Genomic DNA, 230,686 nt, shown 5'->3' on the forward strand with positions numbered 1-230,686 from the left:
GGCGCGCAGCTTATCGTGCTGTCGGCGCGGACGCCGGCGCATTTACGCACGCAGGCGGAACAGCTGCTGGCGTTTCTCTGTGAACATGAAGTTAATCTCGCCGACCTGGCCTGGACGCTGCAAACCGGGCGTGAAGCGATGGGGTGCCGGCTGGCGTTGGTGGCGGATTCGCAGGCGGCGCTGATAGAACAACTGCAGGCGCAGGTGAAGGCGGCAAACGACAGCCAGAAGAGCGGGGGTGAGCGTGTTGTCTTCGCCGACAAGCACGAGCGGGATGAGGCGATTCACCGGTGGATGGCGGAAGGGAATCTGGTGATGCTGGCGCGCCAGTGGATGCAGGGCGAGGAGATCGACTGGCCGGCGTTGTGGCCGGAGGATAAGCCGCAGCGCCTGAGCCTGCCTGTCTATCCATTCGCCAGGGAGCGCTGTTGGGTGCCGGGCGCCCCTGTTGTTCCGGATGAGGCCGCCGGGGAAACCGGGGCCCCGCTCACGCCAAATAACGCAGATGTGAGCCGCCTGACGGTACCACGGTATGAGCCGGTTTTCTTTTGTGAAGAGTGGCAGGTACAAGCGCATGAAGGTACTGCCTCACCTGCTCTCCGGCACGTTTTGTGCCTGCCGGGCGATGGCGCTTCGCTTGCGGAGATAAAGCGCTTTTTTGCGGCCAAATCGGCAGCGATTAAGGTTTCATTTATCCTCAGCGGCGATGAGACAACTGCGGCGGATGATGAGGGCGTGTACTACGCGGGTTCCGCGTCGGTTGAGGGCTACCTGAATGCGCTGCGGCGCCTTGCCGGGCGGGAAGCCGATATTGACGCGCTTCTTGACCTGCGTTCTCTGGCCGGTGAGGGGCAGAACGATCTTTCCGGCATGTTCCGCCTGCTCAAGGCATTGAAGCTGTGTGAAATACCGTGCCGCCGGTTACTGTGGGCCGGGCACTGCAGCGAGGATGTCGGGCAGGCTTATCTTGAGGCCCGTATCGGGCTGGTTCGATCGCTGAAGTTCAGTTTTCCTGACATGGCCGCTGCGGCCGTCAGTGAACGCAGCCGTCAACGGGCCGGCGTTTCTGTCTGGCTGAGCCGGTTGTGGGACGAACTGGCCGGTGAGCAGTTGTGCGATGTGATGTATCAGGAGGGCATCCGTCATACCGGCATGATTGCACCGATGACGCCGGACGTGCCGGAAGGGGCTGAGCCGCCGTTCCGCGACGGCGGAACGTACTGGATTACCGGGGGCTGCAACGGCATCGGTGCGATGACTGCGCGTTATCTGGCCGCTCACTACCGGGTAAATCTGATTCTGAGCGGGCGAAGCGCGCCGGACGCCGCCCGGCAGCGGTTGGTTGCGGAGCTGGAGGCGCTGGGCGCCTGTGCACTGTACGTTCAGGCGGATGTTACTGACCGCGCCGGAATGGCAGAGGCATACGGCAAAGTGAAAGCGCGTTTTGATCGGGTTGACGGCGTTATTCATGCCGCGGGTTTGTCTGAACAGGCCGATATCTCAGGCACGACTGACGTGCAGTTCGGGCAAATCTTCGCAACGAAAGCCGTTGGCGTGCAGATCCTCGAAGAGGTATTGCGTGATGAACCTCTGCATGTGACCTGCTATTTCGGTTCGCTGTCGGCGGCTATCGGTGATTTTGGCAGCGGCGCTTATGCGGCGGCAAACCGTTTCATGATGGCCTGGGCGCGGCTGCGTCAGGCCGCGCAACCGCATAAACGGATTATCACACTCGGTTGGCCGCTTTGGTACGACGGCGGTATGAACGATTTGTATGCCGGATTCATTGAGCAATATCTGCTGAGCAGTGGTCAGGGGGCGCTGGAGACGGATGACGGGATGCGGCTGCTGGAGACACTGCTGAGGATGGACAACCGGACGCAGCCGCTGATCATGCTGGGGGAGGCGGCGCGTATGGCGCAGTTGCTGCAGCAGTCGCTGATGCGCCGGGCGGTGAAAGCGCGGCCGGCGGGCGATATCCCGCCCTTGCCGGAGCAAAACGCCGGCCGGGGGTATCATCCGGAGATGGCGGGGTTGAGCCTGCGCGAATGTATTGCCTGGGATCTGAAGGAACAGGTGCATCTGCTGCTGGGGATTCGGCGTGAGGAGCTGGACCTGGACGCGAATTTGGCGGAGTACGGGTTTGACTCCATCCGGTTGGTGGAGATAACGCAGAAAGTTAATGATTATTATGGCTTTTCCTTGCCTCCCTCCGTCTTTTTCAACTATCCCACGATGGGACGTCTGGCTGATTATCTGGAGGAGGAACACCGGACGCTGATGATGGCGTTTTATCAGGCGCCTGATGTGCTGATGGCCGCGCCGGACGGGGGGCCGGCGGCTGCGTTTTCCGCCACTGAAGAGGCGCCGGGCGAGGCGTTGTCGCCAGCTGGCGCGGACGGGGTGGACGATCCGATCGCCATTATCGGAATCAGCGGTCGTTTTCCGCAGGCGCGTGACGCCGGGGAACTGTGGGAGATTCTGGCGCAGGGGCGCTGCGTGGTTCAGCCTTATCCGGCGGAACGATTGCCTGCGGACGGAAAATGGGACGATGCGGCGAAGTACCTGATGGGGTCGATGCCCGGTGTTGATGAATTCGATCCGCTGTTTTTTGAAATTTCACCGCGTGAGGCGGAGATCATGGATCCGCGCCAGCGCTTGCTGTTACAGGAGGCCTGGCGGGCGCTGGAGGATGCCGGTTACGGCGCGGCACAACTGAAGCGGCATAACGTCGGTATGTTCGTCGGCGTTGAGCAGGGGGACTATGCCCAGTTGTTCAGTGAAATGCCGGACGTTGGCGCGCTGACGGCCGGGCATAACGGCATTTTGGCCTCACGCCTGGCCTATATGCTGGATCTGCATGGCCCGACGATGGCGATTAACACCGCCTGTTCTTCCGGCCTGGTGGCTTTTCATCAGGCCTGCCAGAGCCTGCGCACGCGGGAGTGCGATACGGTGATTGCGGCGGGCGTCAGCCTGATGGCGACGCCGATGGCGATTGGCCTGATGGCGATGTCCGGGATGTCGTCGCCTGACGGCGTTTGTTATGCCTTTGATCGGCGTGCCAACGGCATGGTGCCCGGCGAGGCCTGCGTGGCGCTGGTGCTTAAGCGCTTGTCGCAGGCCAGGGCGGACGGCGATCCGATTCATGCGGTGATTGCCGGCAGCGGCATTAACTATGACGGTAAAACCCAGGGAATTACGGCGCCGAGCGGAACGGCGCAGGTGCGGCTGTTGCAGGATATTTACCGGCGTTATCGCATCGCGCCGGAGCGGTTCGATTATATCGTGACTCACGGCACCGGGACCCCGCTGGGTGATCCGATAGAAATCAATGCGCTGAATGATGTGTTCAAGCCTTACGCTGCGCAGCGGGAGTTTTGCGCGCTGACATCAAGCAAACCCAATGTAGGCCATTCGCTGGCAGCCTCCGGGCTGGTCAGCCTGGTCGCGCTGGTACAGGCGCTGCGTCATGAAACCATTCCGGCGAGCCTGAACTGTGAACAGGAAAACCAATATATAGATTGGCAAAACAGCCCGTTTTACGTCAATAAACAAGCGCGGCCGTGGCCGGTTAAGGCCGGTTCGGTAAGGCAGGGGGCGGTCAGCGCCTTCGGCATGAGTGGCACCAATGCGCATGTCGTGGTGCTGGGCGCGGAAGCCGCCGCCGTTGAAACCACGCCGGTTGCGTCGCCGCTGCCGTATCACCTGCTGGTACTCTCCGCTAAAACGGAAGATGCGCTGCGGCAGTCTATCGGGCAACTGAGTGCGCTGCTGGAAGCGAAAACGTGGGGGGCCGGGGAGCTGCAGGCGATGAGCCACACCCTGCTCAACGGACGCCATCATTTTGCCTGCCGTTGTGCGCTGGTGGCGCAGGATGGCGCCGGAGCCCGCGCGATGCTGAAGCTGGCGTTGCAGGGGGAAGACCATGCAAATCTGTTCAGCGGCACGACGAAACGTGATTTCCGGGCGCAGAAGTCACTGCAAAATCACGGGGAAACGTTGCTGGCCGGGCTCCGCGCGGGGCAGGTGCCGGGCGACGTACGCGAAGCATTGCTGACGCTGGCGGATATGTATTGTCAGGGCTACGTTCTGCCGTGGCAGGACATGTTCGGCCCGCAGCCGCCGCGCCGGCTTCATCTGCCCGTCTATCCTTTTTCCCGGGGGCGTTACTGGGTTAACGGGGCGGGGCCGCAGGGCGTGCAGGCCAGGCCGCCCGCGCCCGCACCGGACGCCGTTACAACGGTGAAGGCGGTGTTGCCGCCCGCGGCCATTCCTCCGGTGGCGCTGACGCCGGCTCAGGTGCCGGAGCAGGCGTTGCCCGTCGGCAGCGATGATGCGATCGCCTTTGAACGTCACCTTACCCTTTTGGCCTGGGCGCAGATAGGGAACCTGGGATGGCTGGCGGATGAAACGAAGGTCACGCCTGCCTTCAGGCGCTGGTATCTGGCAACGCTGGCGATGCTGAAGGAACGGGGGATCGACACCACAACCGCTGCGCCGGACTGGCAGGCCCAGTGGGATCAATGGATGGCGCAGCGTGAGGCGCTGGAGGCCAACCCGGTGCTGACGGCGCAGGTCAGGCTAATGGGGCCTTTGCTGCAGTCTCTCGCTGAGATTTTGCGTGGTGAGAAGCAAGCCGTCGAGGTGCTGTTTGCTAAAGACCAGATGGCGCTGCTTGAAAATGTTTACCGCAATAATCCCGTCGCCGACAGGTTCAACGGCGTGCTGGCGGAGCGGCTTGAAAACTACATTCAGGCCCGCCTGGCACAGGATCCGCAGGCCAGATTGCGGATACTTGAGGTTGGTGCGGGGACGGGCGGGACCAGCGCGTTGATTTTTGATCGGCTTGCTCCTGTGGCCGGGAATATCAGTGAGTATACCTATACCGATATCTCCGATTTTTTCCTCCATTACGGGCAGAAAAATTATCTGACCAAGGCGCCGTACCTGCGTACCCATAAGCTGAATATCGAAGAGTCTCCCGGGGAGCAGGGGGTTGTACCGGAGAGTTACGATGTCGTCATTGCCGCCAATGTGTTGCATGCCACCCGGGATATCCGGCGCTCCCTGAACCATACCCGGCAGTTACTGAAACCCAACGGGTTGCTGCTGTTGAATGAAATCTCCGGCTCCAGCATGTTCACGCACCTGAGCTTCGCGTTGCTCGAGGGTTGGTGGTTATTTGAGGACGAGGCGCTGCGCTTGCCTGGAACGCCCGCTGTGGCGCCGGCTGTCTGGCAGCAGATCCTGCAGGAAGACGGGTGGCGTTCGGTGGCGTTCCCCGCTGCGGCGATCCACGCCTGGGGGCAGCAGATTGTGCTGGCTTTCAGGGAGGGCAATACGGCGCCGGAGTGCGCGACAGAACCGCGTGATGCACGTGTCAGGAAGATTGCTCTGGAACTGGCGGAGATGGTGGCCGAACAACTCAAACTGCCGGTCGAAAGTTTAGATTTTGATGCTCCGCTGAGTGAGTTTGGCGTGAACTCGCTGATTTTGATGTCGTTCAGCGAAAAGCTAAATACCCGTTTCGGGCTGGCGCTGACGCCGGCCGTGTTCTTTGAAACACCGAACCTGGGGGCGTTGGCGGCTTATCTGGCTGATGCAGGCGCCGATCTTCCCGCCGGCGCTCCCCCGGAACAGCCCGTTATTGATGAGGCTCCGGCACCGGCCGATGTCCGCTCAGCACCGGCATTCAGTGCTGGTGATGAGCCGGTGGCGATTATCGGCATCAGCGCGCACTTCCCGCAGGCACCGGATATCGGTGTGCTATGGCAAAAGCTGAAAACGGGCGAAAGCTGTATTGAGGAGATACCGCCGGAGCGCTGGCCGCTGGAAGGATTCTATATTCCCGATCGCCAGGAAGCGATCGGTCAGGGGGGAAGCTACAACAAGTGGGGTGGTTTTGTCCGTGAGGATGAGATTGACGCTTCGCTCAGCGGCGCGCAAACACGGCAATTGTTCCCGGCTCAGGCGCTGTTTGTTGAGGCCGTGCAGAACGCGCTTGAGTACGCTGGCTATGATGCCGGGACACTGGCGCAGCGCAGCGGAGCGCCGGTCGGGATGTTCGTTGGCGAGGCCAGTGCTGCCGGAGATCCGCAAATGCTGGATTCTCCGGCAGCCGTCGCGGCGATGTCCTGCATCGCTTCAGGCCTGTTCGGCTTCACCGGCCCGAGCATGTCGGTAAATACGCACAGCGCCTCTTCCCTGACCGCCGTGCATTTGGCTTGCCAGAGCCTGATGCGCGGAGAGTGCGGAACGGCCATTGCCGGCGGCGTCTCCTGGTTTGATGAGACGACCTGGCGGCTACTGTGCCGTTTTAACCTGATGGGCGGGCACCCGGACAGCCGTAGCTTCGCCGCAGAGCGTGACGGCATGTTGTTTGCCGACGGCGCGGGCGCGGTGGTGCTGAAGCCGCTGTCGGCGGCGCTGCGTGACGGCGATAACGTGATTGCCCTGATTCGTTCGACCGTGTCCGGCTTTGTTGAACCGCTGGGCGAGCAAGGGAATCCGGTGAATAACCTGGCGGAGCTGATACGCGAAAATTTCCGCCGTGCAGCCGTTGATCCGCGCACTATCGGATACGTTGATGCCGCCGCCGCCGGGTTGCCGGCGGGAGACGCGCTGGAGTTTGCCGCGATGAACCGGGCTTTCGCTACCTTTACCTCAGCGCGCCAGTTCTGCGCTCTGGGAACGGTGCAGTCCAATATCGGCCATGCCGGCGCGGCTTCGGGTATTTCTCAGTTGGCGAAGGTTGTCCTGCAATTACAACACGGGCAACTGACCCCCGGTTTTTGCCAGGGCGTCACGCTGGATAAATCGATAAATCTGCCACAGTCCCCCTTCTGGACCCCCACAACGCTGACGCCGTGGGAAGCGGGGGAAACGCCGCGGCGCGCCATGATCAATTCGCAGGGATTCGGCGGTTTTTATGCCGGCGCAATCATTGAGGGGGTTACTCCCCCTCAGGACGACGCCGATCCGGGAGCGCAGCGCGCGCAACTCATCGTACTTTCTGCTGATGACGAAGCGGGTTTGTCCGCCGCGTTACACAGACTACGGCGTTTTATTGCCGGACGCGGTCGTTTGCGCCTGGCAGACGTGGCGTACACCCTGCAAACCGGCCGGGTGGCCGGACGCCATCGGTGGGCGGCGGTGACGGATGACCCGGCGACGCTTGCCGGGCTTCTGCGCCGTTATTTGGACGAGCGCGAAGTGGCGGACGGCGTGATGACCGGCGTGGCCGGGCCGGACGGGGAGTTATTCGATGGCCTGCTGGATGACGGCGCACGGCAGATGATATTGCAGCGCTACATTGCGGATGGCGATCTCAACAGGCTTGCCGGATGGTGGGTAAAGGGCGCTGAAATTGATTGGCACGCACTGCACGCCGGGAGCGATGTGCGTCGCATCCGGCTGCCGTCCGGGCCGCGCGATAAGGAAGCATGATGAAAACGTTGATAGGAAGTTGGCGGCTTGAGTCCGTGGAGTATCTGGTTAACGGCAAGCGTCTTTACCCGCTCGGCGAACGCCCGGTCGGGCGGCTGGTGTACGGCGAGAACGGGTATATGTCCGCCATTTTGATGCGTTCGGGAAGAAAGCGTATCGGCTTTCCGTCGGACGCGTTTTACGTCAGAGGAGCGCTGTTTGCCAAATGCCGGGGGCTGCTGCGCTATATGCGGGCTTCAATGCAGGGAACGAGTTATTCGGGGCGCTATACGTGCGAAGGAAATGAGGTGACGCATCATATCGATATCGCGTCGTATCCCGATCTGGAAGGCGAGGAGCGGGTACGGGTCATTGATGTTGATGGCGACCGCCTGACCATTGAGATGCAAGACATTGCGGAGTGTCACGGACGCCTGGTTTGGCTGCGTGAAATGCCTGTGAAATAACGTAGGGCTGCGTTCAGGCGGCGCTGCCGGCTGAACAGGAATAAGGATAAATGTTAATGGATAATCAACCTGTTAAAACCATTTTTATGTATACCGGGCAAGGCTCCCAGTATTACCACATGGGGGCAGGGCTGTATGCCACCAATCCCGTGTTTCGCCAACGCATGGACAAGCTTAATCATATGGCGACAGATCTGTTCGGATTTTCGCCGCTTGCGGGGCTTTATGCCCCCGAACGCCTGAAAAGCACGCCCTTTGAAGACACGGTGCTCTCCAGCCTGACGATTTTCATGCTGGAGCGGGCCATAACCGACACGCTGATTCATTACGATTGCCGGCCGGATGGTGTGCTGAGCCTGAGCATGGGGGCATTCGCGGCATTGTGCGCCAGCGGCGTTTCTGATGATGAAACGATGCTGGTCGCGTTGCATCGGCAGGCTCAGGCAATGGAGCGCTGCTGCGCCGGGGGCATTATGGTGGCGGTGTTGGCTCCCGTCACTCTTTGGCAAGAAGAGGATACGCTCCGGCTTAACAGTGAAATTGCGGCCATTAACGGTGAGTCGCATTTTGTGTTGTCGCTCCCGCGTAGCGCCCTGGCGCAGGTTGAGGCGCGGCTGACGATACGTAAAGCGCCTTTCCAGCGTATGCCCGTGTCGCGTGCTTATCATTCCCGCTGGATCGAACCCGCATGCCAGGAGGTGCTCAATGCCTTCGGCGACGTGGCGTTTCGTCGTGCAAAAATGCCGGTTAGCCTATGCCTGGCTGCGCCGGTGAGCGGTGACATTTCGCCGCAGATAATGTGGAACATCGCCCGTGGGCCGATTTGCCTGCGTGATGCCGTGCAGCGCCTGGAGCGGGAAGGGGGCTACCGCTACCTCGATGCCGGCCCTTCGGGAACGGCAGCCACCCTGCTGAAGTATATGTTGCCTGCGGCCCGTCAATCTGCGGTGCGAAGCCTTCTCAGCCCGTTAAAACAGGACGAGCGGGTGCTCGACGAACTGTTAATCACGGCGGCCTGATTACCCTGCTTAAAGGAATAAATGATTATGCAAGTACTGCTTTTTCCCGGTCAGGGATCTCAGTTTAAAGGGATGGGACAAGATTTATGGGCTGCTTATCCGGCCCTGGCGGAGGAGGCCTCGGAGATCCTCGGTTACTCAATACGCGATCTGTGCCTGAACGACCCTCAAAATCAGCTGGGGCTGACACATTTCACCCAGCCTGCGTTGTATGTGGTTAACGCCCTGCATTTTTATCGCTGGCAGGAGAGCGGCATTCAGGCGGATGCCTTGGCCGGTCATAGCCTCGGTGAGTATTCGGCGCTGCTGGCTGGTGGGGCATTTGATTTTGCTACCGGGCTGCGCCTGGTACAAAAGCGCGGCCAACTCATGAGCGAGGCTTCCGGCGGCGGAATGGCGGCGGTGCTGGGGATGCGGGCCGACGCACTGCAGGATTTTTTACGTGAGCAAGGGCTGGAGACGATTGATATCGCCAACCAAAACTCACCTAATCAGTCGGTTATCGCCGGGGATATTGCGGCGCTTGAGCGGGCGGAGCAGTTGTTGCGCCCGCTTAATGTGAACTGCGTCAGGCTTAACGTCAGCGCGGCATTTCACTCCCGCCATATGCGCCAGGCCCAGCAGGAGTTTGCGCTGTTTCTGCGCGAGTTTGAGCTGAACGATCCCGTGCTGCCGGTAATTGCGAACGTAACTGCCCGGCCTTATCAGCCCGGAGAGGTGGCGTCTTTATTGGCGCAACAGATCGCCAGCCCGGTACGCTGGACGGAAAGTATCCGCTACCTGATGGGGATGGGGGAGTTTGATTACGTTGAAATGGGCGCCGATCCGAAACGTATGGGGGGACGTGTGTTGGGCAAAATGGTAGATGAGATCCGTCGTACGGAAACCGCTATCGTTGCGCCGCCGCCTCAACCGGTTCAGAAGCAGCAGGCTGATGAGCCTCGCCCCGGCACGCTGGCTGACGATACGCCGTCGCCGGGTGGGGATGCGCGCAGGCTTGGCAGCGCGGTGTTCAGGCAGCGCTATGGCCTGAAATATGCCTATATTGCCGGGGCTATGTTCCGGGCCACCTCGTCGGTGGAGTTGGTCGTCCGGATGGGGAAGGCTGGGATGATAGGGTATTTCGGTGCTGGCGGGCTTAGTCTGCCTGAAATTGAAAGCGCCATTCAGCGTATACAAAATCAGCTGAGCGAAGGTCAATCCTGGGGCGTCAACCTGCTGGCCAATCACGACGATCCTGAGCAGGAGAGGGCGACGGTTGAGTTGTTTTTGAAATACGGCGTGCGTTATGTGGAGGCCGCCGCATTTATGCAAATGACACTGCCTCTCGCGCTGTTTCGCATTAAGGGGCTGTACCGGGATGCAGAAGGGAAAGTGTGTTGCAGAAACCACGTCTTAGGCAAGGTATCGCGCCTGGAGGTGGCGGAAGCCTTTATGAGCCCGATTCCGGCGCATTTAATCAATATTTTACTGGCCGAGGGCGCAATCAGCGCCGGGCAGGCTGAAATGGCCCGTGAGACGCCGATGAGCCATGAGATTTGCGTGGAAGCGGACTCCGGCGGACATACGGACGGCGGTATTCCGACCATCTTGTTGCCCACAATGTTGCAACTGCGCAGGACGCTCGCTGAGCGTTATCAGTATCAGACGCCGCTCTGCATTGGGCTGGGCGGCGGGATTGGCGCACCGGAGGCTGCCGCCGCCGCGTTCGCGATGGGGGCTGATTTTATTCTCACAGGGTCGATTAACCAGTGTTCCGTAGAGTCCGGTGCGACGGAAATGGTCAAGGCGCTTTTACAGGACACCAGTATTCACGATATGGCCTATGCGCCGGCGGGCGATATGTTTGAGTTTGGTTCACGTGTGCAGGTTCTGAAAAAGAAAGTTCTGTTCCCGATGCGCGCCAACCGGCTTTATGCGCTGTATACCCATTATGACAGCATTGAGGCTATTCCGGAGGCGGAGAGAAGCAAACTGGAGCGCACGGTGTTTAAGCGTTCGTTGGATGAGGTTTGGGAAGAGTGCCTGAAATACCTGAAAGCAGCCGGCCGGGACAAAGACGTTGCCCTGGCGTCGGCGAACCCTAAAGTGCGCATGGCGCGCATCTTCCGCTGGTACTTCTCTTATTCCACACTCCTGTCGTTCAGTAATTCTCCGGACGATATCGTGAATTATCAGGTGCAGACCGGGCCGGCGATTGGCGCATTTAATCAGTGGGTGAAGGGCACTGATATGGAGCACTGGCAGCAGCGCCATGTAGACAACATTGCGCTGTCCTTGCTGGATGCGACAGCCCGCCATTTATGTGAAATTCAGCAGCGATTGTTTGCGTGATGTATGTTGTCGCTCCCGTGCTGTTTTAGCCGGTACGGGAGCGACGGCGCGCCAAATGGATAAAACCGGAACGCTTCCGGCAAGGTTATTTCACAGATGACTGATCGGTTTATTACCAGGGTGTCCGAGCTAACGTTTCACCGTGAGTCGGCGATACCCTTTCATATCCCCCGTTTATTTATGTGCGATTTTTCCATTCAACATTTTCATCCGCACCTCTACCATCACTATGGTATTTGTTATCCGGATAATATCCGCAGAGCCGTCACTATAAGGCAGGCTGAGTTTCTTGCCGGGCGCTATATTGCGGGCTTAACGCTGGAGAGATTAGGTGTGTTGACGACCGGGATCCCCATTGGCGCAAACCGTGAGCCTATCTGGCCTTCCGGGGTCGCCGCCTCGCTATCCCACCATCGATACAGCGCCGTATGTCTGGCGGCATACGGTGAGCAATACCGTTGCGCAGGTGTCGATATTGAGTCCATCATTGATTCGGAACGCCTGCAACGGATTAAAGCCGTGTTTTGCAGCCCTGAAGAGGAAGCACTGTTGCGGGCGTCATGTTTACCCTATGAACAGGCTATGACGCTGCTATTTTCCGCAAAGGAGAGCCTTTTTAAGGCGCTTTATCCTCAAATCCGGCGCTTTATCGACTTCAGCTCGGCGACTATCACTGACATCGATCCGGCCTCCGGGCATTATACGCTGATGCTGGCACAACCCCTCTCGGCCGAATTATTTGAATGCCGGAAGTTTTCCGGGCGCTTTTGTTTTTTACCTCAGGGGGTGATTACGCTGTGTTATTGGTAAATAACGTGCTGGCGCGGTATTTAAAAATCTGCGGGAGGACACAGGAAATGCTTACGGTTATGGGGGCGGTTTACTCCTCCGGGTTTTTTGGATCTATTCAGAATCTCTTTGAGATGCTAAGCCCCGCAAAGGTGTGCTGCCCAATTTTATGCAGACAATTAGGCCATAGTGTGATTTTCGCTCTGGGATTGTTGGCATTGCTACAGCTAATGGTTCATATATAGATGATGCAAAAGGAGGTGTATTATCTTATGCGTAAATTAAATAAATTTATCTTTGTCTTTGGGGTGGTTATTTCTGCAGCGCATAATATATGCTTGGCCATATATTAAGATGGAGTGCGCGGGGAGTATCCATTATACTGAAAAGGATATTCGGGAATATGATTTTTACAACCCTGATATCCTTCCTAAAAATCCCGATCCTCACAAAAAAAAGCCATAACGTACTTGTTGTTCGCACCGACCTAATTATTCATCATTTCATCCATAATGATGCCAACTTGCGCCATCACACTCCCTGCATCTTTGGTTCCTTTCGCTTCCTGTTCCTTTACCCATTTATCCTGCGCAGCCTGGTAACGAGTGGCAGTTTTCCATTGTGTAACCTCTTCTGGTTTCAGAATGCGTACCGTTGCACCAGCTTTGCGTAAATCGTCTATCTGAGTGTTAAAGCTGCTGTCCATCACCGCCCCCAGGGACTGATACGCGGTTTGTGCAGCACGCTGGATTGCGATCTGATCTTTTGTGGAGAGTTTGTTCCAGGTTTTTTCGTTCATTGCCAGAATGTAGAGGTGCCCCAGCCACAGATCTTTTGAAATCAATACACTGGGTGCAAACTGATAGGCTTTCAAATCGTAGCCGCTGTCAACATTTAGCATCATGCCATCAATAGCACCGCTTTTCAGTGCCTGATATGTTTCCTCGCCCCAGGGCATCGTTACCGGATTAGCACCTGCATTTTGCAGGAAATCACGGTGCCAGAAGCTGGCGGAACGCCATGTTCCCCCTTTTATATCATTCAGGGCAGCCATTGTTTTGGTGCTGAAAAAGGACAGTGGATAGCCGGTCGCGAGAAAAATGGGGACCACATTGTTTTTCTTCAGTTCAGCCGGAAATGCCGGGATAGTGCTATACACGCGACGAAAGAACGCGACCTGCGCATTTCCGCTGGGGCCAACAGGAAAACTTTTGAATATTTGGTTCAGGGGAAGATCATTAGCCGCGTATTCGGGAACAACAACGGCCAGATCTACTTTTCCGTCCTTACCAACATAGCGTAATGCATCATAACCGGCGCTAAGTTCACCTCCCCAGTGAGCCTCTATTTTCAGCCGACCGCCCGATTCCTTCTCAATGGCGGGAAAGAGGACATCGTTGAGGAAGCGGGTACGCATGTTACCCAGCGACTCATGATCGCTGTAAGTTAAGATCCGGGTGGCGAATGCATTGACGGGTAGCAGCAATATGGCAGACAGAATAAGAAAAAGTGTTCCAACAGAATTGTTAAATTTCATACATTATCCTTTGCTTGAGCGCCTCTTCGCCCTTTTGGACGGAAAGAGCGTCAATTCTCTGCTTTACCTGGTGCGGCGTAAAGTCCTTCCTTCCGGCGGGGATTAACCTGGTGTTCACCGAACGCCTGATTATGCGGAAAGTTATACGATTAATTATATAAACTTATGAAATGGTAAAGATTGAACAAGAATCCAGAGTATTGATAGCAGTTTCCCAAAACCGGTCTGCAACTCTTTTATCGTCACATCACAATCAGTGATCTTCCCTGCAAATTTTTAATCTTCCTGCTTCCCTGATTTAAAGGCGCTTGCTTTTTATACACCGCCTCTATACGTTTACTGTGACGTTACACTAAAACGTTACAGTAAATTGTCTACCGCTTTTAAAAGCCCTGATTCTGATGCCCTGGACGGGGTTGGCGCTTCCCGGTACAGGAACTTTATCTTATTGATTGTTAAAGGATGACCATGATGAAAACTAACCAGCATCCGCTATACCGTATGATGACTTATGCATGTTTGGGAACCGTGTTGGCCGCAGGGAGCATGGTATTCAGCTCCGCACAAGCTGCCGTGAACTTACGTGTTTATTCCTCGCTGCCCGCCGACGAAACTTCAGCGCATTACGTTTGGTTTAAACGTTTTCAGGACAACGTGAACAACAACGACAAGCTGAAGGGGCAACTGAAGCTGAATTATTTTCCCAACGGCATGTTGGGGAAAGAAGCCGATGCCACCCAACAGGTACGTATCGGCGCCATCGGCATGATGATTTCCGGCACTTCCATCTGGGCAACCCTGGTGCCGGAGATTGGCGTTCTGGATCTGGGGTATCTATTCAAAGATTACGATCAGGTCGGTAAGGCGCTGGACGGCAAGGCCGGTGAACAACTGTCTGACCTGATGATGAAGAAAGCCAACGTAATGGTGCTGGGTTATGGCTATAGCCTGGGTTCGCGCAACATCTATTCCAAAAAGCCGATTGAAAAGCCGGATGATCTGAAGAATCAGAAAATCAGGGTGTTACCGGTACCAAACTTTATTGCCACCCTCAATCATATGGGCGCAGTGGCGATTCCCATGCCCGGCGGTGAGGTTTACTCCAGCCTGCAGATGGGGGTGATCGACGGCGTTGAGCACGACTCTGCCACCGTCTACGCCAGCAAATATTATGAAATCGTAAAAAATGCCACGCTGACCCGCCATATCTATAACCCGGTGATGATCGCGATGAACAAGAACAGCTTCCAGCAAATTCCGGAGCCACTGCGCGCCGATGTGCTGGCGGCGGCTAAAGAGGCGACGGAATATGAACGCTTGCAGTCCCATCGCATGGAGCAACAGGCGATCAAGGATCTGGAAGAGAAAGGCGTCGTCTTCCGTGAAATCGACCGGGATTATTTCCGCCAGCAAGTTCAGCCGGTGTGGGACAAGTTCCTCGCGCAATATCCTCAAATGAAACCGATCGTCGACGAAATTAACAGTGTTCCTGCCGCTGAATAATTGACCGGCTTACGCCTGCTACTGATACCGACGGATGCAGCAGGCCCGTTTTCCCAAGAACCGAACGGAGAGGTTCACTATGGCAAACGCATCTGTGATGGAAAAAGATGAGGTTAAACCCATCTTTTTCCTGAGCCGGCTTAGCCGGTTCCTTACTACGCTGACGTCCTATGCGGGGGCGTTGGTGCTGCTTATTAACGTACTGGTGGTATTTGCCTCCGTGATTTGGCGCTATATGCTGCACTCGCCGATACACTGGGCGGAAGAAGTCGCACGCGCCATGATGATTGCACTGGTCTTTTTCGGCGTAGCGACGTCAACCGGGCGCGGCGGGCATATCGGGGTCGATTTGTTCCTGCGTTATCTGCCGGAGCATGTACGGCCTTATGTCATCCACGCCAGCCGCTGGATTCTGTTTCTGGTTTCGGTTGGGTTGGTTGTCTCCAGCTATGACCTGGTTCAGGCTGCGCGGGTACAAACAACGGAAACCGGGCTTCCGCAGGTTATCTATGTCATCCCGGTGCTGATAGGTTCCGTGGTGATGATGGTCGCTGCGCTGGAACACGCTCTGCGCGAGCGCTCACGTATCGTGTTGCTGAGCGGTGCGGGTATTCTGGTTCTGGCACTTCTCGGCTACCTGAAACTTTCGCTGATGGCCGATCCCGCCAGCGCCGCCGCCGGCCTGATGCTGATCTGCTTTTTGCTTGGGATTCTGGCTGGTGTGCCGATTGCATTTACCCTCGGCATGTCGGCGATGGTGTTCTTTATCTGCGATCCTTCGCTGCCTTTTGTGTTCTTCTCCCAGCAGGTTGCCGCGGGCGTTGACCACTTCGTGCTGCTTGCCATTCCTTTCTTCCTGCTGGCCGGTGCGGCAATGGAGATCAACGGCATGTCGACCCGCCTGGTGGAGCTCATCGTGCGGGGAATGGGGCGCTTTCGCGGCGGCCTGAACATGACGACCGTCCTTTCCATGGCGTTCTTTTCCGGTATCTCCGGTTCCAAACTGGCAGACGTGGCGGCGGTCGGCGGTGTTCTGATGCCGGCGGTGCGTCGCGCCAGGCAAGACAGCGAAGAGGCCGCGGGGGTTTTTGCCGCTTCGGCGGTGATGGCGGAAACCATCCCGCCCTGCGTGAACCTGATTGTTATGGGATTCGTGGCGAACATCTCTATCGGCGCGCTGTTTATCGCCGGGTTGGTGCCTGCGGCCTGTTTGCTGGTTCTGCTGCTGATTGCTGCCAACCGTTTCGGTGGCCGGATTAACGTCAGCGAAGCGTATCCGGTAATGCGTCCGCGCGTTCAGCTTTACCTCGGCGCCGCGGTCGGCCTGGTGATGATCTTTATGATCGGCCGTGGCGTCATGATGGGCATTGCGACCTCAACGGAAATCTCAGCCTTTGCCGTGGTGTACGCCATCGTGGTCGGGCGCCTGGCGTTTCGCGAATTAACGCTGAAAGCCACGGTAAAAATGTTTATCGACATTGCGGCGATGTCCGGCGTGTTGCTGTTCATCGTCGCGTGTGCGACCAGCCTCTCTTATGCGCTGACTATCCAGATGATCCCGCAGCAAATCGCGGAGTTCATGGTGGGTATCGGTATCGAACAGGGCGCCTGGCTGTTCCTGCTGCTGACCATCATCATTCTGATCATCTTCGGTGCGGTGCTGGAAGGCGCGCCTGCGCTGATCATCTTCGCTCCGATTCTGGTGCCTATCGCGGTTCAGCTCGGATTTAATCCGCTGCACTTCGGCATCATCATGATTCTGGCGATGGGGTTCGGGCTGTTCTCCCCGCCGATCGGGCTGGGACTGTACACCACCTGTGCGATTTGCGGCGTGGAAATGAAGAACGTTATCCGCCCGATGGCGAAATATCTGGCCGTGGTGTTCGTCGGCATCGTTATCGTCGCGTTAGTACCGACGTTGACCACCTGGCTTCCGGGGTTGGCCGGATACTGATGCCGGCTAAGCGGACGCGGGCAAATTAAAGAACGACGGAGAATGCTATGTTAAGTGAAATTCAGGGGAAACGCGTGTTGATTACCGGCTCTTCCGCCGGAATCGGGCTGGCGATCGCGAAGCTGTTTTTACGCTACGGCGCGCAGGTCGGCATCAACGGGCGTAGTACGATTACCGCGCCTCAGGTGCTGGATGAACTGAATGCCCTGCCCGGCCGGTTTACCCAGTTCAGCGGCGACCTGAGCCGATCAGAGAATTGCGAAAACGTGGTGAGCGATTTCGTGCAGCACTTCGGTGGAATGGATGTGCTGATCAATAATGCTGGTGGTCTCGGGGGGCGCAGCGGACTGGAAGGTATAGATGATGAATTCTATGAGCGGGTGATGGATCTTAATGTGCGCTCGGTGCTGATGACGACCAAATACGCCATTCCGCACCTGCGTGCTTCTGCCCGTGAAAGCGGCCTGAGCAGTGCGGTGATCAGCACCGGATCGATCGCCGGGCGTGACGGCGGCGGCATCGGCGCCGGGGTGTACGGCAGTGCGAAAGCCTGGGTTCATAACATGCACCGCAACTGGGTGAAAGAATTCACTAAAGACAATATTCGCTTCAACATCGTTTCTCCGGGTAGTATTGACACCAGATTTCATGCGGATAAGCGTGATGACGTTCTGCAAAACATGCGTAACAGCATCCCGATGGGGCGTTTTGGCCTCAGCGAGGAGGTTGCGCCCGCTTATCTTTTTCTGGCCACCCATGCATTCAGCGGGTATATCACCGGGCAGATCATTGATGTAAACGGCGGGCAATTAGCGCCCTGATACAGCGCATTCAAGGAAGCGCCTGTCACGAAAAAGCACTATGACGAGGAGAGGTATGGCAAACATTCGCGATGTCGCCCGACACGCCGGCGTTTCGGTCAGCACGGTGTCTAACGTACTGAACGGACGCGCCAATCAGATGCGCCAGGAGACGCTGGAGCGTATTGAGCAGGCCATGAAAGAGCTGAACTATCACCCCAACCGGGTGGCGCAGCAACTGAAAACCGGCCAGGCGAAGATGATTGGTTTGCTGGTACCTTCGATCGTCAACCCCAGCTTTGCGGCGTTGGCCCGCGAGGTGGATCTGGCCGCTAAAAAGCACCAGTACCGCGTATTGCTGGGGAACACTTACCGTCAGGAAGAGGAAGAGCGTGCGTTTCTGGAAGATATGATGTCTCACGGCGTGCGCGGCGTGATTGTCGCTGCAAGCAACATGGAGAAACCCTATTTTGCCAGTGCGGCGGCGCAGGGCATGATCATGATCAACTACGACAGCCGTATGCCCGGCGGCGACGTATACAATGCGATGCCTTTCGACAGCGTTTCGATGGATAACGTCGAAGCCGGACGGCAGGCCGCGCAGCACCTGATTGACCGGGGATGCCGTAACATCGTTTTCGTTACGGAAGCGACGCCGACGGTCAGCCGCAGCCATAAAATCGGCGGGTTTCTTGAGGCGCTGCGCGACAGCGGCCTGCCCTGCGAGCACCGTATTATTGAGGGCAAGGCGCTCTCTGCCTACGGCGATACTGAAATGAGCGAGCTTGGCCGCGCGCTGGCCGGTAAAGTGCTGGACATCTCACCACATCCGGACGGGGTCGTGGCAATAAACGACGCGCTGGGGATCGGCCTGCTGGTTGGGCTACGTGACGCTAACATCTCGGTTCCCGGGGATATTTCAGTGGTAGGCATCGATAATATTCCGCTGTCGGAACTGATTAATCCGGGGTTGACGTCCGTCATGCCGCCGCTGGCGAAAATGGCGGAGCTGATGGTGGATCGTTTGCTGGTACGTATTGAAGAGCCGGCGATTGCACCGGAGGAAATGTTATTTGTTCCGACGCTGGTAAGCCGCCAGTCGGTTCGTTAATACATTATCTGACACATACGGGAATTTATTTCAGACAACGGTATTAATACCGTTGCCAAAGGCAGATATTACCCAAACTCTGAGGGTGGTAAATAAAATGGATCATAGCAACGATATTAATAACCGGCCGGCGGCGGGTAAGCATCGTTTATTCGTTATCATGGGGGTCTCCGGCAGCGGTAAATCTGTCGTGGCGCAGAAACTGAGCCAGCGCCTGGGAATACCGTGCCTGGACGGTGACTTTCTGCACCCCCGCGCCAACGTTGACAAAATGGCGGGCGGAAATGCCTTAAACGATGATGAGCGTCTTCCCTGGCTGCAGGCGCTGAACGAGGCGGCTTATGCCATGCTGCGCACTAATCCTGCTTCATTGTTGGTGTGTTCTGCGTTGAAAAAGCGTTACCGTGATATTTTACGTCAGGGAAATCCACATCTTTCCTTTCTGTTTATGAATGGGGAGTATGGGGTTATTGAGGAGCGGCTAAAACAGCGCAAAGGGCATTTTTTCCGCCCGCAAATGCTGGACTCTCAATTCTCCGCATTGGAATTACCGGATGCAACGGAAAAAGACGTGACCAGCATAGATATTCACGCTTCACTAGACGTCGTCGTGGAAAAATGTGCGCAATTAATTAATGAAACAACGCAGGCGTAAATACCCGGTTAATTAACTGACTATTGATATTTAAAACTCAACGGCTTGCTACTCGTCATCATCCTTTGGCTGATGATGTGCGTATGCGCTTATGCCAAATAACGCGAGTGGGATTATTTATGCCCGGCGCGTGCAGACACAGAGAATAAACGGAGTCGAAAAATGGGAACTTTAGCGGGAAAAAAAGCATTTATTACGGGTGCGGAGCAGGGGATTGGTAAGGCCACCGCGCAGAAACTGATTGAAGCGGGCTGCGATGTCTACATCCATTATTTTAGCGGGGAAGAGGGGCCGAAAGAACTGGTCGCGCTTGCGGAGAGCCGCGGGCAAAAAGCCGCTTACGGGTTTGCCGATTTAACCAATGAACCGGCTGCCGTGCAGTGTGTTTCTGCTGCCGCGGAATTTTTAGGCGGCATAGATATTCTGGTTAATAACGTCGGCGGTATTATTGCCAGAAAGTGGTTGGGCGATATCGACATTAAATTCTGGCAAACCGTGATTGATATTAATATGACCACGATGCTGAACGTAACACAAAGTGCATTACCCTACCTGAAAGTTGCCGATGAAGGCGCCAGCATTGTAAACCTGGCTTCTCTGGCAGGACGTTCCGGCGGGCATTCCGGATCTCTGGTTTACTCCATGACCAAAGGCGCCGTGCTGACGTGGACGCGCTCGCTTGCTGCGGAGCTGGGAGAGCACCAGATTCGGGTTAACGCCGTTGCTCCCGGTTTGATCCTGGGCACCCGCTTCCATAATCAGCATACGACGAAAGAATCCGCTGACCAAACCATCCGGGATATTCCGTTGGGCAGAGCGGGAACACCGGAAGATGTGGCGAATGCGATCTGTTTTCTGGCGTCCGAATATGACGGGTTCATTTCCGGTGCGACGATCGACATTAACGGCGGTGTTTACCGGATGTAAGGCGCATGGCGGCGGAAGTGGCCCTTCCACCGCATGATGTGAGGTAATAATATGATTAAGTCAGAGATCATCCATCCTGAATTATTGTGTGCGTTGGCGAAATGCGGTCATAAGGCCAAAATACTCATTGCCGACAGCAATTATTCGTTCGTCACCAATGCATCCCGGCATGCGACGATTATTTATCTGAACTTATCGCCAGGGATGATTAGCAGTACGATTATTCTTGATAAAATTCTTTGCCACATCAACGTGGAAAGCGCCACGCTGATGGCTTACCCGGAAGATTTCGATAATACCATCGAGCGGGAATATAAAAAGCAGTTACCGGCATCGGTTGAGATGGCGTATGTCGACAGACAGGCGTTTTATGATATGGCTAAGTCTGACGATACGTTATTAGTTATCGCATCCGGGGAAACCCGGCGCTTTGCTAATATTTTGCTGACCGTTGGTGTTGTGCTGCGTTAGTATAAAACAGGGAGGTAAGCCGTTTGGCTTTACCTCCTGGGGGGAGTCCGTTACCCTTTCCTGTCGGGTTTAAATTGCTCCCCCAGTTTCAGTTTGAATAACTCATTGTCACGGTTTGAGTAGCGAACCGTGCCATCCGGCAACAGGTAAGCACCTTCCGTAAATCTGGTGCCGTTCAGGAAAGGTGCGACGGCGTCAGGCTGCTTCCAGAGTCAGTAAGACATACGGCGCGATGCTGTCGACGTTGGCCGTAAATATATTACGGCTCATCAACAAAAAACATTCACCCAATGGGGCGTGATAATGTTGCCGGCTACTCAGCTTAGATCGAACCTGTATAAGTCAGTTGTCAATGGTTTTAGGTTCTTCACCAGCATAAGACAGGAGGTGCGGACGATTTCCTGGGCCTTCAGAAGTTACATATCAATGGTACATAACACTATTTATGCTAAATCGTCTGTGATGATGACGACTGTCTTGTTAGCCGGTTGTGCAGAAAACCAGAACTACATACCGCGCTCTACTGGGGTCAGCTCAGGGTGACACCGCGCAACTGCGGGTAATCTGCTTTACGGATTCCATGTGGTTCTCATTGGATTTGCCCCTATATATCGAATCGTGCAACCCTGGCTACCACATGGGCGCTGTACGTGATCCTAATTGTCCCGCCTGCAACCCTCCCAGGATGCGTGATAAGGGCTTCAAAAAAGGACAGCTATTTATTAGATTATGCCAAAGTGATTATTCCCAGTAGTGGTGTAGTTCACATCTTCGCGTCGTTCAGAACGTCGGATAACCGCAGACAGCCCCGAAAAATCGGTGTGTTTATAAGTAGAGTTTTCTCGTAGTCTGAGCTATGGATATTTCTATGATGGATAGCCCCCACGGCAGGAGCGCCTACCGGCATAGGAGCAGCCCACCCCTTGCGTGGGCAGAATCAAAAAGCCCGATTCAAATCGGGCTTACACGTAATTACATTGCGCTCAAATGAGATATACCTTCACGGAAGATGCTCATTTAACACAATATCAGCTTGCCAGTTGCAACTGGACATCTTCAACCAACAGTGCGGATACATCACAAGCGTATGCAAACGGAGTAACATCAGCAATCATTTCGGCGTTATTACCTGCAATCTCCACAGTCTCTTCCTGTTGCATTTCTGTGGGAGCAAAAGCCAGGGTGGTTTCACCGGTTGTCAGCACTTCAGAAAAACTGATGGCCTGCGGAGGGGAAACGGGATCAGAGTCATGAGATGTAGCCGCCAGATTCAGCGAATCCTCATGCTCTCCTACCAAGCTTACTGTTTCAGTTATTTCTGTAACAACATCTGATGCCTGGGAGGGAGCTTGATACTTCTCGATCAGTAAAAGATCATAGCTACCTGCTTTTACAGGGATGATAGTGCTGCTGGCTTCCGGCATTGCTGTAAATTTATGCATGTCGCAAGGAATACCTTGTGCCGCATGGCTTGCAGTCAAATTACTTACTGGCAAACTCCAGTCACCATACTGATCGGTAGTTACTGTGCCAATCAGTTTACCATTGTCATAAACAAACACTTTCGTGTTTGGCTGGCTCCCGCCCTTTAAAATAAGAGGTTCATCATAGGCAACATCACCCCTTCTAAGAGTACTCCCATCACTTGCTTTGATGACACGTTCAACAGTCGCCGACACATACAATTTATCAGCCATAAGTAATCTCCTTTCAATATTATGCTAACTTTCCCACATTGTTCTATTATTTATCTTAACAGAACACCATATATTTAAAGAATATACTGCGAGCAATATTTGTGTCAAAAAAATAATTTATAATATGATGCGTTATATAAAGGTTGAAAAAATAACTGGCGCTAATAAAAAGAATTATCCTATGCAGTGTTTAATTATAACTTGAATGAATGTATATAGGGGTCTCTGAGGCTAACAATAATAATTGTGATGCCAGCATATAAACGTCACACATTTTTCACTCCAGAAAGTTAATTTTCCAGAAATACATTTAATAAGAAGTTACTTACACTCTACAGATAATGCACCGCTCATGTTTATATTTCATACAACTGGTAGTTTGGAGAGAAGTTGTCATCAGCGTTATATACGAAGCGTTTGGCCTGGTCGGTACGGCTATCGATATCAACGATATGCGGGTTGCAGTCACGAAAGGCGTGCGTACCGGTGACTGGAACGACGCTTTCCGAACAGCGGAAAGGCTGGCTACTTCCGGGCTGGCGTCGGCCGCGGTGGCCTTTGCCGCCCTGACGGCGACGCTGATGGGAATTGTCGGCTATGCGCTGATCATGGCATTCACCAGCGCCCTGATTGATGATGCCTTGATGGATCGTATTAATAAGTTTGTAATGAGCCTGTAATTATTTACTTGTCTGCGGCCTGTTCAGGCCGCATTTCTTTACGCCCTGGAAAAGAAAATAAATACCGCCTAAGGGGATCGCGAAGGTAAAACAAAAAAGATAAAACAGTGTCCACAAACCATTTTTACCCGGTGTGTCGATAAAAAATCCGGTAGTCCAGAATTTCTTACTCGTAAAATTCAGGGCTATTTTTTCCACACCAAAACAGGCGAACGGGAATAACAATCCACAGATGGTTAGCACGACTGCATAATATAAACCGTCTTTACCAGCAATCAGACCGTCATAAATTCCCCCGCCGAGCAAGATGGCGTACAACAGCAAGGCCAAACCATAATTGATCCACAGGTATTTGGCGGTGAGTTCGTGCCGGTCGTGTGCCATATCCCCCTCCTGTGTAACGTGCCTGGTATAAAGTACGTTGCAGTATGATGTCCTTTCCTGGCCAGGATGATTTTACGGTTTTCAACGCGGCGAGGCTATCAACCGTATGCGTTTTTTCATCGTAAGCGATGAACAGCATATATTTCAAATATGGATTATCTATTCTCTTTTGTACTGTTGCTCAGCACCCATCATTATCATCATTTTAATTGCGATGCTGCAAAAATCCTTTTTTTCCACACGGCAGATCCGATTTCCGTGTAAGCCGGATCCGGGGAAATGTCACTACAAAATACGGTCCTGCGCGGTACATGGTGGCTACGGTGAGAATGCCAGACTGAATCAAAGCTGCAGGTACTGTGAGATAAGGCAAAAATGGCGAGTCACCGTTCTGGGGCAAGGAGGCATTGTTACAGTCGATGTACGATAGACCTTTGGCTTGCCTAAGTTTGTAAAGAAGTGATAATGTTTTTCACTTGCGCATAGGACATCCTCGCTGGTGGCATAGCGCGAACGTCGTGCGGGATGCGGAGTCAGTGAGGTAGGCTTTCTTATGCGGTTTGATATCATCGACTTACGTTTGTTTCTGAATGTCTATAAGGCGGGTAGTATTACTGGTGGTGCTGCATTGTCAAACCTTACATTGCAGTCAGCCAGCGAGCGCATCCGCGGTATGGAAGGCGAGCTGGGTGTTCCGTTATTGAGCCGTTCGAGAAAAGGCGTGAGGCTGTCAGATGCGGGATATTCGTTGGTCAATCATGCCAATATCGTCCTGCAGCAGTTTGATCATATGCGCAGTGAATTGTACCAATACGGTAAAGGGCTGCGCGGACATATCAATTTATTATGTAATTCTTCAGCGCAGAGCGAGTTTTTACCCGGCCTGCTCGGTCCTTATTTACTCAGTAAGCCCAATATTTCCGTTTCCGTTAAAGAAATGCCCAGCTACGACATTGTTGCTGCTATTAAGAATCAAACAGCGAATTTAGGTATCGTGGCTGACTCGACCGAATTGAACGGACTGGCCTCACTGCCTTTCCGTAGTGACGAGTTGGTCGTGTTTGCACCGGCAAATGGTTGTTGGCGTGATACCACAAGCACGACGTTTGAAGAGATCGTCGCGGCTGAATTTATCGGATTATCTGAAGGGAGCGCACTTCAGGAACATATTGAAGATCACGCTAAAAAATTGGGGCACCGTCTTAACTACCGTGTTCGTATGACCACGTTTGATGCCGTGATGCAGGTTGTCAGTAGCGGCGTAGGTATCGCAATTCTCCCGAGGCAGGCCGCAAATCGTTATTGTCATCATCACAACAGTAAAATTATCCGTCTGTCAGAAAGTTGGGCTGACCGCAAACTTATCATTTGTGCGCGAGACTTTACCGATCTGCCGGGGTATGTGAAGGAGTTCGTTGATTTTCTTGTGCAATACCCGTCTGATCCATAATTGCTACTTGAGTGCCATATAGGCGCCCAGCGCGATTAAGCCGCTAAAAAAACAGCGCCGGAAGGTGAGTTCGCTGATCACCTTGCGCAGGTATTGACCTGCATACATCCCTGCAATTGCAGGGATCAAGGCAATGGCGGACAAATAATAGTCAACATGTTCTAATTTGCTATCCAACGATAAATGCATTGCCAGCGCGATGGTGGAAGCCGTAAAAGCCAGCCCGAGCGCCTGGACAAGATCGTTTTTATTTAATTGGAGCGATTGCAGATAGGGGACTGCCGGAATAACGAAAACGCCGGTTGCCGCGGTAATGGCGCCGGTAATATACCCCACCAGTGGTGAGAGCCACTTCTCTGATTTGCCTGGGGAGGGGAGTTTTGTGGCAATAAGCCCCCAAAGGCCATACAGAATAAGAACGATACCCAACGCCACTTCAGTCCATGAGGATGTAGATGATAAACCAGGCAGCACACTGAATAGTGTGCCAATGAAAATTCCTGCGATAAATCCCCATAATCTTTTTATTAAATTAAGGAATGCGGGGCCAATAAAGAGTTGCCATATATTAGTTACCAAAGATGGAATAATTAACAAACTGGCTGCACTGGCTGGCGCCATCACGACAGTTAATAACCCCATGGATATTGTTGGTAGCCCCAGACCAATCACACCTTTTACTATTCCGGCTAACAGGAATACGGACATAATGGTAATCATTTGAGCCCCCGTTGATATGACACCGAGCTTTATCTCTTTGATACCAAGAATATTAAGTGGAGTGATAATGCCTGTATATGAGTATTTCGCTGAGGGTATATCAAGGAAAAGCTGATTTCAGTCTTCACCGTAATATGCGTGATTACATGGTGTAACAAGAAGACAGTCTAATCAGGATTTTCCTTAGGATATCAGCGGAAATAACTAAGAAAAAACATTTCATTAACGTTTAATATACATGCTCTGAAAAGCAACCACTCTGGAGCCATGTACTATGAAATCAATGATAAGTCCGCAGTTATCCAAGTCGTTGTCTGATGCTGATGATATTGCACAATGGTTACGCCACAGCGCATCTGAGCGGGATCAGAGCCGTCATATCAGCACGGAGCAGGTGGATGCCTACGCGTCATCCGGGCTTTGGGCCGTGACAGTACCACGGGAGTATGGCGGTCTTGACTTAGGTTATAAAGCGCTCAGTCAAATAACGCGCCTTATTGCGGCAGCCGACCCCTCAATAGCGCAAATTCCCCGCAGCCATTTTCATATTATCGATCTCCTCAACGCTGTGGCCCTTCCTTCTCAGAAGCAATTTTTCTTTAACGAAATCCTGGCGGGTAAAAAGTTTGCTCAGGCAGCGTCGGAAATCGGTGGCAAGAATGCATCCGATATACAGACAACGCTGACGCAGGAAAGCGGGGCCTGGCGACTGAACGGTAAGAAGTATTATGCGACGGGCTGCATACACGCGGACTGGATAGGCGTTGTTGCCAAAGATGACATCGGCGTGTTCATGCATGCATTTGTTCCGAAAGACACGCCGGGTATGGAGATTAAAACGGACTGGTCAGGCTTTGGTCAAAAAGTGACGGCAAGCGGTACTGTGCTGCTGAATGACGTCGTGGTGGATGAGGAGCATATTATTCCGTTTACCGAAGCATTTCTTGATGTCCATCCAATCGGCGCCAGCTCACAGTTGATTCATTCATCAATTGATATTGGGATTGCCCGGGAATCTATCGATGAGGCGATAAAATATATCAGGCAAACGGCCCGTCCGTGGGTTGACAGCGGTGCGGAGAAGGCGAGTGACGACCCCTATCTTATTGCGGGGATCGGCGATCTTGAAATTCGTTATGCCGCTGCCGTTGCCATGCTGGATCAGGTAGCCGGAGAATTGGATGAAACAGAAATCAACACCGACGGTGACCTTGCCCGCCTTTCCGTGCGCGTGGGGATAGCAAAAGTACTGGCAAGCGACATTGCGTTATTGGCGAGTAATAAGCTTTTTGAATTTGCCGGGGCTGGTTCAACCCGGGAGTCACTCAATCTGCACCGTCACTGGCGCAATGCGCGTACGCATACGTTGCACGATCCGGTACGTTGGAAGGTTAATGCTATCGGCCAGTACTACTTAAATGATGTCTATCCCAAACGGCACAATTACATTTAGTGGCTTTGCTTCACCCGGAGTGATGATGCTACTCGGATGCAATGAGTAATCCGTCACGCCTGAGTCTGTAGGTGGCGGTGAATACATGAACCAAGCCGCTCATGATTGCCGGAAATCCTTCAGTCCCCCCGCTTCGAAAAACATGATCAGATGATTTTATTGCAGACAACGACGACATAATTGATCTGACTAAAACGCAATAAACATATAAATATTCTTATTATATAAATATTTCCGATGCGTTCATCGCTATAAAATCCCATGATGACCGCTGATATTTTTATTTTATGCCTTTATCTGGTCATTAATTAACTAATTGATTAAATTGAAATAAAATCCAATGTAAGGTTTTTTTTGTATTAACGTAAGTTAAATCCTTATGTACATAGTTCAATATGCAACGTTATGATTGCAAAAAAACATTTTATTAACATTAGTTAGGTTGATATGTTCCGGATTTGGCTTAGCGGGAGATGATCGGGATGCCTGCAACAAACCAGGAGTTACCGCAAAAATGAGTTACAGGCTTGGACAAGGGCATTGGTTTACGGCGGTCAGAGAAGCGCGGTCAAATGATTCAGTGCTGTATTGCCTGGCTCACGCGGGAGGTAACGCGGAGGATTACCTTCGCTGGCAGCCCGGATTATCGGACGATCTGCTCATGAAGGCCGTGACGTTACCCGGGACCGGGCGTCGTTACGGCGAAGCGTACCCAACCGATATCAATCTGCTGACGGAAAACATTGCTGCCGCTATCGAACGGGAAGCCGATAAGACGTTTTATCTTTTCGGCCACAGTATGGGGGCAATACTCGCCTGGGAGGTGGCAAAAAAGCTACGGATACCTCCTGCAGGATTGCTTCTTTCTGCCAGCCTGAGCCCGACGGAAATACCTTCGCCACGCATCATCCGTATGGCTGAAATGGATAATGAGACGTTTATTCAGGAGATGGCTTATTTCAACGGTATTGACGAAAGCCTCATGCACAATCCGTTTCTGAATGACATCGTTGCCGAAAAATTAAAACGCGATTTCCAGCTTATTGCCAGATATCGCTATCAACATTCTGCGCCAGTGAGCGCCCCCGTGATGGTTATCGTCGGTGAAGATGATGCGCATGTTCCGGTTGGCAGCCTGATGAAATGGCAGTCACATACGCAGTATTTTCTCGGTACAAAGCAGGTACCCGGGAATCATTTTTATTTTAACGATCATCCGGAAAGTGTGATTAATGCCGTCAAAGAGATGGTTCATGAAAGCCGGAAAAGAATCGACGATAACTCCATATATATATAAGTGTACGTTTGCTGAGGTTATTTATGTTTACGGCGAATACGCAACCTGACAATTTGAGCCAATACGAAAAGGCTGAACGATTCAAAAAATTGCATACCGGGGGAACGCCTTTTGTCATGCCGAACCCCTGGGATCGCGGAACCGCGATTCTGATGCAAAACGCCGGGTTTAAGGCTATCGGGACGACCAGCGCCGGGTTGGCGTTCTCTCTGGGTAAGCTGGATCGCGCGCAGTCCGTAACGCTTGAAGAAACGCTGGAAAATGCCCGGGCACTGGTTGGTGTGACTCAAATTCCTGTGTCTATCGATCTTGAAGATGGTTTCGGTGACGACGCCGACGCCATTATGCAGACCATCCGTGCCGCCGCGGAAAGCGGCGCCGTCGGGGGATCGATCGAAGATTACAGCAGCGATCCGGCAAACCCGATCCGGGATTTCGCCGCGTCGGTGGCCCGCGTAGAAGCGGCGGTCGAGGCGGCAAAACGTTTACCGTTTCCCTTCACCATTACGGCACGGGCGGAAAACTATCTTTATGGCGTCTGCGACCTTAAGGACACAATCGCAAGACTAAAGGCATACCGTGATGCCGGCGCCAACGTACTTTACGCACCGGCGCTGCCGGACGCCGACACGATCAAAACGCTATGCGCGGCCGTTGATGCTCCGGTAAATGTGCTTCTGGGGGCGGGTAATCGTTTGTCCGTTACGGAGCTGTTTGCGCTCGGCGTCACCCGTGTCAGCCTGGGCTCAGCGCTGTCCCGCGCTGCCCTGGGCGGATTTGTTGCCGGGCTTCAGGAGTTACAGCAGCACGGTACTTGCCGCTTCCTTGAGCGCGCCATCGGCTATTTTGATGTGGCTAAGCTGCTTGAGAACGGAGATCTCCCGTGCTGAACGCCGCAGCTGCTTCGCAGAGCAGGCTGCTGGCTGCGCAGTATGTGTTGGGTGAGCAAACGCTTGCCTGGCATGAACTTGCGGATCTTCAGGCGCGGGCAAAACAGTTTTCCATGCCGCTGCAGGCAGATTTGTGGGGGTGGGGGCAGATTTACAAAACAGCGGGCAGCGTCACGGACATGGCGATAAAGACGGCCCGGATGACGCTCGCCGAAGCGGGTTACTCGGGGCAGGACATCGACACGACGATCGTGTGCAGCTCTTCGCTGCAAAGCGGCACGGAGGCGCATCAGCATTTTTTGCGCGAGTTTGCCGGCCAGCTGCAGTTGGAGCAGTCGGCGATCACCGGCGTGTCGCTCGGGCGTTGCACGAATTTGCTCAAAGGGATCCATCTGGCCCGCGGCCTGATTCACAGCGGCCAGGCAAGACGGGCACTGGTCGTCACCAGCGACGCTATCAGTGATGAACGACAGCGGATAGAGAACTTCGCGCTTTTCTCTGATGGTGCCGCCAGTTGTCTGATTTGTCATGCTGATGATACGTCCCGGGGCGATACGCTGCTTGCCAGCGGCGGGCGGCAGGATCTCAGCCAACTGTATCAGGGGCTTTCAGCCGGGCTGGTACGGGGGGTCAATCAGGACTTATTTTCATCCGCAGGCATCACGCTTGGTGATATTACCCGTCTGTTTCACAGCAACGTTTATCTTCCTTTGTGTCAACTGAATGAAATGCAGGCGGGTTATCAGCGGGCGCAGCTTTATACCGACAATATCCCGCGTTTCGGGCATTGCTTTGCCGCTGATCCGCTGATCAATTTTATCGATGCCCGGAATAACGGGGCCGTGAGCGACACCGGATTATACCAACTGGCGGTCAGCATTCCCGGCGCCAGAGCCTCACTGTTACTGCGAAAAGGAAGCGTCTGATGTCTTTCTCATTCACCGATAACACCACATCGCTGCCCGATGAAAAATTTCATTTTTCGCCTGATGCCCACGCGGTGCTGATCGCGCTGCGTGACCGCGCGGATGTATCCGAACTGTACAGCAGCCTGGTCAGCGACATTGAAAGCGAAACGCCGCAGATTCTGGCCTTACAACTTAGCCAGACATTTCTGAGTGCGCCTCTGCCGTTGCCGGCATGGGAGCGCGCCGCGTTTGAGGCGTCGATTGCCCGGGCGAAAACGACACTGGCACAATCCGCGGCCATGCTGCTGCGGTCTGATGAAGAAGAGCGCCGTATCCTGCTGGAGCAACGGGCGTTGCTTTCGATGCTGGCCGGATGCTGGCTTGACCGGGTATCCCAGCCCGCCACCGAGCCTGCCGGCGTCGTGAACCTGTTGAATGACCATCACTTTACGCTGAAGGGAAGGGGTGAAATCAGCCTCAGCCAGCAACAACAACGTCAGCGCCGCTTTGCTGCGTCAGGCATCATTCTTCCTTTTGTCGGCTTACCCGGCGCGCCGGCACAGTTGCACAGCAATGCGCTGACGCTCTGGCAGGCCGTGTTTTGGCTGGCGTTTTCCCGTTTGCCCGCCAGCTACCTGCCGGAAGTCGCCGGTATTCATTTCGCTTATTACGCGCTCGGTTTTGATGACGCGCTGCTGGAAATGCCGCCGTCGCTGACGACAGCACAGTGCACGGCGCTGCTGGACGGTTGGTTGAGCGCCTGTAATGACTCCGTGAGTGGTCAGGAGGATCTGCAACGGTTTTATCGGGCGGCCAGCCTGGCGACGGAGCTGGAGCTGAGTCATGCCGGCATGCTGTTGACGCAGCAGGAACAGCTTGCGGCCCGAACGCCGGATGATCGCATGGCTGAAGTTATGGCGCGCCATTTTCCTTTTGCGGGGAAACAGCACCAACTGGTCATGTTGGAGAAAAAAGCGCTGAGCCAATGGAGTGTTGACGACGTTGCCGGGATGACGGCGTTTTTAACCGCCTTTAAACGCTCCCCGTATTTACGTCAAAAAGAGGCAAAGCCGGAGGGCTGCCGTTTCATGCAGGCCATCCGCTTTGGCGGAGCCATGTTCGGTATTTTCAGCCAGCGTGAGGCTGAGATCATGGCGTCCTGGATTGCCGATATCCAACAGCACGAACGAGAAATTACGCTGAGCCATTTCCGGGAACCGGGAAGCGAGCAGGCAGCCATCTGGCGCGATCGCTATCGTTGTACCTGCATTGATTCTCTGCTCACCCTTGAAACGCCATCATTGCCGGATGCCCGCACGCTGTTTTATCGCCTGGTGAACATTGAGCACTATGCCAGCCATCTGGCGGCGATCAAACAACGGGTGATGGACACGCTGCAACAAGCTCAGGCGCTGTTTGCCTGTGGTCAGCAGGGGCGTTACACCGACGCCAGCGAGTTCGATTACAGCCCTGAGGCCCTGAGGGCGCGAACAGACGCGATTTATTGGCAAAAACTGGTGAACCCCCTGGCGCGGTTGACGACCATTCCCGATCGTGAAAGCGTGATTTTCAATCAGAAACTGATGGCGCTGGGAAGCATGATTGACGGTGCCTGGGCACATCGTTTCGGCAGCGTATTGCGTAGCCATCGCCGCAGCGACGGTATGATGCAGGCCATTTATGCAGATGAAATGGGGCGTGGCGACGTGGAGAAAAACCATATTACGCTGATCCTGCGTGTCCTGCACAGCATGGGAATTACGCTTCCACACATCCGCGACCCTGAATTCTGCCACCAGCAGGAATTACCGGATGTTTACGACTTCTCCCTGCACCAACTGAGCATGTCCCTGTTCCCGGATACATTTTATGAAGAACTGCTGGGCTATAACCTGGGAATTGAAATGCTGGGGCTGGGCGAAATGCGTATGCACGAGATTCAGAAGCTGCGCCGTTATGGCTTCGACACCATTTACGAGGAAGCCCACCTCACCATCGACAACTTTTCCGCCGGACACGCCCGGCAATCCGTTGATTTGATTATCGCCTACATGGAAGACCTGCCGCTGAATATGACGCCCGACGAACGTCAGCAATGCTGGCGCCGCATATGGCGGGGCTATGCCTCTTTCGCGTGGTTCCTGGAGACTGACCTGAAAAATAACGTATCCGCCGCTGCGAACACATACAGCGAAGTACTGATTTAATTGTCTTATGACTATTTATGTAAGGATGCCTTGTGAATCAATGTATTAGCCACGACCCGACGTTACTGTCGCTGCCTTTTTTCACGCCGGGGCACCAACAATATGTGCATGAACTGGATCGGTGGTGTCAGCAGCAGTGTGAAACGTTACGGTCACTGCGTGACCGTCCGGTAGCAGAGCAGAGCCGTCAGATGCTGCATCTGTTGGGAAAGGGAGGGTGGCTTGAGCACCTGAATACGCCCGATCTGCCGGTGCCGAATGATGCGCGCAGAATGTGTTTATCCCGGCAGACGCTGGCCTATTTTGACGATCTGCTTGATTTTTCCTGGTCGATTCAATCCCTGAGCGCCAGCGTGATTCAGCGCTACGGCAATGAGGCGCAGCGCAGCGACTATTTACCCGCATTGGCGCGCGGAGAACGCATCGCCGCATTCGCGTTGTCTGAATTACAGGCGGGGACAGATATTGCCGCGCTGACGCTGGAGGCACAGCGCTGCGGGGATGGTTGGCGGCTGAATGGGGAAAAGGCGTGGATTGCCCTGGGAGATATCGCCAGCGACATTATCGTGATCGCCCGTACCGGTGAAGGACCGGGGCCGCTGGGGCTGAGTGCGTTTATCGTCGATGCTGCCGGCGGCGGCGTCAGCGCCCGTCCGCTGGACGCTGTTGCTCCCCGGTCGTGGTCGCATCTGCGTTTCGGCAATGTCCGGGTTTCACCGGAAAACCTGTTGGGGCAACCGGGGCAAGGATTCATCATCGCGCTGGATATTCTCGATCGTTTTCGCATGACGGTCGCCAGCGCCGCGGTCGGGTTTGCCCGGCGTGCGGCGGATATCGCACTGCGGCATGCCGCGCAGCGCAAAATTTACCGCGGACGTCTGCTGGATCTGCAACTGACCCAGGCCACGCTGGCCAAAATGGAAGTTGCGCTTTCCGCTGCTTCCCTGCTGACGGCCAGAGCCGCCTGGCAACACGACGATGGCCGGCCGTTTGCGCGGGAGTCCGCCGCCGCGAAATATTTCGCTTGTGAACAAGCCTGCAAAATCGTTGATGATGCGCTGCAGCTTCTCGGGGCTGCGGGCATCGTTGCTGGCAGTCAATTGGAACGGCTGTACCGGCAAATTCGCCCGTTGCGCATTTATGAAGGCGCATCCGAAGCCTTACTGATGAACATCGCTTCTGCTCTGGATACCCAGCGGGTTATTAACCGGGAGGATTTATCGTGAGTGATTTACTTAACCCGATCAGCGCGATTCAGCATGACTCGCCCTGGGAATATTACGCCCGCCTGACCCGTGAGACTCCGGTCTATTTTGACAGCGACCTTAAGCTGTGGGTGGTGAGCGACGCCGCATCGGCGGACGCGGTGCTCAGCAACCCGGTGCTGCAGGTACGCCCGGTGTCGCAGCCTGTCCCTCCCGGCCTTGTCGGCCAGCCGGCGGGTGATGTCTTCGGCCAGTTGGTGCGTATGCGTGAAGGTGAGTATCAGCAGCAGCTTAAGGCCGTCATTGTCCGCGCGTTTTCCACGATAGATTCCGCACAGGTGAGCCATTTGGCCCGCCAACTGGCGCAGCAGTCGCTGAGCGACGGCGAGGAGATTAACCGCTGGATGTTTTCCGTACCGGCGGCCGTGGTTGCGACGCTGTGCGGATTCCTGCCGCGGGATGTGCCGGAGGTTGTGGCGCTTATTGCGGAGTTTGTGTTGTGCATTCCCGCCGCCGCCGGTCCTGAGCATCAACAGCGTGCCAGCCTTGCGGCCAGGTCGCTGCTGGAGAGATTTTCTGCACAGATCGCGCAGGCGCCCCAGGGTTCTCTGCTGACGGAACTGCTGCGATGCGCCGGCGAAGAAGGCTGGTCGCAACGTGCGCCGCTGATTGCGAATGCGATCGGTTTCTTGTCGCAAACCTTTGATGCCACAGCCAGCCTGGCGGGCAATACGCTGCTGACCGTGCAGCGTTATCCGGATCTCTGGCAGTGCGGACCTGCCGACGCTTTTATAGATGAAACCGCGCGTTACACCTCACCAATACAAAATACCCGCCGTTTCGCTGCGCATGAGGTGACGCTGCTCGGCCAGCGGATCGCGCCGGACGACACGATATTGCTGCTGCTGGCGGCAGCAAACCGCGATCCTGCCCGGTTTGCGCAGCCTGATGTTTTTCAGCCGCAACGCAATACGCAGGCGTATTTCTCTTTCAGCGGCGGCCGTCATCGCTGCCCGGGCGCCGCGGTTGCCCGCGCTATTACGCACGGTATGGTTTGCGCGCTGGATGCGTACATGCCGGGCTGGCATCAGCGTTTGCATAAGCGTCGTTACTTACCTTCAGGTAATGCCCGTATTCCCGAATTCTCACTTTCCGAGATTAACTGAGGTCCCAGAATGAATACTAAAACGCCGCTGCCTGACGCTTTTGTTTTAACCGGTGCTTTTTGGGTTATTTGCCGTAATTCGCTTTATCTGACACAGCTTGCCGAACGCGGGCTGGCTATTTTGGTTTTAACGCCGGAGAGTTACCGCCGGCAGGTGGAAGAAGCCCGCAGTAATCCGGACAGCCCCGTCTCGCGGATTACCGATGTGGCGTATGCCGAAGGATCGCTGGACAAAGAGGCGTCATTTAACCCCAGTGTTGTTGCCGCCATACAGCAGTGGCGTACACGCTACCGGATTGTGGGCGCTTTTGCGGTGGGAGAGACGCTGGTTGAACCGACCGGCATTATCGCCGATGCCCTGGGCATCCGTTCTCCGGGGCTGCGCGCCACGCGTACCTGCCGCAGCAAATATCTCCAGCGTTTTTATCTTAACGCGTTCAGTCCGGATTCAGTGATGGTGCCGCCAGAGCAGCGCCACCGCATCAGCACGGAGGGGCTTGCTTATCCGCTGATCATTAAACCGGCTACCCGTCACTCCTCTTCCGGCGTCATCAGCGTCGATTCGCCGCAGCAGGCCAGCCGCGCATTAGCGGATTATCCCGCCCATGAAACATTATTGCTGGAACAGAAAATCGCAGGGCAGGAGTATTCGGTGGAAACCCTGTCGCAAAACGGCGTGGTGATTTTCGCCTCTGCGACCCATAAGGTGACGACGGACACCCATTCGAACACCTTTGTGGAGCTGGCGCATACGGTGCCTAACCCCGATAAAAACAGCGCGCTGCTGCTGGAAGTGACACAAAAGGTTCTGACTGCGCTGGACTTTGGTGACGGCATCGCGCATGCGGAATGGCGTGTAGACGCCAGCGGCCGTCCCTGGCTGATGGAAATCGCTTCGCGTACGCCGGGTGACGGTATTTTACCGCTGTATAACCTGGCGTACGGCCAACCCCTCGAGCCGGTTATTTTACGCATTATGCTCGGTGAACCGGCCGCTTTGCCCACCCCCGGGCGTATCGCCCGCCAGGTGTATCTGGAGCATACCCCCGGAATACTGAAAGACGTGCGCATAGACTGGCCGGGAGTGGAGATTGCCTGGCTTAACGATAACGATCCCTGGCCGGTTGTCCCGGCCGGCGGCCAGGATGATGAACCCACCCTGCGGGCCGTTTTCATCCATAAGCAACGCGGTGCTCGTCTAGAGCCGCTGCGCTCTTCGGAAGATCGTGCGGTGGTTTTCTTTATTGATGCGCGCAGTGCGCAAGAGCTGGATCGGCTGGAAAAACAGGTCAGGGAAAAAATTACGTTACATATTGAGGGATATCATGACTGATTCATCGTCCGCACCGGGCGTACTGGAAACATTTTCGCAAAGCCCGCTGTCATCAAAAGTTGTCTTGCTCGGCGTGATGATCAACCGGTTGTCCGGGTTTCTGCAAATCTTCATCGTGCTGTATCTGGTGTCGCTCGGCTATTCGCATCAGCAAACCATCATTGCGCTGGCGGTGTACGGCACTGGCGCCGTTATTGGCGCACTGCTCGGCGGCGCGATCAGCGAACGTTTCGGGCCGCGTCTTGCCAGCATGGTCAGCATGGGGGCGACCGCGGTGCTGACGGCGGCGTTGCTCTACCTTGACCATTTTATTTCCATCCTGATTGTCGTGGCGCTGGCCAGCCTGTGTGCCCAATTGTTCCGCCCGGCCTCTGCCGCCTTGCTGTCCTGGCAAACGCCGCCGGAGCGGCAAACGATGATTTTTGCCATTTACCGCCTGGGCCTGAACCTTGGGGCGACGGGAGCGCCGCTCATCGGTTATGCCCTTTATCACTGGGGCGGGGAGAGCTTTACGCTGCTGTTCTGGGGAGAGGCGATTATTGCGGCGCTGTACGCCGTACTGGCGATGCTGACCCTGCCGGGGAAAAACGACGTCGGGGAAATCAGTACGCGGGCCGGAGCGGATAAAACGGTCGCGGGCGGCTACCTTGACGTGCTGGCTGACCGGCGTTTCGTCTTATTTTTACTGGCGACCTTCTGCCATTCCGCGGTTTACGTGCAATACATCACCACGCTTCCTCTCTACGTTGAAGACAAAGGGATTGCGCTGTTCTGGTACACCCTGGCGGTATCGCTCAACGGTATAATTGTTATCTGCTTTGAGCTGTTCATCACCAAGTTCACCCAGGGATACAACAAACGTTATGTACTGGCGTTCGGTTTTGCGCTGATTGGCGCAGGCGTTGCCTTTTATGCCGTTCCTATCGGCCCTGCGGCGCTGATTGTCGGCACACTGATTTGGTCGTTGGGGGAAATCATCTCCGGCCCTTCCTTTTTTGCTTTTCCGGCGAACGCCGGCCCGGGTCACCTGAAGTCCCACTATCTGGGCAGTTTTCACTTTATGTTCAGTCTGGGGATCGCGCTGGGGCCGGTTATCGGCGGTTGGCTTTATCTTTCGCTGGATACGGCCTTCTGGCCCGTCATTGCGTTGGGCTCCATCTTCGCGGCCCTGGTTTGCGGGGCGTGCGTCAAAGAACCCGCCCCGGCGCCGTTGAAAACAGAGGCCGGTACGTCAATGACGTCCAGTGAGGCTATCGAGTAGTTAACGATCCCGGATTCATTATCCCGGATGAAATATCTCAAATATATAAGGGCGAATTTATGAAACAGGCATTAAACGGCGCACCTTCTCATTATACCCTGCTGGGTATCGGGGCAGGACCGGCAAATCTGAGTCTGGCCTCGTTGTTACATGATAAGCCAGAAATCAGTAATCTTTTTCTTGACCAGAAAGCCGCCTTTTCCTGGCACGACGATCAGATGATCGATGGCGCTACGCTGCAGGTGTCACTGTTTAAGGATCTGAGTACGCTGACCGATCCGACCAATAAATTTACCTTTATGTCTTATCTGCATGAGAAGGGGCGCATCTACCACTTTCTTAATGCACAGTTTGATGAGATCCCGCGCCGTGAGTTTCGCAATTACATGGCCTGGGCGGCGGAGAAAAACCGCAATGTATCATTCGGCGAACGTGTGTTACACATTGATTTTGATGGTGTATTTCGTATTGAAACCGACAAGCGCCAACTCACCGCCGATCATCTTGCCGTTGGCGTAGGCACCAAGCCCTGGGTGCCGGAATTTGCGGCGCCGTTGCTTGATAATTCGCAGTTCCACGTCAGTCAGTATATGAAGAAAAACCATAATACCGCGGGGAAACAGGTGGTTATTATCGGTGGTGGTCAGTCAGGGGCTGAGGTGTTTCTCGATCTGTCGTCGAAACCGGCAAGTGAGCGACCGGAGCGCATTACCTGGTTGTCGCGGCGGCGTAATTTTTTCCCAATCGATGATTCGACGTTCACCAACGATTTTTATATGCCCTGCTATTCTGAATATTTCAGTAAATTGCCTTTGCACCTGCGTCAAAAAACCAACCGTGAGAATATATTAACGTCTGACGGTATTTCCGAGTCAACGTTACGGGCAATTTATCAGAAGCTTTATTGCCTCCGGTTTATTACGCCGGGTGAACTTGAGTTTGATTTAATGACCAGCCGTTCGGTAAGCAATGTGGTACAAACATCATCAGGGCGCTGGCGGGTTGATTATAAACATCTGGATGTTGAACAGGCAGAACATATAGAGGCTGATGTTATTATCTGGGCGACCGGTTATGCGCCGGCGGAAAAAAACTTTCTGGATGGTCTGAAAGATCGGATTCATTATGAAAATGACGAATTCGTTATTGATGATGATTTTGCGATCGTATGGGATGGCCCCCGCCAAAATAATATCTTCGTGCAAAACGCGGTACGCGGCCAGCGCGGGCTGCCGGACGTCAACCTGAGCCTGAATGCATGGCGGGCGCAGCGCATAATGGGGCGGCTGTGCGGAGAGTATCCGCGCCAGCAAATATCTTCATTTATTGACTGGTCGCCCGGCGTTGATAATAACGGCGCGCATAAGATTAAGGATGACGTTATGCCGGAGAAGAAAATCATTACGGCGCGTTAAATATCATATTCCAATACAGTCTTAAAATATCATGATGAATAAAAACGATATTGCTATTATCGGCGGTGGTATTATTGGCGCCGTTATTGCCCGTGAGGTGATAAAACAATATCCGCAGGCAAGTGTTTCACTTATCGAGAGACAGTTGTGCGGTGCCGGAAGTTCATTTTATTCCGCAGGCGTTCATTTCCCCCGGGGCATAAGTGAACGCGTGCGGGAAATGTCCCGCCACAGCCATGATTATTATCAACCGTTTGTGGATGACGGGGCGCCTTTCTATTTTTTACCCATGGAGCTGGTGACCGGAAAAGCGCATTGGGAAGAGACGTGCAGTAATTACCTTCCCACTGCCGGGTTTGTGCTGTCGGAAAGCATGAATCCCCTGATTTATCTTTCTGAGGATGGCGGACAGGTCGTGCTGCGGGGAAAGGGTGCGCATTATGCCGATGTGTTTGCCCTGATCCAAAAATGGCTGCCGGTGCTGCGCTCGTCTGTTGCGGTACGTGAGGGACTGCGGGTGACGGCACTGCATCCCCGCCCTGGTGGCTATGACATAGCGCTCAGCGACGACACGGTTCAGGCGGCCAGTCAGGTGATCCTGGCGCCGGGCCCCTGGCTGGCTGAGCCGGCCTGGCGCGAGCGTATCGCCGGGCTGGGCATCCGGGTAAAAAAAATTGTTGCCGTCCATATTGCCAGCAAACCAGAGCCCGGCGCGCCCCTGACGATTTTCCATGATGAAGATGCTTTTCTGGTGCCGTGCCACAGCCGCGGGCATTGGTTGTTCAGCTATACCTGCCAGGAGTGGGATGTCCTGCCGGGGGAGACCGGGCCTCTGCAAGCCCGTGATTTGGCGGCAGCCCGGGAATTATTGCGCCGCTACGCGCCGGCGCTCGCCGGGGAAATCAGGGACGGCCGGGTTTTCTGTGATGCTTACAGTCCGTCGCGGGAGCCGGTCATCACCCGCCTGGATGAACACCTTATCTTTGCCGGTGGCGCTAACGGCTCCGGTTACCGGCTGGCACCCGCTATTGCCGCCGATGTTATTCACCTTTTAACGCAAACCGCTTTCTGAGGATGCCCGGATATGATCATTCATCGCTATGATGCCACACGTATGTCAAAGCAGTTCGGTATTGATATCAGCAGTATTGATGGCATGGATTTTCCTGCCGGCTGGGGCCGGGTCAGGCCCGGAGAGCGTTCGGACAGTCATCAGCATGATGAAACCGAAATGTTCGTGATCATCGCGGGAGAAGGGGTGTTGATCGTGGATGGTCACCGCTATCCGGTGACGGCGGGCTGTGCGGCGCAGTTTGCGCCCTTTGAGTCGCACGTGCTGGAAAATACGGGAGATAAAGACATTCTCTTTTTCCTCCAGTACCGCCGCGACGCTGACAGCGCCCGGCGTTCCGCCTCTTCACAGGAGCGGCAGGATCCCCGGCGCCCGCAATTCGTTTTTTCCACGCCGCCGACGCCAAACGGCGATTTGCATCTCGGCCATTTGTCGGGCCCGTATCTGGGGGCCGATGTTTATGTCCGTTATCAGCGGATGATTGGCAACCCGGCATGGCACATGACCGGCTCCGATGATTATCAAAGCTATGTCGTCGCACTGGCTGAACGTGAAAACACGACGCCCGCCGCCGCCGCGCAGCATTTTTCCCGCGAGATTTTGCAGACGCTGAAAATGATGGATATCGAGCCGGATCATTACACGGTGACCAATGATGCGCCCGGTTATGCTCAGGGCGCACAGCGCTTTTTCAGCCGTACACTGGGCGAAGATAAGGTGATTTTTGCCGAGAGCGCCGCCCTGCGTGACGCGCAGAATGGTAAATATCTTTATGAAGTTGACGTTTCCGGCCAGTGTCCCGGTTGCGGCGGCGCGACCAACGGCAACATCTGCGAAGAGTGCGGAGAACCCAACGTGGTCACGGATATGGCACAGCCGTTATCCAAGCGCTCCCAGCTTCCGCCTGAACATACCCGGGTAGCCCGTTATCTTCTGCCGTTGCACCGTTTTGAACAACAGATCGCTGAGCATCACAAAGTCGGCCGGGTTCCCGCCCGCATGCGTGAGCTGGCTCACCGGGTCTTTTCCCGCCCTGAATTCACCGTACCGGTGTCTCACCCATCCGAATGGGGGATCGCACCGGCAGAAGCTGAAGGCGAGGGGCAGGTTATTTGGGTATGGCCGGAAATGAGTTATGGCTTCCTGTACGACATCGAGCAACTGGGTAAAAAAATCAATCGTCCCTGGTCGGCAGATGAACCCGGTAAAGACTGGAAAATTGTGCATTTCTTTGGTTACGACAACAGTTTCTATCACAGCATCCTTTATCCGGCGCTGTATCACCTGGCTTACCCGGAATGGCAGCCGGACATTGATTATCACTACAACGAATTTTATCTGCTCGATGGCAAAAAGTTTTCGACCAGCCGCCGCCATGCCGTGTGGGGGAAAGAAATCCTGGCACCGCAGAGCGTGGATGCGGTGCGCTTTTACCTGTGCCTGACGCGCCCTGAGCAGGAGAGAACCAACTTCCGTCTGGCGCAATGGGAAGAGGAAGTGCGTGACACCCTGCTCGGCGAATGGCAGGACTGGCTGCACGATCTGGGTGAGCGGGTCAGTACGGCCTACCAGGGAAATGCGCCGGATGCCGGTATCTGGACCAAAGAACACGTCGCCTTTTGGGCGCGGTTGAACGGGTTGCTGCAGGCGATCACCGATGCGTTGAACCCCGACGGGTTTTCGTTGCGCAGCGCTGCCCGTCACCTGAAAACGCTGGTCACTGAAACGCGCGCTTTTTCCCGCAGTCAGCAGCAACTGGCGGGTATCGCACAATGGCGTGATGAATACCGTACCGCCGTGGCGCTGGAGCTCGCGGCCGCAAATCTGCTCTCCGCCGTTGCCCAACCGTTGATGCCGCGCTTCTCTGCCCGCCTGGCGGCGGCGCTCGGAAATGAGACCGCACAGTCATGGCCGCAGCAGGCTCAGTTGGTGACGCCGGGTAACCGCATTACGTTGCAGGAAACGCCTTTTTTCTGTGATCCACAAGCATGTGATCCACAAGAATGTGTTCCTCAGGAACCAGCCGGTCAGGAACAACCTAGTGACGTCCATTGGCAGTGGCTTGAGGAAAAACTGGGCGTTCTGCTGCCTGAAACCCGTCTGCACCCGACACATGTTTTATCTCAGCTGGGGGCGACCTCGCTGATGACCGTGACGCTGCAATATCAGTTACTTCATGAATACCAGGTCGATGTTCCGCTGGAAACTCTGCTGAATCAGCCGTTGGGGGAAATCGCCGGTCATATTGCACGCCAACAGCAGGGGGCTACGGCATGAGTATCAGCACGTTACTTGATCGAATCACCGGTGCCGGGCTGAGGATCAGCAGGCAGGGTGATAACCTGAAGCTGGAAGGTCTGACGAACGCGATTCCGCCGCAACTGGTAGCGGATATCCGTACGAACAAGGCGCAACTGCTCGCCTGGCTGGAAGAGAGCCAGGATACGTTTCCGCTGACTCCGCTGCAGCAGGCATATTACCGTGGCCGTGATTTGGTCACGGAAGGCGGGGGCGTGGCCAACCAGGTTTACCATGAGATCGAAGGCGTCTGGGACATTGAGCGGCTGGAGCAGGCATTGCAGCGTGTGGCGCAGGAGCATTCGGCGCTTCGCCTGCGGATAAGTGGTGATGATGCGCAGTATGAAAGCAGCGAACTGCCCCGTATCGCCCGCCGTGACTGGCAGGGGTTCAGCGACGGGGAGCAGCGTCAGATGCGTGCCCGGCTGCGTGAGGAGAAGTCTCATCAGATACTGTCACCGCAGGGTTCACTGCTGCAGGCAGAAGTGGTGATCCTTTCACCGGAAAGCATGGTGTTGTATGTCAATCATGACGGCATGATTGTGGACGGCATCAGTATGTTTTTACTGTTCCGGCTCTGGCACCAGCATTATCAAACGCCGCAGCCGCAGGCTGAATATCTGTCGTTCCGCCAGCACATCGCTGCCCGCGAGCAGGATAAACAGCACGCCGTCAGCGATCGTTCGCGGGATTACTGGCTGCGGCGTCTGGAATCATTGCCGAAAGCGCCTGCATTGGCGCAAAACCCCCGTCCTGCCACCGGGGCGCCCCGCTTCCGGCAGCATCTTGTCACTCTGGATGCGGCCCGCTGGCAGCAGTTACAACAGCAGACCAAAGCGCAGCAACTGACGCCTGCAGCCGTGCTGATGGCAGCCTGGGCGGAAACGCTGTACGTCTGGGGGGCCGGGGAGGATTTCACGCTTAACGTGACGATCTCTGAACGTCGCCCGATTCACCCCCGGGCCTTCAGCACCATCGGGCCGTTTTCTGTTCCGATGCTGACCGAGATTCATCTTGATCACCAGCATCCGTTTATTCAGCGCGCCCGGCGTTTGCAAGCGCAATTGCATCAGGATATCGATCACCGCTATTTTTCCGGCATTGACGTTATGCGAGAACTGGCGAAAACGCGCGGGCTGGCAGATGCGCGGATGCCGTACACGTTTAATTGCACGCTGGGCGCGTTGGAAGGGGTGAACGGCGATGCGCTGACGCTACTTGGCCGCGAGGTTTATACGCTGAGTCAGACGCCTCAGGTACTGCTGGACGTTTTTCTGTTTGAGCAGCAGGGGCAACTGGTCATCCGGCTGGACGGTGTGGAGTCGGCGTTTCCCGAAGGCTTCCTGGCCGCGATGGCGGAAGGTTTTGAGCGTATGCTGCTTTCGCTTTGTCAGCCGGAAAGCTGGCAGCGGGCAGTGTTTGATTTGCTTCCTGCCGCACAACGTCAACGACGGGAACAAATCAATGCGACTGAGGCGGAAATCCCGTCCGAACTGCTCGGCGATGCCTTCGTAATTCAGGCCCGCAGAAATCCGGATGCCGCGGCGATTTGTACGATGGCGCGGCAGATCGGTTACGGAGAGTTGTTGAACCGCGTCGCAGAAGCTGCGCAGTGGTTGCACGGTCAGGGGGTAAAGCGTAATGAACTGGTTGGCCTCATTGCGACCCGCGGGCCAGAGCAGATTATCGGCATTCTGGCCATTGTGCTGTCCGGCGCGTGTTATCTGCCCATTGACGCCGGTCTGCCTGAAGCCCGTCGCTGCTATATGTTGCAGGATGGCGGCGTTAGGGTAGTACTGACCAACGTTGACGCCGCCGCACCGCTGCCTTGCTTTGATTTGCGAACGCCCGCGGAGGAAATCTTCGCGTTGCCCGTGCGCGATGTTGCCGCAACGCAGGATGATCTCGCTTACGTGTTGTATACCTCCGGCACGACCGGCGATCCCAAAGGCGTGATGGTGACGCATCGCAACGTAGTGAACCTGATCGCCGACTGCCAGCGGCGTTTCAGCGTGCGTCCGGAAGATCGTTTCTTCGCCATCAGCGCTTTCAACTTTGATCTGTCCGTCTGGGACATTTTTGGTGCGCTGTCAGCCGGTGCTGCGTTGGTAATGCCAGATGCAGATCGGGCTGCTGATACCCAACATTGGGCGGAGCTCTGCCGGATGCACCAGGTCACTATCTGGAACTCGGTACCCGCCATTGTACGAATGATGTTTGACTATCAGCCCGGGCTGGTGGACAGCCTGCGTCTCATTATGATGAGTGGCGATCGTATTCCGCCAGATTTGCCGGCGGCCATGATGGAACGCCGTCCCGATATCGCGTACTGGTCATTGGGTGGGCCGACGGAAACGACCATCTGGAACATTTGCCATCCGATTTCGCCTGAGGACTGCAACGGAGAAAACATTCCTTATGGCCGCCCTAATGCCAACAACCAATGTTCGGTACGCAACGCACAGGGAGGTGAATGCCCCGATTGGGTGGCCGGTGAAATCTATGCTGCCGGCGCTGGGATTACCCGGGGTTACTGGAATGACGAAGTCAGAACCCACGAGCGATATCCCGTTGATGCTCATGATAGACAACGTTATTTCCGCACCGGCGATCTGGGACGCTATTTGCCCGATGGCGACATCGACATCCTTGGCCGGGTGGATTTGCAGATAAAAATTAACGGATACCGCATCGAGGCCGGGGAAGTCGAGAACGTGCTTACAACCCTGCCTGAGATTGCCCAGGCCGCGGTGGTTGCAGCCAAAGATGCGCAGGGCGATGTGCTGGTGGCGCACCTGGTGGCAGACGGTTCCCGGCCGGCACTGGCCGAACTGCGTCAACGCGTCGCACATTTGTTGCCGGATTACATGATCCCTGCGCACCTGGTATGGCATGAAGCCCTTCCCCTGAACCGCAATCAGAAAGTCGATCGCAAGGCGCTGTCCCAGTTTCCCCTGCTCGCCGACGTGCCGGGAGACAGCGGATCCCGGCAGGCCAATGGCGACATCGAACGTCAGTTGCAGACGCTGTGGCAGGATATTTTGGCCCGCGACAATATCGGGATGGAGCAAGACTTTTTCAGCCTGGGGGGCAACTCCCTCAAAGCCCTGCGTATTTTAACGTCGGTGCGTAAGGCGTTTGGCGTGGCGATGCCGCTGGAATCCGTTTACCAGTTTAATACCGTTCAGGCGATGGCGGGCCAAATCGCGGATCGCGGAGGAAAACTATGACGTTCTCCATCATAAATGAGATTGTTAACCGGCCGCCGGCGTCGGGTGGCAACCTGTACATCTCAACCCTGAGCGAACAAAAAACGATTTCGTTACGTGCGCTGTACCGTATGGCAGGACAGGTTGCCAACGGCTTGCTGGCACAAGGCATCACTGCCGGTGATACCATCGGTATCCTGGCGGATAACCGGCTCGAATGGGTATTGCTCGACCTGGCTGCACTGCGCCTTAAGGTGCGTACGGCAGGGTTTGATCCCGGCAAGTTCACCGCTGCGCCGTCGCTGGTGAAAAATTACCGGCTCAAGTGTCTGTTTACTGATAAAAATGTCGCCACTGCGCATCCGGCAATCTGTGATATCAACACCATCAGCGCATTTCCCGATGTTTATCCTGAAGACTTGCCCGCTGTTAGCTATGCGGCAGACGAGACAACCACCATCAAGTTTACTTCCGGTTCCACGGGCGTGCCGAAGGGGCTGGCGGCGACGGTCGGCAGTATCGACGCATCGTTGCGCGGCGTTCAGCGTCTGTTCGCTCATGGCCCGGATGACAGCCTTTTCGTCTTTTTGCCGTTATCGCTACTACAACAGCGATACTGGATCTATTCGGCGCTGAAATACGGTCATGACATTGTCCTGAGTAATTACCAATCAGCATTCGTTTTCATGGCGCAGCGGCAGCCGACCGTAGTGATGGGCGTGCCCGCGTTTTTTGAAACCGCGCGTCAGCATATTATCCGCCAGGGGGGCGACGACGCAGCAATGAAAGCCCATGCCCGCGCGCTGTTTGGTGAGCGAATCCGTTATTTATGGACAGGGTCCGCGCCTGCCGATGCTGCAACGCTCGACTTCTACCCGCGCATGGGGCTGCCGATTTATGAAGGGTACGGCATGAATGAAACGTGTATCGTCACGAAAAACCATCCTGGCGCCTTTCGGCCAGGCAGCGTCGGGCAGGTGATCGAAGGGAAAAAGGTGGTGATCGATGAAAACGGCAATGTTGTCGTCTACAGTGATTATCCGGTCAACACCCGCTATCTCTACGCTCAGGAGGGGGCTTCGGAGAAAATCTTTACGCCTGATGGGGGAGTACGTACCGGCGATATCGGATTTATCGACGAAGACGGTTTTTTGTATATCAAAGGCCGCTCGGACAACGTAATTGTCCTGGATAACGGCAAAAAAATCGACGTACAGCCCATTGAAGCCCGACTGCGTAATGCGGAGGTTATTGCGGAGTGCGTCATCTTCAGCCCGCAACAAACCGATCTGGTCGCCGTCGTTTCACCGGCGTCCGTCCCCGCCGATATTCCGGCGATTCATGCCGCACTGGAAAGCGTTAACGCGGTGACAGAAAAGGATGAGTTTATCAGCCGTCTTGTGATTGCCGGACAGCCGTTCAGCATCGATAACGGCCTGCTGACTTCTCAGTATAAACCCATCCGCAAGGCGATATTCGAACGTTATCAACATGAACTGAATACTACTGTTAAGGAGAGTCTCTATGTCCGTTAATCTGGAAAGCATCGCCCGACAAAAACTCGCCGCCGTGCTGACCTCTCCGGCAGAGATCGGGCAACTGGACGCCGGCGCCAACATGCGCGATGCGTATGGCCTGACGTCGCTGAATAAAATCTTATTCATCACGTCGTTGTGTCAGGAAGCGGGGATCAACCTTGCCGGACTGACGGAGGACGATCTGGCGCATATGAACACTCTGGGCGATGTTATCCGTATTCTGGCGCCGCTCGCTGATGCACCGGCGGCAAGTCACCAGCAGGGAGCATAAAGATGAACTGGCAAACGACGGCGTCAGCAACGCTGGAAAACGAGCACGTCATGCTGCGTCCCGTCCGTGAGGACGATCGGGAGAGCATTCGCGCCCTGGCGCGCGACAGTCATATCTGGCGCTATTTTGTTTTTCGCGTCAGCAGCGAGGAGGAGTTTGAGAACTTCTTCAATGCGATGCTCAGCGATCAGGCTACGGGAACGCGCGCCGTATTTATCGTGGTGGACAAAGCCAGCGGACAGATCGCCGGCAGTATGAGCTTCGGTAACATGGTGGAAAAAGAAGCCCGGCTGGAAATCGGCTGGTCCTGGCTCGGCGAGGCGTTTCGCGGCAAAGGGATTAATCGTTGGGCTAAATATCTGCTGATGCGTCATGCGTTTGAAGTGCTCGGCGTATTACGGGTGGAATTCAAAACGGATGTGCTCAATCTTCAGGCCAGAGCCGGGCTGCGTAATATCGGGGCAAAAGAGGAGGGCGTACTGCGCAGCTTCAACTTTATGCCGGATGGCCGGCGTCGTGATGCTGTCTTCTATAGCGTCCTTGCTGATGAATGGCCGCAGGTGAGTCATTCGTTACAGCACAATGCGAAAGTCAGTCACCGGCCGGAGGTGCAATGAGCGCCACGATCCCAATGATCAGGTTATCCGGAGATGCGCGCAGCAGAGGGGTTCAGCATGGTGAGCAGTGCCGGCAGGCACTGTGGCAATTTGCCGACGACCATCTGTGCCGTCTCAACCTGCTGAGTGACGTTACGTTCTCCCTGGCGGCGCTGGAGGAAAAGATCGGCCGCTATCGCCGGATCGTCACCCATTGGCTACCGGACATCGCGCAGGAAATTGACGGACTGGCCGTTGGTGCGCAAATGCCGGTGGCGTTGGCGTGGCTGCTGCAACTGCGGCGGGAGGTTCTCGGCTATAACCGGATTAACACGGGCGGGGACTGTACCACGATGTCTTCTCTGGCAAGCGAGCCCTGGCTGGCGCAGACCGTGGATCTGAACGGTAATCTGGATGATTTCATCCATATCCTGGCCTGCCAGGGAACCCGTATTCCCGCGCGGGTACTGAGTTTTGGCGGGCTGCTGGGGTATCTCGGTATTAATCAGGCAGGGCTGGCCGTCGGCTTGAATATGGTACTGGGTGGAAAATGGGAGCCGGGGATCCCACCTTATCTGGCGATCCGGCATATACTGGACACCTGCGCCAGCGCAGAAAAAGCGCTGGAGGTTCTGACCCGGTTGCCGCTTTCCAGCTCGCGCGCGTTTACGCTTTGTGACCGGCAACAGACTTTCTGCGTAGAAAGCCTGAACAACCAGTGGCGTATCGTTTCGCAGGGGAATATCCGGCAAGGCGGTGGCACGACGTCGCATACCAACCACTTCCTGCACCAGGACTTTTTAGCCGATGATGCGATTAATATTTTCGCGAAGAACTCGTCGCTTCAGCGACTGGCTAAGGCCCGTGAGTTTCTGGCGTTTGGATCGCATAGCGGTGAGGACTGCTTCATGCCGTTCAGCGAGGCCCCTTTGTGCGTGGCCGACAACGGCGATATTCGGCGTGAACGTACCGTGGCGGCAGCGGTGATGCTGCCGGAGCAGGGGATAATGCTGGTACGGCCGGGGAATCCGGCCGTGAATCAGACCCAATGTTTCTCATTTTCTGATTAATCAATGCTATTGAGGGCAAGCCTATGTCAAAGCATCTTCACTCTTACCAGGTTGCGCTGACCTGGACCGGTAACCGGGGAGAAGGAACGACGAGCTATAAAGCCTATGGGCGTGAGTATGACATCACGGGGAACACCGGCAAAGTGATGAAGGGCTCGGCGGATCCGCAGTTCCTGGGTGATCCCGCCTGTTGGAACCCGGAAGAGATGCTGCTGGCGTCCCTGAGCGCCTGCCATCAGCTTTGGTACCTGCATTTGTGCGCCGACGCCGGTGTCCGGGTATTGCGTTATGAAGACACTCCACGAGGCATTATGGATGAGCTGAGCGGGAAGTTTACTGAGGTGACGCTGGCGCCCAGGGTGGTGATTTCTGCCGGCTCTGACGCAGAACTGGCGGTGGAGCTGCATCATCTGGCCCACAAAAAGTGTTATATCGCTAACTCAATGAACTTTCCGGTGCAAATAACGTGTACCGATGTGGTGGTTCAGGATGCCATAACGTGAAATCAGGCAGGGCGAAACGGTAAGCACACCTGTTTTATAACCTGGTTCTTCTTGATATTTATGGGGTTTCATCCATCAGCCGATATTCTTGCGGCGCCAGGTTATTCAGGGAGTCATGGGAACGCGCCGTTACATCCGGTTAGCCGGTACTCTGTGATCTTCCATACTTCATTTAGGTGTTCTGAACAGGTAAAAACTCAGCGCTTCTGTACGACACGTCTGGCTAACCGTTGTATAGAAGTATTTTGTGTAGGTTTACCTGGCTTAGTAAACTCCGGCTAAAGGCCAGGAGTGTCTGGCAGTGGTACGCCGGCGACACTCCCCCTGCCCGTGCAATCACAGAAAATCCCATGTCATGACGCCATTTTTTGTATTTTTCTGCGGTTATTGATTAACCTGCGATGCTATCTTCCGCGCAATTGATAGTGATTTCTTTCATTGAGCGATCGTCTCATTTACTTTAACAACCTAACTTTCACTGCCTTCCCTTTTATTTTCCCCTGTTGCAACTGCTTCCACGCCTGACGCGCGACCGACTGCTTCACCGCCACGTACGCATGTACAGGATGAATCGCAATCTTACCGATATCTGCGCTTTCCAGCCCGATATCACCGGTTAAAGCACCCAGAATATCGCCCGGGCGCATTTTGGCTTTTTTACCGCCGTCGATGCACAGCGTCGCCATTGCGGCTTCCAGCGGAGCGATCCGCAGGCCGGTCGGCGCGGGCAGCCAGTTGACTTTTATGTTGAGCATATCTTCCAGCGCGTTGGCGCGCTGAGTCTCTTCCGGCGAGCAGAGGCTAATGGCCAACCCGCTTTCGCCGGCGCGGGCGGTGCGGCCGATGCGGTGAACATGCACCTCTGGATCCCACGACAGCTCGTAGTTCACTACCATCTCCAACGCTTTGATGTCCAGCCCGCGCGCAGCCACGTCGGTTGCCACCAGTACGCGGCTGCTGCCGTTAGAGAAACGCACCAGAGTTTGGTCGCGGTCGCGCTGTTCCATGTCGCCGTGCAGCGCCAGCGCGCTTTGGTTGCTGTCGTTTAGCGCATCGCATACCGTCTGGCAGTCCTTTTTGGTATTACAGAACACCACGCAGGAGGCCGGTTGTTCGCGGCTCAGCAGCTTTTGCAGCAGATCAATCTTTCCGCTGCGGGAAACCTCATAGAACTGTTGTTCAACCGCAGGCAGTTCGTCCACTGAGTCGATCTCAATCGTCAGCGGATCCTGTTGAATTCGGCGGCTAATGGCGGCGATAGCATCCGGCCAGGTAGCGGAAAACAGCAGCGTTTGACGCCGGGCCGGGGCATGGGAAATCACCGCGTCAATGTCGTCAGCGAAACCCATATCAAGCATTCGGTCGGCTTCGTCCAACACCAGAGTCTGTAGAGCATCAAGGTTTACCGTCTCCTTTTGCAGGTGATCCAGCAATCGCCCCGGCGTAGCAACAATGATATGAGGGGCATGGCTCAGCGAATCACGCTGAATATTGAACGGGACGCCGCCGCAAAGGGTCAACACTTTGATATTCGGCATGTAACGGGCCAGACGACGCAGCTCGTTTGCTACCTGATCGGCGAGTTCGCGGGTCGGGCACAGCACCAGCGCCTGAGTGTTGTACTGACCGGCCTCAATGTGCTGCAACAGGCCCAGGCCGAAAGCGGCGGTCTTGCCGCTGCCGGTTTTCGCCTGCGCTCGAACGTCTTTTCCTGCAAGAATTGCCGGTAACGCCGCTGCCTGAACGGGTGTCATGGTCAGGTAGCCAAGTTCGTTAAGATTGGAGAGTTGTTCCGCAGGGAGCGCGTTGAGTTCAGCAAATGAGGTCACAGTAAAAATTCCGGATGAAGTAAAAAAGCCAGTGGGCGGCAATGATACCATTCCTTTCCTGCTGTACCGTGATGAGTTTTTATCCTGTCGCCGTCGGGCAGCTATAGTTTGAATAGTGAACCTGTCTGAATAAGCCGCAGGCAAGAAAATGGCACGGTAAGTATCCCGTGCATAATCGTGCCATTCACATTTAGAGATCATCCGGCATCAGGAAAGCCTGTGCCCAAATGGGTACTCCGCACACAATCGCCTCAGCAACTGAACGGTCTCGAAGACCAATATAATCGTCAGGTTCCGATTGTGCAGGTGCAACCTGTTACCATTTCAATACCTTGCAACTTTTAAAAGGTGAGTATCATATTTTCTCTGGTTGGTATCCTGTTTTATGCCTCAGGAGCGACCGGATAATCCTGGCATTTGATCGTCATGATCACTCTCCTTCTGAACACCTAAAAGGTTTCACCGACAGACGCTATCGTTGCGCTTTTTATCAGGATTTATCAGATAATCCACTACCGTCTTATCCACACAAAGATTTGCTCCTGACAACACCAGCGTATGTCCGTCACCTTCCAGTGTCAGCAGCGGACTGCTGAATAGTGTGGCCATGGTTCGGGCATTATGCCAGGGTGTGGTGGGATCGTGCTGCTGCGCAACAAACAGTAACTGCGGCAGATGAGGTATATGCGCCGGGCGTTTGGCATGAACGTTGTTTTTCCACGGCCATAAGTCACACAAATCCAGTGAAGCCGGCTCCTGAGGCTGATAATTCGTCGCCGCGAACGCTTCCCTGATCAACTGGCGCTGACGGCGAATTTCACTCTGCCTGAATTCGCGCACAGATTGATCTGCGCAAGAGATAACGCTCAATGCGTCCGTATCACCAAATGATGCGGAATAATCCAGCAATCCGCTGACCTCTTTACTGACAATACCGGCACTGAGTTGTCTGACTGCTGTGGCCAAGGAGGGCCAAGATGAGCGCCATAGCAGGAGAGACGTTGTCAGTGATATCAAGTCATTGGCGGTTATCTGCCGCCCTTCGGCATCATATAGCGGCTGAGAGTGCAGTTGACTCAGCAGATTGCGATACTGCTGGGTAGCGAGCATTTTGTCTGATGAGAGAGGGCAACTGCCGGTTTCTGCACACCAGACGGCAAAGCGCTCGAAGGTATTCTGGTATCCCCGGGCCTGGTTACGCTGCATGGTGGCATCATCCTTTGCCTCCTCCAAGTCGACAACGCCATCAAGCACTATTGCCCGGACCGTCGAGGGAAAGCGTTCGGCGTAGAGTGCAGCAACCTGAGTGCCGTAGGAATAAGCCACTGCCGTCAGCTTGCTGTCACCCAGTGCCTGACGAATACGATCCACATCACTGACGGCTTCATCAGTACCGATATGTTTTAGTACCTCTACGCCCGTATTAGCTATGCAGGCTTTAAGCATATTGCGGGCATCCTGTTCTTGAGTGGTGACCGCGGCTGGTGCATTTTCTGGTATCGTGCAGTTAATTCTAGGGGTAGATTGACCAACTCCCCGAGGGTCATATCCCACGAGATCCCAGGATTCACGCAGGTCAGTGACTGGCCAGTCATTATCTATCCTGGGGTTTATACCCGGCATACCCGGACCTCCATTGATCACCACTAAGCTCCCCTTGCGTACACTTTTTGCTGGTAGCAGGGTCAATGCCAGTCTGACGGTTTTATCTGTACCGTATTCTTCAATACTGGTGCCATTTTTATACTGTAATGGCACCTCCAGAAAGCCACAACGCAGTTGGGGGGAGGGGGGAGAGTCGTTAAACCAAGAATGAAACTTGCTGTTTAAGCAGGACTCCCATTGAATTGAGCTAGCCTGGCAGCGGAACGGGATAATACCAACTATAAGTAATATCAATGATATCGTTTTTAACATAAAGATTCCCCAATTCTTCCATGATGCTGGCGATTTTAGCAATGATAAACTAAACCATTGCTAAAAGAGTCCGTACAATAAACAATATTTTCTGGGGTGACCTGCTCCCCATTGATTAACACATTGGGCTGCCCTATGCCCGGGAGCTCTATATTAAGCAGGTTTATTATCGTGGTGCAGAAGAATAGGTCGGCGTATTTTCATTCCGATGGTGATTGAAATGAAATGAAATGTAAGAGAGGTAATTACAATGTTGAATCACCATGAGATAAAAAGAGTAAAGGCGTGTCGGATCACTGACCATGCCGTCATTTAAGAGTGACGGTCAGGCAGGAGGTTTTCGTCTCGAGTTGACGATTAGAATGACTGAGGTAGCCTTTCGATAGACTGCACGCCATGGATATGATTGGTACAAAGTTGCCTGACGTGGATGCACTGTCTGTCCGCTATGAGCGAGTAGCGGACAGTCAAACGGGATGCGATAAGGTAATCGGATAATGCGGACGGACGAACTGCCTGCTGCCGTTAACATTTTTCAATCTCAGCAGGTCAGGAAGTGTGGATTATGAAAGCTGATCTGCGTACTGTTGCAATACAGTACTGAACGCTGATACCTGCAAAATCCGGTAACAGACGAAAGTCATGTTCAGCGTTCAGACTTAGGCTTACTCAATCTGTTGTGAGGCATATTTTCCCTATATGGTGACCACTAACTTGGTATTCAAACGCGGCGGTAATATCTTCCAGAGGGAATACTTTATCGATTATTGGTCGAATATTACTGGCATTCAGCGCCCTGATCATATCTATTTGATGAGTCCGGCTCCCCACAATTACACCTTTGATTGAGAGCTGTTTCCCCATGATTGTACCTGTCGGTATTTCGCCATAGGTTCCGGTAAATACTCCGACCAGCGTAATATGCCCACCGATTCGGGCAGCCGCTATGGACTGCGGAAACGTACCGGGTCCGCCAATCTCAACAACATGATCAACACCACGCCCGCCTGTCATCTCAAGGATTTTTTTACCCCATTCTGGCTCGCTGCGGTAATTAACGACACCGGCTACACCCTGTTTAAGCAACCATTTCGCTTTCTCATCAGATGATGTAGTAGCCCACACGCGAGCCCCGGCCATAAGTGCAAACTGGAGAGCAAAGATAGATACGCCACCTGTTCCGAGGATCAGCACATCATCACCGGCCTTAATCTGCCCGTTAACAACCAGCGCTCGCCAGGCGGTTAGTGCGGCCGTTGGAAGTGTTGCTGTTTCTGTATGTGTCCACCCTTCAGGAGCATGTGTGAACCAGCTTGCAGGGCGCACCACATGTGATGTGGCATAGCCGTCAAGTCCGTCACCTGGAGTGCGACTGAATCCGGCGAGAGGGGCTTCCCCATCGCTCCAGTCAGGGAAGAAGAGAGAAACAACGTTATCCCCCAGATTAAAATCGGTGACACCTTCTCCGACTTCCTCCACGACACCTGCACCATCAGACATCAGAAGGCGGCCAGGGTTGGAAGGAAGAACACCGTTAGCAACGTTGATATCGTGATAGTTAAGTGAGTTACTGATGATTCTGACACGTATTTCCCCATATGCTGGCTGGCCCGGATCCTGAATGTCTGCCAGTTCAATATAATTAATTCCTGGGGTTGCTCCTAGTTTCGCTGCTTTCATTATTCTGCCTCTGTTTATTTTCAGTAATGCATATATTATCTTGTCATTCGTTTTCCTATAAGTACGAACAAAAATGTCAGTAAGCCGAGATAATCAAAAAGAACAGCAATACATGCTGGCTGGTATGCTGGATGGTAAAAAAACTATTGACCCATCATGCCCCTCAAGAGAGCTTCTCAGCCATATTACCAGTCGCTGGGGAGTGCTGACACTCATTGCACTCAAGAATAAAACTCTCAGATTCAGTGAGCTGAGGCAGAAACTCAATGGCGTGAGCGAGCGGATGCTTATTAAGGTTCTTAAGGACTTCGAAAAGGATGGACTGGTACTACGCGAGTCTTACCCTGTTGTCCCGCCACATACCGAATACTCGTTAACTACGTCTGGCCTAGAAGCGGCAGGATTGATCACTCTGTTGACTGACTGGATTGGGAATTATCAGATGAAGGAAAATGCCAAGCCTAATAAATCGTAGTTATTTCCGGCCATTAGAGGCTATATAGAGTAAACCATTACGTTGGATACCAAGTTGAGGAATTTCAGAATTTCACAACGTCCGCTTCTGGCACAAAGCGGACCGCCTGCAGTATCGCGAGGTCCGCTCTGAGCGACAAGCGGCTGTTCGTAATTGAATCGCCATGGATGTTGCTAGCAAAGCCGTGTGCCAATCAACTGGGAGCGGATCAACGTAAAAATCATGACTAAGGATTGAAAGACTTGTCGAACGAGTGAAATAATGGCCATCTGAGTAAGGACGATGTCCACATATACACTTTTAGGGCTACAAGGCGAGATCTCTAATGAGCATCGAGAATGTATCAAGATTAAAACGAAATCGCGGAGTTCCTGTAGCGATCCGACGTAAATTGCTTGAGAAATACGATCATGCTTGCGCTGCCTGTGGTGTTAAAGATGACGTGGTCCCACTTGAGCTTGCTCATCTTGTTCCCACCTATGCAGGTGGTGAATCATCTGAAGACAATTTGACAATTCTTTGCCCAAATTGCCACCGAACATTTGATCGCCAGCCACGTGAATATGAATTTGTCAGTTTTCTCACTGAGCTATTGAAAAATCATCCTAACTTCAGTGATATACAACAGGAGATACTGTTAGGCCGCGAAATTCGTTATAGGGCTGATCTTCTAGTAAACCGACGGTTAAATGATACAAAGGAAGTTTTGCTAATCGAGTGCAAGACCTATTTAGCACTAACTTCCGGCCATATTCATAATGTCATTGGACAATTGGAAAAATACAAATCCAGTTACGGTAATGGCAGGATGGTTCTCGCTATTCCAGCAACCTTGAGAGCAACTGACTTGTCGGCTCTGAATGTGGCGGACATTGAAGCGTGGGATATTAAATACATTGCAAACAATTTTTCTAAACAAATAGAGGCTGCATCTCCAAGCTATTATAGGGCATTATTTCTTGCGCGGATCACTCGTCCTACAAAAAAGATTACTCGCGAGCAAGAGTTAATTAATTCTTTATCTTCCTGTATTCCAGGGAAGAACGACTGCTATGTGTATCAGAACCTCGTTGGAGATATTCTTGAACATTTGTTCACGCCCCCTCTTGGGAAGCCAATTCCAGAGCTATCTGACAAGTTGAAAGCCAATCGCCGCGACTTCATCATGCCAAACTATACTGATAAGGGATTCTGGTCTTTCTTGCGACAAAAGTATGGAGCTGATTACGTTGTGATTGATGCAAAAAACTACTCAAGAAAAGTCAAAAAGTCTGAGATCTTGCAAATCGCGAACTACTTGAAACCACATGGAGCTGGTCTCTTTGGGTTAATCATATCTCGCAAGGGTGGCGACGCATTAGGTTGTGAACATACGTTGAGAGAACAATGGCTAGTTCATAAAAAAATGATCTTGGTGCTGGATGACGAAGATGTTAAAGCTATGCTAGTTGCCAAGTCAGATGGTCGGCAGCCTGAAGAAATATTGGGGCAGAAAATTGAAGACTTCAGGCTATCAATGTAGCAGTAAACCGGAATTACGCGAAAAGACGTGCAGGTTCGGTAACTTCTACGTAGTATTTTCCAACGCACAGGATGGTGAGTGTAATTTATCTATATAGATGATCTAGCTCGTAATGTCCGCAGTTGGCACGGAGCGGATTTGTGAGGAGACTTAGGTCTACCTTGAGCGAGCAGCGGAAGTTCGCCATGGTTGTATGACTAACATTGCCATTTATGGAATTGGTCAATAACCGTTATAATCACGTAGAGTGAGCCATAGTTAATACGGGGTGTGCTGTACTGGCTGTTCAAACAGCTTGAATTCAAAGCATCCGTGTTTTGGGGTATAAGATAACGCATGGCTTAAAAATTAATTATTTTCAATTGATTATCTTTGTTTTCCGATTCCCTTCGCCGCTCCAGTTTCAACTCTCCAGCATTTCTGAGACCGAACACATATTCTACATGGCGACTTCGTGATCGTTATGATGGGAAGACTAAATGTCACTCGCCAACCCCACAATCAATTTCATCTTCACCGCTTTTCGCTGTTATGGGTCTATGTCAGCGAGCAAATGTCAGGTAAATTGTTATAATACATGGCGGGTATTTTATAATACAAAGAGATACAAATAATGGAGCAGCCTGACAGCAAAAGCGCGAAGCCACTCTATAAACAGCTTGAAGCCTCCCTCAAAGAAGCTATTTTGTGTGGCGAATATCAACCTGGACAGCAGATCCCTACTGAAAATGAGCTAAGCGCACAATGGGAGGTCAGTAGGGTGACCGTGCGAAAAGCACTGGACGCATTAACGCGTGAAAATCTCCTGACCCGCGTGTCGGGTAAGGGAACGTTTGTTTCCAGTGAAAAATTTCAGCGTAGTATGACAGGGATAATGAGCTTCACCGAGTTATGCCAGTCGCAGGGGCGACGGCCCGGTTCACGTACTATCAAATCAGTATTCGAGTCTATCGATGATGAAACACGATGCTTGCTGGGCATGACTGCCGAAGAAAAAGCCGTTGTCATCGAACGTATTCGTTATGCTGATGACATTCCCGTCTCGCTGGAAACCGTCCAGATGCCACCACGCTTTGCCTTTCTGTTGCAGGAAGAGCTTAACAATCAATCACTATATGAGTGCTTGCGTGAGAAATACGGTTTGTGGTTTACCCACTCACGTAAAATGATCGAACTGGTTTATGCGAATTTTGAGGTCTCTCATTATCTTGGTGTGGCAGAGCGTTACCCTCTTATCCTTATTAAGAGTGAAATGATCGACAACAAAGGCGAGTTGTCCTGTGTCTCCAGGCAACTGATTGTCGGCGACAAAATTCGCTTCACGGTGTAGTTTTCTCCCTTTAGCTAACAAGCTGATTCATCTAAATCGGGATCCGCGTCGCGGATCCCGTTTTTTTTTGCCTTGCATCTTGAATGTATCTAAATGTCATATAAAAATAACAACACATTATAAGTCATTTGTGGCGGCATAGTTCGCCGGGTCAAAGTAAGAACCAGAGGGATGTATGATGAGTATGAAAGAGATTGTTAGCGGCATTTTGGCCAGCCAGGTGGATAAAGGAGGAGTAAAATACGTTTATTATGTGGCCTGCGGTGGCTCTTATGCTGCATTTTATCCGGCGAAAGCCTTTTTAGAAAAAGAGGCGAAAGGTCTTACCGTTGGCCTGTACAACAGCGGAGAGTTCATTAACAACCTGCCATCGGCGTTGGGAGAGAATGCGGTTGTTATCGTGGCTTCGCACAAAGGGAATACCCCGGAGACCATTAAGGCGGCTGAGCTTGCGCGTCAACATGGCGCGTCGGTTATTGGGCTAACATGGGTGATGGATTCGCCATTAGTCGCCCATTGCGACTATGTGGAAAGTTACACTTTTGGCGATAACAAAGACATTGCTGAAGAAAAGACGATGAAAGGTTTGCTGAGCGCAGTCGAGCTCTTGCAGCAGACTGAAGGCTATATTCATTACGATGACTTCCTTGACGGGGTAAGTAAAATTAATCGCATTGTCTATCGTGCTTGTGAGCATGTTGCAGAGCGGGCTTTGACATTTGCGCAGGAATACAAAGACGACAACGTTATTTATACCGTCGCAAGTGGCGCCGGTTACGGCGCGGCATATCTTCAGAGTATCTGTATCTTTATGGAAATGCAGTGGATTCACTCAGCATGTATCCACAGCGGTGAGTTTTTCCATGGACCTTTTGAGATCACTGATGCGAACACGCCGTTTTTCTTCCAGTTATCTGAGGGTAGCGCCCGGCCTGTGGATGAGCGCGCTCTAAACTTCCTGAAAAAGTATGGCCGCCGGATTGAAGTTGTCGATGCGAAAGAATTAGGGTTATCTACGATCAAGACGACGGTGATAGATTATTTCAATCATTCTCTCTTTAATAATGTTTACCCTGTCTACAATCGCGCACTTGCAATGGCTCGTCAGCACCCGTTGACCACGCGTCGCTATATGTGGAAAGTTGAGTATTAATAACCAGGGATTTTGAAAAAGCAGGGACGCTTTTTATTCTATATATAAATCAAGGATTAGTTATGAGCATTAGCGTTATAGGTATTGGTGACAATGTTGTCGATAAATACCTCCATTCCGGAATAATGTATCCGGGGGGGAATGCATTAAATTTTTCCGTGTATGCAAAACTCGCTGGCGTACCTGCTGCTTTCATGGGAGCCTTTGGCGATGATGAAGCTGCAAGGCATGTGCAGGATGTCTTGCATGAGTTTGAGATAGATACTACTCACTGCCGTCATTATGCTGGTGAGAATGGATACGCATGTATTCGACTGAAAAATGGTGATCGGGAGTTTGTTGCCAGCAATAAAAATGGGGTGCTGCGTGAGCATCCTTTGACACTATCACAAGACGATCTCCATTATATTTCTCAATTCAATTTAGTACACTCCAGTATCAACGGTTTTCTGGAGCCAGAGCTGGAAAAGATAAAACAGAATAATAATCTTATTTCATTTGATTTTTCCGGGCGCGGTACTGATGAATATTTCGAAAGTGTATGTCCATGGATAAGCTACGGTTTTATTTCTTGCAGTGATTTATCATCAGATGAAATAAAAGAAAAAATTGAGAAAGTTTATCATTACGGTTGCCGGCATGTTATCGCGACCCGTGGACATGAGGGTGTTTATTATTTTTCTGCCAATGGTTATCTTGAGTGGCATCCTCAGTATATCGAACCAGTGGATACGCTGGGAGCTGGTGACGCGTTTTTAACCGGCTTTATGCTCTCCATTATGCAATCCGGTACAGATGAACCTGATAATGAAATGGTGATGTCAGCTATGCGAGCGGGAGGGCAATCTGCGGCGCAGGTTTTATCACATTACGGCGCATTCGGTTTTGGCAAACCTTATTCTGCCTGTTAACGCTGTTCCATTAAATTAACCCAGCATTCACTCCACACAGGTCAGGAGGAAGTATGTTTTGGACGGAATTGTGTTTTATTCTTATTGCTTTGATGATTGGCGCCAGAATCGGCGGCGTATTTTTAGGGATGGTCGGTGGGTTGGGTGTGGGCGTCATGGTATTCGTATTCGGCCTGACACCTTCAACTCCGCCGATTGATGTTATTCTTATTATTCTTTCTGTTGTATTAGCCGCCTCATCATTGCAGGCTGCCGGGGGGTTGGATTTACTGGTTAAACTGGCAGAAAAAATTCTGCGACGGCACCCACGTTATATTACGTTGCTGGCTCCTTTTATTTGTTATCTTTTTACCTTTATGTCTGGAACGGGGCATGTGGTATACAGCTTGTTGCCGGTTATCTCTGAAGTTGCTCGTGACTCAGGGATCCGCCCTGAACGTCCACTATCCATTTCTGTCATCGCCTCACAACAGGCAATCACCGCCAGCCCGATATCAGCCGCAATGGCGGCGATGATCGGCCTGATGGCGCCTTTAGGTATTTCAATTTCCACCATCATGATGATTTGTGTCCCTGCAACATTGATTGGTGTGGCATTGGGGGCAATCGCAACCTTCAATAAAGGCAAAGAATTAAAAGACGACCCGGAGTATCAGCGCCGACTGGCTGAAGGGGTAATTCAGCCGGTTCAGAAGGAAAGCAAAAAAACAGAAGTTACGTCGCGCGCCAGGCTCTCAGTTGTGCTGTTTTTAATGAGTGCGGTTGTGATTGTATTGTTGGGGCTTATTCCGGCCCTGCGTCCAATGGTCGAAACAGCAAAAGGGCTACAACCGCTTTCAATGTCAGCAGCAATCCAGATTACTATGCTCTCCTTTGCCTGTCTGATTGTATTGTTGTGTCGCCCGCAAGTGGATCAAATCATTAGCGGTACGGTTTTCCGCGCCGGAGCGCTGGCGATTGTCTGTGCTTTCGGGCTTGCATGGATGAGCGAAACCTTTGTAAACGGGCATATCGAACTGATCAAAGCGGAAGTTCAGACACTTTTACAACAGCATACCTGGCTCATTGCTATCATGATGTTTTTTGTCTCCGCGATGGTCAGCAGTCAGGCCGCAACAACCCTCATTTTATTGCCCCTGGGGTTGGCGTTAGGGCTGCCCGCCTATGCGCTGATTGGATCATGGCCAGCAGTCAATGGCTATTTCTTTATTCCCGTGGCGGGTCAGTGTCTTGCAGCATTAGCTTTTGATGACACCGGAACCACGCGGATTGGTAAGTACGTACTTAATCATAGCTTTATGCGACCAGGCTTAGTCAACGTCATTGTTTCGGTTACCGTTGGCTTAATTATTGGAAAAATGGTGCTGGCCTGATTATTTAATAAGTCTGACAGGTTTCACCCTGTTCAATTAAATTCAGAGGAAAAGAAAATGAATATAAGAATATTCATTGCTGTGGCTTTGGTTTTTATCAGTCAAAGTATATTTAGCGCTACTACACAACCTCATATTGTGATTCTTGCGACAGGTGGCACGATTGCTGGGACGGCAGCAAATACAACACAAACATCGGGTTATAAATCTGGCGAAATTGGTGTTCAGACATTAATTAACGCTGTGCCAGAGATAAAAAATATTGCACGTGTTGATGGTCAACAAATTGCTAATATTGGAAGTGAAAATATGACCAGCGATATTATTTTAAAACTGTCTCAGCAGGTGAATACGCTACTGGCGCGGGATGATGTTGATGGTGTGGTGATTACTCATGGTACAGATACGCTGGATGAAACAGCGTACTTCCTGAATCTGACGGTCAAGAGCGATAAGCCCGTGGTGTTCACTGCCGCAATGAGACCAGCGACAGCGATTAGCGCGGATGGTGCGATGAACCTGTTGGAAGCCGTTACTGTGGCAGCAGACCCCAATGCCAGGGGCCGCGGGGTGATGGTGGTATTAAATGATCGTATTGGTTCGGCAAGATTTGCCACTAAAACTAACGCGACCACGTTGGATACATTCAAAGCGACCGAGCAGGGGTATCTGGGCATTATTGTAAACGGTACACCGCAATTTGAGACGCGAGTGGAAAAGGTGCATACCCTGCGTTCAGTATTTGATGTGCGAAATCTGCGCAAATTACCAGAAGTCGTGATTATTTATGGTTATCAGGACGATCCGGAATATATGTATGATGCAGCAATTTCACATCATGTTGACGGGATCATTTATGCCGGAACCGGGGCGGGTTCTGTTTCTGTCAGAAGCGAGGCAGGGATCAGGAAAGCAGAGGAAGCCGGAATTATAGTGATACGTTCATCCCGCACAGGGAATGGTGTTGTACCCGTCGATAAAGGCCAACCTGGCCTGGTCGCGGATTCATTGAATCCTGCTAAAGCCCGGATATTGCTGATGACTGCGCTGACGCAAACAAAAAAACCTGAGCTGATTCAACACTATTTCCGTACCTACTAAACAACACCGCGCGTTAAACCTGTGCCAGAAAGTACAAAAAGCGGTTTAGCGCAGCGGAAGGTGTTTCATCATTACGCCAGAAAATGGACTGCCCCCACGACAGTAGACAAATTCTGTCCTCACGACGGGGCCTGTTCAAAGGCCTCCGGACTGACGCCACCGAGGTGCCTAGAGACGGCTTTACGGAGGATGTAAACGCCGAAACGGTTCTTTATTGGTTGTATCATAATGCTCATTTTGTACCACCTTCCTGTACCACCGGGAAGCGGGGCCGGAGGAAAGTAAAAAGAGGTCACTACTGATAAACCAACAAGTTGTTGACTCAGAAAGCAAAAACCCCCGCCGAAGCGAGGGTTATAAATGAGTGGTGCCCGGACTCGGAATCGAACCAAGGACACGGGGATTTTCAATCCCCTGCTCTACCGACTGAGCTATCCGGGCAACGAGGCGCATTAAACCGTATCAGGCGTCCGGCGTCAACGCTTTTCCTGAAAAAGTGACAAATTCATGAATCGACTGCTGAAAAAGTGCCCATGATGTTTGTTTTTAGCTCAATGCGCCGTGTTTTCGGCAGTTTGCGATGCGTAAAATGTCTTCCGCCAGGCGACGAGCCGTTTCTACATCATTCAAATTACGTTTCACCATCAGCTTGCTCAGGCAGCCCTCCAGAATCAGTTCCATCTGATCGGCGACCATCACGGCATCATCAACCTCCAGTTCCTGCAACAACGTCAGGGTGAAGTCGTGGGAAGCGTGTTTTTGCTGTTCCGCTAACTGATGGATAGGGTGGTCGGCTTCCGGGAAGATAGTGCAGGCGGCGATAAACAGGCAGCCGGGGTAGCGCAGTTGTTTGACGTACTGCGCCAGTACCTCATAACGGGCCAGGAGCTTCTGTTGCGGGGTTTGGCTCTCATCCAGCAATAGCTGGCGGCGCCAGGTGTCAATTTGCTGGGCGTGATAGCGCAGGCTGTCATAAATCAGCGCTTCGCGATCCGGCCAGTAACGGACGATATCCTCCACGCTTTCTTCCAACTGTGGCGCCAGCCTTTCCAGCGTGGTCGTCGCCAGCCCTTGTTGCTCCAGCAGGTTGAGTACCTTGCTGAGTACGTTTTCTCTTTGCACGAGGGCCTCCTGTGTTAGTCCGGATATGCGGTATCCGGGATATTCAGTGTTGTCGATCGTTATCGTTTCTGCAAATGCGCCCGAAACGTGTCTGCGTCCATAAAGCCCGTCACGCGTTGTGCAGTCAATTCCTCGCCGGTGGGAGAGAAGAACAGTATTGTCGGTAGCCCCAGCACGTTAAAGTGCTTCAGAATGGCGTTGTGCTGCGCATTGTTAGCGGTGACGTCCGCCTGTAACAGCAGGGTGCCGCTGAGCTGCTGCTGAACCAGTGGATCGCTGAAGGTGTATTTCTCAAACTCTTTGCAGGATACGCACCAGTCCGCGTAAAGGTCGAACATCACCGGCTGGCGGTTGGCCTTCGCTTCATCAAGCGCCTGCTGCAGCTCGTCCAGCGTGTTGACCTGACGGAACGCCAGATGATGACCGGCGTCCTGCTGTGCGGTGGGCGCGCCGAATACCCAGTCCTGCAACGGACGGGCGCAGATCAGCGCGGCGGCCAGCAGAATCAGTTGCAGCACGCGCACCAGGCCGCGTTCGGAGCGCAGGCTGACGATAAAGGCCCAGCCGAAGAACGCGACGCCTAAGATGCTCCACAAACGCAATCCCCAGGTGTCGCCCAGCACGCGTTCCAGTAAGAAGATAGGCAACGCCAGAATAATGAAGCCGAATGCCTCTTTCACGTTTTGCATCCAGGGACCGCTGCGCGGCAGCAGGCGGTTGCCGAAGGTTGTTACCAGCACCAGCGGCAAACCCATTCCCAACGCATACAGATAAAGCGTGCCGCCGCCGGCCAGCAGGTTTCCGCTCTGGGCGATATACAGCAGGATGGCGGTCAGCGGCGCGGTGGTGCAGGGAGAACAAATCAGCCCGGCCAGTGCGCCCATGGCGAAAACGCCCAGCAGCGATCCGCCTTTTTGCTGATTGCTCCACAATGTCAGGCGGGTTTGCAGGGAAGAGGGCAGTTGCAGGCTAAACAGCCCGAACATCGACATCGCCAGCACGATAAACAGCGCCGAAAGGCCGATCAGCACGTAAGGATGCTGAAACGCGGCCTGAAATTGCATGCCCGCTGCGGCGACCACAATGCCCAGCACGGTGTACGTCAGCGCCATTCCCTGTACGTAGACCAGCGACAGCACCAGAATATGCCGGTGGCTGTGCGGTTTTTCCCGGCCGAGGATAATGGCGGAGATAAGCGGATACATCGGCAATACGCACGGCGTGAAGGCGATACCGATGCCGATCAGCAACGCCCACAGCGGGGAGAAGGGCAGATCTTGCTCCGGTTGGGCGGGCGATGCTGCTTCTGCGGCCGGTGCGGCGTTCTCTGCGGCTGACGCACTGACGCTTTGCAGTGGAATCAGCTTGGTTTCGGGCGGGTAGCAAAATCCGGCCTCCGCGCAGCCCTGGTAAGTGACGGAAAGCGTCGCGTGCTGCCCGGTGCTGCGTAACGGCACGCTGAAGCTCAGCTGGTCGCGATACGTAATGACGTCGCCATAAAACTCATCTTTATGATGCACGCCCTGCGGCAGCGAGAATGCGCCAAGCTGCGCCTCGCTGCCGACCACCTGAATTTGCTGCTGGTAAAGATAGTATCCCGGCCTGATTTGCCAGTTGAGCTTTACCTGGTTGTTGTGTTGACTGAAGTCGAAACTGAAAGCCTGATCGACGGGGACGAATTTACCGCCGCCGCTGTTGCCGAACAGGGAAGCTTGGGCCGGGAGTAAGGTACAGAAAAAGAGAAAAATCAGCGTAAGGAAGCGTTGAGCCATGACAGGTAATCTTTATCTCCGGCGCAGACGGGTAAGACCAGCAATTCCGGGGTTTGGTATGGATGATGTTGTTTCAGGCAGTTCAGCAACGCTTCCTGATGGAGACGGTCGCTTTTAATCAGCATTTGTACTTCATATTCCTGCTCTAACCGGCCTTCCCAGTAATACAGGGAACTGGCGCCGGGCAGCAGCGTCACGCAGGCCGCTAACTTTTCGTTGAGCACCTGGCTTGCCAACTCTTGCGCGCTGGCTTCGTCCGGCGCGGTACATAAAACCACAACGGCTTCCGTGTCGGTGATCACCTGATTTTTTGCGTCAGTCATAAACACCTCGCAGCGGCGGAAGTCCCTGAAACGATGAGCAGTTACTATACAACGTGCGGGAGGGGCTTGTCAGTAAAGAGGATGTAAAGACGGTAAATGAGAACAGGGCGCCGGAGCGCCCTGTTGTGGGGATTACAGCATTACGCTGCCCAGCAGGAAACCGAAGCAAACCGCCAGAATCACGCCCAGCGTACCGGGGATGAAGAACGGGTGGTTGAAGACGAATTTCCCGATGCGGGTGGTGCCGGTGTCGTCCATCTGTACCGCCGCGACCAGGGTCGGGTAGGTCGGCAGGATGAACAGGCCGGATACCGCAGCGAAAGAAGCGACGGCGGTCAGCGGAGAAACGTTCAGTGCCAGCGCCATCGGCATCAGCGCCTTGGCGGTTGCCGCCTGAGAATACAGCAGGGCGGAAGCAAAGAAGAAAATGACGGCCAGCAGCCACGGATGGCCCTGAATCACGCTGCCTGCGGTCTCTTTAATCCAGTCGATGTTAGCGGATACGAAAGTATCGCCCAGCCAGGCAACGCCCAGGATACAGATACAGGCGCTCATACCGGCTTTGAACGTGCTGGAGTTCAGGATGGAGTCAGTTTCAACGCGGCAGATGATCGTGGTCAGCGTTGCGACGCTGAGCATGATAATCAGAATAGCGTTGGTGGTGTTCATCAGCGGTTTTTCAACCAGGCCCAGGCTCGGGCTGTTGATGATGGCGTAGACCACCACGCAGATAACGCCCAGCAGGAACAACCATACCGAGGTTTTGGCGCCGGCTTTGATTTCTACCTGCTTGTCGCCGCGCAGGGTAATCAGGCCTTCAGCCAAACGCTTCTGGTAAACCGGATCGTTAGACAGTTTGGAGTCGAAAATCATGGAGACCAGGAAGGACATCACGATGATTGCCAGGAAGGTCGACGGAATAACGACGGACAGCAGGTGGATGTAGCTGATGCCATGGCCTTCCATTACGGAAGACATGTACACCACGGCGGCGGAAATCGGCGACGCGGTGATGGCGATCTGCGCGGAAACCACCGCAGTCGACAGTGGACGACAAGGCTTGATCCCCTGCTCTTTGGCCACTTCGGCGATAACCGGCAGAGTGGCGAGGGAAATGTTGCCGGTGCCGGCAAAGATGGTCAAAAAGTAGGTGACGATCGGCGCCAGAATCGTGATGTATTTCGGATTCTTACGCAGCAGTTTTTCCGTCTGGTGTACCAAATAGTCGAGACCACCGGCAATCTGCATTGCAGAGATCGCGGCGATAACGGCCATTATGATGGAAATAACGTCGAACGGGATTTTACCAGGCGCAACGCCAATCGCGGCGAGTACAAGTACCCCCAAGCCGCCGGCGTAGCCGATACCTATCCCACCTAACCGGGCCCCAAGAAAGATGGCCAGCAGAACGATAATCAATTCTACGGCTAGCATAGTGTTTCTCCTTACAATTTAACGAAAATAATTCTTATTTTGTGTTTACCCTGCATCTTTCGGGTTACTGCTTCTATTTTATCGGCAGCAACCCGAAATACTTAGGATGAATATCTGCTGTATGAAAAAAGGCACGACTGGCCAGGAGGGGACAGACGTGCCTGATTGTTAATGATCAACCTGAATTACTGCTCGTTTTCATCGGTAAAGCGCTTGGCTTTATAAGCCGGATGCATCAGGTTCTCCACGGAGAAGATGTCGTCCAGCTCAGCTTCGGTCAGCAGACCGCGTTCCAGCACAACTTCGCGTACGCTCTTACCGGTTTCGGCGCAAATCTTGCCGACGATATCACCGTTATGATGCCCGATGAACGGGTTCAGGTAGGTAACGATACCGATAGAGTTAAATACGAAGCTTTCACAGATTTCTTTGTTGGCGGTAATGCCGTTGATGCATTTTTCCAGCAGGTTGTAGCAGCCGTTGGTCAGGATATGGATTGACTCGAACATGGCCTGGCCGATAACCGGCTCCATGACGTTCAACTGCAACTGGCCGGCTTCTGCAGCCATGGTGACGGTGGTGTCGTTACCGATGACTTTGAAGCACAGCTGGTTTACAACTTCCGGTACAACCGGGTTAACCTTGGCCGGCATGATAGAAGAACCCGCCTGCAACTCCGGCAGGTTGATTTCGTTCAGGCCAGCGCGCGGGCCGGAGGAGAGCAGACGCAGGTCGTTACAGATTTTGGACATCTTCACGGCCAGGCGTTTGAGCGCACTGTGCACCATGACGTAAGCGCCGCAGTCGGAGGTGGCTTCAATCAGATCTTCCGCCGGTACACAGGGCAGGCCGCTGACTTCCGCCAGTTTCTGCACGGCGAGCTGCTGGTAGCCTTCCGGCGTGTTTAGGCGGGTACCGATAGCGGTCGCGCCCAGGTTTACTTCCAGCAGCAGCTCAGCGGCGCGCTGCATGCTTTTCGCTTCTTCTTTCAGCAATACGCTGAATGCGTTGAATTCCTGGCCCAGCGTCATCGGCACGGCGTCCTGCAGCTGGGTACGACCCATCTTCAGGATGTTTTTGAACTCGACGGCCTTGCGATCGAAGCCTTCGCGCAGCTGGTTGATGGCGTCGATCAATTTCATGATGGAGGCGTAAACCGCGATGCGGAACCCGGTCGGGTAGGCGTCGTTGGTTGACTGGCTCATGTTCAGGTCGTCATTCGGGTTCAGATACTGATACTCACCTTTCTGATGACCCATCAGCTCCAGACCGATGTTGGCCAGCACTTCGTTAGTGTTCATGTTAACAGAGGTGCCTGCGCCGCCCTGGAACACATCCACCGGGAACTGGTCCATGCATTTACCGTTGTTAAGCACCTCGTCACAGGCCTTAACGATAATCTCAGCGGTTTTTTTAGGAATAACTTTAAGTTCTCTGTTTGCCAGCGCCGCTGCTTTTTTTACCATAACCATGCCGCGGACAAATTCAGGAATGTCGCTGATCTTACTGTTGCTTATATAAAAGTTTTCAATCGCACGTAAGGTATGAACACCATAATAGGCGTCTGCCGGAACTTCACGGGTGCCTAACAGATCTTCTTCGATACGAATGTTGTTTGACATAAGAACCTTCTTTCAATTGATGCCGGTGGTAAACAAAGTTTGTAAACTTGTTAAATAATATATGTTGTTTGGGTTTCCCAACTTGAAAGGATCATCCGTCCTCTCTTTTGTGCTCATGATCATATGCTGCTGGGGCGGAAATGCATGAATCCAGATCACTATATAGTTCATATTTATGATGGCGATCTGATATCTGTGATAACTCTCACAGATAGGTGCAATAACTATCTTGGGTTATTAGGTTGAATATGCTCAAAACGCCACCATTTAGTAGCAGACAATCCGCTATTTCACCGGAATGTAATTATATTTTAAACTGTCGTATCCGCGCCAAAAGGCGAAATCCGGCAGCGATTACCCAATGAGGAGAATACGGTGCGCTTTTTACCGCTTATATTGATATTTCTTTTTGTTTACATAGAGATATCTATCTTTATCAAGGTGGCCGCCGTATTAGGTGTTGCGGTTACGTTACTGTTGGTGATCCTGACGTCCTGCCTGGGCATTTCCCTGGTGCGAAATCAGGGCATGCGTACGCTGATGCAGATGCAGCAGAAGCTGGCGCAGGGAGAAAGCCCTGCGGCGGAAATGGTGAAAAGCGTTTCGCTGGTGATGGCCGGTTTTCTGCTGTTGATCCCGGGCTTCTTTACCGACTTCCTGGGATTGCTGCTGATTCTGCCGCCGGTGCAAAAACACCTGACGCTGAAGTTGCTGCCTTATTTTCGCATTTATCCCGGCGGCCCCGGCCCGGGGAGCGGCGGCAATGGCAATGTGTTTGAGGGGGAGTTCGAGCGTCGTGACGATGCTTCTTCCCGTCCTGATAACAATCATCTCGACCATAAATAAGGGCGTTCACGCCGAAAGGCGCGGCCAGCATTGCCGCGCTTTCAATTATCTGCATCCGGGTTTCCCCTGCGTAAACAAAAAGAAAATTTTTTTGTTTTCCCCCCCTTGAAGGGGGGGAAGGACGCCCCAATCTAGGTTATCACGAGTCAGGAGACGGTAAGTTTCCGGCGTTCAACCCAAAACGATATGGACCTTCTCAAAGGAGAGCTATCAATGAATATTCGTCCACTGCACGACCGTGTAATCGTCAAGCGCAAAGAAGTCGAATCTAAATCTGCTGGCGGGATCGTTCTGACCGGTTCTGCAGCGGGTAAATCCACCCGTGGCGAAGTGATTGCAGTTGGCAAAGGCCGCATTCTGGAAAACGGCGACGTTAAACCGCTGGACGTTAAAGTTGGCGATATCGTGATTTTCAACGATGGGTATGGCGTAAAAACCGAGAAAATCGACAACGACGAAGTGCTGATCATGTCTGAAAGCGACATCCTGGCCGTTGTTGAAGCCTAATCCGCTTAAGCAAACGTAACGCGAATTTTTAACCTGAATCGAACGAATTTGTAGGGAAATCCTTATGGCAGCTAAAGACGTAAAATTTGGTAACGACGCGCGCGTAAAAATGCTGCGCGGTGTGAACGTACTGGCAGACGCAGTGAAAGTCACCCTGGGCCCGAAAGGCCGTAACGTGGTTCTGGATAAATCTTTCGGTGCGCCGACCATCACTAAAGACGGCGTTTCCGTAGCGCGTGAAATCGAGCTGGAAGACAAGTTCGAAAACATGGGCGCCCAGATGGTGAAAGAAGTTGCTTCCAAAGCTAACGACGCTGCGGGCGACGGCACCACCACCGCAACCGTACTGGCTCAGTCCATCGTTAACGAAGGTCTGAAAGCCGTTGCTGCGGGTATGAACCCGATGGATCTGAAGCGTGGTATCGACAAAGCCGTCGTTGCCGCCGTTGAAGAACTGAAAAAACTGTCCGTTCCCTGCTCAGACTCTAAAGCCATTGCTCAGGTTGGCACCATCTCCGCCAACGCCGACGAGACCGTGGGTAAGCTGATTGCCGAAGCGATGGAAAAAGTCGGTAAAGAAGGCGTTATCACCGTTGAAGAAGGTACCGGTCTGCAAGACGAACTGGACGTGGTTGAAGGTATGCAGTTTGACCGCGGTTACCTCTCTCCTTATTTCATCAACAAGCCGGAAACCGGGTCTGTTGAGCTGGAAAGCCCGTTCATCCTGCTGGCTGACAAGAAAATCTCCAACATCCGCGAAATGCTGCCGGTTCTGGAAGCCGTTGCCAAAGCAGGCAAACCGCTGCTGATCATCGCCGAAGACGTTGAAGGCGAAGCGCTGGCTACCCTGGTGGTGAACACCATGCGCGGCATCGTGAAAGTGGCTGCCGTTAAGGCGCCGGGCTTCGGCGACCGCCGTAAGGCCATGCTGCAGGATATCGCTACCCTGACCGCCGGTACCGTGATTTCTGAAGAAATCGGTATGGAGCTGGAAAAAGCGACCCTGGAAGATCTGGGCCAGGCCAAGCGCGTGGTTATCAACAAAGACACCACCACCATCATCGACGGTGTGGGCGACGAGTCTGCGATTTCTGGTCGCGTAACCCAGATTCGCCAGCAGATCGAAGAAGCAACCTCTGACTACGATCGTGAAAAACTGCAGGAGCGCGTGGCTAAACTGGCCGGCGGTGTTGCTGTCATCAAGGTTGGCGCTGCCACCGAGATGGAAATGAAAGAGAAGAAAGCCCGCGTTGAAGACGCCCTGCACGCGACCCGTGCTGCGGTGGAAGAAGGCGTGGTTGCCGGCGGCGGCGTGGCGCTGATCCGCGTGGCTAACAGCATCTCCGGGCTGACTGGTGATAACGAAGACCAGAACGTAGGTATCCGCGTTGCTCTGCGCGCAATGGAATCTCCGCTGCGTCAGATCGTGGCTAACGCCGGTGAAGAGCCGTCCGTTGTCGCTAACAAAGTAAAAGATGGCGAAGGTAACTACGGTTACAACGCGGCTACCGAAGATTATGGCAACATGATCGACATGGGTATCCTGGATCCGACCAAGGTAACCCGTTCTGCCCTGCAGTACGCAGCTTCTGTCGCTGGTCTGATGATCACCACTGAGTGCATGGTGACCGATCTGCCGAAGGAAGACAAAGCCGATCTGGGTGCTGCCGGTATGGGCGGCATGGGTGGCATGGGCGGAATGATGTAATCCGCCGGGCTGACCGTCCAATCGCATTAAGCCTGAACCCCCGCCTTGTGCGGGGGTTTTTTGTTGTTGGCTGCGTAATTTGATAATTTTTTTGCGCCCGGTGAGGACATGCAATAACATGCGCTTGAACAACCGGCAATTTAATGAACTGGACGGTGGCGGCCGGGGCCGCGCAGGTCACGCAAACCTAAGTGTCCTGCGGGTTTTTTTGGTAGAATCAGGCTGTTACTCTCTATATATCAAGTGGGGAAGAAGATGCGGATGAAAGGGTTACTTGGTCTGGCGGCGATAATGCTGCTGGCAGGGTGCAGCACCACCCAACAGTTGGACGCCGCCGGACAACAGGTAAGATTTAGCGACACCAAGCCGGGCACGGAATGCCAGTTGCTGGGTGAGGTGACCGGTTCGCAAAGCAATTGGCTGTCGGGCAGCGGCGGTGAGTCCAGCTCAATGCGCGGCGCAGCCAATGATTTGCGTAACAAGGCTGCGGCAATGGGCGGAAACGTGATTTACGGCGCAGTCAGCCCGAGCGAAAGTTTCTGGTCCAGTTTTGCCCCGCTGGACAGCAAAATGAGCGGTCAGGTTTATAAGTGCCCTAACTGATCCGCTGTTCTGCGCAAAATTCTGATCCGGAGCCTTGGTTCCGGATTTTTTTTGCCTGAACCGCGTTTGCTCCGAAAATTGCATAAACTGTGGCGGCGTTTATGCTTACTAACGATACAATCCCGCGTCCGGGGAGAAAAGCAGGATAAATTATTGCGTTATTATGCCGATCTGAGGCAAGTTTTTGTGCAATGATGGGCTATAGTGGTTGCTTGGGAATTATCTGTATGTAGAATTTGCCATCAGAGGCATTCTTGTTTCGGGCATATGATCGGCAGGAACGTTCGTTGACGTTTTTCTGATGCGTGTGACGAACGGACAAAAATAAATAAAAAATTAAAGGCATGGTGACGAGAAGCTCTCCCAACGGTTTCCATCATGCTGGAATAAGAGGAAACAGAAAAGCATGGCTTATCAGAGTAGTTTTATGGGCGTGAGGCTCAGGATGTTCCTGCTCCCCTTGTTGGCAGGCGTAATCGCGCTCAGCGGTTGTCAGTTACCGTCGAAGAAGGCTGACACTCAGGCACCTGCTGTTGAGGAGCCTCAGCCGCAGCCGGAACCACAGCAGCCGGCCATGAGCGAAGTGCAGCAGGCGAAAGCCAACTACGTTCTTCAGTGCCAGAAAGAGCTGGATGCGCTGAAAACCATCAATATGCGAATTTACGAGCAGAAGAAGTCGTCATTCGACAATCTGGTGAGTAATGCGTCTATGTATCGTTCGCTGCGCGGCCAGATTAACGAAACCACCCGTAATACCATGGATGCGCTGTACGAATTCAAAGCAAACCAAATCTGTGCGGATATTCGCCAGACGGTAATGCAGAACCTGATCCGTCAGGGCGAGCGCGTTCGCTAAGAACACGCGGATAAGCCATCTGTTTACGTTAAAAGCCGGCTCTTGCCGGCTTTTAGCATTCCTGATTTACTGCTGGCGCAAGTGAAGATCGAGCGGCGTTTTGCTTGGCTCACCACCAATCTCACGCGTCAGGCGCGGAACCAGATAGCCGGAGACCTTGCGCAGCAATTGCTGCATGATGACGCGGGCCTCATCGTCCGTGACCATGAAATGCGCCGCGCCCTTCACCTTATCCAGAACGTGCAAATAGTAAGGCAGGATACCCGCATCAAACAGCGCGTTGCTGAGCTGTGCGAGCGTATCCGCATTGTCATTCACCCCTTTAAGCAACACGCCCTGATTGAGCAGCGTGACGCCGGCCCGTTTCAGCGCCTGTAAGGCTGCCCGCAGCTCGTCGTCAATCTCATTGGCATGATTGATGTGCGTAACCAGCACGATCTGTAGACGTGAGCGGGAGAAGCGTTCGCACAGGGCGGGCGTGATGCGCGCCGGAATCACCACCGGCAAACGGCTGTGAATACGCAGGCGCTTCAGGGAGGGAATGGCTTCCAGCTCCTTGATAAGCCAGTCCAGCTCATGGTCTTTCGCCATCAGCGGATCGCCGCCGGAAAAGATGATCTCATCCAATTCAGGATGCTGGCGGATGTAGTCCAGCGCATTCTGCCAGTTGGCTTTGGAACCCTGGTTGTCCTGATACGGGAAATGGCGGCGGAAACAGTAACGGCAGTTGACCGCGCATCCGCCCTTCACCAGCAACAACGCCCGGTTGCTATATTTATGCAGCAGGCCGGGAACGGCGTTGTGTTGTTCTTCCAGCGGATCGGTGGAGTAACCGGGAACATCGGCAAACTCGGCGCCGGCGGTGACGACCTGGCGCAGCAACGGGTCATGGGGATCGCCCGCCTTCATGCGCCGGACGAACGCGCGCGGCACGCGCAGGGGGAAAAGCCGCCTGGCGGCGATGCCGGCGACGAGTTCCGGATGGTGTTCCAGCGCCAGGCAGGCGAGCAATTCTGCGGGGTCGGTGATAACATCAGCAAGTTGCTGCCGCCAATCTTCTCTCGGCGGCGTGTTTTGGGTTACAATATGTGCCATTTTTGGCTTTACTACCCGTATTTAATATCAGAGGGCCTTTATGGCGACTTATTCTAGCAACGATTTCCGCTCCGGTCTTAAAATCATGATGGACGGCGAACCTTACGCCGTAGAATCCAGTGAGTTCGTGAAGCCCGGTAAAGGCCAGGCTTTCGCCCGCGTTAAAATGCGCCGCCTGCTGACCGGCAAGCTGATCGAGAAAACCTTTAAGTCCACCGACACCGCCGAAGGCGCTGACGTGATGGACGTCAACCTGACTTACCTGTACAACGACGGTGAGTTCTGGCATTTCATGAACAACGAGACGTTCGAACAACTGGCCGCAGACGCCAAAGCCGTGGGTGACAACGCCAAATGGCTGCTTGACCAGGCCGAGTGCGTCGTGACCCTGTGGAACGGCCAGCCGATCGCCGTGACTCCGCCGAACTTCGTTGAGCTGGAAATCGTCGATACCGATCCGGGCCTGAAAGGCGACACGGCGGGTACTGGCGGTAAACCGGCTACCCTGACGACCGGCGCTGTGGTTAAAGTGCCGTTGTTCGTTCAAATTGGCGAAGTGATCAAAGTCGATACCCGTTCTGGCGAATACGTTTCCCGCGTGAAATAAAATGCCGGCGGCGGCGTGACATGCGTCGTCGAAATAGGGTAAAAAAACCGCGTGCGCGCGGTTTTTTTTCGTCGGAGGAAGGGAGAATGTTGAAGAAACTTGTACTGTTGGCGTTGATGCTGGGGATGGCGGGCGCACTGAGCGCGTGCAATACCGCCAGAGGATTCGGCGAGGATGTCCAAAGCCTGGGCGGCGCCATCTCGCGCGCGGCAAATTAATCACGATTTGTCGCTGAAATGGAATAATTGTCTATCCTTAACAGAGCGTAATTTATTGTTCTGATGATAAGGAAGGCAAGATGATAAAAAAATGCATTGCGTTTGTTTGTTCCATGCTGGTTATGGCGACGTTGGCTGGCTGCAATACCGTGCACGGCGCGGGAGAGGATGTAGAAGCAGGTGGTCAGGCGATTCAACGTAGCGCGCAGTAATAAATCCGATATGTGACGGGCGCGAAAGGTTGAGTATTCGCGCCCTTTATCCCTCCGGCGGGCGGAGTTAACTTTTACGCCGGAATAGAGTAATCTTATCCGTGTGACGCCATTGCTGGCGTGACACCATCTCTGACTACGCGGGACGACCCGTGTACGTATCATAGTAACGAGGGACGGCCCTCTCCTGTTACCGGAAGTTCGTTATGTCCTGGATTATTTTATTTATCGCCGGGCTGCTTGAGGTCGTCTGGGCCATTGGCCTGAAATACACCCATGGTTTTTCCCGCTTAACGCCGAGTATTATCACCATTGTTGCGATGGTCGCCAGCATGGTGTTGCTGGCGCACGCGATGAAAACCCTGCCAGCGGGAACGGCGTATGCCGTTTGGACGGGGATCGGCGCGGTAGGGGCTGCAATTATGGGCATCGTGCTGTTGGGGGAATCAGCCAGCCTGGCGCGTATCGCCAGCCTGTGTCTGATTATCGTCGGCATTCTGGGACTGAAATTCAGTACCCATTGAGGATGCCGCTGAAGAAATAAAAAAGCCTCCCGCGGGAGGCTTTTTCCGTTAATGGCGCAATTACAGCGTGAAAACGCCGATCAGCGTCACGACGCTCAGGATGGTCGCCAGTCCGTAGAATATCCACTTAGCAGCCGGGATATGAATTTTCAGGTCATGCATCATGTGATGCAGACGGTGCAATCCAAGCCACAGCGGCAGGATAATCATCAGCAGCAGGAATACCCGGCCGATGAAGCTCTGACAGAAGCCCAGTACGCGCTCGAAGCTCAGCGCATCTCCGGGAAACAGGCCCAGCGGCAGCAGGATCCCAACCAGCAGGATGATTGCCGGCGCGACGATGGCGGCCCACATGCCGCCAGCGCCGAACATGCCCCAGAAAACCGGTTCGTCAGAACGTTTGTATGCTTTGTTATCCACAATGTTCTCCTTAATCGGTTACAGCAGCGCTATGGCCAGAATGATCGCGGTAACGATGATCGTTACGGCCCACAGGGCTTTGATCATCGGGCCTGGCCCCATTTTTTCATCGTGAACCACGATGTTGGCTGCCTTGGGCGCCAGTTCGAACCAGGTTTTGGTATGCAGTACCGCCATCAGCAGGCTGATGATGTTAAGCACCAGCACCAGCGGGTTTTGCAGGAAGCCGACGAAGCTTTCCCATCCCGCCATGCCGCCTTTCAGTGAGAACAGGCCGTAGATCAGCACGATGCTGAACCAGACATTGCCCAGCGCCGTACCTTCACGCAGCATGTAGAACTTATAAAAGCCCAGCTTCTGCCACCAGTTCGGTGCCATTCCCCGCACATAGGGTTTACGTTTTGTCGATGTCGTCATGGATTCCGTCCTCCCCTTATTGCGGTTTCAGCATTGCGATCATGAAGTCTTTGGCGCTTTCTACCTTGCCCTGCTGGATGGCAGCGGCCGGGTCGACGTGCTTCGGACAGACTTCAGAGCAATAACCGACAAACGTACAGCTCCAGACCCCATTTTGGGTGTTCAGCACCGGCATACGCTCTTTCTTACCGTGGTCGCGGTTGTCGAGGTTGTAGCGGTGCGCCAGGGTAATTGCCGCCGGGCCGATAAACTCAGGGTTCAGGCCGAACTGCGGGCAGGCGGCGTAGCACAGACCACAGTTGATGCAGCCGGAGAACTGATGGTATTTCTCCATCTGCGCCGGCGTTTGCAGGTTGGGGCCTTCTTCCGTCTTGCGGTTGTTGCCGATGATGTACGGCTTGATGGCTTCGAGACTCTCGATGAAGTGAGTCATGTCGACCACCAGGTCGCGCTCAACCGGGAAGTTACCCAGCGCTTCAACGCGCATCCCGCTGGTGTAATCACGCAGGAAGGTCTTACAGGCCAGCTTCGGTACACGGTTAACCATCATGCCGCAGGAACCACAAATCGCCATACGGCATGACCAGCGGTAAGAGAGGTCAGGAGCCAGGTTATCTTTGATATAGCCCAACGCATCCAGCAATGACGTCGCCTCGTCGTAAGGTACGTCGTAGGTCACGAAATGCGGCTCGGCGTCCTTTTCCGGGTTATAGCGCATGACCTCTATTTGCAGGACTTTCATCTCAGCCATTCGCTTGCTCCTTATTCTTTTCCTGAGCTTCTGCTTCCGCGCCGTAAACACGTTTGGCCGGCGGCAGGGTGGTGATTTTCACATCGCTGTATTCAATGCGCGGGGCGCCGCCCTGCGGATCAATGTACGTCAGCGTGTGCTTCAGGAAGTTTACGTCATCACGCTCGGTACAGCCTTCATCCAGGCGCTGATGCGCACCGCGCGACTCGCGGCGGTTAATGGCTGAATGCGCCATACATTCGGCGACGTTGAGACCGTGGCCCAGCTCGATGGTGTAGAGCAGGTCGGTGTTGAATACGCTGGACGTGTCAGTGATCTTGACGCGCTTGAAGCGTTCTTTCAGCTCCGCCAGTTTATCGACGGTCTTCTGCATCAGTTCCGGCGTACGGTAGATACCGCAGCCTTCTTCCATGGAGATGCCCATCTCATCGCGGATCTTGGCCCAGTTTTCGTTACCTTCCTGGTTAACCAGGGCTTTCAGGTTGGCTTCGATGTCACGCACTTGTGCATCCAGCGCCGTACCGTTGGCCGGTTGGGCTTCCTGCGCGCGCTGCAGGGCGTTCTCGCCCGCAACGCGGCCGAAGACCACCAGTTCAGCCAGGGAGTTGGAGCCGAGGCGGTTAGCGCCGTGCAGGCCAACAGAGGAGCATTCGCCCACGGCGAACAGCCCTTTGATTCTGGTTTCGCACTGCTGGTTGGTTTCGATACCACCCATGGTGTAGTGCGCGGTCGGGCGTACCGGAATCGGCTCTTTCACCGGATCGACGCCGACGTAGGCTTTCGCCAGTTCACAGATGAACGGCAGACGTTCCAGCAGCTTCTTCTCGCCCAGGTGACGCAGGTCGAGGTAGACCACGTCGCCGCGCGGCGTTGAAATGGTGTTGCCTTTACGCCATTCGTGCCAGAAGGCCTGGGAAACTTTGTCGCGCGGACCCAGTTCCATGTATTTGTTCTTCGGCTGACCCAGCGGGGTTTCCGGGCCCATTCCGTAATCCTGGAGATAGCGGTAGCCGTCTTTGTTAACCAGGATCCCGCCTTCGCCGCGGCAGCCTTCGGTCATCAGGATGCCGGAGCCGGGCAGGCCGGTCGGGTGATACTGAACGAATTCCATATCACGCAGCGGAACGCCGTGTTTGAACGCCATGCCCATGCCGTCACCGGTGACGATGCCGCCGTTGGTGTTGTAACGGTAAACGCGACCGGCGCCGCCGGTAGCCAGCACGACTGCGTTGGCGCGAATCTGCACCATCTCGCCTTCCATCATATTGATGGCGACCAGGCCGCGGGCCTGTCCGTCGTCAACCAGGATGTCCAACACGAAGTGTTCGTCAAAGCGCTGGATCTGCGGATATTTAAGCGAGGTCTGGAACAGGGTGTGCAGCATATGGAAGCCGGTTTTATCCGCGGCGAACCAGGTGCGTTCGATTTTCATCCCGCCGAAGCGGCGCACGTTGACGGAACCGTCGGGTTTACGGCTCCAGGGACAACCCCATTGCTCCAGCTGCGTCATTTCACGCGGGCAGTTATGCACGAAGTGATCGACGACATCCTGTTCACACAGCCAGTCGCCGCCAGCGACGGTGTCATGGAAATGGTATTCAAACGAGTCGTGAGCCTGTGTGACAGCGGCAGAACCACCTTCTGCGGCCACGGTGTGGCTACGCATCGGGTAGACTTTCGATATCAGCGCAATCTTTAGCTGGGGATTGGCTTCCGCCGCGGCAATCGCCGCACGTAAACCAGCACCCCCAGCCCCGATGATGGCAAGGTCTGCGTTAAAGGTTTGCACTGCATTCCTCCAAGTATTCAACATAAAAAATAAAACGAATAACCATTCCTGACGCACTAAGAGAAGAGTTGACGAATTTCTAATGTTTAGCTTCTTTTAGCTCGTATGGAATGGTTATGGTTATATATTCGTATTAGCAAATTATACCTAACAGGAAGTAGCTTAAAATTGACGTGATCGATTGTTTTGCCCACTTTGATTACCCGTAACAGAGCCGATTTGTAGAAAACGTGATCTCAGCAGGTTTATTTTCCGGGAACGTCCGGAGCAGATTATTATAGCGCTAAATATCATAATCCCCTGTGAAAGCGAGCTGCAATTGTTTGCCGGCGGGGATACGGGTAGACTGCACACCCTGTTTTATATCGGAGTGAATCGTCATGAGCGAAACGGCAAGCTGGCAACCGAGTGCCCCCATCGCCAATTTGTTGAAGCGCGCGGCAATTATGTCTACCGTCCGTCGTTTTTTCGCCGATCGCGGCGTTTTAGAAGTGGACACCCCGGCGATGAGCCAGGCGACGGTGACGGACATTCATCTTTTCCCTTTTCAGACCCGCTACGTCGGGCCGGGAACGCCGGAAGGCATGACGCTGTATATGATGACCAGCCCGGAATATCATATGAAACGCCTGCTGGCGGCGGGAAGCGGGCCGATCTATCAACTGTGCCGCAATTTCCGTAATGAAGAGTCCGGCCGCTATCACAATCCGGAATTCACGATGCTGGAGTGGTATCGCCCTCATTATGATATGTACCGCCTGATGAACGAGGTGGACGATCTGTTGCAGCAGGTGCTGGAGTGCGACAGCGCGGAAACGCTTTCTTATCAGCAGGCGTTTATTCGCCACCTGGACGTTGATCCGCTGTCTGCGGATAAAACCCAACTGCGGGAAGTGGCGGCTAAACTGGATCTGAGCAATATTGCCGATCGTGAAGAAGATCGCGATACCCTGCTGCAATTACTGTTCACCATGGGCGTTGAGCCGCATATCGGGCGTGAACGGCCGGCGTTCGTGTATCACTTTCCTGCGTCTCAGGCATCGCTGTCGCAAATCAGCACCGAGGATCACCGTGTGGCGGAGCGCTTTGAGGTGTATTTCAGGGGCGTGGAGCTGGCGAACGGTTTCCATGAGCTGACTGACGCACAGGAACAACGTCAGCGGTTTGAGCAGGATAACCGCAAGCGTATGGCGATGAATCTGCCGCAGCATCCGATCGATGAAAATCTGCTGGCAGCGCTGGAACACGGTTTACCGGATTGCTCCGGCGTGGCGTTGGGCATCGATCGTCTGATCATGCTGGCGCTGAAGGCGGAAACCATCAGCGAGGTTATGGCGTTTACCGTTGAGCGCGCATAACGGAAACGCAGAGAAAACAAAGGGCCTTTACGGCCCTTTGTTGTTTTTACTGACTGCCCTGAACGTAGGGCCGGCGCATACTTCCCCGCGCCCGGTTCAGGGTGTCCATGCTGACCTGGAACGGCGGGAACGGCAGCGTCAGGCCGTGTGAGCGGTATCCGGCCAGAATCAGCTGGTGGATTTCGTGGCGCAGCGGCATACGGTGAGACATCTCGGAAGCATAAATACGCAGCTCGAAGATCTGTATGCCTTGCTGGATATCGACCAGATAGGCCTCCGGCGGCGGCGTATCCAGCACCAGGGAGCAGTTGTGTGCGGCATTGAGCAGCACCTCCGAGACTTCCTGGCTGTTGGCCTGCGCTTCAGCGGGAACCGTAAGCACCACGCGGGTAACGGCGTCGCTCAGGGACCAGTTGATGAACTGCTCCGTGATGAATGCCTTGTTCGGCATGATGATTTCTTTGCGGTCCCAGTCGGAGATCGTGGTGGCGCGGGTATTGATCTTGGTGACGGTGCCGGTGAGATCGCGGATGGTCACGGTGTCGCCGATCCGGATCGGTTTTTCAAACAGGATCAGCAGGCCGGAAATAAAGTTGGCGAAGATCTCCTGCAGGCCGAAGCCGAGGCCGAAGGTCAGCGCGGCCACCAGCCACTGCAGCTTCGACCATTCGATCCCCAATAAAGAAAAGCCGACCAGCCCGCCCATGATCATCAGAACGTATTTGGTCATGGTGGTGATGGCGTAACCGGTGCCCGGCGTCAGGCTCAGGTGTTGCAGCAGGCCCAGCTCCAGCAGGGCGGGCAGGTTCTTGACCAACTGTATGGTGACGATCAGCACCAGAATGGCGATCAGCAAGTCGCCCAGCGTGATGGGCTGGATGCTGTCCACGCCTTTCACGGTGGTGGTGACTTCCCACAGATGAATGTTTTCCAGGAAAGAGAATGCGGAATGCAGTTCAGACCACAGCAGGATCATCGCAACCAGCGCGATCATGGTCATCATTGAGCGCACCAGCCGCAGCGACTGCGCGCTGATGGCGTCGAGATCGACCACCGGCTCTTCGATGCTGTCCTGACTTCCCTCATTGCTGCTCTGATGGGCGCTTTCTTCCTCGTTTTTGGTTCGCTTCTCCAGACGCTCCGCCCGGCGCTGTTTGGCGCGATCAAAGGCGATACGCCGGCGCTGAATCAGCATCCAGCGGCGCACGATGTAATAGATGATAAGCAGGAAGAACCAGATCGCCACGGAGCTTTCCAGGCGCGCCAGCAGAATCTGCGCGGTGGAGAGGTAGCCGAATATCGCCATCAGGGCGGCCAGAATCGGCGCGCACAACAGCAGCCACCACAGGGCATGGTTAATGATGTTTTCGCCGCTGCCTTCTTTGTCGAGATAGAGCGGGATGCCGGCGCGTTTCAGGGTGATGGTCAGCAGGCTCAGCGCGATGCAGAGCATCAGGAAACAAACGCGTCCCAGCGTGCCGGCAAAGGCCCGGTCATCAAGGTTGTCGAAGGTGACCAGCGCCATCAGCAGAGGAACGATCAACCAGACGGACATTTGGTAATAGCGCATGGCGCGCTTAACCGGCGTTTCCCCCCAGCGGAAATGGACGATGAACAGTCCGTTCGGCCGGGCGAACGCCGCGCCGATCATCAGGATCCACAGCACGGGCAGCGCGGCGGTTACGCCATCGCCGATGGCGACGGCAACCGGGTACGGCCAGGCGCTGCGCAGTCCGTATCCGACCGCCGCCCACAGCACGGGCAATGGCAACGCCACCAGAATCGACCAGAGAACGGTACGTAACGTCAGGACAATATGGTCCTGGGTAACTTTTCCCACTTTACTGCTGGCGCGATCGAGAAACGCATTATAGTGGCGGCGGGAGTAAATGCTGAAGCCGACCAACAGCAGGGCGCCGAACAGCGGCGGCAGCGTTTCGCTGCCGCTCAGCATCATCAGGAAGGCGCGGCTGAGCTGCGACAGCGTATCCAGCGACAGCAGCCGTTGCAGGTTTTGCAGAAACTGCAACGGGAAGGAGAGGTTTATCGGGTCTACGTCCGCCGCCCAAAATAGGTAACGGTGAGTCGCCTCTTTGATCTCGTTCAGGGCATCGCTCAACTGGGTGTTCGCGACTTTCAGTTTGGTCAGTTCGAGGATCAAGCTGTCACAGCCGGAGAGCAGGGAGTTGATCAACTCCCGCTGCGTTTTCAGCAGCGGCGTCAGGATGCGCTGTTGTTCCGCGGTCAGCGGTTCGCCAAGCTCCTGACGAAAGCTGTCGACCGGCTGCATTTTGTCGAGCAGGTTTTCAAAATGCAGGCGCTGAACCCGGACTTTAGCGATGTCGTTGTCCAACTGCTGCGGTTTCGGAATATCCGGCAGCCGGGAAACCTGCGCCCGCAGGGTTTCGCCGAGCACGGCAGAAACGCCGAGCCACTGAGCCTGTTCGCGCAGGGTGCTGAGCGCCTGACGCACCTGCAACGTTTGTGAAGCTGCCGTGCGTTGCTGGGTTGCCAGCTCGTCCATGCGCAGAGCCTGTTGGTTCAGGGCAATGGAGAGCTCCCGGTTAATTTTGAGCTGTTCGGCGACGGAGGCGGGCAAATCCCCGCTTTGTTCCGCCAGCAACTGGGTGCTCTCCAGCGCCTGTTCCGCCTCGCGCTGACGCTGGGTATTCAGCGTATTGCGCAGGGCCTGTAGCTGCGCATCCAGCCGCTCATGACGTTTACGCAGCACTTCGGCCTGCAGGCGCGACAGTTCCTGACGGTTGTTGGCAGAGAGCTGTTCCAGCTCCAGCTCATCGACCAACGCCTTGCGGGCGACGACCTCTGCCTGAATTTGATACGTTTGCGCCTGCCCGAGCGCGGTGGAGGTGGCGGTATGGCCCTGCTGACGGCGCTCCGCTTCGGTCAGTTCCTTGCGTGCCGTGGTCTGTTTCTGCGGCAATTGGCTTAAGGAGTCGCTGATATCCCGTAAACGGTCCTGTTCCTGCTGTAACTGACGTGATACTTCAAGCAGGCGGCTGCTGAGCTGCAAAACCTGTTGCTCTGCGTCGCTGGCGGACAGCTCGGTATTGGTTGGGGCGGGCGTACTTTCCTCGTTGAGCTGCTGGCGCAGTTCGTTGGTCAGTTTGGGAAAGTCGCTGATGGCTTTTTGGTATTGATTGGCGCGCTGGGCTGACTCCTTGCTTTCGTTCAGCCAGTTCAGCGCGCTTTGCAGGGATTCGACGATCTCCGCCTGATTAGCCGCGGTTTTGTTTGCTTCCGCCTGCTGCAGCTCCTGCGTGATCTGCTTTTCATTGAGGGCGGAAAAAGCAATGCCCGGAAGGGATAACAATAGCAACCCGGTTATCAGCCAGGAGGTAATCAGGCGCATGAGGTATTCCTTCACTGCATTGATACATCAACCGGCCGTTTTCCGGCCGATCGCTTATTCGCCGTCTTGAACGCCGCGCTTCCGGCGGGCAAAAAGCGCGCCCATCCGGGTGACGGTTCCCCCGGTCAACGCGCTATTCAGTTCAACGCGCTCCGGCGCGAACAGGTTAATCACGGTGGAGCCGAGCTTGAAGCGTCCCATTTCTTCGCCCTTTTTCAGGATAACCGCGTTTTCGCCTTCCTGCGGGTAGGTCCAGCGGCGGATGATGCCTTCACGCGTCGGGTTAATCGTGCCGCTCCAGACGGTTTCGATGCTGCCGACGATGGTTGCGCCTACCAGAATCTGGGCCACAGGGCCGAATTCGGTATCAAAGATGCAGATCAGGCGCTCGTTGCGGGCGAACAGATTAGGGACGTTACGGGCGGTCAGGGGATTCACCGAGAACAGATCGCCGGGAACGTAGATCATTTCCCGCAGACGACCGTCACAGGGCATATGTACCCGGTGGTAGTCGCGCGGAGAAAGGTACGTGGTTGCAAACAGGCCGTCGGCAAATTCCGCCGCCAGCAGATAGTTGCCGGCCAGCAAAGCCTCAAGGGAGAAATTGTGGCCTTTAGCCTGTAATAAATTGCCCTGCTCAATCTTGCCGAGCTGGCTGATGGCGCCGTCGGCGGGCAGAGCCAGCTCGTCAGCGCCCTCAACGACGGGGCGGGCGCCGTCGCGCAGCGGGCGCACGAAAAATTCGTTAAAAGTGGGGTAGTGGCTGACGTCGGGATGACGTGCTTCCTGCATATCGACTTTGTAAAAACCGACGAACGCTTTGATGACCGTTTTAGTCAGCCATCCCGCCTGTTTGTTTGCGCCCCAGCCTGCCAGCCGGGTCAGGCCTTGTTTCGGGAGTAAATACTGAAGTCTGATCTTGATGCTGTCCAGCACGTTAACCTCTTGATTGTGTCATTAAAAGCGTATCCGGCCTGCTTTTTAACACGTCGCAGGGGGTTTTTCCATCGCCGGAACGGCACTTCCGGCAACCTTTACGTCATCTTAATCGGAAGAGGAAAAGTTTTTACGCGTTTTGACCTGCGCCATACTTTCCAGAATCCGGTGATAGTTTTCAAAACGTTCTTCGGCGATTTCTCCGTGTTCCACCGCGGCGCGAATGGCGCAGCCCGGATCGGTGTCGTGTTTGCAGTCACGGAATTTGCACCCGCCGAGGTAATCGCGGAACTCGATGAAGCCGCGGGTCACCTGTTCCGGGTCGAGGTGCCACAGGCCGAATTCCCGTACGCCGGGCGAGTCAATGACATCGCCGCCGGAGGGGAAGTGGTACAGGCGGGCGGCGGTGGTGGTGTGCTGCCCGAGCCCTGAGTTGTCGGACACCGCGCCTACGTCGATACCGTCTTCTTCCGCGGGCAGCAATGCGTTCAGCAGGCTGGATTTACCCACGCCCGACTGCCCGGCAAAAATGCTGATTCGTCCGGCCAGCTCTGCTTCCAGCTCGGCGATCCCTTCGCCGGTGTAGCGGGAAACCATCAGAACGCGGTAGCCGATATGGCGGTAGATATCCATGGCGGACTGCGCGAACGCGCGGCCTTCATCGTCCAGCAGATCCACCTTGTTCAGTACCAGCAGCGGCTCGATCTCCAGGGTTTCGCACGCCACCAGATAACGATCGATCATGTTGAGCGAAAGTTCGGGCAAAATAGCGGAAACCACGATGACCTGGTCGATATTGGCGGCAATAGGCTTCACGCCGTCGTAATAGTCCGGGCGGGAAAGCACCGACGTGCGTTCATGCACCGCTTCAACAATGCCTTTAACGCCCTCCTGCGCGCCAGCGCGCCATACCACGCGGTCACCGGTGACCAGGGAGGGAACGGTGCGGCGGATATTGCAGCGATACTGCCGGCCGTCGCTGGCCTCGACATCCGCATGTTTGCCAAAGCGGCTGACGACGATGCCATCCTGCGCTTCGCCGAACAACGAATCATCAGGCTCCCCTTTTGGTTCCGCCCGGTTAAGACGGCGCTGATGGTTGGCCTGTACTCTGCGTTGTTGCCCCTTAGACAGCTTTTGTTTACTCACTCAGCCTCGCTTTGCTTGAACTACCGGCATTTATCGCCCGTTACGGCTAAAAAGAATATCATACACGGGAACTGATGTAGTGGAGAGTGGGGGTGTAATGAGTACGAATGAGAGCAATTTGATCTGGATCGATCTGGAAATGACCGGATTGGATCCAGAACGGGATCGGATTATTGAGATCGCCACGCTGGTGACCGATGCGAACCTGAATATTCTGGCTGAAGGTCCGGTGCTGGCCGTGCATCAGAGCGACGAACAACTGGCGCTGATGGATGAGTGGAACGTGCGCACCCATACCGGCAGCGGCCTGGTACAGCGGGTGAAAGAGAGCCGGGACGACGATGCGTCGGCGGAGCAAAAAACGCTGGCGTTTTTGCGTCAGTGGGTGCCGGCCGGCCGTTCGCCGATCTGCGGCAACAGTGTGGGGCAGGATCGCCGTTTCCTGTTTCGCTATATGCCGGAACTCGAAACCTATTTTCACTACCGCTATCTGGACGTGAGTACGCTGAAAGAGCTGGCGCGGCGCTGGAAGCCTGAGATTCTTGATGGTTTTCAAAAGCGTAATACCCATCAGGCGCTGGATGACATACGTGAGTCGGTGGCGGAGCTGGCTTACTACCGGGAACACTTTATCAAGCTGTGATGCCCGGCCTGCGCGATGTTTGAACGATGGTTGCCGATAATTTATCCGTCATGGCGTTTTTATCGGCAATCGAACGCGTTAGCAGGTTTTTTCCGGGGAGGGGCTTGCAGCGCACTGAAATTCTCGTATAATGCGCACCCCGTACCGATGCAGAATTGTGAGCGCAAAATGCCTGTCTGCAAGGTACGCAGTGTGCGGGAATAGCTCAGTTGGTAGAGCACAACCTTGCCAAGGTTGGGGTCGCGAGTTCGAGTCTCGTTTCCCGCTCCAAATTTAGAAGGTCGTGTTACGGCCGGATAAAAAAAGCAGTGCCATTGCGGGAATAGCTCAGTTGGTAGAGCACAACCTTGCCAAGGTTGGGGTCGCGAGTTCGAGTCTCGTTTCCCGCTCCAAAATTCAAAACGCCGTTATCGTTATGGTGTCGGTGCCAGAAGCATCACTCAGCGGGAATAGCTCAGTTGGTAGAGCACAACCTTGCCAAGGTTGGGGTCGCGAGTTCGAGTCTCGTTTCCCGCTCCAATTTTCTCATCATGTCAATTCGTTAAATTATCCGTCATCCGGATAAGCGCTTTCTTCCTCTTTTCCCAAGAGGAGCCGAAAATTCCATGAACAGAGTTATCCACAGACAGTGGCGTGATGACGTGTTCCCCGGGAAATGTGATCCAGGGAAAGAGAATTATGTAACTGGCTAATAAGTAAGGGATTATTTTTAGGCCCGAAATGCTATCTGGATCACTTGCCCTTTCTCTGCGTTTTGAATAACAAAGCAATTCTATTTTTATGCACAGGCAAAGGCGTGCAGAATTTCACACTATAAACGCAGCTATATGCGGAGTGTTATGCATCGCGGGGAAGCCCTTTTTCAACGGCCCGGACCAGCCGGTTTTGCTGGCTGTTGAGCACTTCAATACCCTGAGCTGCGCGTTTTATTTTCTGTTGTTCCATCGCCCATATAATGTGCTCATCCAGCATAGCCGATATTCCTAATCTTGCCCGTAATGCGACAAAAATTTGCTCTTCGTAAGGAGCATTACCCAGCGCTACGCTGATATTACGCAGCCAGCGTGCATAGCCGATACGCCGGATGGCCGAGCCTTCCGTTACTTTCAGAAATGTTGCTTCATCCCAGGCAAACAACGTCAGCAATTCCGGGGTATGAAGCTGCCGGCGGGGGCTGAAATCTTCTTCGTCGGTCAGTTGGGAAAAACGGTTCCAGGGGCAAATCATCTGGCAGTCGTCACAGCCATAAATACGATTGCCCATCAGAGGGCGGAATTCTTCCGGGATCGCGCCGTCCAGTTCGATGGTTAAGTAAGAAATGCAACGGCGTGCGTCGACCACATAGGGTTCGACGATAGCGCCGGTCGGGCAGGTCGTCATGCAGGCTACGCAGCGGCCGCATTGTTCCCCCTGCGGGGAGTCCACCGGCAAAGGTAAATCGATCAACAGCTCGCCAAGAAAGAACCAGGAGCCTGCGTCGCGGTTGAGCAGCAGTGAGTGTTTACCCACCCAGCCAAGACCGGCTTTAGCGGCCAGCGGTCTCTCCAGCAGCGGTGCGGAATCCACGAAAGGGCGGAAATTGGTGTCAGTGCAATGTTCCTGAATCATCTCACCCAGTTTTTTCAGACGATTGCGCAGCAGCTTATGGTAGTCCCTCCCCAGGGCATAGCGGCTGATGTAGCCCAGGCGCGGATTTTTCAGCGTACTGGCGAAGGCGGCTTTGGCGGGCAGGTAATTCATCCGCACGCTGATCACCCGCAGCGTACCGGGCAGCAGTTCATGCGGACGGGCGCGCATCATACCGTGGCGCGCCATCCATGCCATTTCTCCATGGTATTGTTTATCCAGCCATTCCTGCAGGCGCGGCTCTTCTGCGCTAAGATCGGTATCGCAGATGCCGACCTGCTGAAAGCCTAGTGATTGCCCCCATTGCTTGATATGTTGGGCTAGCTGATTGAGATCCAGGGGGTAAGACATGATGAGCCGGTATCCGAAAAGGGTCGTACCAAGTTTACCACACTCTGTTTATCCTGCGGACTGGATGAAAGAGGGTGAAGTTCGGGCCGCGGAGACGCTGGGCCTGACGCTCTATCATCTGATGGAACGCGCAGGCCGTGCGGCGTTTAACCGCTGCCGGCAATACTATCCTCTGGTGCGCCGCTGGCTGGTGCTGTGCGGGCATGGAAATAACGGCGGCGACGGCTACGTGGTCGCCCGCCTGGCGCGCGCCGCCGGGATTCACGTTACGCTGATGGCGGTGGATGCAGGAGCGCGTCCGTTGCCGCCGGAAGCATCCCAGGCCCGTGAAGCGTGGCTGCGCGCCGGGGGCGAAATTGCGGTCGCCGGGCCGGCGCTGCCGCAGGAGGCGGGGCTTATCATTGACGGCCTGCTTGGCATCGGGCTGAAATCCGCGCCGCGCGCGCCTTATGACACCCTGATTGAGGCGATAAACCGCCATCCGGCGCCGGTAATGGCGCTGGATATTCCCTCTGGCCTGGACGCGGACACCGGCTATGCTGCTGGTAGCGTCGTGCGGGCGACGCATACCCAGACGTTTATCGGCCTCAAGCCGGGGCATCTGACCGGGCAGGCGCGCGACTGGGTCGGATGCCTGCACTGCGATGCCCTAGGGCTGGAAACGTGGTTGGCCGGTGAGCCGGTGCCGATGTCCCGCTGGGACCGCAGCGATGTATCCCGCTGGCTGTCTGCGCGGCGCCCTTGTTCTCACAAAGGTGAAAATGGCCGTCTGCTGCTGATCGGCGGCGATCATGGTATGGCCGGCGCTATTCGTATGGCCGCCGAGGCATCGTTGCGCAGCGGGGCGGGTTTGGTGCGAGTGCTTACTCACAATGAACATATTGGTCCGCTGCTGACGGCGCGCCCGGAGCTGATGGCTCAGGAACTGACTGCGACGACGCTGCGGGCCTCGTTGGAATGGGCGGATGTTATCGTCATCGGCCCCGGATTGGGCCAGGATGTCTGGGGCCAGAAGGCGCTGGAACTGACGCGCCAATCCAATAAAATGGCGCTGTGGGACGCGGATGCGTTAAATTTATTGGCGCAGAAGCCGGATGTGCGGCAAAACCGTATACTGACGCCGCATCCGGGCGAGGCCGCGCGCCTGCTCAAAAGTTCTGTGGCGCAGGTTGAACGTGATCGCCCGGCCGCTGTCAGAGAGTTGCAGCGTCGTTACGGCGGCGTGGTGGTGCTTAAGGGCGCAGGAACGCTGATTGCCGGGGAGGACGGGATTTCCGTCGCTGACGTAGGCAACCCCGGCATGGGAAGCGGTGGGATGGGCGACGTACTCTCTGGTATTATCGGCGGTTTACTGGCGCAAAAACTCCCGGCCTATGGCGCGGCCTGCGCCGGCGTGGTGGTACACGGCGCCGCCGCGGATCGCGTGGCGGAAAAAAACGGGGAGCGGGGAATGATTGCGACGGACTTGCTGCCGGAGATTTCCCTGCTGGTTAATCCCTGAGACCGGTTGATAACAAGAACAGGTAATAAGCATATTGCTATGAAAGAAATCGTTTTACCTCTGGCGGATGAAGCGGCGACCGTTGCGCTGGGCGCTGCCCTGGCGAAGGCGTGTGAACGCGCTACCGTCATTCATCTTTCCGGCGAGTTGGGCGCGGGAAAAACCACCTTCAGCCGTGGCTTTCTTCAGGCCCGTGGTCATCAGGGCAACGTAAAAAGCCCGACCTATACGCTGGTTGAGCCCTATATGCTGGAGCCGATGCCGGTTTACCATTTCGATTTATATCGCCTGGCCGATCCGGAAGAGCTGGAATTTATGGGGATCCGGGACTATTTTTCCGGCGATGCGCTGTGCCTGGTAGAATGGCCGGTACAGGGCGCGGGCGTGCTGCCCGATCCTGACGTTTCCCTGGCGCTCAGCTATCAGGGAACGGGCCGCCAGGCCGTGTTACGGGCGGAAAGCGCCTGGGGTGAGCAATTACTGACTGCGTTTAGCGCGGCACGGGGTTAACCACGGATGGCTCACATAGGAAAACGAATAAGCGCGTTGTTGTGGCCGCTTTTGCTCGGGATGCTGCTGATAACATCCGCTCAGGGCGCACAGATTACCAATATCCAGGTTTCTAACGGCAGTAGTGAAGCGCGGGTCACGCTGAGTTTCAGCGGTACTCCGGTTTATTCGCATGCCACGCAGCACAACCCGAATCGGGTGACGGTAGACATCAGCGACAGCCGGCGTATCACCGGCGGCTTACCGATGAATTTCAGCGGTTCAAATCTGCTCAGCCGCATTCGCGCCGGCGACGCGCAGGGTGAGAATCAGGTGCGCCTGATTTTCGATATGACGCGCAAAACCCGCGCCCGTGCCGTGACGCAGGGCAATACGGTTATTTTTACGCTGACGGCGGAGCAAACCTCGTCCACGCGCAGCCCGGCGGCGGCTACAACCAGTCGTCAGCCCGCCCGCAGTACGGCGGGTACTGCCGCCCCGGCCCGCGCCAGCACGCCGAAGGGCGCGAATCCGTTTAATCAGGGTTCTAAGCCGCTGGCTGCGACGGAGGCGGACATTCCCGCCGTGCCGGTTACCCGGCCGAGCGGCGGCGGTTCCTCCACGAATCGGGTCGTGGTGGCGATCGATGCCGGCCATGGCGGGCAGGATCCCGGTGCTATCGGCGGCAATGGGCTGCGTGAGAAAAACGTCACGCTGGCGATTGCCCGCCGCCTGAAAACGCTGATGGACAGCGATCCGATGTTTAAACCGGTGCTGACCCGCGACGGAGATTACTTCATCTCCGTTATGGGCCGCTCGGACGTTGCGCGCCGGCAGCAGGCTAACCTGCTGGTGTCCATCCATGCCGACGCCGCGCCTAACCGCAGCGCGACCGGCGCTTCGGTGTGGGTGTTGTCCAACCGCCGTGCCAACAGTGAAATGGCCGGTTGGCTGGAGCAACACGAGAAACAGTCTGAGTTGCTGGGCGGCGCGGGTGACGTGCTGGCCAACAGCGGCGACGATAAATATCTCAGCCAGGCGGTTCTGGATCTGCAGTTCGGGCATTCGCAACGGGTAGGGTATGACGTCGCGGTGCAGGTATTGCGCCAACTGCGTGGGGTCGGCGATCTGCATAAGAGCCGGCCGGAGCATGCCAGCCTTGGCGTGCTGAGGTCGCCGGATATTCCTTCGCTGTTGGTGGAGACGGGCTTTATCAGCAACGCGGGTGAAGAGCGGTTGCTGGGCAGCAGTAATTATCAGGAAAAGGTCGCGCAGGCGATTTATAAGGGGGTACGCAGCTACTTTATCGCGCACCCGTTGCAATCCGACCCAAAGGTCGAAAACCGGCCGCTGGGAGTAGTGGCGGCCGGTAGTAAAGCTCAGGGAAGCAAGCAAAAAACGACGCAATCATCCCGTACCGGCGTCTCTGCGGCGCCGGGCCGGACGCAGGTTCACGTGGTTAAGGCAGGAGAGACGTTGCTGGGGATCGCCAACCGTTACGGCACCACCCTGACGTCCCTGATGAAACTGAATAACCTGAAAAAGGACGGTGTCTGGATCGGGCAGCGTCTGAAGGTGCCGGCGGGTGCGGCCGCAACGCAGAGCCGCGCGCCGGCTGCCGGTAAGAGCAGGAAAGTGACTCATACGGTGAAGCGCGGAGACACGCTGACGAACATTGCCGCCAGATACGGCGTCAGCATGAGTAAGATCCGCGAAGCAAACAAAATGAAATCCAGTGACGTGCAGCTAGGACAGCGGCTGATTATTCCGCAGTCATAAAACAGTAAGGATAACCGATGCCGATACAGGTTTTACCCCCGCAGCTCGCCAACCAGATTGCCGCCGGCGAAGTGGTTGAACGCCCGGCCTCGGTGGTGAAGGAACTGGTCGAAAACAGCCTGGATGCGGGGGCGACCCGCATTGATATCGAAATAGAGCGCGGCGGCGCCAGGCTTATCCGTATCCGTGATAATGGCGGCGGCATCGGGAAGGATGAGCTGGCGCTGGCGCTGGCGCGCCATGCGACCAGCAAAATCAGCACGCTGGACGATCTGGAAGCGATTATGAGCCTCGGCTTTCGTGGTGAGGCGCTGGCCAGCATCAGCTCGGTTTCGCGCCTGACGCTGACGTCGCGTACCCGGGATCAAAACGAAGCATGGCAGGCTTATGCCGAAGGCCGCGACATGGCGGTCAGCGTGAAACCTGCCGCGCACCCGGTAGGGACGACGGTTGAAGTGTTGGATCTGTTCTACAACACGCCGGCGCGGCGCAAGTTCCTGCGTACGGAAAAAACGGAGTTCACGCATATCGACGAGGTGATCCGGCGTATTGCGCTGGCGCGTTTCGACGTAGCGCTGAACCTGCATCACAACGGCAAGCTGGTCCGCCAGTATCGTGCGGTGGCGGAGGGTGCGGCGAAAGAGCGGCGTTTGGGCGCTATTTGCGGTAGCCCGTTCCTGCAACACGCTCTGGCGCTGGAGTGGGAGCACGGCGAACTGGCGATCCGCGGTTGGGTAGCCGACCCGCGCGCCGCCGGTCAGCCGCCGGACATGCAATACAGCTACGTGAACGGCCGTATGATGCGCGACAAGCTGATTACGCACGCCATCCGCCAGGCGTATCAGGACTTGCTGAGCGCAGATCAACAACCGGCGTACGTGCTGTATCTTCAGGTCGATCCGCATCAGGTCGATGTCAACGTCCATCCGGCCAAGCACGAGGTTCGTTTTCATCAGGCCAGGCTGGTGCATGATTTTATCTATCAGGCCGTCTTGACGGTGTTGCAGCAGGCTTCGAAACCGGCGCTGCCCATCGGCGACGGGCAGGAAACGCCGGTGTGGGAACCCGAAAACCGGGCTGCGGCGGGCGTTAATCAGTTTAATCGTCAACCCTCCGGCCAGAGCGCGGCGCGTGAAAGCGAGCCTGGATACGGCGCTTCGCCCGGTCGTGCTTCTTCTGGTCAGCGTGCTGCGGGTTTCACGCCGCCAGTGCGTGAAGGAGAACGCTACCAGAAACGGGAAGGCGAGCTTTACCAGCGTTTGATGAAAACGGAACCCTCGCCAACCCCGCCTCCTGCCGTGCGCGAACCGGTCGTCTCCCGCGACGAACCATTGCCCGGCTTCGGCGACACCAGCTTCGGCCGGGTATTGATGATTCATGCCGGGCGTTTTGCGCTGGTTGAACATCCGCGGGGCGTGGCCTTGCTGGCGCTGGATGTGGCGGAGCGCTACCTGCGCGAGGCGCAGCTGACGCCGGGAGAGGATGGGCTGCGGCCGCAGCCGTTGTTGATTCCGGTTAAGCTGACGCTGAACGGGCCGGAATTGCTTGGCGCGCAGCAACAGGCGGCGATTTTGCAGCAACTCGGCATTGAGATTCAGTTGGATCGACAGCGGGCGACGCTGCGCGCCGTGCCTTTGCCGTTGCGCCAGCAAAACCTGCCGCAACTGGTGCCCGCATTTCTGGCTTATTTGGGCACGGAAGAAAATGCGAATACTGCCCGGGCAGCACACTGGCTGGCCGGGCAACTGAACGCCGAAAGCGAGGACTGGACCGTCGGGCGCGCCATTCAATTACTGGCAGACGTCGAACGCCTGTGTCCGGATCGGGTAAAATCACCGCCGCCATCGCTGCTGGCGATGGTAGATTTGAATTCCGTATTGAAATTGTTGAAGTCCGACACTATATAAACGGCAACGGCTTCCTGATAATCCAACTGGTTAACTGATTACGTAATGACTCGGCTTCCTCCCGCCATTTTTATCATGGGTCCGACCGCATCGGGCAAAACTGCGCTGGCGATGGCGCTGCATAAGCGTTTTCCCGTGGATGTCATCAGCGTTGATTCCGCGTTGATTTACCGCGGTATGGATGTCGGCACTGCGAAACCGACGGCGCAGGAGCTGGCGGCCACGCCGCACCGCCTGATCGACATCCGCGATCCGGCGCAGGCATATTCCGCGGCCGACTTTCGCAGCGATGCGTTGCGCGAAATGGCGGCGATCACCGCCGCAGGCCGGATTCCGCTGCTGGTGGGCGGCACCATGCTCTATTTCAAGGCGCTGCTGGAAGGACTTTCCCCGCTTCCTGCGGCGGATCCTGTGGTGCGTGAAGAGATCGAACGGCGGGCGGCGACGGAAGGATGGGAGGCATTACACCATCAGCTCAGTGAGATTGATCCGGTGTCTGCCAATCGGATTCATCCAAATGATCCCCAGAGACTGAGTCGCGCACTGGAAGTTTTTTTCATTTCAGGTAAAACTTTAACTGAACTGACTAAAATTTCAGGTGAATCGTTGCCTTATCAGGTTTATCAGTTCGCCATCGCACCGGCAACACGAGAACTGTTGCATCAGCGTATTGAGTTGCGTTTCAGGCAGATGCTGGACGCAGGTTTTGAAGCCGAAGCCAGAAAACTTTTTGTTCGCAACGACTTGCATATGGATTTGCCTTCCATTCGTTGTGTTGGCTACCGTCAGATGTGGTCTTATTTATCTGGCGAAATCAACTACGATGAAATGGTTTATCGCGGTATTTGTGCGACGCGCCAACTGGCGAAACGCCAAATGACATGGCTGCGGGGTTGGGATTCTGTTCAATGGCTTGACAGCGATTGTCCGGAAGATGCCTTCAACGCCGTGGCACAGGTTGTTAGTGCATCGCTTGGGTGATTGTGTACAATTGGAACTCGGTTCGGATGCATTTTCGTCCGCCGGCGTTAACAGTTGGTACTCAAGTGCGCAAATTTTTACGCAGTTTATTTTAGTTTGGAACCCTAAGGTTCTTAGTAAAAGACAATATTGTTATATACAACAAGCAACTAGCAAATAAGGAAAAGATAGAATGGCTAAGGGGCAATCTTTGCAAGATCCGTTCTTGAACGCATTGCGTCGCGAACGGGTCCCTGTTTCGATCTATTTGGTCAATGGTATTAAACTGCAAGGTCAGATCGAGTCTTTTGACCAGTTCGTTATTTTATTGAAGAACACCGTCAGCCAGATGGTTTACAAACACGCGATTTCTACCGTGGTGCCTTCACGTCCGGTTTCTCATCACGGTAATAATCCGGGTGGCCCAGGCGGAGCGGGAAGCAATTATCATCACGGTGGGAACCAGTCCTCTGCGCAATCGTCTCAGGACAATGATGACGCTGAATAAAGCGTTGCAGTTCTTTTTTATGTCGGGGAATGTACAGGCTTATCATAAACCTGTGTTCCCCGTTCTCATCGGGTATTGCCGTTTGAGAGGTTTTCCGTTTGTTTGACCGTTACGAAGCCGGTGAGCAGGCCGTATTGGTTCACATCTACTTCTCCCAGGAAAAAGATACCGAAGATCTCAGAGAGTTTGAGTCGTTGGTTTCCTCAGCAGGGGTTGAAGCGTTGCAGGTTATTACCGGTAACCGCAAAGCCCCGCATCCGAAATATTTCGTTGGTGAAGGTAAGGCTGAAGAGATCGCCCAGGCTGTGCATGCGACTGAAGCCAGCGTGGTGCTGTTTGATCACGCCCTGACGCCGGCGCAGGAACGCAACCTGGAGCGGTTATGCCAGTGCCGGGTGATCGATCGCACCGGCTTGATCCTCGATATCTTTGCCCAGCGCGCCCGCACGCATGAAGGTAAATTACAGGTTGAGCTGGCGCAGTTGCGCCATCTGGCGACCCGCCTGGTGCGGGGCTGGACTCACCTGGAACGCCAGAAAGGCGGGATTGGCCTGCGCGGGCCGGGGGAAACCCAGCTGGAAACGGACCGCCGCCTGCTGCGCGACCGCATCCGACAGATTCTTTCCCGCCTTGAGCGGGTGGAAAAACAGCGCGAGCAGGGCCGTCGCGCCCGAACGCGCGCTGACGTGCCTACCGTTTCCCTGGTGGGCTATACCAACGCCGGCAAGTCGACGCTGTTCAATCAGATCACGCAGGCGCAGGTGTATGCCGCCGATCAACTGTTTGCCACGCTGGATCCGACCTTGCGCCGGATCGAGGTTGCGGACGTCGGGGACACGGTGTTGGCCGATACGGTGGGTTTCATCCGCCATTTGCCGCACGATTTGGTGGCGGCGTTTAAGGCTACGCTGCAAGAAACCCGTCAGGCTTCACTGTTATTACACGTAATAGATGCATCTGATGCGCGTATTGATGAGAATATTGCGGCCGTGAATACGGTGCTGGCTGAAATTGAGGCAGACGAGATCCCCGTGCTGCTGATCATGAACAAAATCGATATGCTGGATGAGTTTGAGCCGCGTATTGATCGAAATGATGAAAATCGGCCTGTGCGGGTTTGGCTTTCGGCGCAGACCGGGGCGGGCATTGATTTATTATTTCAGGCGCTGACTGAACGGCTGAGCGGTGAAATTGCTCATTACACCTTGCGGTTGCCGCCGCAGGCCGGACGTTTGCGCAGTCGCTTTTACCAGCTTCAGGCGATTGAGAAAGAGTGGGCGGAAGAGGACGGCAGTATCGGATTACTTGTCCGGCTACCCGTTGTGGACTGGCGTCGTCTCTGTAAGCAGGAACTGGATTTGACGAGCTTTATCGTTTAATCATTGCCTGTTAGATTGAACCTGAAGTACACCAATCATAAAAGAATGGAGCTAAAACATGGCGTGGAATCAGCCCGGTAACAACGGACAGGACCGCGATCCGTGGGGGAGCAGCAATAATAATGGCGGCAACTCTGGCGGAAACAACAAAGGTGGGCGCGATCAGGGCCCGCCGGATCTGGATGATATCTTCCGTAAGCTGAGCAAAAAGCTGGGTGGACTGGGAGGTAACAAAGGGTCCGGTGGCGGCGGCACCAGCAGTACGCCTCGCCCGCCAGTGGGCGGCAAGGTGGTCGGCCTTGCCGTGGCCGCCGTCGTCGTCATCTGGGCCGCCAGCGGTTTCTATACGATTAAAGAAGCCGAGCGCGGTGTCGTGACCCGTTTTGGGAAATTCGATCATCAGGTGCAGCCTGGTCTGAACTGGAAACCGACGTTTGTCGACGAAGTTATGCCGGTCAACGTGGAGTCGGTGCGTGAACTGGCCGCGTCAGGGGTGATGTTGACCTCCGACGAAAACGTGGTGCGCGTGGAAATGAACGTACAGTACCGCGTAACTAATCCGGAGCAGTACCTGTTTAACGTGACCAATGCGGATGACAGCCTGCGTCAGGCTACCGACAGCGCGCTGCGCGCGGTCATCGGTAAATACACGATGGACAAGATCCTGACGGAAGGTCGTACCATCATCCGTACCGATACCCAGAAAGTCCTGGAAGAAACCATCAAGCCTTACCGGATGGGCATCACGCTGCTGGACGTAAACTTCCAGGCGGCGCGTCCGCCGGAGGAAGTGAAGGCCGCGTTTGACGATGCGATCGCCGCGCGTGAGAACGAGCAGCAATACATCCGTGAAGCCGAAGCTTACGCCAACGAAGTGCAGCCGCGTGCCAACGGTCAGGCGCAGCGTATTCTTGAAGACGCGAAAGCCTACAAAGATCGTACCGTACTGGAAGCGCAGGGTGAGGTTGGTCGTTTTGCCCGCCTGCTGCCGGAGTACAAGGCATCGCCGGAAATCACCCGCGAGCGTCTGTACCTCGAAACCATGGAACGCGTGCTGAGCCATACCCGCAAGGTGCTGGTGGACGACAAGAGCAACAACCTGATGGTGTTGCCGCTTGATCAACTGATGCGCGGCAAGGCGCCCGCCGCGGAGAGCGCAAATCAGGATACCAGCCTGATTCGCCTCAATCCGCCGCCGTCGGCCTCGGCCCAGAAGAGTTCGGGCAGCAGCAACAGCAGTTCGTCCGGCAGTATCATGGATCAGCGCCGGGCCGATGCCCAGCGTAATGACACCGTCCGCGTAGGGAGAGAATAACCGATGCGTAAGTCTTTTTTACTGATACTCATCGTCGTGCTGGTGGTGCTGTATGCTTCGCTGTTCGTGGTGCATGAAGGGCAGCGTGGTATCGTGCTGCGTTTCGGCAAAGTTCTGCGTGACGATGAGAACAAGCCCCTGGTTTATGTGCCGGGCCTGCATTTAAAGATTCCTTTCATCGAATCGGTGAAAATGCTGGATGCGCGTATTCAGACCATGGATAACCAGGCTGACCGTTTCGTCACCAAAGAGAAGAAAGACCTGATTGTGGATTCTTACCTCAAGTGGCGCATCAGCGACTTCAGCCGTTACTATCTGGCGACCGGCGGCGGCGATATTTCCCAGGCGGAAGTGTTGCTCAAGCGTAAGTTCAGTGACCGTCTGCGTTCTGAGATTGGTCGTCTGGATATCAAAGACATCGTTACCGACTCGCGCGGTAAGCTGATGGAAGACGTGCGTGATGCGCTGAACACCGGTACGACCGACGATGTCGCGGCCTCAACCGAAGCGGATGACGCCATTGCCAGCGCAGCGGCCCGTGTGGAGCGTGAAACCACCGGCAAGCAGCCGCAGGTGAACCCGAACAGTATGGCCGCCCTGGGTATCCAGGTGGTCGACGTGCGTATCAAGCAGATCAACCTGCCGACCGAAGTGTCGGACGCGATCTACCAGCGTATGCGCGCCGAGCGTGAAGCCGTGGCGCGTCGTCACCGTTCACAGGGTCAGGAAGAGGCAGAGAAGCTGCGTGCGACGGCGGACTATGAAGTCACCCGTACGCTGGCAGAGGCGGAGCGTCAGAGCCGCCTGATTCGCGGTGAAGGGGATGCGCTGGCAGCGAAGCTGTTTGCCGACGCCTTCAGCCAGGATCCGGATTTCTTCGCCTTCATCCGCAGCCTGCGTGCTTATGAAGCCAGCTTCAAAGACGGTCAGGACGTGATGGTTCTGCGTCCGGACAGCGATTTCTTCAAATTCATGAGATCGCCGGGCGGCTCGAAGTAAGTAACCGCCAGTCGTACAGGCCCGTTTCGTACGGGCCTTTTTTTTGCCCGCTGTTATGGTGGCGGGCGGCCAAGGAGTGAAGCATGAACAATACGATTTGGATGGCGTTGGGGCTGGTATTGGTGCTGGAAGGACTGGGGCCGATGTTTTTCCCGCGCGCCTGGCGCCGGATGATTCAAACCATGACCCAACTGCCGGATTCGACGCTGCGCCGCTATGGCGGCGGCCTGGTGGTGGCCGGTTTTGTTATTTATTACATGCTGCGCAGCCGGATGTGAGCGGAAGGTTGCCGGTGCGGCTAAATTTCTGCGCAATCGTGTGCGAAAAGTGCTACAAAGCGAAGAATTGAGATGCTAGAATCCATTTTTAACAACTGGTGAATAGTGAAATGGGTAGAAACGTCGTCGTACTGGGCACCCAATGGGGTGACGAAGGTAAGGGCAAGGTCGTAGACCTATTAACTGAGCGGGCTAAATACGTTGTACGCTATCAGGGCGGACACAACGCAGGCCACACGCTGGTCATCAACGGTGAAAAAACCGTTCTTCATTTGATCCCCTCCGGTATCTTGCGTGAAAACGTAACCAGCATTATTGCTAATGGCGTGGTTTTGGCGCCGGATGCGCTCATGCGTGAAATGAGCGAGCTGGAAGCGCGTGGCATTCCGGTGCGTGAGCGTCTGCTGCTGTCGGAAGCCTGTCCGCTGATCCTGCCTTATCATGTGGCGCTGGACAATGCGCGTGAAAAAGCGCGCGGGGCGAAGGCCATCGGCACCACCGGCCGCGGCATCGGTCCGGCTTATGAAGATAAAGTTGCCCGCCGGGGTCTGCGCGTCGGCGATCTGTTCAATAAAGAAACCTTTGCCGTCAAGCTGAAAGAAATTATGGATTACCATAACTTCCAGCTGGTGAACTATTACAAAGTAGACGCCGTCGACTATCAGACCGTGCTGAAAGATGTGCTGACAGTGGCCGACATCCTGACCGGTATGGTGGTGGACGTGGCCGATCTGCTGAACAAGGCACACCGCAAAGGCGAGCTGATCATGTTTGAAGGCGCGCAAGGCACGCTGCTGGACATCGATCACGGCACCTATCCGTACGTTACCTCTTCCAATACCACCGCCGGTGGCGTTGCGACCGGTTCCGGCATCGGCCCGCGTTGCGTGGACTACGTGCTGGGCATCGTGAAGGCTTACTCTACCCGCGTGGGCGCCGGTCCGTTCCCGACCGAGCTGTTTGACGACGTGGGCGAATTCCTGTGCACCAAGGGCAATGAATTCGGCGCAACCACCGGACGCCGCCGCCGTACCGGCTGGCTGGACGCCGTGGCCGTGCGTCGTGCCGTGGAGCTGAACTCTCTCTCCGGCTTCTGCATGACCAAACTGGACGTGCTGGATGGCCTGGACGAGGTGAAAATCTGCGTGGGCTACCGCATGCCGGACGGGCGCGAAGTTGACGTGACCCCGCTGGCCGCCGAAGCGTGGGAAGGCATCGAGCCGATTTACGAAGTGCTGCCCGGCTGGAAGGAAAGCACCTTCGGCGTGAAAGAGCACAGCAAGCTGCCGCAGGCGGCGCTGAACTACATCAAGCGCGTGGAAGAAGTGACCGGCGTGCCGGTTGATATTATCTCCACCGGTCCGGATCGTGAAGAAACCATGATCCTGCGCGACCCGTTTGATGCATAACGCATTGTTTTCTCCTCAATAAGCCGGGCACAAGCCCGGCTTATTGCTATCCGGGTGTTCCCTGCGCCGGATCGCTTTTTCTCTCTTAACGTCCTGCTTTTCATGAAAGCATTAGTCGCTTTTATCCCGGCTGGTTTATTATTCAGATAATGCTTTCATTTTCAGGCGTGAAACGCGCCGTTGAGCGATAACCCGTTGTCAGCGGATGACGATATACGTGGAACAGAGGTATTTGTGCAGTTAACAAGTTTTACTGATTTTGGTTTACGGGCGCTGATTTACATGGCCTCCCTTCCGCCGGACAAAATGACCAGCATCACGGAAGTGACGCAGGTTTACGGCGTGTCACGCAATCATATGGTGAAAATCATCAATCAGCTCAGTCGTGCCGGATTCGTGACCGCCGTTCGCGGCAAGAATGGCGGCATCAGGCTGGGGCGTCCGGCGAAAATGATCCGTATCGGCGACGTGGTTCGCGAACTGGAGCCGCTTTCCCTGGTGAACTGTACGCAGGAATTTTGTCACATCACTCCGGCCTGCCGGTTGAAATCCGTGTTGCAGAAGGCCATTGCCGCTTTTCTGGCCGAGCTTGATAACTGCACGTTGGCCGAATTAATTGATGAAAACCAACCCCTTTATAAGCTGTTGCTGGTGGAATAATTCCGGCCTGGCCGGTGTTACCGCGCGAACAGCGACCGCATAGTGATGACAACGGAGGAACCGCGATGTCACAAGATCCTTTTCTGGAGCGCGAGGCGGAAAAGTATGCCTCTCCCATCCCAAGCCGGGAATTCATTCTGTCTCTTCTGGCACAGCGTAAAACCCCTGCCAGCCGGGAAGAGTTGGCCGCAGAGCTGAATCTGACCAGCGAAGAGGACCTGGAAGCCTTACGCCGCCGTTTACGGGCGATGGAGCGTGACGGGCAACTGGTCTTTACCCGCCGGCAGTGTTACGCCCTGCCGGAGCGCCTGGACATGGTGAAAGGCACCGTTATCGGCCATCGCGACGGCTATGGCTTCCTGCGCGTTGAAGGCAGCAAAGACGACATTTACCTTTCCGCAGAGCAGATGAAACAGTGCATCCATGGCGATGTGGTGCTGGCTCAGCCGCTGGGCGAAGATCGCCGCGGGCGGCGTGAGGCGCGCATCGTACGCGTGCTGGTGCCGCGTACCGGGCAAATCGTCGGTCGCTATTTCACCGAGGCGGGAATGGGCTTCGTGGTGCCGGATGACAGCCGGCTGAGCTTCGATATTTTGATTCCGCCTGAGTTCATCGCGGGTGCGCGTATGGGCTACGTGGTGGTGGTGGAGCTGACCCAGCGCGCCACCCGCCGCACCAAAGCAATCGGTAAGATCGTTGAAGTGCTGGGCGATAACATGGGTACCGGCATGGCGGTGGATATCGCTCTGCGTACGCATGAAATTCCCCATACCTGGCCGCCGCAGGTCGAGAAGCAGGTCGCCGGCCTGAAAGAGCAGGTGCCGGAAGCGGCGAAAAAGGGCCGTGTGGATCTGCGTGAACTGCCGTTGGTGACCATTGACGGCGAGGACGCCCGTGACTTCGACGATGCGGTCTACTGCGAGAAGAAGCGCGGCGGCGGCTGGCGGCTGTGGGTGGCGATCGCCGACGTGAGTTACTACGTTCGTCCCGGCACCGCGTTGGATGCAGAAGCGCGCAGCCGAGGAAACTCGGTGTATTTCCCTTCCCAGGTGGTGCCGATGCTGCCTGAGGTGCTGTCCAACGGGCTGTGCTCGCTGAACCCGCAGGTTGATCGCCTGTGCATGGTGTGCGAAATGACGATTTCCGCTCAGGGCCGGCTCTCGACCTATAAATTCTATGAAGCGGTGATGAGCTCGCATGCGCGCATGACCTACACCAAGGTGGCCCATATTCTGGACGGCGATGCGGAACTGCGCGAGCAATATCAGGCGCTGGTGAAGCCGCTGGAAGAACTGCACAGCCTGTATAAGGTGCTGGATCACGCCCGTGAAATCCGCGGCGGTATTGGTTTTGAAACCGAAGAAGCTAAATTTATTTTTAACGCCGAACGCCGGATCGAACGCATTGAACCGACGGTGCGTAACGATGCGCACAAGCTGATCGAAGAGTGCATGATTCTGGCTAACATCGCCGCCGCGCGCTTTGTGGAGAAGAATCAGGAGCCGGCGCTGTACCGGGTGCATGACGGCCCCAGCGAGGATCGTCTGACGGCGCTGCGCAGCGTGCTGGCCGAACTGGGGCTGACCCTGGGCGGAGGAACGAAACCGGCACCGAAAGATTATGCGGAGCTGATGGATCAGGTGGCGGATCGTCCCGACCATGAAATGCTGCAAACCATGCTGCTGCGTTCGATGAAGCAAGCGGTGTACGATCCGGAAAACCGCGGCCACTTCGGGCTGGCGCTGACGGCCTATGCGCATTTCACCTCGCCGATCCGTCGTTATCCGGACCTGACGTTGCACCGTGCTATCAAATATCTGTTAGCCAGGCAGCACGGTGCGTCGCAGGACAAGTTGACCAAAACGGGCGGGTGGCATTATCACGAAGAAGATATGCTGCAACTGGGCGAACACTGTTCCATGACGGAGCGTCGCGCCGATGAAGCGACCCGCGACGTGGCGGACTGGTTGAAGTGCGATTTCATGCAGGATCAGGTCGGTCAGACCTTTAGCGGCGTGATTTCCAGCGTGACGGGATTCGGTTTCTTCGTCAGGCTGGACGATCTGTTTATCGATGGCCTGGTGCACGTTTCCGCTCTGGACAACGACTATTACCGCTTTGATAACGTAGGGCAACGCCTGGTCGGTGAGTCTTCCGGGCAGATGTATCGCCTGGGCGATAAGGTTCAGATCCGTGTGGATGCGGTGCATATGGATGAGCGGAAGATTGATTTCGCCCTGATTTCCAGCGAGAGAACGCCGCGCGGCGAGGGCAAGACGGCGCGTACCAAGGCGAAACGCGCATCGGGCGACGCACCGGTAAATGCACGCGGTAAACCGCGTGGCGGCAAGAAGCCCGCCAACTTTGAGCCGGACAGCGCTTTCCGTAAGGACAAGAAAGAAAAGTCAGGCAAAAAAGTAAAGGCGAAAGAGAAAAGCAAAGTAAAAAAGGCGTCGGCGAAAACTAAAAAAATCGCTGCCGCCACCAAGGCAAAGCGGGCTGCCAAGAAGAAAAGCGCAGAGTAAAATCAGCGCTCATCATCAATCATGGGCGGCAATGGCCGCCCGTTAATTTTTTATTGTGCCGCCGTAAGACGGGGCGATATGCGGAACTATGAGCGAAATAATTTACGGTATTCATGCGGTTAAGGCGTTGCTGGAGCGCGATCCTCAGCGCTTTCTTGAGGTTTTTATCCTGAAAGGGCGTGACGATCGCCGACTGCATCCGCTGATTGCGGAGCTGGAGCAGATGGGGATCAAGATCCAGGTGGCAAACCGGCAGTGGTTGGACGAAAAAGTGGAAGGCGCGGTGCATCAGGGGATCGTGGCGCGGGTTAAACCCGGTCGCCAATATCAGGAAAACGATCTGCCGGATCTGCTGGAAAACGTGGAGACGCCGTTCCTGCTAATCCTCGACGGCGTGACCGATCCGCATAATCTGGGCGCTTGCCTGCGCTGTGCAGACGCAGCCGGCGTACATGCGATCATTGTGCCGCGCGATCGTTCTGCGCAGTTGAACGCCACGGCGAAAAAGGTCGCCAGCGGCGCGGCGGAGACGGTTCCGTTGATCCGGGTAACGAATCTGGCGCGTACCATGCGCTTTTTGCAGGAGCAAAACATCTGGATTGTCGGCACCGCCGGCGAAGCCGACCACAACCTGTATCAGAGCAAAATGACCGGGCCGATGGCGCTGGTGATGGGCGCAGAGGGTGAAGGTATGCGCCGCCTGACGCGTGAACATTGCGATGAGCTGATCAGCATTCCGATGGCGGGCAGCGTTTCTTCGCTGAATGTGTCGGTTGCCACCGGTATTTGTTTGTTTGAGGCCGTGCGCCAGCGCGGTTGAGTTCCCCTTCGCATTCCCCAGGGCGGGTTTCCGCCCTTTTTCTTGCCTGCTTTCCCTTCTCCGGCAAAAGCGCCGTTAGCGGCCATAATAAAGTTGTCCGGAGGCAGAAGGAGGGAAAGCGATCATGTCGTGGCAAACCCATACCGTATTCAATCAGCCCAAACCGTTAAGCAACAGCAATCTTTACCTTTCCGATACGGCGTTGCAGGAGGCCGTAGCGCGCGAGGGGGCCGGCTGGGATCATGCGCTGTTAACCGCCATCGGCCTTCAGCTAGGTTCGGCAGAGTCGCTGGAGCTGGGGCGGATGGCGAATCTGAATCCTCCGGAGCTGCTGCGCTATGACGCCTGCGGCAACCGGATTGACGAGGTTCGCTTTCATCCCGCCTGGCACATGCTGATGCAGGGGCTGGCGGAAAACCGCGTGCATAATCTTCCCTGGCAGGAAAGCGCGCCTGTCGGCGCTGTTGTTGCACGTGCCGCCCGTTTTTTGCTGCATGCGCAGGTTGAGGCCGGCACATTGTGCCCGATCACCATGACGGCCGGGGCGATTCCGTTACTGCGTAACATGCTGCCTGCCGCCATGAAGGATTGGCTGCCGCTTTTGCTTTCCGATCGCTACGATGCGCGCGGGCTTCCGGCAGAGCAGAAGCGCGGATTATTGATCGGCATGGGAATGACGGAAAAGCAAGGGGGGTCTGACGTGCTGAGCAACACCACCCGCGCCGTACCGCTGGGCAACGATGGGGCGTACCGTATTACCGGTCATAAGTGGTTTTTCTCCGTACCGCAGAGTGACGCACACCTGGTACTGGCGCAGGCGGAAGGCGGGATATCCTGTTTTTTGCTGCCACGGCTCCTGCCGGACGGCACTCACAACGCGGTACATATCGAGCGCCTGAAAGACAAAGTGGGTAACCGCTCTAACGCCAGCGCGGAAGTGGAGTTTCACGACGCGACGGGCTGGCTGTTGGGCGAGGAAGGGGAGGGTGTCCGCCTGATTCTGCAGATGGGCGGTGCGACACGTTTTGACTGCGCGCTGGGCAGCCACGCCCTGATGCGGCGTGCGTTTACGGTGGCGTTGTACCATGCGCTGCAGCGCAGAACCTTCGGTAAAGTGCTGGCCGAACAGCCTTTGATGCGTCAGGTGTTGTGCAATATGGCGTTGGTGCTGGAGGGGCAGACGGCGCTGCTGTTTCGTCTGGCGCACGCCTGGGAAGAAAAAAACGATCCGTTGGCGCCGGCATTCTGCCGGCTGATGACGCCGGCGGCGAAGTTTGTCATCTGCAAGCGGGGAACACCGTTCGTGGCGGAAGCCATGGAGGCGCTCGGCGGCATGGGGTATTGCGAAGAATCGGAGCTGGCGCGTATCTATCGGGAAACCCCGGTTAACAGCATCTGGGAGGGCTCCGGCAACATTATGTGCCTGGACGTGCTGCGGGTACTGCACAAGGTGCCGGACGTTGCGGAGATGCTGACCCAGGAAGTGCAGAAGGTGAAGGGGCAAAACCGCCACTTTGACCGGCTGTGGCGGCAGCTTCAGCCTCATCTGCGCACGGCGGGGCCGGAGTCCGGCCGGGATATTGCGACGGCGCTGGTAAAAATAGTCAGCGCCGTCCAGATATTGCAGTATGCGCCGGAGAGTATCGCCGGCGCCTGGTGCCGCGCAGAACTGGATAACCGGGGAAATGCCCGGATACCGGAGAAAACATGTATGGCGCTTTTACTGCGCGCCGCAGGACGGGAATAGCTCGGCTATTCCCGCGTCAGGGCATTATTTGTACAGGATCGCCTGGGTATACCAGCGCCCCGGCATCACGGTTTCATCCACCATGATGACGTAGTAGTAGCTCGCGCCAGACGCATCGGCCCGCTTCTGAATCACTTCCGCCGCGTTCATCGGGCTGCCGTAAACCGTTGCGCTGATGGTGCCCATGCGCGTCAGTCCTTCGGTCTGGTTACGCCGGATTTCCTGGGCATGCCCCGCCGTTGCCGCCGGCGGTGGTTCCGGGGTTCCCTGCATAACGCTGCAGGCCGTGAGGGAAAGGCTCAAAAGTAATGCGGGGACAAGAAGTATTTTTTTCATCTTGTTACCAGAGGTTATCGGGAAAAGTTATCGCTATCGTAACATGATTTTCACCGGGCGCGTCCGAACCGATAAGAAAAGGTTGTGTCCGGGAAATGGCGGACACATTATGGAACCGGAGACGTGAACATAAAAGATTACGGGAGAATGAGATGGTTGAAATGTTTGCCGAATATGCCGGTGGTATCCCCGTTTTGCATGCCGTACCCGCCGGGCAACGTGACGCCGTGTTGCCGACGGTATTTTTCCATCACGGTTTTCTGTCATCAAAAGAGATGTACTCTTATTTCGGTTACGTGCTGGCGGAGCGGGGATTGCGCGTGATTTTGCCCGAAGCGGATATGCACGGCGAACGTTTCAATGGCGATGAGTCATACCGGCTTACGCATTTCTGGGATATTTTGCGCCGCAACGTGGATGAACTCCCGCAACTGGTTGAACACTACCGCAGCCGCGGGCTGATTGCGCCGGGGCGACTGGGTGTTGCCGGCGTCTCGCTGGGGGGGATGACCACGCTGGCGGCGAAAGCCCGTTATGACTGGATCGATGCAGCCGCGGCGCTGATGGGCTCAGGGTATTTCCTCTCTCTGGCCCACACATTATTTCCGCCTTTCCGGCCGGAGAGTGAAGAGGAAAAGCGTCGGTTTGCGCAAGATATCGCACCATTAGCGCAGTATGAGATTGGCCACCAGTTAGAAAAGGTGGCTGACCGCCCATTATTTCTCTGGCACGGTTTGGCTGACGACCTGGTGCCGGCCGCCGAAAGCGCCCGTCTGATGGCGGAATTGGGTGCCAGGGGGTTGCTGGAGAAGGTGGTATACCGTACGGAGGCGGGGATCGCGCATAAAATCACCGTGAACGCGCAAGTGGAGTGCTGTCGTTTCTTTGAGGAATACCTGTGACGGACGATAAAAAAACCGTACACCGGGGTGGGTGTACGGGTAAAAGCCGTGTTTCTTCTGTTATTTTTATCTCCGGGCAGGTTCTCCGGATGTCTTACTGCATACGGGTATAGCGTGTGGCGCGGGAGCTAATTGCGGTACAACGCGGCGCTGACGTGCAGCAGCCCGTTGCCCTCCGGCTCGTACATCTTAATAATCTGGAAGTGGCGCGCGCCTCTTGCGTCGGCCATCTGCCTGATTTCCGGCAGCGCCTCGCTGACGGAGGTCACGTTGTGGTCCACCGTAACGACGGCAAATTCGCCGGAAGCCAGATTGGCAGCCTGTCTGGCGGTGATTTCAGTCGCGGCGAATGTTTGTGTGGCGGCAAAAAGCGTAAATGTCGTCACGAGGGCAGTCAGCCTTTTCATATAGACTCCTCGGGATTGTATCTTATTGATGCAGGTGATTTTTAACCGGTGGCGTGTGATGACGTACCGTGAATGGTGCCAGTCTAGCGATTTGGCGCCGCTTTGATAGCAAGTATTTGTGATGCTTTCATTCAGCAATTTTGATTATAGTTTTATCCGCCCCCGTCTGCTTGGCAATCGATGCCCATCACGATTATTTTCCCCGTATTCAGGTTTACCTTGAGATCCCCACACGCTCCGAGTACAATTGCGCGTCATTTTTCAGCCGCACACAAATAACGTTCCTTGCCTTCGTGGGCTGCGGCTGACCCCGACAGAAGGCTGAATAATCCGTAAGGAGCAACCGATGCGTCATTACGAAATCGTTTTTATGGTTCATCCTGACCAAAGCGAACAGGTTCCTGGCATGATCGAGCGTTACACCGGTGCTATCACTGGTGCTGAAGGCACGATCCACCGTCTGGAAGACTGGGGCCGTCGTCAGCTGGCTTACCCGATCAACAAACTGCACAAAGCTCACTACGTTCTGATGAACGTTGAAGCGCCGCAGGAAGTGATCGACGAGCTGGAAACTAACTTCCGCTACAACGACGCCGTTATCCGCAGCATGGTTATGCGTACCAAGCACGCCGTGACCGAAGCATCCCCGATGGTTAAAGCGAAAGACGAGCGCCGCGAGCGTCGTGAAGACTTTGCTGAAATCAACGATGATGCTGATGAAGCTGGGGATTCTGAAGAGTAATTGACGCGATGACCGCTAATCGTCTGGCGCTGACCGGCACCGTGTGCAAGGTCCCCATTCGAAAGGTCAGCCCCGCCGGCATTCCGCATTGCCAGTTCGTGCTTGAGCACCGCTCAGTGCAGCAGGAGGCCGGATTAAGCCGACAAGCATGGTGCAGAATGCCCGTGATTGTCAGTGGGCAACCGTTTCAGGCAATTACTAACAGATTAACGGTCGGCAGCAGGTTAACGGTTCAAGGCTTCATTAGCTGTCACATGGGCCGCAATGGGCTGAACAAGTTGGTTCTGCATGCCGAGCAGATTGAATTGATAGATTCTGGAGACTAGCCATATGGCACGTTATTTCCGTCGTCGCAAGTTCTGCCGTTTCACCGCGGAAGGCGTTCAAGAGATTGACTATAAAGACATCGCTACGCTGAAAAACTACATCACCGAGAGCGGTAAAATTGTACCGAGCCGTATCACCGGTACCCGCGCTAAGTATCAGCGTCAGCTGGCTCGTGCTATCAAGCGCGCGCGCTACCTGTCTTTGCTGCCGTACACTGATCGTCATCAGTAATCGGCTGACGTCATTAACGACTTTAAGAGGATAAGGTAATGCAAGTTATTCTGCTTGATAAAGTAGCAAACCTGGGCAGCCTGGGCGATCAGGTAAACGTAAAATCGGGTTATGCCCGTAACTATTTGGTTCCGCAGGGCAAAGCTGTGCCGGCAACCAAAAAGAACGTTGAATACTTCGAAGCCCGTCGTGCTGAACTGGAAGCCAAACTGGCTGAGGTTCTGGCCGCTGCTGAAGCGCGTGCTGCGAAAATTAACGAACTGGGTACTGTTACCCTCGCATCCAAAGCGGGTGATGAAGGTAAACTGTTCGGTTCTATCGGCACCCGCGACATCGCCGACGCTGTTACTGCAGCTGGCGTTGAAGTGGCAAAAAGCGAAGTTCGTTTGCCGAACGGCGTTCTGCGTACCCTGGGTGATCACGAAGTTCACTTCCAGGTTCACAGCGACGTGTTCGCTCAGCTGAACATTGTTGTTGTTGCTGAGTAATAGCCCGGGTAATTTTTTACTCTGAGCTATGCAGTGAAGCGCCGGCCCTGGGCCGGCGTTTTGCTTTCTGTTGTGCGGATAACCGGCCTGTTCCGCCGATAAAAGGTATACACTGAGGTTTTTCACCATTGCGGAAGCGAATGATGACAAACCTGATTCAACTGGCCCGGGTCTACGATGTTCATGCGCCTTTTCCTCCGAATACTTTCCTGACTGATCGCCTCTGGCCGCGCGGCATTTCCAAAGAGCGCCTGTCCGGCGCAGAGTGGCTGAAAAACGTGGCGCCCAGCGATACGTTGCGCCGGGCGTTCCATGCGGGAATGGATTCATGGGCGCAGTTCATTGCGCGTTATCGGGCGGAGCTGGACGCCAACGAGGCCGCCTGGCGCGGCTTACTGGACATTCTGCGTAGCGGCGGGAGCATTACGCTGCTGTATGGCAGTAAAGATACCCGGCATAATCAGGCCGTTGTACTGCGGGACTATCTGACGGAGAAGCTTGCGGCGAAGCGTTAGCGGATACGCAGGAAGTTGCCGTCGGGCTGGCGGCGGAAATAGATGTGCTCGTTATCAGTCGTCTCAAGCTCCAGCGCGGTGACCTGCCCCTGCGAGTTATGTTGCACCCTGACTTCCTGCCCGGCCTTCAGCTTGCTGAGCGGCTTGTCGTCACCTTCAGCCTGAGCAAGGGCGAAAACGTCGTTGATGTCCAACCGGTTGGCCCGAAACAGCTGCGCCAGCGTTTGGCCCGGTTTTATGTGGTATGCCTGCCAACTGGTGCGCTGCTGCCGTAAGAGCGCCGGAACAGTGGTGTCCTCCAGCGTGGCGTGCGTAATACTCAGGGGGCCGTCGATATCATCGGGGCCGTAGCGCCCGTTTTTGGTATCAGAATAGGGCCACAGCAGCGCCAGCAACAGAACGGTGCCGGCAATGAGCACCCAGCGGCGGTGAAAATAGGGAAGCGGCTCCATCCACGTAAAGGTGTCCGGCATATGCCAGATGTGGATTAGCGACTGTTTTGCACGGGTAAGGGGGCCGGTTTCCAGCGTTTCCAGCTCTTCTGCCGTATCAGGCTGGGAAAGGGGCGGCTCATCAGCGTTATCTGCCGGTTCCTGCTCCGCTTCAGGCGGGACAATTCGCTGACGCAGATTAAGCCATGTATGCAATACAGGCTGATAGACCCGGGAACTTCTTCTTCTCCTGGGTGCAATTCTGCCCATAGTAACCCCTCTCAATACGGCGAATATGATTAGCTTATTAAAAAAAACGGCGGCCGGACAGCTTATTAATCTCAATTCTCTGTGAATAGTGGCTTCGCCGTTCAGTTTATCGCCGTTTGTAACCCGCTGATGACCGGGAGGTATTGTTTCCGTTTCCCCGGCAAAAGTCACTCTTCTTAATACAGGATTTTACCGTAAGGTTAGGCGCTGCTATGCTGCGTCTTCATTTTCAACGATCAGAAGGAAAAACCATGTCTACCCCTTCTTTAGACACTACTGAAGCGCAGGCGAGTTACGGAATTGGCCTGCAGGTTGGCCAGCAACTGAAAGAGTCCGGACTGGAAGGTTTGCTGCCCGACGTTCTGGCTGCCGGTTTGCGCGACGCGTTGGAAGGGAATCCCCCGGCCGTTCCGGTCGAAGCCGTTCACCGTGCGCTGCGTGAAATCCACGAGCGTGCTGATGCCGTTCGTCAGGCGCGCCAGAAAGAGATGGCGGCCGCAGGCCAGACGTTCCTGGAAGAGAACGCCCGTCATGACGACGTAACGGTAACGGAATCCGGCCTGCAGTTCCGGGTTCTGCAGAAAGGGGAAGGTACGATCCCGGCTCGTCAGGATCATGTGCGCGTGCACTATACCGGGAAGCTGGTTGACGGCACGGTATTCGACAGCTCCGTAGAGCGCGGCCAGCCGGCTGAGTTTCCGGTCAGCGGCGTGATCCCCGGTTGGATTGAGGCGCTGACCCTGATGCCGGTCGGCTCCAAGTGGCAGCTCTATATTCCCTATAACCTGGCTTACGGGGAACGCGGCGCCGGTGCTTCTATCCCTCCGTACAGCACGTTGATTTTCGACGTGGAACTGCTGGAAATTCTGTAATTTCCGCTGACGACGCCGCTAGGCGTCGTCAACCCGCCTTACTCACCGCGCAATGCCCGCGGAAACAGCAGGTTATTTTCCAGGCTGATGTGATCCATCAGGTCGGCGATAAATTCGTTTATACCGTTATACAGCGCGCGCCAGGTGTTGCAGGCGCCTTCCGGCGGCGTTACGTTATTCGTCAGGAATTTGATGACTTCAAGTTGCTCACCGGCATCGTCGTGCTCGTGTTCCATTACGCTGATCGGGCCGCCTGCCTGAGGCCCCATGCCTTGTTCGATCATGGGGAACAAAATGCGTTCTTCTTTCATCATGTGCTGGGACAGATCCTGGTAGATCAGGTTGAGCTGTTTTGCGAGCCCTTTAGGGCAGGCCGCTTTTTCGGCATGCACTTTTTCCACTTTTTCTGCCATCAGAATCAGCTCAGGCAGTTGTTCACGGTGGCGATCGTGGTAGCGTTGTACAATGAACGGTGTAATTTCGGCGAGAGGCGCAGTCCGCCAGTCGCGCTGTTCCGCTTCTTCGTTGGTCAGCGCAGCCAGCTCGGCTTCTAATGCATCAATATCCAGATTTTTTTTGGTCGCCGCACGCAGCAGGGTTTGCTTACCGCCGCAGCAGAAATCGAGATCGTGTTGGCGAAAAAGCCGGGCAGCTCGCGGAATGGCGATAGCCAGTTCACCTAAAGGGCGTTCACGGAATGTCATGGGATAATCCTCGTATGCGTTCAATAAATAGTATTTTAAATGCATATTTAAAGAATGCCATAACTCTTTCGGGGATATCCGGGGGATATGCCGTAATAAAAGTTATTAAGTCATAGAGTTATTGCATTTCGGCATTGGTCAAAACAAGGGTTTCGGGCTAGTCTGCATATAACGGTATAGAGATATGAGGTGCGTATGTTAGAGCAAATTTCCCGGCTTGCGCGTGAGGCAGGTGCGGCAATCATGGCTGTCTATCAGGGAGATAAGCCACTGGACATCGAAGAAAAGGCAGATCATTCGCCGGTGACGGCGGCGGATTTAGCCGCGCATGATGTCATTAAACAAGGGTTGGCGCTGTTATCGCCGGACATTCCCCTGATCTCGGAAGAGGATCCCCCCGCCTGGGAAATTCGCCGCCATTGGCACCGCTATTGGCTGGTCGATCCGCTGGACGGCACGAAAGAGTTCATCAAGCGCAACGGCGAGTTTACGGTGAATATTGCCCTGATTGAGGACGGCGTGCCGGTGATGGGCGTCGTGTATGCGCCGGTGACGGGCGTACTGTACAGCGCGGAGCGCGGCAAAGCCTGGAAGGAAGATAAAGACGGGAAACGGCAAATTCACGTACGTGAGGCCAAGCCGCCGCTGGTGGTGGTCAGCCGCTCCCATATGGATGAGGAACTGAAGGATTACCTGAGTCAGCTCGGCGAGCACCAAACGATATCCATCGGCTCCTCGCTGAAATTTTGCCTGGTGGCGGAAGGGAGCGCCCAGCTTTACCCGCGTTTTGGGCCGACCAACATCTGGGATACCGCCGCAGGGCATGCCGTGGCGTTGGCGGCCGGCGCACAGGTTCATGACTGGCAAGGGAAAACGCTGAACTATACGCCGGCGGAATCTTTCCTCAACCCGGGATTCCGGGTCTCCCTGTATTAATTATCCGGCGCTCAGCAATTGGTGCAGCAGAGTCATCACCTGCTGCACTTCCTGCGGCGTTAATGCGCCATCTTTTACGAAACGCACGTTGCCCTGTTTGTCGAGGACGACGATGGCGGAGCTTTTTGGTTGCAGATCCCAGGCTTTGCGCACGACGCCCTTATCGTCAACGATGAACTGTGACCACGGGAACTCTTTTTTGCTGTCTTCAATGCTGCTGCGCACGAATGGCCCGGTGCCGATGATGGCGTCGTCGGTATTCACAATGGTGGTGGTTTGATAACGGTCGTGCGGCAATTTCGCCGCTTTAATGACTTCAATCAGCGGGTCGTTCAGGTCTTTAGAGGATGAGCGGCCGGCGATGGCCTGAATCACGCGCACCTTACCCGGAAGCTGTGCGCTGTTCCAGTTTTGGTAGCTGAATTTGCCATCGTGAACGTTGAGTTCACCGCGATCGCTGACGCCGACCGCCGCCACGCGTTGATTTTCCTGAAGATTATGAGCAAGGGCACAAAAGGGGAGCAGTAACAGCGGAAACAGGCGCAGGAGAAAAGCGTTCATAATATGTCCTTGTGGATAAAAACCGAAATGAAAAACCCAGTAGCAAGCATAGTCGGCGATTGCTGGTCTGTCCTGTTTACGGTTGTAACTAAAATGAGAGGGGCGTTCATCAACATCTTGTTTTTTGTGCATATATTTTAAGAAAGGGATGTGTTTATATATACACTTCTGTCAGTTGGTGTAAATATAGTTAAAAACTCGATCGCACATGAACAAAACCTCCCTGAATCAGTCTATAGTTATAGTCCTTATGCAGGGGTAGCTGATGGGCAACCGTAGTTGGCTGCAATGACAAAGCGCCCCGCATATCATTGATCGGGAGGTAAGCAGAAAAATGAAAATCTTCCAACGCTATAATCCGCTGCTGGTTGCTAAATATGTAAAGACGCTGTTTCGTGGTCGGTTGTATATCAAGGATATCGGTGCATTTGAGTTTGATATGGGAAGAATTCTCATGCCGAAGGTGCGCGATAAGCGTCACCTCAACGCGATGTCCGAAATTAACCGTCAGGTGATGCGCTTACAGGCGGAGATGGCGTAGCCAGGTGAAAAGATTTTTGCCGGAAAATACCGATAACCGGCATCCCGAAGAATAACGGCCCTTAGCGGGCCGTTTGTGTTTATTTATCCGCTGACGTTTTTTCCGCCCGGTTTTCTCCCTCCGCGACCGTTTCGGGAGGAACCATCCGCTCAGCAAGGCGCGTAACCAGCAGCTGGTCTATCTTGTAGCTGTCGATATCCACCACTTCGAACTTATAACCGGCGTATTTAACGTAGTCCGTACGCTTGGGGATCTTACGCAGCATGTACATCATGAACCCGCCGATGGTTTCGTAGTTGCTGGCCTGAGGGAATTCTTCAATATCCAGCACGCGCATGACGTCGTCGATGGGGGTGACGCCTTCAACCAACCAGGAGTTTTCGTCGCGGGCGATAATCTGCTCTTCCAGCCCTTGCCCGATCAGATCGCCCATCAGAGTAGTCATTACATCATTAAGCGTGATGATGCCGACAACCAGCGCATACTCATTCAGAATAATGGCGAAATCTTCACCGGCGGTCTTAAAGCTCTCCAGCCCTTCGGAAAGCGTCAGGGTGTCGGGAACGATCAGTACGTTTCGGATTTGAACGCCGGCGTTAAGCGCCAGGCTTTGATTACCCAGCACGCGGTTAAGCAAATCTTTGGAGTCAACGTAACCCACGACGTGATCGATGTTGCCGTCACAGACCAGAAATTTTGAGTGGGGATGGGTTGAGATTTTCTCTTTGATGCTGTCTTCGCTCTCGCCCAGCTCAAAGAATACGATACTTTCACGCGGCGTCATGGATGAAGTGACGGTACGTGACTCCAACTCGAACACGTTTTCAATCAGCTCATGTTCCTGCTTGCGCAGCACGCCGGCCAGCGCGCCGGCTTCCACCACGGCGTAGATATCATCGGAGGTGATGTCGTCTTTACGCACCATAGGCAGTTTGAATAAGCGAAAAATCAAGTTAGCCAGGCCGTTGAAGAACCATACCAGGGGGCGGCACAGCATCAGGCAGAAGCGCATCGGGGTGATGATCCGAACGGCAACCGCCTCCGGAGCGATCATGCCGATGCGTTTCGGGGTTAGATCGGCGAACAGGATAAAGGCGCTGGTTACCAGCACGAACGAGCAAATGAAGCTGATCTGCTCTGAAAGCTCAGGCCCCATGAAACGATCGAAGATAACTTTAAAATAGGGCGAGAAAGCCGCATCCCCGACGATACCGCCGAGAATGGCGACAGCGTTCAGGCCGATTTGGACTACGGTAAAAAAGTAGCCCGGCTGCGCCTGTAATTCCAGCACCCGCTCCGCATTTATGTCGCCTTCATCCGCCAGTGTTTTGAGCTTGATTTTACGTGAGGCGGCTAATGATATTTCAGATATGGAAAAAAAGGCGCTGAGCGCGATTAATAAAAGAATCAGTAAAATACTGTTTAACATAATTTGTCCGCATCAATGGCGTTTGTTCCAAAAATAGAGAAGGGCAGTAACGAAGTAGGAAAGTTCTAATATTAGCTGTCGTTAATGGCGGAAACAAAACACCACAATAAAGCGGATCACCCCATTGTGATCCGCTGTCAGTATAGCAGGAGCCGTGAATATCCGGCTAGCGCCGCGATGTGAGTACCTCTGCGACTCAGGCAGAAGGCGGAAGGCACACGCCGATGCCGCCCAGGCCGCAGTAGCCGTGCGGGTTTTTATACAGGTACTGCTGATGCTCGTCTTCTGCGTAATAAAACGGTTTCGCCGGCGCGATTTCCGTGGTTATCGCGCGCGTGTCGCCGGATGCGGCCATGGCCTGCTGGAAGCGTGCTTTGCTGCTGTTCGCCTCGTCTTGCTGCTGCGGATTCAGGGTATAAATGGCGGAACGGTACTGTGAACCGATGTCGTTTCCTTGCCGCATGCCCTGCGCCGGATCGTGGTTTTCCCAGAAGAGCAGCAACAGTTCGCCGTAGCTGATGACTCTGGGGTCGAAAACGATGCGGACGGCTTCGGTATGGCCGGTCTGGCCGGTACAGACCTCCCGGTAGGTTGGATTCGGCGTGTAACCGCCGGTATAGCCGGCGGCAGTGCTGTATACGCCGGGCTGCTGCCAGTACAGGCGTTCTACTCCCCAAAAGCACCCCATGGCCAGGATTGCGACTTCCATGCCGGGCGGTACATCCGTCATTGAATGCCCGTTAACCGCATGTTGTGCGGCGACCGGCATCGGCGTATTTCTGCCGGGCAGCGCTTGCTCCGGGCTGACGGTTTGGGATTTGTTAATACTGCTCATTAGTACAGACTCCTCTGGTTATTAGGAATAACCTCGTAAGAAAGAGGGATAATTGCCTGGATGCTGAAATCAGCCGCGTTATCGGGTGTGACGAGCGAAATAAAAAGATGAATATCGGGAAAATCCCAGAATAGTTAACCACTCTATTAGTTGTATCTCATAGAGTCTTTGCGCACAATAAGCCATTAATGTTACGCGGCGCTGAATAGCAGCCCGGCTAACTTAAACGGATCATAAATGTCTTATTAACACTGTGGTTGGGCAATCCTTTATTATTGCTTGGGCAGGGTGTTTATCAGGGAAATTATCAGGAGATTGAGTGCCTCGTTATCGTTTATTAGGTTTCCTTTGCTTGTTTTTGGCGTCGTCATTCGCCGGAGCGGCGCAGGTTCGTCTTCAGGTCAAAGGGCTGGAGGGTGAGCTGGAAAGTAACGTGCGGGCGCGTCTTTCTACAATTGAGAATGATGAAGTTAGCAGCGATGGCCGTTTTCGCGCCAGGGTTACGGACGCTATCCGCCAGGGGCTGCGGGCGCTGGGCTATTACCAGCCGACGATTGAATTTGAATTTCAGCCGCGCAAAGAGCCGGAGCGCCCGTTGCTGATTGCTCATGTCACCCCCGGAGAGCCGGTAAAGATTGCCGGCGTGAACGTAAAAATTGAGGGGGATGCCGACAAGGATGACGACTACAAGAAGCTGGTAAAAACGAATACGCCCAAAATCGGCGACGTGCTGAACCACGGTAAATATGACAGCTTCAAAAGTTCTCTGACCGGCATCGCGCTGCGTAAAGGCTATTTTGATGCCTCTATGCCGGTGCACCAGCTTGGGGTGATTGAGGATGAGAACCAGGCGTTCTGGGATATCGACTTCGACAGCGGTAAGCGTTACCGCTTTGGTAAGGTGACGTTCCGTGGTTCGCAAATCCGTGAAGATTACCTTGAACCGCTGATCCCTTTTAAAGAAGGCGATGACTATAGCTCGGAGGAACTGGCGGAGCTTAACCGGCGCCTGTCTGCGACCAACTGGTTCAACTCCGTGGTGGTTTCGCCTTCATTCCAGCAGGTTTCCGACGACAAAGTGCTGCCGATGGACGCGGTGGTTACGCCGCGCAGCCGTAACGCCGTTGAGCTGGGCGGCGGTTACGCCACCGACGTGGGGCCGCGGGTTAAGGCTACCTGGAAACGTCCGTGGATGAACTCCCGCGGGCAAAGTCTGGAAAGCAGCATCAACCTCTCTGCGCCGGAGCAGACGCTGGATTTAAGCTATAAAATACCGCTGCGTAAAAACCCGATTGAGCAGTATTACCTGGTACAGGGCGGCTTTCAGCGCACCGATCTCAACGATACCAAATCTGACTCCACCACGCTGAACGTGGCGCGCTACTGGGATCTCTCCAGCGGCTGGCAGCGCTCGGTGAACCTGCGCTGGAGTCTGGATCACTTTACTCAGGGGTATGTCACCAACACCACGATGCTGCTGTATCCGGGCGTCAGCATCAACCGTACCCGTTCGCGCGGTGGCCTGATGCCTGACTGGGGCGATTCGCAGCGTTACTCCATTGATGTGTCCGATACCACCTGGGGCTCGGATATCGATTTTGCCGTTATGCAGGCGCAGAACGTCTGGATTCGTACGCTGGCGGAAAAACACCGTTTTGTGGTGCGTGGCAACGTGGGGTGGATCGAAACCAATAATTTTGACAAGGTTCCGCCTTCGCTGCGTTTCTTCGCCGGGGGGGACCGCAGTATCCGTGGTTATAAGTACAAGTCCATCTCCCCGCGTGATGATAACGGCAAGCTGACCGGCGCCTCAAAGATGGCGACCGGCTCGCTGGAATATCAGTACAACGTGACCGGCAAATGGTGGGGCGCGACCTTCATCGACTCCGGCGAAGCGGTAAACGACATCGCTAAAAGCGACTTTAAAACCGGCGCCGGTATCGGGGTGCGCTGGGCTTCGCCCATCGGGCCGGTAAAACTGGATTTCGCGGTTCCTGTGGGGGGAAATGATTCCCATAATCTGCAGTTCTATATCGGATTGGGGCCGGAGTTATGATGAAGTCAATGAACCGGCTGGCCAAGGTTTGCCTGATTTTTCTGTTGGTTATTTTCCTGTTGGTCGGCGGCGTGGTGGCGCTGGTGGTCACTACGCCGGGGCTGCATTTTCTGATTAACAGCGCGTCGCGCTGGGTGCCGGGCCTGCATATCGAAGGCGTCGAGGGGGGCTGGCGTAACCTGACCCTGAAAAACGTTTCTTATCAGATGCCTGGCGTAAACGTAACGGCCGGCGTGTTTCATTTGTCGCTGGATGTCGGATGCCTGAAGAACAGCGAGCTGTGTCTGAATGCGCTGACGGCGGACCATGTGAATGTCGCCGTTAATACTCAGGAACTGCCGCCGGCAGAAGAAGAGGCTGCGCCGGAACCCAGTGAACCGCTGACGGATCTGCCTGCCCCGCTGCCGATAGAGATCCGGCTGCTGCGGGTTAATAACGTCAACGTCACGGTAGACGATACGGCAATTTCCCTTCAGGAGTTCCGTACCGGCGCGCAATGGCGCGAACGTGCGCTGACGTTGCTGCCGACCAACATCAAATCGCTGCTGGTCGCTTTACCGAAGACGCCCGCTTCGCCGGTTGCCGAACAGGCGGCGGCGGTGGTCGTTAAGGGGAAACCGCTGTCCGATGCCGCAGGGGATGCGCTGAAAGAGCAAGCCGCTCAGCAAGTTACCGAGAGCGTGAAAGAGGCGGTAAATCCGCCCAAACCCAAAGAAGAGACCCCGGCAGAGAAATCGCTGGGAGAAACGCTGGAAGCGCTGTTCGCCCAGCCTTTGCTGCCCGATCTGCCCTCCCTGCGCCTGCCGCTGGACGTCACGGTGCAAAAACTGTCCGGTGAGCAATTACGCCTGACCGGCGATACCGATGTGGTGATTGATTCACTGTTGCTGCGGGCATCGACGCAGGATACGCGCCTCAAGCTGAATACGCTGGAGGTGCGCTCGCCGCAGGGGAACCTGTCGGTGAACGGCTCGGCGACGCTGGATGAACGCTGGCCGGTTGATTTAACGCTCAACGGCGACTTAAACGTCGATCCGGTTAAAGGCGAGCGCCTCAAACTCACGGTGGGCGGCAGCCTGAAAGAGGCGCTGACGCTGGATGCTAATCTTTCCGGCCCGTTGAAAGCGACGCTGGCGCTGCAAACGCATTTGGCCGAAGCCGGTCTGCCGTTGGCGCTGACGCTGGAAAGCCCCGGCGTGCAATGGCCGCTGAGCGGCGCGGCGGAGTATCGCACACAGAATATCCGCCTGCGCCTGAACGGCAGCGCTAAAAAATATGATTTGTCGCTGCGTACCGACGTCAGCGGCAATGACATCCCGGCCGCCAAAGTGACTCTGGACGGAAAGGGAACCGATCAAAACTTTACCCTCTCGCGCCTGCGCGTAGCGGCGTTGCAGGGGAATACCGATCTTTCCGCGCTGGTGGACTGGAGCAAAGCTATCAGTTGGAAGGGCGATTTGACGCTGCAGGGGATCAACACGGCGAAGCAGTGGCCGGAGTGGCCGGCGAAGCTGGACGGGAAAATCACAACGCGCGGCAGCCTGTACGGCGGCAACTGGCAGTTGCAGATTCCTTCCCTGCAACTTGACGGTAACGTGAAGCAAAATCAGGTCAACGTTCGGGGGAACCTGAGCGGCAACCAGGCCGGGCAGTGGAAGATTCCGCAACTGCATCTGGCATTGGGGCAAAATAAAATCGACGTCAGCGGCGAGCTGGCGAAAAGCTGGGCTCTGGATGCCAATATCGACGCACCGAACCTCAACGGCGCGTTGCCGGGGCTGGGCGGAACGGCGCAGGGCACGCTGAAACTGCGCGGCAACATGGCAGCGCCGCAGATCCTGGCAAACCTGATGGCGTCAGGGCTGCAATGGCAGGATCTGCAAATCCGGCGGGTGAAGCTGGACGGGGACGTGCGTTCCGGCGATCAGATTCAGGGCGATCTGGCGCTGATCGTTGAGCAACTGAAGCAGGGCGATCTGTCTGTCAGTCAACTGACGTTGGATGCCAAGGGCACCGAAAAGCAGCATCACCTGCAACTGGATATGAAGGGGGACCCGGTTTCCGGCCAACTGGCGCTGAACGGTAGTTTCGACAGGGCGCATCAGGTGTGGAAAGGGACGCTGAACAATACCCGTTTTGAAACGCCGGTTGGCGAATGGCGCCTGTCTCCGTCGCTGGCCCTGAGCTATCTCAATACGCAGCAAAAAGTGACGCTGGGGCCGCATTGCTGGCAAAACCCTAACGCCGAACTGTGCGTGCCGAACACTATCGAAGCCGGCGCCAGCGGGCAGGCGACGGTGACGCTGAATAAATTCGATTTGGCGATGATTAAGCCTTTCCTTGAGGAGGAAACCCGTCTTAACGGCGTCTTCAGCGGTCGGGCGGACGTTAGCTGGAAGGCCGGTACGGCTTTACCGCAGGCAAAAGTAACGCTCGATGGGCGCGGAGTGAAGGTTGAGCAGGTGATTCAGGGAAATACGCTGCCGATTGCGTTTGATACCCTGACCCTGAATGCCGGACTGAATAACGGTCGCGCTCAGTTAGGATGGCTGCTGAAAATCGCCGGCAACGGCCAACTGGACGGCGACGTTCAGGTCGCCGATTTGCAGGGGCGGCGCAACCTTTCCGGTAACGTCAACATCAAGAACCTTTCGTTGGCGATGATCAATCCGGTGTTGATGAAAGGCGAAAAAGCGCAGGGAATGCTGAATGCCGGTCTGCGCTTGGGGGGTAATGCCCAAAGCCCGCAGGTATTTGGTCGTCTGGCGCTGGAGAAGGTTGATGTTGACGGCCAGTTTATGCCGTTTGACATCACCGACGGCAACCTGGCGCTTGAGTTCAGCGGCATGAGTTCCGTGTTGCAGGGCATCATCCGGACTTCCCGGGGGCAAATCAACCTGGCCGGGAATGCGGACTGGCGTGATATTGAGGCCTGGAAAGCGCGTATTTCCGCCAAAGGTGACCGTGTGCGCGTGACGGTACCGCCGATGGCGCGGCTGGACGTTTCACCCGATGTGGTGGTAGAGGCGTCGCCGCAAATGTTGTCGCTGAACGGTTCGGTCGGTATTCCGTGGGCGCGTATTACCGTGCAGGAACTGCCGGAGAGCGCGGTAGACGTTTCCTCCGACGAAGTGATGCTGAATAAAAATCGCCAGCCGGTTAAACCGGTATCCACGGCGATGCCGATCAACAGTAATCTGACGATCAACATCGGTAAAGATGTCCGGTTGGATGCTTTTGGTCTGAAGGCGCGTATGGAAGGCGACCTTAAGATGGTTCAGGACCCGCGTACCGGTCTTGGCCTGACGGGGCAGGTGAACATTCCCAGCGGGCGTTTCCATGCTTACGGGCAGGATCTGGTGATCAATAAAGGTCAGTTGATCTTCTCCGGCCCGCCGGATCAACCGTTGCTGAATATTGAAGCTATCCGTAATCCGGATGCGACGGAAGACGGCGTGACCGCCGGAGTGCGCGTAACCGGCCTGGCCGATCAGCCCAAGCTGGAGGTGTTCTCCGATCCCGCGATGTCGCAGGAAGCGGCGCTCTCCTACTTGTTACGCGGTCAGGGGCTGGAAGCCAGCGGCACCGACAGCGGGGCGATGACGTCTATGCTGGTCGGCATGGGGGTTGCGCAGAGCGGTAAACTTGTGGGCAAAATCGGGGAGGCGTTTGGCGTTAATAACCTTTCCCTGGATACGGCCGGTGTTGGCGACAGCTCTCAGGTGGTGGTCAGCGGCTATGTGCTGCCTGGCCTACAGGTAAAATATGGCGTCGGGATATTTGATTCTCTGGCAACGCTTACGTTACGCTATCGGCTGATGCCGAAATTGTATCTGGAAGCGGTGTCTGGTATTAATCAGGCACTCGATTTGCTCTATCAGTTTGAGTTCTAGCAATGCGAATTATTGTCTATGGAAGCTTGAGACGTAAGCAGGGCAACAGTCACTGGATGACGAATGCCCAGTGGTTGGGCGATCACGTGCTGGAAGGTTATGAGATGTATGATCTCGGCCATTATCCGGCGGTGATCCAGGGGGACGGGGAAATCTATTGCGAGGTTTATCGCATTGATTCGACGATCCTGAGTGAATTGGACGAGCTGAAAAGTAACAGCCGGTTCTATAAGCGTGAGCTGATTTCGACGCCTTACGGCAGCGCATGGATCTATCTCTACCTTTACCCGGTAGAGGGATACCCGCGTATTGCAAGCGGCGACTGGCTTAAGCGTAAAGACGATGTCTGAATTTGAAAATAAAAAAACACCGCCGGTTCAGGGCGGTGTTTTTTTATCGGCGGCGGGAAATTATTTTTTCTGCGCGCGCTCGTAAGAAGCCAGGATTTCGGCTTTGGCGGCAGCGGCGTTGTCCCAGCCTTCTACCTTAACCCATTTGCCTTTTTCCAGATCTTTGTAGTGCTCGAAGAAGTGACCGATCTGGGCGCGCAGCAGCTCAGGCAGATCGTTAACGTCTTTGATGTGATCGTACTCTTTGCTCAGCTTGCTGTGCGGTACGGCAACCAGCTTGGCATCTTCGCCTGCTTCGTCGGTCATTTTCAGTACGCCGACCGGACGGCAGCGGATTACGGAGCCCGGCTGCAGCGGATACGGCGTCGGCACCAGTACGTCAACCGGATCGCCATCCAGGGAAAGGGTGTTGTTGATATAGCCGTAGTTGCACGGATAGAACATGGCGGTAGACATAAAGCGGTCTACGAACAGGGCACCGGTGGCTTTGTCGACTTCATACTTAATCGGATCGGCGTTAGCCGGAATTTCGATAACAACGTAGATATCTTCCGGCAGTTCTTTACCGGCAGGGACCAGATTCAAGCTCATGTTGGTTTCCTTTAATCAAACCAGAATGGAGTGACGGCTATTATAGCCGTCACTCCACAAAATTGAACAGTAGACCTTTGCGTCGCCGGGCGATGAACTTATTCGTCCGGGAACTCGCGCATGAAGCGTTCAGCCTCTTCAACCATGGAGTGGGGGCCGACGAAGAACGGCGCCCGCTGATGCAGTTTCTCCGGGATGATGTCCAGAATACGGCGCGCGCCGTCGGAGGCTTTGCCGCCCGCCTGTTCGGCGAGGAACGCCATCGGGTTGCACTCATAGAGCAGGCGCAGCTTGCCGTGAGGATGGCTGGCGGTGCTGGGGTAAATATAGATTCCCCCCTTGAGCAGGTTACGGTGGAAATCCGCGACCAGAGAACCGATGTAGCGCGTGGTGTAAGGACGGCTGGTGCTTTCGTCCTGCTCCTGGCAGTACTTGATGTACTTTTTCACGCCCAGCGGGAATTTGATGTAATTGCCTTCGTTGATCGAGTACATATTCCCTTTTTCCGGGAAACGGACGCGTTCGTGCGACAGGCAAAACACCCCGAGGGAGGGATCGTAGGTGAAGGCATGAACGCCATAACCGGTGGTGTAAACCAGCATGGTGGACGAACCGTAAACGACGTATCCGGCGGCGACCTGGCGGTTGCCGGGTTGCAGGAAGTCTTCTTCCGTCACCGGGGTGCCCGTTGGGGTAATGCGGTGATAGATGGAGAAAATGGTGCCGACAGAAACGTTAACGTCGATGTTGGAGGAACCGTCCAGCGGGTCCATTAACACCACGTATTTGGCGTGGTTGGCGCGTTCGCCCTCGAAAATGACGATGTCGTCTTCTTCTTCTGAGGCGATGCCCGCGACTTCGCCTCGGGCTTTAAGCGCGGCCTTCAGCTTTTCGTTGGCGTAGAGGTCCAGTTTCATCTGAACTTCGCCCTGCACGTTTTCCGCACCGCTGGCGCCCAGGATATCCACTAAGCCCGCTTTGTTAATATCGCGGTGGATAATCTTGGCACCCAGTTTGATAGCTGAAAGAAGCGCGGTTAGTTCGCCGGTGGCGTGAGGAAAATCTTGCTGCTTTTCGACGATAAACTCGCCTAAAGTTTTCATGACACATTCCCTGAATCTGCGAAGGAAGGGCGAATTTTAACAAATCGCCAACGTTTTCGTAGGCATTTTAGCCAATGTCCTGTGGGATTCCTAGGTAATTCCGTTTCGTATCGGGCCTTCACGGCGTTAGAATGTGAACTGACTCGATGCAATCAATTGGAAAAGGTATGCGTATTCATATTCTTGGAATCTGCGGCACATTTATGGGCGGCCTGGCGCTGCTGGCCCGTTCTCTGGGCCATGAAGTGACGGGTTCCGACGCCAACGTCTACCCACCGATGAGCACGTTGCTGGAGAAAGAGGGCGTGACGCTGATGGAAGGCTATGATCCTTCTCATCTCGATCCCGTCCCTGACCTGGTGATCATCGGCAACGCCATGACGCGCGGCAATCCCTGCGTGGAAACGGTGCTGGAGCAGAATATCCCCTATGTTTCAGGGCCGCAGTGGCTGCATGATGAAGTGCTGCGCCATCGCTGGGTGATTGCCGTAGCGGGAACGCACGGTAAAACCACAACGGCGGGAATGGTTAACTGGATCCTGGACGTGTGCGGATACGAACCCGGCTTCGTGATCGGCGGCGTGCCCGGAAACTTTGACGTCTCGGCGCGCCTGGGCAACAGCCCGTTCTTCGTTATCGAAGCGGATGAATATGATTGTGCCTTTTTCGATAAACGTTCCAAGTTCATCCATTACTGCCCGCGCACGCTGGTGATGAACAACCTGGAGTTTGACCACGCGGACATTTTTGACGATCTGAAGGCCATTCAAAAGCAGTTCCATCATCTGGTGCGTCTGGTGCCGGGAAAAGGGCGCATTATTCTTCCCGCTCACGACGCGAACCTGAAGCAGGTGATGGCGATGGGCTGCTGGAGCGAGCAAGAATTTGTTGGCGCTGACGACGAGGCAGCCTGGGATGCGGTGAAACTGAATCAGGATGCCAGCGAGTTCCGTGTGTTGCTGAACGGTAAAGAAGCCGGCGTGGTGCGCTGGGATCTGGTCGGCGAACATAACATGCATAACGGGCTGATGGCCGTGGCTGCCGCCCGCCATGTCGGCGTGTTGCCGGAAGATGCCTGCCGTGCGTTAGGCAGCTTTATCAACGCGCGTCGGCGTCTGGAACTGCGTGGCGAGGCGTTTGGGGTCAGCGTCTATGACGATTTTGCCCACCACCCGACGGCGATTCTGGCAACGCTTGCCGCGTTGCGCGGCAAGGTAGGCGGCACTGCCCGTATTCTGGCGGTGCTGGAGCCGCGTTCCAATACCATGAAAATGGGGATCTCGAAGAATGACCTGGCGCCGTCGCTGGGGCGTGCGGATGAAGTGTTCCTGTTTCAGCCCCATCACATCCCCTGGCAGGTTTCCGAGGTTGCGGACGCCTGCGTGCAGCCGGCGCACTGGAGCGCGGACATCGACGTATTAGTGGAGATGATCTGCAAAACGGCGCAGCCCGGCGATTATATTCTGGTGATGAGCAACGGCGGGTTTGGCGGTATCCACGGTAAGCTGCTGCAGGCTCTGGAAGAGAAGGCGCGCAAGGCCGAAACCCGGAACGACTGAGGCGGACGCCCAGAATGAACGTAAACCACGCTCCGGCGTGGTTTTTTATTGCCCGCGCAGATAAAAAAAGCCTCCGCAAGCGGAGGCAATGGGGTTCGTCGGATAGGACGACGAGGGTAATTATTATTGGCAATTAATTCCGGACACAGGATCACGCCATCTTCTGTTGTGTTGGTAATTCAGCTTCAGCCAGCCAGGGGCAATTAACGGTAGATTTCTGCCGTTGCGTGATAGTTGCCGTCAATACGTGCTTCGGTGATGTGATAAGCAGTCGCGCCCATTTTGTCTGCTTTGGCTGACAGCTCGGCTTTGATGTCGGACGGAGCGCCATCAACGCCGTTTACGGTGATGGTACCCATTGATTGCATGCTTTCTGCCTGTGAAGAAGACACGGATTCAGCGGCAAAGGCGCCGAAAGACAGCATGGAAAGAACGCTCAGGGTTGCGACGGTAGTTTTGATTGTCATGATTTTATTCCTAATTTTGTGTTGTCGTAGCCGTAATCGTTAGCCCGCTGTTTTTATGCGTGTCGGCTACGGCAGATATTCTGTTATGCGATGTGTCTGGCGGGATTTACGTCAGGCGAATGTTATTTGTAAATTTCAGCGGTAGCGTGGAAGTTACCGTCTTCGCGCAGTTCGATAACGCGGAATGCGCTGGCGCCCATTTTGTCCGCTTTAGCGGACAGCGCTTCACGGATGTCTGAAGGGGCGGCATTGGTGCCGCTGACGGTCACGGTACCGACAGACTGCAATCGGGCTGCCTGGGCATTGTCGACAGGCTGTGCGGCGAATACCCCAAATGATAAAGAAGAAAGAACGACCAGTGTGGCAATAGATGATTTAACTTTCATGATGTTAGCCTCGTAACTCTTTTATTATTTACTATGAAGTGTGATTCACATCACGAAAAGGAGTATACATCTGCTAACCGTAAAAATTAATAGTGCGCTAATGATTTCTGAGTGCACTTTCTCATATTGATATTACATTGATATATCTTAAAGTTATAAAAACAGCGTATTTATTGCTCCCATTGTGTTAAATTTACGTAAAATCAACATCATAATATCATGTTGCTAAATGTGCTGTTTTTTAGAGTTTGTCACTTTCAACATAAATCCAAGTGAAATTATTAACCTGTTAATGTGGGTATGGGCGGAGAACCTCACTGTGAACTGAGTGAGGAAAATGCGTGTTTGTCGTTAACGCATGCGTTACAGAGATAAAGACGCGGGCCGGGTAGCCCGGCCACTCTTATGAGGAAAAGGAATTACAGCTCTTGTTCGAATAAAGAGAGAATGGCTTCATAAAGCTGCTCGACGCTGAAGCCTTTCGCCGGCGTAGTAAAGATAGTGTCGTCACCGGCGATGGTGCCCAATATGCCTTCTGCCTTACCGAGTGAGTCGAGCAGGCGGGCAATCAGCTGGGCAGCGCCGGGGCTGGTGTGGATGACGATCAGCGAGTCATTATGGTCGACGTCGAGCACCAGGTTTTTCAGCGGGCTGCTGGTGGTCGGAACGCCCAGCTCCGCCGGCAGGCAATAAACCATCTCCATTTTGGCGTTGCGTGTCCGGACCGCGCCGAACTTGGTCAACATCCGCGATACTTTGGACTGATTGATATTTTCAAAACCTTCATCCTGAAGCGCCTGAACGATCTCTCCCTGAGAACTGAATTTCTCTTCTTTGAGCAGGGCCTTGAACGATTTGATCAAATCTTCCTGCTTTGTGTGATTTCGCATGCTTCACCGTAGAAAGTTAGTACAGATAAGTGAATATTATGCATAAAAATGAATTTTTATTCAATTTTGATTGGGTGAAATTTATGCAGTCAAGCTTACTGCAAGGATTAACCTTATGTTTTTCATTGGATTGTAAAATCTGTAGTAAATGCCTAAGTGAAGCGTGATTGAAAATTGAGTAAATAATTTGTTATTAAAATGATGTTGTTGTGATATGCCATGAGGGTGTAATGTAACGGTCGGGTAACTTGCTGTGAACGGTGTTATACGTATGCTGCGTCTGTATCCCTATATCTTTCATGCATAAGCCATTTTTTATTAAAAAGTACGTGCTTCAGAGCATGGAATTTAGTGCGTTATATCTCAAACTTTGTGTTAACAGATTGTTTTTTAAGGTTTGATGCACTAATGTGCGCGATAACGCATTCACGGCACTCACATTTAAAGATAAACAAGGAGTATTAGGATGAAAGTTGCTGTTCTCGGCGCCGCAGGCGGTATTGGCCAGGCTCTTGCCCTCCTTCTCAAAACTCAGCTTCCTGCAGGTTCTGAACTCTCCCTTTATGATATCGCGCCGGTTACGCCGGGGGTTGCCGTTGATCTCAGCCACATCCCTACTGCGGTAAGCATTAAAGGATTCAGCGGCGATGATGCGCGTCCGGCTCTGGCTGGCGCCGACATCGTGCTGATCTCCGCCGGCGTGGCACGTAAGCCGGGGATGGATCGCTCCGATCTGTTTAACGTCAACGCTGGTATCGTACGCAATCTGATCGAGCAGGTGGCGTCTACCTGCCCGAAAGCCTGTATCGGCATCATTACCAACCCGGTCAACACTACGGTGGCGATTGCGGCGGAAGTGCTGAAGAAGGCTGGCGTTTACGACAAGAACAAACTGTTCGGCATCACCCTGCTGGACGTTATCCGCTCCAACACGTTTGTTGCCGAGCTGAAGGGTAAGTGCCCGACCGAAGTGGAAGTGCCGGTTATCGGCGGTCACTCCGGCGTTACCATTCTGCCGCTGCTGTCCCAGATCCCGGGCGTGAGCTTCACCGAGCAGGAAGTGATCGATCTGACCAAGCGTATTCAGAACGCGGGTACTGAAGTGGTTGAAGCGAAAGCCGGCGGAGGCTCTGCAACGCTGTCCATGGGACAGGCGGCCGCCCGCTTTGGTTTGTCTCTGGTCCGCGCGATGCAGGGCGAAAGCGGCGTCGTGGAATGTGCCTATGTTGAAGGCGACGGCAAATATGCCCGCTTCTTCGCTCAGCCGCTGTTGCTGGGTAAAGACGGTATCGTTGAGCGTAAAGATATCGGCAAACTGAGCGCATTCGAGCAGAGCGCGCTGGAAGGTATGCTGGACGTACTGCGCAAAGATATCGAGCTGGGCGAGCAGTTCGTTAATAAGTGATTCCGGCACCGCGGGCGGTTATGCCCGCGATATAAGCGTTGAACACTTTACTTACGCCGGACGTTCGTTCCGGCGTTTTTATCTCTTTCTTCTGTTACGCATCAGGGCTTTTCGATCGATAAGCCGGCGGGTGTGCGGATCATAATAGCGGCTGGGCCAGATGAGCGACGGGTGTATGCCGAGCGCATCGGCGATCAGCCATTCTCCCTTCGGCCAGGGGCGTAACAATACGTTGGACAGTGTTGAACTGCTCAGGCCGGCTTGTCTGGAAAGCCCTGAGAGCGTCATTTTGCGTTTGTGAAGTGCTGCGATGATATCTGCGGTGTGCCAATCCTGCTGTTTTAACTGTTCCATGCTCCGGTCCCTTCGCTGTATTAAGTCAGTAGGTCATACAAGGCGCTGCCTGCGATTGAGTAGCATGCATAATATGTTAAAACATTCTTAATATTTCAATTAATTTCTTATTAATACATATTTAACGATGGGGATAGTTTTGGTTTTGCTAAGTGTTCAGGCATTAAGAAAGAGACGGTGATATTCGTAATGTTCCGTCTCTTTCTTAAAAGTCAGTGGGAGCGGTGAACGGCCAGATCGGCCAGCCCGATCAGCGCTTCTTTGTGAGGGGAGTCCGGTAACGCATCCAGAGCACGAATCGCCTTATCCGCTTCTTCTTCGGCCCGTTGGCGCGTGTATCGCAGGGAACCGACTTCATGCATGGTTTCCAGAACAGGTTCAAGCAGGTGGCGGCCATTGCCCTGCTCGATAGCCTGGCGAATCATCGCCGCCCGCTCCGGCGAGCCGTTACGCATAGCATGCAGCAGGGGAAGAGTGGGTTTGCCTTCATTAAGATCGTCGCCGGTGTTTTTGCCCAGCGTCTTTCCGTCGGCATCGTAGTCGAGAAGATCGTCGATCAGCTGGAATGCGGTACCCAGATAACGTCCGTAGTCCTGCAATGCTTTTTCCTGTGCGCCTGTCGCGCCGGCAAGAATTGCGGAAGACTGCGCTGCGGCTTCAAACAGGCGGGCGGTTTTACTGTAGATAACCCGCATATAGCTCTCTTCCGTGATGTCCGGGTCGTTAACGTTCATCAACTGAAGGACTTCACCTTCGGCGATCACGTTGGTGGCCTCCGACATCAGCTCCAGCACGCGCAGGGATTGCAGGCTGGTCATCATCTGAAACGAACGTGTATAAATAAAGTCGCCGACCAGCACGCTGGCTGCGTTGCCGAAGGCGGCGTTGGCCGTTGCCTTACCGCGGCGCATGTCTGATTCATCCACGACGTCGTCGTGCAGGAGCGTCGCGGTATGGATGAACTCAATGAGCGCCGCGACGGTGATGTGTTTATCTCCCTGATAGCCCAGCGCCCTGGCAGCCAGGACTGCAATCATCGGGCGAATACGCTTTCCGCCGCCGCTGATGATGTAGTATCCCAACTGATTAATCAGACTCACGTCGGAATTCAGTTGCCGCAGTATCGCCGCGTTTACGTCCGCCATGTCCTGCGCGGTTAACTCAGTAATTTGTTCTAGGTTCATTGTGTAATATCAACTGTGTTCCATATTCCCGCCGGGCGATTGGCCCGCTTACGGGCTACCATAAGCCGTCAACTGTTGTATGATTGTACTTGAAAAATGAATTAGATAAACGGCGCGAAGAGAACTGTGGTTTTTTTCTTCCTTTCTCCCGATTCTGCCCTTGTCATCCGGAGGAATTTTGCGTAGAATTCGCGCCCTATTGTGAATATTTTATAGTGCGTATCGGGCATAGAACCATACGCGCGGAAATGCGGAGTTTTATATGTACGCGGTTTTCCAAAGTGGTGGCAAACAACACCGAGTAAGCGAAGGTCAAACCGTTCGCTTGGAAAAGCTGGACATCGCAACGGGTGAAACTGTTGAGTTTGATCAGATTCTGATGATCGCTAATGGCGAAGACGTTAAAATCGGCGTTCCTTTCGTTTCTGGCGGTAAAGTTAAGGCTGAAGTGGTTGCTCACGGCCGTGGCGAGAAAGTAACTATCGTTAAGTTCCGTCGTCGTAAGCATTACCGTAAACAGCAGGGTCACCGTCAGTGGTTCACTGATGTGAAGATCACTGGTATCAGCGCTTAATAGGAGAGCAGATAAATGGCACATAAAAAGGCTGGTGGCTCGACTCGTAACGGTCGTGACTCAGAAGCTAAACGCCTGGGCGTTAAGCGTTTTGGTGGTGAAGCAGTTCTGGCTGGCAACATCATCGTTCGTCAGCGTGGCACCAAGTTCCACGCCGGTACCAACGTAGGCTGTGGTCGTGATCACACGTTGTTTGCTTTGACTGACGGCAAAGTTAAGTTCGAAGTTAAAGGCCCGAAAAACCGTAAATTCATCAGTATCGTTGCTGAATAAGTTTTTCCTGTCTTAACAGATGCAAGGGCCCCGCAATAACGTTGCGGGGCTTTTTTATTATCGGAAAGATTGCATCAGGAAGCGGCATAGCATGAACAACAAACAGAGTGCGGGCGTAGGGATTGGTTTAGCGCTGACGACGGCGGTTTTCTGGGGAGCGTTGCCGATTGCTATGAAGCAGGTTTTGCCCACGATGGAGCCTTATACCATCGTATGGTATCGTTTTCTGATCGCTTCCGTCGGGTTGTTCCTGGTATTGGTGGTACGTAAACAATTACCGCCGATACGGGTGCTCCGCCGCGGCCGCTGGCTGATTCTGTTGCTGATCGCCACCTGTGGCCTGTTGGGAAATTTTGTGTTGTTCAGTTCCTCGCTGCAATACCTGAGCCCGACGACTTCGCAGGTTATCGGCCAGCTCTCCCCGGTAGGGATGATGTTTGCCAGCGTGCTGATACTAAAAGAAAAAATGCGGGTCACCCAGGTTATCGGCGCAACAATGCTGATCTGCGGGTTACTGCTGTTTTTTAACACCAGCCTGTGGGAAATTTTTACCCGCTTAACGGATTACACGCTGGGCGTGCTGCTCGGCGTAGGGGCGGCGATGGTTTGGGTCACGTATGGCTTGGCTCAAAAAGTGTTATTGCGGCGTTTGGCATCGCAACAAATTCTGTGCCTGTTGTATATTTTATGTACGGTATTTTTATTTCCGATGGCGAAGCCCGGGACTATCTGGCTGCTGAGCGGCTGGCAGTTGGCCTGTTTGCTGTTTTGCGGCGCCAATACGCTGATTGGCTACGGCGCCCTGGCTGAGGCGATGGCGCGTTGGCAGGCGGCCCAGGTGAGCGCCATCGTGACGTTGACGCCGTTGTTTACCCTGTTATTTTCGGATTTGTTGGCGCTGATATGGCCGGATATGTTCCTGATGCCGACGCTCAACATGGTGGGGTATGTCGGTGCGATGATCGTGGTGGCCGGCGCGATGTTCTCCGCAGTGGGGCATCGTTGGTTTCCGCGGCGCGGTGCGGCGCAATAAAAGAGTTATCTCCGCCGGGGGCCGTATGGCGCCAGGCGATGGTTTACGGAGACGGTTTTAATGAAATTTGTAGATGAAGCAGCAATCCGCGTTGAAGCGGGCGATGGCGGTAATGGCTGCGTCAGCTTCCGCCGCGAGAAATATATCCCGAAAGGCGGCCCTGACGGCGGTGATGGTGGTGACGGCGGCGATGTTTACATGCTGGCGGACGAAAACCTGAATACCCTGATCGATTACCGCTTTGAGCGTTCCTTCCGCGCTGAGCGCGGGCAAAATGGCCAAAGCCGTGACTGTACCGGGAAGCGCGGAAAAGATATTACGATCAAAGTGCCGGTCGGTACGCGCATCATCGATCAGGGAACGGGAGAAGTGCTGGGCGATTTAACCCGCCACGAACAGAAGCTGATGGTTGCCAAAGGCGGCTGGCACGGTTTGGGGAATACGCGCTTTAAATCCTCGGTGAACCGTACCCCGCGCCAGAAAACGAACGGCACGCCCGGTGACAAACGCGACCTCAGCCTTGAGCTGCTGCTGCTGGCTGACGTCGGCATGCTGGGGCTGCCCAACGCGGGCAAGTCTACCTTTATTCGCGCCGTATCCGCCGCTAAGCCTAAAGTGGCCGACTACCCGTTTACCACGCTGGTGCCGAGCCTGGGCGTAGTGCGTATGGACAGCGAAAAGAGCTTTGTGGTGGCGGATATTCCCGGCTTGATTGAAGGCGCGTCCGAAGGCGCGGGGCTGGGCATTCGTTTCCTGAAACATCTGGAACGCTGCCGCGTACTGCTGCACCTGATCGACATCGCGCCGATTGATGAATCCGATCCGGTGGAAAACGCTAAAGTGATCATCAATGAGCTGGGTCAGTACAGCGAGAAACTGGCGCAGAAGCCGCGCTGGCTGGTGTTCAATAAAACCGATCTGCTTGATGGCGAAGAAGCGCAGGCGCGGGCGGATGCGATTGCCGCAGCACTGGGCTGGGAAGGGAAGCATTACCTGATTTCGGCCGCTAACCGCTCGGGGGTTAACGCGCTGTGCTGGGACGTGATGAACTTCCTCGAAAGTCAGCCGCGTGAGACGGAAGAGCAGAAAGAGAGCGCGGAAAAAGTTGAGTTCATGTGGGACGATTACCATCGTGAACAGCTTGAGAAGGTGAGCGAAGAAGCGGAAGAAGAGTGGGATGACGACTGGGATGAAGATGACGACGAAGGCGTCGAATTCATTTACCGCAAGTAATCTTCTTAGTCCGGAGTTGCCTCAGGGTAACTCCGGCTTCTTTCTCTGCTTTATAACGCCAGCGCATTTTGCGGCAGCCAGCACTGAGCAATCAGGCCGGAGCGGTCGCTGCGGTTCTTCAGGATGAGTTTTCCCTGATGCAACTGCGTAATGCGAATCACGATATTCAACCCCAGTCCGCTGCCGCCGTAGCGCTGATCCATCCGGCGGAAAGCCTGCGTCAGCTCACCGGCTTTCGATTCATCAATGCCGCTCCCCTCATCAACCACCGTGAGTTCAACGCCGCGCGGTGACGAACGCAGTTTCACTTCAACATGGGTGTTTTCCGGGCTGTAGCGGTGGGCGTTTTCCACCAGGTTACGCAGCAACAGGCGCAGCAGCACCGCATCTCCGTGGATGATGGCACTGTCCGGCGTTGCGATGATGAGCTTCTGGCCCCGCAGCATCAGCAGTTCGTCCAGTTCCTCTCTGAGCGGCGCAATAACGTCTTTGACCAGATCTAACTGCTGATAATGCCCGCTGGCAAAGTTTTGCCCGGCGCGGGAGAGCATCATCAGTTGCCCGATGGTGTGCATCAATTGATCTACGCGTTTAATCAGCTCGCTGGCCTCGGCGGCGCCCGTTTGCTCCATCAGCTCCAGATGAAGACGGATGCCCGCGAGCGGCGTTCTCAGTTCGTGAGCGACGTCTGCGGTGAACAGCCTCTCTTGCTGGATGGTATGACTCAGCCGGGCAAACAACTGATTGAGCGTACCGGTGACAGCGACGATTTCCTGTAAGTTGCTTGGAATACTTAACGGCATCAGGTTATCTGCCGAGCGGTTTTCCAGACGTTGCTGCAGCTGATTGAGCGGACGAATGATCCAGTTGATAGCCAGGGCGGAAATAATCAGGGTTATCGACATCATCACCAAGGACGGAACCAGCAGGGAAGCGATGGCCTCACGGATTTCTTTGTCGACGAGGTCGTTGCGGGTGTGGGCCGTCAGCGTTTCGTTCACCAGGAAGCTGATTTGCTCCCGGCTTTCATGCCAGAGCCACAGCACGCTGATCAACTGCGTCAGCAGCAGGACCAGGGCTAGCATCAGCAACAGGCTGCGGCGCATGCTGATCATGAGGGGAGCTCTAGGCGATAACCGATGCCGCGGACGGTTTTGATGCTGTCTTTGCCCAGCTTGCGTCTCAGGTTATGAATATGCACTTCCAGCGTGTTGGAACCAAGATCGTCGTTCCAGGAGTAGAGATCCTGCTGTAATAGTTCACGATTGATGGTCTGGCCCGCGCGCATCATCAGGCGCGAAAGGATGGCAAACTCCTTCGGCGTGGCCTCCACCGGCTTACCGTTACACATGACCTGCTGCGAAGAGAGATTAAGCGTGATTGTGCCCACCGTCAGCAGGTTATCGCTGTGCCCCTGAAAACGGCGAATCAGGGCGCGCACCCGCGCCTGCAGTTCAACCAGGGCAAAGGGTTTGATCAGATAATCGTCCGCGCCGGCGTCCAGCCCGTCAACCCGATCTTCCACGGCATCGCGTGCGGTCAGAATCAACACCGGCAGATCGGTGCCGGCCCGCCGCCATTGGCGCAGCAGGGACGCGCCGTCCTGATCGGGCAGGCCGAGATCGAGGATCACCATGCTGTAACGCCCGGCCTGCATGAAAGCATTTGCGGCGGCGGCGCTGGCCGCACAGTCGCAGGCATACCCTTCGTTTTCCATGGCCTTGGCCAGGCCCCGTTGGATCAGCTCATCATCTTCAACAATCAGCAGTTTCATCGTCGTCAGTTATTTTGGTAGATGTCCTTGTAGAGGCGGCTTTCAAAACGCACCAGCGGCGCGCGCCGGGTTCTTTGATCCTGCGGCGGTACGGCGTAGCCGGAAAGGAACTGGACGAAAGCCATGCGTTGACCGCTGGCGGTGGTGATAAAACCGGCCAGGTTGTAAACGCCTTGCAGAGCGCCGGTCTTGGCGGAAACTTTTCCGTCCACGCCAGCTTCATGCAACCCCCCGCGGTATTGCAGGGTGCCGTCGTGTCCGGATAGCGGCAGCATGGAGATAAAATTGAGTTCCTGATCGTGCTGGGCGATGTATTGCAGCACCTGCATCATGGTGGCCGGCGCAATCAGGTTATGACGTGATAGCCCGGAGCCGTCCACCAGGATGGTATTGCCCAGGTTGATTCCCGCTTTCTGGCGCAGAATCTGGCGCACGGCATCCGCGCCGGCGCGCCAGGTGCCGGGAACGTTCATACGTTCGTGTCCGATGGTGCGGAACACGGTGTCGGCAATCATGTTGTCGGACTTTTTCAGCATGACGCGCAGCAGGTCGTGCAAAGGCGCGGACTGGGTCTGCGCCAGTACGGTGCCGGGCGTGTTGGGCGTGGTTTGGCCGCGTAAATGGCCGTCGATTTTCATATCCGCCTGAAGCAGCTCGTCTTTGACGATAGCGCCTGAATAGCTGGCGCCGTTCTGAACGGCGAAAGCCAACGGCAGCGGCTCGGCCCGCTGGGGCAGGCAACCGGTGAGGGTATAGCGGTTCAGCTCGCCGGGCACCACGTCTAATTCACAGTATTGCGCGTCGGGCGAGCCTTTCGCCAGCGTTCTGACTTCGCTGAACATATGTACCGGGTAGTAGGAGGCCACGCGGATAAACGCGTTGTCTCCGGGCTTGGTCGCGCTGTACAGGGAGACGGAAAAACAGTTGCGGTCAATGATCGCCGCCGCAGGCGGTGCGCTGAAGCACTGGGTTAAGTCGTTCCAGGGCCACCCCGGCGCCTTGTCGTGGCTGGCGAATACCGAGGTATCGATCAGCACGTCGCCGCGTATTTCCCGGACGCCCTGATTTTTGAGTTGGGCGACCATATTGCGGATTTGCTGGCGTTTCAGCGTTGGATCGCCGCTGAAACGTACGATCAGATCTCCCTTCAGCACGCCGCTGCTGATGCTGCCGCGGGTTTCGAACGTGGTGGTGAAGCGATAATCCGGGCCAAGTTGCAGCAGGGCCGCCAGAGCGGTGATGACTTTCTGGGTGCTGGCGGGCAGCGCCATTTGCTGACCGTGAAAATCGATGGCCGGTGCCGGCGCGCCGATTTTTTGCACCAAAAGCGCCAGATTGGCGCCGTCGGGCAAGTATTGCACATACTCGTCTACCGGCGCGGCGTGTACGCTCAGGGCAAACGCGCAAGTCAATCCACTGAAAATTCTAAAAAATCGCATAATCCCGGAATAACCGCTAAATAATGTGCCTGTCATACTACGGTGCATTGAGGTCGAAAGTAAACGATGTCCTCATCCCCTCAGCCTTTGTGGGGCCTGAGTTACGGGCCGTCGTGCGAAATACTTTAGGTATGGGGAACTCTGCGATAGAATACACGTCAAAATGCAAAACCAATTCTGACCTGGACCTTTTGTCCGGGTCAGGTTTCTTTTGTTTGCAGCCCGGGTGAAGAGGCGGTTTTGGCGTAATTTTCGCCGCTTACGCGTAATGGACACAGAGTGATTTCGCCGGGCTGATATTGAGGTAATTATAGATGAAGCAGATTCCGATGACGCTGCGCGGTGCAGAACAGTTACGTGAAGAACTGGAATTTTTGAAAGGCACCCGCCGCCCGCAAATTATTGAAGCTATTGCCGAAGCCCGTGAGCACGGCGATCTGAAAGAAAACGCAGAATACCATGCGGCCCGTGAGCAGCAGGGCTTTTGCGAAGGCCGGATTCAGGAAATCGAAGCGAAGCTTTCCAACGCGCAGGTGATTGACGTCACTAAGATGCCCAACAGCGGCCGCGTGATTTTTGGCGCCACGGTCAGCGTGGAAAACCTGGACTCTGAAGAGAAGCAGACGTATCGCATCGTGGGCGATGATGAAGCGGACTTCAAACAGAACCTGATTTCGGTGAACTCGCCGATTGCCCGTGGCCTGATCGGCAAAGAAGAAGGCGAAATCGTGGTGATTAAAACGCCGGGTGGTGAAGTAGAGTTCGAAATCCTGAAAGTAGAATATCTCTGATTTTCAGGCAGGCAAGGTAAAATCGCGCACGTTTCGCCCAGATTTGTAAAGATAAGAAAAAGGCCGCGATGCGGCCTTTCCATCATAGTGAGAAAGCATGCTCACTTGTGATATATCTTTTCTTTATACGAAAAGGGATTAACGCGGTAAACTTATCTTCCGCTCCTCGCTGGGGCGGTAGATGACTAAAACATTACCGATTAATTGTACATAGAAAGCACCCGTTTCACGGACGATGGCGTCAGCGATCAGGTTCTTCGTTTCGCGTTCTTCGGCGGCGATCTTCACCTTGATCAGCTCATGATGCGTCAGCGCCTGCTCAATTTCGGCCAGGACCCCTTCAGTCAGTCCGTTGTTACCCAGTTGCACGACGGGCTTCAGCGGATGAGCAAGGCCTTTCAGGTGCTGTTTTTGCTTATTATTCAGATTCATCGTCTTTTTTGCTTCAGTTGGGATTGAAAACGGTACATTCTACCGCCATCTCAAGTGTATTACCAAATCGGTCTTATGCCGTCATGGGCACTCTGAAGCAGCTGGGTGCATGGGCTGTGGTTTAGAGAGTTAACTCAGATGGGTAAAAAACGTTCTGCCAGTTCAAGCCGCTGGTTACAGGAACATTTCAGTGACAGGTTTGTGATGCAGGCACAGAAAAAGGGGCTGCGCTCCCGTGCCTGGTTTAAACTTGATGAGATACAGGCGACTGATAAGCTGTTCAAGCCGGGGATGACGGTTGTAGACCTGGGCGCGGCGCCGGGCGGTTGGTCTCAGTATGTTGTGGGCGAGATCGGCGGCGGCGGGCGTGTTATTGCTTGTGATATTTTGCCGATGGATCCTATCGTCGGTGTCGATTTCCTTCAGGGCGATTTTCGTGATGAATTAGTGCTGAAAGCACTGTTGGAGCGCGTGGGGGATAGCAAGGTCCAGGTGGTGATGTCGGATATGGCTCCGAACATGAGCGGTACGCCGGCGGTGGACATTCCCCGTTCTATGTACCTGGTCGAACTGGCCTTACAGATGTGCCGGGACGTGTTGGCTCCCGGCGGTAGTTTTGTAGTGAAAGTGTTCCAGGGAGAGGGGTTTGATGAGTATTTGCGTGAAATCCGCTCTTTGTTTACGAAAGTGAAGATTCGTAAGCCCGAAGCTTCCCGCGCACGTTCGCGGGAAGTATACATTGTAGCGACGGGGCGCAAACTGTAGTACCCTAACGCTGTTTGTTAACATAGCTGTAATATGAGGTTAATCCCTTGAGTGACATGGCGAAAAACCTAATTCTCTGGCTGGTCATCGCGGTTGTGCTGATGTCCGTTTTCCAGAGCTTTGGGCCCAGCGAATCGAATAGCCGCAGGGTGGATTACTCTACGTTCCTGTCTGAGGTGAATCAGGACCAGGTCCGTGAAGTGCGTATCAACGGACGGGAAATCAATGTAACCAAGAAAGACAACAACCGTTACTCAACCTATATCCCCGTCAGCGATCCTAAATTGCTGGATTCTCTGTTGACGAAGAATGTCAAAGTGGTTGGCGAGCCGCCGGAAGAACCGAGCCTGCTGGCCTCTATCTTTATCTCCTGGTTCCCGATGCTGCTGTTGATCGGGGTATGGATCTTCTTTATGCGCCAGATGCAGGGCGGCGGCGGTAAAGGCGCCATGTCGTTCGGCAAAAGCAAGGCGCGCATGCTGACGGAAGACCAAATCAAAACGACGTTTGCCGACGTCGCGGGCTGTGATGAAGCGAAAGAGGAAGTTGGCGAGCTGGTTGAGTACCTGCGCGATCCGAGCCGTTTCCAGAAATTGGGCGGTAAGATCCCGAAAGGCATCCTGATGGTGGGGCCGCCGGGTACCGGTAAAACGTTGCTGGCTAAAGCGATTGCCGGCGAAGCGAAAGTGCCGTTCTTCACCATTTCCGGTTCCGACTTCGTTGAAATGTTCGTTGGTGTTGGTGCGTCGCGTGTGCGTGACATGTTCGAACAGGCAAAGAAAGCGGCGCCCTGCATCATCTTCATCGATGAAATCGATGCGGTTGGTCGTCAGCGCGGCGCGGGTCTGGGCGGCGGTCACGATGAACGTGAGCAAACCCTGAACCAGATGCTGGTTGAGATGGACGGTTTTGAAGGCAATGAAGGCATCATCGTCATCGCCGCGACTAACCGTCCGGACGTTCTGGACCCGGCGTTGCTGCGTCCCGGTCGTTTTGACCGTCAGGTCGTGGTTGGCCTGCCGGACGTACGTGGCCGCGAGCAGATCCTGAAAGTTCACATGCGCCGCGTGCCGCTGTCGCCGGACATTGACGCTTCCGTAATCGCCCGTGGTACGCCGGGATTCTCCGGCGCCGATCTGGCGAACCTGGTGAACGAAGCCGCTCTGTTCGCCGCCCGCTTTAACAAGCGCGTGGTGTCGATGGTTGAGTTTGAAAAGGCGAAGGACAAAATCATGATGGGCGCCGAACGCCGTTCCATGGTGATGACCGAGGCCCAGAAAGAGTCTACCGCTTACCATGAAGCAGGACATGCGATTATCGGCCGTCTGGTGCCGGAGCACGATCCGGTGCACAAGGTTACGATTATTCCGCGCGGACGCGCACTGGGCGTAACGTTCTTCCTGCCGGAAGGCGATGCCATCAGCTACAGCCGTCAGAAGCTGGAAAGCATGATCTCCGTTGCTTACGGTGGTCGTCTGGCGGAAGAGTTGATTTATGGCCAGGATAACGTATCGACCGGCGCTTCTCAGGACATCAAGCAGGCCACGACCATCGCCCGTAACATGGTGACGCAGTGGGGCTTCTCCGAGAAGCTGGGGCCGTTGCTGTATGCGGAAGAAGAGGGTGAAGTTTTCCTCGGCCGTTCCGTATCCAAGACCAAGCATATGTCTGATGAAACGGCACGCATCATCGATCAGGAAGTCAAAGCGCTTATCGAGCGTAACTATCAGCGCGCCCGTAAGCTGCTGTCGGATAACCTGGATATCATGCATGCGATGAAAGATGCGCTGATGAAGTATGAAACCATTGATGCTCCGCAGGTTGATGATTTGATGGCGCGTCGTGAAGTTCGCCCCCCGGCAGGTTGGGAAGAAGGGCAGAGCGGCAATAATTCCGGCAGTGGCGGCGGGGCTTCTCCTGCGATGAACACGCCGGTTATTGACGACCCTAAGCCGCGCACGCCGGATTCCGACAACACGATGTCTGGTCAGCTTGGCGATAAATAATCGTTAAGGCCGATCGAAATACAGCCGAAAAGCTGTAATCGGAAATAGAGTATGCGAACCCCAGGCTTGCCTGGGGTTTTTTTATATTATCGTTCTGTAATAACACGTAAAAATAGCAGGTGGCTGATGTTACTGAAATCCCGTGATTTGGTTCTGGACCTCAACTACCCCCAGATTATGGGGATCCTTAATGTGACGCCCGACTCGTTTTCCGACGGCGGAACGCATAACACGCTGGACGCCGCGTTACGCCATACGGAGGCCATGATCGCCGCCGGAGCGACAATGATCGACATCGGCGGGGAGTCCACCCGTCCGGGCGCGGCGGAAGTGAGTGCGGCAGAGGAGATGGATCGCGTGGTTCCCGTCGTAGAGGCCATCGCCCGCCGTTTTGAGGTTTGGATCTCTGTGGATACGTCTAAAGCGGAGGTGATACGGGGCAGCGCGGAGGCCGGGGCCAACTTGATCAACGATATCCGCTCTTTGCAAGAACCCGGCGCATTGGATGCGGCGGTACAAAGCGGATTGCCGGTCTGCCTGATGCACATGCAGGGCGAGCCGCGTACCATGCAGCAAAAGCCGGTTTACAGCAACGTGGTGGAGGAGGTTGATGCCTACCTTGCCGAACAAATCGCGCGTTGCGTCGGAGCAGGAATAGTCCGGGAAAATCTGTTAATTGATCCTGGTTTTGGTTTTGGAAAGGATTTAAAGCATAATTACCAGCTTCTGGCCCATCTCGCCCGTTTTCATCACTTCGGGCTCCCTTTATTGGTGGGGATGTCGCGTAAATCGATGATTGGTCAACTGCTCAATGTTCCGCCGAGCCAGCGGATTGTGGGAAGTGTGGCATGCGCCGTGATAGCCGCAATGCAGGGAGCCCAGATTATCCGGGTTCATGATGTTAAAGAAACGGTGGAAGCGATGCGCATTGTTGAGGCCACGCTTTCAGCAAAGGGATAACCAAACTATGAGTGAACGCAAGTATTTCGGCACGGACGGCATCCGCGGCAAAGTGGGTGAAAGCCCGATCACACCGGATTTTGTTTTGAAACTGGGCTGGGCGGCTGGCAAGGTGCTGGCGCGTCACGGCTCCCGCAAAATCATCATTGGTAAAGACACCCGTATTTCCGGTTATATGCTGGAGTCCGCTTTGGAGGCCGGTTTGGCCGCTGCCGGGCTGTCGGCGTCATTTACCGGCCCGATGCCGACGCCTGCGGTTGCTTATCTTACCCGTACGTTCCGTGCAGAAGCCGGGATCGTCATTTCGGCCTCCCATAACCCGTATTACGACAACGGGATCAAGTTCTTCTCCATTGACGGCACCAAACTGCCGGATGAGGTGGAAGAAGCGATTGAAGCCGAAATGGAGAAACCGCTGACCTGCGTAGAGTCCGCCGAGCTGGGGAAGGCCAGCCGTATCGTTGATGCCGCCGGTCGTTATATTGAGTTCTGCAAGGGCACGTTCCCCAATGAACTGAGCCTGAACGGCCTGAAAGTCGTCGTGGACTGCGCCAACGGCGCAACTTACCACATCGCGCCGAACGTGATGCGCGAGCTGGGTGCGACGGTCGTGGCGATTGGCTGCGATCCGGACGGCATGAACATCAACGAAAAATGCGGCGCGACGGATCCACGTCAGTTGCAGGAGCGGGTGCTGGCGGAAAAAGCTGACGTCGGTCTGGCGTTCGACGGCGACGGCGACCGCGTGGTGATGGTCGATCATCTGGGCAACCTGGTCGACGGCGACCAGATCCTGTACCTGATCGCGCGTGAATTACTGCGCCAGGGGCAGCTCAGCGGCGGCGCCGTGGGTACGCTGATGAGCAACATGGGGCTGGAGCTGGCGCTCAAACAACTGGGCATTCCGTTCGTTCGTGCGAAAGTGGGCGACCGTTATGTCATGGAAAAAATGAAGGAAACCGGCTGGCGGCTGGGGGCGGAGAACTCCGGGCACGTGATCGTGCTGGACAAAACCACCACCGGCGACGGCATCGTCGCCGGCCTGCAGGTTCTGACCGCCATGGTGCGCAACCATATGTCATTGCATGATTTGTGCAGCGGCATGAAGTTGCTGCCGCAGATTCTGGTCAACGTGCGTTTTACCGGCGAGCATGATCCGCTGCAAACCGAGTCGGTGAAAGCCGCGACGGCGGACGTGGAGGCCAAGCTGGCCGGACGCGGGCGCGTATTGCTGCGTAAGTCGGGCACCGAGCCTCTGATCCGCGTTATGGTGGAAGGGGAAGACGAGGCGCAGGTGAGCGAAATGGCGCATTACATTGCGGATGCCGTTAAAGCCGCTGGCTGAGCCGAATGCGGGTGAGTCGGCAGACGCCGTCTGCCGATTTTTTCTGCAAATGCATCGGCGTCTTTAAATTGCCCTTGCGCCGCCCGGCGGCATTGGGTAGTATTCACACCCGCTTCAGTAGACTCAATTGGTGAGTTTACGAAATGATTTGAAGCTCTTGGCTGCGGAAGGACCGCAAGGAAACAGGTACGATTATGTATGAAGCTCTTTTAGTAATTTTCCTGCTGGTGGCAATTGGCTTAATTGCCATGATTATGCTGCAGCAAGGTAAAGGTGCTGATATGGGGGCATCATTCGGAGCCGGTGCATCGGCTACCATGTTTGGTTCCAGCGGTTCCGGCAACTTCATGACCCGTACTACGGCAATACTGGCCGCAGTATTTTTTATCCTGAGTATGGTATTGGGTAACATGAGCAGCCAGCAGGGCAAGCAAGGCGGTAAGTGGAGCGATCTGGGTCAGCAGACGGAAGTTGAACAGACGACGACGCCGGCACCGGCGGCACCCGCTACGCCTTCCAGCGATATTCCGCGTTAATGCAGTAACGGCGTAAAGCCGAGAGAGTTAAGGAAAGTGGTGCAGTAAGCCGCTTTCAGGAATGCCGAGGTGGTGGAATTGGTAGACACGCTACCTTGAGGTGGTAGTGCCCGATTGGGCTTACGGGTTCAAGTCCCGTCCTCGGTACCATTCCTGAGTAACTTGTTTTTTCTGCATCATTAGAGTAGTATTCGCCACGTTTCGGACGCGGGGTGGAGCAGCCTGGTAGCTCGTCGGGCTCATAACCCGAAGGTCGTCGGTTCAAATCCGGCCCCCGCAACCACTTTCCTAAAGTCATTTTTTTCAAATATACTGTATACATTGAAGCTTTCGGCTCTGATGAGTAATTTGAAAAAAATACTTGTTGGAGAACGGTCTAGACCGTTTGGCAGTACATGGGTCCAGTTGCACAAAGCCCCGAATTTTCGGGGTTTTTTGTTATCTGACAACAGAATCACTGGGCTATAAGGCCCTTTTTTTATGTCTTGGGGGTGGGCTTGTCCACATTAGAGCAAAAATTGACAGAGATGATTTCGGCGCCGGTCGAAGCCCTGGGCTTTGAGTTGGTTGGCATTGAGTTCATCCGTGGTCGCCATTCAACGCTGCGTATCTACATTGATAGTGAAGATGGCATCACCGTTGATGATTGTGCTGATGTTAGCCATCAGGTGAGCGCCGTAATGGACGTTGAAGATCCGATTACGGTGGCCTATAACCTGGAAGTTTCTTCGCCCGGTCTGGATCGTCCCTTGTTCAACAGTGAGCACTATCAGCGCTTCCTGGGCGATGAGGTGGCTCTGGTGTTGAATATGGCGGTACAGAATCGCCGTAAGTGGCAGGGCATCATCAAGTCGGTTGACGGCGAGATGATCACGGTGACCGTGGATGGAAAAGATGAAGTGTTCGCACTGAGCAACATCCAGAAGGCGAACCTGGTACCCCACTTTTAAGGTCTGATGAGGCAACTAGGATGAACAAAGAGATTCTGGCTGTTGTTGAGGCTGTTTCCAACGAGAAAGCGGTTCCGCGCGAAAAAATTTTTGAAGCCCTGGAAACAGCTCTGGCGACGGCAACGAAGAAAAAATATGAGCAGGAAATCGATGTGCGTGTCGCCATCGATCGTAAAACCGGGGATTTCGACACTTTCCGCCGTTGGGTTATTGTCGAAGAAGTGACTCAGCCGACGCGTGAAATCACGCTGGAAGCTGCGCAGTTTGAAGACCCGGCCCTGCAACTGGGCGATTACGTCGAAGATCAGATTGAATCAGTGACGTTTGACCGTATCACGACGCAGACCGCCAAACAGGTTATCGTACAGAAAGTGCGCGAGGCCGAGCGTGCAATGGTGGTTGACGCTTTCCGTGAGCACGAAGGCGAGATCGTCACCGGCGTGGTGAAGAAAGTTAACCGCGACCTGATTAGTCTGGACTTGGGTAACAACGCAGAAGCCGTGGTGGGTCGTGAAGACATGCTGCCGCGTGAAAACTTCCGTCCGGGCGACCGCATCCGCGGCGTACTGTATGCCGTACGTCCTGAAGCGCGCGGCGCTCAGCTGTTCGTCAGCCGTTCCCGCCCTGAGATGCTGGTAGAATTGTTCCGCATTGAAGTACCGGAAATCGGCGAAGAAGTGATTGAGATTAAAGCCGCGGCACGCGATCCGGGTTCCCGCGCGAAAATCGCGGTAAAAACCAACGACAAGCGTATCGATCCGGTCGGCGCGTGCGTGGGGATGCGTGGTGCGCGCGTGCAGGCCGTTTCCAGTGAACTGGGCGGCGAGCGTATTGATATCGTGCTGTGGGACGACAACCCTGCTCAATTCGTGATCAATGCGATGGCGCCTGCCGATGTAGCATCTATCGTAGTGGATGAAGATAAGCATACGATGGACATCGCGGTAGATGCCGGCAATCTGGCGCAGGCGATCGGCCGTAACGGCCAGAACGTACGTCTGGCTTCTCAACTGAGCGGTTGGGAACTGAACGTAATGACGGTGGAAGACCTGCAAGAGAAACATCAGGCTGAAGCGCATGCCGCCATTGAGAAATTCACCAAGTATCTGGACATCGACGAAGATTTCGCCACTGTTCTGGTGGAAGAAGGTTTCTCTTCCCTGGAAGAACTGGCGTATGTTCCCGAGCAGGAACTGCTGTCGGTCGATGGTCTGGATGAAGACACGGTGGAAGCGTTGCGTGAGCGCGCCAAAAATGCCCTGACGACGCTGGCTCTGGCGAAAGAAGAAAGCCTGGGCGATCGTAAACCGGCGCAGGATCTGCTTGACCTGCCGGGTATGGATCGCGAACTGGCGTTTAGCCTGGCAGCGCAGGGCGTATGTACACTGGAAGATCTTGCCGAGCAGGGCGTTGACGATCTGACGGATATTGAAGGTCTGAGTGATGAGAAGGCCGGCGAGCTGATTATGGCTGCGCGTAATATCTGTTGGTTTGGTGATAGTGAATAATGAACTGTAGCAGGAAGGAACAGCATGACAGAAGTAACCGTAAAATCGCTGGCAGCAGAGATTGAAACGTCAGTTGACCGCCTGGTACAGCAATTTGCTGACGCGGGGATCAACAAGACGGTAAATGACACTGTGACCCAGCAGGAAAAAGAAGCTTTACTGGCGCACCTGAACCGTGAACACGGCGGCGCACCGGGCAAGCTGACGCTGCAACGCAAGACACGCAGCACACTGAGTATCCCCAGCACTGGCGGTAAGAGTAAGTCAGTGCAGATCGAGGTCCGTAAAAAGCGCACTTATGTAAAACGCGATCCGGCGGCTGAGCAGGCCGAGGCGGAAGCGCAGGCGCAGCGCGAAGCGGAAGAACTAGCGCAGCAAATGGCTGAAGAGCAGGCAAAGCGTGAGGCGCAAGCCCAACGTGCCGCCGAAGAGAAAGCCAAACAAGCTGCTGAAGAGCAAGCCAAGCGTGAAGCCGATGAGAAGGCGGCGCGTGAAGCAGCGGAAAATGACAAAGTGACCAATCAACATACTGACGAACAAACTAAAGTGACTTCGGCCGAAAAAGCGCGCCGTGAGTCTGAAGCTGCCGAGCTGAAGCGTAAATCTGAAGAAGAAGCACGCCGCAAACTGGAAGAAAATGCCAAGCGTGCGGTGGAAGAAGCGCGTCGTATGGCTGAAGAGAATGAAAACCGCTGGTCAGCGCCGGCTTCGGAAGAAGATTCATCTGACTATCACGTCACCACATCCCACCATGCCCGCGAGGCGGAGGATGAGAGCGATCGTCAGGGTGAAGGCGAGCGCCGTAGCCGTGGACGTGGCGGCAAGGCTGTGAAGCCGAAGAAAGGCAACAAGCTTTCTGAGTCCAAGGCCGATCGTGAAGAAGCCCGTGCGGCGACCCGCGGCGGTAAAGGTAAGCGTAAACCCAGCACTCTGCAGCAAGGCTTCAACAAGCCTGCTCAGGCCGTTAACCGCGATGTCGTGATCGGTGAAACCATCACCGTTGCCGAACTGGCAAACAAGATGGCGGTGAAAGGCTCTCAGGTTATCAAGGCCATGATGAAGATGGGCGCGATGGCGACCATCAACCAGGTCATTGATCAGGAGACCGCTCAGTTGGTCGCCGAGGAAATGGGCCACAAAGTTATCCTGCGTCGTGAGAACGAGCTGGAAGAAGCGGTAATGAGCGATCGTGACGTCAGCGCTGCCGCAGAACCGCGTGCGCCGGTCGTTACGATCATGGGCCACGTTGACCACGGTAAAACGTCACTGCTGGACTACATCCGTTCCACCAAAGTCGCCTCTGGCGAAGCGGGCGGGATTACCCAGCACATCGGTGCTTACCATGTAGAAACCGAAAACGGCATGATCACCTTCCTGGACACCCCGGGCCACGCCGCGTTTACCGCGATGCGTGCGCGTGGTGCGCAGGCGACGGATATCGTCGTACTGGTCGTGGCTGCTGATGACGGCGTGATGCCGCAGACCATCGAAGCTATCCAGCACGCCAAAGCCGCGCAGGTGCCGGTTGTTGTTGCCGTTAACAAAATCGACAAGCCGGAAGCCGATCCGGATCGTGTTAAAAACGAGCTTTCCCAGTACGGCATCATGCCGGAAGAGTGGGGCGGCGAGTCTCAGTTCGTCCACGTTTCCGCCAAAGCGGGTACGGGCATCGATGAACTGCTGGACGCGATCCTGCTGCAGGCGGAAGTTCTGGAGCTGAAAGCCGTGCGTCAGGGGATGGCCAGCGGCGTCGTAATCGAATCCTTCCTTGATAAAGGACGTGGTCCGGTTGCAACGATTCTGGTGCGTGAAGGTACGCTGAACAAGGGTGACATCGTGCTGTGCGGCTTTGAATACGGCCGTGTGCGTGCGATGCGTGATGAGCTGGGCCGCGAGATCTCCGAGGCCGGCCCGTCTATCCCGGTTGAGATTCTGGGCCTGTCCGGCGTTCCTGCCGCGGGTGATGAAGCAACCGTGGTACGTGACGAGAAGAAAGCCCGTGAAGTGGCGCTGTATCGTCAGGGTAAATTCCGCGAAGTTAAGCTGGCCCGTCAGCAGAAAGCCAAGCTGGAGAATATGTTCTCTAACCTGGGCGAAGGCGAAGTTTCCGAGCTGAACATCGTGATGAAAGCCGACGTTCAGGGCTCTGTGGAAGCGATTACCGACAGCCTGCTGAAGCTTTCCACCGACGAAGTGAAGGTGAAAATCATCGGTTCTGGCGTGGGCGGGATTACCGAAACCGACGCAACCCTGGCTGCCGCATCTAACGCCATCGTACTTGGCTTTAACGTCCGTGCCGATGCTTCCGCGCGTCGCGTTATCGAGGCGGAAAACCTGGATCTGCGTTACTACTCCGTAATCTATGACCTGATTGACGAAGTTAAACAGGCCATGAGCGGCATGCTGGCACCGGAATATAAGCAGGAAATCATCGGTCTGGCCGAAGTGCGTGATGTCTTCAAATCACCTAAGTTCGGTGCGATTGCCGGCTGTATGGTGACTGAAGGCGTGGTTAAACGTCACAACCCGATCCGCGTACTGCGTGACAACGTGGTTATCTATGAAGGTGAGCTGGAGTCCCTGCGCCGCTTCAAAGATGACGTTAACGAAGTCCGTAACGGGATGGAATGTGGTATCGGCGTTAAGAACTACAATGACGTGCGCACCGGCGACGTTATCGAAGTCTTCGAAACCATTGAAATCAAACGTACTATCGATTAATCCGGCAATGCAGCAGCGTTGCAGGAGAATACTACGGGGGGCCTGAGGCCCCCCGGCTTGTCTTGAGGATTTTATTATGGCCAGAGAGTTCAGCCGTACCCAGCGCGTTGCGCAGGAAATGCAGAAAGAGATCGCCATCATTCTGCAGCGTGAAGTGAAAGATCCGCGTATCGGCATGGTGACGGTTTCCGGCGTTGAAGTATCCCGTGACCTGGCATATGCCAAAGTATTTGTTACGTTTTTAAACGACAACGATCCTGATGCGGTGAAAGACGGCCTGAAAGCGCTGCATGATGCGTCCGGGTTTGTCCGCATGCTGTTGGGTAAAGCCATGCGTCTGCGCGTGGTGCCGGAGCTGACGTTCTCCTACGACAGCTCGCTGGTAGAAGGGATGAGGATGTCCAACCTGGTGAGCGACGTGGTGAAAAAAGATGCCGAACGTCGCCAGGCAGCCGGTAAGGACGAGGAGGAGTAATGGGACGACCCCGCCGCCGTGGGCGTGACGTGCATGGCGTTTTGCTGCTGGATAAGCCCCAGGGAATGTCATCCAATGACGTTCTGCAAAAGGTAAAACGCCTCTACAACGCCAATAAGGCCGGACATACCGGCGCCCTTGATCCTTTGGCTACCGGGATGTTGCCCGTGTGCCTGGGAGAGGCGACGAAGTTTTCCCAGTTCCTTCTGGAAGCGGACAAGCGTTATCGGGTCATTGCCCGCCTCGGCCAGCGTACCAATACGTCGGATGCCGATGGGGAAGTGATTCAGGAACGCCCGGTCGCCTTCTCACAGGCGCAGTTAGACGCTGCGCTTGAGCGTTTTCGCGGCGACAGCCAGCAGGTGCCGTCAATGTATTCCGCCCTGAAATATCAGGGGAAGCCGTTGTATGAATATGCCCGTCAGGGTATCGACGTGCCGCGTGAAGCCCGTGACATCACGGTTTATGAGCTGCTGTTCCTCCGCTGGGAAGGGGATGAACTGGAGCTGGAAATACATTGTTCCAAGGGCACCTATATCCGTACCATCATTGACGACCTGGGCGAGTTGCTGGGGTGTGGCGCGCACGTGATGTATCTGCGCCGCCTTCAGGTTGCCGGTTATCCTGCCGAAAAGATGGTGACGCTGGAATGGCTGCAGCAAGCTCATGCCGAGGCGCAGGAAAGCGGGCAAGAAATTGCCGCGCAGTTCGACGCCTTGCTCCTCCCGATGGATACCGCGGTACAGGATTTGCCGGAAGTGAATCTTTCTGCCGTCGTGGCCGGTTACGTCCGTCAGGGGCAGCCGGTTCAGGCGCCCGGTTTGCCGGCTGATGGCCTGGTACGTATTACCGTCGGCGATGCGCGCGAATTTATCGGCGTCGGCGAGATTGACGATCGCGGGCGGGTTGCGCCCAAGCGTTTAATCGTTGAGTTGCAGGGAGATTAAAAGCCGCTTCCTTGCGATCTCCGGGGACGGAGAGTAGAATAGCGCGGCTTGTATATTGGGTTGCTGAATTAGAGATCGGCGCCCGCCTTTTCATCTTTTAATTTGGAGTTCTATAATGTCTCTAAGTGTTGAAGCAAAAGCTAAAATCGTTGCTGACTTCGGTCGTGGCGCAAACGACAGCGGTTCCACCGAGGTTCAGGTTGCTCTGCTGACTGCACAGATTAACCATCTGCAGGGTCACTTCGCTGAGCACAAAAAAGACCACCACAGCCGCCGTGGTCTGCTGCGCATGGTTTCCCAGCGTCGTAAGCTGCTGGACTACCTGAAGCGCAAGGATGTAGCCCGTTACTCAAGCCTGATCGAGCGTTTGGGTCTGCGTCGCTAATCCAGTGATTCTCAGAAGTAAAGGGGCCAAATCTGGCCCCTTTCTTCTAGGAAGCAACGGCAAATGAGGTTAATGTAGTAAGCCGTTGAAATATCGTCAGCGATCTTGCATTGCAGAGGTTCGCGCGGCTAATGAAAGAGATAACCCTGCTATTTTTTTCATTAGTCGCGAGAATGCAGTGGCGGGGTCGATAGGTAAATTTCCGTACGTTATCGCCAGTTACGGCAATAATCGTATGAATAATCAATAAGGAAAATATTTTGCTGAATCCTATCGTTCGCAAATTCCAGTACGGCCGACATACCGTAACGCTGGAAACCGGCATGATGGCACGCCAGGCGACTGCTGCCGTTATGGTTAACATGGACGACACCGCAGTATTCGTTACCGTGGTTGGCGCTAAGAAAGCAAAAGAAGGTCAGGGCTTTTTCCCGCTGACCGTAAACTATCAGGAACGTACCTACGCAGCGGGTCGTATTCCCGGCGGTTTCTTCCGTCGCGAAGGCCGCCCAAGCGAAGGTGAAACGCTGATCGCCCGTCTGATTGACCGCCCGATTCGTCCGCTGTTCCCGGATGGCTTCCTGAACGAAGTTCAGGTTGTCGCCACCGTAGTTTCCGTTAACCCGCAGATCAGCCCGGATATCCCGGCGATGATCGGCGCCTCCGCCGCTCTGAGCCTGTCCGGTATTCCGTTCAACGGCCCGATCGGTTCAGCCCGCGTAGGTTATATCAACGATCAGTACGTACTGAACCCGACGATGGATGAGCTGAAAGAAAGCCGTCTGGATCTGGTGGTTGCCGGTACTGAAGGCGCCGTGCTGATGGTTGAGTCCGAAGCTGACCTGTTAAGCGAAGATCAGATGCTGGGCGCCGTGGTGTTCGGTCACGATCAGCAGCAGGTTGTTATTCAGAACATCAAAGCGCTGGTGGCCGAAGCCGGCAAGCCGCGCTGGGATTGGCAGGCTCCGCCGGTTAACGAAGCGCTGCACGCGCGTGTTGCGGCGCTGGCCGAAGCACGTCTGGGCGACGCCTACCATATTACCGAGAAGCAGGAACGTTACGCTCAGGTTGACCTGATCAAAGACGAAGTGACTGCTGCTCTGCTGGCGGAAGACGAGACGCTGGATGCCGGTGAAATCGGCGACGTCCTGGGCTCTCTGGAGAAAAACGTGGTGCGTGGCCGCGTACTGCGTGGCGAACCGCGTATCGATGGTCGTGAAAAAGACATGATCCGTGGTCTGGACGTGCGCACCGGCGTGCTGCCGCGTACCCACGGTTCCGCGCTGTTCACCCGCGGCGAAACTCAGGCGCTGGTTACCGCCACGCTGGGTACCGAGCGTGATGCGCAGAACATTGACGAACTGACCGGCGAGCGTACCGATCGCTTCCTGCTGCACTACAACTTCCCTCCGTACTCCGTCGGTGAAACCGGTATGATCGGTTCGCCGAAGCGCCGTGAAATCGGTCACGGTCGTCTGGCGAAGCGCGGCGTGCTGGCTGTTATGCCGAAGGCTGACGCTTTCCCGTACACCGTGCGCGTGGTTTCTGAAATCACTGAATCCAACGGTTCTTCCTCCATGGCTTCCGTGTGCGGCGCTTCTCTGGCGCTGATGGACGCCGGCGTGCCGATCAAAGCGGCCGTAGCGGGTATCGCGATGGGGCTGGTGAAAGAAGGCGATAACTTTGTCGTACTGTCTGACATCCTGGGTGACGAAGATCACCTGGGCGACATGGACTTCAAAGTGGCCGGTAGCCGCGAAGGCGTTACCGCGCTGCAGATGGATATCAAAATTGAAGGCATCACCCGTGAAATCATGCAGGTGGCGCTGAATCAGGCCAAAGGTGCGCGTTTGCACATCCTGGGCGTGATGGAGCAGGCGATCAACGCGCCGCGCAATGATATCTCTGAGTTTGCACCGCGTATCCATACGATTAAGATCAATCCTGAGAAAATCAAGGACGTTATCGGTAAAGGCGGCTCCGTAATCCGTGCGCTGACCGAAGAAACCGGTACGACCATCGAGATCGAAGATGACGGTACGGTGAAAATCGCCGCGACCGACGGTGAGAAAGCGAAAGCGGCTATCCGCCGTATCGAAGAGATCACGGCAGAAATCGAAGTTGGCCGTATTTATCAGGGTAAAGTCACCCGCATCGTTGATTTCGGCGCCTTTGTTGCCATTGGCGGCGGCAAAGAAGGTCTGGTTCATATTTCCCAGATCGCTGACAAGCGCGTTGAGAAAGTGACGGATTACCTGCAAATGGGCCAGGAAGTCCCGGTGAAGGTTCTTGAAGTTGACCGTCAGGGCCGTGTTCGCCTGAGCATCAAAGAAGCACAGGAGCAGCCTGCACAGCCGGAAGCTCCCGCAGCTGAATAAAATGCCTGGCAGACGCCATGCCGTCGTGAATGCGGCGGCATGAAAAACGAAGGTATCGAATCTGTCTGTATTACGGCTCTCTGCGCTGCGGAGAGTCGTTTGTTGTGCAAATACCGGATGTATTTGCCGTTGTGATGGATGATAGGATATCGGTCCGATGTTAATCTTCGGGAGTGGGAAATGAAGCCTATCTTGCGCTGGTGTTACATTGCCACAGCGATTTTGCTGGCGGGATGCAGTACCTTTGACTGGCGTAAAGACGAAGTGCTGGCGATTCCGTTGCAGCCCACGCTGCAACAGGAAGTTATGCTGGCGCGGATGGAACAGATCCTGGCTAGCCGAGCATTAACAGACGATGAACGCGCGCAGCTTCTCTATGAGCGCGGAGTGCTGTATGATAGTCTCGGACTGAGGGCGCTGGCGCGTAACGATTTTTCGCAAGCGTTGGCCATTCGTCCGGATATGCCTGAGGTTTTCAATTACTTAGGTATTTATTTAACGCAGGCAGGCAATTTTGATGCTGCCTATGAAGCGTTTGATTCTGTACTAGAGCTTGATCCAACTTACAATTACGCGCTGTTAAATCGCGGTATCGCCCAGTATTACGGTGAGCGGTACGCGTTGGCGCAGGATGATCTGCTGGCGTTTTATCAAGACGACCCCAATGATCCTTTCCGTTCGTTATGGCTTTTCTTAGTGGAACGAGAAATCAATCCGCAGAAGGCCGTTGTGTCGCTGGAACAGCGTTACGACAAAGCGAACCGGAGTCAATGGGGATGGAATATTGTCGAATTCTACCTGGGCAAGATCAGCGAGAAAACGCTGATGGAACGCTTACAGGGAGATGCTACGGATAACACTTCGCTCGCTGAGCATCTCAGTGAAACTGACTTCTATTTGGGTAAACACTACCTGAGTCTGGGGGACAAGGACAGCGCATCTGCGTTGTTCAAACTGACGGTTGCCAACAACGTTCATAATTTTGTTGAGCACCGCTACGCACTGTTGGAATTGGCCCTTTTGGGGCAAGAACAAGACGACCTATCAGAATCGGACCAGCAATAGCTGACGAACAGATAAAACCCGCAATGTTGTCATTGTATCACTACGTACGTAGTGAGGTTTTTTGTTGGTCAATTTAATCTAATTTGAGCCGGTTCACATTTTTTCTATGAACAATACTGATCGTTTTTTAGACGAGCTATGTAGACTGGCCGCCACTAATGAGGCACGTGTACATGGCTGAGCTTGAAATTTCTTTTGCTGATCTGGGGCTTTCCTCCTCCATTCTGACTGCACTGACGGATATGGGGTATGAAAAACCTTCGCCGATTCAGGCGGAGTGTATTCCGCATCTGTTAAACGGCCGCGACGTACTGGGTATGGCCCAGACGGGCAGCGGTAAAACGGCGGCATTTTCCCTGCCGCTGCTGCAAAACATCGATCCCGCGCTGAAGGCGCCCCAGGTATTAGTTTTGGCGCCGACCCGCGAACTGGCGGTTCAGGTGGCGGAAGCGATGACTGATTTCTCCAAACACATGCACGGCGTGAACGTTGTGGCCTTGTACGGCGGCCAGCGTTATGACGTGCAGCTGCGCGCATTGCGCCAGGGGCCGCAGATCGTCGTGGGTACGCCGGGTCGTCTGCTGGACCACCTGAAGCGCGGAACGCTGAACCTGAACAGCCTGAGCGGGCTGGTGCTGGATGAAGCGGACGAAATGCTGCGCATGGGCTTTATCGAAGACGTCGAAACCATCATGGCGCAGATCCCGGCTGAGCATCAGACGGCGCTGTTCTCCGCCACCATGCCGGAAGCGATTCGCCGCATTACCCGCCGTTTCATGAATGAACCGCAGGAAGTGCGCATTCAGTCCAGCGTAACGACGCGTCCTGACATCAGCCAGAGCTACTGGACGGTGTTTGGCATGCGTAAAAATGAAGCGCTGGTGCGTTTCCTGGAAGCGGAAGACTTTGACGCTGCGATTATCTTCGTACGTACCAAAAACGCCACGCTGGAAGTGGCCGAAGCGCTGGAGCGCAGCGGCTATAACAGCGCAGCCCTGAACGGCGACATGAACCAGGCGCTGCGTGAGCAGACGCTGGAGCGCCTGAAGGATGGCCGCCTGGATATCCTGATTGCCACCGACGTTGCGGCCCGCGGCCTGGACGTTGAGCGCATCAGCCTGGTTGTGAACTACGATATCCCGATGGACTCCGAGTCCTACGTGCACCGTATCGGCCGTACCGGTCGTGCGGGCCGCGCCGGGCGCGCGCTGCTGTTCGTTGAGAACCGTGAACGCCGTTTGCTGCGCAACATTGAACGCACCATGAAGCTGACGATCCCGGAAGTGGAACTGCCAAATGCGGAGCTGTTGGGTCAGCGCCGCTTGGCTAAGTTCGCATCACGCGTCCAGCAGCAGTTGGAGAGCAGCGATCTGGATCAATACCGTGCGCTGCTGAGCAAGTTGCAGCCGGAAGACGAGCTGGATATGGAAACGCTGGCAGCCGCTCTGCTGAAAATGGCACAGGGTGAGCGTCCGCTGATTCTGCCGCCGGATCCGGTGGTCGAGCGTCGTCCGCGTCGTGAATTCCGCGATCGTGACGATCGTTTTGAGCGCGGCGATCGTGGCGCTCGTCGTAACGATGGCGACCGTCCGCAGCGTCGTGAGCGTCGTGACGTCGGCGAAATGGATCTGTACCGTATCGAAGTCGGTCGTGATGATGGCGTAGAAGTGCGTCACATCGTGGGCGCGATTGCCAACGAAGGTGACATCAGCAGCCGTTACATCGGTAACATCAAGCTGTTTGCTTCTCACTCCACCATTGAGCTGCCGAAAGGCATGCCGAAGGATTTGCTGTCGCACTTTACGCGTACGCGTATCCTGAACAAGCCGCTGAATATGCAGCTGATGGGTGAAGCACCGCCGCGTGAGCGTCGCGAACGCCGTGAAGGTGGTGAGCAGCGTCGTTTTGAACGTCGTGACGGCGATCGCCGTAACTTTGGCGGACGTGACGGCGGCTCTTCCCATCGTGGTCATGGCGATCGTAACTTCAACCGCGATCGTGCGCCGCGTAATAATGATGAAGGGAATCAGTCCCGTCGTCGTTTCAACGATGCCTGATTACTGCACTGAATGACGAACCGGCTCCCCAGGGAGCCGGTTTTTTTATGCATAAAGGAAATCAATTTCTGGGTTTGAACAATCCGGCGAGCATAAAACAGCTGAAGGAGCTGAACAGCAACTCAATGCCGACGAATGTGATGAGCATCGTCATTGAAGTTAATGGCCCGGCGCTGAGTAACAGATAGGCGATAATCAGATCGAGAACGCCAATCAGGATTTGCACCCAACTTCCGCTGACGCCGCGTAGTTTAAAGCCGGTGATCAACCGGATCACGCCGCCCAGCAGGAACAAGACGCCCAGAAAGAACGCCAGCGTCAGGATCCCGGCGGCAGGATTTGTAACGAAGACGTACCCCATCACCAGATAAGCGATTCCCATCAGGATACCGGCAATCATCGGCCACAGGTTTCCTGAGCGGTTGCTGATCATGCTGGCGATCAGCGTGATACCGCTGAGCAAAAACAGGATCCCGACGACGATGCTGAGCACCGCGCCGGATGCCAGTGGGTTGATCAGGCAGAAGATCCCGCCAAGCAGCAACAGCAGGGAAAGCACCAGCAAAGTAGTGCGTTGTTTACGTAACAGGCCCGGATCCAACCGGGAAAGGCGACTGCGGTCAATATTCAGCATATGATGCTCCGGAAAATGACAAGAAAAATCCATCACCATCCAGTATATCCCGGGAAACTCAGCCGCCTGTTAGCCTTTAACGCTGTATCAGGTAGCGGATAGTCGGTCCGTCTTGCTGAATATCCAACACCGTATAACCATGGTTTTTAGCATCCAGAGGGATATTGTTGATCGACTGCGGACAGTCACTGATCACCTCCAGGATCTCGCCGGGCTTCAGGTTGGGCATCGCCTCCAGTGTGGCAACCGCGGGGTAAGGGCAGGGTTCCCCCACCATATCGAGACGATAATCGGGAACAATCTCCGGACGGCTCATGCTTTCTCCTCGGATAACGTGGTGATAACGGGTTGTCGGGTGCGGAAGAAATGTTTCTCCCAGGCGATCATCAACAGGAAGGCGGCAAGCAGAAGAAGATAAGTCACCGCCAGACCACCCAGCGGGCCGAAGGTTTGCAGCAGGTTGATTTTGTCATAAGAGGTTGCCAGCGCCGGGGCGAGATCGTCCCAGTAATAGGCCAGCAGCGTGGAACCGATAACGTTGCCCAGCCCGACCCACCAGAAATGCACCTGTCCTTCCACGGCGCGGTACATCCAGCCGGTTTCACACCCTCCGGCAAGTACGATACCAAAGCCGAATAACAGGCCGCCAAGCACGGCGTTAGGGCCTGCCCACATGATTTTCGGTGACACGCCGAGCTGCACGTAGCTGAAAATACCGATAGCGCTGACCGCCATGCCGATAATGATCGCCTTCGCCATATGGGTGCGGCCGGTGATCCACAGGTCGCGGAACGCGGAGGTAAAGCAAATCTGCGCCCGCTCGATCAGGATGCCGAACCCGATGCCGAACAGCATCGCCAGACCCAGCTTGGGCGCGCCGAGCGTAGTAAGCGCTCCCCACAGCGCCACGACCAGGAAAATCATCATACCCAAGCGGAAGCGGCGCCGCGCCTGCCGGGGGTTTTGCGTCAGCGGAGCAGCGGCGGAGACTTTTTGCAGACGAACCGGAATGCGAAACAGGGGCAGCAGGGTGAACTTCGCGCCGAAGTAGGAGCCGGCAGCGGTTGCCAGCGCAAAAAACCAGGCGTGCAGGGAGAACTGCGGAATTCCGGTAAAGAACGCTGCCAGGTTACATCCCATCGCCAGCCGGGCGCCGAAACCTGCGATGATGCCCCCTGCAACGGCCTGCAAAATGCGTATCTTGTGCTGAGGCAGACGCAGCTTGACGTTGTTGGCCCACAGGGCGGCAGCGAAACAGCCGCCGAACATACCGATGATCATCATGCCGTCGATACGATCCAGGGGAGAGCCTTCGAGGCCAATCACTTTAAAATAGCCCCATTGTTCAGGATGGAAACCGAGTAGTTGCAGAATCTGCCCGCCCCAGCGGGTAAATTCGCCGGTGACCGCCCAGAAGGTGCCGGTAATGCCGAAATAATAGGTAGAGAGAATGCCTGCTGCGATAACCGCCGGCAGCGGGGCCCAGAATTTAATCAGATAGGTATTTTTGAACGAATGCCAGGACATCACGTTTCCCCTTCTTATTTTTTGCAGCCCCCGAACCGGGGAGCAAGAAATAATGCAAGTTAAAAGAAGTTTGGGGGAGAAGCTCCCCAGGTGCGTCAGGCATCATACGCCGATGATAAGTAAAAGGAAGCGATAAAACGCCGGGGAGAAACCCGGCGTTATGCGGTTTATCCCAGCCGTTCGGGAAGCGTCAGCTCGCGGCTGATTTCAATGACGGTTTTAAACGAAGCCAGGCGGGCCTGTTGGTCGAATATCTGGCCGTTGACCATCACTTCATCCACCTGCGTTTCGCGCAGCAGACGTTCCAGGCCCTGCTTAACCTGCTGGCGGTCGCCGACGACGGACATTCTCAGCGATTGTTCTACGCCGCACTGTTCGCCCGCAGACCACAGGGCATCGATATTTTCCACCGGCGCAGGTAACGGGCCGGGCTGACCACGGCGCAGGTTGATGAACTGCTGCTGCATAGAGGTAAACAGGAAGCGGGCATCACGTTCGCTGTCGGCCGCGATAACGTTGACGCAGACCATGGCGTAAGGGGCGTTCAGTACCGCCGAGGGAATAAAGTTCTCGCGGTAAAGGGATAACGCCTGGAACAGCATATCGGGAGCAAAATGCGCGGCGAACGCAAAAGGCAGTCCCATTCTGGCCGCCATCTGCGCGCTGTACAGGCTGGAGCCCAGCAACCAGATCGGAACGTGCAGCCCCTGGCCGGGAACCGCCTGTACGGGCTGACCGGGTTGTACTTCGGCGAAGTATTGTTGCAATTCCGCCACGTCGCGCGGGAAGTTATCGATATCGCCACGCAGATCGCGCCGCAGCGCCATCATCGTTCTCTGATCGGTGCCCGGCGCGCGGCCCAGCCCGAGGTCTATCCTGCCGGGATAAAGGGACTCCAGGGTGCCGAACTGCTCTGCAATCACCAGCGGCGCATGGTTGGGCAGCATAATACCGCCGGAACCAACCCGGATATGGCGGGTGCCGCCGGCAATAAAGCCAATCAGCACCGACGTAGCCGCGCTGGCGATGCCGGTCATATTATGGTGTTCAGCGAGCCAATAACGATTATATCCCCATGTTTCAGCATGCTGCGCCAGCTCCAGCGAGCGCTGAAAAGCATCGCCGGCGCACATGCCGAGCGGAATCGGGGACAAATCAAGGACGGAAAACGGAATTGCAGATGGGGTGGTCATAGCCGGCTCCTGTATCTGGCCGTTGTAGTATAGATGTAAACTAAATGTTTAATTTTAGCATGATACGCGACGAAACCAGATTAGGGCAGGGCAATCCGTGCGATTGCTTTTTTCCGGCGATATGCTGCTTTTTGCAACTCATGAAAAGGTTAATTGCCGTTATGATTTATTAAATTTCTATATTTTCAGTTGCGGAATAACTGATACTTATTAAAAGAGATGACAGGGACGTGGTAGTAAGGAAAGGCGTGATGACAAAAAGAGTTTGGGTAACGATCCTGTTAATCGTTATCGCCGTATCTTTGGCGATTTTATTCCGCTCGCACAGCCATGAACTGCTGTTGCAGGGAGAAGTGGATGCGCCGGAGGTGATTGTCACCTCAAAGGCTAAGGGAAGGGTGACCGTCAGGCACGTTGAGCGTGGCGATGACGTCCGGGCGGGCCAGTTGCTGGTTTCGCTGGAAAGCCCGGAACTCATGGCACAGCTGCATTCACTGGAAGCGGTCAGGGATAAAGCGCAGGCGCAGTTGGATCAATCGCTGAACGGTACGCGTGAAGAAAGTATCCGCTCCCTGCGTGCAGAGTTGGCGCAGGCTCAGGCGCAGTATCAGAACGCACAGAAAGATTATCAGCGTGATGTCCGCGTCGCCGGGCAGGGCTATATTTCCGCGTCCGCGCTGGACAGCTCGCGCCGCGCGCGTGACACCGCCTGGCAACAGGTGCAGGCCGCCAAAGCCAATCTGGACGAAGGCATCAACGGCGACCGCGCCGAACAGCGTGAAGCCTATGCCGCCGCGGTGCGTCAGGCTAATCAGGATATTATCGAACTCAAAGCGCAAACCGATGATCTGCAGGTTCGCGCGCCGGTTCCCGGCGAAGTGGGGCCGATTCCGGCGGAGGTCGGGGAGTTGCTGAACGCTTCCAGTCCGCTGATGACGTTAATTCGCCTGCCCGATGCCTACTTCGTCTTTAACATGCGCGAAGACATCATGGCCGGGATTCGCAAAGGCGATAAGGTCAGCCTGCGCGTTCCCGCGCTGGGTGATAAACAGGTGAAAGCGCAAATCCGCTATATCGCGCCGCTGGGGGACTATGCGACCAAGCGCGCCACGCGCGCGACCGGTGACTTCGATCTGAAAACGTTTGAAGTGCGTTTATATCCGCAGCAACCGGTGGACGGTCTGCGTCCCGGGATGAGTGCGCTATGGCAATGGAAAGAGTAAGGGCGGGCTGGCGCTGTTTCAGCCGCTCTTTCAGCGATGAAGCGCGCGTAGCCTTTCGCTCCCCGGTGATCCACTGGTTGGGCTGGTGCTTCCCGTTGCTACTGTTCATCCTGATCAGCAGCAATTTCTCCGAAGGAACCATGCTGGAGCTGCCGGTTTCCGTGGTCGATAACGATCAGAGCCCGCTCTCCAGACAACTGATTCGAAACCTGGATGCGGGTTCTCACGCGCAGATTTCCGCTTATGAGGGCGGCCTGCCGGAAGCGCTTAAACGGCTGCGCAGCGCCAAAGACTATGCGTTGCTGTATGTTCCGGTGGACTTCGAAAAAAATGTTCTGGCCGGTAAGCAGCCGAGCGTGGTGATGTATTACAACGCGCTGTTCTACGGCGCCGGGCTTTATTCAACGCAGGATTTCACCGGCCTGATCGCGGAGCTGAACAGTCATTACCGCACCATTATTGCCTCGGTTATCGGTAAGGAAGTACCGCCACTGGCGAGTGTGACGCTGAACTACGGGAGCCTGTTTAACGCCAGCGGAAGTTTTATTTATTATCAACAGTTTGCGGCCACGATCCATTTGCTGCAGCTTTTCACCGTTACCTGCATGATTTACGTGCTGGACCGGCGGAAAGCGTTAATGCAGGCCCGGCCGTTCGGGCTGGCGGTGATTGGTAAACTGGCGCCCTACACGCTGGGCTACACCACGTTGCTGATGGCGGAAATCGCCCTGCTGGTGTTTGTTTTTGACGCCAGAGTCAGCGGTAATCCCTTATTTATGCTGATGATCGGCTTTTTTTACGTTATCGCGGCGCAAAGCATCGGGATCATGCTGTTTACCTTCACCAAAACGGCGATTACCGCTTATACCCTGATCGGGATGCTGGTCAGTATTGCATTGACCTATTCCGGGTTGGCGGTGCCGGAGCTTTCCATGCCGTTGCCGGCCCAGATTATCTCCAATATCGAGCCGCTGACTCATGCGCTGTACGCCATGTTTGACGTTTTCCTGCGTCAGGTGCCGGCCTCTGCCATCTTCAGCGTGTGCGCGCTGCTGATGGTCTATCCCCTCATTACCTGGCTTTTGGTGCGTAAGCGCCTGCTCAAGCGCTACCGTCTTGAAGAGGAGCAGGGATGAAAAGTTACTGGAAGACGCTGGCGCGCGTGCTGATGGGGATGCTTGACCGGCCGATGTGGATGTTGCTGTTGCTGTCGCTGTGCATCATGAGCCTGGTTTACGCGAAACATTCGGTGTGGGACCTGCCGATGGGCGTGATCGACCAGGATCACAGTACTATCAGCCGCGAGCTGATCCGGCGGCTGGATGCGACGTCCAAAATCGAGATCAAAAGTTACGATAACCTGCCTGAAGCGCAACGGGATTTAGCCTGGCGCAAGCTGTTCGCGGTGGTCATCATGCCCACCGATCTGGAGAAGAAGATCCTGCACGGCAACAACGTCACCATCCCGGTCTATGGCGATGCGACTAACCGGCTTGCCAACGGTCAGATTGAGCAGGACGTGATTGCGTCATATCAGCAATTGCTGAACACCTACAACACTGAAGCCTTGCTGCGGGCCGGGTTTACTGTCAAGCAGGCGGAGATGATTATTCAGCCGATCGACGGGCAGACGCAGGATGTCTTCAACCCGGGTATCAGTTTCGCCGCCATTATTTTCCCCGGCCTGCTGGTGATGCTGTTGCAGCACTCGTTACTGATCGCCAGCGTGCGCGTCAGCATTGCCATTCATTCTTCGGGTAAACCGACATTGCCGGTCTATCTTGGCGCGCTTTCTGCGCTGATTCCCATCTGGCTGTTTCTTTCCATCGTGCTGTTTGTGCTGTGGCCCTGGATATTGGGCTATAGGCAAACCGCGCCGATACCAGAGGTGCTGTTGCTGACGTTCCCGTTCCTGCTGGCGGTGATCGGGCTGGGGAAACTGGTGACGGAGTGCCTGCGGCGCGTGGAACTGATTTACCTCACCTTGTCCTTTATCACCATGCCGGTGTTTTATATCTCGGGAACCATCTGGCCGTTGCAGGCGATGCCGGCCTGGGTGCGCGCGATTTCCTCCATGCTGCCCTCCACCTGGGCGACCAAGGCGATTGCCGGGGTCAACCAGATGGGGCTGACCTTCGCCGATGTGGTGAATGATCTGCTGATGTTGCTGCTGTTGGGCGCAGTTTATGCCCTGCTGGGCATATTCGTCGGCATGCTGCGTAATGGCGTCGAGCTGCGTACCTGGTTGCGCAGACGCCGGCCGCGTCCGAGGTAAAATCTGCGGATTCGTTTCAGGAAAATTTAATCCTTATACCTCCGGTTTAAGAGAAAATATTTCTCCCGGGTGCTTGTTGAGTAAAAGTAACTTGAAAAAAGTTTCTCCGGGCGCCGCGATATAATTTTCTTATAAACGGGGTGTTTTCCCCGAATGACAACAAGATATCGGTTTGCCAGGTTACCGGGGGAACATCATGGGTGAAGAAAAAAATTCTCTGCTGTGGGATGAGTTCATTCGCGCAGTTCAGCAGGAAGTGAAACCGGCCGTTGGTTGCACGGAGCCCATTTCACTGGCGCTGGCCGCCGCGCTGGCGGCGTCGCATCTGCCTGGCCCGGCTGAGCGCATTGAGGCATTGGTGTCGCCGAATCTGATGAAAAACGGTATGGGCGTTACCGTACCGGGCACCGGAATGGTCGGCCTGCCGATAGCCGCCGCATTGGGAGCGCTGGGGGGCGATCCGCATGCGGGGCTGGAGGTGGTGAAATGCGCCACGCCTGCCGCGATTGAGCAGGCCAAGGCCATGCTTAACCGCGGTGCGGTTAAGGTGGGCATGGCGGCGGGCGATGATGTGCTGTTTGCGCAGGCTACGCTGTTTTATCAGGATCGTTTGGCATCGGTCACCATTGCCGGCAGTCACACGCATGTTGTAAAGATCGTGAAAGATGGCGACGTAATTTTTGACGATCGTTTCGCTTCTGCGGCAATGGAAAATGAGTGTGTGACGGAGGGATACTGCCTGAAACAGGCCACGGCGCATCAGGTTTATCATTTTGCCGTGACCGGGCCGCTGGAGCGCATGCGTTTTATTCTCGAAGCCGCGCATCTGAACGACGCGCTTTCCCTTGAAGGCCTGAAGGGGTCTTACGGGCTGCATATCGGCGCTACGCTGCAGCGCCAGCGTCAGCGCGGTTTGCTGGCGCACGATTTGCTGTCAGAGATCCTGATCCGCACCACCGCGGCATCCGATGCGCGTATGGGCGGCGCCGTGATGCCGGCTATGAGTAACTCCGGCTCGGGAAATCAGGGTATTGCCGCGACTATGCCAGTTGTGGTGGTGGCTGATTATCTTGGCTGCGATGAGGAGAAACGTATCCGGGCATTGATGTTGTCGCATCTGATGGCGATTTATATTCACAGCAAGCTGCCCGCGCTGTCGGCACTGTGTGCGGCGAATACTGCCGCGATGGGCGCTGCCGCCGGTATCGCCTGGTTGCTGGAGGAGCGCTATGAGCCGGTAGCGATGGCGATCAGCAGCATGATCGGCGACGTCAGCGGCATTATTTGCGACGGCGCGTCGAACAGTTGTGCGATGAAGGTTTCCACCGGCGCTTCTGCGGCATATAAAGCGGTTCTGATGGCGCTGGACAATAGCTGTGTTACGGGGAATGAAGGTATCGTGGCCGACGACGTCGATCAGTCCATCGCCAATCTGTGCGCGCTGGCAAGCCAGGCGATGTGTCAGACAGACACTCAGATTATTGAAATCATGGCCCACAAGGCATCATGAGCCTGATTTTTCGTGCCCCCGGCGGGGGGCACGGAGGTTTACTGAACCAGTTCCAGCCCGGCAACCCGTTGCCAGTACCCGTTACAGTCTGCCTGATTTGCAAGTTTCAACGGCGCTTCGCCATGCTCATTCGCCCTGAAGCGTGCCAGCATCTCCAGCGTTTCCGTTCCCTGCGGGGAAAGCCGTACGATATCCACCAGCCCGTGCATATCCGTCAGGTTATTGCCCAGGTTGTAGCAGTAGCCGCTCTGCGTCTGAATGCCGTTCAGTACGAAAACCTGCTGATTTTCCTGCGACAGCACACGCCGCCCCTGCGGATATTTGATACAACAGGTTTCGCACTCATCTTTGGCGCGGTTTTCCGAACGGGCGGTGAAACAGCGGGCGGAGTACGCCAACGGCAGATGGCCGTAGCTCAGAACCTCCACTTCAAACTGATTACGGAACCCCAGCTCATCACACTGAATGAGCAGGTTCCTCAGCCAGTCGCGCGACAGCTCCACCGGCATACACCAGCGCACCATGCCCTGACGGTGCAGCAAGCGAAGGGTATGGGCGTTGTAGCAATTCAGCGCATGACCGGCGACGAACGGCAGGCCGCGATCCGCCGCCATGTTCACCGCGCCCAGATCGTTGGCTTCCAGCAAAAATTCGCCGTTTTCCACATAACGCTTCAGTTCGCTCAGCTCAGAAGGCGCCTGCAACAGAGCCAGCGTGGAAATCACCACCTGTTTGCCGGAGGCAGCGACCTGTTTAGCCAGATCCAGCCAGTCGCCGACCTTCATCTCGCGCCGCTTGGTGCAGACGGTTTCGCCGAGATAAATAATATCCGCCTCGCTGCGGCTGGCGGCCTGATAAAAATGTTCCAAGTCTGCTTTAGACCAGTAATAAAGTACGGCACCCAATGCGTATTTCATGCTTTCCCCCTTACTGCCATTTGCGGTGGTAGGCGCCCAGCGTGGTTTGCGTACCTTCGGCCATCGCGCCCAGGCATTCCATCCACTGCGCATCGGGTTGATATTGCTGCGGATTCGCTTTGCACCGATCGATAGCCTGACGCCATACGCGCGCCACCTGGCTGACATAGGCCGGACTGCGCTGACGCCCCTCAATTTTCACTGAAGCGATATTGGCGGCGAGCAGCTCGGGCAGCAGCTCCAGCGTGTTCAGGCTGGTGGGCTCTTCCAGCGCGTGATATTTCACGCCGTCGACCAGATAGCGGCCTTTGCACAGGGTGGGATAACCGGCATTTTCTCCGTCATGATAGCGATCGATCAAAACGTCGTTGAGCCGTGATTCCATCCCCTGCGGCGTTTGCTGCCAGCGCACGAAGCGGGCCGGGGAACAGGCGCCGACAGTATTGGGGGATTCTCCGGTCAGGTAAGAGGAGAGATAGCAACGCCCCTCCGCCATGATGCACAGGCTGCCGAAGGCGAAAACCTCCAGCGGCACCGGACTGGTGCGGGCCAGCTGCTTAACCTGATGAATGGAAAGTACGCGCGGCAGCACCACGCGCGCCACGTCGAAGTGGCGGTGGTAAAAGCGGATGGCTTCGTCGTTGGTGGCCGAGGCCTGTACGGAAACGTGGCGTTCTACATGCGGGTAGCGCTGCGCGGCATACTCCAGCATGGCCAGATCCGCCAGGATCAGCGCGTCGGCGCCCAGCTGCGCAGCCATATCCACGGCTTTTTCCCAGCGGGCATAACCGTCAGGGTGGGCGAAAGTATTAATAGCGATGTGCAGTTTACGGTTATGGCGATGGACATAACTGACCGCTTCCTGCAATTTCTTTTCGGTGAAATTCAGCCCGGCGAAATGGCGGGCGTTGGTATCGTCTTTCAGGCCGATATACACCGCATCAGCACCGTTCTCAATGGCGGCCTTTAACGCGGGTAAATTACCGGCAGGACAGAGCAGCTCCATAAGGAATTCCTGAATTTGCCAGATGCACGTTGTGATGTACGTTGTACAGCGGCGGTTAATAATGGCTCGTGCTGCGCGCATCGGCGCAACCGGGCGCGCCAATTGTAGAGAAAGCTAACGGTTTACGTTTTGATTTGGGGCAGTTTCTGTTACGCAGCGGGTAACAATTCATGCTGCCGGTTATGGCAGATGCCGCATTGGCGCCAGACGCTGGTTGACAGCCATATTCCAGTGGCTATTCTCTATCCGTTTTCATATAAACAGTTGCCGGTTTTGTTGACCCAGGATGAAGTTCCCCGCGTCTGATATGGCAAAATAACGGCATACTGTGTCTAGAGGAGTCACTTCCGTGTTGGAAAAGCTACGAGCACGTATCGTGCGTCAGGGGCCGGCGTTGTTACGCATGCCGCTAAAGTTCACCCCTTTTGCATTACAGCGTCAGGTTCTTGAGCAAGTGCTTGACTGGCAGTTTCGCCAGGCGCTGGAGGACGGAGAGCTGGAGTTTCTTGACGGCCGCTGGCTACAGGTGGAAGTGCGCGATCTCGGCCTGCGCTGGTTCGTTACCGTGGAAAATGACCGGTTGCGCGTCAGCCAGCAGCAGCAGGCGGACGTCAGCTTTAGCGGCGACGCCAATGACCTGGTTTTGATTGCCGCGCGCAAAGAAGATCCGGATACGCTGTTTTTCCAGCGCCGGTTACGTATTGAAGGCGATACGGAACTGGGCCTGTACGTTAAAAACCTGATGGATGCCATCGATCTCGACGCGATGCCGAAGCCGCTGCGTTTTGGGCTGCTGCAACTGGCGGAGTTCGTTGAGGCGGGCTTACAAGAGGGTGCGGTGCAACAGCCCCGTACGGTTGAGATATGCTGATCAGGGTAGAAATACCGGTGGATGCGCCGGGGATTGATCAATTGCTGCGCAGCGCCTTTCCTTCAGAGGCGGAGGCTGACCTGGTTCACCAACTGCGTGAGGACGGGCTGCTGACGCTGGGCGTGGTGGCGACGGATGACGAGGGCGGTGTTATTGGCTACGTAGCCTTTAGTCCCGTCGATCTTGAGGGCGAAGATCGTCAGTGGGTCGGCCTGGCGCCGGTTGCCGTGGCTGAAGCGTATCGTCGTCAGGGGATCGCGCAGGCGTTGATCTACGAAGGGCTGGATGCGCTGAATGAGTTCGGTTATGCCGCTGTCGTCGTACTCGGCGATCCGGCTTACTATGGGCGGCTTGGGTTCCAAAATGCGGCCGCCGCTCAGTTGCATTGCCGCTGGCCGGATACCGAACAGGCATTTCAGGTGTATCCGTTGGCTGACAATGTGCTGGAAAGCTCGTCCGGGCTGGTTGAGTATTCCGCGCCTTTCAACCGTTTTTAATTCCGCTTCATCAGACCTTCTCCAGCCAGCCGGCCAATGATGCCGGTTGGTCTGCGATCAGCCGTTCTTTTTGCCGCTTATTCATTTGTTTCAGGCGGAACTCCATGCGCAGTGCTTCGCCGTGCGTACCTGCTTCGCAGCAAAAAACCAGTTGCAGAGGCCCTTTGCCACGCAGGGCTTTGGCGCCCGTCCCTTTCTCATGCTGGGCTAGCCGGCGTTGGACATCGGTGGTTATCCCGGTATACAGCGCGTTTCCGGACGTTCGGATAAGGTAAAGATGCCAGACGGAAGGTGTTTTCGGGAGTGTCATGTCGGTTTTTTGTCATCACGAACAGGTGTAATTCGTCATACCTTACATTTTTTTGGAATCGACTTTCCAGTAATCAAATATGCCCGCGCTTTGCTCCCCCCCTGGCTTGATTGCTGTGTATATAAACAGTATTTTCATCGCATCAATGGTTGGATGAGAGAGGAGTTTATTATGGCTGACAATGTGTTGCCTACATTACATATTTCAGAGGGAGAGCGCTATGGCGAGGTGGATTATGATGGCATTCTGTTGGATGGAACATGGTTGGCCGAAGCCGGTTTTCCGGCGGGAATGCCGATAAAAGTGCGCATCATGCCTGACTGCATCGTGATTACGGCGCAGAACTTACGTGAATTATGGGGATGCCTGTCCGGGTTGAGTGATAACGAATGGAGCCCGGAACAGTCGGCGCGCTGGCTGGCCGACTTCCCCGGAAAATTGCGGGCGGTGTCGTAACGGAAGCGGTTTTCGGGGGTTGTGGTCAGGAGGGATATTGGCAAAGATAAGAGTATTCATCATCTCTGGATAGGGTAGATAACCTGTGACATTTTCTCAGGATCTGGCTGCGATATGCCGTTTTCTTCGTCAGCAGCATGTGCTTACGCTGTGTGCGTCTTCCGGGGAGGACGTCTGGTGCGCAAACTGTTTTTACGTGTTCGATGAAAGCGGTATGTCGCTGTATGTAATGACACAAGCCGACACGCGTCACGGAGCGCTGATGGTTCAAAACCCCCGTGTGGTTGGCACGATTGCCCATCAAACGCGAACGGTTGCGTTGATCAAGGGCATTCAATACCGGGCGCGGGCGGAGTGCCTGGAAGGAGAGGTGATGGAGCAGGCTTACGCGTTGTACTGCCATCACTTCCCCGTCGCGCGGGCGGTAAAAGCGCCGCTCTGGGCGTTGAGGCTGGATGAGATAAAGATGACGGACAATAAACTGGGGTTTGGCAAAAAACGCCTGTGGTTGAGAGAGGGGAGTTGAGGGAAGGGGAAAAGGGATTACGAACGTGCAGGCTGGTGAGCCGGCGTTATACTGAGAGCAGGAGGGAAACGTATGAAAATACTGCTTTTAGGTGCCAGTGGTTTAGTTGGAAACGAATTGTTGCAACTCTTGCTGCGGGATGAGCGTATAGAGACGGTTTATGCGCCCTCCCGGCGAGCATTGCCGCCGTCACCCAAGTTAGTGAACACGGTGTCTGAGGACTTATGCCAGATTATGGCGAACTGGAAAACGCCCTGCGATATTGCCTTTTGCTGTTTGGGCACGACGCGTAAACAGGCAGGCAGCGACAGCGCCTTCCGGTATGTAGACTATACGTTGGTCGTAGAGAGTGGTCGCGTCGCGCTGGCTAACGGCTGCCGTCACTACCTGGTGGTCAGCGCGCTGGGCGCCAATGCGCAATCATCATTCTTGTATAACCGCACCAAAGGCGAAATGGAGCAGGCGCTGAAAATGCAGGGATGGCCGCACCTGACAATCGCCCGCCCCTCAATGCTACAAGGCGAAAGAGCGGAAAAACGCTGGTTAGAGCAGCTTTCCGAGCCTATTTTCCGCATGCTGCCGGGTAAATGGAAAGGCATTAAGGCTGCCGGTGTAGCACAGGCTTTGTTGAATGCGGCATTCAATCCCCCGGACTACCAACTGAATATCCTGGAGTCCGATCAGCTACGGGAGATGGCCGGAGAAGCCTGACCGCGTTCATTCCAGTTCGAGCCGTTCCCCGTCACGGGCTGCATGCATACCGTGCGGAAGGGGATTTTCCATCATCCAGGCGTCAAACCGATGGCCGATGTGCGTCAGGATTGTCTGGCCGACGGTAATCTGCCGGCATAACGCAATGACCGCGCCGAGATCGTTGTGGTTAGACGGCATGCATTCGGCCGGTGGATGGCTGCAGTCGATCACTATGACGTCCGGAGGCGTTTGTCGCAGCAAGTGCAACGTTGCGTCAGGCAGACCGGCGGTATCCGTCAGGTAGGCCAGCCGCATACGGCCGGTGTCGAACAGGTAGCCGAACGTCAGGCGTGAGTGGTTGAGGGGGAGCGGCGTCACGCGAATGTCCTGCAACGTAAAAGTTTCAAAGGGCGCTACGTGATGATTGAAGTCCAGAATTCCCGGATGCTTATAGAGATCGTCACAGCCCTGTGCGTCCGGCGGGCCGTAAACCGGGATGGCGTCGCCATATCCCCAGCGTAACGGAAACAGCCCCTGCACGTGGTCCATGTGGTAATGCGTCAACAGAAACTGACTGATGTTCTCCGGCGTGAAACGTTCGGTCAGGTCATGTAAACCGGCATCCAGCAAGGTGAGAGCATTACCGTGTTGCAGCATGGCGCTGCACGGGCGACGGCGGTATGCCGGATCGTTCCTGGCGCGTTCACAGGCGGGACAGCGACAGCCGAATGCGGGTACTTGCTGTGCTCCGCCGGTTCCCAGAAAGGTGAGCGTTAATGCGGGAACAGGCATCGTGTTATTCCCCGGGCAAGGGTTTGGTAAAACGCAGATGGGTATTTTTGTACCCTTCACGCTGATAAAAACGGTGTGCATCGTGGCGACGAACGCTGGTGGACAGTTCCGTTTGTTCCGCTCCCTGTTTCCTGGCCGTTGTTTCTGCCCAGCCGAGCAGCCGCTTGCCGACGCCTTTGCCTCTGGCATCCGCCGCGACAACCAGTTCCTGAATTTCGGCTATCCAGTTGGCGTGGTGCAGATGGAACTGTAAGTGCAGGCTGATAAATCCAAGTGGGCGATCGTGCTCCCAGGCTAAGGCATAGTACAAGTGCGGATCGGCCAGATTGTTGAGATAGCCCGCGCTAAAACGATGAAAATCAAAGCGGGTTTGCTCCAGTTCACAGATAAGGGCGTAAACATATTCCGTGTCTGCGGACGTTGCCGCCCGCAGGGTGATGGGGGAACTATCGTGCATAAAAAGTCTCCCGGGTTTGGGTATCTGGCGCTTCAGCATAGTTTACCGCAGGTAAGCGGCCGATAAGCTGTAACAGAGCGGCGGTGGTTTGCTCCAGCGGCCCGTCATTGCTGAGATGATGGCAGGTTTCCCGTTCATCTGGCTGACAGGCCAGTGCGCGTTGCAGGCGTTGCTCAATGTCGGCGGCGCATTCCCGGCCGCGCTCTTGCAAGCGCTGGCGCAGGACGTCCTGACTGACCGTCAGGCAGACGGGATACAGCGCCGTGCCGTAACGCTGGCGTGCGTTTACCAGGTCAGCCCGCGAACCATTGATGATGACATTCATCCCGCGCGTCAGCCAGGACTCGATCTCAATGCCGATGCCATAATCGTGTCCGTTAGCCCGCCAGTCGAGGGCAAACAGACCGTACCGTTTACGCAGCGCGAACTCACGGGAGGTCAGGGCGATATGATTCTCCCCGCCGGCGTCGGCCGGTCGCGTGATATAACGGTGTGCGACCAGTATGGCGGCGTCCTGTTGTTCGCGCAGCGCCCTGAGCAGGCTGTCTTTACCTGAACCGGAGGGGCCCATCAGGTAGATAAGTGTTCCCATCAAAACACCCTTATCCCCTGGCGCCAGACCTGATCGACATGAATATGCTCGCCGTGCCGCCGTGCCAGTACCAGGTCCGCTCGCTTCCCTTCCTCCAGCGTCCCGCGATCGTCCAGCCCCAGCGCCTGTGCCGGGTTGCGGGTTACGAGACGTATCGCCTGCGGTAACGTGAAGGTATTGTCGTCGCTTTCGGCTACGCGGAAAGCGGCGTCCAACAAGCTGGCCGGGTAGTAGTCTGACGACAGAATATCCAGCACGCCCAATTCCGCCAGCCGCCGTGCTGCGACGTTGCCGGAGTGTGAGCCGCCACGAACGATATTGGGCGCTCCCATCATCACGTGCATGCCGTGGCGGTGTGAAGCATACGCGGCTTCTTCCGTGGTGGGAAATTCAGCGATAACGCTGCCGAGCTGATGCGACTCCGTGGCATGCGCCTCAGTTGCATCGTCATGGCTGGCAAGCGCGATATTGCGCAGGCTGCACTCTTCCGCAATGGCGCGCCGGTTAGCATCGGACCAGATTTGAGCATTTTCCATCTGTTCCTGCTCGAAACGGGCCATCGCCTCGTCGCTGAGGTGGTATTTGCCCTGATAGTATTCACGGTATTTCTGGATATTAACGAACTGGCGCTGTCCCGGAGAATGATCCATCAGCGACACCAACGACACGCCGGGTTTATCAACCAACTGCCGGAATAGCGGCAGCGTGGTGTGGTGCGGAAGTTCGCAGCGCAAATGCAGCCGGTGTTCCGCGCGGTTAACGCCGCGCTGCTGGCTGGTGATAACCGCATCAATCATCTTTTCCAGGTTTTCCAATCGATCGCCGCCGTCGCGAACGTCGCCGAGCGCAACGGCGTCCAGCACCGTGGTGATACCGCTGGCGACCATTAACGCGTCGTGGCTGCTCATTGCGGAGTGGGCCGGCCAGTCAACGCGCGGGCGGGGAGCAAAAAACTTGTCCAGGTTATCGGTATGGAGTTCAATCAGGCCGGGCATCAGCCAACCGTTGTCACCGTCCAGCGCCTGCGGCAACCGGCTTTGCTGCGTGGAAATATGGCGGATCACGCCGTCATGTACTTCCAGTGAGCCGGAAACCACCCCATCGTCCAGTACCATTCTGATGTTGTTGATAATCATGATAAAAAACTCCGCGCACTCAGGCTGACATCGGATGTAAACGATCGGCGACGCGCCGGCGCGTCTCTTCGTCGTGGAAAATGCCGACGACGGCGGCGCCGCGTTGTTTGGCATCGTCAATCAAACTCACCACGGCGGCGCTATTGACGGCATCCAGCGAGGCGGTTGGCTCATCAAGCAGCAGAACCGGATAATCGACGATAAACCCGCGTGCGATGTTGACGCGCTGTTGCTCACCGCCGGAAAACGTTGAGGGCGCCAGCCGCCATAAGCGTTCCGGCACGTTCAGCCGGCGCAGCAGAGCGGCGGCTTTTTCTTCACACTCAGCGCGTGCGACGCCCAGCTCCAGCAACGGTTGCATTACGACTTCCAGCGCGCTGATGCGTGGGATAACGCGCAGAAACTGGCTGACCCAGCCGATGGTATGGCGGCGAACGTCCAGGATGCGCCGTGCCGGCGCCTGTACCATGTCCAGCCATTCCCCCTGGTGATGTACCCAAATGTGGCCGTTGTCCGGTAAATAGTTGGCGTACAGCGAACGCAGCAAGGTGGACTTTCCGCTGCCGGAATGCCCATGCAGCACCACGCACTCCCCGGCGCCGACGTCCAGTGAGGCGTTATTCAGTACCGGTAGCTGGACGCCATCCTGATGATGCAGTATGAAAGTTTTACTCAGGTTTTCGACCCGCAGGCGAATGTTCATAGTCTGTTCCCGTCGGTGATAGATCGTTAGTTTTGCAGTACGGAAGAAACCAGTAGCTGGGTGTAGGGATGATGCGGATCGTCCAGCACCCGGTCGGTCAGGCCGCTTTCCACCACCCGTCCCTGCTGCATCACGATCAGCCGGTGCGCCAGCAGGCGTGCGACGCCCAGATCGTGGGTGACGATCACCACGGCCAGCTTCAGTTCCACTACCAGCGAGCGCAGCAAATCCAGTAAACGCGCCTGTACCGACACATCCAGCCCGCCGGTTGGTTCGTCCATGAACACCAGGCGCGGATGCGTCACCAGATTGCGTGCGATCTGTAAACGCTGCTGCATGCCGCCGGAGAAGGTCGTGGGCATGTCGTCGATGCGTCGTGCGGGAATTTCCACGTCTTCCAGCCAGCGGGCCGCCTGTGCGCGGATGTCGCCGTAATGGCGCTGGCCCACGGCCATCAGGCGTTCGCCGATGTTGCCGCCGGCGGAAACGCCGGCGCGCAGGCCGTCCATCGGGTGTTGATGTACCACGCCCCATTCGGTGCGCAGCAGGCGGCGGCGATCGCTTTCCGACATGGCATACAGATCGCGGGATGCTTCACCGTCGAAGTAATGAATGCTGCCCTGCTGAGGCGTCAGCCGGGCGGAGAGGGATTTCAGCAGGGTAGTTTTGCCCGATCCGGACTCGCCGACGATACCCAGCACTTCGCCGGGGTAAAGTTCGAAGGAGACGCCCTGGAATCCTTTGCCGGGGGCGTAGAGGTAAGACAGGTTTTCCACCGTCAGCAGCGGCAGGTCAGGCGGAAGGCGCTGCCCGGCGGCTGGCGCGGCGTGGTTGGGATCGGTCAGAAAAGCACTCATTATGCGGATTCCTCGCTGTGCTGGCGGCAAAAATCGGTATCTGAACAGACGAACATGCGGTTTCCCTGATCATCGAGCACGACCTCATCCAGATAGCTGTGGCGTGAGCCGCAGATGGCGCACGGTTCGTCCCACTGTTGAACGGTGAACGGATGATCGTCGAAATCCAGGCTTTCCACGCGCGTGTAGGGCGGCACGGCGTAGATGCGCTTTTCCCGCCCTGCGCCAAACAGTTGCAGCGCCGGCATCATGTGCATCTTGGGATTATCGAATTTGGGAATGGGAGATGGCGACATCACATAGCGGCCATTGATTTTCACCGGATAGTCGTAGGTGGTCGCGATATGGCCGAAGCGGGCGATGTCTTCATACAGCTTGACCTGCATAACGCCGTACTCCTCCAGCGCGTGCATTTTGCGGGTTTCGGTGTCGCGCGGCTCGATAAAACGCAGCGGCTCCGGGATTGGCACCTGATAGATGATGATTTGATCTTCACGCAGCGGCGTTTCGGGAATGCGGTGGCGGGTTTGAATCAGCGTGGCGTCCGTGGTGGATTCCGTCGTGGCCGTGCCGGTGACGCGCTGGAAAAAATGCCGGATAGACACTGCATTGGTGGTGTCATCCGCGCCCTGGTCGATAACCTTCAGCACGTCGTCACTGCCGATCACGCTGGCGGTAATCTGAATGCCGCCGGTGCCCCAGCCATAGGGCATTGGCATTTCCCGTCCGCCGAAGGGAACCTGATAGCCGGGGATCGCCACTGCTTTCAGGATAGCGCGCCGGATCATGCGCTTGGTTTGTTCGTCCAGATAGCCGAAGTTATAGCCGTTCAATACTTCACTCATCACAAGACTCCTGATACTCCCGGCGCAGCCGGTTGAGAAGCTCCAGTTCGGCCTGGAAATCAACGTAGTGGGGCAATTTAAGATGGGAAACGAAGCCGGCGGCCTCGACGTTGTCTGCGTGAGCGAGAACGAACTCTTCATCCTGCGCCGGGCCGGTGACTTCCTCGCCGTGTTCGCGAGTTTGCAGGGCGCGATCGACCAGCGCCATAGCCATCGCTTTGCGCTCGCTCATGCCGAATACTAGCCCGTAGCCCCGGGTGAAGTGGGGCGCCCGATCTTCCGGCGCGGTAAACCCGTTGACCATTTCACATTCGGTCAGCAGCAGTTCGCCGACGCTGAGGGGGAAACCCAGTTCTTCCGGCGTAATGTCCAGATCAACGTAGCCGCAGCGGATCTCGCCGGCAAACGGGTGGTTACGCCCGTAGCCGCGCTGGGTGGAGTAACCGAGCGCCAGCAGGTAGCCTTCATCGCCGCGCACCAGTTGTTGCAGGCGGGAAGCGCGTGAGCAGGGGTAATGCGGCGGCTGGCGGGTGATATCGTCCGGCGTTTGGCCGTCGTCGACTTCTGTTTCCGCTAATCCCTGCTGCGCCAGCAGGCTGAAAACGTGCGGGCAAGGCGCTTCCTGCAGCGTATCCGCTAACGCGGCGGCGGGCGTTTCGCCGTTGGCAAGCAGGGTAAAATCCAGCAGACGATGGGTATAATCATAGGTCGGGCCGAGTAATTGCCCGCCGGGCAGATCCTTGTAGACAGCGGAGATCCGGCGTTCCAGGCGCATCGTCGCTGTGTCCAGCGGGTCGCTGACCGCCATGCGCGGCAGCGTGGTACGGTAGGCGCGCAGCAGGAAGATGGCTTCCACCAGATCACCGCTGGACTGTTTGATCGCCAGTGCGGCCAACTGACGATCGTAAATACCGCCCTCGGTCATTACCCGGTCTACCGCCAGTGACAACTGTTGTTCAATCTGTTCTGCGCCGATCTCCGGCTGGTCCGGATCGCCGCGCCGTTTCTGTTCCTGCAAGCGGTGGGCGGCGGCAATGGCGTTTTCACCTCCTTTGACGGCAACGTACATCAGCACACCTCCACATGGGTGGTGCGCGGCAACGCCAGCAGGCGCTCGCCGCAGGTGAAGATGAAGTCGATGCCCTGTGGAAAACGCAGCGGACGATCGCTGAGGTAGTCCAGCACGCTGTTCGGCAGGCGCGGGGCGATGACGCGATCGTCGGCGATGCCGGGGCCGGTGAGCCGCAGCGGCCGGCCGCCGCTCAGGCTGTCGATCTGAATGATCACCGTCGCGCCGGTCTCCGGGGCGATGTCGCTGCCGTGGGTGAAGCTGAGGATTTGCCGTACCTCCAGCGACGCATCGCAGACCGCGATAGCCGCGTCGGCGCTATCGTCCGTCAGGGGGGATGAGCAGTGAAAGCGCAGGTTTTCCCGCGTGAGTTCTGTATTCAGCGCCGGTGAGAGCCACAGGGGCGTGTCCTGATCGCTCAGGGTCAGCAGCAGCCCGGTGGTGGCGGGAGAGAAAGGCGTCCATCCCGCTGGCGTATCCGGCAGGGTAACGATAATGCCCGGTTCGCTCATGGCCTTCAGCAGGCGGCGGAAATGGTGCTGGGCGTTATGCACCGGCAGGGTAAAGGCAGTCATCAGAGTCATCAGTTATCTCCGCGAACCAGAGTAAAGAAATCGACGCGGCTGGTGGCTACCGCGCGGGCGCGCTGGCTCAGGCGTTCCCGGCGCAGGGCGTCGAGCGGGTTAATCAACCGCTGCATCAGCATTTCGTGATATGACGGCGTCTGCAGCAGCGCGTCGATCACGGCGCAGCGCTCGGCCCGTGCCTTATCGCGCCCAAGCAGGTAGCTGTAACCGTAGGCGCCGCCGCTGAGCCGCACGACGGCGCGCGTCAGCGTTGCGTCGCCGAGAAAGAAGCGCTGGCCGCTGGCTCCTGCGCGGGCCTGAATTTGTGTCAGGCCGCTTTCCGCCGGGCGGATGAGCGTATAGTCCGGCGACAGGCCGAGCGCCTGCCAGTGGGATTGCAACTCCGCCGGCAGGCAGTGGGCCAGCACCGCCATCCAGCGCTGACGCTGTGATTGAGTAAAAGAAAAACCGTCCATCAGTGCTCCATGGTGAGTTCGATCATGTCGGCGCGGGTCAGGCTGACGGAGTATTCCGCCGCACTTTCCCGCCCTTCGTGGTGGTTGAGCGTGCGGACGCACAACAGCGGCGCCTGAGCCGCGATTTCCAGCAGACGGCTCTCTTTCGCCTGCGCCCGGCGCGCGCTGATACGGGTTTGGGTTCGGGTGAACGCCAGGCCGAGCCGTGTTCGGATGAAGTCGTGCAGCGACCCCTGGGTGAATGTCTGCAATACCGGCCACCACTGAAGGTCGGGGAAGTAGTGGTCGATCATGCAGACCGCCACCCCGTTAACCCGCCGCAGGGTGCGCAGGTGAATCAGGTTGGCGCCATCTTCCAGTGACAGCGCCTGCGCTACGTGGCCGTTGGCCGGTCGTAAAACCGAAAGCAGACGCTCGCTGGTGGGATGGCTGCCCTGGTCGAGCAGGTTTTGGCTGAAGCGGCTTTGTGCATGCAGCGGGTAGTCAAACGGGCGCATCAGCACCAGCACGCCGACGCCCTGACGACGCTGTACCCAGCCGCGCAGAATGAGCTCGTCGATGGCGCGGCGCAGGGTGTGGCGGTTGACCTCATACCGTTGCGCCAGCTGATGCTCGGACGGCAGGTAATCTCCGCAGCGGTAATGCTGGCGCAGTTCCTGTTCCAGGCGGGCCGCAATCTCCTGATAGCGGGTGGGGAAAGTGGTCGGATGTCTAGACAATTGCATGGCAAACTAAACCTCGCTGGATCAGATAAAGTGCTTGCGCAGTCGTTGCGACAGAAAATCCAGCAGGCTGACCGTGACGATGATGATGATCATCAGCGCACAGGTTTGCTGGAACTGAAAACCACGGATGGCTTCCCACAGCGTGACGCCGATGCCGCCGGCGCCGACCATGCCGACCACCGTGGCCGAGCGTACGTTGGATTCGAAGCGGTAAAGCGAGTAGGAAATCCACAACGGAAGTACCTGGGGCAGAACGCCGTAGATAATTTCCTCCAGTTTGTTGGCGCCGGTTGCCTTGATGCCTTCTACCGGCCCAGGTTCAATCGCTTCCACGGCTTCAGAGAACAGCTTCGCCAGAACGCCGGTGGTGTGGATGAACAGCGCCAGCACGCCGGCGAAAGGGCCAAGGCCGACCGCGACGACGAACAGCATGGCGAACACCATTTCGTTGATGGCGCGTGCGGCGTCCATCAGGCGGCGCACCGGCTGGTTAATCCACCAGGGCATCAGGTTTTCCGCACTCATCAGGCCGAGCGGGATGGACAGCACGATGGAAAGCGCCGTTCCCCAGACGGCAATTTGCAGGGTGACCAGCATCTCGCCCAGGTATTGGGGGAGCAGGCTGAAGTCGGGCGGAAAGAAATCGGCGCCAAAGGTCGCCATGTTGCCGGCGTCGCGCAACAGGGTCATCGGCGCCATTTCTGCGCCGTGCCAGGAGGCGGCGAGCACGGCGAGCAGCAACGCCCAGCCGATCAGGCTGAACCAACTGCGTTTGGCGGGGGGAAGGGCCATTTGCATAAGAATCTCCATGAAGAGACGGGCGCCGGAGCGCCCGTCGTGCCGTTACCGGGCGGCCTTATTGACGCTGACCATCGCGGCCAGCGCGGCGCTCAGCCGGTCCAGATCGGCGAGCTGCGATTGCAGCGCAGCGAGTTTTTCCGCTTTCTCTCCGGCGGAAATGCCCGCGTTATCCTTCACGCCCTGCACCTCTTTAAACAGCGCGAGCTGGCGAATCGGCACCAGTTGCAGGTCGCTGGAGGGGCGGAACGGCGCCCAGCTCAATCCTTTCAGGACGTTTTGTTCTTCCGCCGTTTTGCCGTAGTTCATGAAGAAACCATAGATTTTTTGCTTGGTGGTTTCCGGCAGGTTCTTGCGCCACACGATGGGGTCGCCGGGGATCAGCGGCGATTTCCAAATCACCTTCAGCTCGCTGAATTTCTGCGGCGCGGTGACTTTGAGGCGGTCGAGGTTTTCGGTGTTGTTGGTCGCTACGTCAACCTGCTTATTGGCTACCGCCAGGGCATTGGTTTCGTGGTTGGCGTTGACGGAGCGTTTGAAGTCGGCGGGTGAGGCGTTGTTTTTCGCGAAGGCGTAGTAGCCGGGAACCAGGAAGCCGGAGGTCGAGTTGGGGTCGCCATTACCCAGCGTTAAGTCTTTGCGCCTGGCGAGCAGTTCCTGAATGTTGTTGATCGGGCTGTCTTTATTGACAATCAACACGCCCCAGTAGCCCGGAGAGCCGTCGCTGGCGACGGTTTGGGCGAATACCTGACCGTTGGCGCGATCCACCGCTTCCATTGCGGAGAGGTTGCCGTACCAGGCGATATCCACTTTATTAAAGCGCATCCCCTGGATGATGCCGGCATAGTCGGGGGCGAAGAAGGCCTTAACCTTCATGCCGAGTTTTTGCTCCATATCCTTCAGGAACGGGTCCCACTGCGGCTTCAGGTTTTGCTGTGATTCCGTAGAAATAATGCCGAAATTGAGCGCCTGTGCTTCTTCCGCATGGGCGCTGCTAAACAGGGCGCTGGTGTTGAACAGGCCGATAAAGGCCAGAGCGGCGACGGTTTTGTAATTCATGTTTTCTCCTTGGGTAAGCGTCGTCGGATGTTTGATTCGTCAGGCCGCGACGGCGTCAGGCAGGCTGACGCGGTTTACGCTGCGGTAAAGATGTTCGATACGATCGCTGTCGAGCAGGCTGCTGGCGCCGTCATAAGAAACGCAGCCCTGACGCAGGGCAATGACGCGGCTGCAATAGCGCAGGGCGTAGTCCACCTGATGCAGGGTGACGACCACGGTAATACCGTCTTTGTTGTTAATGTCCTGCAGGATCTCCATCACGATGCGCGCTGATTCCGGGTCGAGCGACGCAATGGGCTCATCCGCCAGGATGATTTTCGCTTGCTGCATCAGGGCGCGGGCGATGGCGACGCGCTGTTGCTGGCCGCCGGAGAGGGTGGAAACGCGCTGCCCGGCGAACTGGGCCATGCCCACGCGGGTCAGCGCCTGCATGGCGCGCTGTTTCTGTTCACGGGTGAACCAGTTACAGCAGGTGCGCCAGAACGGGGTGGATCCGAGCGCGCCGATCAGGACGTTTTCCAGCACGCTCAGGCGGTTGACCAGATTGAACTGCTGAAAGATGTAGCCGATTTGGCTGCGGCTGCGGCGAATGTCGCGCGCCAGGCGTCCGTGACGCTGGATCGTGCGGCCGAGCAGTTCGATGTGCGAACCTTCGGCGCGATCGCCGCTAATCAGGCCGCTGAGGTGGCGTAACAGGGTGGATTTTCCCGAACCTGACGGTCCGAGCAGTGCGACCATCTGACCTGCGGCGACACTCAGTCCGATGTCCTGCAGGGCGCGTTGTTCGCCGAAAGTTTTGTTAAGTTGGCTGACACGGATAACCGGTTGCATAACGCGATCCTCACTTCTGAGCCGGTAAAAGTTGCGCTCATAGTGACGATCGAAAATGACAATTTGGTTAACGGAATATGGCGTTGGGATGAAGAGTTTGGGACGGGGAGATGACAGGCAGAGCAATGCCGCGTTTTACGGGGCGCGCAGAGCGGTGGCCCCGCGCGCGGGCGCTATTCAGCGCAGGTGATGGATCACCTGGTTGCTGCTGCCGCGCCAGATAAGCGAGGGATCTTTCAAATCCTGGACGAACTTGCCGTCAACCAGCACGTTGATCAGATCGACGACCTGACGTTGGGCCTCGTCCAGCTCTTCCAGCTTATAGCCGGTCCAGATCCAGATGTCTTTACCCGGACATTCATTGTGCACCCGGGTGACCAGTTGCAGGATGGCGGGAACGTTCTGCGGATGGAGCGGATCCCCGCCGGAAAGCGACAGCCCCTGCCGGGGAGCGCGGGTGTCATTCAGGTCGGCGATGATGCGATCTTCCATCTCCGGCGTAAACGGCGTACCGGAATTCAGGCGCCAGGTGCTTTTGTTATAGCAGCCGGGGCATTCGTGGATACAGCCGGAAACAAACAGGGTGCAGCGGGTTCCGGGACCGTTAACCACGTCGATGGGGTAATACTGATGATAATTCATAGGGTAATGCTGACCGTGTGGCGCGAACGGATGATCCGACGGTTAAACCGCCGGATCGCGGGGGAGTTGTATCAGCCGAGCTGGCCGTTCCCCAAATGCTTAATACGACGTTTTACTTCTTCCTGCTTCCCGGCGTTGAAGGGGCGGGCATCCGGGCTGCCCAGATAACCGCACACGCGACGGGTGACCGACACTTTGGATGAGTCATGGTTGCCGCATTTCGGGCAGGTGAATCCCTTGCTGGTACAGTCGAATTCGCCGGTGTAGCCGCACTCGTAGCACTCATCGATCGGCGTATTGGTGCCGTAATAAGGAACGCGGTTGTAGCTGTAATCCCACACGTCTTCCAGCGCCTTCAGGTTGTGCTGAAGGTTCGGGTATTCGCCGTAGCAGATGAAGCCGCCGCTGGCTAAAGGCGGATAAGGCGCTTCGAAGTCCAGCTTGTCGTACGGGTTGACCTTCTTCTCCACGTCAAGGTGGAAGCTGTTGGTGTAATACCCTTTGTCGGTTACGCCCTGCACCACGCCGAACTCGGCGGTATCCAGCCGGCAGAAGCGGTCGCACAGGTTTTCGCTCGGCGTGCTGTAGAGGCTGAAGCCGTAGCCGGTTTCTTCTTTCCATGCCTGGGTGGCTTCGCTCAGGCGGGCCACGATGCTGATGGCCTTGGCGCGCAGTTTCTCATCGTCGAAGACGTGGGTCTGGTTGCCGAACAGCGCGTTGACGGTTTCGTGCAGGCCGATATAGCCCAGCGAAATTGATGCGCGGCCGTTTTTAAAGATGTCGGCGATATTGTCGTCCGCGTTCAGACGCACGCCGCAGGCTCCTTCCATATAGAGGATGGGCGCCACGCGCGCTTTCACGTTTTCCAGACGCGCGATGCGGGTCATCAGGGCTTTCTTCGCCAGCGCCAGGCGCTCGTCCAGCAGGCGCCAGAAGGCGGTTTCGTCACCCCTGGCTTCCAGCGCGATGCGCGGCAGGTTAAGGCTGATAACGCCGAGGTTGTTACGGCCTTCGTGGATCTGCTTGCCGTTTTCCTCGTACACGCCCAGGAAGCTGCGGCAGCCCATCGGGGTCTTGAACGAACCGGTGACTTTAACGACCTGATCGTAGTTGAGAATATCCGGGTACATGCGCTTGCTGGCGCAATCCAGCGCCAGCTGTTTGATATCGTAATTCGGATCGCCGAACTTGTGGTTCAGGCCGTCGCGGATGGCGAAGACCAGCTTCGGGAACACGGCGGTTTTGTGATTCTTGCCCAGGCCGGCGATGCGGTTTTTCAGGATGGAGGTCTGAATCAGGCGGGACTCCCAGCAGGTGCCGAGGCCGAAGCCGAAGGTGACGAACGGCGTCTGCCCGTTGGCGGTATGCAGCGTGTTGACTTCATACTCCAGGGACTGGAAGGCGTCGTAGCACTCTTTTTCGGTGCGGGAATGGGCGTAACCTTCCGCGTCCGGGATCTGCCATTCATCGGCGATCGCCTTGTGTTTGGCATAGCTGGCGGTGACGAACGGCGCCAGAACTTCGTCGATACGGTTGATGGTAGTGCCGCCATAAATGTGGCTGGCAACCTGCGCGATAATCTGCGCGGTAACGGCGGTGGCGGTTGAGATGGACTTCGGACGCTCTATTTCCGCGTTGCCCATTTTGAAACCGTTGGTCAGCATGCCTTTCAGATCGATCAGCATGCAGTTAAACATCGGGAAAAACGGTGAGTAGTCCAGATCGTGGTAGTGGATTTCGCCGCGTTCGTGCGCCAGCACCACGTCGCGCGGCAGGATATGCTGCTTGGCGTAGTGTTTGGCGACGATACCGGCCAGCAGATCGCGCTGGGTCGGGATCACCTTGCTGTCTTTATTGGCGTTTTCGTTCAGCAAGGCCATGTTGCTCTGCTCAACCAAACCGCGGATTTCCTGATTCAGGCGGCCGCGCAGCTCGCGCGCGACATCGCGGTCGTGACGGTATTCGATATAAGCACGGGCGAGCTGCTTATAGTTGCCCGCCATCAGTTGGTTTTCGACGGCGTCCTGGATTTCACGGATATCAACACGCTCGCGATTCGCCATCTGCCCGGCAACGACGCTGGCTACGGTCATGCAATAATCGGCGTCATCCACGCCGGCGGCGACCGCCGCACGACACACCGCTTCACCGATACGCCGTTCGTCAAATGGCACCTGGCAGCCGTCCCGTTTCACCACGATAGGTTTCACCGTATTACTCCTGTTGTGTAGTTCATTGCTATCCGCACCCGTTATCCACAGCCCGGCCCGCGCGCTGCGGGGGTTGCGGTGAATATGTGGATGTCTTGTGGATAACAACTATATATAGGTGTTTAATAAATCGAAGGACACTATATATTGTATTCTTATTAAATTAAAGCTGAGTTGTTTGACGCAGAGCAAAGATTTTTTCATTCAGCAGAATCGTTATACAGAGGGTGATCGAATTCAGGATATGAATGGAAAAGAGCTGTTTTGCAGGAAGGAATATGTGATACAGGCCACCTTCCGGGAAGGCGGCCTGTGAGGGAGGATCAGGCAGGAAGATCGATAACCAGCGCCCGCAGCGGCGTTTCGGCTTGCAGGATGATGCGTTGTTCGTCGTTGATAAACGCGCCGTCGCCGCAGCTCAGGGAATTGGCCCCGCCCCCCAGCCCTCTGACGCTGAAGCCCCCGTGGATCGACTGCACGTAGGCGCGCGTGCCGAGCAGGGGCAGGGAGTGTTCTTCGCCGGGCTGCAGCATAACGTGGTGGATCCAAACCTGCTGGCGCAGCCTCAGGCTGCCGCTTTCCCCTTCCGGAGAAGCGATGATTTGGTGCGGCGCGTTATCGAGATGCAGGCGCTGCACTTCGTCATTCTCCCGCTCCGGGCAGGTATTCAGCCAGAGCTGGAGGCGGGTCAGCGGGACGTCGGCGCTCGGGTTATGTTCGCTGTAGCTGACGGCATCCCGCGTTGCCAGCAGAACGATGTCGCCCTCAGCCGCCTGAATATGATTGCCCCGGCTGTCACGGTATTCCGCTTCGCCGGCAAGGATAATGTTCATCACGTCCACGCGCGGAAAGGTGCGGGGCTGCAATGCGGCGCCCGGCGCCAGAACATCCTGGTTCAGGACGCGCAATGCGGCGTAGCCCATCATCTTGGGGTCGAAATAGTGATTGAAGGAGAACGTGTAGCGGGAGCGGAGCCAGCCGAAGTCAGCATGTCCGCACTGTTTTACCGGTCTTGGTGTAATCATGGTCGTCAGTCCCCGGGAAATATTGATAAAGCCGACAATGCCATGTGGGGTGCAGAGCGTATTTTTGCGTAATAAGTGTACCTTGCACCGTGCGTCGCTGTGAATATGGCGTTAATTTCCATAAGCCGGCGGGCGGCGATTATCGGATAATTCATGCTGTTATAGTAAGCGTCTGGACGCCGGATTGTTAGCCAGTTAATCTGGTCACTATATTCAAAATTCCTGAACAGAAGGATGTTATGAGTAAAGATCGTGCGCTGACGCTGGAAGCCCTACGGGTTATGGATGCCATTGACCGCCGCGGTAGTTTCGCGGCGGCGGCGGATGAGCTGGGCAGAGTGCCCTCGGCACTGAGTTACACCATGCAGAAACTGGAAGAAGAACTCGACGTGGTGCTGTTTGATCGCTCGGGACATCGTACCAAGTTCACCAATGTCGGGCGTATGTTGCTGGAGCGCGGCCGCATTTTGCTGGAAGCGGCGGACAAGCTGACCGCTGATGCGGAAGCGCTGTCGCGCGGCTGGGAAACGCATATCACCGTGGTTTGCGAGGCGCTGGTGCCCGCAGCCCAGCTTTTCCCGTTGGTGGAGAAACTGGCGCAGAAGGCCAACACCCAGATTTCCCTGGTGACCGAAGTGCTGGCGGGGGCATGGGAGCGGCTGGAACAGGGCAAGGCGGACATCGTGTTGGCTCCCGACCTGCATTTCCGTTCGTCCTCCGAAGTGAACATGCGCAAGCTGTATAAAGTGATGAGCGTGTACGTCGCCAGCCCGGACCACCCGATTCATCAGGAGCCGGAACCGCTGTCTGAGGCGACGCGCGTGAAATACCGCGGCATTGCGGTGGCGGATACCGCACGCGAGCGCCCGGTATTGACGGTACAGTTGCTGGACAAGCAGCCCCGGATGACGGTCAGCTCGATGGAAGATAAGCGGCGGGCGCTGTTGCAGGGCCTGGGCGTTGCGACCATGCCTTATCCGATGGTGGAGGAAGACATTGCGCAGGGCCGGCTGCGTGTGGTCAGCGCGGAGTACAGTGCAGAGACCGACATCATTATGGCCTGGCGTCGTGACAGCATGGGCGAAGCCAAGTCCTGGTTGCTGCGGGAGATCCCCAAGCTGCTGGCCCGCTGAGTCATCATGATGAACATTGACGTAATACGGCGCCGTGCTTTGTGGCAGATGCATGGCGCTACCGTTCTGTTCGGCATTTCCGGTATCTTCGGCAAACTGATTGCCAGCAGCGCCTCCATGCTGGTGTTCGGCCGCTCCGCTTTCGCCCTGGCGGCGATGTCGTTGCTGTTGCTCCGGCTGCGTCGTTTCCCCTGGCAGGATTTAACCGTGCGCGGCGTTGTCAGCCTGTGCGCCTGCGGCGCGCTGTTGTGTGCGCACTGGGTAACGTTTTTCATTGCTGTTAAGGTTGGCGGCGTGGCAGTTGGAACGCTGGGGTTCGCGTGTTTTCCCGCTTTCGTGGCGTTGCTGGAAGGGGTGCTGTTCAGGGAAAAACTTACCGGGGCGGAATATCTGTTGATTGCGCTGGTTTCCATCGGCCTGGTGCTGGTCACGCCGGATTTCAGTTTTGACAACCGTGCGACGGAAGGGCTGATGTGGGGCGTGCTGTCCGGCCTTATCTATGCGCTGCTGGCGCTGGCAAACCGCCGCGCGGCGGCCAGCATCAACGGCGGTCAGGTGTGCTGGTGGCAGAATCTGACGGTGTTGGTGCTGCTTGCCCCTTTCTGTCTGCGCGACGTTCCTGCTGTGTCCGGCATCGATTGGTTATGGATCGCCTGCCTCGGCCTGCTGTGCACCGGGCTGGCGTACAGCTTGTTTATCAATAGTCTGCAGGTGCTGAAGGCGCGGGTGGCGGCGATGATTATCGCACTGGAACCGGTCTATGCGATCTTAGTGGCATGGGTGCTGTTTCATGAAACGCCCTCGCTGCGTATGGTGGCCGGCGGGGCGCTGATTATTTTTGCCGTATGCTGGACCGCCCGGCGCAAAAGCTGAGTGACGCCGGGCAGTAGGCAGGATCAGCCGAATTTGCTCGCGCGATCATGCGGCGCATTCAGATCCTGCTGCGGGCCGATGGAGATAATACCCGTCGGGTTAATGGTTTTGTGGCTGCGGTAGTAGTGGTTGCGGATATGGGCGAAATTTACCGTCTGCGCGATGCCCGGCATCTGGTAGATGTCGCGCAGGAAACCGTACAGGTTGGGGAAGTCGCTCAGGCGCTTCAGGTCGCATTTAAAATGCGTGACGTAAACCGGATCGAAGCGGATCAAGGTGGTCCACAAACGTAAATCGGCTTCGGTCAGGTTCGCACCGGTCAGGTAACGCTGGCGCGCCAGAATGTCTTCCAGCCGTTCGAGTGACGTGAAAAGGATGCCGACGGCTTCGTCATACGCTTCCTGAGAAGTGGCGAAACCCGCTTTGTAGACGCCGTTGTTTACCGTGTCGTAGATCCAGCCATTCAGTTCATCAATCTGCGCGCGCAGCGCCGGCGGGTAATAATCGCCCGGCGTGGCGCCCAAATCATCAAATGCCTCGTTGAACATACGAATGATTTCGGCGGACTCGTTGCTGACGATGGTCTGGCGCTTTTTGTCCCACAGTACGGGCACGGTAACCCGGCCGCTGTAATGCGGGTCGGCTTTGAGATAAAGCTGATACAGATAATCTGACTGATATAAATCGTCGCCGGTTACGTCCGGAAAATCCGTCGCGAAGGTCCAGCCGTGTTCGAACATCAGGGGGTTGACCACGGAAACCGGGATCATCGCCTCAAGGCCTTTCAGCTTGCGCATCAGCAGTGTGCGGTGGGCCCAGGGGCAGGCGAGGGAAACGTACAGATGGTAGCGATCTTTTTCCGCCGCGAAGCCGCCTTCTCCCTGTGGGCCGGGCTGACCGTCGCGGGTGAGCCAGTTGCGAAACTGCGCGGTGGTGCGTTTGAAGTGCCCGCCGGTGGATTTCGTGTCGTACCAGACGTCCTGCCAGACGCCATCAACTAATCTTCCCATGGAGTACCTCCCAACCAGTTAAAGCAGGATGCGGGGGCGATATCGCTATCGCCCCCGCGGAAAAACGACCTTACCATTTTTTGTTCAGCAGGCGATCGATGCTGTATGCGCCCGGGCCAACGATGGCCAGCAACAGGTAACCGCCGGCGATGGTGAAGTTCTTCATAAACATAATCTGGTTCACGCCGTCTGCAAAGTTGTTGTGGAACAGGAACGCCGTCAACAGGGTAAACAAGGCGGTGATAAGCGCCGTTGTACGGGTCAGCAGGCCGAACAGTACCGCCAGTCCGCCACCCAGCTCCAGCAGAATGGTCAGCGGCAGCAATGCGCCCGGAACGCCCATGGCTTCCATATACTGTTGCGTGCCGGCGTAGGCGGTCACTTTGCCGTAACCGGCAACGATGAACAGAATCGGCATCAGGATACGGGCAATCAACAGGCCTGCGTTTTCTACGTTTTTCATTTCAAACTCCGTCAAAAAAAAAGATTTCCGCCGCAGCGGTTTATAAACATGGTGGGGCGGTTATCAGCCCGTGTCTTTGCGATGGAGTAATGGTAGGAGAAACTGATCCGAAGTGTTAGCGAGTAAAATTGTCAATCTTCATCAAAAAAAATGAATCTTAATTTTTAAAAGAAAATATCTTATATCAGTGGGTTATAATGAGATTTTTCGTTTGGATATGGATGGGAGTACAAACTGTACTGACTTAAACAGATAATTTAAATGTTATGCTAACGTGATGAAATTAATAAGAAAGCGGGGTAATTCTGTGGGGAAATCAGGCGCGGAAAGTACGGCGTACCAAGCGGATCGCTCCCCATGTGCTGGCGACATAGCGTGACCAGCGCAGCGCTTTAACGGGGTGGCGGGCGCTATAGAGGGCAAACAGGCCGGAGGCGAACACCAGGTACTTGCGCCAGCCGAGGAGAACGGAAACGCCGTGATCGAGCGGCGCGGTTTTTTCCAGCCACGCGCTACGCTGTGCGGCCAGATCAAGGCGCTGTTGCTGAATCTGGCCCAGCAGGCGGGCTTTTTCCTGTTGCAGATCCTTGCGGCTGCGGCTCACTTTCTTTTGTCCTCCAGCAATTCACGGTCGATTGCCAGTTGGCGGCGGCTTGCGCCCAGCAGCGTAGAGCGGCGCGCTTTGCTCAATGTCCAGATGACGCCGATAAGCGCCAACCCGAGCAGAATAGCGGCGGTAATCGCCAGCGCCGTCAGACGATAAGCGGGATCAACGGCCAGGAAAATCAGGATGAGCAGCGTCATCAGGCCGAACGCGGTGAACAGCAGCGTAATCCCGGCCATCATCAGCAACTGGATGAGGTGGTTTTTCTCTTCTTCCAGCTCAACCACAGCGAGACGCAAACGCGTCTCCGCCATGCTGACCAGCAGGGTCATGATGCGCTGGCCGATACGAAGAGCCCCGATCGCGGGGCCTCTCTCCTCCGGGGAACGATCGGTCATTATTAACGGCGGGCCAGCAGAACGCCAAGCACCACGCCAACGGCGGCACCGATACCTACGCCAGCCCACGGCTTGTCATGCACGTAGTTGTCGGCGCGTCCGGCCAGCTCTTTGGTTTGGCTGGCGACTTTTTCACTGGCATTGCTGAGGCGATCGCGGGTATCCGCTAACGCGTTTTGCGCTTTGGTACGCAGTTTTTCCAACTCGGCCTTGGGTTTATCCGCAGAAGAGTTCAGTACTTCTTCCAGGGTGTCTGCCAGTGCTTTTAGCTCGGCGCGCAGTTGTTCTGAAGTAGTCTCATTTGCCATTATTAAACTCCTTAACGTTACCGACATGGTCTTTTAACATAGCGGGATTAATTAACGATCGCAAAACTATTTTATCTATTCCTCCCGACATACGGCGGGCCAAAACAATGCGGGCAGGAGAAATCACCGCATAATCATCTAACCATAATGGGTATAAAGAAATTAGCGTAAATGTGCGCTGGCAGGCGGCGTTTTGGGTAAAAAGCGGTTAAAGCCTGTGGAAGCGGGAGATGAGGTGATGATGATGCCTTTTGGCAGCGAAGCGAGTAGCACCCGGCGGGCGACGTCTCGCTGCTGGGGCTTTTCCAGATGGATCCGCAGACCTTGTTCCGTCAGCGTAATATCATGTACGGGAATGTTTTTTTCATGCAGTTTCTGATAGACGTAGAAACCATCAGGAACCGTTTGGCCTGCCGCGCCGGCGCGGATTTGCAAATCGTTATCCTGCTTCCCGGAAGAGGGAAGCAGGATAACGAACAGGCAGATGAGCGTAAATGCCGCTGTCAGCCACAGCGCGGCCGTTCCACGCATAATTATTTGTTCTTCTCCTGACCGGGAGCCGTATTGGTGTTCTTTTTACGCCACAGAACGATCAGCGAGCCAACCAGCCCGCACACCAGCAGAACTAACGGCAGCATCATCAGGATGAACATCAGCTGTTCTTCATAGTGGCGGAAAATCGGGGTTTTGCCGAGCATAAACCCGAAAGACGTCAAAATGATGACCCACAGGAAACCGCTCATCCAGTTGAAGAACTGAAAACGGGCGTTGTTCAGGCCGGACAGCCCGGCAATCAGGGGCAGCAGGGTACGCACGAACGCCAGAAAACGGCCAATCAGCAGGGCGGCGAGGCCGTGACGGTGAAAAAGCTGGTGCGCGCGCTGGTGATAATGCGCGGGCAGGTGAGTAAGCCAGGTTTGCACCAGTTTGGTATTACCCAGCCATTTCCCCTGTATGTAGCCCACCCAACAGCCAAGACTGGCTGCGCTGGTGAGGATCAACAACGTCATGGGGAAGCCCATGGTGCCTTTGGCGATCAGTACGCCGACCAGGATCAGCAGGCTGTCTCCGGGTAAAAACGCCGCGGGGAGCAGGCCGTTTTCAAGGAACAGAATGATGAATAAAACGCCGTAAATCGCCCATACCAGCGAAGGATCGGCCAGCATGTCGTAGTCTTGATTCCACAGGGCATGTACTAAATCTTTTATGATGTCCATCGGTGATTCCTGGGTACTGAGTTCATGCTCCCCTCTTCCTCCGGTATACCCGGCGGCTGTTGAAAAGCGACTGAAAAGGTGGGAGCCAGCTAAATCTTATCGCCTCGCTACGCGTAGCATGTGTGATAAGTCAGCTTGCCTCTGTATTGAATATTACTCTCTTTCCAGCCACCCAACCGGTTTTGCTGCGGAGGAAACAACCTTACCCGGTTAAGGATAGTTGCCAGCGGCGGCGTGCGGAAGAGCGTTGGCTTGATGGACGGGATATACGGAATATGCAACGCCTGCGACAGCGAGTCAGGCTGCGGCGTGTTGTGCCGTGCCTGTATCAGGCTGGAGCCTTGCTGGAAACGCAATAGGGCGCTTAACTGATGCGTGGTATAGCGGCGTTTATATTTCTGATTGCCGTTCTCCGGCAGCAGAAGGTGGTAATCAGAAACCGGATCGGCAATCGGATGCTCGGAAAAACCGAAGAAGCCCTGTGACTGCCATGTAATAGCCGTCTTGCCGGAGGCCACGCTGACCCAGCAAAGCAATAACGGAAAAAAGATGGCAGAGATGAAGTGCTTCAATATCTTGTTGCGCCCGGATACATGGAGAAAAACTGCGCTCACTTTAACAAAAGAGAGCGCACTGAAACAGTAGAAAATAGGAGTTGTAGAAGGAATATTGTCAAAAGTCGGTATTTTCAGAAAGCAGGGTGTTGGTTAATGCATCGCTGCTTTTTCCGGCCATTTACATTTGGCCGCTGCCGCGGCTCAGCAGTGCGTAACCAACGGCGACGGCCGACAGGCAAAACACCAGGTTCAGCACCACGTTCAGCGCCGCTTTCAGCCAGTACCCCTGGGTGAACAGCGCCAGGGTGTCAAAGGAGAACGTGGAAAACGTCGTCAATGCGCCGAGAAAACCCACCCCGATAAGCGGGCGCCAGTGCGGGGCGATCAACGTACCGTTCATCAGGGCGGCGCTCAGCAGGCCCATAATGAAAGAACCCACGATGTTTACGGCCAGTGTGGCGTAGGGAAAACCGTTACCGAACCAGGCGGCAAACCAGTTGGTAACCTGAAAGCGACTGATCGCGCCTGCGGCTCCGCCAAATGCGACAATAAGTAATGTCATGCCGTAACTCATTAAAAACTCCTGAAATCCCGCCGGGGGATTAACAATGATCGGATATCACCCGGAAATAGTATGACGGAAAGGCAAGCGCAGCAGCGGGAAAGAAAAACAGACACCCGGCAACCCGCCTGCTCTGCCCCGTTATCCGGGTGAGCAACGTATTTTGCCAGGCGTCATCAGCCGGGATTAACCCCGGCGGTTTTCAGCCCGCGAAAGCAGACCGAAGGTGGAACACCATCACCGGAAAAGAGTATAGGCGCTGGGGGGCGCAGGGTGCAAATATCCTTACGCGCACGGCGCTATTTCAAATTCTGCCCGCCGGACGCCGTATCCAGGTGGACGACCGGGTTTTCCGCAAACAGATAGCGGTCGACGTTAAATTCGAAATCATCCGATGTAGCATGGAACAGCATCTGCTTGGTGTTTTCCAGATGTTGCCACATCGCCACCTTGGCGCCATGCGGATCTTTACGCATCAACGCCCGCAGGATCTGATCGTGATCGTCGCACCAACTGGCGATGGAGCGCTCGTCAATGTGCTCATGCAGCTTGATCCAATAAGGATTATGCACCCGCTGGATCCACATCTGCTCCACGATGGTCGCCATGGCGGAGTTTTGCGTCGCAAGCGCTACCTGAACGTGGAACTTGAGATCCCATTCTGAGTCGCGGAAGTGATCTTCTTTGCGCGCCTGCTCCTGGATCTCCATCAGCGTGACGATGTCCTGCTTGGTCACCTGCGTGGCGGCGAATTCCGCGATATTGCTCTCAATGAGCTGGCGTGCCTGCAACAGTTCGAAGGGGCCGACGCTGGCGAATTCCATGTTGGCGTTGGGCAGTTCCAACTGCTTGCGCTGATTGCTGATAACGTGAATGCCGGAGCCTTTGCGTACTTCGACGTAACCTTCAACCTCCAGCATAATGATGGCTTCGCGCACCACGGTGCGGCTGACGTTCATCTCTTCGGCGATGAAACGCTCGGCGGGCAGTTTTTCGCCCACGGAGTAAACGCCGGACTCAATACGTCGTTTCAGTTCGCAAGCAAGCTGTTGATATAGTCTTCTGGGTTCCGCAGGTTCCATCATACGCACTCTATTATCAGTAAGCGGTTATAGCAGTCGGTCATCGGAAGGCCGTACTTTCCGGCCCGGTTGTTATACCACTATATCCTATTTGCATACCAGCCGTAACATCACAATATCGGGGGGTAAAAAACCGCCGGGAAACCGGCGGTTGGAGAAGGGAAGGTGGATCAGGCCGTCGCGTTTTGCTGCCTCGGTTGTGGCGTTCCGGTTTCTGCCGCCGTGCGGTTTTGCAGAACGGTCCAGATAACCAGCGCGCCGAGCAGGTCGAAAATCGCCAGGCAGGCAAACAGCGGGCTGAAGCCAATCGTATCGGCCAGCGCGCCGACGACCAGCGCGAACAGGGTGCTTGCCATCCATGCCGCCATGCCGGTCAGCCCGTTGGCGGTAGCAACTTCATTACGGCCGAATACGTCGGAAGAGAGCGTAATCAGCGCCCCGGAGAGTGACTGGTGGGCGAATCCGCCGATGCACAGCAGGGCGATGGCGACGTACGGACTGGTGAACAGGCCGATGGTACCGGGGGCGATCATCAGCAGGGCGCCCATGGTGACCACCATCTTGCGCGATACGATCAGGTTGACCTTGAAATATTTCTGGAACAACGGAGGCAGATAGCCGCCGACGATACAGCCCAGGTCGGCAAACAGCATCGGCATCCAGGCGAACATGGCGATCTCTTTCAGGTTGAAGCCATACGCCTTGAACATAAACAGCGGGATCCAGGCATTGAACGTCCCCCAGGCCGGCTCGGCCAGAAAACGCGGCAGCGCGATCCCCCAGAACTGACGGTTACGCAGGATTTCCCTGGCGCTCATCCTCTTCTGGTTGCCGGTCTGGTGCTGGGCTTCCTGACCGCTCAGGATATAGTCACGCTCTTCATCGCTGAGTTTTTTCTGATCTTTCGGGTGCTTATAGAACAGCAACCAGCTGATGGCCCAAATCAGGCTCAGTGCGCCGGTGATGATAAACGCCATTTCCCAGCTGTGCGCCACGATGGCCCACACCACCAGCGGCGGGGCGATCATGCCGCCTATAGAAGAACCCACGTTGAAATAACCGACGGCAATGGAGCGCTCTTTGGCCGGAAACCATTCGCTGCTGGCTTTCAGGCCGGCAGGGATCATCGCTGCTTCCGCCATACCTACGGCGCCACGGGCGATGGCAAGTCCGCCCCAGCTGTTGGCTAACGCAGTCCCCATGCAGAACAGCGCCCACAGAATGGCGAACACCGCGTAGCCTACTTTGGTGCCCAGCAGGTCGAGAACGTACCCGGCGACCGGCTGCATAACGGTATAGCAGGCGGAATAGGCGGCGATAATGTAGGAGTATTGCTGAGTTGTGATGTGCAGCGTGTCTTGTAACGTCGGGGCTGCCACGGCGATGGCGTTACGGGTCAGATAACCGAGCACGGTGCCAATGGTCACCAGCGCGATCATATACCAGCGCAACCCTTTAATCTTACGCATGTTAACTCTCCGGTCTTCACTTTCGTTATGCGGATGCCCCTGCACCCGTAAGCGGTTATAGCGACGCGGAAAAAGAGCCGGTCGTCGCTATGAGTTGATATTCCCTGAGTATCAGCGCCGGATTGGTATGCCGGTGATGGAACGCCGCCTTCATTTTTTTATGCTGGCGGTTGCATGATTGCGCTGATGAAAGTCCTGAATTTTTCTTTTATGGCAGATGTTTGGTCTGGTTTTCGCTGTGAAATCGGAAGGTCAGAGCCTGTTTCTGCGGTGGGTAAGATAACTTGTCATACAGATTTAAAAGTTGAGTGATATCACAAAAACCATTTTTGCGTTAAGGAATAATAATTGGCATGAATGATTGCTTTTCTTCGCCATTAAATTGTGTTTAAAGCGTGATTTTTGCTTCACCTTTACCATTTAAGCGTATGATGGCGGAAAAAATACTGGACGCGTTTTAAAATTGGTGTGATAACTTTTACCACTAATAAAACCGCCATGCGAAAAATTATGCATCTGAGGAACCCCGACATGTCTCAGTTTTTGACCGAAGATTTTCTGCTGGATACTGAATTTGCCCGCCGTTTGTACCATGAGTATGCGGCTGAACAGCCCATTTTTGATTATCACTGTCATTTGCCGCCTGAGCAGATCGCCCAGAATTACCGTTTTAAAAACCTGTATGACATCTGGTTGAAAGGCGATCACTATAAATGGCGCGCCATGCGTACCAACGGCGTGGCGGAGCGTCTGTGCACCGGCGACGCCAGCGATCGCGAAAAATTTCAGGCCTGGGCGGAAACGGTGCCGCATACCATCGGCAACCCGCTTTATCACTGGACGCACCTTGAACTGCGCCGTCCGTTTGGGATCACCGGCACCTTGCTGTCGGGCCAGACCGCAGAGGATATCTGGAACCGCTGCAATGCATTGCTGGAGCGTGATGAGTTCAGCGCCCGCGGCATCATGCAACAAATGAACGTGAAGATGGTCGGAACCACCGACGATCCGATTGACGATTTGCACCATCACCAGGCCATCGCTGACGACAGCAGCTTTACCGTCAAGGTGCTGCCGAGCTGGCGTCCGGATAAAGCCTTCAATATTGATGCGGCGACGTTCGCTGACTATATGCAGAAGCTGGGTGCCGCCGCGGATGTGGACATCCGCCGTTTCAGCGACGTGTGCCGTGCGCTGAGCGTGCGCATGGAGCACTTCGCGGCGCACGGTTGTAAGGTTTCGGACCATGCGCTGGACGTCGTGATGTACGCTGAAGCGGATGAAAGCGCGCTGGACGCCATCCTGAGCCGTCGTCTGCAGGGCGAAGCACTGACGGAGCGCGAGGTGGCGCAGTTCAAAACCGGCGTCCTGCTGTTCCTGGGCGGTGAATATCAGAAGCGCGGGTGGGTGCAGCAGTATCACATCGGCGCGCTGCGCAATAACAATTCACTGATGTTTGAACGCATCGGGCCGGATATCGGTTTTGACTCCATCAACGACGCGCCGGTCGCACAACCGCTGTCGCGCTTGCTGGACGCGCAGGCCCGCAACGGCGGTTTGCCGAAAACGATCCTTTATTGCCTTAACCCGCGTGATAACGAAGTGTTGGGAACCATGGTCGGTAACTTCCAGGGAGAAGGCATGGCGGGCAAGATGCAGTTCGGTTCCGGCTGGTGGTTCAACGATCAGAAGGACGGCATGCAGCGTCAGATGACGCAGCTGGCGCAGCTCGGGCTGCTGAGCCGTTTTGTGGGCATGCTTACCGACAGCCGTAGCTTCCTGTCTTATACCCGCCATGAATATTTCCGCCGCATTCTGTGCCAGATGATCGGTCGCTGGGTGGCCGACGGCGAAGCCCCGGCAGACATGGGGCTGCTGGGCGACATGGTAAAAAATATCTGTTTTGACAACGCGAAAAACTATTTCGCGATTGAGCTGTAATCCGCAGGCGGGCGGCGCTGATGCCGCCTGCCGGTTTTTCCGCCGCCGGATGCGGTATCTCTAAAGGTTAATCCTACAATGAACACCCTGAATCGTCGCGATTTCCCGGGGCGCCAGCACCCGGACAAAGTTATCCAGTTCGGCGAGGGCAATTTTTTACGTGCCTTCGTCGACTGGCAACTGGACCTGCTGAATGAACATACCGATCTGAACGCCGGCGTGGTGGTGGTTCGTCCCCTCAACAGTGACTTCCCGCCCTCGCTGAATACCCAGGACGGCCTGTATACCACCATCATTCGCGGCCTCAACGAGCAGGGCGAAACGGTGCGCGATTCCCGTCTGATCCGCTCCGTTAACCGCGAGATTAATCTTTATCAGGACTTTGAGGCATTTCTGGCGCTGGCGCGCGACGCCAATATCCGCTTCGTATTCTCTAACACCACGGAGGCGGGCATCAGCTATGTTGCCGAAGATCGGCTGAGCGATGCGCCACCGGCCAGTTATCCTGCCAAACTGACCCGCCTGCTTTACGAGCGTTTTAGCCACTTTGACGGCGCGGCGGACAAAGGCCTGATCCTGTTGCCCTGCGAACTGATCGACTATAACGGCGAAGCCCTGCGGGAGCTGGTATTGCGTTATGCCCGCCAGTGGGAACTGCCGCAGGCGTTCACCGCCTGGCTGGAACAGCACAACACGTTTTGCTCCACCCTGGTGGATCGCATCGTCACCGGTTACCCGCGCGATGAAGTCGCGGCGCTGGAGCAGGAGATGGGGTACCGCGACGCGTTTTGGGACACCGGTGAATATTTTTACCTGTTCGTGATTCAGGGGCCGGCATCCCTGGCCGATGAGTTGTGCCTCCGGCAATATCCGCTGAATATCCGTATCGTGGACGATATTCGTCCGTATAAAGAGCGGAAGGTGGCGATCCTCAACGGCGCCCATACCGCGCTGGTGCCGGTTGCGTATTTAGCCGGCCTGGATACCGTTGGCGAAAGCATGAACGACGCGCAAATCGCCGGTTTCGTGGAAAAAACCATTGCCGGGGAAATCGTACCGGTGCTCGATTTACCGGCGGATGAGCTGAATTCTTTTGCCGCGGCGGTGCTGAGCCGTTTCCGTAACCCGTTTATTCAGCACCAGTTACTGTCGATTGCGCTGAACGGCATGACCAAATACCGCACCCGCATCCTGCCTCAGTTGCTGGCTTACTACCGGCAGAAGGGGCAGCTTCCCGTGCGGTTAACCTTTGCCCTGGCGGCGTTGATCGCCTTTTACCGCGGTCAGCGCGGTACGGAAAATTATCCGTTGCAGGATGACGCCCACTGGCTGGAACGTTTTGCGCAGTGGTGGCCGCAGGCGGATGCCGGGCAGCTGAGCCTGCGCGATCTGACCGCCCGCGTGCTGGCGGATGAGCAGCACTGGGGGCAGGACTTGAATGACATTCCGGGGCTGACCGTGCAGGTCGGTGAACATTTACAGGCCATCGTGCAGCAGGGAATGCGGATCGCGGTTGCCGCATACTGCTGACGCGATCAGCCGGGATCTTTTATGCAAAGCGTAATCAAAATTCATCCTTCTGATAATGTCGCCGTGGCGCTGTGCGATCTTGCCGCCGGGGAAACGATTTCCGTCGGAGAGCAGAATCTCCTCTTACCGGCCGCCATTGCCCGCGGGCATAAATTTGCCCTGCATCCGCTGGCCGCGGGAGAGGCGATTGTCAAATACGGCTTGCCCATCGGGCATACGCTGGCGGCGGTGGCAGCAGGAGCGCATATTCATTCCCAGAATGCGAAGACCAATCTCAGCGATTTAGACAGCTATCAATATCAGCCTGAGTTCAGCGAACCTGCGCTGCAGAAGGCGGATCGTGACGTGCAGCTCTATCGCCGCGCCAGCGGCGAAGTGGGGATACGCAATGAGCTGTGGATCCTGCCGACCGTGGGCTGTGTCAACGGCATGGCACGTCAGATGCTGCAACGTTTTCTGAAAGAGAGCAACGATGCTGCGGAGATCGACGGCGCCTATCTGTTCACCCATCCTTTCGGTTGTTCGCAACTGGGGGATGACCACCTGAACACCCGCACCATGCTGCAAAACATGGTACGCCATCCCAACGCAGGCGCGGTGCTGGTGGTCGGCCTGGGATGCGAAAATAACCAGATTGCCGCGTTCCGTGACACGCTGGGCGCATACGATCCGCAGCGTGTCCATTTCATGGTTTGCCAGCAACAGGATGACGAGGTGGAAGCCGGCGTTGAGCACCTGCATCAGCTCTATCAACAGATGCGCGGCGATCGCCGCAGCGCCGGCAAGCTGAGCGAACTGCGTTTCGGGCTGGAGTGCGGCGGCTCGGATGGTTTATCCGGCATCACGGCCAATCCGCTGCTGGGGCGCTTCTCGGACTACGTTATCGCCAACGGCGGCACCAGCGTATTGACCGAAGTGCCGGAGATGTTCGGCGCGGAGCAGATTCTGATGAGCCGGTGCCATGATCGGGCCACGTTTGAGAAAACGGTAGCGATGGTCAACGACTTCAAACAGTACTTCATTGAGCATAACCAGCCGATCTATGAAAATCCGTCGCCGGGCAACAAAGCCGGCGGTATCACGACGCTGGAGGAGAAGTCCCTGGGCTGTACCCAGAAAGCCGGGCAAAGCCAGGTGATGGACGTGCTGGGCTACGGGGAACGGCTGAAAACGCCGGGCCTGAATTTGCTCAGCGCGCCGGGGAATGATGCGGTCGCGACCAGCGCGCTGGCCGGCGCCGGATGTCATATGGTGCTGTTCAGCACCGGGCGCGGCACGCCTTACGGCGGCTTCGTACCCACGGTGAAGCTGGCGACCAACAGCGAACTGGCGTTGAAAAAGCCGCATTGGATTGATTTTGATGCCGGGCAGCTACTGCATGGGAAGACGATGGATCAGTTGCTGGACAGCTTTGTCGATCTGATCGTCGGTGTTGCCGGCGGGAAAAAGACCTGCAATGAAGTGAATGATTTCCGTGAGTTGGCGATTTTTAAGAGCGGCGTAACGCTGTGAGGAAAGGCTGAACGGAAAGAAAAAGCGCCCGCCTGATGCGGGCGCTTTCATATTGCGCGCTTAGTTTGTCTGCGCCTGTTCCTGTTTTTGTTCTGCGGCCTGGCATGCGGCTGCGGTAAACAGCACGTCGGTTGACGAGTTCAGCGCCGTTTCACAGGAGTCCTGCAGAACGCCGATGATGAAGCCGACGGCCACGACCTGCATGGCGATATCACTGTTGATGCCGAACAAGCCACAGGCCAGAGGGATCAGCAGCAGTGAACCACCCGCAACGCCGGAGGCGCCGCAGGCGCAGACGGAGGCCACAACGCTCAGCAGCAGCGCCGTCGGCAGATCCACGGTGATGCCCAGCGTATGAACGGCGGCCAGGGTCAGCACCGTAATGGTGATGGCCGCGCCGGCCATGTTAATGGTGGCGCCGAGCGGGATTGAAACTGAGTAGGTGTCCTCATTCAGCTTCAGCTTTTTACACAGCTCCATGTTGACCGGAATATTGGCGGCGGAGCTGCGGGTAAAGAAGGCGGTAATGCCGCTTTCGCGCAGGCAGGTCAGCACCAGCGGATAAGGATTGCGGCGGATTTGCCAGAAAACGATCAGCGGGTTGATCACGAACGCCACCAGCAACATGGCGCTGACGAGCACGACTAACAGCTGCGCATACCCGCGCAGGGCGTCGAAACCGGTTTCCGCCAGCGTGGAGGAAACCAGACCGAAAATACCCAGCGGTGCGAAGCGAATAACCACGCGTACGATGAAGGTGATGCCGTAAGAAAGGTCGCCGATCACTTGTTTCGTGGTGTCGGAAGCATGGCGCAGCGCGAGGCCCAGGCCGATGGCCCATGCCAGAATGCCAATAAAGTTACCGGTGGTCAGGGCGCGGAACGGGTTGTCCACGACGTTCATCAACAGGGTCTTCAGCACCTCGACGATGCCGCCGGGAGGGGTAATGTCGTTATTGGCGACGACGAGCGCCAGCGTGGAAGGAAACGCGAAGCTCATCACCACGGCCACCAGCGCCGCAGAGAAGGTGCCCAGCAGGTACAGCACCAGAATCGGACGCATATTGGTGCGCTGACCCTGTTTATGATTGGCGATAGACGCTGAAACCAGAACGAAGACCAGGATCGGCGCCACCGCTTTCAGCGCGCTGACGAACAGTGAACCCAGCAGGCCTGCCGCCTGTGCGCCGGAGGGCCAAACCAACGCCAGCGCGATACCCAACAACAATCCCACCAGGATTTGCCCGACAAGACTTCCCTGCGTAATAAAACGCACAAAACCAGACTGTTTTTTCATAACCTGTATTTCCAATTTTTCTTTTATTATTTGTCTGATTAATTTCCGTTCAGACATGTAATTAAATGTGTTTGCTCCGCCAGTATAGGTGATCTGCGTGGTCAGATAAGCCCAATTTCTGGAAAATAATGCGGAGTTCTGCATTAAGAGGGAAATGCCGCACGAATGTGCGGCAGATATGGAAAAGGATGAAATGATTTATTCTGGTTATCCACGCTGACAGAGCGGGATTCTGCCATGTCAGTGCGGTTTAGCGTCACGATGGCGATGATTTACCCGGGTATTAATCGGGAAAAATAGGACATGCCGCACGTTTTACAGGTTTTTGACGAACGTCTGCAGAATACCCCGGCTCTCCGGCGTATCCGCAGCGGTGCGCAGGCGCTCACGGTACAGCGCCGCGTTTTCCGGATTTTCGCTTTCTATCCAGGTCAGATAATCCTGCATCACCGCGCCGCTGAATTCGGGGTGAAACTGGGTGCTGAAGACATTCGGGCGGTAACGGATGGCCTGATGGGCGTCATGCGCCGAACGCGCCAGCACGGTGGCGCCTTCCGGCACGCGCAGCACGCTTTGGGCGTGGATCATGTTGGCGCGAAAACGCACCGGCATCTGTTTGAGCAACGGGTCCTGCTGCGCGCCGGGCAGCAGCTCAACCTCCAGCGTACCGATTTCCATCCCCTGCGGGTGATAACCCACCTCGCCGCCGAATGCATATGCCATCAGCTGATGCCCGTAACAGGTGCCGAACAGCGGTAAGCCCGCGTCCGCCGCCTGACGCAGCCAAACGGCGGTTTGCTCGCTCCAGGGCAGAGCGTCGGTCACCATCGCGGGAGAACCGGTTACGATCGCGCCGCGGTAATGTTCCGGCCCGCGCGGACGTTCTCCCTGCGGCAAATTGATGATTTCCGCGCCGGCCGGGTCGATATCCCCGAGCTGTAAAAACATGTCATCGAAATTGCCGTTCGGGCCGCGTACGGGGAGCGGGGCGTCGCCCATAAGCAAGATGGCGAGGGGACGGGTCTGGGATGCGGACATGAAATCTCCTGGAAATCAGACGAAAGGGCGCTTATCAAATTAGAGGGTTTTACTGAAATTCTCCAATGCTATTACGAAATATTACCGGCGACGCGGGCGCAGTTTCATTCTTTCGTAAGTGGGGTATAGTTCGCCTACCTGCAGTGTTAATGAAGTGAGAAGAAAAATGGCCGGAAGAGCCAATCCGGTAGCGTTCGGCGGCCTGGCGGCCCTGACGTTGATCTGGAGCTATAGTTGGATCGTGATGAAATCCGTCACGCCCTATATGGGGGCGTTTGACTTCGCGGCCGCCCGCAGCCTGCTGGGCGCGCTGCTGCTGTTTGTGGTGCTCCGGGTGCGCGGAAGGGGGATGAAACCGCCGCCGTTCTGGCCCACGCTGACCATCGGCCTGCTGCAAACGGGCGGCATGACGGGATTTTCTCAGTGGGCGCTGGTCAGCGGCGGAGCGGGGAAGGTTGCGATTCTGACCTATACCATGCCGTTTTGGGTCATTCTGCTGGCGGCGTTGTTCCTCAACGAACGGATGCGGCGCATACAGTACCTGGCGATCGTCATTGCCGCGGCGGGGTTGATCCTGGTGTTGCAGCCCTGGCGGATGTCCGGTTCCTGGCAAAGCCCGCTGCTGGCGATTTTGTCCGGGGTGAGCTGGGGAGCCAGCGCCGTCCTGGCGAAGCGGGTTTATGCCCGCTATCCCTCGGTCGATCTGCTTTCCCTGACCACCTGGCAAATGGCGGCCGGCGCGCTGGTGCTGTGCGTGGTTGCCTTGCTGGTGCCGCAGCAGCCGGTGGTATGGCATCCCTACGTATTTATGGCGCTGACCTATAACGCCGTCCTGGCGACGGCGCTGGGTTGGGTGCTATGGCTGTATGTGCTGAAGAACCTGCCCGCCGGCGTTGCTGGGCTTTGCACGCTGGCCGTTCCGGTGTGCGGCGTGCTGCTCTCCTGGTGGCTGCTGGGGGAAAATCCCGGTGCGGTAGAAGGGAGCGGTATTACGTTGATTGTGCTGGCGCTGGTCGTTCTGAGCCAGGGTGGGCGCCAGAAAGCCTCGGTTCAGCGCGTTTAACGCTCGGGGAGAGCGTTCGTCCTCTCCCCCGCAATCCCTTTCAGGCCTCATCCGCCGGGAATTTAACGCCGGTTTGCCGGCGAATTTCGGTCAGCAGCTTGGCGGTAATCGGAGACATGCGCAGCCCCAGGTGTTCATATTCGTTGGAACTGATCAGCCGGGCAAACACGTCAGCCTCGTAATACATCGTGTTTTCATGCTGCGGCAGCGTAATGTTTACCGGGATGCCGCCGCGCGGCGTAAATGTCAGTTTCTGACACTCGGAAATCTTTTCGATGATCAGCGTTCCGTCTTCTCCCTGAATCTCGCTGGGGATATCTGAATTACTGACCTTAGAGTGGAAGATCACGACGTCAAAGTCGCCGTAATCCATGCAGACGCTGCCGTGCGCATCAACGCCGGATGCCAGCAGCGAGGCGTTCGCCTTTAGCGACAACGGCTCACCGAACAGAAACACGGCGCTGTTCAGGCTGTAGTAGCCGATATCCATGATGGAACCGTTGGAGAATTCGGGATTGAACGTGTTCGGGTTCTGTCCGTCCAGATAACGCTGATAGCGGGATGAATACTGGCAATAATTGAAAAAGACCTTACGCAGTTTCCCTACCCGCGACATCGTTTTTTGCAGCGAAATAAAATTGGGAATACAGGCGGTTTTGAACGCTTCGAACAAGACGACCTGATTTTCCCGCGCGCAGGACACCATTTGTTCTGCTTCGCGCAGGTTGGACGACAGCGGCTTTTCACAAATAACGTGCTTCTTGTGCCGCATCATCAGGAGCGACTGCGGGCAGTGCAGGGAGTTCGGGCTGGCGATGTAAACCGCATCAACCTGATCGCAGCGGGCAAGTTCCTCAAGGGAGTCGAAACACAGAGTGACCTGGTTGGGCGCCGCGAAAGCCTGGGCCTGCTCCAGAGTACGGGAGTAAACGGCGGTTAATTGAAATTTGCCCGTCTCTATGGCGGCATCGATAAAACGTTGGGTAATCCAGTTAGTGCCGATAACGGCCAGGCGAATCATGGGTGTACTCCTGAAAGCTAAATCATTTTTTCAGAGTAACACAGGAACGAAACCGTTTTTTGTGCCTGACACACGTAATTGGCATCTGTACGTGTTACCCGTACAGCGTGCCGCATAGCTCCAGATGTGTCAGGTAAAGACGGGTGTCGAATTCCAGCTGGTGATAGCCGGGTTCCATGTGGCAGCACAGGGCGTAAAAAGCCTTGTTGTGATCCTTTTCCCGCAGGTGGGCCAGTTCATGCACCACGATCATGCGTAAAAACGCTTCCGGCGCGGTTTTGAACACGGTCGCCACGCGGATTTCCGCCTTGGCTTTCAACTTGTTGCCCTGAATCCGTGAAACCGCGGTATGCAGGCCCAGCGCATTTTTCAGTACGTGGATTTTGCTGTCGTACTGCACTTTACTGATGGGAGAAGCATTGCGCAGATATTGATTTTTCAGCTCTGTAGTGAACTGATACAGCGCGCGGTCGGTGGTAAAGTCATGTGTGTCGGGATAGCGCTTCAGCAGGACTTCGCCCAGGCGATTTTGCGCCAGCAGTTGATGCACCTGCTGTTGCAGATGCTCCGGATAGCCGGTCAGATAAGTCAGTCGCTCCATCTCGCTCCCCTTCAGGTACAATAGCGCCCTATTGTACGGCATGAGCGCGGGACGCATGCCCGTTTTTTTGTTTTATCCATCGGGAGGGGCCATGGGCCAACTGGAACTCGGAGAGAAGCGGCTGGAGCTTGAGCGCTATCCGCCGCAGGCGGGAGATGAGTCACTGCAAGCCTGGGAAGCGGCGGACGAATATCTGCTGCAACACGCGGACACCGGCGCCGTCGGCGAAAGACCCGTTCTCCTGTTTAATGACGCTTTCGGCACGCTGGCCTGCGCCCTGAACGGGCACCGGGTGTACAGCATCAGCGATTCCTACATCAGCCAACTGGCGACGCGGCATAACCTGCGGCTTAACGGCATCGGGCAGGACGATGTGACGCTGCTGGACAGCCTGGCTCCGCTGCCGCCCGCTCCGGCGCTGGTGCTGATCAAAGTTCCCAAAACCCTGGCGCTGCTGGAACATCAGCTTCACGCCCTGCGTGACGTCGTGGCGCAAGACACCGTGATCCTCGCCGCTGCCAAAGCGCGCGACATTCATACTTCCACCCTGCAACTGTTTGAGTCGCTGCTTGGCGCCACAACCACGTCGCTGGCATGGAAAAAATCCCGCCTGATTTACTGCAGGCCGGAGCCGCGTACGGCGGGTGAATGGCAGCCGTTAACCCGCTGGGCGCTGGACAATACGGATTGTGAAATCAGTAACTATCCCGCGGTGTTTTCCCGCAGCGGGCTGGATATCGGGGCGCGTTTCTTCATGGAACACCTGCCCGCCGGTCTGGAGGGAACGCTGGCCGATCTTGGTTGCGGCAACGGGGTTATCGGGCTGACGGCGCTGGCGAAAAACCCGCAGGCGCAGGTGCTGTTCTGCGACGAGTCTTACATGGCGGTGGCGTCCGCGCGGCTCAATGTGGAAAACAACCGGGCGCAGGATGTGTCCCGCTGTGAGTTTCGCGTGAACAATTCGCTGGCCGGCGTGGAGAATGACAGTCTGCGCGCGGTATTGTGCAACCCGCCGTTTCATCAGCAGCATACTATTACCGATCACGTGGCCTGGCAGATGTTCGCCGATGCCCGGCGCTGCCTGACGACCGGCGGCGAACTGTATATTGTCGGGAACCGTCACCTGGATTATTACCAGAAAATCAAAAAGTTATTTGGTAACTGCGTCACCGTGGCGAGCAACCGGAAGTTCGTCATCCTCAAAGCAGTAAAAACGGCGCGCCGGCGATAAGTGAATGTTAAGTCATATTTTGTGCATAGATAGTTGATTTTGTCGGTATTGGATAGGTATTCTGAGCCCTGTTGTCGTGTTTATTTGATTACAGGGAATTTGTTATGGATCGTCGTACTCTGCTCAAATCATCCGGCCTGCTGCTTGGCGGGCTGTCGCTGGGAGGCGTGCTGAACCGCGCCCTGGCGCAAAATCAGGCTTCGGTGAGTGTCTCCGGTTCGATCGCCGCTGCGGTCGTGCCGACGGAAACAGCGCCGTTGTTGCTCAATTTCAATGAAAACTCGCTGGGTATGTCCGCGCAGGCGCGTCAGGCGGTCATTGATGCATTGCCCGGCGCCTTCCGCTACCCCGATGCGGCGCGCGAGGCTCTGATTGAGCGCCTCGCGGCGCATTATCAGCTCAAAACGGAAAACATCACGCTGGGCAACGGTTCGTCTGAGACGATTCAGGCCGTGATTCAGGCCGCGGTGGCCCGCGCGCAGCAGCAGCAGAAAAAAGTACAGCTGGTGGTGCCTGATCCGACCTTCAATTACGCGGAACTGTATGCGAAGCCGCTGGGCGCAGAGATCGTCAAGGTGCCGCTGAATGCGCAACTGGCGTTCGACCTGGACGTGATGCGGCAAAAAGTCAGCGGGTTCGACGGGCATTCCATCGTCTATTTGTGTAACCCGAATAACCCGACGGCCACGATTACCCCGGCGGTCAGCCTGGAAGGATGGATCAAAGAGGCGCCGGCCGACACGTTGTTCATCATTGACGAAGCCTATGCGGAGTTCGTCAGCGATCCGGCATTTAAAAGCGCGGTCGGTTTGGTCAGCGCAGGGCAGAAAAACGTGGTGGTGACCCGCACGTTCTCGAAAATTTATGCGCTGGCCGGGCTGCGCATCGGCTATGGCATTGCGGATGCCGCGCTGATTGCAGAAACGGAAAACTTCGTCTCCCTGGACAACACCAACACGGCCGGTGCCGTGGCGGCGCTGGCTTCACTGGACGATAAAACGTTTGTCGAAGTAAGCCGTAAATCTGCGGACGTTTCCCGCGCCATCGTCACCAAAGCGCTGGATGAACTGGGGCTGGAATACCTGCCTTCTCAGGCCAACTTCGTGTTTCATAAAGTGAAAGGCGAAGTGAAAATCTATCAGGATCGCATGAAACAGCACCATGTGATGGTCGGGCGGGAATTCCCGCCCGCGCTGGGCTGGAGCCGCCTGACGCTGGGAACGCCGGCTGAAATGGAAGCCTTCGTGCGCGTGCTGAAGGACTTCCGCGAAAAAGGCTGGGTGTAACGCCCCGCCGGGTTTCAGAGGCTTAATCCCAGACGGGTTCCCTGATCGATGGCGCGGCGCGCGTCCAGTTCGCGCGCGATGTCCGCGCCGCCGATCAGGTGAACCTGTTTCCCCCTGTTCCGCAACGGCGTTAGCAGCTCCTGCTGAGGCTCCTGCCCGGCGCAGATGATCACGTTATCCACTGGCAGGCACTCAATTTTGTCTTCCCGCAGCAGATGCAATCCCTGCTCGTCGATATGATGATAAACCGCGCCGTTAATCATGGTGACGCCGCGCATTTGCAGGCTGGCGCGATGGATCCAACCCGTGGTTTTGCCCAGCCCTTCGCCGACTTTGCCGGTTTTACGCTGCAACAGATAAATTTCGCGCGCGCTGTGCGGCGGATGAGCGCCGCCGGAAGACAGCCCTCCGCGTTGATGCAACTGGGTGTCGATTCCCCACTCTTTGGCGAAGGTCATGCTGTTCAGGCTGGCGGATGGCCCCTGCTGGCTGAGGAATTCGGCGGTATCAAAGCCGATGCCGCCGGCGCCGATAATAGCGACCCGTTTGCCGACCGGGTGTTTGTCGCGCAGCACCTGCAGATACGTCAGCACATGGGGAAGATCGCTGCCGGATAACGCAATCCGGCGCGGCGTGATGCCGGTGGCGAGGACGATTTCGTCGAAGTCTTCCAGCATCCGGACGTCCGCCCGCACGCCCAGCCGTTGTTCTACGCCGTGCAGGATCAGTAACCGCCGGAAATAGCGCAGGGTTTCATGGAATTCTTCTTTGCCGGGTATCTGCTTTGCCACGTTAAACTGGCCGCCGATTTGGCTGTCCGCTTCGAACAGGGTGACCCGGTGCCCGCGTTGGGCCGCTGTGGTTGCGAAGGCCAGACCCGCCGGCCCGGCGCCCACCACGGCGATATGTTTAATGCGCAAGGCGGGCGTCAGCACCAGCTGGGTTTCATGGCAGGCCCGCGGATTGACCAGGCAGGAGGTCAGCTTATGCTCGAAAATCTGGTCAAGGCAGGCCTGGTTACAGCCGATGCAGGTGTTGATTTCATCAATGCGGCCCTGTTCGGTTTTGCGCACGAAGTAGGGGTCCGCCAGGAAGGGGCGCGCCATGGACACCATATCTGCGCAACCGTCCGCCAGCACGGCTTCCGCAACGTCGGGATGGTTAATGCGGTTGGTGGTAATCAGCGGAATACCGACTTTGCCCATCAGCCTGCGGGTGACCCAACTGAAACCGGCGCGCGGAACCATGGTGGCGATGGTCGGGATACGCGCTTCATGCCAGCCGATGCCGGTATTGATCAGGTTGGCGCCGGCGTTTTCCACCTGCTGCGCCAGTTGTTCAATTTCCTGCCAGTCGGAGCCATCCTCGACCAGATCCAGCATCGACAGGCGGTAGATAATGATGAACTCCCGCCCGACGGCGGCACGCACCCGGCGCAGGCATTCCAGGGCGAAACGCATCCGGTGTGAAAAATCGCCGCCCCAGGCATCGCTGCGCTGGTTGGTGCGCGTGGTCAGGAACTGATTAATCAGATAGCCTTCGGAGCCCATGATCTCCACGCCGTCATAGCCCGCGTGCTGCGCCAGCCGGGCGCATTGGGCAAAGTCGGACAGGGTTTGCTGGATCATGTCCTCGCTCATTTCTACCGGAGGGTAGGGGTTGATCGGCGCCTGTATGGCGGAAGGCGCATGAGGTTGGGGCTGATAGCTATAGCGGCCGGCATGCAGGATTTGCAGGGCGATTTTCCCGCCGGCGGCGTGGACGGCGTCGGTAATGGTGCGGTGATAGGGGAGCTGGGATTCATGATCCAGCACCAGGGCGCCGGCATAAACCACACCGTGTTGGTTGGGCGCGATGCCGCCGGTTACGATCAGCCCGACCCCGGCCTGCGCCCGCTCCGCATAAAAAGCGGCAAGGCGCTGGCTGCCGTCCGCCCGCTCTTCCAGGCCGGTGTGCATAGATCCCATTAATACCCTGTTTCTCAGGGTGGTAAAGCCGAGATCCAGCGGCGCGAGCAGGTGTGAATAGCGGTTCATAACATTTTCCTTCTTAAGGCGTCGCGTAACTCCTCTCATCCAGTGGTCGGATGAGTGTAATGGACTAAATTTAGCTGCTATCGGCGGCTTTGACAGCGAAACGTTAATGAATTGTGACAATACTCAACATTGCCGCAGCGTGGGGCAATCGTTCATACTGCTTCCTGGTCTGGGATGTGATACCGGCGCATGCGTTGCCGGAAGAGGTGTGTGATGAAAAAGCTGTTGATTGTCGTTGATATGCAAAATGCGGTTTTCGACGGAAATCCCCGTTATGACAGGGAAGGCGTAACCGGGCGCATCAATGCGCTGGCCCGCGCCGCCGACGCGGTGATTTTTATCCGCCATGAGGAAGAGGGCATGATGCCGGGCAGCGATGGATGGCAAATTCTGCCGGAACTGCATCAACCGGCGGGAAGTCATTACGTCGGGAAAACGGCCTGTGATGCGTTCTACCGGACCGGGCTGGATGACCTGCTGGGCCAGCTGCGGCCGGAGCGGCTGACGTTATGCGGCTGCGCGACGGATTACTGCCTGGACACCACCATCAAAAACGCGGCCAGCCGGGGCTATGCGCTGACCGTTGCCGCCGATGCGCATACTACGGCGAATCGCGGTGAACTGCGTGCGCCTCAGCTCATTGCACATTACAACGACGTGTGGGCTAACCTGATCATTCCTGGTAATGAAATTGACGTTAAATCAACAGAACATATTCTGGCGGCGTGGCGTTAACAGTCAGATATAAAAAAGCCGCGGCGGAATATCCGGCGCGACTTTTTCGTTAGTTTAAAAATAATTTTAAATTAAAAAATTAGTTTTTAACTTTTACAGATTTCCAAATCAGATCAGCAACGTCGGAAACGTTATCTGAACCCTGAGCCATGCTCTGCACGGAAATCATTTTGCCATCGATGATGGTCAGGAAAGAATCCATCGGAATGTTCACGTCGCCTTGCTTGATGTCAGCTGCGAAACGCAGGAATTTGCTGCCATCTTTGGTGATCATTTCTTTGTTCTTGAAGTTGATGTTCGGGTACTGAGCTTTCAGTGAACCTTCCATCTGCGCCATACCGTCTTCCAGCGCCTTGTCGGTGATCTGACCGGCCTGAGCAGGCAGGCTCAGTTCGATAACGGTGACGAACTGCTTGTCGCCCTTACTGTACAGCTTCATTTTCATTTGTTCGCTGTTAGCCGGGGATTGCTTAGCTTCGAACCCTTCCGGGACAACCAGAGTCATCTTGCCGTTAGCCAGGGTTTCGCTGGTGCCTTTAAACTCTTCAGTAGCCGGTGCGCTGGAGGCGCTTTGTGAACTGGCTGCCGGAGGCGTTGCGGTTTCCGGTTTCTTGTCGCCGCTGTCGCATGCAGCCAAACCGCCGATTGCCAGAGCCAGTAAAGTTACTTTAAAAATCCGATTCATGATGAGGCAATTTCCTTATAAACAGAGTGTGGAGGTAGTAAACGCATATTAGGTTATCACTAAATGCGTAAGCAAGTGAACAGATGAACGTTGATCGCCCTGTGAATAACGGGATTAGTATAGCAGCAACTTTGTTATTCGGAGTAATCCTGTGTCTGGTCTTGGCCGGGCGCGGTAAATACGGGTTGTGTCTGGTAAATTATCGCTGTAATTAATCTGATTAGTAATGTGGATTTAAAAAATGGCACTGAGATGATCTGAAATACGATAATAGTTTGCTTTTTATCCTGCCGGTAATAGCCGTTTTTTCGCCTCGGATAAATATTATCTTATCAGTAAAGTGGGACTTATCCTTTTTCATAAATATTTTTCAATGTGGCAATCAGCAGCATTGCGCTGGGCGATAATGCCTGATTTTTCATGTGCATGATGCCAACCGGATGAACCAGTTTCGGGATCGATGGCGGCAGAACAGCCAGCACGCCAAGGCGGGCATAATAATGCGCGACCACGGAGGGCAGAAAGGCCACGGCATTGCCGTGTTGCAGGATCCCGACGTTAATCATGGTGGAAACGGATTCGATGTAATCGCTGGGCAGGGCCAGCCGGTGGCGGCGAAATTCTTCTTCAATGGGCTGGCGCATCAGTGAAGCATGCGGCGGCAGGATCCACGGAGAGTGGCGCAGTTCATCCCAGGTAACGTGTTTTTTTTGCCCGAGCGGATGATGGCTGCCGGTCGCCAGCACCATATTGTCCTGATAGAGAAAGAGGGTTTCTACGTCGGAAAGCGGGTCGTCTTCCGGCAGCAGGCCGACGATCACTTCAATTTCTCCCTCGCGCAGCCTGGGTTTCAGGGTATCCATAGAGCCTTCGATGATGGAGATCGCGGTGACCGGCGACTGCGTTTTCAGGGCGGCGATGGCTTTTGGCAGTACGGCGACCGCGGCGGCGGGCAGGGCGCCGACGGTGACCTTTCCTTCAACGCCGGAAATCAGCGCGCGCAGCTCGTCCCTGGCTTTACCCAGTTCCGCAAGGATGCGTTTGGCATATACCACCAGGCTGCCGCCGTAGATAGTCGGCTGCATGCCGTGTACCGTCCGGTTAAACAGCTTCAGGCCGATGTTGTTTTCCAGCTCCGACAGCGCTTTTGAAACGGCCGGTTGTGAGACGTGCAAATATGTCGCTACTTTGCCGACGTTGCGCAGATCGTCCAGCGCCACCAGCAATTGCAGGTGGCGCAGCTTGAGCTGCGAGCGTATGTACCAGTCCAGTGAAGCCATAAATCAACCTTAGCGCAGGTATCAGGGAACCCCTCATCGCGATTGGGGTAATGCAGCGTTTTGTCTTGTTTTATCCAGGATTCACCACGGAGCGATGCCGGCCGTGAAAAATGCGTGAGGGATAGTTATATAACCAGTTATTTTTCAATGCATATGGTTTATGCGATTCCATTTATTAAACTCAGACAGTTGTCACAATATTACCAAACAGTAATAAACAATGTTTTAACATTCATTGGACTCCACCGTGCCTTCAGGCCAAAACTGCCCGAAAGCGACTCACATGGCCGCTGCTACCGGACAGTCCGGTAAGTGGCTGAATATGCGGAAAAAAGGAGTCTGACAATGAACGATAAGTTACATCCCGCGCCTTTGTTGCCTTTCACCGGGGCCGAGTATCTGGAAAGCCTGGATGACGGGCGCGAAGTATGGATATATGGCGAGCGTGTAAAAGGCAACATCGCCGATCACCCGGCATTTCGCAACTCAGCGCGCATGGTCGCCCGTATGTATGATGCGTTGCACGATCCCGCCCGGCAGGATCTGCTGACAGTGCCGACCGCCAACGGCGGCTTCACCCATCGCTTTTTCCAGGCCGCCCACAATGCGGATGAGCAGGTGGCAGCGCGGGACGCCATCGCGGAGTGGCAGCGCATCAGCTGGGGCTGGATGGGGCGCTCGCCGGACTACAAAGGGGCTTTTCTCGGAACGCTCGGCGCTAACGCCGCGTTTTATAAGGGATTTGAAGATAATGCCCGCTACTGGTATCACAAGGCGCAGGAGCGCAACTGGTTTATCAACCATGCGGTGATGCATCCGCCGGTTGACCGCGAACGCCCCACCGCCGACGGCACCGACGTTTTCGTGCATGTCACGCGTGAAACCGATGCCGGAATTTACGTCAGCGGCGCCAAGGTGGTCGCCACCAACTCCGTATTAACCCATTACACCTTCGTCGCCCATATCGCGCAGGTGCCGATTGCCGACCCGAACTACGCGGCGGTCTTCATGGTGCCGGTCAATGCGCCGGGTTCCAAGCTTATTTGTCGTGTGTCCAATGAATACCGTGCCGCGGTGCTGGGGTCGCCCTTCGACTATCCGCTCTCTTCACGCGTGGATGAAAACGACGCCATTCTGGTTCTGGATGATGTCTTTATTCCATGGGAAGACGTGTTCATGCACGGCTCCGTGGAGCAGGCGAATAAGTTCAACGTCGGTTCCGGGTTCCTGGAACGCGCTTCGCTGCACGGTTGTACCCGCTTCGCGGTGAAGATGGACTTCCTGCTCGGCCTGCTTTCCAAAGGCCTGGATATTACCGGTTCGAAAGTGTTCCACGGCGTGCAGTCCAAGCTGGGAGAGATCGTCGCCTGGCGCAACACGTTCTGGGCGCTGTCCGACGCCATGTGCCACAGCACCGTGGACTGGAACGGTATGGTACGCCCCAATCCGCATTTCGCCGGCGCCTACCGGGTAATGAATCAGCTGGCGATGCCGACGGTGAAAAACGTCATCGAACAGGTAATGGGCAGCGCCCTGGTCTACCTCAACAGCCACGTTTCAGATTTCCTCAACCCGGAAGTGAAGCCTTATCTCGATAAATACGTGCGCGGCTCCGGCGGCATCGGCGCCGAAGAGCGGGTGAAAGTGATGAAGCTGCTGTGGGACGCCATCGGCACCGAATTCGGTTCACGTCATGAACTGTATGAAATCAACTACATCGGCAGCAATGACGTCACCCGCCTGACCAACCTGTGGACGGCGCAGGGCACCGGCGTGATGGATCAGTGCCGGCAGTTTGCCGAGTCCTGCATGAGTGAATACGACCTGCACGGCTGGACGGTGCCGGATCTGGTCAACCCGGACGACGTCAGCATTCTGAGCAGACGGTGAGGAGGGGGAAAGTATGAGCGAACACGCAACGACAGAGGCCGCCGCCATCGGCGCGCAGGACTTCCGCCGGACGCTGGGGCAATTCGCCACCGGGGTTATCGTCATCACCACCGAACATCAGGGTGAAATTCACGGCATGACCGCCAATGCCTTTATGTCCGGCTCCATGTCGCCGCCGCTGGTGATTGTCTCGGTGGACAAACGAACGCGTATGCACGGTTATCTGCGGCTTGGCGGCCACTACGGCGTCAGCGTGCTGGCAGGCGATCAAGAGGCGATGAGCCGCCATTTCGGCGGGCAGCCGCAGCATAACCACACGGTCAACTTTTCCCGCCGCGGCGGTCAGCCGGTGCTGGACGGCGCGCTGGCGTGGATCGCCGCCCGCATCGTTCATGAATATGACTGCGGCGATCACACGCTGTTCGTCGGTCACGTCAACGCGCTCGGTCATGCGGAAGGCGGGGATGCGCTGGGGTTTCATCGGGGCCGCTATACCGCGCTGTAAGCGCCGGTTGTTAACACGGGAGGAAAAACGTATGACAGCGAAAGCGCAATCCCTGGCTTATGTTGCGTTTCAGGTTACCGATCTGGCGCTGATGCGGCAGTTTATGACCGATTTCGGTATGTATCCCGCAGGGGCCTGCGACGATGGCGACACATTGCTGATGCGTGGTGTTGGAACGACGCCGGTGATTCACGTTTCTCACCTGGGCGAAGATAACCGCTTTCTGGGGCTGGCGCTGAACGTGTCCTCAGCGGAGGATCTGCGCTTCTTGTCGAACCAGCCCGGCGCGTCGGCGATTGAGGATAACCCGCTTCCCGGCGGCGGGCAGCGCGTACGCCTGCGCACGCCGGACGGCATTGAAATTATCGCCCTGCACGGCGTTCAGCCGGCGGCTCCCCTGCCGGTGCGTTCCGTGCATTTGTTTAACAACGCCGCGGAGCAGCCGCGCGTGAATAATTCGATTCGCGCACGGGCGGCCATCGCGCCGGTGCTGTCGCTCGGCCACTGCGTGCTGCGCGTCAGCAACTGCCGGGAAAGCAGCGACTGGTTCACCCACCATTTCGGCATGGTGATCTCCGACTTCATCAGCACGCCGGCGTTGTATCCCATCGGCGCCTTTATGCGTTTCGATCACGGCGAGGCGCTGGTCGATCACCATTCGCTGCTGATTAACGAAGCTGACGAAATCGGACTGCATCACTGCGGGTTTGAAGTGCAGGATCTCGACGCCGTCTACACCGCCCACGAATACCTGATGGAACAGGGGTATGAGCTGGAATGCGGCGTCGGACGCCATCTGCTGGGCAGCCAAATCTACGATTACTGGCGCGATCCGTTCGGCAACCGGGTGGAGCATTACACCGATGGAGACAGGGTGAATCACCATCATCAGGCGACGCATTTCACCGGCAGCGGCGACGGCACCACGCAGTGGGGAATGAAAGTGCCGCCCTCCTTCTTTTCTTAACGTCAGACCGATCAAGGAACAGGCTATGGATAACAGCAAAATTCACATTAACACCCCGGTGGGGGAAGTTTTGGTTCGCCGCGAAGATCTTGATCCGGACAAATGGATGTTGTTCGAGAAAACCGGACTGCGTCAGTACGTGTTATGGGTGCATCCGGAAACCGGAGCCAGCGTGGCGCTATTGGACTTTCCCGCCGGCTCCGGCGTGCCGGAGAGGCATCGCCACGCATCCAATCAGTTCATGTACTGCCTGGAGGGCGAGTACCGCTATGAGGGCAGCAATCTGACGCTGAAGCCGGGGGATTTCTATATGAATCCCAAAGGCTCTTATCACGGGCCGACCCGCGCGGTAACGCGCAGCCTGCTGCTGGAGGTTTACGACGGCCCGCACTATTACGAGAAGCCGGAATATCACTCGGAAGAGACCATCGGAAAAGTGGTGTCGGAAGGATAGGGAGAAGGCGATGAAGCTGGCAAGTTATTGTTATCACGGCATCAGCGGTTACGGCCTGGTGGAGGACGACGGGATTTTCGATCTCACTTCGCGTTTGGGGGCGGATTATCCGGACCTGAAAAGCGTGTTGACGGCGGGAGAGGCGATTCTCGGCACCCTCCGTGAGATGGCGGAACGCGGTGGGCCGCGGTTGGCGAAGGAGAGCGTGACGTTTCTGCCGGTGATTGAGAATCCGGGCAAGATCGTCTGCGTCGGCCTCAATTATGAGGCGCACCGGCTGGAAACCCGCCACGACAAAACGCAGTACCCGACGCTGTTTTTGCGCACCGCTACGTCGCAAACCGGACACGATACGGCCATCATCCGGCCGTACGGCTCAGAGCAGCTTGATTTCGAGGGAGAAATTGCCCTGGTTATCGGCCGCGGCGGGCGGCGTATTTCCCCCGAGAACGCGTTGGAGCACGTGGCCGGTTATGCCTGCTACAACGACGCTTCGGTACGCGACTGGCAATTTCATACTCAGCAATGGACGCCGGGCAAAAACTTCGATGCTACCGGCAGCTTCGGTCCGTGGCTGGTTACCCGGGGCGAGATTGCCGATGACGCGGTGATGACGCTGGTGACCCGCCTGAACGGCCAGGAAGTACAGCGCACGACGACGAAATACCTGATTCGCGGGTTTGCGGATTTGATCGCCTATATCTCCGCCTTTACCACGCTGGAGCCGGGGGACGTCATCGTTACCGGTACGCCGGGCGGTATTGGATCGCGCCGTACGCCGCCGCTGTTTATGCAGCCGGGAGACGTGGTGGAAGTGGAGGTGGATCGCATCGGCGTGCTGCGCAACATCATTCAGGCGGAGGAAACGCAATGAGCGGAAAACGGCGGATATACAGCAGTGACGTGACGGAACCGGCTGACGGCCTGTGGTCGAATGCCCTGTTGATTGGGCAACAGCTGTTTATTTCCGGGATGACTGCACGCGGAAAGGATACGAACGTTATTGAGGGTGATGACGAGTATCAGCAGGCGCTGACGGTGTTTCGCAAGATTCGCCATTTGGTTGAAGCTGCCGGCGGGCGCATGGACGATGTCGTCAAGATGACCATTTTCGTGACCCGGATCCAACACAATACCGAAGTATGGCGCGCGCGCCGTGAGTTTTTCAGCGGGGATTTCCCCGCCTGCACGCTGGTGGAAGTGAAAGGCCTGGCGCGGGCGGATATTTTACTGGAAATCGAGGCCACGGCGATCGTGGGGTGCTCCGCGTGAGAGGCGTGCGCAATAAAGGCGAGGTAATAATATGATCTATAAAGATAAAGTATTTGATGAGCTGGGGTTGTCCGAACTGAATTCCGGCGCCTATTGCAGCACGGCGGGATGGGCCGCCGCCGGGGAAGAGGGCGCATTTGAGGCGCTGAACCCGGCAACGGAAGCCTGCGTAGCGCGGGTTTGCGCGGCCACGGCGCAGGATTATGAAGCGATCGTCGCCTGCGCTCAGGGCGCGGTGTTACGCTGGCGGCGGGTGCCTGCGCCGCGCCGTGGCGAGTTGATCCTGCGGATTGGCGAACTGGTGGCGCAACATATGGATGCGCTGGCGCAACTGGTGTCGCTGGATACCGGGAAGTCGCTGGCTGAGAGCCGGGGCGAACTGAAAGAAGTGGTGGACATGGCGACGCTGGCCGCCGGTCAGTCACGCATGATGTACGGCTATACGCAGCAGTCCCAGCGCGTCGATCACCGCATGTACGATCAGTGGCTGCCGCTCGGGGTCATCGGCATTATTTCCGCCTACAACTTTCCCGCTGCGGTATGGGCGCAAAACGGGTTTTTGTCCGCTATCGGCGGCAATACGGTGATCTGGAAGCCCAGCCCGAAAGTGCCGTTGACCGCTATCGCCATGCAGCGCCTGGCTAATCAGGCAATGACGGAGTTTAATCAGCCGGGCGTATTTTCCCTGTTTATTCCGCACGATAACGATGTGGCGGAGAAGCTGGTGGCGGACACGCGGGTGGCGATGATCTCCTTTACCGGTTCTACCAGCGTGGGCAAAAAGGTGGCGGATATCGTCGGCAGTACGCTGGGGCGCCGCTATATGCTGGAATGCTCAGGCAATAATGGCTGTATCGTGGATGAAACTGCCGATCTGGAAATGGCTGCCGCGGCGCTGGCCTTCGGCGCGGTAGGGACTTCCGGGCAGCGCTGCACCAGCACCCGGCGGGTTATCGTGCATAAGTCGGTGAGTCAGCGGCTGGTTGATTTGCTGTGTCAGGCCTGGCAGCAGATTCCGGTCGGCGATCCGGCGCGGGAAGAGACGTTGGTCGGCCCCCTGGTCGATCGTGCGGCGGTTACCGATTTCGAAGATGCGGTGGCGCAAGCGCGGGAACTGGGCGGGGAAGTGGTATTCGGCGGCCACCGTATGGCGCTTGACGGGTATTTCGTTGAGCCCACCATCATTACCGGAGCGCGCAACGAATGGCCCTGCGTGCAGCGCGAAACGTTCGCCCCGATTCTGTACGTGATCGAATACGACACGCTGGATGAGGCGATCGCGTTGCATAACGGTGTCGCTCAGGGGTTGGCGTCGGGGATTCACAGCACCAATCTTTCCAATATTGAACGTTTCCTGTCTGCTTCCGGAAGCGACTGCGGCATCGTACGCGTCAATATGGGCACTACGGGCGCGGACGTTGGCGCGGCATTCGGCGGGGAAAAAGAAACCGGCGGCGGACGCACCGCGGGTTCCGATGCCTGGAAAGGGTATATGCGGCGCCAGAGCGTGTGTATCAACTGGGGCAAAGAAACCGCCTGGGGTCACAAGTTCAGCTTTCGCTGAGGGGGGCTCAGCGGGAAACGTTGGCCCATTGAAGTCATGACGGAGGTATAAACATGCTGTTTGTAGTTTTCAATATCGACAAACAGGACGGCGCGGCGGCGATTCGTGAGCAAACGCGCCCGGCGCATCTGGCATTTATGAAATCGCTGGGGGAGCAGGTGAAGGCCGGTGGTCCGCTGTTCTCCGGTGACGCCAGTCAGGCTTTCGGCGGCATGTATGTACTGGAGGCGCAGGATCATGCGCAAGCGACGGCGATTGCCGGGCAGGATCCCTACGTTCAGGCGGGGTTATTCAGCCTGCAATATATTCAGCCGTGGAAGTGGAATACCCGGCGGCCGGACGATGTGGCCGTATGGTGAGTCATAAGGAAACGCCGCGTTTATCCGCGGCGTTTCTGCTTTGCTGGCGATCAGGTGAGCTTCGGATGCTGATCGATCAGGATCTGCTTTCTTTTTTCCAGCGCTTCAATTTGCTCCTGAAGTTCGCCGATTTCGTCGCTGATGTTCTCAACCTTTTGTTCAATGGTGTCATAGGTTTCCTGCAACAGTTCTTTCGCTTCAGAAGGGTCGGAGGCCGCCGGCGTTGCGCCGCGTAACGGCTTGTTGGCGGTTTCTTTCATATACAGGCCGGTAATCAGCCCGATCAATGCGACGATCATCAGGTAGTAAGCCGGCATGTACAGGTTGCCGCTGGACTCCACCAACCAGGCGGCGGCGGTCGGTGTAAGGCCGGCGACCAGAACGGAAACGTTAAAAGAGATTGCCAGGGCGCTGTAGCGGATGTGCGTCGGGAACATGGCCGGCAGCGTGGATGCCATCACACCGGTGAAGGCGTTCAGCAGCACCGCCAGAACCAACAGGCCGACGAATATCAACCCGACGACACCGCTGTTGATCAGATAGAAGCAGGGGACGGACAGCAACAACAACCCGATGCTGCCGCCGATGACGAACGGCTTACGCCCGATGCGGTCGCTGGTCAGCCCGATAACCGGCTGGACGAACAGCATCCCGATCATGATGGCGATGATAATCAGCACGCCGTGGCTTTCCGAGTAATCCAGGTTATGCGACAGATAGCTGGGCATATAGGTCAGCAGCATATAGTAGGTGACGTTGGTGGCGATAACCAATCCCATACACACCAACAGGCTGCGCCAGTTTTTAGCCGCAATCTCTTTGAATGAGATCTTTGGCGGATTCTCAATGGCGGCGCGATCGTCTTTTTCTATCTTGTCCACATGTTGCTGAAACGTCGGGGTTTCTTCCAGCGCGTGACGCAGGTACAGGCCGATGATGCCGAGCGGTGCGGCCAGGAAGAACGGGATACGCCAGCCCCACTCAAGGAAGTTGGCTTCGCCGATGATGCTGGAGATCAGTACTACCACACCCGCGCCGAGCACGAAGCCGGCGATGGAGCCGAAGTCGAGCCAGCTGCCCATGAAGCCGCGCTTACGGTCCGGAGAGTATTCCGCGACGAAAATCGCCGCCCCGGAATACTCTCCGCCAACGGAGAAACCCTGTGCGAGTTTGGCCAGCAGCAGCAGGATGGGCGCCCAGATACCGATAGAAGCATAGGATGGGATCAGCCCGATACAGAAGGTGCTTATCGCCATGATGATGATAGTGACGGAAAGCACCTTCTGACGCCCGAAGCGATCCCCGAGTGCGCCGAAGACGATGCCGCCGAGCGGTCTGACCAGGAAGGGAACGGAAAACGTAGCCAGCGCGGCGATCATCTGAACGCTCGGCGAAGCGTCAGGGAAGAATACCTGACCCAGCGCATAGGCAACAAAGCCGTAAACACCGAAGTCGAACCATTCCATCGCGTTACCCAGTGCCGCGGCGGTGATAGCTTTTTTCAGTTTGCTGTCGTCGATAATCGTTATGTCGTTAATACGTAATGGTTTGTGGCGTTTTTTTCTTAGACTCATACTCATAGAGGTCATCCCTTAAAAATTAGTCGGGGCGAGCGTATAGCGTGGTTCAACAGCCAATAAAATGAGATATCAATTTTGTTGATGCGAAAGGTAGTGCGGGGCTGAATTGGTGATTTTATATCTGTGTTGCTCGCTGTTTTTATTGGTATTTATGCTGGTAGTCTCCTGAATGTCAGGTTAATTAACTGTTATAATTTTAACGTGGAATTGACTAGCATGCAAATTAAGTCAAATTATTAAAGTATTTCAAAGGTGAAGGCAGCAATGGAGCGGCGTGTCTGAGGGGGAAATAACGTTGTTTGGGCGGCTCCTCCCAGCGGAGAGAGGAGCCTGATTTACGACGGATTAAGACCGGACGTTCTCCCGGCTTATGCCGGGCAGCACTTTGCCGGCAGCCACTTTTCTGTCGATAAAGGCTTTGAGCACTTTGTAAGAAGGAAACTCAAAGAAATGGAACGTTATACAGGAAGCGGCGGTTAAGATAGAGCAGAACAGCAGCGTACTGATTACAAAGGAATTGCTGTTGTAGAGCCCGAAATAATCGAAAATAAGCATAACGGGAGTATGGATAAGATAAATGGAAAAACTGATTTTTCCCAGGTACGACAAAATTTTTGATGATAAAACCCGGGATACAATATTATCGTAAGCACATGACGAGTAAATAATATAGCTGATGCCGATAATCGCTAAGGCATCGTAAGACATTATATTTTTCTTGGTGAAGATAAAGCAGGAAACTAATGCGATGGTGACTAACTGGAAAAAGAGTGTTTTTCGCGTTGAGGTTTTGGGGCCTTCGCTTTCCAGAATATTTTTAATCACCACGCCGATGCACATACCGGAGATGCATTTCAGAAAGCCGGAGGAAAACAGGTAAAGATTGAGATCTTTGGCCGCCATAAGGTTATGGTTTTTAGCCATGACAAGCGCATAACCTATTGAAGCAATGATAATTAATGCGTAGTTATTCCTGTACTTTAACAGGCATAGAAAGAGGACGACAGACGCATAAAATTCAACGGACACTGACCAGCTGGGGTCATTCCAGCTCCAGGACTGCTCCAGCCCCATGCCATGCAATAATAGCAAATTGTTTACTGCTGTCCCTATAGGATTATCAAAAGGAATATGTCGGTTCAGAACAGCATAAATAAAAAACACCATCAACATGGTTAATATATGGAGAGGGTAAAGGCGGGCAAGACGATGAAGTGAAAACTGTACGAAGCCTATTTCCCCGTTACTAACTTTTTTTGAATAAACGAACGACAGCACAAAGCCTGACAAGATAAAGAAACCGTCTACCGAGATGTAGGCATTAACGAAATTGAAATTCGTCCATCCGAGCCGGCTGCCCATCCAGTGGCTGAACACGACGCTCAGGCAAAGCAAAGCTCTTATACCATCAAGCTGTAATAATCTGTTTTTCATCTGCGGTTATTGCCAGGTTGGATTGATTTTATACAAAATGGCTTTAAGTATAGCAATATGGGCAAGACCTGCAATTTTGTTTCTTAAATTCCAGATATAGATTACTCTTATTCTGCATAAGGTTATTACTACTATATTTTGCACTGAATTGTGCAAACATTGGACCGGGGGAGGAGACTTGATGAAAGAAAAACAACCAAGCCTCATGAAGATTACATAATTTACTGTTTCATATATATTTCACGCTCATTCGGCGAAAAATGCTCAATGGCGTATCGCAGCGTAGTGCGGGGAAGCTGTGTACAGAAGCTGTTAAGGAATTGGCGCAAAGCATCCCGGTCAATTTTTCCCGCTTCGCGCAGCATCCATCCGACGGCTTTGTGCATTAAGTCATGGCGATGGTTAATAAAATGTTCTGCAAGCCAGAAAGTTTCATCCAGGCTTCCCATACGCAGCAATGGATAGACGGAAACCATGGCCGCACGTTCGCGCCAGAGATGACCGCTTGTTGCCCACCGGGAGAGAAACAGGCGGCGTGCTTCGTAATCGTCTTTGGTGCACTTCCAGTATATCCCCATAAGATCCCTTACCGACAAGTCCACCAGATCCCAGTTGTTGACGCGCTCCAGGCGGCGGTCATAGAGGCCGATGATCTGTTTGAGTCCCTCCAGATCACGGGCCTTGGCGCACTTTTGGGCGAGCTTTATCATCAGAAGCAGGGCGACAAGGCGGATCTCGTGCCATTCGGAGCCCAGCAGAATATCACAGTCGTGTAGCGTGACATCGTTGCTGAATTTCTTAGCCAGAGAACGGGTCACCGGAACCCGAATCCCAAGAAACTTGTCTCCCTCACCATATTGGCCCGGAGCGGTTTTAAAAAAGCGCATCAGGTGGGCGGCTTGCTCGTCGTTTCTTAGCGAAAGGAATGCTTCGGAGATCTGTGTTGATGCTGTTGATTTTTCTGTTTTTGTGTTCATTTTGCATCCTGCTGGTATTGGAAGGGGTTTATTAGATCGCTAATGATTCTGAGTGATAATTAAAGCGCCTCCTGCCGCTATGGAAAGGAGGCGCTTTATTTACTCTGAGAGTCCTATCTCTTGCCAGTCTACTTCGGGATTATGGGTGGTTCCTGATGTTAGTCTCCGCCATCCTAATACCTTGGGTTGGCGTAATGGGTTAGATGCTATGACAATATGTCCGTTTGCGTAAAAACCTGTAGATGGCATGAGTGGTTGTGATGATAACCCTGGGGCGTTAGGAGAGTTTGTCGACCATAGCGTAAACCCTTTATCTATCGGGTTTGCAGAATCAAATACGTTACCGCTTAATACTAATGATGTAGATGAATTGCCAAAATTCCTGAAGCCAGAGTTGATGCTATTTTGAGTAATGTTGTTGACTATTAATGATGAGCCACTACTGTATGCTATAGCATAATAGAAACCGGAGAAAAAGCTATTCTTAATAACCCAATTATTATTTCCACAATTGATACCGTTACTTCCTGCTGTTGCTGGAAACTCAGTGGGGTGGCTGGCATAACAATCAGACGCGGTATTATTTCCAGAACTAAATCCGGTAATAAAAGAAAGGCATGATAATGCTCGCTCATTGGAAAGAGATATCTCATTCGGTAATGCGCTACCTAAAACAAGATGGGTTGATGCACCTTGTGATATGTTGTCTTTTAATATCAGACGATTACCGCCATAGAATAAAATAGCTCCTGCTTTGTGTTGCGCATCATCAAAGAGAGTGAAACTATTATCAGATGCAATAGTATCTGTAGCATGAATTGACAATGCATTGCCAAATTCATATGTGCGATAAAACGTTGAGTTAGATATGTATATCTGTCTTGTATTGGTATCACCACTATTGATGAGAATATCTGCCCCTTTGGCTGGAAATATGTTTTCTCCATATTTCCCCGCAGGAGCACCATTATCTCCCAGTGTGCAGTTATTAAATTCGATATCAAATGAACCCTTGATACCTGTAGCGCAATAGATTCGTAGTCCAAATTCAGTATTACGTCTTGCATTTATGTTTAAAAACTTACCATGGCGATTGATTGAATTGACTGATGAATAAGCGGTAACTCCCCTACCTACTTGTGAGCTAAATCCTACAGGGACAGGGGCAATTTCATCTGAATAAGAGTATCGCCCATTGGATGAGAGGTCTAATGATTCAAGACAATAGTCATAGCATCCTTCAAGTTGAATAGCGGTGCTTTTATTGTAACAACCCTTTGAGTTTTTTATACTGAAGTTATGGCACTCGAATAACTTTATTCCATCCCAAGGCGTTGGACCAATATCACATCTATCAAGGAAAAAATTATCACAGTGAGATAAGTAGACATATCCTCCACCCATTCCCCCATCCATATCTTCATCCGTGCATTTTATGCTGAAGTTTGTGAGAGAGAAATTTTTTTTGTTAGTGGTTGAGAAGGCATGTTTAGTCTTGTCGGTAAAAATAACCGTGCCGCCTTTATAATGTGTTCCGCTAGAAAACTGTGCGGGCATGGCGTTATTGAAATAAATATCACCTTTCCCAAAAAGCAGAGCGGAAAAGTTAGATGATGCTTTAAATAAGTTAGTAAACTTTGTAGAGTATGCTGTTAATATGTCATTCTCAACAACGCCATACATATCAGCATGTAATGTTTCACCATGAAGTAGTTTCCAGCGGCCAGGCCCCTCTATTAGCGTCGGTTTTATTGTTAGCCCTTCGTCATCACTATCAGTGCTATCTGCATCCCATGAGTAACTATAACCTTGGGATTCACCTTTCCCATAATATGAATAGGTGCTTATTCGGATACCTGTTTCCGAACCAACACAGTCGCGTAGCTCTTCTACAGATTTCACGGTGCTATGGCATGGGGTGATGAGACGCAGGAAAGATGCTGTGTATTTGTCAATCATAGAGTGTTTTACCTTTTAATTACTGTTGTTATATACAGTATATAGTGGTTTGAGTATGAAGCGAATGATTGGGATGAGTTTTTATCTCTTTATTAAACAAATTGTTAAGTGGGTTTTGATAGGGGGTATTACATCAAGCGGGATACTTATACAGGTTTTTTGTTCTTATGACTCTGCGTGGTCATAACTCCTTTCTTTTTCTCATGTATGACTCGTTAACCAAAAGAATCATCCTTGCCATGGTATGCCAGTATCGCCACAGCATGACAAAATGAGCGAGTGAGTGACCAAAAAACGGCACTACATCGCACCCGCGCGTTTTGGGTCATAGAAATTTTTCAGTTTTTTGAGCGCTCTGTGTTACAGATGAAAATTTAATTACTTCAAAAGTAAGGAATAATTATGTATTTATTGGTTCATGGTACATTTATAATGGAGCGCGAGAAAATGTCGGCACAGAGTGACAAGCCTGATGTGATAAGGGTTACGGGGTTAAGTAAACTGAAATTCCCTGAAGCTAGAAAATCTGAGCAAGGTTGGGTACTATCCATATAAAATGGAACGGGTATAGGGAGAACATATGGCCGTTAAACAATTTTCTTTTTGGCAAATAGCTGACTTACGGGTTGAGGGTGTAGGGATGATGCATGGTGGGTACACTATCGTGCTGTCAGTCAAAGATGTAAATACAAAGGATGGAAAGAATATTTATATATCTGCAATTGGAAAAACTAATGCAGCTAAAGTGGCAGGTGTGGGGCACGTTCTTTTCTGGTGTAGTATTGTGAATGGTATCGATAATAAGAAGTATATTTTGCATAGGAAAGAGAATGAAAAATGGGCCGTTGGACTGGATGATTTTTATATTGGGGATGTGGTTTTTTTATTCCTAAAGATAAACACCTTACACCATCGATATACATAGAGTGTGGTTATATTTATGCTAATTACACGGGGCAGGTAGTTCCAACCCCTCGGAGTATGAGTCGAGAAATAAAACTAACACAATTTCAACGGTAAGGTTTTCAATGAAGATTAAATATTTTCTAATTGCCTTTTTTATAGTTTTAATCCCAATTGCTGTTGTTGCTAATGAAATAAAATATCAGGATGAGCCAACAAAAGAGGCTGCAAACTTGGTGACTAAATATGCCCTTTCTGATGACAATGCGGAGCGGGATAATTATCTAAAGCAGTTAGAGGAAATGGCTGAAAAAAATCCCAGCAATAATAATGTTAGAAATATGTATGCAAACATTTTACTTGCTGAGCGGAAATATTTTCTGGGGTTACATCAATTACAATTAATTAATAAGGAAACCCCAAAGCCTGGCTCGAAGTTGACGGAGTGTATGTTATTAGAAAGGACTGGTAAAGATGCTGGGGATTGTTATAGGGAAGCAGTTTCACTTTTTGAAAAAAATAATGAAAACGACGATAACTATGTTATGGCTCTTTATTTATCTAACAATCCAAAGTTTGAGGCTAAAAAAAATGAGTTGATGAAAAAGGGAAAATTAGAAAATGAAGGGGAAAATATCTTCTCTTTGAATAGAAATGAACTGATTAATTCTATTTTCCCATGATAAGACGTTTAAGATACGTTTTCAGTGCCGATTGACAGCCACTCCTTCAGCCAATAGAGGCTCGTCCCTGAAGAACCCCGTGCGCGACACTCCCGGTATTGATAACAAAAGAGCCACCTTTAGAGGTGGCTTAATCACATGATTCTAAATCAAAAATTTGGTGGCCCCTGTTGGGTTTGAACCAACGACCAAGCGATTATGAGTCGCCTGCTCTAACCACTGAGCTAAGGGGCCAGGAGGCGGTGATTATAGTGTATAAACGATAAAAAAATCCAGCATTCGCCGGGCGTTTGTGTCTTTTTTATGCATAGATAGCTCGTTGTTATTTATGTAAGATTTATCATCAGGCTATGAACGGAGGGGGGAGAATGGTACACGATATTTTAGCGCAGGGATTGCGGGTGGTGTTTTGCGGTATCAACCCGGGGTTAAGCTCGGCGCATCAGGGATATCATTTCGCTAATCCGACCAACCGCTTCTGGAAAGTGATTCATCTGGCTGGGTTTACCCGCAAGCAGCTACTGCCGCAGGAAGAGGAACAACTGACGGAAACCGGTTGTGGGATCACCGCGTTGGTCGCACGCCCTACCGTCAGCGCGGCGGAAGTGACCCGCGAGGAGCTGAGAGCCGGTGGGGAAGTGCTGAAGGAAAAGATCCTGGCGTGCCGGCCGCAGGCGTTGGCGATTTTGGGTAAGCAGGCGTTCAGCGAGGCATTTGGCGTGCGTAATCCGCCCTGGGGAAAACAAGACATTACCCTCGGTGACACACAGGTGTGGATCCTGCCCAATACCAGCGGCCTGAGCCGGATAAAGTTAGATGAGCTGGTAAGCGCTTACCGTGCGATGAACGATGCGTTAGGCCCCCGCTGAGCGACAGGCAATAAAAAACCCCGGCGGGATTAGTGCCAGGGTTTTGGGTAAGGCCGGTAAACCGTTAGTCGTCCAGGAAGCTGCGCAGAACTTCAGAACGGCTTGGATGACGCAGCTTACGCAGCGCTTTCGCTTCGATCTGACGAATACGCTCACGGGTAACGTCGAACTGTTTACCCACTTCTTCCAGAGTGTGGTCGGTATTCATGTCGATGCCGAAACGCATGCGCAGCACTTTGGCTTCACGCGCGGTCAGACCGGCCAGCACGTCGCGGGTTGCTGTGCGCAGGCTTTCTGACGTCGCGGAGTCCAGCGGCAGCTCCAGCGTGGTATCCTCGATAAAGTCTCCCAGATGCGAATCTTCATCATCACCAATCGGCGTTTCCATCGAGATCGGCTCTTTGGCGATTTTCAGCACCTTACGGATCTTATCTTCCGGCATCATCATGCGTTCGGCCAGCTCTTCCGGCGTCGGCTCGCGGCCCATCTCCTGCAGCATCTGACGGGAAATACGGTTGAGCTTGTTGATCGTCTCAATCATATGTACCGGGATACGGATGGTACGCGCCTGATCCGCGATAGAGCGGGTGATCGCCTGACGAATCCACCAGGTGGCGTAGGTCGAGAACTTGTAGCCGCGGCGGTATTCGAACTTATCTACTGCCTTCATCAGGCCGATGTTCCCTTCCTGAATCAGATCCAGGAACTGCAGGCCGCGGTTGGTGTATTTCTTGGCGATAGAAATAACCAGACGCAGGTTGGCCTCTACCATCTCTTTCTTCGCCCGGCGCGCCTTGGCTTCGCCGATGGACATGCGACGGTTGATATCCTTAACCTGCTCAATCGTCAGACCGGTTTCTTCCTCGATCTGATGCAGTTTATGCAGGCTGCGTTCAACGTCATCACGGGTTTCCTTCAGCTTTTCCGACCAGGGTTTCGCCATGGCGACAGCAGCGTCAAACCAGCTGGTATTGGTTTCGTTGCCGGTGAACATAGTGATGAAGTTCTTTTTCGGCATTTTGCTCTGCTCAACGCACAGGCGCATGATGAGGCGTTCCTGAGTACGAACGCGGTCCATCATTTCACGCATGTTGTTGACCAGGTAGTCAAACTGCTTGGGCACCAGACGGAACTGCTTAAATACTTCGGAGAGATTCAGGATCTCTTCGGCGGCCTTGGCGTGGCTGCGGCCGTACGTTTTAATCGAATTGCGGGTTTTCTCATACTGTTCGCGCAGTTCGACAAACTTCTGCCGGGCCAGCTCAGGATCGATGCTGTTATCGTCATCACTGTCGCTGTCGTCGTCGCCGTCCTCGTCGTCATCTTCATCATCGAGGTCTTCTTCCGCCAGCTCGGAACCCACGTGGGTGGCTGTCGGCGCCAGATCTTCCTCCGCATTGGGATCGACGAAACCGGTGATCAGGTCGGACAGGCGGGCCTCGGCGGCCTCTACGCGATCGTACTGCTCCAGCAGGTAAGTAATGGCTTCCGGGTACTCGGCGACCGAGCACTGCACCTGGTTGATGCCGTCCTCGATGCGCTTGGCGATGTCGATTTCGCCTTCACGGGTCAGAAGTTCTACGGTCCCCATTTCACGCATATACATGCGCACGGGATCGGTGGTGCGGCCAATCTCAGATTCCACACTGGAAAGCACCTGAACGGCGGCCTCGGCGGCGTCTTCGTCAGCGATGTTTTCGGCCAGCATGAGGTCATCGGCGTCCGGTGCTTCTTCCATCACCTGAATGCCCATGTCATTAATCATCTGGATGATGTCTTCGATCTGGTCTGAGTCGACGATATCTTCCGGCAGATGGTCATTGACCTCGGCATAGGTCAGGTAGCCTTGCTCCTTGCCTTTGGTAACAAGAAGTTTGAGCTGTGACTGCGGGTTTTGCTCCATAAGACGGTATCCACACTTCAGAGTTTCAATGGTGTCGGTCGGTGAAACCACCAACAATAACGTGCTCGGGGCTTTTTCATTAATGCGCCGCTCCCCGGCATTGCGGCATTATGCGGGGTCTACTCCCCGCCAGATATCGGCACTTAAGCCGTTTAATTCT

At 55.2% G+C, this 230,686-nt stretch carries 214 protein-coding genes, 7 tRNA genes, 2 pseudogenes and 1 riboswitch; of the genes and pseudogenes, 133 read left to right on the top strand and 90 right to left on the bottom strand.

Annotated features, from left to right (window positions below; translation table 11 throughout):
- Positions 1–15 precede the first annotated feature (15 nt).
- The 5 genes from C8D90_RS04705 to C8D90_RS04725 all read left to right on the top strand — a co-directional run bounded on the left by C8D90_RS04705 (position 16) and on the right by C8D90_RS04725 (position 12,058).
- Positions 16–7,449, top strand: coding sequence for an SDR family NAD(P)-dependent oxidoreductase (locus C8D90_RS04705; RefSeq protein WP_230472955.1), 7,434 nt, complete (start codon positions 16–18; stop codon positions 7,447–7,449).
- The gene (locus tag C8D90_RS04710; RefSeq protein WP_162844364.1) at positions 7,449–7,895 is read left to right on the top strand and encodes a lipocalin-like domain-containing protein; all 447 of its coding nucleotides are present in this window, start codon (positions 7,449–7,451) and stop codon (positions 7,893–7,895) included. The genes C8D90_RS04705 and C8D90_RS04710 overlap by 1 nt, the downstream gene beginning before the upstream one ends.
- 56 nt (positions 7,896–7,951) lie before the next feature.
- Positions 7,952–8,914, top strand: coding sequence for an acyltransferase domain-containing protein (locus C8D90_RS04715; protein ID WP_162844365.1), 963 nt, complete (start codon positions 7,952–7,954; stop codon positions 8,912–8,914).
- Positions 8,915–8,941: 27 nt separating this feature from the next.
- The gene (gene fabD, locus C8D90_RS04720) at positions 8,942–11,248 is read left to right on the top strand and encodes an ACP S-malonyltransferase (RefSeq protein ID WP_115457783.1); all 2,307 of its coding nucleotides are present in this window, start codon (positions 8,942–8,944) and stop codon (positions 11,246–11,248) included.
- A 96-nt stretch (positions 11,249–11,344) separates the two neighbouring features.
- On the top strand, positions 11,345–12,058 hold the full coding sequence (locus tag C8D90_RS04725) for a 4'-phosphopantetheinyl transferase family protein (RefSeq protein ID WP_115457288.1): 714 nt from the start codon (positions 11,345–11,347) through the stop codon (positions 12,056–12,058).
- Positions 12,059–12,524: 466 nt separating this feature from the next.
- On the opposite strand, the gene dctP is transcribed toward C8D90_RS04725, so the two are convergent.
- Positions 12,525–13,574, bottom strand: coding sequence for a TRAP transporter substrate-binding protein DctP (gene dctP / locus C8D90_RS04730; protein ID WP_115457289.1), 1,050 nt, complete (start codon positions 13,572–13,574; stop codon positions 12,525–12,527).
- Positions 13,575–14,042: 468 nt separating this feature from the next.
- Here dctP and C8D90_RS04735 point away from each other — a divergent pair, with 468 nt between their 5' ends.
- From C8D90_RS04735 to C8D90_RS04765, 7 genes are all read left to right on the top strand, one after another.
- A complete protein-coding gene (locus tag C8D90_RS04735) occupies positions 14,043–15,077 on the top strand; it encodes a TRAP transporter substrate-binding protein (protein WP_196238489.1) in 1,035 nt (344 codons plus the stop codon).
- 79 nt (positions 15,078–15,156) lie between these two features.
- On the top strand, positions 15,157–17,031 hold the full coding sequence (locus tag C8D90_RS04740) for a TRAP transporter large permease (protein ID WP_115457290.1): 1,875 nt from the start codon (positions 15,157–15,159) through the stop codon (positions 17,029–17,031).
- A gap of 47 nt (positions 17,032–17,078) precedes the next feature.
- The gene (locus C8D90_RS04745; protein ID WP_115457291.1) at positions 17,079–17,852 is read left to right on the top strand and encodes an SDR family NAD(P)-dependent oxidoreductase; all 774 of its coding nucleotides are present in this window, start codon (positions 17,079–17,081) and stop codon (positions 17,850–17,852) included.
- 40 nt (positions 17,853–17,892) lie between these two features.
- Positions 17,893–18,942 (top strand): LacI family DNA-binding transcriptional regulator, encoded by a 1,050-nt coding sequence (locus tag C8D90_RS04750; protein WP_115457292.1) that lies wholly within the window; start codon positions 17,893–17,895, stop codon positions 18,940–18,942.
- A 97-nt stretch (positions 18,943–19,039) separates the two neighbouring features.
- Positions 19,040–19,597, top strand: a complete 558-nt coding sequence (locus tag C8D90_RS04755; protein WP_230472973.1) for a gluconokinase, GntK/IdnK-type — start codon at positions 19,040–19,042, stop codon at positions 19,595–19,597.
- A gap of 162 nt (positions 19,598–19,759) precedes the next feature.
- The gene (locus tag C8D90_RS04760) at positions 19,760–20,524 is read left to right on the top strand and encodes an SDR family NAD(P)-dependent oxidoreductase (protein ID WP_115457293.1); all 765 of its coding nucleotides are present in this window, start codon (positions 19,760–19,762) and stop codon (positions 20,522–20,524) included.
- 51 nt (positions 20,525–20,575) lie between these two features.
- Positions 20,576–20,995: an RbsD/FucU family protein gene (locus C8D90_RS04765; protein WP_115457294.1), complete on the top strand. Its 420-nt coding sequence runs from the start codon at positions 20,576–20,578 to the stop codon at positions 20,993–20,995.
- Between the two features lie 1,028 nt (positions 20,996–22,023).
- Here the strand turns inward: C8D90_RS04765 and C8D90_RS04775 are convergent.
- A complete protein-coding gene (locus tag C8D90_RS04775) occupies positions 22,024–22,692 on the bottom strand; it encodes a hypothetical protein (RefSeq protein ID WP_115457295.1) in 669 nt (222 codons plus the stop codon).
- Between the two features lie 341 nt (positions 22,693–23,033).
- Between C8D90_RS04775 and C8D90_RS04780 the strand changes: the two genes are divergently transcribed.
- Entirely contained in the window at positions 23,034–23,372 is a 339-nt protein-coding gene (locus C8D90_RS04780) for a colicin-like pore-forming protein (RefSeq protein WP_115457296.1), read from the top strand.
- Here the strand turns inward: C8D90_RS04780 and C8D90_RS04785 are convergent, their stop codons facing one another.
- Positions 23,373–23,756 (bottom strand): colicin E1 family microcin immunity protein, encoded by a 384-nt coding sequence (locus C8D90_RS04785; RefSeq protein WP_115457297.1) that lies wholly within the window; start codon positions 23,754–23,756, stop codon positions 23,373–23,375.
- Between the two features lie 553 nt (positions 23,757–24,309).
- On the opposite strand from C8D90_RS04785, the gene C8D90_RS04790 reads away from it, so the two are divergent.
- Positions 24,310–25,206: a LysR family transcriptional regulator gene (locus tag C8D90_RS04790; RefSeq protein ID WP_115457298.1), complete on the top strand. Its 897-nt coding sequence runs from the start codon at positions 24,310–24,312 to the stop codon at positions 25,204–25,206.
- 3 nt (positions 25,207–25,209) lie between these two features.
- On the opposite strand, the gene C8D90_RS04795 is transcribed toward C8D90_RS04790, so the two are convergent.
- Positions 25,210–25,926 carry a sulfite exporter TauE/SafE family protein gene (locus tag C8D90_RS04795; RefSeq protein ID WP_115457299.1) on the bottom strand — a complete coding sequence of 239 codons (717 nt, stop codon included), beginning with the start codon at positions 25,924–25,926 and terminating at the stop codon, positions 25,210–25,212.
- 274 nt (positions 25,927–26,200) lie between these two features.
- Between C8D90_RS04795 and C8D90_RS04800 the strand changes: the two genes are divergently transcribed.
- The 18 genes from C8D90_RS04800 to C8D90_RS04885 all read left to right on the top strand — a co-directional run bounded on the left by C8D90_RS04800 (position 26,201) and on the right by C8D90_RS04885 (position 49,617).
- A complete protein-coding gene (locus tag C8D90_RS04800) occupies positions 26,201–27,379 on the top strand; it encodes an SfnB family sulfur acquisition oxidoreductase (RefSeq protein ID WP_115457300.1) in 1,179 nt (392 codons plus the stop codon).
- Positions 27,380–27,893: 514 nt separating this feature from the next.
- Entirely contained in the window at positions 27,894–28,676 is a 783-nt protein-coding gene (locus tag C8D90_RS04805; RefSeq protein WP_115457301.1) for a thioesterase II family protein, read from the top strand.
- Between the two features lie 23 nt (positions 28,677–28,699).
- The gene (locus tag C8D90_RS04810; protein WP_115457302.1) at positions 28,700–29,566 is read left to right on the top strand and encodes an isocitrate lyase/PEP mutase family protein; all 867 of its coding nucleotides are present in this window, start codon (positions 28,700–28,702) and stop codon (positions 29,564–29,566) included.
- A complete protein-coding gene (locus tag C8D90_RS04815; RefSeq protein ID WP_115457303.1) occupies positions 29,560–30,492 on the top strand; it encodes a 3-oxoacyl-ACP synthase in 933 nt (310 codons plus the stop codon). Before C8D90_RS04810 ends, C8D90_RS04815 begins: the two co-directional genes overlap by 7 nt.
- Positions 30,492–32,681, top strand: a complete 2,190-nt coding sequence (locus C8D90_RS04820; protein ID WP_115457304.1) for an iron-containing redox enzyme family protein — start codon at positions 30,492–30,494, stop codon at positions 32,679–32,681. The genes C8D90_RS04815 and C8D90_RS04820 overlap by 1 nt, the downstream gene beginning before the upstream one ends.
- A gap of 32 nt (positions 32,682–32,713) precedes the next feature.
- Positions 32,714–33,907 (top strand): acyl-CoA dehydrogenase family protein, encoded by a 1,194-nt coding sequence (locus C8D90_RS04825; protein ID WP_115457305.1) that lies wholly within the window; start codon positions 32,714–32,716, stop codon positions 33,905–33,907.
- Positions 33,904–35,052 (top strand): cytochrome P450, encoded by a 1,149-nt coding sequence (locus tag C8D90_RS04830; RefSeq protein ID WP_115457306.1) that lies wholly within the window; start codon positions 33,904–33,906, stop codon positions 35,050–35,052. The genes C8D90_RS04825 and C8D90_RS04830 overlap by 4 nt, the downstream gene beginning before the upstream one ends.
- Before the next feature lie 9 nt (positions 35,053–35,061).
- Positions 35,062–36,384, top strand: coding sequence for an ATP-grasp domain-containing protein (locus C8D90_RS04835; protein ID WP_115457307.1), 1,323 nt, complete (start codon positions 35,062–35,064; stop codon positions 36,382–36,384).
- Positions 36,377–37,645, top strand: a complete 1,269-nt coding sequence (locus C8D90_RS04840; protein WP_115457308.1) for an MFS transporter — start codon at positions 36,377–36,379, stop codon at positions 37,643–37,645. The genes C8D90_RS04835 and C8D90_RS04840 overlap by 8 nt, the downstream gene beginning before the upstream one ends.
- Before the next feature lie 59 nt (positions 37,646–37,704).
- On the top strand, positions 37,705–39,060 hold the full coding sequence (locus C8D90_RS04845; RefSeq protein ID WP_115457309.1) for a lysine N(6)-hydroxylase/L-ornithine N(5)-oxygenase family protein: 1,356 nt from the start codon (positions 37,705–37,707) through the stop codon (positions 39,058–39,060).
- Between the two features lie 34 nt (positions 39,061–39,094).
- Positions 39,095–40,132, top strand: a complete 1,038-nt coding sequence (locus tag C8D90_RS04850; protein ID WP_230472974.1) for an NAD(P)/FAD-dependent oxidoreductase — start codon at positions 39,095–39,097, stop codon at positions 40,130–40,132.
- Positions 40,133–40,144: 12 nt separating this feature from the next.
- Positions 40,145–42,409 (top strand): class I tRNA ligase family protein, encoded by a 2,265-nt coding sequence (locus tag C8D90_RS04855; RefSeq protein ID WP_115457311.1) that lies wholly within the window; start codon positions 40,145–40,147, stop codon positions 42,407–42,409.
- A complete protein-coding gene (locus C8D90_RS04860; RefSeq protein ID WP_115457312.1) occupies positions 42,406–45,660 on the top strand; it encodes a non-ribosomal peptide synthetase in 3,255 nt (1,084 codons plus the stop codon). Before C8D90_RS04855 ends, C8D90_RS04860 begins: the two co-directional genes overlap by 4 nt.
- Positions 45,657–47,174, top strand: a complete 1,518-nt coding sequence (locus tag C8D90_RS04865; RefSeq protein ID WP_115457313.1) for an AMP-binding protein — start codon at positions 45,657–45,659, stop codon at positions 47,172–47,174. Before C8D90_RS04860 ends, C8D90_RS04865 begins: the two co-directional genes overlap by 4 nt.
- On the top strand, positions 47,164–47,448 hold the full coding sequence (locus C8D90_RS04870; RefSeq protein WP_115457314.1) for an acyl carrier protein: 285 nt from the start codon (positions 47,164–47,166) through the stop codon (positions 47,446–47,448). The genes C8D90_RS04865 and C8D90_RS04870 overlap by 11 nt, the downstream gene beginning before the upstream one ends.
- Positions 47,449–47,450: 2 nt before the next feature.
- Positions 47,451–48,065 (top strand): GNAT family N-acetyltransferase, encoded by a 615-nt coding sequence (locus C8D90_RS04875; RefSeq protein WP_115457315.1) that lies wholly within the window; start codon positions 47,451–47,453, stop codon positions 48,063–48,065.
- Positions 48,062–49,114 (top strand): C45 family autoproteolytic acyltransferase/hydolase, encoded by a 1,053-nt coding sequence (locus tag C8D90_RS04880; protein WP_115457316.1) that lies wholly within the window; start codon positions 48,062–48,064, stop codon positions 49,112–49,114. The genes C8D90_RS04875 and C8D90_RS04880 overlap by 4 nt, the downstream gene beginning before the upstream one ends.
- Positions 49,115–49,137: 23 nt before the next feature.
- A complete protein-coding gene (locus C8D90_RS04885) occupies positions 49,138–49,617 on the top strand; it encodes an OsmC family protein (RefSeq protein WP_115457317.1) in 480 nt (159 codons plus the stop codon).
- A 58-nt stretch (positions 49,618–49,675) separates the two neighbouring features.
- Here C8D90_RS04885 and C8D90_RS22460 read toward each other — a convergent pair.
- The 4 genes and pseudogenes from C8D90_RS22460 to C8D90_RS04900 all read right to left on the bottom strand — a co-directional run.
- Positions 49,676–49,892, bottom strand: a pseudogene (locus C8D90_RS22460) (integrase core domain-containing protein); the annotation flags it as partial.
- Positions 49,893–50,072: 180 nt separating this feature from the next.
- Positions 50,073–51,446 carry an ATP-dependent RNA helicase DbpA gene (gene dbpA, locus C8D90_RS04890; RefSeq protein ID WP_115457318.1) on the bottom strand — a complete coding sequence of 458 codons (1,374 nt, stop codon included), beginning with the start codon at positions 51,444–51,446 and terminating at the stop codon, positions 50,073–50,075.
- A 459-nt stretch (positions 51,447–51,905) separates the two neighbouring features.
- Positions 51,906–53,363, bottom strand: coding sequence for an alpha/beta fold hydrolase (locus tag C8D90_RS04895; protein WP_115457319.1), 1,458 nt, complete (start codon positions 53,361–53,363; stop codon positions 51,906–51,908).
- Positions 53,364–54,032: 669 nt separating this feature from the next.
- The gene (locus C8D90_RS04900; RefSeq protein WP_115457320.1) at positions 54,033–55,043 is read right to left on the bottom strand and encodes a zinc-dependent alcohol dehydrogenase family protein; all 1,011 of its coding nucleotides are present in this window, start codon (positions 55,041–55,043) and stop codon (positions 54,033–54,035) included.
- 73 nt (positions 55,044–55,116) lie between these two features.
- Between C8D90_RS04900 and C8D90_RS04905 the strand changes: the two genes are divergently transcribed.
- The 7 genes from C8D90_RS04905 (at position 55,117) to fraE (ending at position 62,908) form a co-directional block, all read left to right on the top strand.
- Positions 55,117–55,518: a winged helix-turn-helix transcriptional regulator gene (locus C8D90_RS04905; RefSeq protein ID WP_162844366.1), complete on the top strand. Its 402-nt coding sequence runs from the start codon at positions 55,117–55,119 to the stop codon at positions 55,516–55,518.
- Positions 55,519–55,843: 325 nt separating this feature from the next.
- On the top strand, positions 55,844–57,040 hold the full coding sequence (locus C8D90_RS04910) for an HNH endonuclease (protein ID WP_115457321.1): 1,197 nt from the start codon (positions 55,844–55,846) through the stop codon (positions 57,038–57,040).
- Between the two features lie 610 nt (positions 57,041–57,650).
- On the top strand, positions 57,651–58,370 hold the full coding sequence (locus tag C8D90_RS04915; protein WP_115457322.1) for a GntR family transcriptional regulator: 720 nt from the start codon (positions 57,651–57,653) through the stop codon (positions 58,368–58,370).
- 175 nt (positions 58,371–58,545) lie between these two features.
- Complete coding sequence (gene fraB / locus C8D90_RS04920; RefSeq protein WP_115457323.1) at positions 58,546–59,523, top strand: 6-phosphofructose-aspartate deglycase; 978 nt, start codon at positions 58,546–58,548, stop codon at positions 59,521–59,523.
- A 62-nt stretch (positions 59,524–59,585) separates the two neighbouring features.
- On the top strand, positions 59,586–60,434 hold the full coding sequence (locus C8D90_RS04925; protein WP_115457324.1) for a fructoselysine 6-kinase: 849 nt from the start codon (positions 59,586–59,588) through the stop codon (positions 60,432–60,434).
- Positions 60,435–60,487: 53 nt separating this feature from the next.
- A complete protein-coding gene (locus tag C8D90_RS04930) occupies positions 60,488–61,807 on the top strand; it encodes an anaerobic C4-dicarboxylate transporter family protein (RefSeq protein WP_115457325.1) in 1,320 nt (439 codons plus the stop codon).
- Between the two features lie 57 nt (positions 61,808–61,864).
- Positions 61,865–62,908 carry a fructose-asparagine asparaginase gene (fraE, locus tag C8D90_RS04935; RefSeq protein ID WP_115457326.1) on the top strand — a complete coding sequence of 348 codons (1,044 nt, stop codon included), beginning with the start codon at positions 61,865–61,867 and terminating at the stop codon, positions 62,906–62,908.
- A gap of 13 nt (positions 62,909–62,921) precedes the next feature.
- Here the strand turns inward: fraE and C8D90_RS22465 are convergent.
- The 7 genes and pseudogenes from C8D90_RS22465 to aspA form a co-directional block, all read right to left on the bottom strand.
- Positions 62,922–63,047, bottom strand: a pseudogene (locus tag C8D90_RS22465) (hypothetical protein); the annotation flags it as partial.
- Between the two features lie 226 nt (positions 63,048–63,273).
- Positions 63,274–63,349: transfer RNA gene (locus C8D90_RS04945), tRNA-Phe, on the bottom strand.
- Between the two features lie 105 nt (positions 63,350–63,454).
- A complete protein-coding gene (locus C8D90_RS04950; protein ID WP_115457327.1) occupies positions 63,455–64,030 on the bottom strand; it encodes a transcriptional regulator in 576 nt (191 codons plus the stop codon).
- Between the two features lie 59 nt (positions 64,031–64,089).
- A complete protein-coding gene (locus tag C8D90_RS04955; protein ID WP_115457328.1) occupies positions 64,090–65,802 on the bottom strand; it encodes a protein-disulfide reductase DsbD in 1,713 nt (570 codons plus the stop codon).
- Positions 65,778–66,125, bottom strand: coding sequence for a divalent cation tolerance protein CutA (cutA, locus tag C8D90_RS04960; protein WP_115457329.1), 348 nt, complete (start codon positions 66,123–66,125; stop codon positions 65,778–65,780). Before cutA ends, C8D90_RS04955 begins: the two co-directional genes overlap by 25 nt.
- A gap of 132 nt (positions 66,126–66,257) precedes the next feature.
- Positions 66,258–67,559, bottom strand: a complete 1,302-nt coding sequence (locus C8D90_RS04965) for an anaerobic C4-dicarboxylate transporter (RefSeq protein WP_115457330.1) — start codon at positions 67,557–67,559, stop codon at positions 66,258–66,260.
- Between the two features lie 185 nt (positions 67,560–67,744).
- A complete protein-coding gene (aspA, locus tag C8D90_RS04970) occupies positions 67,745–69,181 on the bottom strand; it encodes an aspartate ammonia-lyase (RefSeq protein WP_115457331.1) in 1,437 nt (478 codons plus the stop codon).
- A gap of 375 nt (positions 69,182–69,556) precedes the next feature.
- On the opposite strand from aspA, the gene C8D90_RS04975 reads away from it, so the two are divergent.
- The 5 genes from C8D90_RS04975 to C8D90_RS21935 all read left to right on the top strand — a co-directional run bounded on the left by C8D90_RS04975 (position 69,557) and on the right by C8D90_RS21935 (position 73,701).
- On the top strand, positions 69,557–70,027 hold the full coding sequence (locus tag C8D90_RS04975; RefSeq protein ID WP_115457332.1) for an FxsA family protein: 471 nt from the start codon (positions 69,557–69,559) through the stop codon (positions 70,025–70,027).
- A 213-nt stretch (positions 70,028–70,240) separates the two neighbouring features.
- On the top strand, positions 70,241–70,534 hold the full coding sequence (locus C8D90_RS04980) for a co-chaperone GroES (RefSeq protein WP_147291323.1): 294 nt from the start codon (positions 70,241–70,243) through the stop codon (positions 70,532–70,534).
- 64 nt (positions 70,535–70,598) lie between these two features.
- The gene (groL, locus tag C8D90_RS04985; protein ID WP_115457334.1) at positions 70,599–72,242 is read left to right on the top strand and encodes a chaperonin GroEL; all 1,644 of its coding nucleotides are present in this window, start codon (positions 70,599–70,601) and stop codon (positions 72,240–72,242) included.
- 255 nt (positions 72,243–72,497) lie between these two features.
- On the top strand, positions 72,498–72,845 hold the full coding sequence (locus tag C8D90_RS04990; protein ID WP_115457335.1) for a DUF4156 domain-containing protein: 348 nt from the start codon (positions 72,498–72,500) through the stop codon (positions 72,843–72,845).
- Between the two features lie 406 nt (positions 72,846–73,251).
- On the top strand, positions 73,252–73,701 hold the full coding sequence (locus C8D90_RS21935) for a hypothetical protein (RefSeq protein ID WP_147291324.1): 450 nt from the start codon (positions 73,252–73,254) through the stop codon (positions 73,699–73,701).
- Between the two features lie 66 nt (positions 73,702–73,767).
- Here C8D90_RS21935 and epmB read toward each other — a convergent pair whose 3' ends face one another.
- Positions 73,768–74,796, bottom strand: coding sequence for an EF-P beta-lysylation protein EpmB (gene epmB, locus C8D90_RS05000; protein WP_115457337.1), 1,029 nt, complete (start codon positions 74,794–74,796; stop codon positions 73,768–73,770).
- 40 nt (positions 74,797–74,836) lie between these two features.
- On the opposite strand from epmB, the gene efp reads away from it, so the two are divergent.
- The 4 genes from efp (at position 74,837) to sugE (ending at position 76,357) form a co-directional block, all read left to right on the top strand.
- Complete coding sequence (gene efp, locus C8D90_RS05005) at positions 74,837–75,403, top strand: elongation factor P (protein WP_115457338.1); 567 nt, start codon at positions 74,837–74,839, stop codon at positions 75,401–75,403.
- 86 nt (positions 75,404–75,489) lie between these two features.
- Positions 75,490–75,621, top strand: a complete 132-nt coding sequence (locus C8D90_RS05010; protein ID WP_115457339.1) for an entericidin A/B family lipoprotein — start codon at positions 75,490–75,492, stop codon at positions 75,619–75,621.
- A gap of 80 nt (positions 75,622–75,701) precedes the next feature.
- Positions 75,702–75,833 (top strand): entericidin A/B family lipoprotein, encoded by a 132-nt coding sequence (locus C8D90_RS05015; RefSeq protein WP_115457340.1) that lies wholly within the window; start codon positions 75,702–75,704, stop codon positions 75,831–75,833.
- 206 nt (positions 75,834–76,039) lie between these two features.
- Positions 76,040–76,357 carry a quaternary ammonium compound efflux SMR transporter SugE gene (sugE, locus tag C8D90_RS05020; protein WP_115457341.1) on the top strand — a complete coding sequence of 106 codons (318 nt, stop codon included), beginning with the start codon at positions 76,040–76,042 and terminating at the stop codon, positions 76,355–76,357.
- A gap of 60 nt (positions 76,358–76,417) precedes the next feature.
- Here the strand turns inward: sugE and frdD are convergent, their stop codons facing one another.
- From frdD to frdA, 4 genes are read right to left on the bottom strand one after another with little or no spacing between them, the layout of a single operon-like run.
- Entirely contained in the window at positions 76,418–76,777 is a 360-nt protein-coding gene (gene frdD / locus C8D90_RS05025) for a fumarate reductase subunit FrdD (protein WP_115457342.1), read from the bottom strand.
- A gap of 18 nt (positions 76,778–76,795) precedes the next feature.
- Positions 76,796–77,194 (bottom strand): fumarate reductase subunit FrdC, encoded by a 399-nt coding sequence (gene frdC / locus C8D90_RS05030; RefSeq protein WP_115457343.1) that lies wholly within the window; start codon positions 77,192–77,194, stop codon positions 76,796–76,798.
- A gap of 16 nt (positions 77,195–77,210) precedes the next feature.
- Complete coding sequence (locus C8D90_RS05035) at positions 77,211–77,945, bottom strand: succinate dehydrogenase/fumarate reductase iron-sulfur subunit (protein ID WP_115457344.1); 735 nt, start codon at positions 77,943–77,945, stop codon at positions 77,211–77,213.
- Entirely contained in the window at positions 77,938–79,734 is a 1,797-nt protein-coding gene (frdA, locus tag C8D90_RS05040) for a fumarate reductase (quinol) flavoprotein subunit (protein WP_115457345.1), read from the bottom strand. The genes C8D90_RS05035 and frdA overlap by 8 nt, the downstream gene beginning before the upstream one ends.
- 380 nt (positions 79,735–80,114) lie before the next feature.
- Here frdA and epmA point away from each other — a divergent pair, with 380 nt between their 5' ends.
- Positions 80,115–81,092, top strand: a complete 978-nt coding sequence (gene epmA, locus C8D90_RS05045) for an elongation factor P--(R)-beta-lysine ligase (RefSeq protein WP_115457346.1) — start codon at positions 80,115–80,117, stop codon at positions 81,090–81,092.
- 46 nt (positions 81,093–81,138) lie between these two features.
- On the opposite strand, the gene mscM is transcribed toward epmA, so the two are convergent.
- The 3 genes from mscM to rsgA all read right to left on the bottom strand — a co-directional run bounded on the left by mscM (position 81,139) and on the right by rsgA (position 86,547).
- Positions 81,139–84,462, bottom strand: a complete 3,324-nt coding sequence (mscM, locus tag C8D90_RS05050; protein WP_115457347.1) for a miniconductance mechanosensitive channel MscM — start codon at positions 84,460–84,462, stop codon at positions 81,139–81,141.
- A gap of 54 nt (positions 84,463–84,516) precedes the next feature.
- On the bottom strand, positions 84,517–85,398 hold the full coding sequence (asd, locus tag C8D90_RS05055; protein WP_115457348.1) for an archaetidylserine decarboxylase: 882 nt from the start codon (positions 85,396–85,398) through the stop codon (positions 84,517–84,519).
- 108 nt (positions 85,399–85,506) lie between these two features.
- The gene (rsgA, locus tag C8D90_RS05060) at positions 85,507–86,547 is read right to left on the bottom strand and encodes a small ribosomal subunit biogenesis GTPase RsgA (RefSeq protein WP_115457349.1); all 1,041 of its coding nucleotides are present in this window, start codon (positions 86,545–86,547) and stop codon (positions 85,507–85,509) included.
- A gap of 97 nt (positions 86,548–86,644) precedes the next feature.
- On the opposite strand from rsgA, the gene orn reads away from it, so the two are divergent.
- From orn to C8D90_RS05080, 4 genes are all read left to right on the top strand, one after another.
- The gene (gene orn / locus C8D90_RS05065) at positions 86,645–87,190 is read left to right on the top strand and encodes an oligoribonuclease (protein WP_115457350.1); all 546 of its coding nucleotides are present in this window, start codon (positions 86,645–86,647) and stop codon (positions 87,188–87,190) included.
- Positions 87,191–87,384: 194 nt separating this feature from the next.
- Positions 87,385–87,460: transfer RNA gene (locus C8D90_RS05070), tRNA-Gly, on the top strand.
- Positions 87,461–87,506: 46 nt separating this feature from the next.
- Positions 87,507–87,582, top strand: a tRNA-Gly gene (locus C8D90_RS05075).
- Positions 87,583–87,633: 51 nt separating this feature from the next.
- Positions 87,634–87,709: transfer RNA gene (locus C8D90_RS05080), tRNA-Gly, on the top strand.
- A 318-nt stretch (positions 87,710–88,027) separates the two neighbouring features.
- Here C8D90_RS05080 and queG read toward each other — a convergent pair.
- On the bottom strand, positions 88,028–89,167 hold the full coding sequence (queG, locus tag C8D90_RS05085) for a tRNA epoxyqueuosine(34) reductase QueG (protein ID WP_115457351.1): 1,140 nt from the start codon (positions 89,165–89,167) through the stop codon (positions 88,028–88,030).
- Here queG and nnr point away from each other — a divergent pair.
- The 15 genes from nnr to C8D90_RS05160 all read left to right on the top strand — a co-directional run bounded on the left by nnr (position 89,166) and on the right by C8D90_RS05160 (position 107,443).
- Complete coding sequence (gene nnr, locus C8D90_RS05090) at positions 89,166–90,668, top strand: bifunctional ADP-dependent NAD(P)H-hydrate dehydratase/NAD(P)H-hydrate epimerase (protein WP_115457352.1); 1,503 nt, start codon at positions 89,166–89,168, stop codon at positions 90,666–90,668. The two genes, queG and nnr, sit on opposite strands and share 2 nt — an antisense overlap.
- Positions 90,669–90,707: 39 nt before the next feature.
- On the top strand, positions 90,708–91,178 hold the full coding sequence (gene tsaE, locus C8D90_RS05095) for a tRNA (adenosine(37)-N6)-threonylcarbamoyltransferase complex ATPase subunit type 1 TsaE (RefSeq protein WP_115457353.1): 471 nt from the start codon (positions 90,708–90,710) through the stop codon (positions 91,176–91,178).
- Positions 91,179–91,238: 60 nt separating this feature from the next.
- Positions 91,239–92,936 carry an N-acetylmuramoyl-L-alanine amidase AmiB gene (amiB, locus tag C8D90_RS05100; RefSeq protein WP_407920637.1) on the top strand — a complete coding sequence of 566 codons (1,698 nt, stop codon included), beginning with the start codon at positions 91,239–91,241 and terminating at the stop codon, positions 92,934–92,936.
- Between the two features lie 17 nt (positions 92,937–92,953).
- Positions 92,954–94,843, top strand: a complete 1,890-nt coding sequence (gene mutL, locus C8D90_RS05105) for a DNA mismatch repair endonuclease MutL (RefSeq protein ID WP_115457355.1) — start codon at positions 92,954–92,956, stop codon at positions 94,841–94,843.
- 45 nt (positions 94,844–94,888) lie between these two features.
- Complete coding sequence (gene miaA, locus C8D90_RS05110) at positions 94,889–95,824, top strand: tRNA (adenosine(37)-N6)-dimethylallyltransferase MiaA (RefSeq protein WP_115457356.1); 936 nt, start codon at positions 94,889–94,891, stop codon at positions 95,822–95,824.
- A gap of 172 nt (positions 95,825–95,996) precedes the next feature.
- Entirely contained in the window at positions 95,997–96,311 is a 315-nt protein-coding gene (gene hfq, locus C8D90_RS05115; protein ID WP_115457357.1) for an RNA chaperone Hfq, read from the top strand.
- A 98-nt stretch (positions 96,312–96,409) separates the two neighbouring features.
- Positions 96,410–97,690, top strand: a complete 1,281-nt coding sequence (gene hflX, locus C8D90_RS05120; RefSeq protein ID WP_115457358.1) for a ribosome rescue GTPase HflX — start codon at positions 96,410–96,412, stop codon at positions 97,688–97,690.
- A gap of 58 nt (positions 97,691–97,748) precedes the next feature.
- Positions 97,749–99,005 carry an FtsH protease activity modulator HflK gene (hflK, locus tag C8D90_RS05125; RefSeq protein ID WP_115457359.1) on the top strand — a complete coding sequence of 419 codons (1,257 nt, stop codon included), beginning with the start codon at positions 97,749–97,751 and terminating at the stop codon, positions 99,003–99,005.
- Positions 99,006–99,008: 3 nt separating this feature from the next.
- Positions 99,009–100,004, top strand: a complete 996-nt coding sequence (hflC, locus tag C8D90_RS05130) for a protease modulator HflC (protein WP_115457360.1) — start codon at positions 99,009–99,011, stop codon at positions 100,002–100,004.
- 83 nt (positions 100,005–100,087) lie between these two features.
- Positions 100,088–100,282 carry a DUF2065 domain-containing protein gene (locus C8D90_RS05135; RefSeq protein WP_115457361.1) on the top strand — a complete coding sequence of 65 codons (195 nt, stop codon included), beginning with the start codon at positions 100,088–100,090 and terminating at the stop codon, positions 100,280–100,282.
- 110 nt (positions 100,283–100,392) lie between these two features.
- On the top strand, positions 100,393–101,691 hold the full coding sequence (locus C8D90_RS05140; RefSeq protein ID WP_115457362.1) for an adenylosuccinate synthase: 1,299 nt from the start codon (positions 100,393–100,395) through the stop codon (positions 101,689–101,691).
- A 234-nt stretch (positions 101,692–101,925) separates the two neighbouring features.
- Complete coding sequence (gene nsrR / locus C8D90_RS05145; RefSeq protein ID WP_115457363.1) at positions 101,926–102,351, top strand: nitric oxide-sensing transcriptional repressor NsrR; 426 nt, start codon at positions 101,926–101,928, stop codon at positions 102,349–102,351.
- Positions 102,352–102,416: 65 nt separating this feature from the next.
- Positions 102,417–104,876 (top strand): ribonuclease R, encoded by a 2,460-nt coding sequence (gene rnr, locus C8D90_RS05150; protein WP_115457364.1) that lies wholly within the window; start codon positions 102,417–102,419, stop codon positions 104,874–104,876.
- Between the two features lie 88 nt (positions 104,877–104,964).
- A complete protein-coding gene (gene rlmB / locus C8D90_RS05155) occupies positions 104,965–105,696 on the top strand; it encodes a 23S rRNA (guanosine(2251)-2'-O)-methyltransferase RlmB (RefSeq protein WP_115457365.1) in 732 nt (243 codons plus the stop codon).
- 124 nt (positions 105,697–105,820) lie between these two features.
- Positions 105,821–107,443, top strand: a complete 1,623-nt coding sequence (locus C8D90_RS05160) for an isovaleryl-CoA dehydrogenase (protein WP_115457366.1) — start codon at positions 105,821–105,823, stop codon at positions 107,441–107,443.
- A gap of 24 nt (positions 107,444–107,467) precedes the next feature.
- On the opposite strand, the gene bsmA is transcribed toward C8D90_RS05160, so the two are convergent.
- The gene (gene bsmA, locus C8D90_RS05165) at positions 107,468–107,779 is read right to left on the bottom strand and encodes a biofilm peroxide resistance protein BsmA (RefSeq protein WP_115457367.1); all 312 of its coding nucleotides are present in this window, start codon (positions 107,777–107,779) and stop codon (positions 107,468–107,470) included.
- Positions 107,780–107,931: 152 nt separating this feature from the next.
- Here bsmA and yjfP point away from each other — a divergent pair, with 152 nt between their 5' ends.
- Positions 107,932–108,681 carry an esterase gene (yjfP, locus tag C8D90_RS05170; protein ID WP_115457368.1) on the top strand — a complete coding sequence of 250 codons (750 nt, stop codon included), beginning with the start codon at positions 107,932–107,934 and terminating at the stop codon, positions 108,679–108,681.
- Between the two features lie 128 nt (positions 108,682–108,809).
- Here yjfP and C8D90_RS05175 read toward each other — a convergent pair whose 3' ends face one another.
- Entirely contained in the window at positions 108,810–109,088 is a 279-nt protein-coding gene (locus C8D90_RS05175) for a YdgH/BhsA/McbA family protein (protein WP_115457369.1), read from the bottom strand.
- A gap of 346 nt (positions 109,089–109,434) precedes the next feature.
- On the opposite strand from C8D90_RS05175, the gene rpsF reads away from it, so the two are divergent.
- From rpsF to C8D90_RS05200, 5 genes are all read left to right on the top strand, one after another.
- Positions 109,435–109,830: a 30S ribosomal protein S6 gene (gene rpsF, locus C8D90_RS05180; RefSeq protein ID WP_115457370.1), complete on the top strand. Its 396-nt coding sequence runs from the start codon at positions 109,435–109,437 to the stop codon at positions 109,828–109,830.
- A gap of 8 nt (positions 109,831–109,838) precedes the next feature.
- Entirely contained in the window at positions 109,839–110,156 is a 318-nt protein-coding gene (gene priB, locus C8D90_RS05185; protein WP_115457371.1) for a primosomal replication protein N, read from the top strand.
- Positions 110,157–110,160: 4 nt separating this feature from the next.
- Positions 110,161–110,388 (top strand): 30S ribosomal protein S18, encoded by a 228-nt coding sequence (rpsR, locus tag C8D90_RS05190; RefSeq protein WP_000135199.1) that lies wholly within the window; start codon positions 110,161–110,163, stop codon positions 110,386–110,388.
- A gap of 38 nt (positions 110,389–110,426) precedes the next feature.
- On the top strand, positions 110,427–110,876 hold the full coding sequence (gene rplI / locus C8D90_RS05195; RefSeq protein ID WP_115457372.1) for a 50S ribosomal protein L9: 450 nt from the start codon (positions 110,427–110,429) through the stop codon (positions 110,874–110,876).
- Between the two features lie 143 nt (positions 110,877–111,019).
- Positions 111,020–111,391 (top strand): DUF488 domain-containing protein, encoded by a 372-nt coding sequence (locus C8D90_RS05200; RefSeq protein ID WP_115457373.1) that lies wholly within the window; start codon positions 111,020–111,022, stop codon positions 111,389–111,391.
- Here C8D90_RS05200 and C8D90_RS05205 read toward each other — a convergent pair.
- Positions 111,388–112,092 (bottom strand): OapA family protein, encoded by a 705-nt coding sequence (locus C8D90_RS05205; protein WP_115457374.1) that lies wholly within the window; start codon positions 112,090–112,092, stop codon positions 111,388–111,390. The two genes, C8D90_RS05200 and C8D90_RS05205, sit on opposite strands and share 4 nt — an antisense overlap.
- A gap of 251 nt (positions 112,093–112,343) precedes the next feature.
- Here C8D90_RS05205 and C8D90_RS05210 point away from each other — a divergent pair, with 251 nt between their 5' ends.
- On the top strand, positions 112,344–112,964 hold the full coding sequence (locus tag C8D90_RS05210; protein ID WP_115457375.1) for a peptidylprolyl isomerase: 621 nt from the start codon (positions 112,344–112,346) through the stop codon (positions 112,962–112,964).
- A 38-nt stretch (positions 112,965–113,002) separates the two neighbouring features.
- Here C8D90_RS05210 and ytfE read toward each other — a convergent pair whose 3' ends face one another.
- On the bottom strand, positions 113,003–113,668 hold the full coding sequence (ytfE, locus tag C8D90_RS05215; protein WP_115457787.1) for an iron-sulfur cluster repair protein YtfE: 666 nt from the start codon (positions 113,666–113,668) through the stop codon (positions 113,003–113,005).
- Between the two features lie 195 nt (positions 113,669–113,863).
- Here ytfE and cysQ point away from each other — a divergent pair, with 195 nt between their 5' ends.
- Positions 113,864–114,604, top strand: coding sequence for a 3'(2'),5'-bisphosphate nucleotidase CysQ (cysQ, locus tag C8D90_RS05220; RefSeq protein WP_115457376.1), 741 nt, complete (start codon positions 113,864–113,866; stop codon positions 114,602–114,604).
- Here cysQ and C8D90_RS05225 read toward each other — a convergent pair whose 3' ends face one another.
- Positions 114,605–115,165 carry a YtfJ family protein gene (locus tag C8D90_RS05225; protein ID WP_115457377.1) on the bottom strand — a complete coding sequence of 187 codons (561 nt, stop codon included), beginning with the start codon at positions 115,163–115,165 and terminating at the stop codon, positions 114,605–114,607.
- Positions 115,166–115,499: 334 nt separating this feature from the next.
- On the opposite strand from C8D90_RS05225, the gene C8D90_RS05230 reads away from it, so the two are divergent.
- Positions 115,500–115,706 (top strand): DUF1107 domain-containing protein, encoded by a 207-nt coding sequence (locus C8D90_RS05230; protein ID WP_115457378.1) that lies wholly within the window; start codon positions 115,500–115,502, stop codon positions 115,704–115,706.
- Between the two features lie 79 nt (positions 115,707–115,785).
- On the opposite strand, the gene C8D90_RS05235 is transcribed toward C8D90_RS05230, so the two are convergent.
- Together C8D90_RS05235 and msrA are read right to left on the bottom strand one after the other, a co-directional pair.
- Positions 115,786–117,135 carry a hemolysin family protein gene (locus C8D90_RS05235; protein WP_115457379.1) on the bottom strand — a complete coding sequence of 450 codons (1,350 nt, stop codon included), beginning with the start codon at positions 117,133–117,135 and terminating at the stop codon, positions 115,786–115,788.
- 196 nt (positions 117,136–117,331) lie between these two features.
- Positions 117,332–117,970 carry a peptide-methionine (S)-S-oxide reductase MsrA gene (gene msrA, locus C8D90_RS05240; protein WP_115457380.1) on the bottom strand — a complete coding sequence of 213 codons (639 nt, stop codon included), beginning with the start codon at positions 117,968–117,970 and terminating at the stop codon, positions 117,332–117,334.
- A gap of 319 nt (positions 117,971–118,289) precedes the next feature.
- Between msrA and tamA the strand changes: the two genes are divergently transcribed.
- The 3 genes from tamA to C8D90_RS05255 are packed head-to-tail and all read left to right on the top strand — an operon-like array spanning position 118,290 to position 124,269.
- A complete protein-coding gene (tamA, locus tag C8D90_RS05245) occupies positions 118,290–120,026 on the top strand; it encodes an autotransporter assembly complex protein TamA (protein ID WP_115457381.1) in 1,737 nt (578 codons plus the stop codon).
- An 8-nt stretch (positions 120,027–120,034) separates the two neighbouring features.
- Complete coding sequence (gene tamB, locus C8D90_RS05250) at positions 120,035–123,919, top strand: autotransporter assembly complex protein TamB (protein WP_115457788.1); 3,885 nt, start codon at positions 120,035–120,037, stop codon at positions 123,917–123,919.
- A gap of 2 nt (positions 123,920–123,921) precedes the next feature.
- Entirely contained in the window at positions 123,922–124,269 is a 348-nt protein-coding gene (locus C8D90_RS05255; protein ID WP_115457382.1) for a gamma-glutamylcyclotransferase family protein, read from the top strand.
- A gap of 60 nt (positions 124,270–124,329) precedes the next feature.
- On the opposite strand, the gene ppa is transcribed toward C8D90_RS05255, so the two are convergent.
- Both ppa and fbp read right to left on the bottom strand, forming a co-directional pair.
- Positions 124,330–124,860, bottom strand: a complete 531-nt coding sequence (ppa, locus tag C8D90_RS05260; RefSeq protein ID WP_115457383.1) for an inorganic diphosphatase — start codon at positions 124,858–124,860, stop codon at positions 124,330–124,332.
- 98 nt (positions 124,861–124,958) lie between these two features.
- Positions 124,959–125,963, bottom strand: a complete 1,005-nt coding sequence (fbp, locus tag C8D90_RS05265) for a class 1 fructose-bisphosphatase (RefSeq protein WP_115457384.1) — start codon at positions 125,961–125,963, stop codon at positions 124,959–124,961.
- Between the two features lie 167 nt (positions 125,964–126,130).
- Between fbp and mpl the strand changes: the two genes are divergently transcribed.
- Entirely contained in the window at positions 126,131–127,522 is a 1,392-nt protein-coding gene (gene mpl / locus C8D90_RS05270) for a UDP-N-acetylmuramate:L-alanyl-gamma-D-glutamyl-meso-diaminopimelate ligase (RefSeq protein ID WP_115457789.1), read from the top strand.
- Positions 127,523–127,725: 203 nt separating this feature from the next.
- Here mpl and yhcN (C8D90_RS05275) read toward each other — a convergent pair whose 3' ends face one another.
- From yhcN (C8D90_RS05275) to argR, 3 genes are all read right to left on the bottom strand, one after another.
- Entirely contained in the window at positions 127,726–127,989 is a 264-nt protein-coding gene (gene yhcN, locus C8D90_RS05275) for a peroxide/acid stress response protein YhcN (RefSeq protein ID WP_115457385.1), read from the bottom strand.
- Between the two features lie 122 nt (positions 127,990–128,111).
- A complete protein-coding gene (yhcN, locus tag C8D90_RS05280; protein ID WP_115457386.1) occupies positions 128,112–128,375 on the bottom strand; it encodes a peroxide/acid stress response protein YhcN in 264 nt (87 codons plus the stop codon).
- A gap of 419 nt (positions 128,376–128,794) precedes the next feature.
- Entirely contained in the window at positions 128,795–129,265 is a 471-nt protein-coding gene (gene argR, locus C8D90_RS05285) for a transcriptional regulator ArgR (RefSeq protein ID WP_115457387.1), read from the bottom strand.
- A 466-nt stretch (positions 129,266–129,731) separates the two neighbouring features.
- On the opposite strand from argR, the gene mdh reads away from it, so the two are divergent.
- Positions 129,732–130,670: a malate dehydrogenase gene (mdh, locus tag C8D90_RS05290; RefSeq protein WP_115457388.1), complete on the top strand. Its 939-nt coding sequence runs from the start codon at positions 129,732–129,734 to the stop codon at positions 130,668–130,670.
- Positions 130,671–130,748: 78 nt separating this feature from the next.
- On the opposite strand, the gene C8D90_RS05295 is transcribed toward mdh, so the two are convergent.
- Both C8D90_RS05295 and ispB read right to left on the bottom strand, forming a co-directional pair.
- Entirely contained in the window at positions 130,749–131,024 is a 276-nt protein-coding gene (locus C8D90_RS05295) for a helix-turn-helix domain-containing protein (protein ID WP_115457389.1), read from the bottom strand.
- A 212-nt stretch (positions 131,025–131,236) separates the two neighbouring features.
- Positions 131,237–132,208 (bottom strand): octaprenyl diphosphate synthase, encoded by a 972-nt coding sequence (ispB, locus tag C8D90_RS05300; protein ID WP_115457390.1) that lies wholly within the window; start codon positions 132,206–132,208, stop codon positions 131,237–131,239.
- Positions 132,209–132,470: 262 nt separating this feature from the next.
- On the opposite strand from ispB, the gene rplU reads away from it, so the two are divergent.
- The 4 genes from rplU (at position 132,471) to cgtA (ending at position 135,321) form a co-directional block, all read left to right on the top strand.
- A complete protein-coding gene (gene rplU / locus C8D90_RS05305; protein WP_115457391.1) occupies positions 132,471–132,782 on the top strand; it encodes a 50S ribosomal protein L21 in 312 nt (103 codons plus the stop codon).
- Between the two features lie 15 nt (positions 132,783–132,797).
- Positions 132,798–133,055: a 50S ribosomal protein L27 gene (gene rpmA / locus C8D90_RS05310; RefSeq protein WP_115457392.1), complete on the top strand. Its 258-nt coding sequence runs from the start codon at positions 132,798–132,800 to the stop codon at positions 133,053–133,055.
- Positions 133,056–133,146: 91 nt separating this feature from the next.
- Positions 133,147–134,088 carry a DMT family transporter gene (locus C8D90_RS05315; protein WP_115457393.1) on the top strand — a complete coding sequence of 314 codons (942 nt, stop codon included), beginning with the start codon at positions 133,147–133,149 and terminating at the stop codon, positions 134,086–134,088.
- 60 nt (positions 134,089–134,148) lie between these two features.
- Positions 134,149–135,321, top strand: a complete 1,173-nt coding sequence (gene cgtA / locus C8D90_RS05320) for an Obg family GTPase CgtA (protein WP_115457394.1) — start codon at positions 134,149–134,151, stop codon at positions 135,319–135,321.
- 50 nt (positions 135,322–135,371) lie between these two features.
- On the opposite strand, the gene pmrB is transcribed toward cgtA, so the two are convergent.
- The 3 genes from pmrB to dacB are packed head-to-tail and all read right to left on the bottom strand — an operon-like array spanning position 135,372 to position 138,534.
- On the bottom strand, positions 135,372–136,436 hold the full coding sequence (pmrB, locus tag C8D90_RS05325; protein ID WP_115457395.1) for a two-component system sensor histidine kinase PmrB: 1,065 nt from the start codon (positions 136,434–136,436) through the stop codon (positions 135,372–135,374).
- The gene (pmrA, locus tag C8D90_RS05330; protein WP_115457396.1) at positions 136,433–137,095 is read right to left on the bottom strand and encodes a two-component system response regulator PmrA; all 663 of its coding nucleotides are present in this window, start codon (positions 137,093–137,095) and stop codon (positions 136,433–136,435) included. The genes pmrB and pmrA overlap by 4 nt, the downstream gene beginning before the upstream one ends.
- A gap of 5 nt (positions 137,096–137,100) precedes the next feature.
- Positions 137,101–138,534 carry a serine-type D-Ala-D-Ala carboxypeptidase gene (gene dacB / locus C8D90_RS05335; RefSeq protein WP_115457397.1) on the bottom strand — a complete coding sequence of 478 codons (1,434 nt, stop codon included), beginning with the start codon at positions 138,532–138,534 and terminating at the stop codon, positions 137,101–137,103.
- Positions 138,535–138,848: 314 nt separating this feature from the next.
- Here dacB and greA point away from each other — a divergent pair, with 314 nt between their 5' ends.
- The gene (gene greA / locus C8D90_RS05340) at positions 138,849–139,325 is read left to right on the top strand and encodes a transcription elongation factor GreA (RefSeq protein WP_115457398.1); all 477 of its coding nucleotides are present in this window, start codon (positions 138,849–138,851) and stop codon (positions 139,323–139,325) included.
- Between the two features lie 138 nt (positions 139,326–139,463).
- Here the strand turns inward: greA and yhbY are convergent, their stop codons facing one another.
- Positions 139,464–139,757, bottom strand: a complete 294-nt coding sequence (gene yhbY / locus C8D90_RS05345; protein WP_115457399.1) for a ribosome assembly RNA-binding protein YhbY — start codon at positions 139,755–139,757, stop codon at positions 139,464–139,466.
- Positions 139,758–139,895: 138 nt separating this feature from the next.
- Here yhbY and rlmE point away from each other — a divergent pair, with 138 nt between their 5' ends.
- The 17 genes from rlmE (at position 139,896) to C8D90_RS05430 (ending at position 157,855) form a co-directional block, all read left to right on the top strand.
- Positions 139,896–140,522 (top strand): 23S rRNA (uridine(2552)-2'-O)-methyltransferase RlmE, encoded by a 627-nt coding sequence (rlmE, locus tag C8D90_RS05350; protein WP_115457400.1) that lies wholly within the window; start codon positions 139,896–139,898, stop codon positions 140,520–140,522.
- A 56-nt stretch (positions 140,523–140,578) separates the two neighbouring features.
- Positions 140,579–142,528, top strand: a complete 1,950-nt coding sequence (gene ftsH, locus C8D90_RS05355; RefSeq protein WP_115457401.1) for an ATP-dependent zinc metalloprotease FtsH — start codon at positions 140,579–140,581, stop codon at positions 142,526–142,528.
- Positions 142,529–142,654: 126 nt separating this feature from the next.
- A complete protein-coding gene (folP, locus tag C8D90_RS05360) occupies positions 142,655–143,488 on the top strand; it encodes a dihydropteroate synthase (protein WP_115457402.1) in 834 nt (277 codons plus the stop codon).
- 7 nt (positions 143,489–143,495) lie between these two features.
- Complete coding sequence (gene glmM, locus C8D90_RS05365; protein ID WP_115457403.1) at positions 143,496–144,833, top strand: phosphoglucosamine mutase; 1,338 nt, start codon at positions 143,496–143,498, stop codon at positions 144,831–144,833.
- A gap of 194 nt (positions 144,834–145,027) precedes the next feature.
- The gene (gene secG, locus C8D90_RS05370) at positions 145,028–145,369 is read left to right on the top strand and encodes a preprotein translocase subunit SecG (RefSeq protein ID WP_115457404.1); all 342 of its coding nucleotides are present in this window, start codon (positions 145,028–145,030) and stop codon (positions 145,367–145,369) included.
- Between the two features lie 63 nt (positions 145,370–145,432).
- Positions 145,433–145,519: transfer RNA gene (locus tag C8D90_RS05375), tRNA-Leu, on the top strand.
- A 56-nt stretch (positions 145,520–145,575) separates the two neighbouring features.
- Positions 145,576–145,652: transfer RNA gene (locus C8D90_RS05380), tRNA-Met, on the top strand.
- A 214-nt stretch (positions 145,653–145,866) separates the two neighbouring features.
- Positions 145,867–146,319 carry a ribosome maturation factor RimP gene (gene rimP, locus C8D90_RS05385; RefSeq protein ID WP_147291325.1) on the top strand — a complete coding sequence of 151 codons (453 nt, stop codon included), beginning with the start codon at positions 145,867–145,869 and terminating at the stop codon, positions 146,317–146,319.
- Between the two features lie 20 nt (positions 146,320–146,339).
- Positions 146,340–147,827 carry a transcription termination factor NusA gene (gene nusA, locus C8D90_RS05390; RefSeq protein WP_115457406.1) on the top strand — a complete coding sequence of 496 codons (1,488 nt, stop codon included), beginning with the start codon at positions 146,340–146,342 and terminating at the stop codon, positions 147,825–147,827.
- A gap of 24 nt (positions 147,828–147,851) precedes the next feature.
- A complete protein-coding gene (gene infB, locus C8D90_RS05395) occupies positions 147,852–150,548 on the top strand; it encodes a translation initiation factor IF-2 (protein WP_115457407.1) in 2,697 nt (898 codons plus the stop codon).
- A 76-nt stretch (positions 150,549–150,624) separates the two neighbouring features.
- On the top strand, positions 150,625–151,023 hold the full coding sequence (gene rbfA / locus C8D90_RS05400) for a 30S ribosome-binding factor RbfA (RefSeq protein WP_115457408.1): 399 nt from the start codon (positions 150,625–150,627) through the stop codon (positions 151,021–151,023).
- Entirely contained in the window at positions 151,023–151,970 is a 948-nt protein-coding gene (truB, locus tag C8D90_RS05405) for a tRNA pseudouridine(55) synthase TruB (protein WP_115457409.1), read from the top strand. Before rbfA ends, truB begins: the two co-directional genes overlap by 1 nt.
- A gap of 115 nt (positions 151,971–152,085) precedes the next feature.
- Positions 152,086–152,355, top strand: coding sequence for a 30S ribosomal protein S15 (gene rpsO, locus C8D90_RS05410; RefSeq protein ID WP_115457410.1), 270 nt, complete (start codon positions 152,086–152,088; stop codon positions 152,353–152,355).
- A 260-nt stretch (positions 152,356–152,615) separates the two neighbouring features.
- On the top strand, positions 152,616–154,733 hold the full coding sequence (gene pnp / locus C8D90_RS05415) for a polyribonucleotide nucleotidyltransferase (RefSeq protein WP_115457411.1): 2,118 nt from the start codon (positions 152,616–152,618) through the stop codon (positions 154,731–154,733).
- Between the two features lie 180 nt (positions 154,734–154,913).
- Entirely contained in the window at positions 154,914–155,798 is an 885-nt protein-coding gene (gene nlpI / locus C8D90_RS05420) for a lipoprotein NlpI (RefSeq protein WP_115457412.1), read from the top strand.
- Positions 155,799–155,904: 106 nt separating this feature from the next.
- Positions 155,905–155,979: a protein YrbN gene (yrbN, locus tag C8D90_RS22470; protein WP_115457790.1), complete on the top strand. Its 75-nt coding sequence runs from the start codon at positions 155,905–155,907 to the stop codon at positions 155,977–155,979.
- Positions 155,972–157,855 (top strand): DEAD/DEAH family ATP-dependent RNA helicase, encoded by a 1,884-nt coding sequence (locus tag C8D90_RS05430; protein ID WP_115457413.1) that lies wholly within the window; start codon positions 155,972–155,974, stop codon positions 157,853–157,855. The genes yrbN and C8D90_RS05430 overlap by 8 nt, the downstream gene beginning before the upstream one ends.
- A gap of 61 nt (positions 157,856–157,916) precedes the next feature.
- Here the strand turns inward: C8D90_RS05430 and C8D90_RS05435 are convergent, their stop codons facing one another.
- From C8D90_RS05435 to C8D90_RS05450, 4 genes are all read right to left on the bottom strand, one after another.
- Entirely contained in the window at positions 157,917–158,489 is a 573-nt protein-coding gene (locus C8D90_RS05435) for an HdeD family acid-resistance protein (RefSeq protein WP_115457791.1), read from the bottom strand.
- 76 nt (positions 158,490–158,565) lie between these two features.
- Entirely contained in the window at positions 158,566–158,805 is a 240-nt protein-coding gene (yedF, locus tag C8D90_RS05440; RefSeq protein WP_115457414.1) for a sulfurtransferase-like selenium metabolism protein YedF, read from the bottom strand.
- Positions 158,802–160,016, bottom strand: a complete 1,215-nt coding sequence (gene yedE / locus C8D90_RS05445; RefSeq protein WP_115457415.1) for a selenium metabolism membrane protein YedE/FdhT — start codon at positions 160,014–160,016, stop codon at positions 158,802–158,804. The genes yedF and yedE overlap by 4 nt, the downstream gene beginning before the upstream one ends.
- A 167-nt stretch (positions 160,017–160,183) precedes the next feature.
- Complete coding sequence (locus tag C8D90_RS05450; RefSeq protein WP_115457416.1) at positions 160,184–161,209, bottom strand: luciferase-like monooxygenase; 1,026 nt, start codon at positions 161,207–161,209, stop codon at positions 160,184–160,186.
- Positions 161,210–161,460: 251 nt separating this feature from the next.
- Here C8D90_RS05450 and C8D90_RS05455 point away from each other — a divergent pair, with 251 nt between their 5' ends.
- From C8D90_RS05455 to C8D90_RS05470, 4 genes are all read left to right on the top strand, one after another.
- On the top strand, positions 161,461–162,432 hold the full coding sequence (locus C8D90_RS05455; RefSeq protein WP_115457417.1) for an HlyD family secretion protein: 972 nt from the start codon (positions 161,461–161,463) through the stop codon (positions 162,430–162,432).
- Positions 162,414–163,568: an ABC transporter permease gene (locus tag C8D90_RS05460; protein WP_115457418.1), complete on the top strand. Its 1,155-nt coding sequence runs from the start codon at positions 162,414–162,416 to the stop codon at positions 163,566–163,568. The genes C8D90_RS05455 and C8D90_RS05460 overlap by 19 nt, the downstream gene beginning before the upstream one ends.
- Positions 163,565–164,707, top strand: coding sequence for an ABC transporter permease (locus C8D90_RS05465; RefSeq protein ID WP_115457419.1), 1,143 nt, complete (start codon positions 163,565–163,567; stop codon positions 164,705–164,707). Before C8D90_RS05460 ends, C8D90_RS05465 begins: the two co-directional genes overlap by 4 nt.
- Positions 164,708–164,903: 196 nt before the next feature.
- Positions 164,904–166,217 (top strand): L-cysteine desulfidase family protein, encoded by a 1,314-nt coding sequence (locus C8D90_RS05470; protein ID WP_115457420.1) that lies wholly within the window; start codon positions 164,904–164,906, stop codon positions 166,215–166,217.
- Between the two features lie 38 nt (positions 166,218–166,255).
- Here the strand turns inward: C8D90_RS05470 and C8D90_RS05475 are convergent, their stop codons facing one another.
- Positions 166,256–167,134 (bottom strand): U32 family peptidase, encoded by an 879-nt coding sequence (locus tag C8D90_RS05475; RefSeq protein WP_115457421.1) that lies wholly within the window; start codon positions 167,132–167,134, stop codon positions 166,256–166,258.
- 10 nt (positions 167,135–167,144) lie between these two features.
- Positions 167,145–168,140, bottom strand: a complete 996-nt coding sequence (gene ubiU, locus C8D90_RS05480) for a ubiquinone anaerobic biosynthesis protein UbiU (protein WP_115457422.1) — start codon at positions 168,138–168,140, stop codon at positions 167,145–167,147.
- A 349-nt stretch (positions 168,141–168,489) separates the two neighbouring features.
- On the opposite strand from ubiU, the gene ubiT reads away from it, so the two are divergent.
- Both ubiT and C8D90_RS05490 read left to right on the top strand, forming a co-directional pair.
- Entirely contained in the window at positions 168,490–169,011 is a 522-nt protein-coding gene (ubiT, locus tag C8D90_RS05485) for a ubiquinone anaerobic biosynthesis accessory factor UbiT (RefSeq protein WP_115457423.1), read from the top strand.
- Entirely contained in the window at positions 169,005–169,508 is a 504-nt protein-coding gene (locus C8D90_RS05490) for a GNAT family N-acetyltransferase (RefSeq protein ID WP_115457424.1), read from the top strand. The genes ubiT and C8D90_RS05490 overlap by 7 nt, the downstream gene beginning before the upstream one ends.
- Positions 169,509–169,518: 10 nt before the next feature.
- Here C8D90_RS05490 and C8D90_RS05495 read toward each other — a convergent pair whose 3' ends face one another.
- Positions 169,519–169,818 carry a GIY-YIG nuclease family protein gene (locus C8D90_RS05495; RefSeq protein WP_115457425.1) on the bottom strand — a complete coding sequence of 100 codons (300 nt, stop codon included), beginning with the start codon at positions 169,816–169,818 and terminating at the stop codon, positions 169,519–169,521.
- A 171-nt stretch (positions 169,819–169,989) separates the two neighbouring features.
- On the opposite strand from C8D90_RS05495, the gene C8D90_RS05500 reads away from it, so the two are divergent.
- The 3 genes from C8D90_RS05500 (at position 169,990) to C8D90_RS05510 (ending at position 171,511) form a co-directional block, all read left to right on the top strand.
- Positions 169,990–170,274 carry a SymE family type I addiction module toxin gene (locus C8D90_RS05500; protein ID WP_115457426.1) on the top strand — a complete coding sequence of 95 codons (285 nt, stop codon included), beginning with the start codon at positions 169,990–169,992 and terminating at the stop codon, positions 170,272–170,274.
- Positions 170,275–170,359: 85 nt separating this feature from the next.
- Positions 170,360–170,800: a YhbP family protein gene (locus tag C8D90_RS05505; protein WP_115457427.1), complete on the top strand. Its 441-nt coding sequence runs from the start codon at positions 170,360–170,362 to the stop codon at positions 170,798–170,800.
- A gap of 72 nt (positions 170,801–170,872) precedes the next feature.
- Complete coding sequence (locus C8D90_RS05510; RefSeq protein ID WP_115457428.1) at positions 170,873–171,511, top strand: NAD(P)H-binding protein; 639 nt, start codon at positions 170,873–170,875, stop codon at positions 171,509–171,511.
- Between the two features lie 6 nt (positions 171,512–171,517).
- On the opposite strand, the gene phnP is transcribed toward C8D90_RS05510, so the two are convergent.
- From phnP to C8D90_RS05595, 17 genes are all read right to left on the bottom strand, one after another.
- Positions 171,518–172,285: a phosphonate metabolism protein PhnP gene (phnP, locus tag C8D90_RS05515; protein ID WP_115457429.1), complete on the bottom strand. Its 768-nt coding sequence runs from the start codon at positions 172,283–172,285 to the stop codon at positions 171,518–171,520.
- A gap of 4 nt (positions 172,286–172,289) precedes the next feature.
- On the bottom strand, positions 172,290–172,742 hold the full coding sequence (phnO, locus tag C8D90_RS05520) for an aminoalkylphosphonate N-acetyltransferase (RefSeq protein WP_115457430.1): 453 nt from the start codon (positions 172,740–172,742) through the stop codon (positions 172,290–172,292).
- Positions 172,732–173,334 carry a ribose 1,5-bisphosphokinase gene (phnN, locus tag C8D90_RS05525; RefSeq protein WP_115457431.1) on the bottom strand — a complete coding sequence of 201 codons (603 nt, stop codon included), beginning with the start codon at positions 173,332–173,334 and terminating at the stop codon, positions 172,732–172,734. The genes phnO and phnN overlap by 11 nt, the downstream gene beginning before the upstream one ends.
- Positions 173,334–174,470, bottom strand: coding sequence for an alpha-D-ribose 1-methylphosphonate 5-triphosphate diphosphatase (gene phnM, locus C8D90_RS05530; protein WP_115457432.1), 1,137 nt, complete (start codon positions 174,468–174,470; stop codon positions 173,334–173,336). Before phnM ends, phnN begins: the two co-directional genes overlap by 1 nt.
- A 19-nt stretch (positions 174,471–174,489) precedes the next feature.
- Positions 174,490–175,173, bottom strand: a complete 684-nt coding sequence (phnL, locus tag C8D90_RS05535) for a phosphonate C-P lyase system protein PhnL (protein WP_115457433.1) — start codon at positions 175,171–175,173, stop codon at positions 174,490–174,492.
- Positions 175,174–175,199: 26 nt separating this feature from the next.
- The gene (gene phnK / locus C8D90_RS05540; RefSeq protein WP_115457434.1) at positions 175,200–176,030 is read right to left on the bottom strand and encodes a phosphonate C-P lyase system protein PhnK; all 831 of its coding nucleotides are present in this window, start codon (positions 176,028–176,030) and stop codon (positions 175,200–175,202) included.
- Positions 176,030–176,875, bottom strand: a complete 846-nt coding sequence (locus tag C8D90_RS05545; RefSeq protein WP_115457435.1) for an alpha-D-ribose 1-methylphosphonate 5-phosphate C-P-lyase PhnJ — start codon at positions 176,873–176,875, stop codon at positions 176,030–176,032. Before C8D90_RS05545 ends, phnK begins: the two co-directional genes overlap by 1 nt.
- Positions 176,868–177,944, bottom strand: a complete 1,077-nt coding sequence (locus tag C8D90_RS05550; RefSeq protein ID WP_115457436.1) for a carbon-phosphorus lyase complex subunit PhnI — start codon at positions 177,942–177,944, stop codon at positions 176,868–176,870. Before C8D90_RS05550 ends, C8D90_RS05545 begins: the two co-directional genes overlap by 8 nt.
- Positions 177,944–178,528 (bottom strand): phosphonate C-P lyase system protein PhnH, encoded by a 585-nt coding sequence (gene phnH / locus C8D90_RS05555; RefSeq protein ID WP_115457437.1) that lies wholly within the window; start codon positions 178,526–178,528, stop codon positions 177,944–177,946. The genes C8D90_RS05550 and phnH overlap by 1 nt, the downstream gene beginning before the upstream one ends.
- Complete coding sequence (gene phnG / locus C8D90_RS05560) at positions 178,528–178,986, bottom strand: phosphonate C-P lyase system protein PhnG (RefSeq protein WP_115457438.1); 459 nt, start codon at positions 178,984–178,986, stop codon at positions 178,528–178,530. The genes phnH and phnG overlap by 1 nt, the downstream gene beginning before the upstream one ends.
- Positions 178,986–179,711: a phosphonate metabolism transcriptional regulator PhnF gene (gene phnF, locus C8D90_RS05565; protein ID WP_115457439.1), complete on the bottom strand. Its 726-nt coding sequence runs from the start codon at positions 179,709–179,711 to the stop codon at positions 178,986–178,988. Before phnF ends, phnG begins: the two co-directional genes overlap by 1 nt.
- A 21-nt stretch (positions 179,712–179,732) precedes the next feature.
- Positions 179,733–180,509, bottom strand: a complete 777-nt coding sequence (gene phnE, locus C8D90_RS05570; RefSeq protein ID WP_376744976.1) for a phosphonate ABC transporter, permease protein PhnE — start codon at positions 180,507–180,509, stop codon at positions 179,733–179,735.
- A gap of 45 nt (positions 180,510–180,554) precedes the next feature.
- Positions 180,555–181,568 (bottom strand): phosphonate ABC transporter substrate-binding protein, encoded by a 1,014-nt coding sequence (gene phnD / locus C8D90_RS05575; protein ID WP_115457441.1) that lies wholly within the window; start codon positions 181,566–181,568, stop codon positions 180,555–180,557.
- Between the two features lie 39 nt (positions 181,569–181,607).
- Entirely contained in the window at positions 181,608–182,399 is a 792-nt protein-coding gene (phnC, locus tag C8D90_RS05580; RefSeq protein WP_115457442.1) for a phosphonate ABC transporter ATP-binding protein, read from the bottom strand.
- A 177-nt stretch (positions 182,400–182,576) separates the two neighbouring features.
- Entirely contained in the window at positions 182,577–183,041 is a 465-nt protein-coding gene (gene nrdG, locus C8D90_RS05585) for an anaerobic ribonucleoside-triphosphate reductase-activating protein (RefSeq protein WP_115457443.1), read from the bottom strand.
- A gap of 71 nt (positions 183,042–183,112) precedes the next feature.
- Positions 183,113–185,251, bottom strand: a complete 2,139-nt coding sequence (gene nrdD / locus C8D90_RS05590; RefSeq protein ID WP_115457444.1) for an anaerobic ribonucleoside-triphosphate reductase — start codon at positions 185,249–185,251, stop codon at positions 183,113–183,115.
- 323 nt (positions 185,252–185,574) lie between these two features.
- Positions 185,575–186,276: a pirin family protein gene (locus C8D90_RS05595; protein WP_115457445.1), complete on the bottom strand. Its 702-nt coding sequence runs from the start codon at positions 186,274–186,276 to the stop codon at positions 185,575–185,577.
- 239 nt (positions 186,277–186,515) lie between these two features.
- Here C8D90_RS05595 and C8D90_RS05600 point away from each other — a divergent pair, with 239 nt between their 5' ends.
- Both C8D90_RS05600 and C8D90_RS05605 read left to right on the top strand, forming a co-directional pair.
- Positions 186,516–187,409, top strand: a complete 894-nt coding sequence (locus C8D90_RS05600; protein WP_115457446.1) for a LysR family transcriptional regulator — start codon at positions 186,516–186,518, stop codon at positions 187,407–187,409.
- A 6-nt stretch (positions 187,410–187,415) separates the two neighbouring features.
- A complete protein-coding gene (locus C8D90_RS05605) occupies positions 187,416–188,282 on the top strand; it encodes a DMT family transporter (RefSeq protein WP_230472959.1) in 867 nt (288 codons plus the stop codon).
- Positions 188,283–188,305: 23 nt separating this feature from the next.
- On the opposite strand, the gene C8D90_RS05610 is transcribed toward C8D90_RS05605, so the two are convergent.
- The 11 genes from C8D90_RS05610 to C8D90_RS05660 form a co-directional block, all read right to left on the bottom strand.
- Positions 188,306–189,292, bottom strand: coding sequence for a glutathione S-transferase family protein (locus C8D90_RS05610; protein ID WP_115457447.1), 987 nt, complete (start codon positions 189,290–189,292; stop codon positions 188,306–188,308).
- A 70-nt stretch (positions 189,293–189,362) separates the two neighbouring features.
- The gene (locus C8D90_RS05615; protein WP_115457448.1) at positions 189,363–189,755 is read right to left on the bottom strand and encodes a DoxX family protein; all 393 of its coding nucleotides are present in this window, start codon (positions 189,753–189,755) and stop codon (positions 189,363–189,365) included.
- Positions 189,756–190,071: 316 nt separating this feature from the next.
- Positions 190,072–190,359 carry a YqjK-like family protein gene (locus tag C8D90_RS05620; protein ID WP_115457449.1) on the bottom strand — a complete coding sequence of 96 codons (288 nt, stop codon included), beginning with the start codon at positions 190,357–190,359 and terminating at the stop codon, positions 190,072–190,074.
- The gene (locus C8D90_RS05625; RefSeq protein WP_115457450.1) at positions 190,356–190,757 is read right to left on the bottom strand and encodes a phage holin family protein; all 402 of its coding nucleotides are present in this window, start codon (positions 190,755–190,757) and stop codon (positions 190,356–190,358) included. Before C8D90_RS05625 ends, C8D90_RS05620 begins: the two co-directional genes overlap by 4 nt.
- A gap of 2 nt (positions 190,758–190,759) precedes the next feature.
- The gene (locus C8D90_RS05630; RefSeq protein ID WP_115457451.1) at positions 190,760–191,065 is read right to left on the bottom strand and encodes a DUF883 family protein; all 306 of its coding nucleotides are present in this window, start codon (positions 191,063–191,065) and stop codon (positions 190,760–190,762) included.
- 162 nt (positions 191,066–191,227) lie between these two features.
- The gene (gene mzrA / locus C8D90_RS05635; protein WP_115457452.1) at positions 191,228–191,596 is read right to left on the bottom strand and encodes an EnvZ/OmpR regulon moderator MzrA; all 369 of its coding nucleotides are present in this window, start codon (positions 191,594–191,596) and stop codon (positions 191,228–191,230) included.
- Positions 191,597–191,598: 2 nt separating this feature from the next.
- A complete protein-coding gene (locus C8D90_RS05640; protein WP_115457453.1) occupies positions 191,599–192,282 on the bottom strand; it encodes a DedA family protein in 684 nt (227 codons plus the stop codon).
- Positions 192,283–192,389: 107 nt separating this feature from the next.
- Positions 192,390–192,854 carry a hypothetical protein gene (locus tag C8D90_RS05645; protein WP_115457454.1) on the bottom strand — a complete coding sequence of 155 codons (465 nt, stop codon included), beginning with the start codon at positions 192,852–192,854 and terminating at the stop codon, positions 192,390–192,392.
- 163 nt (positions 192,855–193,017) lie between these two features.
- Entirely contained in the window at positions 193,018–193,401 is a 384-nt protein-coding gene (gene crcB / locus C8D90_RS05650; protein WP_230472960.1) for a fluoride efflux transporter CrcB, read from the bottom strand.
- A gap of 160 nt (positions 193,402–193,561) precedes the next feature.
- A riboswitch (Fluoride riboswitch) is annotated at positions 193,562–193,652 on the bottom strand.
- Between the two features lie 48 nt (positions 193,653–193,700).
- The gene (gene exuR / locus C8D90_RS05655) at positions 193,701–194,483 is read right to left on the bottom strand and encodes a transcriptional regulator ExuR (protein ID WP_115457793.1); all 783 of its coding nucleotides are present in this window, start codon (positions 194,481–194,483) and stop codon (positions 193,701–193,703) included.
- 170 nt (positions 194,484–194,653) lie between these two features.
- Positions 194,654–195,952: an MFS transporter gene (locus C8D90_RS05660; RefSeq protein WP_115457456.1), complete on the bottom strand. Its 1,299-nt coding sequence runs from the start codon at positions 195,950–195,952 to the stop codon at positions 194,654–194,656.
- Between the two features lie 531 nt (positions 195,953–196,483).
- Between C8D90_RS05660 and uxaC the strand changes: the two genes are divergently transcribed.
- The 3 genes from uxaC to C8D90_RS05675 all read left to right on the top strand — a co-directional run bounded on the left by uxaC (position 196,484) and on the right by C8D90_RS05675 (position 200,935).
- Positions 196,484–197,893: a glucuronate isomerase gene (uxaC, locus tag C8D90_RS05665; RefSeq protein ID WP_115457457.1), complete on the top strand. Its 1,410-nt coding sequence runs from the start codon at positions 196,484–196,486 to the stop codon at positions 197,891–197,893.
- 78 nt (positions 197,894–197,971) lie between these two features.
- Positions 197,972–199,423, top strand: coding sequence for a tagaturonate reductase (locus C8D90_RS05670; protein WP_115457458.1), 1,452 nt, complete (start codon positions 197,972–197,974; stop codon positions 199,421–199,423).
- A 21-nt stretch (positions 199,424–199,444) separates the two neighbouring features.
- Entirely contained in the window at positions 199,445–200,935 is a 1,491-nt protein-coding gene (locus tag C8D90_RS05675) for a UxaA family hydrolase (RefSeq protein ID WP_115457459.1), read from the top strand.
- Between the two features lie 60 nt (positions 200,936–200,995).
- Here the strand turns inward: C8D90_RS05675 and sstT are convergent, their stop codons facing one another.
- Positions 200,996–202,231: a serine/threonine transporter SstT gene (sstT, locus tag C8D90_RS05680; protein ID WP_115457794.1), complete on the bottom strand. Its 1,236-nt coding sequence runs from the start codon at positions 202,229–202,231 to the stop codon at positions 200,996–200,998.
- Positions 202,232–202,546: 315 nt separating this feature from the next.
- Positions 202,547–203,269 (bottom strand): glutamine amidotransferase, encoded by a 723-nt coding sequence (locus tag C8D90_RS05685; RefSeq protein ID WP_115457460.1) that lies wholly within the window; start codon positions 203,267–203,269, stop codon positions 202,547–202,549.
- A 166-nt stretch (positions 203,270–203,435) separates the two neighbouring features.
- Here C8D90_RS05685 and C8D90_RS05690 point away from each other — a divergent pair, with 166 nt between their 5' ends.
- Positions 203,436–204,332, top strand: coding sequence for a DMT family transporter (locus C8D90_RS05690; protein ID WP_115457461.1), 897 nt, complete (start codon positions 203,436–203,438; stop codon positions 204,330–204,332).
- Positions 204,333–204,372: 40 nt separating this feature from the next.
- On the opposite strand, the gene C8D90_RS05695 is transcribed toward C8D90_RS05690, so the two are convergent.
- Together C8D90_RS05695 and C8D90_RS05700 are read right to left on the bottom strand one after the other, a co-directional pair.
- The gene (locus C8D90_RS05695; RefSeq protein ID WP_115457462.1) at positions 204,373–205,353 is read right to left on the bottom strand and encodes a Gfo/Idh/MocA family protein; all 981 of its coding nucleotides are present in this window, start codon (positions 205,351–205,353) and stop codon (positions 204,373–204,375) included.
- A 94-nt stretch (positions 205,354–205,447) separates the two neighbouring features.
- Positions 205,448–205,954, bottom strand: coding sequence for a M48 metallopeptidase family protein (locus tag C8D90_RS05700; protein ID WP_115457463.1), 507 nt, complete (start codon positions 205,952–205,954; stop codon positions 205,448–205,450).
- A gap of 91 nt (positions 205,955–206,045) precedes the next feature.
- Between C8D90_RS05700 and rlmG the strand changes: the two genes are divergently transcribed.
- Positions 206,046–207,185 carry a 23S rRNA (guanine(1835)-N(2))-methyltransferase RlmG gene (rlmG, locus tag C8D90_RS05705; RefSeq protein ID WP_115457464.1) on the top strand — a complete coding sequence of 380 codons (1,140 nt, stop codon included), beginning with the start codon at positions 206,046–206,048 and terminating at the stop codon, positions 207,183–207,185.
- Positions 207,186–207,289: 104 nt separating this feature from the next.
- Complete coding sequence (locus C8D90_RS05710; protein WP_115457465.1) at positions 207,290–208,471, top strand: pyridoxal phosphate-dependent aminotransferase; 1,182 nt, start codon at positions 207,290–207,292, stop codon at positions 208,469–208,471.
- Positions 208,472–208,485: 14 nt separating this feature from the next.
- Here C8D90_RS05710 and C8D90_RS05715 read toward each other — a convergent pair whose 3' ends face one another.
- A complete protein-coding gene (locus tag C8D90_RS05715) occupies positions 208,486–210,507 on the bottom strand; it encodes an oxidoreductase (RefSeq protein ID WP_115457466.1) in 2,022 nt (673 codons plus the stop codon).
- Between the two features lie 213 nt (positions 210,508–210,720).
- On the opposite strand from C8D90_RS05715, the gene C8D90_RS05720 reads away from it, so the two are divergent.
- Complete coding sequence (locus C8D90_RS05720; protein WP_115457467.1) at positions 210,721–211,242, top strand: isochorismatase family protein; 522 nt, start codon at positions 210,721–210,723, stop codon at positions 211,240–211,242.
- A gap of 79 nt (positions 211,243–211,321) precedes the next feature.
- On the opposite strand, the gene C8D90_RS05725 is transcribed toward C8D90_RS05720, so the two are convergent.
- Complete coding sequence (locus tag C8D90_RS05725; RefSeq protein ID WP_115457468.1) at positions 211,322–211,927, bottom strand: hypothetical protein; 606 nt, start codon at positions 211,925–211,927, stop codon at positions 211,322–211,324.
- 347 nt (positions 211,928–212,274) lie between these two features.
- On the bottom strand, positions 212,275–213,207 hold the full coding sequence (locus C8D90_RS05730; protein WP_115457469.1) for a LysR family transcriptional regulator: 933 nt from the start codon (positions 213,205–213,207) through the stop codon (positions 212,275–212,277).
- A gap of 345 nt (positions 213,208–213,552) precedes the next feature.
- Here C8D90_RS05730 and C8D90_RS05735 point away from each other — a divergent pair, with 345 nt between their 5' ends.
- From C8D90_RS05735 to C8D90_RS05770, 8 genes are read left to right on the top strand one after another with little or no spacing between them, the layout of a single operon-like run.
- Positions 213,553–215,097 (top strand): 4-hydroxyphenylacetate 3-hydroxylase N-terminal domain-containing protein, encoded by a 1,545-nt coding sequence (locus C8D90_RS05735; RefSeq protein ID WP_115457470.1) that lies wholly within the window; start codon positions 213,553–213,555, stop codon positions 215,095–215,097.
- Positions 215,098–215,110: 13 nt separating this feature from the next.
- Positions 215,111–215,602 (top strand): flavin reductase family protein, encoded by a 492-nt coding sequence (locus tag C8D90_RS05740; protein WP_115457471.1) that lies wholly within the window; start codon positions 215,111–215,113, stop codon positions 215,600–215,602.
- A gap of 31 nt (positions 215,603–215,633) precedes the next feature.
- Positions 215,634–216,569, top strand: a complete 936-nt coding sequence (locus C8D90_RS05745; RefSeq protein ID WP_162844367.1) for a VOC family protein — start codon at positions 215,634–215,636, stop codon at positions 216,567–216,569.
- Between the two features lie 25 nt (positions 216,570–216,594).
- Positions 216,595–217,023, top strand: coding sequence for a cupin domain-containing protein (locus C8D90_RS05750; RefSeq protein ID WP_115457473.1), 429 nt, complete (start codon positions 216,595–216,597; stop codon positions 217,021–217,023).
- 10 nt (positions 217,024–217,033) lie between these two features.
- Positions 217,034–217,897, top strand: coding sequence for a fumarylacetoacetate hydrolase family protein (locus tag C8D90_RS05755; RefSeq protein ID WP_115457474.1), 864 nt, complete (start codon positions 217,034–217,036; stop codon positions 217,895–217,897).
- The gene (locus tag C8D90_RS05760) at positions 217,894–218,295 is read left to right on the top strand and encodes a RidA family protein (RefSeq protein WP_115457475.1); all 402 of its coding nucleotides are present in this window, start codon (positions 217,894–217,896) and stop codon (positions 218,293–218,295) included. Before C8D90_RS05755 ends, C8D90_RS05760 begins: the two co-directional genes overlap by 4 nt.
- Positions 218,296–218,326: 31 nt before the next feature.
- A complete protein-coding gene (locus C8D90_RS05765) occupies positions 218,327–219,859 on the top strand; it encodes an aldehyde dehydrogenase family protein (protein WP_115457476.1) in 1,533 nt (510 codons plus the stop codon).
- 53 nt (positions 219,860–219,912) lie between these two features.
- Positions 219,913–220,218 carry a YciI family protein gene (locus C8D90_RS05770; RefSeq protein ID WP_115457477.1) on the top strand — a complete coding sequence of 102 codons (306 nt, stop codon included), beginning with the start codon at positions 219,913–219,915 and terminating at the stop codon, positions 220,216–220,218.
- A gap of 50 nt (positions 220,219–220,268) precedes the next feature.
- On the opposite strand, the gene proP is transcribed toward C8D90_RS05770, so the two are convergent.
- The 4 genes from proP to C8D90_RS21940 all read right to left on the bottom strand — a co-directional run bounded on the left by proP (position 220,269) and on the right by C8D90_RS21940 (position 226,168).
- On the bottom strand, positions 220,269–221,792 hold the full coding sequence (gene proP, locus C8D90_RS05775) for a glycine betaine/L-proline transporter ProP (protein ID WP_115457795.1): 1,524 nt from the start codon (positions 221,790–221,792) through the stop codon (positions 220,269–220,271).
- Between the two features lie 351 nt (positions 221,793–222,143).
- The gene (locus C8D90_RS05780) at positions 222,144–223,232 is read right to left on the bottom strand and encodes an acyltransferase family protein (protein ID WP_115457478.1); all 1,089 of its coding nucleotides are present in this window, start codon (positions 223,230–223,232) and stop codon (positions 222,144–222,146) included.
- A gap of 221 nt (positions 223,233–223,453) precedes the next feature.
- Positions 223,454–224,209: a DNA alkylation repair protein gene (locus C8D90_RS05785; protein ID WP_115457479.1), complete on the bottom strand. Its 756-nt coding sequence runs from the start codon at positions 224,207–224,209 to the stop codon at positions 223,454–223,456.
- 99 nt (positions 224,210–224,308) lie between these two features.
- Positions 224,309–226,168 (bottom strand): hypothetical protein, encoded by a 1,860-nt coding sequence (locus C8D90_RS21940; protein WP_147291327.1) that lies wholly within the window; start codon positions 226,166–226,168, stop codon positions 224,309–224,311.
- Positions 226,169–226,748: 580 nt separating this feature from the next.
- Between C8D90_RS21940 and C8D90_RS05795 the strand changes: the two genes are divergently transcribed.
- Both C8D90_RS05795 and C8D90_RS05800 read left to right on the top strand, forming a co-directional pair.
- Positions 226,749–227,093, top strand: a complete 345-nt coding sequence (locus C8D90_RS05795; RefSeq protein ID WP_115457481.1) for a hypothetical protein — start codon at positions 226,749–226,751, stop codon at positions 227,091–227,093.
- A 103-nt stretch (positions 227,094–227,196) separates the two neighbouring features.
- Positions 227,197–227,754: a hypothetical protein gene (locus C8D90_RS05800; RefSeq protein ID WP_115457482.1), complete on the top strand. Its 558-nt coding sequence runs from the start codon at positions 227,197–227,199 to the stop codon at positions 227,752–227,754.
- A 158-nt stretch (positions 227,755–227,912) separates the two neighbouring features.
- On the opposite strand, the gene C8D90_RS05805 is transcribed toward C8D90_RS05800, so the two are convergent.
- A tRNA-Ile gene (locus C8D90_RS05805) sits at positions 227,913–227,988 on the bottom strand.
- Between the two features lie 134 nt (positions 227,989–228,122).
- On the opposite strand from C8D90_RS05805, the gene mug reads away from it, so the two are divergent.
- Positions 228,123–228,623, top strand: coding sequence for a G/U mismatch-specific DNA glycosylase (gene mug / locus C8D90_RS05810; RefSeq protein WP_115457483.1), 501 nt, complete (start codon positions 228,123–228,125; stop codon positions 228,621–228,623).
- A gap of 64 nt (positions 228,624–228,687) precedes the next feature.
- Here the strand turns inward: mug and rpoD are convergent, their stop codons facing one another.
- Entirely contained in the window at positions 228,688–230,526 is a 1,839-nt protein-coding gene (gene rpoD, locus C8D90_RS05815; RefSeq protein WP_221810526.1) for an RNA polymerase sigma factor RpoD, read from the bottom strand.
- Positions 230,527–230,686: the final 160 nt, after the last annotated feature.

The organism is Enterobacillus tribolii (assembly GCF_003363015.1).
GTDB lineage: Bacteria > Pseudomonadota > Gammaproteobacteria > Enterobacterales > Enterobacteriaceae > Enterobacillus > Enterobacillus tribolii.

Bases quoted from the DNA above. Each gene is read 5' to 3' on its own strand.
- C8D90_RS05230 (WP_115457378.1), top strand. From the start codon at position 115,500: ATGAAAATCTTCCAACGCTATAATCCGCTGCTGGTTGCTAAATATGTA.
- C8D90_RS04900 (WP_115457320.1), bottom strand. From the start codon at position 55,043: ATGAAAGCAGCGAAACTAGGAGCAACCCCAGGAATTAATTATATTGAA.
- pmrA (WP_115457396.1), bottom strand. From the start codon at position 137,095: ATGAAACTGCTGATTGTTGAAGATGATGAGCTGATCCAACGGGGCCTG.
- rpsF (WP_115457370.1), top strand. From the start codon at position 109,435: ATGCGTCATTACGAAATCGTTTTTATGGTTCATCCTGACCAAAGCGAA.
- C8D90_RS05740 (WP_115457471.1), top strand. From the start codon at position 215,111: ATGAGCGAACACGCAACGACAGAGGCCGCCGCCATCGGCGCGCAGGAC.
- C8D90_RS04990 (WP_115457335.1), top strand. From the start codon at position 72,498: ATGCGGATGAAAGGGTTACTTGGTCTGGCGGCGATAATGCTGCTGGCA.
- mzrA (WP_115457452.1), bottom strand. From the start codon at position 191,596: ATGCGTGGAACGGCCGCGCTGTGGCTGACAGCGGCATTTACGCTCATC.
- C8D90_RS04905 (WP_162844366.1), top strand. From the start codon at position 55,117: ATGTCAGTAAGCCGAGATAATCAAAAAGAACAGCAATACATGCTGGCT.
- crcB (WP_230472960.1), bottom strand. From the start codon at position 193,401: ATGACATTACTTATTGTCGCATTTGGCGGAGCCGCAGGCGCGATCAGT.
- C8D90_RS04855 (WP_115457311.1), top strand. From the start codon at position 40,145: ATGATCATTCATCGCTATGATGCCACACGTATGTCAAAGCAGTTCGGT.
- C8D90_RS04780 (WP_115457296.1), top strand. From the start codon at position 23,034: ATGCACCGCTCATGTTTATATTTCATACAACTGGTAGTTTGGAGAGAA.
- epmA (WP_115457346.1), top strand. From the start codon at position 80,115: ATGAGCGAAACGGCAAGCTGGCAACCGAGTGCCCCCATCGCCAATTTG.
- C8D90_RS05730 (WP_115457469.1), bottom strand. From the start codon at position 213,207: ATGGCTTCACTGGACTGGTACATACGCTCGCAGCTCAAGCTGCGCCAC.
- phnF (WP_115457439.1), bottom strand. From the start codon at position 179,711: ATGCAATTGTCTAGACATCCGACCACTTTCCCCACCCGCTATCAGGAG.
- pmrB (WP_115457395.1), bottom strand. From the start codon at position 136,436: ATGATCAGCATGCGCCGCAGCCTGTTGCTGATGCTAGCCCTGGTCCTG.
- C8D90_RS05460 (WP_115457418.1), top strand. From the start codon at position 162,414: ATGGCAATGGAAAGAGTAAGGGCGGGCTGGCGCTGTTTCAGCCGCTCT.
- ftsH (WP_115457401.1), top strand. From the start codon at position 140,579: ATGGCGAAAAACCTAATTCTCTGGCTGGTCATCGCGGTTGTGCTGATG.
- C8D90_RS05545 (WP_115457435.1), bottom strand. From the start codon at position 176,875: ATGAGTGAAGTATTGAACGGCTATAACTTCGGCTATCTGGACGAACAA.
- C8D90_RS05455 (WP_115457417.1), top strand. From the start codon at position 161,461: ATGACAAAAAGAGTTTGGGTAACGATCCTGTTAATCGTTATCGCCGTA.
- C8D90_RS04775 (WP_115457295.1), bottom strand. From the start codon at position 22,692: ATGGCTGATAAATTGTATGTGTCGGCGACTGTTGAACGTGTCATCAAA.
- C8D90_RS05035 (WP_115457344.1), bottom strand. From the start codon at position 77,945: ATGGCTGAGATGAAAGTCCTGCAAATAGAGGTCATGCGCTATAACCCG.
- tamB (WP_115457788.1), top strand. From the start codon at position 120,035: ATGAACCGGCTGGCCAAGGTTTGCCTGATTTTTCTGTTGGTTATTTTC.
- hflK (WP_115457359.1), top strand. From the start codon at position 97,749: ATGGCGTGGAATCAGCCCGGTAACAACGGACAGGACCGCGATCCGTGG.
- C8D90_RS04750 (WP_115457292.1), top strand. From the start codon at position 17,893: ATGACGAGGAGAGGTATGGCAAACATTCGCGATGTCGCCCGACACGCC.
- secG (WP_115457404.1), top strand. From the start codon at position 145,028: ATGTATGAAGCTCTTTTAGTAATTTTCCTGCTGGTGGCAATTGGCTTA.
- C8D90_RS05605 (WP_230472959.1), top strand. From the start codon at position 187,416: ATGATGAACATTGACGTAATACGGCGCCGTGCTTTGTGGCAGATGCAT.
- dacB (WP_115457397.1), bottom strand. From the start codon at position 138,534: ATGCGATTTTTTAGAATTTTCAGTGGATTGACTTGCGCGTTTGCCCTG.
- C8D90_RS05550 (WP_115457436.1), bottom strand. From the start codon at position 177,944: ATGTACGTTGCCGTCAAAGGAGGTGAAAACGCCATTGCCGCCGCCCAC.
- C8D90_RS05475 (WP_115457421.1), bottom strand. From the start codon at position 167,134: ATGAAATACGCATTGGGTGCCGTACTTTATTACTGGTCTAAAGCAGAC.
- aspA (WP_115457331.1), bottom strand. From the start codon at position 69,181: ATGTCAAACAACATTCGTATCGAAGAAGATCTGTTAGGCACCCGTGAA.
- C8D90_RS04860 (WP_115457312.1), top strand. From the start codon at position 42,406: ATGAGTATCAGCACGTTACTTGATCGAATCACCGGTGCCGGGCTGAGG.
- C8D90_RS05430 (WP_115457413.1), top strand. From the start codon at position 155,972: ATGGCTGAGCTTGAAATTTCTTTTGCTGATCTGGGGCTTTCCTCCTCC.
- rlmB (WP_115457365.1), top strand. From the start codon at position 104,965: ATGAGCGAAATAATTTACGGTATTCATGCGGTTAAGGCGTTGCTGGAG.
- proP (WP_115457795.1), bottom strand. From the start codon at position 221,792: ATGAGTCTAAGAAAAAAACGCCACAAACCATTACGTATTAACGACATA.
- C8D90_RS04820 (WP_115457304.1), top strand. From the start codon at position 30,492: ATGTCTTTCTCATTCACCGATAACACCACATCGCTGCCCGATGAAAAA.
- C8D90_RS05600 (WP_115457446.1), top strand. From the start codon at position 186,516: ATGAGTAAAGATCGTGCGCTGACGCTGGAAGCCCTACGGGTTATGGAT.
- phnM (WP_115457432.1), bottom strand. From the start codon at position 174,470: ATGATTATCAACAACATCAGAATGGTACTGGACGATGGGGTGGTTTCC.
- C8D90_RS05625 (WP_115457450.1), bottom strand. From the start codon at position 190,757: ATGACCGATCGTTCCCCGGAGGAGAGAGGCCCCGCGATCGGGGCTCTT.
- C8D90_RS04765 (WP_115457294.1), top strand. From the start codon at position 20,576: ATGATTAAGTCAGAGATCATCCATCCTGAATTATTGTGTGCGTTGGCG.
- C8D90_RS05235 (WP_115457379.1), bottom strand. From the start codon at position 117,135: ATGTTAAACAGTATTTTACTGATTCTTTTATTAATCGCGCTCAGCGCC.
- C8D90_RS05800 (WP_115457482.1), top strand. From the start codon at position 227,197: ATGAAGATTAAATATTTTCTAATTGCCTTTTTTATAGTTTTAATCCCA.
- C8D90_RS04835 (WP_115457307.1), top strand. From the start codon at position 35,062: ATGAATACTAAAACGCCGCTGCCTGACGCTTTTGTTTTAACCGGTGCT.
- phnL (WP_115457433.1), bottom strand. From the start codon at position 175,173: ATGAACATTCGCCTGCGGGTCGAAAACCTGAGTAAAACTTTCATACTG.
- cysQ (WP_115457376.1), top strand. From the start codon at position 113,864: ATGTTAGAGCAAATTTCCCGGCTTGCGCGTGAGGCAGGTGCGGCAATC.
- C8D90_RS05255 (WP_115457382.1), top strand. From the start codon at position 123,922: ATGCGAATTATTGTCTATGGAAGCTTGAGACGTAAGCAGGGCAACAGT.
- ppa (WP_115457383.1), bottom strand. From the start codon at position 124,860: ATGAGCTTGAATCTGGTCCCTGCCGGTAAAGAACTGCCGGAAGATATC.
- phnG (WP_115457438.1), bottom strand. From the start codon at position 178,986: ATGGACGGTTTTTCTTTTACTCAATCACAGCGTCAGCGCTGGATGGCG.
- rplI (WP_115457372.1), top strand. From the start codon at position 110,427: ATGCAAGTTATTCTGCTTGATAAAGTAGCAAACCTGGGCAGCCTGGGC.
- sstT (WP_115457794.1), bottom strand. From the start codon at position 202,231: ATGAAAAAACAGTCTGGTTTTGTGCGTTTTATTACGCAGGGAAGTCTT.
- C8D90_RS05465 (WP_115457419.1), top strand. From the start codon at position 163,565: ATGAAAAGTTACTGGAAGACGCTGGCGCGCGTGCTGATGGGGATGCTT.
- C8D90_RS05715 (WP_115457466.1), bottom strand. From the start codon at position 210,507: ATGAACCGCTATTCACACCTGCTCGCGCCGCTGGATCTCGGCTTTACC.
- infB (WP_115457407.1), top strand. From the start codon at position 147,852: ATGACAGAAGTAACCGTAAAATCGCTGGCAGCAGAGATTGAAACGTCA.
- amiB (WP_407920637.1), top strand. From the start codon at position 91,239: ATGCTGCTGATAACATCCGCTCAGGGCGCACAGATTACCAATATCCAG.
- ispB (WP_115457390.1), bottom strand. From the start codon at position 132,208: ATGAACCTAGAACAAATTACTGAGTTAACCGCGCAGGACATGGCGGAC.
- C8D90_RS05500 (WP_115457426.1), top strand. From the start codon at position 169,990: ATGGCTGACAATGTGTTGCCTACATTACATATTTCAGAGGGAGAGCGC.
- C8D90_RS05160 (WP_115457366.1), top strand. From the start codon at position 105,821: ATGTCGTGGCAAACCCATACCGTATTCAATCAGCCCAAACCGTTAAGC.
- C8D90_RS05690 (WP_115457461.1), top strand. From the start codon at position 203,436: ATGGCCGGAAGAGCCAATCCGGTAGCGTTCGGCGGCCTGGCGGCCCTG.
- C8D90_RS04725 (WP_115457288.1), top strand. From the start codon at position 11,345: ATGACTGATCGGTTTATTACCAGGGTGTCCGAGCTAACGTTTCACCGT.
- phnD (WP_115457441.1), bottom strand. From the start codon at position 181,568: ATGAATTACAAAACCGTCGCCGCTCTGGCCTTTATCGGCCTGTTCAAC.
- fabD (WP_115457783.1), top strand. From the start codon at position 8,942: ATGCAAGTACTGCTTTTTCCCGGTCAGGGATCTCAGTTTAAAGGGATG.
- yhbY (WP_115457399.1), bottom strand. From the start codon at position 139,757: ATGAATCTGAATAATAAGCAAAAACAGCACCTGAAAGGCCTTGCTCAT.
- frdC (WP_115457343.1), bottom strand. From the start codon at position 77,194: ATGACGACATCGACAAAACGTAAACCCTATGTGCGGGGAATGGCACCG.
- C8D90_RS05765 (WP_115457476.1), top strand. From the start codon at position 218,327: ATGATCTATAAAGATAAAGTATTTGATGAGCTGGGGTTGTCCGAACTG.
- tsaE (WP_115457353.1), top strand. From the start codon at position 90,708: ATGAAAGAAATCGTTTTACCTCTGGCGGATGAAGCGGCGACCGTTGCG.
- C8D90_RS05795 (WP_115457481.1), top strand. From the start codon at position 226,749: ATGGCCGTTAAACAATTTTCTTTTTGGCAAATAGCTGACTTACGGGTT.
- C8D90_RS04930 (WP_115457325.1), top strand. From the start codon at position 60,488: ATGTTTTGGACGGAATTGTGTTTTATTCTTATTGCTTTGATGATTGGC.
- C8D90_RS04870 (WP_115457314.1), top strand. From the start codon at position 47,164: ATGTCCGTTAATCTGGAAAGCATCGCCCGACAAAAACTCGCCGCCGTG.
- folP (WP_115457402.1), top strand. From the start codon at position 142,655: ATGTTACTGAAATCCCGTGATTTGGTTCTGGACCTCAACTACCCCCAG.
- mdh (WP_115457388.1), top strand. From the start codon at position 129,732: ATGAAAGTTGCTGTTCTCGGCGCCGCAGGCGGTATTGGCCAGGCTCTT.
- phnK (WP_115457434.1), bottom strand. From the start codon at position 176,030: ATGAGTGCTTTTCTGACCGATCCCAACCACGCCGCGCCAGCCGCCGGG.
- C8D90_RS05140 (WP_115457362.1), top strand. From the start codon at position 100,393: ATGGGTAGAAACGTCGTCGTACTGGGCACCCAATGGGGTGACGAAGGT.
- rpmA (WP_115457392.1), top strand. From the start codon at position 132,798: ATGGCACATAAAAAGGCTGGTGGCTCGACTCGTAACGGTCGTGACTCA.
- fraB (WP_115457323.1), top strand. From the start codon at position 58,546: ATGATGAGTATGAAAGAGATTGTTAGCGGCATTTTGGCCAGCCAGGTG.
- efp (WP_115457338.1), top strand. From the start codon at position 74,837: ATGGCGACTTATTCTAGCAACGATTTCCGCTCCGGTCTTAAAATCATG.
- C8D90_RS05610 (WP_115457447.1), bottom strand. From the start codon at position 189,292: ATGGGAAGATTAGTTGATGGCGTCTGGCAGGACGTCTGGTACGACACG.
- mscM (WP_115457347.1), bottom strand. From the start codon at position 84,462: ATGCGCCTGATTACCTCCTGGCTGATAACCGGGTTGCTATTGTTATCC.
- rpsO (WP_115457410.1), top strand. From the start codon at position 152,086: ATGTCTCTAAGTGTTGAAGCAAAAGCTAAAATCGTTGCTGACTTCGGT.
- orn (WP_115457350.1), top strand. From the start codon at position 86,645: ATGAGTACGAATGAGAGCAATTTGATCTGGATCGATCTGGAAATGACC.
- C8D90_RS05315 (WP_115457393.1), top strand. From the start codon at position 133,147: ATGAACAACAAACAGAGTGCGGGCGTAGGGATTGGTTTAGCGCTGACG.
- truB (WP_115457409.1), top strand. From the start codon at position 151,023: ATGGGACGACCCCGCCGCCGTGGGCGTGACGTGCATGGCGTTTTGCTG.
- C8D90_RS05760 (WP_115457475.1), top strand. From the start codon at position 217,894: ATGAGCGGAAAACGGCGGATATACAGCAGTGACGTGACGGAACCGGCT.
- rbfA (WP_115457408.1), top strand. From the start codon at position 150,625: ATGGCCAGAGAGTTCAGCCGTACCCAGCGCGTTGCGCAGGAAATGCAG.
- C8D90_RS05780 (WP_115457478.1), bottom strand. From the start codon at position 223,232: ATGAAAAACAGATTATTACAGCTTGATGGTATAAGAGCTTTGCTTTGC.
- yedE (WP_115457415.1), bottom strand. From the start codon at position 160,016: ATGTCCTGGCATTCGTTCAAAAATACCTATCTGATTAAATTCTGGGCC.
- C8D90_RS04735 (WP_196238489.1), top strand. From the start codon at position 14,043: ATGATGAAAACTAACCAGCATCCGCTATACCGTATGATGACTTATGCA.
- C8D90_RS05295 (WP_115457389.1), bottom strand. From the start codon at position 131,024: ATGGAACAGTTAAAACAGCAGGATTGGCACACCGCAGATATCATCGCA.
- exuR (WP_115457793.1), bottom strand. From the start codon at position 194,483: ATGGAACCTGCGGAACCCAGAAGACTATATCAACAGCTTGCTTGCGAA.
- C8D90_RS05495 (WP_115457425.1), bottom strand. From the start codon at position 169,818: ATGACACTCCCGAAAACACCTTCCGTCTGGCATCTTTACCTTATCCGA.
- nusA (WP_115457406.1), top strand. From the start codon at position 146,340: ATGAACAAAGAGATTCTGGCTGTTGTTGAGGCTGTTTCCAACGAGAAA.
- C8D90_RS05510 (WP_115457428.1), top strand. From the start codon at position 170,873: ATGAAAATACTGCTTTTAGGTGCCAGTGGTTTAGTTGGAAACGAATTG.
- C8D90_RS05225 (WP_115457377.1), bottom strand. From the start codon at position 115,165: ATGAACGCTTTTCTCCTGCGCCTGTTTCCGCTGTTACTGCTCCCCTTT.
- C8D90_RS05630 (WP_115457451.1), bottom strand. From the start codon at position 191,065: ATGGCAAATGAGACTACTTCAGAACAACTGCGCGCCGAGCTAAAAGCA.
- priB (WP_115457371.1), top strand. From the start codon at position 109,839: ATGACCGCTAATCGTCTGGCGCTGACCGGCACCGTGTGCAAGGTCCCC.
- nlpI (WP_115457412.1), top strand. From the start codon at position 154,914: ATGAAGCCTATCTTGCGCTGGTGTTACATTGCCACAGCGATTTTGCTG.
- C8D90_RS05010 (WP_115457339.1), top strand. From the start codon at position 75,490: ATGTTGAAGAAACTTGTACTGTTGGCGTTGATGCTGGGGATGGCGGGC.
- C8D90_RS21940 (WP_147291327.1), bottom strand. From the start codon at position 226,168: ATGATTGACAAATACACAGCATCTTTCCTGCGTCTCATCACCCCATGC.
- C8D90_RS05175 (WP_115457369.1), bottom strand. From the start codon at position 109,088: ATGAAAAGGCTGACTGCCCTCGTGACGACATTTACGCTTTTTGCCGCC.
- rnr (WP_115457364.1), top strand. From the start codon at position 102,417: ATGTCACAAGATCCTTTTCTGGAGCGCGAGGCGGAAAAGTATGCCTCT.
- C8D90_RS05615 (WP_115457448.1), bottom strand. From the start codon at position 189,755: ATGAAAAACGTAGAAAACGCAGGCCTGTTGATTGCCCGTATCCTGATG.
- C8D90_RS04850 (WP_230472974.1), top strand. From the start codon at position 39,095: ATGAATAAAAACGATATTGCTATTATCGGCGGTGGTATTATTGGCGCC.
- C8D90_RS04980 (WP_147291323.1), top strand. From the start codon at position 70,241: ATGAATATTCGTCCACTGCACGACCGTGTAATCGTCAAGCGCAAAGAA.
- yhcN (WP_115457385.1), bottom strand. From the start codon at position 127,989: ATGACAATCAAAACTACCGTCGCAACCCTGAGCGTTCTTTCCATGCTG.
- phnC (WP_115457442.1), bottom strand. From the start codon at position 182,399: ATGCAACCGGTTATCCGTGTCAGCCAACTTAACAAAACTTTCGGCGAA.
- phnN (WP_115457431.1), bottom strand. From the start codon at position 173,334: ATGGGAACACTTATCTACCTGATGGGCCCCTCCGGTTCAGGTAAAGAC.
- mpl (WP_115457789.1), top strand. From the start codon at position 126,131: ATGCGTATTCATATTCTTGGAATCTGCGGCACATTTATGGGCGGCCTG.
- hfq (WP_115457357.1), top strand. From the start codon at position 95,997: ATGGCTAAGGGGCAATCTTTGCAAGATCCGTTCTTGAACGCATTGCGT.
- C8D90_RS05675 (WP_115457459.1), top strand. From the start codon at position 199,445: ATGCAAAGCGTAATCAAAATTCATCCTTCTGATAATGTCGCCGTGGCG.
- C8D90_RS05700 (WP_115457463.1), bottom strand. From the start codon at position 205,954: ATGGAGCGACTGACTTATCTGACCGGCTATCCGGAGCATCTGCAACAG.
- C8D90_RS04910 (WP_115457321.1), top strand. From the start codon at position 55,844: ATGAGCATCGAGAATGTATCAAGATTAAAACGAAATCGCGGAGTTCCT.
- C8D90_RS04810 (WP_115457302.1), top strand. From the start codon at position 28,700: ATGTTTACGGCGAATACGCAACCTGACAATTTGAGCCAATACGAAAAG.
- C8D90_RS04805 (WP_115457301.1), top strand. From the start codon at position 27,894: ATGAGTTACAGGCTTGGACAAGGGCATTGGTTTACGGCGGTCAGAGAA.
- argR (WP_115457387.1), bottom strand. From the start codon at position 129,265: ATGCGAAATCACACAAAGCAGGAAGATTTGATCAAATCGTTCAAGGCC.
- C8D90_RS05640 (WP_115457453.1), bottom strand. From the start codon at position 192,282: ATGGACATCATAAAAGATTTAGTACATGCCCTGTGGAATCAAGACTAC.
- C8D90_RS04755 (WP_230472973.1), top strand. From the start codon at position 19,040: ATGGATCATAGCAACGATATTAATAACCGGCCGGCGGCGGGTAAGCAT.
- C8D90_RS05595 (WP_115457445.1), bottom strand. From the start codon at position 186,276: ATGATTACACCAAGACCGGTAAAACAGTGCGGACATGCTGACTTCGGC.
- C8D90_RS05720 (WP_115457467.1), top strand. From the start codon at position 210,721: ATGAAAAAGCTGTTGATTGTCGTTGATATGCAAAATGCGGTTTTCGAC.
- C8D90_RS05205 (WP_115457374.1), bottom strand. From the start codon at position 112,092: ATGGGCAGAATTGCACCCAGGAGAAGAAGAAGTTCCCGGGTCTATCAG.
- queG (WP_115457351.1), bottom strand. From the start codon at position 89,167: ATGTCTTACCCCCTGGATCTCAATCAGCTAGCCCAACATATCAAGCAA.
- phnH (WP_115457437.1), bottom strand. From the start codon at position 178,528: ATGACTCTGATGACTGCCTTTACCCTGCCGGTGCATAACGCCCAGCAC.
- dctP (WP_115457289.1), bottom strand. From the start codon at position 13,574: ATGAAATTTAACAATTCTGTTGGAACACTTTTTCTTATTCTGTCTGCC.
- groL (WP_115457334.1), top strand. From the start codon at position 70,599: ATGGCAGCTAAAGACGTAAAATTTGGTAACGACGCGCGCGTAAAAATG.
- C8D90_RS04840 (WP_115457308.1), top strand. From the start codon at position 36,377: ATGACTGATTCATCGTCCGCACCGGGCGTACTGGAAACATTTTCGCAA.
- C8D90_RS04740 (WP_115457290.1), top strand. From the start codon at position 15,157: ATGGCAAACGCATCTGTGATGGAAAAAGATGAGGTTAAACCCATCTTT.
- C8D90_RS05685 (WP_115457460.1), bottom strand. From the start codon at position 203,269: ATGTCCGCATCCCAGACCCGTCCCCTCGCCATCTTGCTTATGGGCGAC.
- C8D90_RS05750 (WP_115457473.1), top strand. From the start codon at position 216,595: ATGGATAACAGCAAAATTCACATTAACACCCCGGTGGGGGAAGTTTTG.
- C8D90_RS21935 (WP_147291324.1), top strand. From the start codon at position 73,252: ATGGCTTATCAGAGTAGTTTTATGGGCGTGAGGCTCAGGATGTTCCTG.
- cgtA (WP_115457394.1), top strand. From the start codon at position 134,149: ATGAAATTTGTAGATGAAGCAGCAATCCGCGTTGAAGCGGGCGATGGC.
- C8D90_RS04760 (WP_115457293.1), top strand. From the start codon at position 19,760: ATGGGAACTTTAGCGGGAAAAAAAGCATTTATTACGGGTGCGGAGCAG.
- C8D90_RS05695 (WP_115457462.1), bottom strand. From the start codon at position 205,353: ATGATTCGCCTGGCCGTTATCGGCACTAACTGGATTACCCAACGTTTT.
- C8D90_RS05785 (WP_115457479.1), bottom strand. From the start codon at position 224,209: ATGAACACAAAAACAGAAAAATCAACAGCATCAACACAGATCTCCGAA.
- nrdG (WP_115457443.1), bottom strand. From the start codon at position 183,041: ATGAATTATCATCAGTATTACCCCATCGACGTGGTTAACGGTCCCGGA.
- rlmE (WP_115457400.1), top strand. From the start codon at position 139,896: ATGGGTAAAAAACGTTCTGCCAGTTCAAGCCGCTGGTTACAGGAACAT.
- C8D90_RS05200 (WP_115457373.1), top strand. From the start codon at position 111,020: ATGACAAACCTGATTCAACTGGCCCGGGTCTACGATGTTCATGCGCCT.
- msrA (WP_115457380.1), bottom strand. From the start codon at position 117,970: ATGAGCAGTATTAACAAATCCCAAACCGTCAGCCCGGAGCAAGCGCTG.
- nnr (WP_115457352.1), top strand. From the start codon at position 89,166: ATGATGAGCCGGTATCCGAAAAGGGTCGTACCAAGTTTACCACACTCT.
- mug (WP_115457483.1), top strand. From the start codon at position 228,123: ATGGTACACGATATTTTAGCGCAGGGATTGCGGGTGGTGTTTTGCGGT.
- C8D90_RS04925 (WP_115457324.1), top strand. From the start codon at position 59,586: ATGAGCATTAGCGTTATAGGTATTGGTGACAATGTTGTCGATAAATAC.
- fbp (WP_115457384.1), bottom strand. From the start codon at position 125,963: ATGAAAACTTTAGGCGAGTTTATCGTCGAAAAGCAGCAAGATTTTCCT.
- rlmG (WP_115457464.1), top strand. From the start codon at position 206,046: ATGGGCCAACTGGAACTCGGAGAGAAGCGGCTGGAGCTTGAGCGCTAT.
- epmB (WP_115457337.1), bottom strand. From the start codon at position 74,796: ATGGCACATATTGTAACCCAAAACACGCCGCCGAGAGAAGATTGGCGG.
- C8D90_RS05725 (WP_115457468.1), bottom strand. From the start codon at position 211,927: ATGAATCGGATTTTTAAAGTAACTTTACTGGCTCTGGCAATCGGCGGT.
- C8D90_RS05660 (WP_115457456.1), bottom strand. From the start codon at position 195,952: ATGCGTAAGATTAAAGGGTTGCGCTGGTATATGATCGCGCTGGTGACC.
- rpsR (WP_000135199.1), top strand. From the start codon at position 110,161: ATGGCACGTTATTTCCGTCGTCGCAAGTTCTGCCGTTTCACCGCGGAA.
- phnO (WP_115457430.1), bottom strand. From the start codon at position 172,742: ATGCACGATAGTTCCCCCATCACCCTGCGGGCGGCAACGTCCGCAGAC.
- fraE (WP_115457326.1), top strand. From the start codon at position 61,865: ATGAATATAAGAATATTCATTGCTGTGGCTTTGGTTTTTATCAGTCAA.
- C8D90_RS05450 (WP_115457416.1), bottom strand. From the start codon at position 161,209: ATGACCACCCCATCTGCAATTCCGTTTTCCGTCCTTGATTTGTCCCCG.
- C8D90_RS05755 (WP_115457474.1), top strand. From the start codon at position 217,034: ATGAAGCTGGCAAGTTATTGTTATCACGGCATCAGCGGTTACGGCCTG.
- ubiU (WP_115457422.1), bottom strand. From the start codon at position 168,140: ATGGAGCTGCTCTGTCCTGCCGGTAATTTACCCGCGTTAAAGGCCGCC.
- C8D90_RS04745 (WP_115457291.1), top strand. From the start codon at position 17,079: ATGTTAAGTGAAATTCAGGGGAAACGCGTGTTGATTACCGGCTCTTCC.
- miaA (WP_115457356.1), top strand. From the start codon at position 94,889: ATGACTCGGCTTCCTCCCGCCATTTTTATCATGGGTCCGACCGCATCG.
- cutA (WP_115457329.1), bottom strand. From the start codon at position 66,125: ATGACTGACGCAAAAAATCAGGTGATCACCGACACGGAAGCCGTTGTG.
- C8D90_RS04845 (WP_115457309.1), top strand. From the start codon at position 37,705: ATGAAACAGGCATTAAACGGCGCACCTTCTCATTATACCCTGCTGGGT.
- rpoD (WP_221810526.1), bottom strand. From the start codon at position 230,526: ATGGAGCAAAACCCGCAGTCACAGCTCAAACTTCTTGTTACCAAAGGC.
- C8D90_RS04880 (WP_115457316.1), top strand. From the start codon at position 48,062: ATGAGCGCCACGATCCCAATGATCAGGTTATCCGGAGATGCGCGCAGC.
- C8D90_RS04875 (WP_115457315.1), top strand. From the start codon at position 47,451: ATGAACTGGCAAACGACGGCGTCAGCAACGCTGGAAAACGAGCACGTC.
- C8D90_RS05490 (WP_115457424.1), top strand. From the start codon at position 169,005: ATGCTGATCAGGGTAGAAATACCGGTGGATGCGCCGGGGATTGATCAA.
- phnE (WP_376744976.1), bottom strand. From the start codon at position 180,509: ATGCAAATGGCCCTTCCCCCCGCCAAACGCAGTTGGTTCAGCCTGATC.
- C8D90_RS04965 (WP_115457330.1), bottom strand. From the start codon at position 67,559: ATGCTAGCCGTAGAATTGATTATCGTTCTGCTGGCCATCTTTCTTGGG.
- C8D90_RS05470 (WP_115457420.1), top strand. From the start codon at position 164,904: ATGGGTGAAGAAAAAAATTCTCTGCTGTGGGATGAGTTCATTCGCGCA.
- phnP (WP_115457429.1), bottom strand. From the start codon at position 172,285: ATGCCTGTTCCCGCATTAACGCTCACCTTTCTGGGAACCGGCGGAGCA.
- C8D90_RS05670 (WP_115457458.1), top strand. From the start codon at position 197,972: ATGAACACCCTGAATCGTCGCGATTTCCCGGGGCGCCAGCACCCGGAC.
- bsmA (WP_115457367.1), bottom strand. From the start codon at position 107,779: ATGAAAAAAATACTTCTTGTCCCCGCATTACTTTTGAGCCTTTCCCTC.
- uxaC (WP_115457457.1), top strand. From the start codon at position 196,484: ATGTCTCAGTTTTTGACCGAAGATTTTCTGCTGGATACTGAATTTGCC.
- greA (WP_115457398.1), top strand. From the start codon at position 138,849: ATGAAGCAGATTCCGATGACGCTGCGCGGTGCAGAACAGTTACGTGAA.
- C8D90_RS04865 (WP_115457313.1), top strand. From the start codon at position 45,657: ATGACGTTCTCCATCATAAATGAGATTGTTAACCGGCCGCCGGCGTCG.
- ytfE (WP_115457787.1), bottom strand. From the start codon at position 113,668: ATGACATTCCGTGAACGCCCTTTAGGTGAACTGGCTATCGCCATTCCG.
- yhcN (WP_115457386.1), bottom strand. From the start codon at position 128,375: ATGAAAGTTAAATCATCTATTGCCACACTGGTCGTTCTTTCTTCTTTA.
- C8D90_RS05735 (WP_115457470.1), top strand. From the start codon at position 213,553: ATGAACGATAAGTTACATCCCGCGCCTTTGTTGCCTTTCACCGGGGCC.
- C8D90_RS05135 (WP_115457361.1), top strand. From the start codon at position 100,088: ATGAACAATACGATTTGGATGGCGTTGGGGCTGGTATTGGTGCTGGAA.
- C8D90_RS04710 (WP_162844364.1), top strand. From the start codon at position 7,449: ATGAAAACGTTGATAGGAAGTTGGCGGCTTGAGTCCGTGGAGTATCTG.
- C8D90_RS05710 (WP_115457465.1), top strand. From the start codon at position 207,290: ATGGATCGTCGTACTCTGCTCAAATCATCCGGCCTGCTGCTTGGCGGG.
- yedF (WP_115457414.1), bottom strand. From the start codon at position 158,805: ATGAGCCGTCCGGAGATTGTTCCCGATTATCGTCTCGATATGGTGGGG.
- C8D90_RS05770 (WP_115457477.1), top strand. From the start codon at position 219,913: ATGCTGTTTGTAGTTTTCAATATCGACAAACAGGACGGCGCGGCGGCG.
- mutL (WP_115457355.1), top strand. From the start codon at position 92,954: ATGCCGATACAGGTTTTACCCCCGCAGCTCGCCAACCAGATTGCCGCC.
- C8D90_RS04790 (WP_115457298.1), top strand. From the start codon at position 24,310: ATGCGGTTTGATATCATCGACTTACGTTTGTTTCTGAATGTCTATAAG.
- hflC (WP_115457360.1), top strand. From the start codon at position 99,009: ATGCGTAAGTCTTTTTTACTGATACTCATCGTCGTGCTGGTGGTGCTG.
- C8D90_RS04955 (WP_115457328.1), bottom strand. From the start codon at position 65,802: ATGGCTCAACGCTTCCTTACGCTGATTTTTCTCTTTTTCTGTACCTTA.
- C8D90_RS04885 (WP_115457317.1), top strand. From the start codon at position 49,138: ATGTCAAAGCATCTTCACTCTTACCAGGTTGCGCTGACCTGGACCGGT.
- C8D90_RS04715 (WP_162844365.1), top strand. From the start codon at position 7,952: ATGGATAATCAACCTGTTAAAACCATTTTTATGTATACCGGGCAAGGC.
- C8D90_RS05210 (WP_115457375.1), top strand. From the start codon at position 112,344: ATGTCTACCCCTTCTTTAGACACTACTGAAGCGCAGGCGAGTTACGGA.
- C8D90_RS05435 (WP_115457791.1), bottom strand. From the start codon at position 158,489: ATGCTGAATATTGACCGCAGTCGCCTTTCCCGGTTGGATCCGGGCCTG.
- glmM (WP_115457403.1), top strand. From the start codon at position 143,496: ATGAGTGAACGCAAGTATTTCGGCACGGACGGCATCCGCGGCAAAGTG.
- sugE (WP_115457341.1), top strand. From the start codon at position 76,040: ATGTCCTGGATTATTTTATTTATCGCCGGGCTGCTTGAGGTCGTCTGG.
- C8D90_RS05015 (WP_115457340.1), top strand. From the start codon at position 75,702: ATGATAAAAAAATGCATTGCGTTTGTTTGTTCCATGCTGGTTATGGCG.
- C8D90_RS04895 (WP_115457319.1), bottom strand. From the start codon at position 53,363: ATGTTAAAAACGATATCATTGATATTACTTATAGTTGGTATTATCCCG.
- yjfP (WP_115457368.1), top strand. From the start codon at position 107,932: ATGGTTGAAATGTTTGCCGAATATGCCGGTGGTATCCCCGTTTTGCAT.
- rplU (WP_115457391.1), top strand. From the start codon at position 132,471: ATGTACGCGGTTTTCCAAAGTGGTGGCAAACAACACCGAGTAAGCGAA.
- C8D90_RS04795 (WP_115457299.1), bottom strand. From the start codon at position 25,926: ATGATTACCATTATGTCCGTATTCCTGTTAGCCGGAATAGTAAAAGGT.
- C8D90_RS04785 (WP_115457297.1), bottom strand. From the start codon at position 23,756: ATGGCACACGACCGGCACGAACTCACCGCCAAATACCTGTGGATCAAT.
- C8D90_RS04800 (WP_115457300.1), top strand. From the start codon at position 26,201: ATGAAATCAATGATAAGTCCGCAGTTATCCAAGTCGTTGTCTGATGCT.
- C8D90_RS05745 (WP_162844367.1), top strand. From the start codon at position 215,634: ATGACAGCGAAAGCGCAATCCCTGGCTTATGTTGCGTTTCAGGTTACC.